Consider the following 230,686-nt stretch of genomic DNA (forward strand, 5'->3'; position numbering starts at 1 on the left):
GCATGTAACTGTTTATATTCACAGAAACCTTCCCAACTTTAGGATTTTTTGTCGTTACCAAAATAACTCCGTTAGCACCACGGGCACCATATATAGCAGTAGATGCAGCATCTTTTAATACTTCTACCGATTCAATATCCGTTGGTGGAATATCATTTAGAGTAGCAACTTCAAACCCATCCACTAAAATTAAAGGGGAATTGTCTTGGGTAATAGAACCTCCTCCACGAATTCGGATCATGATTTCAGAACCAGGAGAACCATCTGCCGAAGTAATCTGAACACCCGGCAATTTACCCACCAAGGCTTCAGCTACAGAACTGGTTGGAACTTTTTCTAATACTGTTCCTTTTATACTGGAAACCGCACCAGTCAGGTTTCCACGTTTTTGTGTACCATAACCAATTACTACTACTTCATTCAATTCACTAGTAGATTCTCTCATTTCGATATCAACTCCGGATGTACGTCCATTTAATGGTACAGTAATATCTTCTAAACCAATAAACTTAACCACTAAAACAGCTGTTTTAGGGTTGATTACTTTGATAGAAAATTTCCCGTCAAAATCACTGGTAGTATTTGCTTTTTCATTTTTTACAATAATTGTTGCACCTGGAATCGAGCCCATTTTATCTCTCACTACTCCCGTTACAGTTATTTCCTGAGCATAACCGCTAATCGTCAAAAACAAGACGATCAATGTGCTCATGATATGTTTTTTTATCATAACGACTATATTTTATTTAGATTTATTTTTTAAATCTGTACATTATTGGATTTCATTTATTTGGTTTGTACAACTCCATCAATGGTTACTACGTAATCTTTGATAATGGATGTATCTGCATCATTCATGTTAAAATCGATATTAGTAACCGTATTCGCTAAAATTGGAAAAGAACCTTCAAATTCTTTTGTTTTTACCACAACTAAATCCGCCGTCATAAATTCTATACGAATAGTAACATTATTCGCTGCTTCATCAGTTTGAAATACAATAAAATCATCTAAGTAATTAATTCCTCCTGAGGTCGTTTTCTTAGATCTGGCCACCGACATATCTCCTTTAATAAATGTTTCGTCCGAAACTTTGTAGCCGTTGCGTTTTACAGAAACAATTGTTTTGATAACAGTATAACTTGGATCTGCTACTATGTCTTTTGCCTTTAAGCGTAATATTCCCGTTCTGGTAAAGATGCTCATGTTAAGTTGTTCTTCAAACGGCGTTGCGTAAGGAACCACTGCTGACATATTTACCTTTTGATCTGCATTGACTGCTTGCGGAATAATAAAATCATTTAGGTTAACTGGTAAAGGAACCATCTCTACCGGAATATCTGTTGCAATAAACTTGTAACTTCCTTTCTCTAGTGCAAAACGATAAAGCGAACTGTAGTTGCCAAAATATTCACCGTTTTCTTTATAAACAAAAATAGCCCTCGTTGTAATGCCTACATTCGTATTCCAGGGCTTGCCATTCAGCTGAAGCGCATAATCTCTCACAACGTAAGGGTCATATTTCATTTCATCGCCAGAGCAGGAAGTGATTATAAAAAGAAGTACACCTACTCCGAGTATTAGTTTTTTTATGTTTTTCATATCATATTATTTAAATTGAAATTTTTTTTATTGTCTGGTAAATTTTTGCCTGCAGGAGGCTCTATATATGCCAGTTAATAATAGAATGAAAGTGCTGGTGTGTTTCATAAGCTTGGTTTGTTATTAGTTAGTTAAGAATTAGTTAAAAACTTTAGGTTATGGGGCAAAACTATAGATAGTGAATCTTAAAAAGGTGTAAATATTGCTTTTCGAGGAGGGTGAAATCGCTAATTTGGGAGTAATAATTAAATATTAGGTAATTAATTAGTATATTTTTTACATTGTGTTAAAAAATAATCGCAAATAAAAACACATTTAAAATTTAAACGAAAGTTTACATCTTATTGTCCGGCTGAGCGAAGTCGAAGCCCCGTTCTAATTGACGCACATGCAAAAAAAGGAAAAACAGAAGTAAATCATTTCATTTTTAGTTATTTTTCTTACTTTAAATAAGTCAATAATTTTTAAAAACTCTTAAATGAAACAATACTATGTTTATATCTTAAAATGTTCTGATAATAGCTATTATACAGAATGACAAATAATATGAAAAGAAGGTTAAATGAACATAATTTAGGATTGAATATAGCATGCTACACCTTTGATAAAAGACCATTGGAATTAGTTTTTCATACAGAATTCAATGAGTTAAATCAGGCTATTGCATTTGAAAAAACAACTAAAAGGATGGTAGAAAAAAGAAAAAAGCTATAATAAATGACAAATGGGAATATCTTAAAAAACTTTCAAAATATAGAAATGAAACAACTCATGAAAATTAAAATCAAAAAAAAGTTTAGTGGTAAACAAGCCTTCGACTTCGCTCAGGATGACAATTGGTGGTAAATACAAAATCTCTAATAATGTCAGGCTGAGCGGAGTCGAAGCCTTTTTGTAAAGTTACATTTAAATCCAAATTAACGATGCAGGCGCCTATATTCAGCCGGAGTATAATTAAATTTTGTTCTAAAGCATTTTCCAAAATATTTCAGGTCATTAAAACCAACTTCAAAACAGATTTCCTTTATCAGCAAATCTTCATTTTTAATAAGTTCTGCAGCCTCACTCAATCGCATGTCGCGAATAAATACAACAGGTGAAACTCCTGTTATGCTTTTAAGTTTATTAAAGAAACTCGCGCGTGACATGCACATTAATCTTCCTAATTCATCAACTGAAAAATCTGATTTAGACATATTTTCTTTTACCAGTTTAATAACTTGAAACATAAATTTATTATCCTTATTTGAAATTTGTAAAGGTTCCTCTTCTGAAATTTCAGTAATATTACCGGTCGAATACAAATTCTGAAGGCGTAAGCGCTGTTTTAGAACATTCTTAACCCTCGCCTGCAAAAAACTCACATTAAATGGTTTGGTTATATAATCATCAGCACCGTATTCCATTCCTTCTAATTTACTCTCAATGGCAGTTTTTGCACTAAGTAAAATCACCGGAACGTGACTGATAGCAAAGTTATTCCGAATCAATTTAAGCATTTCTATGCCATCCATATGTGGCATCATAATATCGCTTATGATAAAATCAGGAGATAAATCTGATGCTTTTAAATTTCCTTCTATACCGTTTTCTGCTACATAAATGGTATAATCCTTCTCTAAAACAGAAACGATAAATCCTCTTAATTCAGGATCATCTTCTACAATCAACCCTATCGGTAATTTTTTTTCCACTTTTTCAAATGGAATAAAGTCCGGCTCAGTTTCAAATCTCACTTCATTCATTAAATCCGCTTCATTTTCTTCAAACAAAATATCCACATCCTCGTTGAAATGTTTATATCCTTTTAAGAAACAAATTTGAAAACTACTTCCTTTACCTGGAGTACTTTCAACTAAAATAGTTGCGCCATGTTTATCTGCTAAATCTTTTACTATAGAAAGGCCAATTCCTGTACTTGGATTATATGGATTTTCGTTATAGTTTGAAAAACGTATAAACAATCGTTTTTGGAGTATCGGACTAATACCTGGTCCATTATCACTAACTTTTAGAATAACCTGTTTTTCAGACTCCTCTACTCCTACCTGAATGGTATCTCCTTTATGGCAATATTTAAAAGCATTTGAAAGCAAATTGACCAAAATTTTATCAATGCTATCCGGATCAGCCCAAACATTTGGTTTTGAAGCATTGTTGTTTACCATCAAATCTATATGGCGCTGTATGCTGATTTCACTAAAATTGTCACTTACTTTCGTTACAAAATCAGCTAAGTTCACTTCACTAACAACCAGTTTCCTGTCCTGAATTCTTCTCAAGTCTAAAATCTGATTCACTAAATTCAACAATTTGTTACTGTTTTTTTCAATGATTTGAAGTTGATCTTTAACTGATTTTTTTATTTCATTATCCGAGAGCATAACTTCTAAAGGTGCTGTAATCATAGTAAGAGGAGTCCTGATTTCATGTGAAATATCAGTAAAAAATTTTAATTTTAATTCCCCCATTTGTTTCTGCAATTTTACATCACTTTGCAGTTTTAATATGGTCAGAACCGCACGATTAACCACTAAAAACAAACCAATAGCCATTAACAGATAACAGAAATAAGCAAAGTGAGTTCCCCAAATTGAAGGGCAAATGGTGATTTCAATTTGTCTTTCATTATCTGCCCATAAATTATGACCATTTGTAGACGATACAATAAGAGTATATTTTCCCCGATCTAAATTGGTGTAATTAATCGACTGTCCTCCTTTAAGGTAATTCCATTGTTTATCAACTCCCTCAAGCTTGTAACGATACACAATATTTTCGCTTTTAATATAATCTAAGGCTGAAATTTGTACCCTGAAAAAATTCTGGTCATGCTGAAGTGTAACTTCTCTGAGCAAATCCGGATTTCCGGGAGTTTCAGGATTGATTTCGTGTAATGGTTTATCATTGACTGAAAATCCTGATATTGCTAAATACGGTTTAAACTGAAAAGGTTTAATAGCTTCAGGGTTGAAATAAAGCGCCCCGTCTGAATATCCAACAACAATTTCGCCATTAGAAAGCCGGCATCTTGTAGCTTCAGAAAATATTTCGGTTCCAATAATTGATTTGAGTTCAGGAAATGTTTCGGCACTATTTTTTTTAGGATCAAAGCGAACAACCTGATTGTCACTCATAAGCCAAATTTTACCTAATTTATCTTCTTGCAAGGCCACAACACCTTCTAGAGGAAAAGCAATATTTTTGTTCCAAATAGGTTTAATCCTTAGCTGACCTTGTTTATCCAGATCGGCCAGAATTAAGCCTTTACCATTCGTACCCAATGCTAATCCGTTATCAGAGGTTATCAGAATATCTAAAATATCATTGCCTGATACCTGCGAAAACTCTTTAAATCGTATTTTATCAGGCGATTTGTTTTCTGCTGAAAAGGTAAACAATTTATAAGAAGAGATAAAAAACAATTCATGCTCTTTATTTTCAACTATCGAACGAACTTTGTCAGCATTTTTTATGGGATAGTTTTTTAGTTCATTCTTATGATTGATAAAACGAAATCCACTGTTTGACTGACGGATCATATTAATTCCTCCTCCCCAGGTAGTCACATAAATCTGACCATTTGATGCCTGAAAAACTTTATAAATATCATCAGAGTTAATACTATAAATGTCTTTTACATTATATTTATAATGACTTACATCGTATTTAAAAGGCTGTCCTGAAGGTTTTAGGCAAAATAATCCATTACCTCGTGTTCCAATCCATATTCTGCCATTGGTATCTTCCATAATACTGTAAATATCAGCTCCCCATCCCGTGCTTCTATTGGATAACGTACCATCAGACCCTAACATTCCAATCTTCTTTTTTTGAGGGTCGAATATGGCAATATTTTCAGCACGGCTGGCTACCCAAAGATTACCATTTTTGTCGCTCATCATGCTTCGAACATTATGTTTTTGTCGATTGGCTGATACTTCTAAATTTAATGTTGAAAAATTACGATTGTTAAAAGTTATCAGGTCTAATCCCTGTTTGAAGGAGCAAAACCATAAATTTCCCAATTTATCAAATGTGGCTGTATGCATTACATCAGAGATAGTTTCTTTTGACTCTTTTACACATCGCATTATAGACGATAATTTGTTCTGCTTCTCATCCCAATATGAAAATGGACCTTTATTTGACTGGATCCAGACTGTTCCGTCTGGTGAAGTAAGCAAAAAACTTTTTTGTTCTGCAACCACTTGAGGTCCGCTGGAATCCACCTGCATGTGTTTTAACTTTTTGGTAACCAAATCGAATTGATATACACCTGCATTTGTTGTTTCAAACCAAAACTGACGCGAATTTGTTACCCCTAAATAGTTAACTTTATCATCAGGAAAACCAGGTAACGTTTCGCTGGTATAAATGTCGAGTTTTCCCGTCTGTATGTCATAAAAATAAAACCCATTACCAGTAGTGATTATTAGTACTTTGCTCTTACCTACGAGTTTTATTAAGGCAATATCTTCTTTTATACCCAGATCAAAGTCGAAGAAAGTATTTGTTTTTTTAGTGTAACGTTTAAATTTGCCCTTTTCACCTCCAAACCATACGTCATCGTTAGTTTCCAAAACTGAATTAAAGGAATATGATGGTCCGGAGTGTCCGTCTGTTTTTGAAAAGAAATATTCAGATGCACTGCCCTCTTTATTTAATCTGCAAATTCCGGCGTCTGTCAAGAACCAGGTTGTTCCCATAGTATCTTCGAATACATCTAAAATTACACCACACTGTTTCAGCGGATCAAAAGCAATATTTCGGGCCTGTTTATTATTTTGAAAAACAATCAGGTAGCTTTTATCTTCCGGGAATAGCCATACTTTTCCCGATGGCATCACTTTGAATTTTTTAAATGAAATATTGTATGATTTATCTAATTTTTTCTCAATTGGGGAATGAAATAATAACTGATCTGTATCAAAATAATAAATATCATTTTTTTCAGACTGAATCCAAATTCTTCCATTTTTATCGAACTTAAATTTGGATACACGATTCGACATTAAGTTTAATGAAGAGTTTTTATCTACCCTGAAATTTTGGAAATTATTTCCGTCATAACGAATAAGCCCATTAAAAGTACCAAGCCAAATAAACCCCTTCTCATCTTGCTGAATACCCAGAATACGTGATTGGCTTAACTTCAAATCATTTGAAAAATGAGTCAAAATACCGGAAGGCTGAGCCGTACAAAGCGTACAAATCAAATAGAAAAAGATTAAAAATATGTGACGTTTCAAAATTTATATTTTTATTAGCTTAAAGCAAAGGCAAAAATATCAAAATTCTTTTAGGAACTTAAAATACACGATGTCAGTAGTTAAATACCACCCCTAAAATAGTGTTTTCTACCCTTTTTATGTAGGGTTAAAAATTAAAAATTTGAATATAAGCTTTACAACCACCCTTAAATAGCAATTTATCCCAAATGGAAAGATATAAAAAATCTAATTTTGCAATTATGAAAGTAATGAGCTGCTCTTAATCTTTTAGATTAAAAAATCAAAATCAATAACCTAACTATTTTCAAGAAAACTAAATGAGAAAAGTATATTGTCTCGTGTTTATGTTGAACTTTCTAGCATTAAACACTTTCGCCCAGGAAAAATTTACGTATAAAAATCCAAATTTAACTACAGAACAACGTGTTGATGATCTCGTATCCAGAATGTCTATAAATGAAAAAATCAGTCAACTGATGGATTCCTCTCCTGCAATTGAACGATTGGGTATACCGGAATACAATTGGTGGAACGAATCTTTGCATGGTGTTGCCCGTGCGGGATATGCAACAGTTTTTCCACAATCTATTTCAATCGCATCCTCCTGGGATCGTCAATTAATTTTTGATGTTGCCAATGCCATTTCAGACGAAGCACGTGCCAAACATCACGAATACTTGAGAAGAGGCCAGCACGGAATGTATCAGGGATTAACATTCTGGTCTCCAAATGTCAATATTTTTCGCGATCCACGATGGGGGCGTGGGCATGAAACCTATGGAGAAGATCCTTTTCTTACCAGTCAATTGGGACTTAAATACGTAAATGGTCTTCAGGGAACTGATGAAAAATATTTTAAAGTGATTGCTACAGCTAAACATTATGCTGTTCACTCAGGCCCCGAGCCATCCCGTCATCTTTTTAATGCCGAAACCAGCGACATTGATCTTTATGAAACGTACCTACCTGCTTTTCGTACTTTAGTAAAAGAAGGTCATGTGTATTCTGTAATGGGAGCCTATAACCGTTTTAGAGGTGAATCAGGAAGTGCTAGTCCATTTCTATTTAATATTCTTCGAAATGATTGGGGATTTAAAGGCTACATTGTATCAGATTGTGGTGCCGTGACGGATATTTGGAAATACCACAAAATTACCAGCGACGCAGCAACAGCTTCAGCCTTAGCTGTAAAAACAGGATTAGATTTGGAGTGTGGAAGCAATTTTAAATCATTAAAAGAAGCACTAGATCGCAAATTACTTACAGAAACCGATATTGACATCACTTTAAAACGTTTGTTTACAGCTCGTTTTAAATTAGGTATGTTTGATCCGGAGGAAATTGTACCCTACGCTCAAATTCCTTTTTCGGTTAACAACAATTCCGCTCATGACTGGCTGGCTCGTGTGGCTTCTCAAAAAAGTATTGTTCTTTTGAAAAACCAGAATAATACACTTCCGCTTTCTAAAGACATCAAAACTGTTGCCTTAATAGGGCCAAATGCTAATGATGTGCAGTCGTTATGGGGAAATTATAGTGGTATTCCGAGCAATCCTGTGACGGTACTAAAAGGGATTCAGAATAAACTGGAACCGCAGGCAAAAGTGTTATATGCAAAAGGTACAGATCTTGCAAAAGGAGTTCCGGAAATGACAGTTATCCCGTCTGTTTATCTTCAAAATGAAAACGGAGTACAAGGTCTGACAGCAGAATATTTTAACAATAAAGAATGTGAAGGAAAACCGATATTTACCCGTATAGATGATAACATCGATTTTCACTGGGATATTGATACACCTGACCCGCGGTTGAAAATGGGCAACTATAGCGTGAGATGGACGGGATATATTGTGGCTCCAAAAACAGGATTTTACAATATTTCTGAATGGTCGAAACCTTTTATGACTATCGAAATCGAAACGGGTAAAACATCAGGTGGAAAAAATAACCATCATCCGCGAATTCGTCCTCAAAAAATACAATTAGAAGCCGGAAAAAAATATAAAATTGAGGTTAAGTACCAAAACTTCTACGGTGATGCAATTGCACAGCTTTTATGGTCTGAACCAAAAGAGGACTTATTAACAGAAGCTATTCAGGTTGCAAGTCAGGCAGATGCAGTAGTTTTGGTTTTAGGATTGAATGAACGTCTGGAAGGTGAAGAAATGAAAGTCGAAGCAGATGGTTTTGAAGGCGGTGACCGTACCAGTCTTAATTTACCGGCAAATCAGGAAGAATTAATGAAAGCGATAATGGCAAGCGGAAAACCAGTAATTTTAGTTTTAATAAATGGAAGTGCGCTATCTGTAAATTGGGCCAACGATAATGTTCCAGCAATATTAACAGCAGGATATCCGGGTCAGCAAGGCGGAAATGCAATTGCCGATGTACTTTTTGGAGATTACAATCCTGCTGGCCGATTACCCGTTACGTATTACAAATCAGTAGATCAGCTTCCGCCCTTTGAAAATTATGATATGAAAGGCCGTACTTACCGTTATTTTAAAAAGAAGCCTCTTTATCCTTTTGGATTTGGTTTAAGCTATACAACATTCAAATACAGCAACTTAAAAATTCCGACAGCTGTTAGTGCTGAAAATGATTTTGAAATTTTGGTTGATGTAACTAATATTGGTAATCATGATGGTGACGAAGTTGTTGAATTATATTTGAAAGATGAAAAAGCCTCCACTCCACGTCCGATAGTGCAATTAGAAGGATTTGAACGGATCAATCTAAAAAAAGGGGAAACCAAAACGGTTAGTTTTACAATCACTTCAAGGCAGCTATCCTTAATAAATAAAAAAGGACAGCGTGTAGTTGAGCCAGGATGGTTTACGATTTCAGTAGGAGGAAAACAGCCTGATGGTTCTAAAGACAATCAAAATGGAAGATTCAATGTTACTGGTAAAACAGTATTGCTGGAAAAATAGATAATTATATTTCCCAAGGCGTGTTAATTTCAAAAAAAATGTATTGCTGCATAATTTTCAGAAATACATTTTTTTGTTGAATTCATACTTATTTCCTATTGATAAACTTTGTGGAATAGTAAAAAAAACACGAAAAAGTACATTTAATTGATATTTGATAGCTGCTTATTTTTGCGGAATATTCTCATAAATGTTTATTAAATATAATGTTGTTAAATAAAAAACTAATTAGCTATAAGCTTATATAAAATTTAAATCACATAAATGTCTTAAAAAAATTGAAGCAAAGCTTAATTTAATACTTATAACTGAAATTAAATTTGCTTTAATATATAAAAGAGAATTTCTTCTTCAAGTTCTTTTGATAAATTTTCAAGCTTTAATTTTTGGTTAAAATTTTTCTCAAGCCTTTTTTGAAACTTTACTGTTTCTATTTTACTAGTACAATATTCGTCACAAATTGATTTGAATTTATCATCTACGAGATACAAAATCTTAATAGATTCCATAAATTCTGCAAATTTTGCATTGTATAGCTCTTCAGGTACTGACATCTCTAGATCTATTAAATATACATTAACTAAATTACTAATAACAATAAAGCAATATTTCAAAAAGATGTTTCGTTTTATAAATTGCAACAACTCTTTTTAACTATGATACCTATTTTTAGTATTTCTGGGTATAAATAGTAATTTTCCAGTCCAGTATTAAAGAGGCACGTAAAAATAATTTTAACAAAAAATAAAGTTTTTTTATTAACATATTAGTTAACTTCAATATAATTAATAATCTTTTTTTTTACCCTTAAAAATTATAATATGCGTGTATCTGTTATCCGAAAAAATATAAAATTTACCCCAGATTCTAAAAGAGTTGTTGCACGATATTTTATAAATGGGGATGAACGAACCCAACAAATGGTAATCCGCATAATGATGCTTGATGATAAGCAAGTATTGGAAACTTTAGAGCAGACACTCCGTGAATTTGCAAGACGGCATCGTAATATTTCAAGTATATTTTTAAGACATTGTGAAAAAATAAGAAACATAATCGAAGAGATGAAAATTGACTATGAAGCTTTATCTCTTGATCGAAAAATGCTTATTGGCTCTTATTGTACAATGGAATATGCTATAGAATCTGCAGCTATTTTTAACCCATCTATAATAGAAGATTTTGATCAGACAGGGCTTGAAGCGGGAGAAAAACGTGTTATTATTTCTTTTCGTGCAACAGGCGAAGGTCATATTTCATCAATTGTTTTCAGAAGAGGAATTCTGGACAGGGATAATAATCTGCAGGTAATGAAAATTGGCCATAATATTGATAAAGCTGAAATTGTACACAAAAGCTTTTTCAATAAAGAGCGCTTTTTAATGAAATTATCCGAAATGCATACTGAGGATAAATATATTGCAAGCATTATGCAGCAATTACCTAATGAATTTGAATATGCCATTTTAAAAAGTATGGTAAATACAGCATTAAGCGATCCATCGATTCGTGAAGAAAGAAGAACGGCACTAAATGAAATACTCTGGCTCGCAAAATCATTTTATGATCTAGAATTCAAACATGATTCAGATATTACTGAACGTGTTATATTTCCTATATCCGACTCTGAAAGTCGTGGTATCGAAGATGCCCGCTTTGTTCATTTTACAGATGACGATGGTACCTCTCGTGTTATGGCTACTTATACTGCATATAATGGTCACACAATTTTACCTAAACTTATTTCTACTGAAGATTTTTATACCTTTAGAGTCATGCCTTTGCATGGAGCCGGTGCCCAAAATAAAAATCTGGCCTTATTTCCAAGAAAAATAAATGGCAAATATGCTATGCTTGCCCGAATCGATGGTGTAAATAATTACATTATGTATTCGGACAGAGTTACACAATGGAATACTCCTATTCTTCTTCAGGAGCCACGATATACCTGGGAGTTTACACAAATAGGAAACTGTGGATCACCATTATGGACTGAAGAAGGCTGGCTCGTTATTACTCACGGTGTAGGAACAATGCGACGTTATTGTATTGGTGCTTCCTTATTTGACCTTGATGATCCGTCTAAGGAGATTGGTAGGCTTACAGAACCTTTGCTCTCTCCATTAGAAGATGAACGAGAAGGATATGTTCCAAATGTTGTGTATTCCTGCGGTGCTATTATTCATAACAACAGTCTTATATTGCCTTATGCTGTATCTGACTACTCCTCTACTTATGCTGTAGTTGATATGGTAGAATTGATAGATGCTTTGAAAAAAAGTAAGTAAACAATTTAAAAGTATTTTTCACATTTCTAACTCGAGTAAAATAAAGCAAATAGTAGATCAAAAAAGGTTAAACTCAAAATAAATCGATTTAAAAGGTTTTTTTTACCGAAATGAATCTAAGTATGTTTTATTATAGAAAATAACTTAAAAACAATTTATGAAAGCCAATTTTTATAGTTAAAAATTATTGATTTATAATTTCAATAATAAAATACTATGATTTAAAGCTTTTAAAACTTTAAGAATATAAGCCTCCATTTCATTTGAGTTTGGAGGTTTTTCATTTTTAATCTCTTTCGAAATTAAAATTGTTATTTTTCAAATTTGGAATCTTTTCTATCAAATGTTTCCAATAACGTTTAGGCATGTGCTGTATATGGAGACGCATGTTTTTTCGGGATTCAATATTCACACTGCTAAAGTAACGTTGCCACAGATTCTGAAAAAACTCTTCCTGTTCATCGCAGATTTCGGTTAGATGTTTAGATAAAGAGGTTTTAGCATTAAATTGTAATTTAATTTTAGAAACATTTTCAAGGTCATAATAAATGCCATATTTACGTTTTGCATCATAAATTAACCAACGCTGATCTGCATAACGCTTTTTAAAATGATTTTCTATAAGTGGCAAAACATCACAATCAGGCTCAATAATGGCGTAATATAATTGGTCTTTTGTCAGTTTAAAACGGACAAAAGCTTCCATGCGATGTGACTCTTTTCTGGTTAGTCGCGCTGCTTTTCTGAGATTCCAGACTGCATTATTACTAAAATCTTCTTCTATATTTTTAGAATTAGCAAATGCATGATGAACAAATTGAAACATAGTTTCCTCTATATGAGTCTCCTCAGATAAAAAAGCATTATAAATATTTAAAAGACCTTCTGCCGAAATACGCTTTTTTAATCCATTCAAAACGCGTTTTGCTTTTAAAATATCAGTTTGTACTAAATGAGAAGTTGCGAAAAGTAAAGTACCCGAAGTTTCCTCTTTGGCAAAAACGATATCTGCCAGTTTATATTCATAAACTTCAAATATAGCTGTAAGCCAGCCTTCATAAGTACCATCATAAATTATTTCTGTCATTCTGATTAAAATAAAGCAAGCTGATTCGAAAAGTCATTTTTATATTTACTTTTTTGCAAATTTACAATATGATCCTTTATTTGGATAGAAGTTAAATCTCTCTGCAATTGAAATGGTGTAACAAAAGCCAGAAAATATTTAGCACGTGAATAGGCAATTCCCATTTTCTGTAAATCATAAGGAATCAGTTTTTTAAACTTCCTTGCTGCTACAATTTTTTGGGCACTTAAATATCCAATTCCGGGAATACGTTTTATAAGTTCTAAATCGGCAGTGTTTATGTCAACCGGAAATTGGTTCAGATTACGCAAAGCCCACCCAAGTTTGGGATCAATGTCAAGATCGAGATTAGGCTGGTTGAATCCGACAATTTCATTTACATTAAATCCGTAGTAGCGAATCAGCCAATCAGCCTGATATAAACGGTTTTCACGAATCATGGGGACCGGCGTACCAATAGCAGGAAGACGATTATCATGACTAATAGGGACATAACCAGAATAATACACTCGTTTCATATTCATCTGCTGATAAAAATAATCGGCCATTCCCAAAATTTCCAGATCGCTTTCTTTTGTGGCACCAATTACCATTTGGGTACTTTGGCCTGCGGGAGCAAAAAGTGGCGCTTTGTAATTGAGTTTCTTTTCTTCTTTGTATCCAACGATTTCATTTTTGAGGTATTCCATCGGCTTCATCACATCAATGTGATTTTTGTCAGGTGCCAGTAATTGAAGGCTTTGCTCTGTAGGCATTTCTACATTTACACTTAAACGATCAGCATACAATCCAGCCTCTTTCAGCAATTCATCACTGGCTCCGGGAATAGCTTTCAAATGAATATAACCATTAAAATTATGTTCTAATCGTAATTTTTTGGCAATCCTTACCAACCGCTCCATAGTATAATCTGCGTTATCAAAAATACCCGAACTCAAAAATAAACCTTCAATATAGTTTCTACGGTAAAAGCCTATTGTCAGATCCACCACTTCCTGAACAGTAAAAGCCGTACGTTTCACATCATTGCTTTTTCTGCTGACACAATAGGCACAATCAAAAATACAATGGTTCGTAAGTAAAATTTTTAGCAGTGAAACACAACGGCCATCTTCTGTAAAAGCGTGACAAATCCCATAATCTTTAGCATTGCCTAAGCCTTTATTTTTATTCTCACGTTTGCTTAATGCTGACGAACACGACACATCGTACTTGGCAGCATCAGCCAATATTCCCAACTTCTCCATTACTCTCTCGTTCACCATTTTGATTCTTTTATAGTTGAATTTTACTTAAGTCAAAATTAGTTATTTTTAGTAACAAAATAATTTATTGAATTGTTCCAAATTGTATCAAATTCTCTAAACAGGTTTAAAATGACTTTTTCCCATCTTAACAAAAAAAACCTCTAAAATCAAATGACTTAGAGGTTTTTCGAATGTAGAAAAGTATTAAAATGAAGGTTACAGCTCAAATATTTGCTCCATTGGCAGCCATTTTTCCACAAAAAATATTTTCAAATATTCATTCTCGTTATTACATGTAGATTATGTTAAACTAAATCACAATTGGAATTATAACAATGTCATTAGTCCTTATTAAAGATTGTATTATATCGATGATGGAATTGGATATATTTCAGACAGTTCTGAACGCATGACTTTAAAGCCCGGTCATTTATATCTTATTCCGAGTTTTACGATATGTAACCTAAATTGTGATAATTATCTAAGCCAGTATTTTATTCCATTTTTTGAAGAATCACCTGATGGAATCTCTCTGTTTAACAACAATAGGAGCATCATGAAATTACCCGCCACAGAAATTGATGTAGCACTGATTAAAAGATTGTTCCATATCAATCCCGGAAGAGGTATCAATCGTTCAGACAATCCAAAAACTTATGAAAAAGAAGCCTATTATAAAGAATACCAATCGCTTAACAATAAAATAAATACGAATGTAAAATTTGAAAATCAAGGAATTATTCTACAATTGATTTCCAGATTCCTGAGTTCAAAGGGCTTCAAAAACAAAAATTCGCAACTAGTACCATCAAAAATTTTAGATACGATGAGTTTTGTGCAACTTAATTTAAGTGAAAATCTTACTGTTGCTCAATTAGCAAAAAGAATAAATCAAAATCAGGATTATTTTTCGAAACAATTCCTCATTCACACAGGTAAAAGGCCCTTAAACTATATCCATGAAAAGAAGATTGAAAGGGCACAATATCTTATTACAACTACAAATAATACTTTCTTGGAAATAGCTATCGATACTGGATTCTCAAACTTACCTCATTTTTCAAAAATATTCAAATAAATAGTAAGTCTTACTCCAGGGGAATACCGCAATCAAAACAGGCACTTAAAATAAGTGCCTGTAATTTTAAAAAGTAATTAAATATTATTTAATTTTTAACTTCAAAACAGTCACAGAATAAGCAGGCAAATTCAATTCTGCATTTTCCCCTTTCAATTTGTAGGCACTTTCTTTTGGACTTATTTTTTTAGGCTCAGCAAAAGTATTTTCGTCTTGCAAATTTGGACTGGTAAGTAAAAGTACAGACCCTTTTGATGCTAATTTCCCTCCTTTTAAATCAATTGTAATATCTTGTGCTTTCGCAGCTGTATTGACCAGTTTTACAATTACTTCTTTAGTATTTATATCCTTCACCGCAGAAGCATACAGGTCGTTTTGTCCTGTTAACGGTTTTTCGTCTTTTGTAATATTCAATAAATCAGTTCCTTTATTGGTTGAGAACAACTTTTGTACATAATAATTTGCTGAACCATAAGCTTCTAAATTATTAAACCAAATCATATCAGGTGTCCATTGCCATGCCTCTTCATGAGCCATCAAAGGAGCATATGAAGTCATATTAACTACTTCAGCATTTCTCTCTAATCCAGTTATAAAAGCAGCTTCTGAAAAAGCACACTCCCAATTGTTTCTGTTGTTCGGATTCGCACCCGAAACACTTTGGGCGGCATATTCTCCGGCGAATATTTTAGGCCCCTTTCTGTCGTAATTGTCATAACGGGCTGCATTTTCCCTGAACCATTCAGGATTTTTATAATAATGCTCGTCTATAAGTTGTGCATTCAGTTTTTTAAGTTCCGCCATTCCAAAATCAAAATGTTCACCGTCGGGAGAAGGTCCGCTTCCGGAAACGATAATAATATTTGGATATTTTAATTTTATGGCTTTTTCGAAAATCTTATATCTCTCAATATAATCAGGTCCCCATTGCTCATTTCCAACACCAATGTATTTTAGGTTGAAAGGTTTTGGATGTCCCATACTTGAACGAAGCAGTCCCCAAGTTGTCTCTTCTGAACCATTAGCAAACTCAATTAAATCTAAAGCATCTTTTATGTAGGGATCTAACTCTTCAATTGGGGCTAATTCACCTGTGTTGTATTGGCATGCCATTCCACAACTTAAAATAGGTAACGGAGTAGCACCGATATCCTCAGAAAGCTGAAAATATTCATAAAATCCTAATCCAAAGCTTTGAAAATAATCAGGTGTTTGTTTGTGGCTAAACTCAACATTCCAACGATTCATCATCGTTCTTCTTTCCTCAACAGCCCCTACCGATTTTTTCCATTGATAACGATCTGACAATGTTCTTCCTTCTACAATACAGCCGCCAGGGAAACGTAAAAATCCAGGTTTCATGTCATATAAAAGCTGTACAAGATCTGCTCGTAAACCATTTTTTTGCTTTTTCCATGTATCTTCCGGAAAAAGTGAAATCATATCTAAATCAATAGTTCCTGTTCCTTCAAAGGTTATTTTTAATTTGGCCTTTGCTTCAGTTTGCGTTGCTGTAAATTGTGCAGAATAATATTCCCATTCATTTGATGATGGAACAATACTGGTTTCGCCAATTACCTTTTTATCTTTATCAATAAACTGAATGATTATTTTTTTAATAGCTCCTTCATGATTGGCAGCTTTTAATGATAAATTGTACTTTGCGTCTTTTTTAACTCCCATTCCTCTGAATCCTTCATTGATAAGTACATATCCTTTGGGATCATTTACCAGAATACTGCAAAAATTTTGATTGGTTTCATTTTCCGATATTTTGATAGTCGTAGCAACACCGGATTGCATATTGAGCAAACTTCTTTTGGTATTGGGTTGCTCCCATCCCATTAAAGGTTTTTCAAACTCAAAAGATCTGTTTTTAATCATTTCAGCATACAATCCTCCATCAGCAGCAAAATTAATGTCTTCAAAAAACAGACCGAACATAGTTGGCTGTATTTTAGTAATGGTTTTATTAATATCAACTTCTAAAGTTGTCTTTTGGGCAAACCCGTAAAATCCATTGAACAGCAAACCGCCAATGATGATTTTTTTAATAATATTATTTTTCATTTGTATAATGGTTGATAATTTAGTTTCGCTAATTTATTCAAACTTTCATTATTTGAGGCAGAAAGATTAGGCTTTTTTAACAACATCGTCCCGCACATGAGGCTGTAAGACGAACTGGCGAAGCAATTCACTGCAATCTTTTGAGCCGAATCCCGGTTCACAAAGATTTCCATTGCAAACGAAGTTCACTGAACTCCAATTAAAAAAAAGTTAAGTGAAGTAATCGGGGTTAAAAGGGAAATATTTTGCTTTTATTTTTTCACAGCTTCATATTTATCCGGAAAAGCAGATTCTCCATCTAAATTAATCACCTTCAAAGCATCAACATTTTTACTTTCAACAGCATATTTAAAATAATCCGGTTTGTTTTTTCCCCAATTCACTGAACAATTCTGAACTTTTATATTTTCTGCCGTATCAAAATAAAAACCTGAAGTGCTTCCTTTTACAAAACCATTCATTTTTGAGGGACGACGATCATAAATTCCTCCAGGAAAACTTGAAATTTTATCAATAGAAACATTTACCCCTTCAAAGACGATATTTTTAATTTTGTCTTTAGTTTCTCCGCTCACATAAACACCATTTTCGCCAAAACACTGAATGTTATTGAAATAAATATTACTGATTGTCCCTACTTTTCCTTCAGTAGCGCCTTTTGGAAAACGCCAGTTGGCATCTTTATGGTTTCCGTTAGCACGACTGTAAGCGGTTACATAAATAGGTTCTGCTTTTCCCCACCAGGTATCAGTAGTCAGTTTTCCTTCAATAAACATATTGGAGAAAATAACATCACTCACGGTTCCTTCATCACGATTTTGAATACCAACTCCGCGATTGCTATTTTTAATAATACAATTATTAAATACTACTTGTCTGATGGCATCCATATTTTCTGATCCAATTTTGATCGCACAGCTGCTGCTGGTCATCGTACAATTCGTGACCGTAATATTTTCGCAGGCGCCAAACTCTTCAAATTCTCTTCTGTTTTTTAAACAAATACAATCGTCCCCGCTTTCGATATAACAATCACTAATTCTAACATTTTTTGAATGGTCCAAATCAATACCATCACTATTGCGGACTTTTAAACTGTTCAGTAATGTAATTCCGCTAATAACTACGTCATTACAACCGACAAGATGAACAGTCCAATAAGCTGAATTTCCGATATGTACATCTTTTATTCTTATATTTTTTCCACCTATAATTGTCAAAACATGAGGACGCGGATCTAAAATATGGAAAGGTTTCAAAATATAAGCATCTTCTTCTTCGGCTCCCATAAACGAAATACCGTTTCCATCAATTTTTCCGCTTCCACTAATGGTAAAATTCTCGATATTTTTACCGCCAATCCAGATTGTACCTTCACCTTTGTTTTCGCGAAAAGCACTTTCTGTATATAATTTCTCATCAGGACTTGCCAAAATTTTAGCGCCGCCTTCAATATGTAAATCTATATTTGACTTTACATCAAAAGGTCCGGTCAAAAATGTAAACGGAGCCGGAATCAATACCTGACCTCCTGTTTTACTACAGGCATCAATAGCTTTTTGAATTGCAACAGCATCATTTGTTTTGCCATCTCCTTTGGCTCCAAATTTTTTGATGTCATAGACTTTTTGCGCTACGGCAGTCAATGAAATACAAAAAACGATTACGGCAATTATAGATTTCTTTGTCATTTTTTTAATTTATTAAAAACTTTAAATACTATTGTTTAGATATTTGAAAATCAGACTTTATTGATTTTTATATTAATTAAAATGTTACCAGAAAACGGTATACAATGCTACCAATACACCACAAATAATAAAGGATCCAATTATAAACTCTGACGATACTTTGAACATAGATTTATCAACTTCGATTTTATGAGCATCAAGCTTTTCTTTCGATTCAGGTTTTAAAAGACTGATGGATACCATTAAAAATACTATGGTAAAGAAAGCAATTGTCATTCTGTCTAAAAAAGGATAATCAGGAAAAGCACCATTTGTCCACATAGGAAGGAATTTTAGTATAGCTGCAATTGGAACTGTTAGCAATGCACCTGCAAGTCCTGCTGTAGGTGTTGTCTTTTTCCAGAACATTCCCAATAAAAAGATAGCCAAAACTCCCGGTGAAAAGAAACCTACATATTCCTGTATGAACTGATATGCCTGATCTAATGATTTTAAAGAAGGTGCAACAATGGCAGCAATAAACATAGCAATTACGACACACCATCTTCCGGTACGCACTAATTTTTTTTCATTTGCCTCTCTATTAAAATATTTTTTATAAATATCCAATGAAAAAATAGTCGAAATACTATTAGCTTTTCCTGCCAATGAGGCCACAATTGCTGCTGTGAGGGCTGCGAGTGCCACTCCTTTTAATCCGGCAGGCAATAAATTCATCAAAGTTGGATATGCATGATCCGGTTTTAAAATCCCTGCAGCATCCACCATTTCTTGTTGAAACATTCCGTTTTGATGCATGACATACATGGCAATACCTGGTAAAACGGCAATAATAGGAACCAATAATTTTAAGAAAGCAGCAAACAAAATACCTTTTCTTGCGGTTTTTAGATCAGCACCCAACGCTCTTTGCACTATATATTGATTACATCCCCAATATGCCAGATTATTGATCAGCATACCTCCTACTAGCACCGACATTCCCGGTAATTCAGTATAGTGTGGGTTCGATTTGTCCAATATCATGTGCAAATGTCCCGGTGCTTCATCTGCTATAACAGAAAGTCCTTTCAGAATATCTTTCCCAAAACCAAACTGTTCTGATAATAAAGTTAACGACAAATAAGTAGTAACTAAACCTCCTAAAATCAATACAATAACCTGAAACATATCAGTATAACCGATTACTTTCATTCCGCCTAAAGTAACGATGATAGAGAACAAACTCAATCCGATAACACAAAACTGAAAACTAACAGGTGCAATCGATGAAATTGCCAAAGCCCCTAAATAAATAATTGATGTAAGATTTACAAATACATATATCAACAGCCAAATTATCGCCATTATGGTACTTACAGTTCCATTGTATCTTTTTGCCAAAAATTGCGGCATCGTAAATATCTTGTTTTTAAGATATACTGGCAGAATAAACATTGCTACTATAATTAAGGTAGCCGCTGACATCCATTCGTAAGAAGCAATAGCCAATCCGATTGCAAAACCAGAACCGCTCATCCCTATAAAATGCTCTGCCGAAATATTAGAGGCAATTAGGGATGCCCCAATGGCCCACCAGGTAAGGGAACCTTCTGCCAAAAAGTAATCATTAGAACTTGTAGTTGTATTTTTCTTGCTTCTGTAAATATACATTCCATAGGATGTAACGATCACAAAATAAATGAGAAAAACAATGTAATCTGCGGTTTGTAAAGTATTCATAATGAGGTTTTTTTTTGGTTGTTAGTTGGTGGTTGTTAGTTTTTGGATTTAATGCTACAGACTTTTTTTAGATTTTTAGAAACCATTTTTTCTTATACAGAAAATAAAGTAAAAGTAATTGCACAAACGTTACTGAAAGGGTTGTAAATACTGGCTGCCAAATAATAGGTGAGAATTTAATAAGTCCTCCAAACACAAAATCTGCAGTATATTTAAAGTTTACCATACCTTCAGAAGCCATATAAATCAGAATTGAGTTTGAACCAGTTAGTATCAGTGGAAACGCCCATTTATCAAAGCCTAAAACATCAATTATCAGATAGAAAAAAGTGAAAAACAAAATACTAAATCCACCTACGTAACACACAAAAGAGCTTGACCATAAACGTTTATTTATTGGGAAATCGTAATTCCAAAGCAGTCCTGTTCCTATCAAAATAATTGCTGAAATGAGTAATATTAATAGTTTTTTATGGGTTGGAAATGTAACAGAAGTTCTTATAAATGTTCCCAGAAACATTCCTAACAAAGCCGTTGCAACAGCTGGAATTGTCGAAAACAAACCTTCGGGATCATACACTTTGCTGTGTAATCTGCCGGGAAGAAACAAACGATCAATATAACCTTCTAATGAGCCTTCTTTGGTTAAAACACCCGCTCCAAAGCCTGGAACCGGTATTAATTTCATTGCTAAATAATAGCCAATCAAAATGCCTGCAAACCAAAATACTTGTTTTCTTAAATCAAAATTCAAATAGATAAGACCAGCAAAAAACCACGCAAGTCCAATACGACCCAATACACTGGCAAAGCGGGTTTGATCATAACCGTCAAATCGCAATAATCCGTTAACGATAAACCCTAATACCAATAAAATACAAGTCCTTTTTACCATGGACAGGTATATTTTTTTCTTCTCTTGTAATGGTAATTCCATTGGTGTACTGACACCTGCAGCATTCATTTTTTTCTCGAAAGAATATGGCATTGAAACTCCTGCAACAAATAAGAATATTGGAAAAATCATGTCGTAAAATGTAATGCCTTCCCATTCTGTATGATTTAATTGTGATGACATCCATACAAAAACAGGAATTGGTGCAGCTTTAGCCAGAGCGTGTACAATATGTTCTCCGCTCATGATCCAAAACATAACAAACCCTCTCAGAGCATCCAAAGAAATTAATCTTCCATTTGCGGTAGTTTTATTCATATTTTTTTACTTATTTAAAAGCATTTTTCATCTGATTGATTCCCCTTTAAGAGATCAACTTTGTTAGTTCTGTTTTTACGTATCTAATGATTTAAGTTGCTACTCTTCAAAAGAGCAGAAGCAAAATCTTAATTTGCTGATAGTTTTACAACCGTCACGTTCAAATAAATGAACGTGTGCGATTGTAATGAAAGCTGAAAAGTTAAAAGTTGAAATGAGGCAAAATTTTTCTGCTTTTAATTTTTATTCCCTTTCTAATCTATTGGTTTTATAACAAATCCGTAACTGTATTCATTTTGCATCAATTGATATTGTTCATGAGGCGGTGATCCCCAGCTGTTGTCACCTCCTAATCCGCGCTGGGTTAAGTCAACGCAAACCACCACTTCATTTCTGGGTGTAATATCACTCGAATGGATATTCTTTTTGGATATTCCTCCGTCAAAATCACTTGGATAATTATTCAGAGTACTTATTCCCAGAGACTGCAGTCCTTTTATTTCTAACCCTTTGCCAGCAGTATTTGAAAGTGTAAACCACCGAACGTCTGTTTTATATCCATTTTCCTGCGGTCGTGTATAAGGCACATATTGATCAGCTACTTTACTTTGATAAATTCCTTTTAAAGAAGATGTATTCCTGTCCGGATAGTTTTCCAAAGGTCCTCTACCATAATAATCCAGATTTTCATAATCATCATTTAGAACGAAAAGCATTCCAAAACGAGGCATTTCCGGTAATACACTATTTCCTTTTCTAAAAGAAGAAATAATCTCTAAAGCACCGCCAGTACTAAGCGAATATTTAATTGTGTAATCAGAGAAAACATCATTCAGCTTCAATTTTGAAACAATACATGTTTTTCCGTTTTCTTCCATTGCCCGAATATTTTCTATAGAAGTGTTTTTACCGGCCGTTTTCCATACATTAGATCTAATCTGCATTTTATTTCCAATATCATTATCAGTTGGCGCTCTCCAAAAATTTGGTTCCGGATATTGTTTAAAATATTCTTCTCCATTTAAACTGTAGTACGAGATCAATCCGGTTGTTTTGCTAATCTTAACGATAACCTTGGCTGAACTTAAAATAAATTCACCTTTTTCTTCCTGAATTGGCGAAGAATTTGCCAGTTCTGCTTTTGCAAAATAATCACCGCTTTCGATCACAAATTGTTCTCTGGCGATTTCAAAATTCTGAGGCAATAATTCAGAACCTGTTTTCGTATAAGCAAAAACATTCAATAAGTATTCTACTCCTTCCTTTGACTGTAATTTTGGTAAATTAATTTTAAACTGTTTTTTTGATTTCGGAATCAGAGCCACATCAATTGAACCCTCTTTTATACTTTTACCATTTTCTAAAATTTGATACCTGAAGTTGTACTGATTCAAATTTGTATATCCAAAATCATTTGTAATTTCAATGATTCCTTTTTTGATATCAGCTGCTTCAAAAAAAATGTCCTGATATACTTTTTTTACTTCAAAAGCTCCTGGGTGGGGAGTTCTATCTGGCCAAACCAAGCCGTTATGACAAAAATTTTCATCATTTATATAGTTATGGCTTCCCAAATCACCTCCATAAGCCCAATATTTACGCCCAGCTTCATCTTTTGTTTCAAACCCCTGATCTACCCAATCCCAGATAAATCCGCCCTGCATATTTTTACTGCTGCGAATAATATCCCAATATTCCTGAAAATTACCGTTGCTGTTTCCCATTGCGTGTGAGTACTCACACATGATATACGGGCGATTTACTTCTTTTCGTGCTGCATATTCTTTCATGTATGCAATTGTAGGATACATTGGGCATATGATATCGGTATTTTCATTTTCTTTTGCCTGCTCAAACTGTACCAAACGCGTACTGTCTCTCTTTTTTATCCATTTGTATGCATCATGAAAGACAGGCCCATTGGCACTTTCATTTCCTAATGACCAAATGATTACTGATGGTGCATTTTTATCCCTTTCTACCAAACTGTAAATTCTGTCCATGTGAGCCGCATGCCATTCCTGAAGATACCCAGGATTGGTTTTTGGATTCATATAAATAAGAGGCTGTCCCTCTACTCCCATTCCATGGCTTTCGATATTGGCTTCATCTACCAGGAACAAACCATACTTATTACAGAGTTTAACCCATAAAAGATTATTAGGATAATGACTGCAGCGAACCGAATTTATATTCAGTTGTTTCATCATCTTAATGTCTTTCATCATGGTTGCTTCATCCTGATAATGTCCTGTTACTGGATTATGTTCGTGAATATTGACACCATGAAACATTAATCTGACTCCGTTTACCAGTAATTGTCCTCCCTTTAATTCTACTTTTCTAAAACCGATTTGGGTTGAAACGGTTTCTATTATTGCTCCTTTTTCGTTTTTTAACGTGAGCAATAAAGTATATAAATTGGGTGATTCATTACTCCATAACTTCGGGTTAGCCACCTTTTGGAAAAAATTAACAGACTGAGTTTTATCTGCTTCAAAATTTACTTTTAATTCTTTGGTAAAAATAGTTGCCCCTGAAGCATTTACCAATTTCGCTTCTAAATTTTGATTGTTTATTGAAACAGTAGCCAGGTTTTTTAAACTCACATCTATATTCAAACTTCCATTTTTATAATTTGAATCTAAGTCCGGTTTTGCGAAAAAATCCGAAATCCGAATATCATTCGTGCTATACATATACACACTTCTGTCAATTCCTGAAAGTCTCCAGAAATCCTGATCTTCCAGATACGAACCATCACTCCATCTGTAAACTTCTACAGCCAGATTGTTTTTTCCGGGTTTTAGGTATTTAGAAATATTGAATTCAGCAGGACTTTTTGTGTTTTCTGTATATCCAACCTTTTCGCCATTCACCCAAATATACATAGCAGATGTTCCAGCTTCAAAATGAAGATAAACGTGTCTGTTTTTCCAGTTTTTAGGTAAAACAAAATCTTTTTTATATGATCCTACAGGATTATCCCAATGATTAATAAATGGGGGATTTCTTTCAAAAGGATATGTAATATTAGTATAAATTGGAATGCCATAACCGTTAAGTTCCCAATTTGAAGGAACCTGAAGTTCTTTCCAATTTGTTGTATTGTAATCAATTTTGTAAAAATCTTTTGGGCGTTGATCCGGTGTCGGGGACCACGAAAATTTCCATTTACCATTCAGGGAAAAATACCACGGTGAACTCGTATAATTATCGCTTATAGCTGATACTTCATCTGCGTAAGGCAAAAAAGCAGCTCTTGCCGGCTCACGATTAATTTGAAAAACTTCCGGGTTTTCCCAATCGTTTCTACTGTTTTTTTCTTGTCCTGAAACAATTATCCCGCAAATTGCAAACAGGCATAATAGAAGGATTTTGGATTTGGTTTTCTGCATTTTAATATAGTTAGATAGCTGCAAATTGAAGTACGTTCAAAAAAAGAAATTTATTAAAAGTTCAATTTTTCAGGTAAATATTTAGCCACTAATTCTTTATAATAAGGCAATAATGCTTTAACATCTGGCTTAACTGGTGCTTTTGTATATAAATCATAAGGATTAAATTTTCTCACCCAATCAAACATTTCTATGTCTTTTTCATTCATCAAATGTGCATAAGCATTCTCTTTGTGCTGCGAATAAAATGAATGATATCGAATCATATATAAAGCCGGATCCGGTAAATAGTCTCTCATAACCTGGTACAGATACTCGTCATGTCCCCAGCTCATTTTTACTTTGTCAAGACCACAATTTTCGGTGTAAATCCCCAATTTAGTATTAAATCTCTCATTTGTATAATCCGGATTTTCCTTGAAAAATTCAGGATAGACAATTTTATCCGAATAGGCACATCCAACAGGAAATGTATCTCCAACAACTGCCCATTGCGGTTCACCAAATAGGCATAAAATTTTTCCGAGATCGTGGATAAAACCGGTAAGTACAAACCAGTCCGGATGACCATCTGCTCTGATTGCTTCAGATGTCTGTAAAAGATGCTGTGTTTGGTCTAAGTCAATATCAGGATCGCTATCATCGACAAGTGTATTTAAAAAATCAACGGCTTCCCAAATTGACATTTGTTTTTTATTAAACTGCAAAAATTCCTGCTCCTTGCTGCATACAAAATCATAAGTTTGATAGGTATGATTTATTCTGTAAAATTCTTTAACCGTTTCTACTCTCTCTGAATCTACATAATTTCTAAACTCCTCTTTTTCTTTTACAGGCTCAGACGGATCCGGATAGCGTATTAACAAATCATCTTCCCATTCGTCTAAATTATGCAATGGGTTATCAGTGTCTATATGCTTTTTCATAAGATTTAAATTAAAAGTTACAAGACAAAAATAGCATTACAAATAGCAATCAAAATGGACTAATACATCAAAAACATGGATAGATTTTAATTTTTACATCATTTATTTAATAAATAATCCTGAAGTATGAATTCCAATAAAAAAAATACAAATTACAATTAATCAGCAAGTTGCAATTTGGATTTTATAAAATTGTAATTTAATTGATCAGCTTGCTTGGAGGAAAACCAAACTGCTTTTTAAAACACCTGCTGAAATATAAAGGATCATTAAAACCGACCATATTGGTCACTTCTGAAACATTGTATTTTTTAGTTTTTAGTAGTTCTGCTGATTTTTTCAAGCGTATGGTTCTGATAAATTCGTTTGGAGCCAAATCGGTTAATTCTTTAATTTTTCTGTACAATTTAGAAGAACTTACGCCCAGTTTATCACAAAGAAATTCTGTTGACAAGTCCTCTTCACTCAGGTTATCATTGATTAAATTCGTGATTTTTTCCATGAATTCTTCATCAATAGGCGAATGCGTCAAGAGGCTAATTTTACTTTCTACCTCACCAGAGAATTTCACTTTCAAATCTAATCTTGATTTTATGATGTTTTCGATAACCGTTTTTAATAACGAAGGTTCAAAAGGTTTAACCAGGTAACCATCTGCACCTGTTTCATATCCTTTAACCTTGTCAACATTTTCTCCAAGTGCTGTTAGGAGTACAACAGGTATATGGCTGATAAATTCATCATTTTTTAATTCTTTACAAAACTCCAGTCCATCCATAACCGGCATCATCACATCTGCAACACATAAGATGGGTTTTATTTGCCGACAAATTTTAAGTCCTTCCTCTCCATTTTCAGCGTCATAAACTTTGTAATAATCTGAAAGAAAATCGAACAAATATTTCCTAAGTTCAGTATTGTCCTCAATAACTAGTATTTTTTGTTTTAGCTCTGTATTCTGGATCGTTTTTTTAGCTGCTTTTTCAGGAATCAGCATGCTTAAGTTGTCATTTTTTAAAGCATATTCAAAAACTTCTTTACTTTCATAAGAAATACGGTCTATTGGAATTTCAACTCTAAATGTGCTTCCTTTAGCCAAATCACTTTCTACAGTTATTGATCCCTTGTGAATAGCTACTAATGATTTCACTAATGACAGACCAATACCTGACCCTGTGTTATGTGCTTTACTATTGGTAGCCTGATAAAATCGCTTAAAGATTTTTTCCTGGCTCTTCAAAGGAATTCCAATTCCGTCATCTGTGACTTCAATAATTAATATTTCTTCAGTAGCGTTTTTAAGTCTTATAAATAAATCTACATTGCCATATTTGTTAGTAAATTTCAATGCATTAGATAAGAGGTTATAAAGAATTTTATCATATTTATCATTGTCTACCCAACCCGTAATATGTTCATTTTCAACAATAAAATTTAATTTAATTTTCTTGTTGTACGCCATTTCCTTAAAGGAATCGAAGATGTTTTTAGAATAAGTCAGAATGTCTGTTTTTGAAACTTTAAGTTTTAATTCACCTGACTGTGCTTTTCTAAAATCGAGTACCTGATTAACTAAATTCAAAAGCCTGCTGGCATTTTGATAAATAAGGTTATACCTGCTTTTTTCATAATCAGAGGCATTATTATTATCATCTAATAATTGTTTTGCCGGACCCAAAATAAGCGTTAAAGGTGTTCTTAGCTCATGGGATATATTCGTGAAAAATCGAAGTTTTTCATTATTTAATTTAATATCATGTTCCCTGTTTACTTTTTCAGTAAGTAATTCCTGTTTTAAGCGGATACGATTTTTAATTTCTCTTCTTATAAAATAAAAAACAGAAACAAGTAGTAGAAAAAATAATAGAAACGATAGCGGCGTTAACCAAAAAGGCGGAAGTATTTTTATTTGATAAGAAACCACCTTACTCCAATGCCCATCACTGTTGCTCGATTTTATTTTGAATACATAATTTCCCGGAAAAAGATTGGTATACTGAACAGTTCTTGAATTACTGTTTGCTGTGATCCAATTTTTGTCAAATCCTTCCAGCATATATTGAAACTTATTCAGTTTTTCGTTTGCAAATGACGGAGTAGAAAACTGTAGTGAAAAATTTCTGTTTTTATAGTTTAGTTCTACCTCTTTTCCATAGTTCAGATCCTTTGAAAGTGGAATATCTCCGTTAATTTCCATTTCGGGAAAAACTTCTTCGTTCTGAATTTTAAATTCGGAAATAACCGGTTCTGGCGACCAATTATTTCTTTTCATTGTTTGTGGAGAAAAAGAAATAATACCATTTTTACCGCCTAAATAAATATTGGAATTATTAAAATTGAAAAAACCGCTTGAACTAAAAACATCCAGTCTGTTACCACTGTTTACATGGTAAATATTAATATCCTTTAAATCAGACTTCACCCATGCAATACTGTTGTTATTGATATTTAGCCACAAATTTCCCTTTGCGTCTGATAACATATCAGTAATCCATGTACCAGAGATTTCTTTAAAGTTTTTTATTGTTGAAAAAGTATTTTTTTTAGGATTGTACAAGCATAATCCAAAACGGGTCGAGGCCCATACTTTACCTTTTTTATCAATCATGATATCACTAACATTGTCCTCATTAGAAATCCCATTTTCTTTTTTAGAAAGTGATTTGTATGTTTCTATTTTACCGGAAGCCGGATTATATTTTACAACACCCGTTTCTGTAGCAAACCAAACATTTTTCTGAAGATCTATTTCTATAGCATTTATCTGAAATCCGGGTAATAATTTTCCTTGAGAAGCTTGAACTTCTAACGTTTTTGTATTTAATATAACAGCTCCTTCTCCAAATGAACCTATCATCATTGACTGATCTCCAATTTTATTAAAAGCAAACACAGGTGACGTTTCAAAACCTACAACAATTTCTTTTGAGGTATTAGTATTGTAGTCATAAACCAATAATCTGCCATCCCAAAGACCACAATAAAAAGTTTTCCCATCAACTGAATAAATACTGGCTATATCCTTTCCTTTGTTGTATAATGGAACAAATCCTTTTGCGCTGGAAATAAAAAGACCATTATGATTGGTAGCAACAATTACTTTTCCGTCGTTAGTTTCAGAAAAACCTCTTATTCTGGGAGCCTGATTTCCTATGTAACGTGAAATATCTTTATTGAGTGTAAATTGATTTTCGTAAGGATCATATTTATCAAGTCCGTCCTCTGTACCTATCCATAACACTCCAGAAGCATCAAAGTATAGTGCCGAAACCAAGTTGTCAACTAGAGAAGTATTATCTGATAATACCGAATAATACCATTTATAATTCCCTTTTTGAATATTTTCTAATTGATCACAAACCAGCAAGCCTCCTAAAGTTCCTACCCAATATTTGCCATCAGGAGCCTGGGCAACGGATAAAAAATAGGGGCCTAAATTACCTCTGATTTCTTTGTTTTCAATATATAAATTTACAAATTGATCATTTTTTTTATCTAATTTATAAAGTCCTCTTCGAGTTCCGACAAAAATATCAGCTTTGAAATCTTCATAAATAAAATTTATATAAGGGTTTTTTTCATTAGAATAAGGAACAGAGAGTGTATAAGTATTCATTTTTACGATTGTTCCTTTATTGTCTAAGGTTATTTTCGCAACAGATCCTTTATCATAGCTTCCTACCCATATATTTCCTTTTTTGTCTTCAAAAATTTCCTTTACATAATCAAAACCTTTAATCGGAATCTTTTCGAATCTGTTTTCCTTTAAAAAAAGCATATAGACTCCCTGATTCTTGGTTCCTACCCAAACCCTTTTGAATTTATCAACATATACCGATCTGATTTCTCCTTCGGGCAAACTGTTAGGGTCATTCTTTTTAGGCAAAAAAGTCACAAAAACATGCGTATCCATTTTAAAGAGTGTCAGACCTTTTCTGGTTCCGATCCATAAATGGTTTGATGCTTCGTCCAATTCTAATGCTGTGATATCGTCATTATACAGTTTATTATTACCAGGAGACGAACTCATGTAATTTCTGAACTGATACCCGTCAAAGCGATTCAGTCCAAAAAAAGTTCCAAACCACAAAAAGCCTTTTTTATCCTGTACAATATGCCTAACCGAATTATGAGACAAACCATTGTTGTCGTTATAATGGGTAAATTTTATATTCTGAGATTGAGAATAATAAAAAGTCATTAAGCATAATAATATAAAAGGATTCAGTTTCATAAAATAGATTATATAAGCAGTTTACAGTCTTGAACATCTAAATTTAAGCTTTTTAAAGAATTATTCGCTCAATCTGTTTTGTTTTTAAGTTGATTTTAAAATGATCTGAAGGTTCACCGTTCATCATTTTCAGAAATATTTTCGACCATAAAACCAACTTTTCATCTTTTGATTTTTCTAATTGTTCACAGACAATTTTATACTGTTTCAGTCTTTTTAAACCTATTTCCGGAATAGCCAACTCATCTGCATTTTTTAACCTGTAGAAATCAAATATCATATCAAAACCTGTCCAGGATTCAAAATCTCGCTTGGTAAATGAATGATTTGAAATAATTTCATCAACCTCTGTATTATTTTTGTTTATATACGATAAATCATTACCGGAGAGTTTTAAAAACGATGAAGAAAAAGCAACAGAAAAATCTTCAGGTAAAAAACGAAGCCTAACTAATTCCTTTAAATGCCATTTTGTAAACTCTTCATAATCTTTAGCTTTCAATATTTTTTTATTCCAAATATCAGGTTTTTTTATACTTTCCAGATGAGCATATTCTTCGTTATAAAAAGGAAATAAACTATTGAATTTAGCAACCCTGTTAACTACCACAGTTTCTACTTCAATCGCTTCATTTGAATGAATAGTCAGAATTTTATAAGCCGGCAAATAAGCTGCTAAGGAAGGTGTCTGAATGTTAAATAATGTATTGCCTTTTTCAGTTGTTCGCACTCCTGTATCATTGATATGCATATGTCCGCCAAAGTGAATCTGAATACCTGCATCTGCAAATATTTGAGCCACTTCTTCATTAGGAACTCTTGACAATTGCATTTTATCTGCACCAAACAGTAATTTAAGTTCGGGTGAAGCATCATCATTAAAATCAATCATTGGATAATGACTAAAGGCGATTAAGGTTTTTCCTTTTTCTTTTGCTTCCGCCGAAACCTTTTTGATCCAGTCAATTAAATGTTTTTTATAAATAATCACATTGTTATAGCCTATGCTAGCTCCCGAAAAATCATGAGGATCATTTGGCAGACCTGATAATCTTTGATTCGGCACATACGCATTTGCATCTATAGCTAAAAGCCAGATTCCTTTAATTGGCTCAACCAGGTAACTGGCATCAGGAAGCAATAAATTGGTGTTTTTAACAGCGTAGGTTCTTTTGTTTAAAACAGATTCTGCTAAAGCTTTTTCAAAATTGTAATTTTCATAATTATAATCTGAAAAAGGGGTTTCCCAATACAAATAACTCTTCTTTGGATAAAATCCAAAATGAGTCATTTCATTCAGTGTTTCTTTATATCCCCAATTTTTAATATCAGCTGTAATAATGGGTTCTAATTGATTTTCCTTCAGTTTTAAATTGGTTTTAGAACTGCTTATAATCTGTTCTTTTCCTTGTTTACCTAAAAAATCGGTTTTAAAGGCTTCTTGTGCAAAAGGTTTTACAGCATCATGATTTCCTGTGGTTACGAAAAATGACATGCCTTTTTCTTTTGAATATTTGTCCAATATTTTTCTCAATCCACGAACATGAATAGGTTGCCCGTCATCACTAAAATCTCCCGGAAGTACAACTTGTTTAATTCCTCTTTTTACAATATCATTTAAAGCTTCTAAAAAAGCAAAATAGTTTTCATTAAAAATTCTGGTAGAATGCAATTGTGAACTCATCGTTCTAATATTGGCATATTCACCCGTTATTGGATTTTTAATTCCCTTGTAATTATTATCTTCAAATTTTGGAAAAATATCCTGTAAATGAACATCGGCTATAAATGCAATTTTTACAGCAGTATTTTTTTCTGTCTGTTGAGATTTACAGCCACTTAAGGAAAATAATAGTAATATGAAAACCGATATTCTTAACATAAATTTATTTTACTGCTGAATTTCCATTATTTTTTCTACTAATTGCTTCTCAATATTTGATGAAATAACGTTCTTAAAAATAACTTGTTTCTGTTTTTCGTTCGGTAGATCTATAGCTTCCATTTTTAAGTTTTGAACATCGTCAAATACAAAAGCGGGTCTAAAATCCGAATCGTCTAATGTCAGTTTAATATTTTTCATGCTTATCCCATTGGCGTGTCTCACATAAAGTCCATAGGCAGGTAATTCTCCAAACATAGAAAATTCAGGATAATCTTTGATTGCTTCAGGGACTTGATTCAATCTGTTTAACGGAATGTAAGCCATGCCTTTTGTGGCTCTTCCAGGATAATTTATTTCAATATTTTCTAAAGTTACATTTTCAATAGCATAACCTTCCAAACCTACTATTGAAGAAGGAAATGGGTTATGAAAAAAATCAACTTCTGGTCCTCTTAAATCATAATTGCTATCGGGACGGCCAAATGGAACTTTCACTTTTATGTTCTTTAGGTGAACATTTTTTATGCTTCCGGGTTTTTCGCCGCTTCGTTGCCCAATTCGAATAAAAATAGCATTCCCTGTATTTACGGCTTGTATGTTTGAAACCTCAATATTTTCTATAATACCTCCATCTACAGATTCTATAGCAATCGCAGAACGGAATGTATCATAAACTTTAATGTCCCTGATCGTAACATTTTTAAATCCCCCAACAGAAGCAGTTCCAAATTTTATTGCACTTGCACTGGATCGGATCGTACAATTGGCAATATAAATACTATCATTATAACATCCCGGATAATAGGATTTTAAGCAAATTCCATCGTCTGCAGCATTTATATTGCAGTTTGTTACCCTGACATCTTTGCAATCCGTAATGTCAATTCCGTCGTTGTTCCAATAAGAACGATTAACTATGGTAAGACTATCGAGTGTAAGCTTACTGCATAATTCGAAAGACAATCCCCAACAAGAAGCTTCTCCGGCCTTAAGTCCTTCAATTAAAACGTTATCACATTGAGAAAACCGAAATAATTTTGGTCTCATGGTTTCGTTTGGCCTGTTTCTGCGAAGACTGTATTTGGGATCTATAGCAATTCCTGCATGATGCAAGCTGTCGATATTTAAAGCCAGTTTTAATCCCTGACCATCGATTGTTCCTTTTCCTTTGAGGGTGATGTTATTTGCTTTATGTGCTAAAATTAAAGCCATTTGGGAGTTGTCATCGTTTTTTGGAGAAACAGGTCTTCCTTCAAAATCCATATTGAAGTAATCTTTAGGATTTGTGCTTCCTAATAAAACTGATTCTTCTTCAAAATATAAAGTTACATTGCTTTTTAAAACAATACTACCAGATAAAAATCTGCCTTTTGGAAAAACGACACAGCCTCCCTTATTTTTAAAAGCAGCGTCAATTGCTTTTTGGATAGTTGTTGTATTCAGAGTTCTTCCATCCCCTTTGGAACCATATTCTGTAATTAGAAATTCCTTGTGAGATTGGGTTGTTTTTTGTGCAGCGCATTCATAACCAATTAAGAACAGGTTAATCAATAAGGCAATAAAAAACAGTTTTAGTTTAATTTTTGACATTTTATTTTATTTTAAAATCAGCAACGCCTATCAAACTAAAACTGCTCTTATTGGGGATGAATTTCCGATAATCTTACTTTTTGATGTAAGCTTCTAATTTATCCAAAGTATTTAGTTCCTGCTCTCTTGCGCATGAAGATATAATCTTTGTTTCTAATTTTTTAGTTGGTTTTGATATTAACAAATATTGTGTTCCATCGTCGTCATTTTTAACATAATCTTTAGGATTATACATGATAGCTGCACCCACTTCAATGATTTCAGCAGCAACATCTTCAGGGTGTTTTCCCCATACAGCGATATAGTTAGCTCCTTTTTTAGTTTCAAACTCTTTAAAATAATTGATTCCGGTTACAAATTGTACTTTTTCACCAGTTAGACTGAAAGCTTCAACTTTTGCTTCTCTTTTTCCAGAAAATACAGTTACACGAACTAAAATATCTACTTTTTTTCCTTTGTAAGGCACTCCTCTTGAAATCATTTCCATCCATGAAGTTGTTTCTGTCTTTCCAACACGGGCCAAACGATTCGTAACCGGGTTCAACGGAACAACTTTTTCTCCGTCCCAAAGTTTTACTCCTCCTAAACCCACTGTTGATGCAACTTTATAATAATCAGCTCCCCATCCTTCTTTTTGCTGTTCCGGAGTTGGATACCATTGTGCTTTTTTTAACTCTAAACCTGCTTTCGCTTTATTATAAACGTCGATGGCCACTTTATCACTAAAATAAATTCTCAAAGCCATCCATTCATTTTCAATCGCAGGCCCGTGATGCCCAATTGTTTTGTATAAATCTCCTGATTCTGAACCAATATCAGTCAAATAAGTAATTTTATCAGACTTCATATACAAACTCGTGTCAGTATTATTTTGTGCAAAACAAGTACAACCAATCAGCAGAGCGGTAATAAGTGATAATTTCATAATTTCAATTATTTATAGATTAATTTAATTTTCGTAAAAATAAAATAACCTTTCCATAATACACTAACATTTTTTATAATATTAAGAAATTGTCATTGTATGTCTAAATGGCGTATATCCTGTAATATAAACATGTTCTCCAATGGTACGCAAACTTCCATGATGATACGTATACTCTTCACTATCTAGATTTTCTATGTTTAAATGTTCACATTTCCCGGGGCCAAATAGTATTGTATCGGTATCGGTTCCCTCAGAAATTTCTCCTGTCCCTGATTTTAGAAAATAATTATTTTTTTTAACCAATGTTGCTCCGGTTATGTTGCTTCCTTCCTTAAAACACATTTCGATAGTTACTTCAACATTTGGAGGACCATCCACTTTAAAATCCAAACTTAGCGCTCCCTTATTTTCTGTAATTTCAATTACCGTAACTTGTTTTTTTACATTGCTTTTTGTTCTGGAATCAAATTCCATTTTATTCCAGAATCTTCCATCCTGCGATTCAGATAACTTGTAATTTCCATCAGCTTTACGATATTCTTCGGCAAGAGGCTGGTAATAATCAGCTTCTTTGGTTTCTTTCAAAATGTATCTATTTCCTTCTTTCACTATTCCGTCACTGCTAAAATATCCCATTCTGAAAAACGAAGTCGAAAGTCGCATATATTGTAATATGGCATCTCCTTTTCGATACATTAAAAAATTTGGATTTGAAGATCTTCCGGAAACAATCATTATTGGTTTGTCATTACCGCCAAAGAGTGTTGCAGAAATTTTTCCGTTTCTGATTCTGGCTAAACTTGAGATTGCAAAATACTTTTCAAAATCATTTGCAACTTTTCCATCAGTCTTAATTTGTTTTTGAAGTTCCTCATTTTCCATAAAAAATGCCAGGGAATTTGATAAAATATCAGTGGTAAATTCGGGAAGATTTTCAATTGTATCAACCATATATTTAAACATTGGATTTCCAGTACGGATTGCCATATATCGATAAGGCAAATAAAAGTTGGTCACTTTTAAATTCATAAACTGATCCTGTCTTTTGGAATCTACTGTAACCAAATCACCATTGGTTTCTGTATAATAAAAATAAGTCGTCAGGTTTTTATTTACGATATCTAATAACTTAGGTCTGTTTAAGAGCCTTGCCATTGTATTAGGGCTTTATCAATAACAGCAGAGTAAATTCCGCTTCGTTCTGAATAATGTCCGTCAGCATTCATATAAATCCCTTCGGCAAGCCATTCATCAATTCTTCGAACATATCTGGCATCAGGGTACAAAGAATTAATGTTTGCCAAAGCAGCACAGACAACCCATCTGTGATTTGGCGTATGAACACCTCCTGTTATCATCGCTTCGCCTGCATTCAGAATAAATTTTTTCAGTTTATTTTTTAACGGAACTAAATCATTTTGGTTATTACTTTTTAGTAAAGCAGCAGCAGGGCAAATATATTCTAAAACAAAGGCAGTGTCAGGAGGAGATTGCCTGTTGCCGCCTGCATCTAAAGTTCCATCATCATATTGTTCTTTTAATAAAATATTAATTGACTCATTGAGAGTTTCAGTAAGAACTTTTGACTTAAAATATTCTGATTCAGAATTGCAAAATGAAGCTGTCATTGCGGTTATTGAACCTGCAACACCCCTGAAACTGCTTAGTTTAATAATTGGATCAAGCGGTTCTTTATTCAATATGCTTTTAACTTTGGCATCATTATTCAAAATCAGCTTTTTCATTAATTCCATATCTTCTTTCGTTTTGCTGTTACTTGATAAATTATCATTAGCGAAAACCAAATCACTAACGAATATTCCCGCCAATGTCAGACCTGATAACCTAATAAATTCTCCACGGCTCATTTGTTTTTCCATATGGATATTTTTACTGATTCAACAATAATTTACTTATCAACTATTTTCACTAATGTCCAATTTATACCCAGAGGATTTTTAGTTATTTTACAGATTAAAGGGTATTCAGGATTTTTTACGATCCACATTTCGGTTTCATCAATCTGTGCGATTACATGTAAAGCCTCAACTGTTTTTCCTTCGATGACAATACTATTTTGATCTTTATTTTTATCTAAAACATAAATAGTATTGTTATAAATGAACTGATTCGTTTTTTCTAAATGCTGATATGCTGATTGGGAAATCATAAAAAAGGTTTCTGTTGGTTTTAAAACTATAACCTCCAAATCCTCTCCCTGATTATAGCTCAGTGCATTTCCTTTTTTCAAAGCTTCCTGCTGAATTTTGATAGTACTGTTTTTAACGCCTTTTGTATTCAAATTAAAAACCAGTCCATCATCAGTCATTTTCGTGGTCAGTGTTAAAGTTCTTGTTTGACCATGCAGCTTGCAGATATAATGCAACTCGGTATTGTTTTTAATGGTGGGAAAATAACTTTGTGCGGAAACCATTTGAAATATTGCACAAATAAGGACGGTTATGATTGTATTTTTCATCGGTTGCTTATTTTGTTGGTGGTAAAATAGTCGTTCCCCAGGCTGAAGGTTTTGAATCCATTTCAAGAATCAATTCTCCGCCTCTCACAATATCATCATGCAAAATCCAGGCTTTGTTATATGGTTTTCCATTTAATAATGCTGATTTGATGTATTGGTTTTGATCACTCATCTTTTTAGCGGTAATCTTAAAGCTTTTACCTTCTTCTAATTGTAAAGTTGTTTGTTTAATTAACGGTGTATTCAATAAATAATAAGGCTGACCGGCGTTAGGATACAATCCCATCATGTGAAAAGCGAGCCACGAAGACATAGCACCGGAATCATCATTACCCGGTAATCCTTCAGCTGAAGAATTAAAATTTTCTTTGATGATAGTCCTGATTCTGTCACTGCTTAAATACGGTTTTCCGATCCAATGATACATGGTTGGCGCCAGGAAAGAAGGTTCATTAGAAACATCATATAATTTAGTATCAAAAAAAGTATCCAGTCTGTTTTTGAAAGCCAAATCACCGCCCGATCTGCGAACAACTTCGGGGATATCATGCGGAATGCTTAACGAATATTCCCATGAAGTTCCTTCGTAGAAAAATACACACCAATGGCAAACGTACCAAGGAGATTCTGTAATTGTTGGCGTATATTTGTAAGTTGGTTTCTGAATTTTGGATTCCCCAAAAACAACATCATCCAGCCAATTTCCAGTAGCATCTTTTGGCATAATGAAACCTTTAGTACCCTTATTTTCATAATCTGAGCGCCATAAATTCTTCCAGCTGTCTGCTTGTTTGATGTATCGATTATAGATTTCTGTGCGATTTAATCCTTTTGCAACCGTAGCAATGTTATAATCATTGTAGGCATAATCAATCGTACGGTTTCCTGCACGGTCAATTCCGTATGGTACATAACCCAATCGAAGATATTCCTCTAATCCTCCCCTGCCTTCTCTTTCTTCGTTGCCTCCAGGCGGAACTTCTGCATCTTTAAGCATTGCTTTTAATGCCAGCTCATAATCAATTCCTTTTAAGTTTTTTACAAAAGCATCAGCAATAACTGTCTCTGCATTAGAACCACCTTGTGTACGACCGTTATCATTGCCGCTTCTGCCCTCAGGCAAATACCCTTCACGTTTATAAATATTCAACATTCCGTTAACAATTTCTACCTGTCGATTAGGGTCAATAAGGGTAATCAATGGACTCGAACTTCTAAAAGTATCCCAAATGCAATAGAAATCATCATAATAAGGCTCATCATTTGTCCATAAGGGATTCTCCCCAGTTCTGTTTACCGGCATGATCATCGTGTGATACAAACCTGTATAAAACATTTTTTTATATGCTACAGACGTATCATCGGAAACCTTAATGCGACTCAATAGCTGTTCCCATTTATTTTCTAAGGAAGACAAAACGGTATTAAAATTCCAGTGCGGAATTTCGACTTCGATATTATTTTTAGCTTTTAATTCACTTAAAAAAGAAATTCCAATTTTAATGTTTAATTCCTGTTTTCCATCTTTTCCAAAAGAAAGCAAAGCAGCTGTTTTTTTTCCTGAATCAAACTGAGCCGATTGATTGCTGTAAAATTTTCCATCTTTCCAGGTAACATATTTTGCAATAGGCTGGTCAAAAGTCGCCCAAAAGCAAACGGTATAAGCCCGGCCATTATTCCATCCACCTCTGATTCTACTGTATCCCCTAACTTCAGTATCTGAAACAATTTCGATTTGAGAACCTACAAACTGCTGCGCTTCCCTTCCTTCAGGTTCAGGAGACTCTCCCAGAAAAAATCCTGGGTCAATTTTTAATTCTTTAGTTGCATTTTTAGGATACGTAATTCTGTAAAATGAAACTTTTTCGGTTGTTGTGATTTCAGTTTTTATCTTATTTTCTTTGAAAACCGTTTCATAATAACCCAATTTTACGTTTTCTTCTGCTCTGTATGAAGTTTGGTCTAATTTGTCCAATGATCCTGAAAAAGGCATAATCTGAATGTTTCCATATTTAGGTCCGCCACCGGTGCCGCTTACATGAACCTGACTAAATCCGGTTACTTCTTTAGGCAATGGCAGCCAACCGCTATTTGGATTTACCGTACAATCCGGACTTGGTTTTACCATTCCGTAAGGACATGAAGGACCTATAAAAACACGTCCATCACCTTCAGATCCAATCATGGGGTCTACGTAATTATGAAGCTGATTTTGAGCATCAGCATTCATGCAGAATAATGATATTCCTAAAAAAATGATAGCTTTAGTGGATATTTTCATTGGTTATTTTATTTGATAGCCATTAATTATAATTAAATATCATACTGAAACGTTCGATACCGAGCCTTTGACTCCGCTCAGGATGACAATCATATCAATATTACTGTTTGGATTTATTCGACATTTCCAAAATTAATTTCCCTCCATTTGTGATATTTTCATGAGAGATACTAAAATTATCTATTAATGTATTGTTGTATTTTATACTATTGATATAAATATTTTCGGCACTATTATTATCCGCTTCAATGACAAAATTTTTGCCTTTATAATAATTTTGATTCAGTTGAATTGATACTTTAGTAAACAAAGGACTTCCTATCTGATATTGAGGATTTTCTTCTGTTCCTCCGTTCATTTGAAACAAACCAATTTTAAGTAATACATTCAGGCTTCCCATTAATCCCTGATCTTCATCGCCGTTGTAACCTGTAGCAGGAGATAATCCGCTAAAAGTTTCTTTTAACACATTTCTTGTCCAGTATTGCGTCAGATTTGGTTTTCTTAATAAATTAAAAATAAAAGATGTCTGAATCGAAGGCTGGTTCCCAAAATTGATAGGAATACGGCTAAACTCCGGGTGTAATTCGGCATCATGTGAAGTTCCCGAAGTAAATTTTAATTTTTGAGCCGTTTCAAACTGAGTATTCAATTTTTCAACCGCCTTTTCTTTTCCGCCCATTAAATCAGCCAGACCATCAATATCATGTGGCACAAACCAGGTTGACTGAGCGCCGTTCGATTCTATAAAACCATTTTCATATTGATAAGGGTCATAATTTTCACGCCATTTTCCTTGTACATCTTTTGGACGCATCCAGCCAGATGTTTTATCGAAAATGTTTTGATAATTTTTCGATCTTGTCATGAAATAATCATAATCTTCCTGATGGTCTAATTTCTTTGCTAATTGTGCCAGGGTCCAGTCCTGATACGCATACTCTAAAGTCTGGCTTGCACCATCCTGATGACTTCCAAAATCACCTTCGGGAAGTGGATACGGAACAAAGCCTCTATCGATATAATATTTCAATCCTCCACCAATGTTTGTATTATGCTCATATCCTGCTTTTCCCATAATACCATTTAGCATATGATTCTTTTTGAGTGCCAGATAAATAGCTTCCAAATCCTCTTTTACAATTCCTTTTTGAATGGCTGTAACAATAAATGGTGTGGTCGAAGCCCCTGTCATCACATAGGTATCATTCCCACCGGAAGGACCCCGCGGAATCATGCCTCCATCTTCATAATATTGCATTAAAGAATGTACAAACTCATCCATGATTTCAGGGTAAACAAGTCCCCAAAGCGTATTGATAGTCCATTGTGCTCCCCAAAAAGCATCAGAATTATAATGATTAAATTTTGGTTTTCCAGCTGCATTGAGTGGTAATTGCCCTATTCTGAATTTTTCTCCTGTGTTATCAGGATAGGCACCATTTGCATCACTAATTATTTTTCGTCCCTGTAAAGCATGCCAAAGATCAGTATAAAATCTTCTTTGATCCACATCAGTTCCGCCTTCTACTTTTATCCTGCTTAATAAGTTATTCCATTCTATTCTGGAATCAGTAACAACTTTATCAAAATCCCAATGTGGTAATTCGGCTTCAATATTAACAGCTGCATTTTCAACAGAAGTATACGAGATGCCTGCTTTCATTAATATTTTTTTATCCGATTTCCCAAAACTGACTAAATAATTGCCTGTAGTAACATTTCGTTCTATTGAAATGACAGGCTCATTAAATTTAATTTTAAAAAATACGGTCAATGGTTTTGGCCTTCTGAAATTCGTACTCAAAACTAATGAACCAGAAAGCTCGTAATCCGTATTTTTTTCTAATTTCCCATTTGTATTTTCGCAAGGTCCAAGGATTGTATTTAAATTAAAGAGAATTGCCTTTTGCGCATTAATTGGAAATGTGTATTGATGAAATCCCACTCTTTTTGTACTGGTGAGTTCTGCTTTTATCTGATACCTGTTGAGGAACAAAGAATGATAACCAGGAAATATTTTTTCAGATTCGTGACTAAATTCAGAATGAAAATCTGAAAAGATATTTTGGGTATTTTCCTTTGTAATCGCTACTGGCATAACAGAAAGCCCGGACATTTGCCATTCATGTATATGGCTAAAACCTTTTATAGTATCTGTGGTATATTTGTATCCGCCTCCCCAGTCACCATTGATTTCTGTATCCGGATTTAGATTTACCATACCAAATGGACGGCTTGCAGATGAAAAGAAAAACCAGCGTGAATTTTCGGTATCAAGCAAAGGATAAACCCTATCTACCACTTCTTTGTTTTTGAAAGCAGAATTTTTTTCGGCTTTACATGACACTAAAAAAATAAGAACTAAACTTAATCCAATGCGTCCGGTTTTATAAAATTTATTTAGGGTCATCTTATTCTATTGTATTGACACGTACATTAATATTTTTATGCTGAATTGGCAGTAATAGAAAAATCACACGATATTCAAAAAATAGAATGCGTAATTTTCAAATCATCCTAAAAACAAATTTTAAAAAAAGGAGAAGAATTTTGATCTTCTTCTCCTTTTGAGAATTAAAAAAATTGTTTTTGGTATTTACTTTTTAATTTGGATATCCGTCATTTTGAGTCAAAGCTGGATTTAAAACTCTTGCATTCGTTGGAATTGGGAAAACACGACGATAAGTATCTGAATTTGTTTTATAGCCCCATTGGCCTTCATATTTTCCAAAACGGATCATATCGTTTCTATGCCATGCCTCCTGAGCAAATTCACGGCTTCTTTCTTTGTATAGTTCTTCTAAGGTTACACTGCTCCATGCAGCAGAAGTTGTACGGTTAGAACGGATCATATTTACTAATGCTACAGGAGTTTGACCTAAAGTCTCACCTCCACCACGAAGAATAGCTTCGGCTTTCATTAAAATTACATCTGAATAACGTAAAAATGGAACATCATTATTTTGATTACGATTTGTAGATGTAGCGTCCGGATAGAATTTAATATTTCTATAACCCATGTTCCAGGCAATTTCATCATTTCCTAAATCAAATAAATCAGGATTTTGGCGAGGTATAATATCTGGTGTTAAATTTACCTGGTATGTATAAACCGCACCACCATCTGATCCTGTATAAAACTGATCGTATCCTTTTTTTGTTGTAGTGACCATCACAGGAGTAACCCCGTCATTCATGTATTGCAATCCTGTTAACCATTGTCTGTTACGGATATCATTAGGGTCATTAAAATTCGCATAAAACTCTGGGAGTGTACTTCTGGGAGCACTTGGCGTAAATTGCAGGCCGAACTTAGCTCTTTCAGAACGAGGAACATCATAACGTGAATGATACATTTGGCCGTTGAAACCAACCGTTACAGCAGAAGGATCATAAGGAACTGCAAAAATAAATTCCTTCATTTGCGGGCCATTATTTGGATAAAACATTTGAAGATAAGTTGCTCTTGGTTCAATATTATATAAACCAGAACCAATTACTTGATCACATGCTGCAATAGCATCATTATAGCGCTGTGTTCCTGTATAAACTTCTGCATTCAGGTACAATTTAGCAAGCAAAGCATTAGCTGTTTGCTTGTTAGGTCTTCCGTAAGTTGTGATTCCGGAGGCTGGATTCAAATTAGGAATAGCTTTTTTTAATTCTTTTTCAATAAAATTAAAAACGTCTTTTCTACTTGATTTGGCATGAGAACTAAAGTCTCCATACAGCGTATCTAATGGAACATCTCCATAACTATCCATTAACATAAAATAAGAGATTGCACGCATTGTTTTTACCTCAGAAATCAAAGTCGCTTTTTCAGCACCTTCGGGCATAGCCTGATTTAGAATTGAAATTGTTTGATTACTAATCCCTATTACTTTAGAAGACCAGTCCCAGAAACTTCCTATAATACCATTATCTGGTGTCCAGTCATGATAATGCATAGCAATATAATTTCTGTTGTCAAACCAGTTACCTCCTCTTGCAGGCAGAATTGCTTCATCCGTAGATAATGATTGGGACCACCACCACGAGAATGAAAATTCACCTCTAAAGGCTGAGTATACGGGACCTGTTGTCTGTATATATTGTGTTGAATTCTGAGGGAAAACTTCCGGTGTAAGTTGTGTTGTAATTGGCACATCAAGATCTTCACAAGACCAGAATAAACCAACCATAAGCACAGGAAGTCCTATGTATTTTAATATATTTTTCATAATTTTTAGAATTTAATTTTTAGAAGATCACGTTTAAGCCAAACATAAATGTTCTGGTTTTTGGATAGAAATTATTCGAATCTACACCTGGAGCTGTTCCTCCTTGTTCTACTTCCGGATCAATTCCTGAATACTTGGTAATAACAAACAAGTTATTTATTGTTTGATATACACGTACACTTTGAATAAATTTACTCACTTTACCAAAATTATAGCCCAAAGTCATATTATCTAATCTAATATAACTTCCATCTTCAATAAAACGAGATGAATATCTATATGCGTTAAGATCATTTGGTGATTCATCACTTGCATCCGCTAAGATATTAGTCGTCATTGCAGTACTAGGCCTGAATAAATCAGCACGAGTGGCATTGAAAATTTTATTGCCAAAAACTCCTCTGAAGAAAATACTCAAATCGAATTTCTTGTACTGAAAATTATTTCCCCATCCTAATAATACTTTAGGCTGTGCACTTCCGGCATAGTGATAATCAACTCCAATAGCAGGAGTTGTAGTTAAACTACCATCTTTGGCAACATATTGAGAAACACCTGCTGAATTTTTTCCTGCATATTTAAGCGTAAAGAACTGACCAAGAGGTTTTCCTTCTTTAAAAATTTGTAAAGTACTTCCAGTCTGTCCTCCTCCATCAGGCTGAACTCTACGGATAGAATCTCCACCAATAAAAAATGGATTTGTTAATTTAACAATCTCATTTTTATTGCTTGCCAGATTTAAATTAGTTGACCATGTAAAATTGGCTGTTTTAACCGGGGTAGCTCCTAAACTTACCTCAATACCTTTATTAGACATCGATCCTCCGTTTGCTACAATTGATCCGACAGGCACTAATACTGGATTTACAGCATAATTAAAAATCATATCGGTTGTTTTCTTGTTGTATAGATCAACAGAACCAGTGATTTTTCCATTAAACAGTCCAAAATCAATTCCAATATTTGCTGTAGCTGTTTTTTCCCATTTTAAATCTGGGTTAGCTGCCTGGTTAGGACCATATGCTCCAATTTGTTGTCCATTATAATAAAATGTTCCTAAACTTCCCGAAATAAACTGAGCTGTATAAGCATTAAACCCTGAAGAGTTTCCTGTAACTCCATAACTTCCACGAAATTTTAAGTCACTAAAGAGTTTTTGGTCCTGCATAAAACCTTCTTTATCAACCCGCCATGCTGCTCCAACAGAAGGGAAGTATCCCCAACGGTTATTTGCCCCAAAAACAGATCCGCCATCTCTTCTAATGGTTCCCTGTAAAAGGTATTTATCATGATAATTATAGTTTAAACGTGCAAACTCACCAATTAAACGGGTTTTTTGATACGCTCTGCTGTCTCCAAAATTAACAACATAACCATTAACTGACATATAATTACTTAAGGCCAGGTTATTGTATCCTACATTATCTACAGGGAAATTTGTTGCAGTAGCCTGAAATCCGTCTCCCAATGTATTTTCCTGCCAGGAATATCCTAAAACAGCTTTTATTTTATGATCTCCTAATGTTTTGTCCCAGGTTAAGAAACTCTCAATAATATTATTAGTGTTTTCATAATTGTTTCTCAATGCTGAACCGTTTACACCAAAATTGATTAATGTTTTTGTTTGCGGTGGATCTGGGTTATTGTAGAAATTAGCACTATTATATTTCGAATAGTAGCTATCATAAAACTCACCATGTGAAGTCGTCAGTTTTTGATGTGCAATGTTTAAATTATACGTAAATCCAAAAGGCAGTTTTACTTCCGCAGTAAGATTACCGACAAGATTATTTGTTTTTGTTTCGTCTGTTCCGTGTTCAATTAAGGCTACGGGATTAAAATATCCGGTACTTGTGAAATTTTCAAAAAAACTTCCATCATCATTTCTTACAGGAGAAACAGGAAGATAACTTGCTGCCTGTAAAAGTACAGTATTTCTTTGTGGTACATTCACATATTTACTATTGGAATTGGTTACATTAAGTCCAAATTTAACTTTATCATCAAAAGCAAATTGTTCTACCGATAAACGGGCTATAATACGTGAAAAATCACTTTTTAAAAGCACTCCTTCTTTATTAAGAGAAGTTAAACTTGCAGTATAGCTCCCATTCTTACCACCACCGCTCATCGATAAGTTGTGGCTGCTTGATTTTGCTCTTTCTGACCTTAAGATTTCTTTCTGCCAGTTTGTATTGGCTCCTTTGTCATTTTCAGGAGTAAAATTCAAATTATTTTTTGTAGTGAATGCTCTCAGCTGATTAGCGTCCATCATATCAAGCTGATTAGAAACTTCTTCCCAGCCAACGTAACCATTGTAAGCAATTTGAGTTCTGTCCTTGCTTCCTTTTTTTGTCGTTACCATAATAACTCCATTGGCGGCACGATTACCATAAATGGCAGTTGCAGCGGCGTCTTTTAAAACATCAATAGTGGCAATATCATCTGGAGAAATTACCGAAATATCAACTCCAGGAACACCATCGATAACATAAAATGGTCCCTGAGAACTGTTTAATGTAGAAACTCCACGTAAAACTACCGAAGCCGTTTTTGTAGGATCTCCACTTGATGAGATATTAAGACCTGATACTTTGCCCTGCAGCAATTGTCCAACATCACTTATTGCTCCTCTGTTTAATTCATCTGCTTTAAGAGAAGTGACAGATGTGGTTAAATTTTTACGGGATCCTTTTCCGTAACCTACGACTACAACTTGATCTAAAGCGTTAGTAGCAGAAGCCAATCTAATTGTCAAATTTGCTTTTGATCCGTCTAATTTAATAGTCTGATCAGTAAATCCAAGAAAAGATACAAGTAGTACTGCATTAGGATTTGAAACAGATAATCTAAATTTACCATCAAAATCTGTGACTACACTATTAGTAGTACCTTTTTCAATAATATTAGCCGCGGGAAGGGGTAAATTCTTGTCATCTAAAATGACACCTGAAACTTCTGTTTTTTGTGCCCATGAATTAATTGATAAACCTAAAAAAAAGGCTAACAATAAAAGTTTAAGTTTTTCCATATTCAGTTAATTAGTTAAAAGTTTAGTCGAAATTAGTATTAAAGAATTGTTAAGAAATGGACAGGTTATTCAGAAACATGGATAATTTTAAGATATCCAGTAAAATCAAGGCTTTACAAGTTTATTCATAAGCCAATAGTTATTAAAATTCTTACTAATAATATTTACTTAGTTGTTAAAATCATCAAAAATTAAACCTTCTTAAAGATAAAAGAATCTATTTAAAAAAAATGTGATGTCATAATTTGATTGAAGTTTAATAATATAAAAAAACCTTCAGTTGAAGCTGAAGGTTATTATTTTTTATCTGACTGAAAGTTAATATATCCATCTCACAAATGCTTCCATCGCTGCATAGTGAGACAATCCAAGCTGATGATATAAATCTGCAGTCTCTCTGTTTCTGTCTTCGGCGCGCTGCCAAAATTCTCTGCTGTCTGAGCCCTGAAAAACCACTCCGTCTTTTTGTGACTGGTGTTTAAAAATTGCTTTTCTTTTTTCTAATACCTGATCCGGTCCCATTGGCACTGCCATTTCAATTTCATCAATTCCCCATTCCTGCCATGCGCCTCTGTAAAGCCAAACCCAGCAGTTTGTCATAAAATCTTTATTCTTCAAACGTTTAACAGCTTCAAAAACAGCATCTAAACATACTTTATGAGTTCCATGAGGATCTGCCAAATCTCCTGCGGCATAAATTTGATGTGGCTTTATTTTCTCAATCAAATCCATTGTGATCTGGATATCTTTTTCTCCTAACGGTTTTTTCTCGATTGTACCGGTTTCGTAAAACGGAAGATCCATAAAATGAATCTGGCTATCCGGTAATCCCACAAAATAACAGGTTGATTGTGCTTCTCCTTTTCGAATTAAGCCTTTAATGTTCCTTACTTCAGGAATATCAATTTCACTGTTTTTTTTATTCTTAAGAAATCTCAATGATTCCTTATAAATAGTATCAGCTTCAATACTTTTAATGCCAAACTTATCATTGTAATCACATACAAAACTGGCAAATCGCAACGCTTCATCATCAGCGACAGCTATATTTCCCGAGGTTTGATACCCAATATGTACTTCATGTCCTTGTTCATGCAGGCGTTTGAAGGTTCCTCCCATACTTATGATATCATCATCAGGATGTGGACTAAAGATCAGAACACGTTTTTTTGCAGGTTCTGCTCTTTCCGGACGTTTACTGTCATCGGCATTTGGTTTTCCTCCCGGCCATCCTGTAATAGTATTTTGAAGTTTATTAAAAATCTTGATATTAATATCGTAAGCCGGACCTAAATCTGCAAGCAAATCACTCATTCCGTTTTCAATGTAATCTGCATCCGTCAACATCAATATTGGTTTTTTCAAATGCATCGCCAAACCTAAAACTGCTTTTCGGATAAGAGTATCTGTCCAATCTACTTTTTCAACCAGCCAGGGCGTATTGATCCGTGTTAATTTTGAAGCTGCAGCTTTGTCTAAAACAAAAGTGGTATTATGATGTTCCTGTAAAAAAGAGGCCGGAACCAAATTCGTTACTGAACCTTCTACGGAAGATTTTATAATATTTGATTTTCCTTCTCCCCACGCTAAAAGTATTACTCTTTTGGCTTCCATAATTTTTTTTACTCCTAAAGTAATAGCTGTTCTTGGTGTATTATTCAGACCTGAAAAATCATTACTTGCCGCTACACGTGTGATGTGATCTAAGGCTACTAAGCGGGTTTTTGAATTTTGAAGTGAACCTGACTCATTAAATCCAATATGTCCATTACCACCAATTCCTAACACCTGCAGGTCAAGACCTCCCAATTCTTCAATTTTAGTTTCGTAATTGCTGCAGTAATCTGCAATTGCTTCTTTTGATAAAGTTCCGTCAGGGATATTAATGTTCTCCTTTAAGATATCGATATGATTAAATAATAACTCGTTCATAAATCGTACATAACTATTTATGGAGTCCGGTTCCATTGGATAATATTCATCTAAATTGAAGGAAACTACATTTTTAAAACTCAATCCTTCTTCTTTATGAAGCCGAACTAATTCTGCATATAAACTTTTCGGGCTAGATCCGGTAGCCAGACCTAAGATGCACAACTGTTTTTGAGATTGCTTTTCTTTTATTAAATCCGCTATTTCATTGGCTACTGATTTCGAAGCTATTACTGAATTTTCATAAACTACAGTACCAATATTTTCAAATCTTTTTTCGAAACTTGTAGCTTTATCTATATCGCTCTTTAACATCGCTTTTATTTTTTCTGATTAATATTAAATGATAATTCTTCTAGTACATTTCTTTACTTTTACACCATTTTACTTCCCATTGTTTTATTGATTCTCTTTCTTTCAATTCGTCAAATGGTATGTTTTTGATTACTGATTCCCTTTGTGCCTGTAAAAACATTTTCCATCTTGGCCAGTAAAACTCTTTATACATGCCCTTCCAAGCTCTGGATGCATAATCGTTTAGATGACCTTCTCCACCCCAAAGTGTAATTAATGTTTTGGCATTCTTTAAATATAATTTTGATTCAGCATCAGAGTTTCCATAATCCCATGCAGATTTCAACCAGTAATTCAAGTTGTTTAAAGGCTGACCAGACATTATATTATCGATATCTAAAGCCTGTTTTTCTATTTTTTTGAATAATTCATCTCCTTTTTTTACATCTTTCGAGTAATATGCGGCAACACATTCCATCAGCATATCGTCAATACGAAGTGAATAATAGTGTCTGGAAATATCTATTAAGTCATAAAGATAAAGACTTTTTTTATCGAAATTTTTAGCTTCTCCTTTTAAAATATCCAATGCCTGTTTTAATTTTTCCTTATTTCCGGGATTTTCTTTAAATTCTATTATTTTTAGCGTTGGTCTTTTAAAAAGCAAATAGGCTCCCGCCCTACTATCCCACCAGCGAGTTTCCCAATATTTAACATTATATACGGATTCCGTCAACAATTGCCAGGCTTTATAAACAGGCGCAGAAGTTTTTTTGCCATATCTTGCCTTGAGATGTTTTGATAACCATTCATCAACTGATTCTTTTCCTTGTGTCCACGGAAGATCATAAATAAACTCGTAAACTACTGAGTTATTATTCAAACCTTCTGGCATTACGCCATAGCCAACAAGATTTCCTTTATTAGAATTTTGTAACAGGTTTGTAAGTTCATTTTTGTAGAAATTTAAATCTCCATAAACTGGATTAGATCCTCCATAATTATGTACATAACCATATGCCCATTGTTTTCCATAAAAAGCTTCCTGATTTTCCCATACCTTATATCTGTCGTTTGCATAATCCTGAATAATCAGCCTGTCATCTGGAACTTTGCTAAGAAAAGCTTTCGTTGCTTCTTTAGTCCAAAATTCTTTATTGTCCCCAAAAAGCCAGCCCTGCATAACCCAGGTAGCTCCCGGTGAAGCTTCATTAATAGTTTCGAATATTATTTTACCGTAATGTGATAGTTCTTCATATTTATGTTCTTCAGAAACCGGTGGAGTTATTTCATTAAAGGAATCGGCTAAATAAAATTCGGATTGTCCATAGAATTCGGTATACATTTTTATAAAACGTATTCCTATTTCCTTAAACAAGGGATCATTAGGATCTAATAAATATGTACTTTCAAAACCTCCTCCAGACCATGATTTTAATTCGCTGATTTTTGAATTTGGATGTTTCTCTGCAAATGCTTTCGGTACATAACCACTAAAAGCAGGGACTACAGGATGCATATCTAGTGATCTCATTTTTTGCAATACATTCTTCTGAATGTCTTGTTTTTTCTTTATCCATTGTTGTGGTAACGAACCTTCCAGACTATTAATATTGCCCATTCTTTGCCATGGTAAAAAAGCAGGTCCTGCAAAATGTTCCTGTAATTGACTATCTGTCAATCCGTATTCTTTCCACAATTGCTGCCAGACAGCCTCTTGTCCTTCCATTGCTGTAGGCAGATTAATTCCGTGAAATGCCATCCAGTCAATTTCCTGTTCCCAGCGTTTCCAGTCCCACCAGGGAGTTGTATAACCAAATGTACAGGCGTTTAAATATTTTCTGTACTTAAAAGGAGTGGCTATTTTTTTTGAATATTTTGGCCATGTCTTTGGTAAATCAATTCTGTTGCCTTCCCAGCTAATTGAAACTGCACCAATATCTTTAAGAAAAGTATAAGCAGCGTAACAAATTGAAGTATTTGATGTTGCGGTAATTTTTACTCTGTTTCCAATCGTTTCTACTTCAAACGAATCCGAGTTGTTTTGATCTGTACTACTGGCAATATGCAAGTCAAACTCTTTTGCACGATTGCCAATGAGTCTTTCTATTACGGCAAATGAACTTTTTGTATCCTTATCAATTTGAGAATACACATTTGGAGCAAACAAAAATAGCATCGCTAAAAACGGACTAACACTATTTATTAAGTAACTTTTAATTTTCAAACACTCACTTCTCATATAGACACATATTTATTAGATTAAAACTGACTTATTTGCTTAAAAAATAAGTACAAAAAAGAGGGAGACCATAATTAATCTCCCTTTAAAACCAACAAAAAAACTAACTCAAAATTTAATTCCAAATATTTTACAACATTAACATTTAGCATCTGATAACGTTCAAATAAAACCAGACATTTAATTAATGATAAAATTACAGGTAAAGAATCTTTAAGAGATGGACACATTAGTCAAAACAATGGACATTTTTTGCATTTTTTTTAGTGCTTTCATTTACTGAAAATGAAAAATATTTTGCTAAATGATTTACCCAAATAATACTATATGAGACGAAAAGAAGTCTCTCAAAACATAAAAACTCCTTTCAAAATAATTCGAAAGGAGTGTTTTTTTTGTGTTTAAATTTAGTTTTTTGGGAAAAATAAACTAAGATAACTTATTATAAATTCATCTTTTTGGCATCTTCAACAAACTGTTTCAGTCCAATATCAGTCAATGGATGTTTTAACAAACCTTTAATTGCAGACAAAGGCCCGGTCATAACATCAGATCCAATTTTAGCACAATTGACGATATGCATTGTATGTCTGATTGAAGCCGAAAGAATTTGTGTCTGATAATCATAATTATCATAAATCTCCCTGATTTCTGCAATTAAATGCATTCCGTCTGTAGAAATATCATCTAATCTCCCTAAAAATGGAGAAACATAGGTAGCTCCGGCCTTAGCGGCTAATAACGCCTGTCCTGCTGAGAACACCAAAGTAACATTGGTTCTAATTCCTTTTGATGAAAAATATTTACAAGCTTTTACACCATCCGCAATCATAGGCAATTTCACGACTATTTGCTTGTGCAAAGCAGCCAGTTCCTCCCCTTCTTTAATCATTCCTTCATAATCTGTAGAAATAACTTCAGCAGAAACATCTCCATCTACAATATTGCAAATATCAAGATAGTGCTTCAAAATATTTTTTTTTCCCGCAATGCCTTCTTTGGCCATTAATGACGGATTTGTGGTAACGCCATCCAAGACTCCCATTGCCTGGGCTTCTTTAATATCTTCTAAATTTGCGGTGTCTATAAAAAATTTCATGGTTTTTGGTTTAAATTTTATTTTTGATTAAATAATAGTTTTCTGAATTACAATTCAATACAACTGAATTAGAAAAGGGATAGATTTATATGTAATTTAAAAAATGAAAAATGGTAAAGAAATCAGCGTGAGAACAGTTTTGAAATGTTCTTTTTTTTGAAATAAAAATTTAAGACCGTTGACAATTTAAAATTCAACGGTCATAATTACTAAAAAATTAGCTGATTTTCTCTGGCAAATAAAACTAACCTAAACATTTGCCAGAGATAAAAAACTACAAAAAACAATCTTGATTTTGGTTTTATGAATAACCAAAAATTATTTTTTCTTTCTTCGATCAATTAAATATATTGATTGATAATATTTTCGAACAATTCTTGTTTACCGCTTTGAAGATTTAGTTCTCCATTTTCGTTTGCGATAGTATACAAGTCTTTAAGGCTTAATTTTCCGTCAGCAAAATCTTTACCTTTTCCGGAGTCAAACGAACTGTATCTTTCTTTTCTTAATTTTTCGTACGGAGAAGAAGTAATGATTTTGTCTGCTGTAAGTAATGCTCTTGCAAAAGTATCGGCACCACCAATATGCGCTAAGAAAACATCTTCTAAATCAGTTGAATTTCTTCTGATTTTAGCATCAAAATTCACACCTCCGCCTTGTAATCCGCCAGCTTTTAAGAAAACAAGCATTGCTTCAGTAGTTTCCTGAATGTTATTCGGAAATTGATCTGTATCCCATCCGTTTTGGTAATCACCTCTGTTAGCATCAATACTTCCTAGCATTCCTGCTTTCGCAGCCACTTCCAATTCATGTTGAAAAGTATGCTGTGCTAAAGTGGCATGGTTCACCTCAATATTGATTTTAAAATCCTTATCCAAACCATATTCTTTCAAAAATCCAATTGCTGTTGCCGAGTCAAAATCGTATTGGTGTTTGGATGGTTCCATTGGTTTTGGCTCAATAAAGAAAGTTCCTTTAAAACCTTGTGATCTAGCGTAATCACGAGACATCGTTAAAAACTGAGCCATGTGATCCAATTCTCTTCCCATATCGGTGTTCAGTAAAGACATGTAACCTTCTCTACCACCCCAAAAAACATAATTTTCTCCATCTAAAGCGATAGTTGCATCCAAAGCAAGTTTTACTTGTCCACCCGCTCTTGCCACCACATTAAAATCAGGATTTGTTGCGGCTCCGTTCATGAATCTTGGATTTGAAAAACAGTTCGATGTTCCCCAAAGCAATTTAATTCCTGATGCTGCTTTTTTCTCTTTTAAATATTCTGTAATAAATGCTAAACGTTTTTCTGATTCAGCGAAAGTGGATCCTTCAGCAATCAAATCGTAATCGTGAAAACAGAAGTAATCAAATCCCATTTTGCTGATAAATTCAAAAGCAGCATCTGCCTTATCCTTTGCAGCCTGATATGGATCTGAAGATTGGTCCCATGCAAAATTTTGAGTTCCCGGTCCAAACGGATCGCTACCTTGTCCGCAGAAAGTATGCCAGTAAGCAATTGCAAATCTAAAGTGCTCACGCATTGTTTTTCCTGCTACAACCTGATCTGGGTTGTAATATTTAAACGCTAAAGGATTATCAGATTCTTTTCCTTCAAATTTAATTTGACCGATACCTTTGTAGTATTCTTTATTTCCTAAAACTATCATTTTGTTCTTTTATTTATTTATTAATATTAATTCTAATTCTTTTTTCCAGTTTTGATATGCTTTCTCGTATTCCTCTTTGTTTTTTAGAGGCAAAAAGGTCATTACGTGATCATTGGTTGTAATACCTGAACCAAATTTTTCAAAGTCACCATCTGTTAAGCCTACAGCTCTTGCTGCACCTACTGCGCCAGTTGTGTTGTATATTTCTATTTCATGCCCGATCAATGTTGCAATTGTATTCGAAAAAATTTCAGAACGGAATAAATTATCATTACCGGCTCTGATCACATTAATTTTGGCATTATCATCTTTTAAACATTCCATTCCATACACAAATGAAAATGCAATTGCTTCCAAAGAAGCTCTGTATAAATGCGCATTGGTATGAATATTAAAATTGAGATTTAAAATATGGGATCCAACATTTTTATTGTTAAACATTCTTTCAGCACCATTTCCAAACGGAATTACAACCAGTCCTTGCGAACCCACATTTACCTGAGATGCTTTTTCATTCATTTCTTCATAGGACTCATTTCCTGTATTATTGCGCATCCATCTATATTCGATTCCGGCTCCATTGATATTCAGTAATTTTCCAACTCTCGGATTTGATTCTGAATAGTTTACATGAACGAAGTTGTTTACACGAGTACTTTTTCCCGAATTTGTTTCCGTAACAGCATAAAAAACCCCTGAAGTACCTCCTGTTGCTGCTACTTCTCCTGGGCGCAGCACATTTAATGATAAAGCATTGTTTGGCTGGTCCCCTGCTCGGTAAACAATCGGAATTCCAATTGGAAGTCCGGATTCCTGTGAACCTTTTTCGTTAATAACACACTGATTAGTAAAATTTTCTACAATATCAGGAGTCAGTGACTGCTCGATTCCGTAATAATCCAAAAGCCAGTCAGCAACCTTATTTTCTTTATAATCCCAAAGCATTCCTTCGGACAGACCATTTTTAGTAGTTGTTACTTGTCCTGTCAATTTCAAAGCTATGTAGTCACCAGGAAGCATGTATTTATCAATTTTGCGGTAAATTTCAGGTTCATTTTCTTTAACCCATTTCAGTTTTGAAGCGGTGAAATTTCCCGGTGAATTCAACAAATGTTCCCCACATTTTTCGGCTCCAATTTCAGTGTAAGCTTTATTGCCAATTTCAATCGCACGGCTGTCGCACCAGATAATTGAGTTACGCAACGCTTTACCGTTTTTGTCCACAATTACCAATCCGTGCATCTGATAAGAGATACCAATTCCCTGAATTTTAGATGCATCAATATTAGCTTCTTTTATGGCTCTTTTTGTTGCCGTACAAATATACTGCCACCACATTTCAGGATCTTGTTCTGCCCAGTCCGGCTGTAATGACAAGATTTCCATTTCGTTTTGGGGCTCATTCAAGACAATTACTTTTTTGCCCGTTGCTGCTTCAACCAAGGCAACCTTGACCGAAGAGCTTCCAATATCATATCCGATATAATACATAATTTATAATGATTCTCTTAATATTAAATTTGTTGGCACATAACACTGCATAACTTCATCATGTGTTATAAATGCTGCTGCTTGGGTTCCTATCTCCTTAAAATCAGTTGAAACAACCGAAATTCCTTTGTATATGAATTTTTTCATTGGAGTTTCATTGTAAGATAAAAAACCAACATCCTGTCCAGGCTCCAGTTCCTTCTCTTTGCATTGCTCTAAAAAATGTCCCAAAATCCTGTCGCTGATACTGATGTAAGCGATTCCTTTTTCAATTTCAAACTTTTTTGGATCTGTGATAATTTCATTTTCAAAATTAAAATCGGCACAAAATTTCTTAAAATTCTCTAATGTTTCTTTTGGATGATTTGTATAAGTAGGATAAACAAAGCAGATGCTTTTGTACTTCTTAAATAAATCAACCGCTCCATTTAATGAATTATAAAATGCTTTTCCGAAATCCTGAAAAACATAATTATTTTCTTTTTTTGAATGTATATTCCAGTCAATCAAAAGCAATTTATCATTCGAAATTGCCGATAAAATTGATGATACTTCCTTGTTATCAAAATTCATTACCACATATTTATAATACTTCCCAACGCTATTATTAATTATGGTTTTAAAAACATCAATATTATAGTGATGAAATTGAACATCGGTAATAACATTGTCAGGCAAATTATTCACAAATGAATGGTACAAAACCTCTTTATAGGCTTTAAAAGTATCCAGTACCAAGAGCACTTTTCTGGTTTCACCGGAAACATAATACCCTTTATTCGGAACAGAATCAATTGTTTTCTGATCTTTTAAAATTGAATATGCTTTAAAAACAGTATCTCTTGACAACTGATTTTCTTTGCAAATTGCGTTAACAGATGGTAGCAAATCTCCCTTCTGTAAAATATTCTCTGCAATAGCATTGTTTATTCCATTTACCAATTGCTGATACTTGGGAATATCACTATCGTGATTAATTACAAATACAAATTTCTCCTGTTCGTCGTTCATTATACTGTTCCGTTCTGTTCTGGTCTGCTAAAGTAAGTATTTGTTTTATTTAAAAAAATAGTTTTTTGTCAAAATTTGTTATGTTTCAAAAAGATATAATGATCATTATATTGGTTGTAACAATCAACTAAAATCTTAAATTAAATCTTCCTTGCTCTAATTTTTTGTAATTCTCTAAATTAAATTTATAAAACTTAGCGGCCCTATGCGAAACATCTTCTTGTTTCTCATCTAAACCAGACACTAATCCCATTTTAAAAAATTTTCTTCTAAAGTTTGATTTATTTATTTCTATACCCAAAATTTCTTCATATAGCTGCATAGCTTGTAATAACGTGAACTTTTCCGGCAATAAATTAAAACCTATAGCACTTTGGCAAATACATCTTCTTAATTCCTTTAAACTATAATCCAGTATCGTACGATGTTTATAATTTAAATGTAAAGCTTCGTCAATTTTCCACCATTGAACTTCTAACGATTGTAAATGATTTTCTAAATAAAGATTGTCCTTTTTTACTAAGACGTAATATCCAATAGTAATATTATCTGATGGCGAATATTGTGAACTACTATTAAACGCTTCAAGCTGTTTTATATAAAAAACTTCAACTCTAATATATTTTTTTAAAATCTGATTAGAAGTGCTTTCGATAGTTTCTCCTTCAGAAATCCAATGACTTGGTAATCCCCAATTTTCTTTTTCATTATTAACTAATAAAACTTTTAATCCGTCTGTATCAAAATGGAATATAGCACAATCAATACTAACATGATATTGTCTGGCAGTTTCCGGTTTTCTATCACCATTTATTTCCATAGATAATAAAATTAAGTACTTGCTTTTTTTAATAAACTGAACTTTATCTACTTTTCATTACCATAAGGATCTATCGTATTTATAGAACCATCTTCATTGTAAGTAATTTCGGTTACTTTTATTGATCTTAAATGGGTAATCCCTTTTGAAAGACTGGAATCATGATAAAAAAGATACCATTTTTCTTCAATTTGACAGATAGAATGATGTGAAGTCCAACCAATTACAGGATTCAAAATTCGTCCCTGATAGGTAAATGGACCATAAGGATTGTCTCCAATTGCATAACAAATGAAATGCGTATCACCTGTAGAATAAGAAAAATAATATTTTCCATTGTATTTATGCATCCAGGGACCTTCAAAAAAGCGCTGCTCATTATTCCCTGCTAATAATACATCACCATTCTTATCGAGAATTTTAATTTCTCTTGGAGATTCATCAAACTGCTTCATGTCATCTGTCAACAAAGCAACGATTGGTCCTAATGCGGGTTCATTTGAATGAGGCTCTTCGTTTTCTTCAGAAAATTTATTGTTTCGGTATTTTTGAAGCTGTCCACCCCAAATACCTCCAAAATAAAGGTAAAATTTCCCGTCTTCGTCTTCAAAAACTGCAGGATCAATTGTATAGCTGCCTTTAATTGCTTCGGGTTCCGGAATAAATGGTCCTGTAGGCGAATCACTTATAGCCACTCCAATCTGGAAAATTCCGTCTGAACGTTTTGCTGGAAAGTATAGATAGTATTTACCATTTTTGCAAGCAGCGTCAGGCGCCCACATTTGTTTCTCTGCCCACGGAACATCCTTAACATGCAAGGCAACCCCATTATCTATTACCTCAGATTCTATATTTTCCATAGAAAATATATGGTAGTCTTCCATACCAAAATGATCTCCATTATCGTTAAAGGGAATCCCTGCATCAATGTCATGCGATGGATAAATATAAATTTTTCCGTTGAATACATGTGCAGAAGGATCGGCAGTATACATATGTTTAACTAAAGGTTGCGATATGGCTATTTTGTTAATTTTTTCAAAATTAATCTGTTCAATGCTATCTTCAGGCATAGTTGTATTTTGTTTTGATTATAATAATTTATGCTCTTCTTTGTTTTAAATCTGCCTCAATCTGTACTTCCATTTTCTTGTCAATTTCATAGAAAAACAATAATACTACTCCAATTAAAAAAGGAATTGCAGGAAAAATGCTTACCAATAATTTGATTCCGTTAATGGCGATATCTGTTTGTTGTGTCGAATTTGGAATGTAGTCAAAATGTCCTAAAAGCGATGTTGTTAATGCTCCGCCTATGCTCAATCCTGCTTTAAGTCCCACCATCATGGCCGAAAATATAATGGCAGTCGCACGACGGTTATTTTTCCATTCTGAATAATCTGCTACATCTGCAATCATAGCCCAAAGAAGCGGAATTGTAATGCCATAGAAAAATCCATGAAAAATTTGAGAAAAAAACATCAAACTAATTGAGGTTGGAGCAAAGAAATAAAAAGCAATTATAAATAAGGTAGAAATAAATAAAAACAGTCCAAATACATTTCTTTTGCCATATTTGTCAGCGAACCTTTTTGATAATGTAATACCCACTATCATAAAAATGATTCCACCAGCATTAAACAATCCGAATCCTGCAGAAATTGGGTCATTACCAAAAGTATTTAATCCGATTGTTGAAAGAAAATTTAAAATAGGCTGTATAAAAAGTGCTAATTTTTGCTTGTCTACAAAATTCTCAAAATAATACACATAAGAACCACCTTTAATAGCAAGTGTAACAAAAACCAATAAAGTAAGTGTTAATGTAATAATCCAGGGTTTGTTTTTTATTAAATCACCTAAATCTTCTTTTACACTTGATTTTTGTTCCGGTTTTGGTACGATTCTTTCTTTTGTAGTTAAAAAAGTTATTAGTAGCATAATCGTTCCAATTATAGCCAATACAGTCATTACTTTTTCGATACCAATAGCCTTATCACCGTTTCCTGCACTTTTAATAATACCAAGCATAAAAACCTGTACAAAAAACTGTGCAAACATTACAGCAACAAACCGATAAGATGACATACTGTTTCTCTCTGACATATCCCCTGTAATGACTCCACTAAGCGCCGAGTAAGGCAAATTGTTTGATGCATAAAATAATAGTAAAAGTGAGTATGTAACAACTGCATAAATTACCTTTCCCTGATATGAAAAATCAGGTGTTGTAAAAGCCAAAAGTGCAATAACTCCTAAAGGAACTGATGTCCACAAAATCCAGGGACGAAATTTACCCCATCGTGTATGCGTCCTGTCTGCAAGAGCACCGATAATAGGATTAAAAATAAAAGCGGCAATTAGACCTACAACCAGCATTATTATTGAGGAATGCGTAGGAGATAATCCGTATATATCTGTATAAAAATAGGCCAGATACGTCATTAGAGTTTGAAAAACTAAATTGGCAGCAAGATCTCCAAGACTATATCCTATTTTTTCTTTAACTGATAATTTTTGTGAGGATAAATTCATTATTTTTTTATGTGGTTATGGATTAGGTTAGTTAAGTTTTAAACTTACATAGGAATACTATAGTAAATCTGAGGCTAAAATAACAATAAAAACAATCGGTTGTGTAATAATTTTTAAAATTATAAATTAATGAACTAAAATTTAATTCCTCACTTTTAACATAAAGTTATTAAAATTATAAAATAATTGCAATCGGTTGTGTAAACATATAAAATTGTTTTTTATCAAAAAAATTTTAAACTCATTTTTTTGAATAAAATTTCAAATTGAATTCATTTACTTATAATATACTAATTATCCTAAAATAAAAAAACTCAGATAATATTAGCAAAATAATGATTAATTCATTAATTATAAGAAGTTTATACCCTATTTCAAATCCCTGAAAATTATATAATCTGAAATTTTAATTCTATAAATATAAATGCTTTATGAGCTATAAATTTGATAGTATAATTCGGTCGCATACTTGTTATTTCTAAAGATATTCTAAATTAATATATTAAATAACTTTAATTCTAAATGCTTAATTTTTATTATTAACAAAAAATAATTAAATAATAAATATATGGATTTATATATTTTTTTAAAAATACTTATAGCATCAATTGCAGCAACATCAGCAATGACACTATTTAGTTATGTCATTTCAAAAAGCTTTAGAGAATTATATAAAGAACCAGTATTGCTAACTTTTGTTTTAAGCAAATTAAAACTTGATTTACCACTAAAAACAAAGACAACTATAGCATGGTTTTTACATTATTTTATAGGATTATTTTTTGTCACCAGTTATCATTTATTTTGGGTAAATGATATTTTAAAAACCTCTTTTTTGAATGCACTTTTATTGGGAGCCTTAAGTGGAATAGTCGGAATTATAGGCTGGATACTCCTATTTAAAATTGCCGACTTCAAGCCCAAAATAGATTTTAAAGGCTATTATATACAACTGTTTTTTGCTCATGTCATATTCGGTATAACAGCAACATTCGTATACTGTTTTCTTCAATAATTTTTTAAGTACAAAATCTTATGTCACTATCTAAATACAATCAAAAAAGAGATTTTAAGCAAACTCAGGAACCTAAAGGTGAAATTGAAAAGTCTACACAGGAACTGATTTTTGTGGTCCAAAAACATGCTGCCTCTCATTTGCATTATGATTTTAGGCTGGAGATGAATGGAGTTCTTAAAAGCTGGGCTGTACCCAAAGGTCCTTCAATGAATCCTGATGATAAACGCCTTGCCATGATGGTTGAGGACCATCCTTATAGTTACAAAGATTTTGAAGGCACTATTCCTGAAGGAAACTATGGAGCCGGAAATGTGATAATTTGGGATAATGGAACCTATAAAGCTGATAAACTAACAGAAACTCCTGAAAAAACATTATTAGGTAATCTTAAAAAAGGACATTTAAGTTTTATTTTAAAAGGTAAAAAACTTAAAGGTGAATTTTCTTTAGTCAAACTAAAAGGCAGACAGGAAAACGCCTGGCTTTTGATTAAGAAGAATGACAAATACGCAACCGATACCGACATATTAGAAAAAAACAAATCGGTATTGTCAAAAAGAGCATTGGAAGAATTGGAAGATAAATCTAAGAAAGCCACTCTCGCTGTCAAAGAAAAAACACCTTCAAAAAAAAAGAATGCCCCAAATGAAAAGGCAGCTTTTATTAAACCAATGCTGGCAAATATAAAAGAAAAGCCTTTTGATGATGCGGACTGGGTATTTGAAAAAAAATACGACGGATATCGTGCTATTGCTGTTATAAATCCGCCACAAGTCGAATTATTCAGTCGTAACGAAATGTCATTTAACTCAAATTTTAAAGCTGTTGCGGATGAGTTAAAAAAAATAGATCACACCGCAGTTTTAGATGGAGAAATCGTAGTGGAGGATGAAAACGGAAAAGCAAATTTCCAATTGCTTCAAAATTATATTAAAACAGGTTCCGGAACTTTAAAATATTATGTTTTTGATCTTTTAAATTTAGACGGGAATTCAATTACAGAATTGTCTTTGCTGGAAAGAAAAGAGCTATTGAAAATTTTATTTAATAAATATCAATTCAAAAACATTTTTTATTCAGAACATACTGTTGAAAAGGGATTAGAGTTATTTGATCTCGCCATAAAAAATAATGAAGAAGGCATTATTGCTAAAAAAGCTGACAGCAATTATAATGTAAATAGACGAAGTAATGACTGGCTTAAGATAAAAACTTCTAATCAGGAAGAAGCCATTATTATTGGAATTACTGAACCTAAAAATTCGAGAAAATATTTTGGCGCCTTATTGCTTGGTCAATATTATGGCAAAAGGTTACAGTTTATAGGAAAATGCGGGACTGGTTTTAATACCGAAACCCTGAAAGAATTGCACACTAAACTTAAGCCTCATTTTATCAGTAATTCTCCTCTTAGTGAAAAACTAGCCTTAAGAGACACTATTCAATGGGTTAAACCAAAGTTAGTATGTCAGGTTAAGTTTTCAGAATGGACACAGGATAAATATCTTAGACATCCTGTATACCTCGGTTTAAGAATCGATAAAAAAGCTAGTGAAGTTTTTGTGCCGTCAAATACCAAAAGCCCTGATTCAATAAAAAAAGAGATTATGAATACCAAACCAAAAGATAAAACAGAAAACGATTATGATTTGAAAGTAGGTAAAACCACGCTTCACTTAACAAATCAAAATAAAATATATTTTCCAAACGACGGGATTACCAAAGGAGAGATTGTGCAATATTATAATGAAGTGGCTGATCTCATGCTGCCCTATCTTAAAAACCGTCCCGAATCTATGAATCGATATCCAAATGGAATTGATGCTCCCAGTTTTTACCAAAAAGATGTTGATACAGAAAAAACGCCTTCGTGGTTAAAAACCAAAAAAATATTCTCAGAATCTAATGATGCAGATGTTAACTATCTAATTTGCAACAACAAGGAAACACTGCTTTATATGGCTAATTTAGGCTGTATAGAAATAAATCCATGGAATTCGACCATACAAAATATCGATAATCCGGATTGGCTGGTAATCGATATTGATCCTGATAAGCAGGATTTTACTGTTGTGGTAGAAACAGCCTTAGTTGTGAAAGAAGTAATGGATGAATTAGAAACGGAGTGTTTCTGTAAAACCTCCGGAGCTTCGGGATTGCACGTTTATATTCCGCTTGCGGCACAATATGACTATGATTCCATAAAAATTCTGGCCGAATTGATCGCTAAAGAAGTACAGTCAAGATTACCGGAAACAACATCCCTGGAACGCAGCATTAAAAAAAGAAACCATAAAATTTATATTGATTATTTGCAAAACAGAATTGGTCAGACTTTAGCAGCGCCTTATTCTGTCAGACCTAAACCTGGTGCAACTGTATCAACGCCATTAGAATGGAGCGAAGTAAACAGTAAATTACATCCGTCACAATTTACTATTAAAAATGTATTAAAACGATTTGAAAAAAAAGGAGATTTGTGGACTCCTGTATTATCTAAAGGTGCCGACATAAAAAAAATCCTCAAAAAAATTGAGGATCAGAAAGATTAAGATGATTTTTTCTTCTTGTTTTCAAGACTTGCTTTTAGCATTTCCATTAAATCACCTTCTTGTTTGTGTACTACTTTAAGTTTTCCGGGTTTTGATGTTTTTCCTTTTGCTTTGTTTTTGATGATCTCAAGAAGTTTGGCAGTATATTCATCTTTAAAATTACTAATATCAAATTTCTCTGTAAGCTGATCGATCAATTTATTGGCCATATCCATTTCTTTGGTTTTTGCTTTTGAAATGGCAGGAAGTTTAAGATCTTTTGTATCCCGAATTTCCTGTTCAAACCGAATTCGGTTCAAAACTATTGCTTTTTTATAAGGCTTTAAAATAGCAAGGCTTTCTTTGTTGCGCAAAACAAAACTTGTCACTCCTACTTTTCCTGAATTTTCGAGTGCATCCCGAAGAAGTGCATATGCGTTGGCAGCTCCTTTGTCAGGTTCAAGATAATAGGGCTGTTCATAATAAATACTCTGAATTTCCTTTTCATAAACAAAACTTTGAATATCAATAGTTTTTGTTTTTACGGCATCTGCAGCTTCAAAATCCTGATCTTCTAAAATAACATATTTATCGTCAATTTTATATCCTTTTACAATGTTAGAAAAAGCGACTTCTTTACCAGTATCTTCATTTACACGCTTGAATTTTATATTTGCGTGGTCTTTTTCGTCCAGCATATCCATATCCAAGCTGCTTTCTTCTACAGCTGAGAATATTTTAATTGGAATATTAATTAAACCAAAACTAATCGAACCCGTCCATATTGACCTCATAATAAATAATTTAAGATTGGTGTAAGAAATCAAATATTCCCTTCTACCCAATTTAGTGCTTTATTAAATTCTTCTTTTTTAAAACCGCGAAATTCACCAGGAACGATATAACTGAAACCATTTGTAAATGAAATAATTTCGTCAGTATCTGAAATAATAGCAGCCCTGTTCCATTTTCCTAAATGTTTCAATCCAATTAAGGCATCCTGCAGCCAGGCACCAGATGTAAAATTACCAATATCGGTATCTAATACCAATAAAAAATTAATTTCGTTAATTCTGTTCACTAACTTATCAATAGCTGGAACTACAACTGCTTTAAAATCTTCTTTAGTTACTTCGGCAAGCGCTCTAAAAGCAACTATATTATCTGCTGTATCAATTATGTGTATCATCGTTCATTTTTTTATATTCTACTTTCAAATTTAAAAATACTTAATAGAGATTTACTTATATGATATCTTTAAAGTTTTATAGAATAACTATCTCATTTAATTATATTTAAATTTTAAAAAGAATGAAGTTGATTCAGAAAATTGCTGATTAGAGGTTGCTAAAGAACGATAAGCAGTAAACGTCAGGTGTTGTTACGTAATTTTAAAGCTAAAGAATTGACTTTTCAACTTAATAAACTTCCTAATATAACCAATATGATATAAAAAGTCATTTATTTTATTTTTTATACCAAATTGGATATAATTAAAAAACCAAAACGCCCCAGTTTCGTAATTTGAGGCGTTTTTCTTTAGTGTATTTTAATCAAATTAGTGGCGATCATTTTGCTCATGATCTTAACCCTTGTTAGAATTCCCTTTAGATTTATTTGAATCATTATGTTCAGGACTTCCTTTTTTGGGTTGCTGTCTGTTATTGTGCTTGTCGTTTTTTACAGGTTTATTTCCTCTGTTTTTTTGAGGCTTACCATGATATCCTTTTGGGTAATCCGCTCTGTGTTTTGTATGATAGATATAAGGAGAATTTCCTTTGTAATCATTCAACACTACTTTATAACCACTGTACAAATCATATTGTCTGTATCTAGCCGGAAGTCTTCTATCGCGGATCCACTGACCGTTATTAACGTAGATGTACTGACTTTGGGAAACATCATAATAAGTATCAATATCCGGTAAATAATAATATCTGCTGTCATCATTTCCTTGTGGCGCCCAATTTGGAGGGGTTCCAATATTTACATTTATTGAAACCTGTGCGTGTGCAAAAACATTCATTAAAAGTAGTAATGCTAAGCCTAATCTTTTCATCTTTTTGTTGTTTAGTATTAATTGATTTAAACAAAGCGAAAGTAGTGCCAAAAGCTAGGTTTAACCGATCTATTATACAGAACCATTGTACCAGTCGACGAGCATTGATTTTTATCCGACATAATTTAGCTAAGGTTTTTTAAAGAAGCTAATCCCGCTATCCGTTGCAATATTTTATGGCGAACCCCGCCACAAAATGATTTTCACTACTATCGGGGCTAGGCAATCATTTTCATAAGAATATTATCATTTAATATTAAAACTCAAATCAGCCAAAAAAAAACGCCCCAAATACTGAGGCGCTCTTCGTTTTAACAATTTAATTAATGATGATGATCTGAAATTCTATTTCCAGCCACCTCCTAAAGCACGATACAAATCAACAACTGCTTGTAATTTTTGTAAATTATCATTGATACCGCTTAATTGAGCAGCCAATAAATTCTGCTCAGATGTCAATACATCTGTATAATTGGTAGCCGAACTGTATTCTAAAAGCTGTTGTGTATAATCAACTGCTTTCGCTAAGGCTTCAATCTGTTTTTCTCTGGAATCCTGCTTGTCAACAGCCATTTGATAAGCGTATAATGCATTCGAAACTTCCTGACCTGCTGTTAAAAGACTCTGCTGAAAATTATTATAAGCCTGTAATTGCTGTGATTGAGCTGTTGTCAATCTCATTTTATTAAGTCCCTGATTAAATATCGGCTGAGTCAAACCACCAATTATCGAGTAAAAGATTGAGTTGGTAAAAAAGTCTTTTAATTCCAAATTCGAAAAACCGCCACTTGCTGTAAGTGTTAAACTTGGATAGAAATATGTCCTCGCCAAATTGGTAGATTCAAAGGCAACTCTGAAATCAAATTCAGCCTGCCGAACATCAGGACGGTTTTGCAATAATTGAGAAGGTAATCCGATTGCAATATTTTCCGGAATTGACTGCGTTCCCAAAACTCCCCTGTCAATCGGTCCCGGTGCCTGGCCTAATAAAATATTAATCGTATTTTCAGTTTCACGAATGCTTTGTTTTAAATCTGGGATTAAAACTTCTGCAGCATACTTATTAGCTTCACTCTGCACTACTGCTGCTCCGTTAACAATGGCACCTTCTTTTAAAGCTTTAATCGTTTCAACATTTTCAATACGGCTTTCTAAGGTTTCCTGCGTAATTTTCAATTGTTTATCATACGCTAATAACAGAAAATAGTTGTTGGCAATATCTGAAATCAATTGTGTCTGCACCGCCTGTTTTGCCGCATCTGTTGCTAAATATGAAGCCAAAGCAGCTCTTTTTGAACTGCTTAGTTTTCCCCAAATATCAGCTTCCCACGAGGTACTCAAACCTAATTTATAGGTAGTAGTCAGGGTATTGATATTAATTCCGGGTGGAAAATTAAGTCCTGCTTCTGATTGTTTATTACGCGTTGCGTTTGCATCCAGTTGTAATGTTGGATAATAAGCCAATTTACTTTGTCGCAGCGACGCTTGAGCCTGAATAATATTCTCAATAGCATTTTTCAGATTAAGATTATTGTCTAATCCTTTTTGAATTAGTGCATTCAGTTTTTCATCTTTAAAAACACTTTGCCATGGCATATTGGCAATTGTTGTCGAATCGGCAGAAGCCTGATCACGAAACAGTTTATCTGTTGAGAGTGTTGTTGGTCGTTCGTACTTTTTGGTAATGGAGCAAGCACTTAAAAATACGGCTGCTACTACCAGTACAAAATATTTATTTGAACTATGAGTCATTTCTTCTGAATTAAATTATTACTCTTTATGAGCTTCGATCAATTGTACTTCCTCGTCATCATCTTCATCATCTTCATCATCATAACCATCTTTTGCCGGACCGCTTACTTTTTCCTGTAAAGTCTGGAAAATGATAAACAATACCGGAATAACAAATACCCCCAAAATAGTCCCGATTAACATACCGCCAACTGCCCCGGTTCCAATCGATTTATTCCCTACAGCTCCCGCTCCGGTAGCAAACATTAAAGGGACAAGTCCTAAAATAAAAGCGAAAGAAGTCATCAAAATTGGACGTAAACGTGCAACAGCTCCTGCTATTGCTGCCTGAACAATTGGCAATCCTTTTCGTCTTCTCTCCAATGCAAATTCGACAATTAAAATTCCGTTCTTCGCCAATAACCCTATTAGCATGATTAATGAAATCTGTAAATAAATATTACTATTTAATTTGAAAATAATCGAGAACAAATATGCTCCAGCTAATCCAAATGGAATAGAGAATAACACTGCAAATGGCAGAATATAACTTTCATATTGTGCACTCAGTAAGAAATAAACAAACACTAAACACAATATAAAAATGAAAATAGTTTCACTTCCTGACGCTAGTTCTTCACGCGTTAATCCTGAAAACTCATAACCATAACCAGCAGGAAGATTTTCAGCGGCAACTTCCTGAATTGCTTTAATGGCATCTCCGGAACTATAACCTGGATTTGGTGCTCCCGTTATTGAAATTGAAGTAAAAAGGTTAAATCTTGAAATAGATTCTGGTCCAAAAACTCGCGTCATTTTTATAAACTCAGTAATTGGGGCCATCGTTCCAGAACTGTTTCTAACAAAAATTTTGTTCAATCCTTCAGTATTGGTTCTAAATTCGGCTGCTGCCTGAATCATTACGCGGTATTGTTTTCCGAATTTATTGAAATTCGAAGCATACAATCCACCGTAATATCCTTGCATTGTCGATAAAATAGTATTGACTCCAACTCCTGCATCTTTTGCTTTTTCTAAATTAATTTCCATCATATATTGAGGAAAACCTGGATTAAATGGTGTAGTTGCATATTGAATTTCTGGACGTTTAGAAAGTTTTTCTAAAAAATCTGTGTTTACTTTGTAAAAATCAGCCGTTGAGTGACCTCCTTTGTCCTGCAATTGAAATTCAAATCCTCCACTTTGTCCAAAACCCTGAATAGTTGGTGGCGAAATAAAGAAAATATTAGCTTCACGAATGCCGCTTGTTTTAGCAAAAAGTTGTCCAATTACATCATTAACACTTAAATCACGTTTGTCCCACGGCACTAATTTTACAATAACCATACTGTAAGCACTTCCTGCACCTGCAGTAAAGTTTTGACCCACAATACGAAGTGTGTTTTTAACTCCTGGAATTGTTTTAGCAATACTGTCAACTCTCTTTGCTATGATATCCGAACGTTCCATAGAAGCCGATGGCGGTAAACTTATATTTGCAAAAACAGTTCCCTGATCTTCAGAAGGTACGAAGGCTGATGGCGTTGTTTTCATCATGTAAAATAATGACGCACCAGCAATAAGAATAGCTGCTAATACAATCCATTTTTTTACAGAAAGAAATTGAACCGATCTTTTATACTTATTAGTAACATTATCAAATGCAACGTTAAATGAAGTATAGAATCTCTGAATAAAGCTTTTATGTTTATGATCGTCAGCATGAGGTTTTAAAAGTAAAGCACACAATGCCGGACTCAAAGTTAAAGCATTTACAGCTGAAAGTATAATCGCTACCGCTAAGGTAATACCAAATTGTTTGTAGAAAACTCCTGTAGATCCCGTAATAAAGGTTACGGGAATAAATACAGCAGCCATTACAAGCGTAATCGAAATAATCGCACCCGAAATTTCATCCATTGCATCAATCGTCGCTTTTTTAGATGATTTATAACCACTGTCAAGCTTAGCATGTACTGCCTCGACAACTACAATGGCATCATCGACCACAATACCAATGGCGAGCACCATTGCAAAAAGCGTTAATAAGTTTATCGTAAATCCGAATAAATTCAGGAAGAAAAACGTTCCTACAATGGCAACCGGAACTGCAATCGCCGGAATTAAAGTAGATCTAAAATCCTGAAGAAAAATAAATACTACGATAAAAACTAATATAAAAGCTTCGATCAAAGTATGAATTACCTTTTCGATAGAAGCATCCAAATTTTCATTAACATCAACAAGAATCGTGTATTTTACACCTTTGGGAAAACTTTTTGCAGCATCTTCAATCAGTTTTTTGGAGTTATTGATTACATCACGGGCGTTTGATCCAGGAGTTTGACTGATAGCCATCGCTGCCGATTCGACACCATTTGTTTTAATTGTTGAAGCATAACTTAGTGATCCTAACTCAACTTTAGCTATATCCCTCAGACGTAACATCTGTCCGTTTCCTACCGATTTTATGATGATATTTTCAAATTCATCTGCAGTTGTCAAACGGCCTTTATATTTAATTACGTATTGAAAAGCCTGGTTTCCATTTTCACCAAATTTACCAGGAGCTGCCTCTATATTTTGTTCTGCTAAGGCAACAGAAATATCACTGGGAATTAATTTATACTGCTTCATTACATCTGGCTTCAGCCAAATACGCATTGAATAATCTTTAGCCCCAAAAACGTTTACTTCACCAACTCCAACTACACGTTGAAGTTGTGGTACTAAATTTATCTTCGCATAATTTTGAAGAAAAGTTTGATCGTAGGCAGGATTTTCACTGTATAACGAGAAAATCAATAAGTTGCTACTCTGACTTTTAGTTACTGTTACACCAGCCTGTGTTACTTCAGCAGGCAATAAACTCGTTGCTCTGGAAACTCTGTTTTGTACGTTTACAGCAGCTAAATCAGGATTTGTTCCTACTTTAAAAAAGATTTTGATAGAGGCATTTCCATCATTTGTTGCAGAAGAGGTCATGTATGTCATGTTCTCAACACCGTTTATTTGCTCTTCCAGCGGAATTACAATACTTTTCAATACTACGTCTGCATTCGCTCCTGCATAACTTGCGGAAACGTTAACCGTTGGCGGTGCAATATCAGGATATTGTGCGATAGGAAGTGCAGCCAGTCCTAACACTCCTAAAATAACGATGATTACAGATATTACCGTTGATAATACTGGTCGTTGTATAAATTTTTTAAACATTTGTTTCTTATTTTAAGTCTGCGTAAACCGTTTCTGTACTTTGATTATTAGCTTTAATCTGGCTTCCGTCTTTTAATGTGGCCACTCCTTCTAATACAATTTGATCTCCTGCTTTAAGTCCGCTTGTTACAACGTAGTAATTTCCCGCACTGATGTCCATCACTGTAATATTGGTGTTTTTAGTTTTTCCATCTTTTCCAACGGTAACTGCGAAAATTTTATCCTGAAGTTCAAATGTGGCGCTTTGTGGAATCAATATTGCATCTTTAACTTCATTCGGAATACGAACTGTCGTACTGCTTCCGCTTCGAATAATGCTTTTTGGGTTAGGAAAACGAGCTCTGAAGTTCACAGAACCTGTTTCGGTATTAATTAATCCGTTTACGGTTTCAATTCGTCCTTTGCTATCATAAGGTGTTCCATCTGAAAGAACTAATGAAACCGAAGGCATATTTTTTATTTTTTCTGCCAATGTATTTCCGGGAGTTTTACCTTCAGTGAAATTGAGTAATTTTTTCTCATTGATAGCAAAATAAGCATATACATTTCCAATACTTGCAACTGTTGTAAGCGGATCTGCATTGGCTGAACTTACCAAACTACCTAAACGAAAAGGAATCGATCCCACAACACCATTAACCGGACTTGTTACAGTCGTATAACCCAAATTAGTTTTAGCATTTACCAAGGCTGCGTTTGCCTGGGCTAAATTTGCCATAGCTGATTCGTAAGTATATTGCGCCGACTCTAAATCATATTTACTAATAATTTCTTTTTCGACCAAAGGTTTTACTTTATTGACTGCCAGTTTTGCCGCACTTACAGAAGCCTGAGCACTTTTAATGCTTGCCGTGGCTGTACGAACTTGTTGCTCATATTCTGGCGCACTAATTTTAAACAAAGGTTGTCCTGCTTTTACGACAGCTCCTTCATCAACATAAATCTTGTCGATATATCCTTCTACTCTAGGTCGGATTTCTATATTTTGCTGTCCCTGAATACTCGCAGGGTAGTCACTATATAATGTTGCTGATTGCGGTTGTAAAGTCACCGTTTTGTACTCTTTGACTTGTGCAGCATCTCCTGGCTGTGCCGATTTATCGTTTTTACCGCAAGATGTAATAAGAAAAAATACTGAGAGAATACTTAAAAAGGGTTGCTTATTCATTGTGAAAAATGTGAAATTATCTATTAAATAATAAGCAAAAGAAAGAAAATAGAATACACAAAAAGTATCGAATAGACGAAGAGTGCAAGAGAATCGACAGAGATAACCTTACAGCCGATAGATATTTTTAAAAATTAAACAACTGTTTAATTTATGAACTCATCGGCTCTAACATGGTTTTTATGGAGTGTAAATCTCTCTATAGCGATTGATCCAAAATTACATTCAAATAAAGTGTAATATTGCTGATAAAAACATAAATTAGAATGTCCACAAACTTATTTAGACCTTATTTATTTACCGGATTACACATTCTTAGCTGGTTATTATTAGGATTTATCATGTTGTTTTACATCCCTATAACCTGGAATGTAGTACTTCCATCCGTGTTTTGGCTTTGGCAGATGATTATTTTAGTATTATTAATTATTCTTTTTTATTCTAATGCCAAAATCATAGTCCCAAAAACCATTATAAAAGATAATACATCTCCGTTTTTAGTTTGGGCTTTCCTTGCCATTTTTGTAATGCAGATAATTGCTTATTTTTATACTTCAGAAACAGAGCTTCATACTAAAGTCAGTGAGGTATTAGGATTTAAAAAATATAGAAATCCCTATTTTGACAATTATGTTTTGATGCTAACCTTATTGGTTTTAGGTATCAGTACAAGTTGGTCTATGCTTCAATATTGGCAGAAAGCGGCGCAGCATAAGCAAAAACTGGAACAGGATAAAACAGTAGCAGAATTAGCAATGCTGAAAGCACAGATCAATCCCCACTTTTTCTTTAATTCGCTAAATAGTATTTATTCACTTACCTATACAGATGTTGAAGATTCCAGAAGTGCACTGCATACTTTAAGCCGAATGATGCGTTATTTACTTTACAGCACAGAAGAAACAACAACATTGCTGAAAGAAGCCGATTTTATGAAAGATTTTATTTCTTTAATGAAACTTCGTGCTAACAGCAAACTAACCATTACAACTGATATACCTGAAACAATACATGATTATCCGATTGTTCCAATGTTATTACTACCTTTAGTAGAAAATGCTTTTAAACACGGTATTCATGCTACTGATAAAAGTGAAATTCATATTTCACTTTCTCAGAATGGTAGCCTTCTTGAATTTGAAGTAGAAAATACTTATTTTGCAAAAACTTCTACAACAGAGGAAGGCGGCATTGGACTAACCAATACAAAACGCAGACTTCATTTAATTTATCCGCATAAACATACCCTAACAGCGGGCATTGCTAAAAACGGAAAATACAACGTAAAACTGCAAATAACTTTAGAATAATGACAATATTAAAATGTATAGCAGTCGACGATGAACCACTTGCATTAAAATTGGTTCAGACCTTCATTGAGCAAACCCCTTTTTTAGAGCTCAGTTCAATCTGTGATAATGCCGTTGAAGCCATAACGATAATTAAAGAAAAGCAGCCGGATCTTGTTTTTTTGGACATTAATATGCCTAATTTAACAGGAATGGAATTAGCGAGACTTCTACAGGAACAGCCTGGACCAACTCCAAAAATTATTTTTACAACAGCATACAATCATTATGCAATTGAAGGTTATAAAGTTAATGCTATCGATTATCTTTTAAAACCCTTTAGTTATGAGGAGTTTTTAAGAGCGGCAAATAAAGTATTGAAAATAACCGAAGAATATTCAAATCATTACCAGCCCATTTCATCAGATGATGAGTTTTTTTTCTTAAAGGTAGAATACCAATGGGTACGTATTTCCATAAAAGATGTTTTGTATATCGAAAGTTTAAAAGACTATGTAAAAGTACATCTGGTCGATTCTCAAAAAACAGTTCTTTCCCTTATATCATTAAAGGCTTTAGAAGAAAAATTACCATCGTCAAAATTTATGAGAATTCATCGTTCGTATATTGTTTCGCTAGAAAAAATAAATGCTATTAGCAAGAACTCAGTTTTTATTGAAAAAACTGAAATTACTGTTGGTGAACAATACAAAGAAGCATTTAAAACCATAGTTGAAAAATGGCTTAAATAATTATCCCATGGAAAAAAGAAGTAATAAATATCATTTGACATTAAGTCTCAAACAATACGCAAATGGTGAAAATTCACCTGCAAAAGAGCTTGGAATCGAATTTGAAAATCACGATGAAATTTTTAGTATCATTGAAAGAATAAAAGCTAAAAACTTATTTGATAATGAATCAGAAGCAACCCAATTTGCATTAGGTTTAAAATTATTTGGAGAAATTAAATTGAAACACCGAAAAAACCCTCTTTTTGATGAAATAAATGAAGTGTTTCCTATCTTCATGAAGAAATTGAAAAATTTATAGAAATAAAAACGCTTCAGAGACCTGAAGCGTTTTTATATAAATGAAAAAACAGTAAATTAAGCTTTTGCTTTTCTCTTAACTGTACAGCCAATTTCTTTTGTCTGTGTAATAGTTGGTTTTTGATTGTTTTTTAATGATGCAATAACATCCTCAGCATATTTTATTTTTTCAGTTTTTGTTCCTTCCGGATCATTATCGATTGCACCAACATATTCTACCACATTACCTTTTGTAGATTTCGAAATAATAAAAACATGTGGTGTACGCTTTGCACCATATTGATCGGTTACTTTTTGTCCTGCATCAAATAAATAAGCAAAAGGATATTTTTTGCCTTTGGCTAATTCCTGCATTTTATCAAAAGTATCAGCTGTAGAAGCTTCAGGATCATTCGGGTTTATAGCAATTACAGGATAGCCTTGTGATCTAAATTTGTTGTCCAGATCGATAATTCTTTGCTCATAAGCAACAGCATACGGACACGTATTACACGTAAATACAACAATAAAACCTTTTGCTTTAGGGTAACTTGCAAATGAAACTTCTTTTCCATCTACATTTTTCAATTTAAAATCTGGAGCTGCATCTCCTGCTTTTAGGGTTGTGCCTGTTTGTGCCTGAAGAAAGGCAGAAAATGCTAATACAAGTAATAAAATTATTTTTTTCATGATTTATAGTTTTTATATTCAGTTAATAATTGTTCGTAGGTAAATTCACTTTCGACAAACTTACGTTTATCTCCTTTTATAAAAATTGATGCAGGAATACTGCCCGACCAGGAAGGATCAATTCGGTCAATATATTCTTGCGGACTGCTTTCATTCAACAAAAAAACTTCATTTTTCAGCTCTTTTCTTTTAACAAATGTAACGACAGCTGAACTCAATTTTGATTTAAAATCGACACTAATCAAGAGTACTGCCAATTTCTCCGATTTATATTCAGCCTGAAGTCTTTCAAAATGTGGTAATTCCTTAATGCATGGTGCACACCAGGTTGCCCAAAAATTGACAATATAAGTACTGTCTTTTCCGGTCTTTATTCTTTCATTGAGCTGATCGATAGTAATTAGTTTTACATTTTGGCTATATGCTCCAGCTGATATACAGAAGAAAAGAAAAACATATTTTTTAAAAGGGTTGGATCTCATGGAATTTCAAAAATTTATATTTTTTGTCTTACAAATATAAACTTAATGAAGTTTTGTCAAAATTTATTTGTTGTTAATAAAATTTAAAAGATATGATTTGAGTAAGTTGAGTAAAATTTCATTATAATTATAATGATATTAATTTTTATTAAATCTGTATTTACTAGAGATAATTTTTTAAAAAAATCTAAATACTTAATAGTTAACTATTTGATAACATTTAGATTACTGTTAATTTATATTCGTTTGCTTAATTTGAATAAAACAAATAGTTATGAAATTCTTTAGCTTAAAATTTCTAGTTTCATTTAAAGAATGGCTTTTTCTCAAAGCTATGCATTCATCATTCATTCATTAATTTTCAGAATTTAGGAATCACATTTGAATGAATAAATTAGAGAAGTCATTTTTAAATAAGGACCAATTTGGAGAAAATTTTCTTTGGGGGGTCTCTACTGCTGCTTTCCAAATAGAAGGTGCACATGATGCAGATGGAAAAGGTCTATCAATATGGGACGTTTTTACCAGGCAAAAGGGCAAAATAAAAAATGGCCATCATGCTATAGATGCTTGTGATTTTTATAATTATTATAAAAATGACATTCAGTTAGTACGCGAACTAAATATTCCTAATTTTAGATTTTCTATTAGTTGGTCTCGCATTATGCCAACTGGTATTCATCCTATAAATCATTTAGGAATAGATTATTACAATAAAATAATTGATTTTTTACTCGAATGTAAAATTGAACCATGGGTAACACTCTATCATTGGGATTTACCACATGACCTTGAAGTAAAAGGCGGATGGACAAACAGAGAATGTGCAACCTGGTTTTCTGAATATGTTGAAGTTTGTGCTAAGCATTTTGGTGATCGTGTAAAAAATTGGATGGTTATTAATGAACCTTCGGTTTTTACAGGAGCGGGTTATTTTCTGGGAATTCATGCTCCGGGTAAAAAAGGTATAACCAACTATTTAAAAGCAATCCATCATGTAACATTAGCTACAGCAGCCGGTGCAAAAAAAATAAGAGAAAAATTACCAGAAGCAAATATTGGAACAACTTTTTCATGTACACATATCGAGCCTTTCTCAGATAAGCCTTCAGATATTCAGGCTGCTAAACGTGTAGATACCTTACTAAACAGAACATTTATAGAGCCACTTTTAGGTCTTGGATATCCTCTGGATGATCTGCCTGTTCTTAAAAAACTTAATAACTATATTCAGGAAGATGATCTTGATAATTTAAGTTTTGATTTTGATTTCGTAGGACTTCAATGTTATACCCGGGAAATTGTAAAATCTTCATTACTGATTCCATATATTGGTGCCGAATTAATAAGTGCTGAAAAAAGAAATGTAATATCTACTGAAATGGGCTGGGAAATCTACCCTCCTGCCCTATATTATATACTCCAGAAATTTAATTTATATAAAGGAATTAAAAAAATTATAATAACCGAAAATGGTGCTGCATTTCCAGATACAGTAACTAATGGTAAAGTATATGATATTAAGCGAACACACTTTATACAAGATAATTTAGAACAAGTACTTAAAGCCAAACAAGAGGGTTATAAAGTTGACGGTTATTTTGTATGGAGTCTCACAGATAATTTTGAATGGGCAGAAGGGTATAATGCAAGATTTGGATTAGTTCACATTGACTTTGAGACACAAAAAAGAACAATCAAACAATCCGGAATTTGGTTTCGTGATTTTTTAGAACAAAATAAGGAAATTATATAATTTAGTTTGTAAATTATATAAGGTAATCAGGAAGGATCATTCCTAATTTTGAATTCTTAAGATTATAAATTAAGGATGAATGGATATAACGACTCAAATTATATGGTTATTTATTCTGGCTATTCCAATAGCCTGTGTCAGTTGGACAGTAACTCAGGAAGAAATATTTCGTGAACCCAGACAATGGTGTGTAAATCGTTCTCAAAACGACAAGAAATTTTTAACCAGAAAATTTTTTTACTTATTTACGTGTGAATATTGCTTTAGTCATTATATTACATTGCTTTTTATATCTCTTTGCGATTTCAAGCTCTTACTTATTGAAGATTGGCGTGGCTATCTGATAGCCGGATTTTCATTAGTTTTTTTAGCTAATGCTTATATGAGTTTATTTGCCTTGTTAAGACAGGCGATTAAAAAAGAAAAAGTAGAAATTAAGAAAATCGAAACTGATGCTGATCTAAAATAAAACATTTATTAGATAAGTATCAAAATTAACTCTAAGAAACAACTATCACTTTTTTTTTTAGAAAAATCAATACTTTTTATACTCTTTATACTAATTTCAGGAAAACTTGAAAAACATTTTTTTTAATCAGATTTTTTCACGTAATTTTAACTTACAAAAATCCTTTGTTTTTACAACACTCTAAAAATAAGAAAATTACATTTTTTTTTCAAATTACCTCCTTTTAGAATATTCATTTAAAAAAGAGACTATGAAAGCAAATAAATTAATGGTTTTCGTTTTATTGATTTTAACTTTTCAAACCTTTGGACAAGTCTACACGGATAAAGTAGTTGGTAAAAGTAACGAGTTTCTTAAAGACAGCCTAAAAACAGAAAAATATCCTTATGCACTGCCAATATGGGGTGAAAAGGTTGCTCAAAGAGGATATAATCTACCCTATTCTGCAGGTGTATCTGTAAACTATTTTTGGCAAAAATCTGATTTGATTATTAATAAATTAGAAGTAGGTTTTAATTATGGACAAAAATTAAATTTAGATGAAATTGTTCGCTTTAACAAATCTTATGTAGAGGCTTCAGTACTTACTATAAGACCTGATATCTGGTTATTACCCTTTTTAAATATCTATGGTATATTTGGAAAAGTAAATACTTCTACTAATATTGCTGCAGGAATTTGGATACCTGACGCCGATAATAATTGGTCAGAAATTGCAGATTTTAGCACTAATGCCAATTTTAATGCTACAACATTTGGTCTTGGTCTAACACCAACAATTGGCATTGGCGGAGGCTGGTTTGCTCTTGATATGAACATGGCTTGGACAGATATAAGCTCATTAGATAAACCTGCTTTTTCATACATTTTTGGTCCACGTTTTGGAAAAACTTTTAAATTAAAAAAACCTGATCAAAATGTTACAGCCTGGATAGGTGGATTTAGAGTTCATATTTCAGGTGATACAAATGGAGACTTACCATTGTCAGATTTTATAAATTTGGATAATGCGCAGCAAAAAGTAGAAAACGGTCTTGAAAAAATAGGTGAAAATCAAGAAAAAGTTGATACTTGGTGGGATGGTTTAACTCCGGTTGAGCAAAAAAATCCAGTAAATGTTGCTAAATACAATACTGCTAACAGAGCCTTAGAAAGTGCCGGCAATATTTTAACTTCATTAGACGGGGCTCTAAGTACTGCAGAAAATTCATCAGTGCAGTATTCTCTACAAAAGAAACCAAAAGATATGTGGAATTTCATTATTGGTTCTCAATATCAATATAATAAACATTTTATGTTTCGCGCAGAATGTGGTTTTTTAGGCAGCCGAACTCAAGTATTAGGAAGTTTTCAATATCGTTTTGGACTTTAACTCAGTTATATGAAAAAGGCTCTATTAATATTCTTTGTTTTATTTTGCATAACTTCATCCCAATCACAAGTACTGATTTCTTTGATCTTTGGAGATAAACTTAATTCCCCATTCCTTGAATTTGGTTTAGAAGGAGGCGCCAATTTTTCATCTATTTCTAATTTAGAAACATCAAAAACAAAAATTGATTTTAATCTTGGTTTTTATTTTGATTTTAAATCGAAAAAAAATCCATCGTGGATGCTAAATACGGGGGTTATTGTAAAATCTCCAATGGGTGCCAAAAATGTTTCGTTATATTCTTTAAATAATGCTGATTTAGATAATACTTTTAAGGGTGGAAATGTAGATAGAGAAATTCGTTATTTTAATATTCCCATTTTAATAAAATATAAATTCAAAAATAATATCTACATAAAAAGTGGTCCACAATTGGGATTATTAGCTAAAGCTTTTGATAAATTCAGCAAAGAAATAAATGGAGAAGACATTGCGTATAAAAACAATGTAAGAGACAAAATACATGTTATTGATGCAGGTATTGTTATTGGTGCCGGCTATCATATAAATTCAGGCAAAGGTTTGAATATTACGCTACAATATTATTATGGATTAGTGCCTTTAATGAAAGGAGATTTAAGCCCAAATCAATATAATAGATCTTTGTATCTAACTGCTGGAATTCCAATAGGAAAAGGGAAAGCCGATAAAAAAAGAGCAGAAAAGGAAACATTTGAAAATGGGGTTATTCTTCCTGAAGAAGAAGAATAATTGTTTTCTTTTTATTTGCTAAAGTCATAACTCAAAGATGCACCTAAACCAAACTGATAAGTAGAAACATAATCAGTTGCTCCCACAACTCCAATGTAAGTCCAGTAATAACTATTACCAACTGCAGCAGTCATCGATTGTAAGTAAGCATGAAGATTTACAGATAGAGGTGAGCTCGTTTTAATTTTAATCCCTCCTTTTATTTCCCATGCAAAATAAGTCCCATTTCCACTTTGAGGTGTTTCCAGAATAGCCACTCCTAAACCTCCTCCTAAATATGGCAAAGCTTTTTGCGAACTTGATCCAAAATAGTGATTACTATCAACTAAGATATAATTTATTGCTCCTTTGTCATCTGCTTTGTTTATTTGATTTCCCATCGGTCCGTATAAGGGTAATTTTGTATCAAGCCTTTGATATTTAAATTCTACAGAAATGTTCTGAACAAAAAAATATTCAAGACCTGCCCCATATTCAAAACCGTCTTCAACATAACCGTATGAATTTTCATATTCAACTTTATCAGAAAATGTATATCCACCATATAAATTAAGCAAAAATGAATTTGCTTTCTGAGCATTTCCTGTAATTGAAAACAGGAAAAGAATTAAAAAGAAACTGTACTTTTTCATAATCTTAATTTTTAATTGGTTACTTATTTAAGTTATATCAGAGGTTGATTCTAACGCATCCAATTACTTCCAAAAACTATATAATAGGCCCACTTTTCAGTCCCCTTTGCTATATCTACTCCCATTCTCAGTTTAAATTTTCGTGCCAGTAAATATCTAAAACCTGATCCGTAACTATATACAACTGGTTTTGCAAAAGCCTTATCCCAATCGTCAAAAGCACTTGCCAGACCCCCATAGCCCATAAGACTCCATCTTCTGTACAAATCCCATCTTAATTCGACCTCAGACACTATACTTGTTTTTCCCTGATATCTAGCAGCAGGAATTCCTCTTAAATTTATACCAGGTAAAAGATAAAATGGCGAACTTCCGAAAGCTTGTTGTCCTTCGAGTCTTAAGCCTCCTATTAATTTTTTACTTATCGGATAAAAACCAATAGCGGATAAATTTACACGCCATGCATTATAATCACTACCAATTGCATTATCAGACCAGAAAAAATCTGATTGTAACCGAATTCCTTTATCAGGTGTAAAAATATTATCACGACCATCAAACTGAATAGCAGCACCAAACTGACTTATAACACTTTTGATATCTTTTGGTTTGACAAAAGAAGGCAAAATATCCGGCAATGTTATATTAGAATTTAGAAATAAATATTGAGGACCTGCACTCCATTTTGTATTTCTAAACTGTTTTAACCATTGTGTATAAAACACAGTTGACCTAAAATTAAGCTTAAATTCCATATCATCTCCGTTAGGCAAATTTTCATAAAATGATAAATTCATGTCTCCATAACCGGCCATAATACGATATAAAATTCTTGGTTTTATTAAAGTGCTGGAACGAAAAGCACCTGCCATCCAGCTTTTATTACCGGTATACATTCCGATTCCTCCTGTTATATCCGGATTTATAAATCTTTTTTTACCGTTTTCATCAACTACTGGTGAATGTTTTTTTAGAAAAACAGGTACAATTGCTCCACCAATTCCTCCTAAAGCCGGTTCTGTGATAATGGTTGGAACGACTATAAAACCATGTGCATAAATAATGTAATCACTTAAATCGAATGCACCATCAAGAGAATCTTTTACACTAATATGCTGTTTTTGCCCCATCATGAAATTTAGTGATAAAAGAAAAAAAATATTTATGAAACCAATCGTCCTGAAGAGTTTTGTGTTTTTCATATTCCATGTCCTGTTTTATTTTTAAACTACATCAAAATTTATTTACATTCAATAAAATAAATTTGTTTTGTCTTTTAAAAAAGGTGCAGAATTAATCATCCAATTATGTTGGCTAAAACTAAAAAATACTTACAGATTATATTAGTTTTAAAAATTAATAAACTCAACAATCATCCTTCATGCTACTTGTTTTCAATTTGAAGTTTGGTCCAAAAAATACTTTTCCGCTTTATCGGGATTACTTCTAATTATTTTAAAATATTCTGATGGTGATTTTCCTGTATGCTTTACAAAAGCTCTGAAACAAGTGGTTCTGGATTTAAAACCCGCTCCCCAAGCCATACCTTCCAATGATAAATCTTTCCATTCAGGATCATTGATTTTTTGATTAAAATATTCTATTCTTTTAAGATTTACAAAATCCTGAAAATGAAGATTAAATTCTGAATTAATTAAATTGGAAAGATGATGTACTGATATTCCGGTTTCGTCTGATAAATCACGAATTACGAAGTCCTTTTTTAGAAAAAGCTTTTTCTTCGAAAAAATTTTATCTAATTTCATAAGGTATTCGTCTTTTTTTTCCAGGTTTAATTCTTTAATCAAGGGCAGATTACCTTTTATTTCCCGAGTTTTTATGATTTTCAAATCATCTTTTTTTAAATTTAAACTATCAAATGAATCATTAGAATCATAAAAAATTTGTGGTTTAAAATACAACCAGCCCACTGTAAAAAGAAGAACCGATGATATTAAAATATAACATGAAAAATCAATACCATCAATTTTACTTATTAAAAAACAATGTACAAAAAGAGTAGAAAACAAAAGCAATATCACCAAATTATAGACTCTGATCCAACTTAATACTTTAATCCTGTTAAAATGATTTTCTTTAAATTTCTTTAAATCATAATTTAAGATCATCATGGTTTGACAAAAAGCATAGGAAAGCCAAACCGTCAAACTTAACATTGAAAAAGGGCTATCGATCTTATCTGAAAGAAAATCAATATGCATGTCAAAGTAATTTCCGATCCATACAATAATTGTTAAACCAAAATATACTACAAAAGGCATAAAATGCAGCCAGTCGTATTTTTTAAATAATTTATCAGAAAACAAAATACTTCGAATATATAGAAAAGCAGAAGGAGCGACTAAAAAAATAAATGATTTTGTGATAATAAACAAATTTGGTAAGTCTTTTAAAGTATTAGCCGATAAATAAAAATTATATATACTTACAACAGCCAGACTAAACAAAAACAGTCCCAGAAAAAAACTTTTTGAATATTTTTTCTTCGAAAAAAGAACCATAAATGAAGTTGCAAAGCCAATTATTACAGCTAAAAAAAAGAAAAGTGAAAGTAGAATATCAATCATAATAAGTTAATTTTATTTTTAATACATTCCTTCATTCTTTTTAAATTAAAAAGAATCAATCTATAATTTATTGAAGACTGTACTTCTCTATTTACTGACAAGTATGATTGTTTCTCCTTTTATATAAATTACATTTTTTCCATTCCAGGAGGAAAACCTTCCAGTATTTTTTTGACTGAACTGTTGATAAACTCTTCTGGATTATCAGGTTTGTTATCTATTTGGGCATTACCTATTCCCTCCCAGACGAGTTTGTCTGTTTTGGAAGATACAATATCAATAATTAATGATCCATTTACATAATCATAAGAATTAAATGTTGTAGAACCGCCTCCCATCATGGTACTTCCACCCCAATAACCATATGGACGATACATACCGCCGTAACCATAGAAATTAGTATCGGCTGTAACTTGTGTTTTATTCTTTAAAATAGAAACAGCATTTACTTTTAAATCCGGATTTGAAGTTGATTCTGTAAAGCCTTTAGCAGTCATTTCGGTACGAATTGCGTTTGCTACTCGATCAGCATTCAATTGATTAACCTGACCCTCCTGCGCTCTTAAATCATAAACAGCAAAAGTTCTGAATTCACCAAAGTTAATTGCATGGTCATAATCATTTGTAACTTTTACTGTTGGAGAACAGCTGAAAAACAAGCTCAACAAGAATACTGTTATAATGCGAAGATTCTTTCTTTTAATATTCATTTGTGTTATCTATTAAATTAGTGATTAAATTTAGTTTGACTTGAAATTATTAAAATTTCGATTAAATATGAGATAAGCCAAAAACGAATTAAACAGCTAATAATACAATATAAAGCTCTATATAGCAACATATTAACATTATCAAAGTTAAATCATTTTGTTTAAACAGCATAATTAAAAAGGTTAAAATTCTTACTTATTTAATCATAACATTCTGTTTTCACAAAGTAGTTTGTTAAAATTATTTTATTGAATTTCATTGATAAACTAAAAAAGTACTTGAATTTTGAAATTGATTGATAATAGATATTATTATAAAATTTGGTGTTTTCGAAGCTGCATGCTTTTTATAATCTTACCTGATATGTACTCAACTTCTTTTGCATAAGCAGGAATTTCTTAAATACTTTAACAAACTTAAATGACAAAATGAAGCTAATCCAATTTTAAGTGCGTTATATTGTTTCATATTATAAAATGAAACAATATAAACTGCATTTTAGTCACAATAACAATATAAAGAAGAATTGATAGCTGAAGATCTTAAAAATAGATTTCTTATAATGACGCATTAAATCTACCGATATCTTAAAAGTATATCCATTTTTAATCTTTTAATTAACGCTAACGAAAAATAAAAAGCCGCATTCAAAACGATGAAATGCAGCTTTTATAACTGGATTGATTATATCTATTTTGTTTAAATTTTCAATGAGTCCATAATCAATTACAAAACGATGTTTAATACCTCCTTTCAATAATCTTTCTTATATATTGGTTTATCATATCATTAACGCCAATTATTTTGTTATAGGCAGTGATAATATATTTTAAACAAAGTTCAGTATTTCCTAAACAACCGTATAAGCAATCTATATCGTGCGCACTAAGCCGCAAAGATTAAAAGCTTAGTCTGAATTTTAAGGTTTGAGTTTTTCACAACTTAAATTAGAAACTACTTAAAAGAAAATATTCGCCATCTGTCACCTTTTCCAGCCAGGTTCCGTGACCTTTATCTATTTCTGTAATAATAGCAACATAGGAGAACTTTTCAAAAGGAGTCGCACCATACCAATGTTCAACTCCTGGCAGAATCGTAACCACTTCATCTTTGTTAAGCAATCGAACTGCGCTTCCTTTCTCCTGATAATATCCTACACCTTCTTTTGCAATAAGCATATGAAGACTTGAGTTAATATGCCAATTACTTCTTGCACAAGGCTCAAAAATAACTTCTTTAATCATTGTATTTTCAGGATGAATATTACTAGTCTGTTTTTTATAAGATACTTCGCCCGTCATATACGTATTCGGTACTTTTCCTTCTTCAATAATAGTTGTATAATTTGTTGACATAAGTTATTTATTTTTTGAATTAGTATTTAATTAAAACTATGGTATTTGGCATCGGTTACAGGTTCTAACCAACCTACAATTCCGGTTTGGGTATTCGTGCTGATCGCAATATGAGTAAATTCACTATCGGTGAAGCCTCGTGGCAATGTTTAAGATCTGGCGGAATATTGACGTCATCACCTACTTGTAGCAACTAAATTGGTTTTCCAACTTCCTGATAATATCCTGCACATTGCGTTTTACAATTAGTATTTGTCCACCCGGATATGTGTGCCAATTGTTACTGGCACCGGGTTCGAAAACGACATTACCAACTGCAGTATTTAAAACCTGGTCATTTGACACGAGCATTTTGACACAGGCATTTCCTCTAAAGTAATATGCCGAAGCTAAATCGCCTTTCGGAAAAATTTTGTTTAATTGATTTTCTGAAGTTTTCATAATTATTTTGTTTTTACTATCGGAACAAACCAAATCAGAAAAGCAAGAATGCGCTTTAAGAAGTTAGATTTAGTTTATAGAAACCGATAAAGGATTAATACTAATTATTTCGATGCAAATTTACTTTAGTAAAACCGACCTTAAATAATGATAATCAAACAAAAAATTAAGAATATGAAACAATTTACATTCTTAATGATTTCGGAATTGTTCCGGTAAGTCTTTTAAAGTAATTATTAAAATAGCTTGGATATTCAAATCCGAGTGAATAAGCGATATCAGCGACACTCCAGTCAGTATGCTGCAATAAAGCTTTTGCTTCGCCAATAATTCTTTCGGTAATATGTGCTGTAGTAGATTTTCCGGTAACATCTTTTACCGAACGGTTTAGGTGATTTACATGTACGGCAAGGCTTTGCGCATAATCTTGAGGTGTTTTTAGTACAAGTGGCTGATCCTTTGTTTCAACCGGAAATTGTCTCTCTAAAAGTTCTAAAAACAATGACGTAATTCTCGAAGATGCATTTTTGTGTTTAAAGAAATTCTCCGATGGCTGCATTTTCATCGATTCGTGTAAAATCAAATTGATATAATTACGAATTAAATCATCTTTAAAAACATAATCTGTTTCCTGTTCTTCAATCATTTTTACAAAAAGAGAATCTATAAATACTTTTTGTTCAGGTGTTAATGAAAAAATTGGGGTTCCTCCAATTTTAAACAAAGGTGATTCATGAAGGCTTTCTGAACGGTCTTTTACCTTTAAAAAATCTTCTGTAAAAACACAGGCATACCCCTCATACAAAGGTGAAATAATATCCCAGGAATACGGAATATGCGGATTGCCGAAAAACAAAATAGTTCCGTCAACTTCTATTCCTCGATCTGCGTAATGTATAAGGCTTTTACTGGTATTGATGCAAATCTTGTAATAATCCCTACGATTATAAGTCGGAATTTTACTTATATCACCATTTACCTCATATACTTTAAAACCTTTTAATTTTAAATCGTTTATTCCAAGTTCTGTTGCCGGACATTCTATTTGCTCTTTCATTTTGCAAAGTTATGAAATTCAAACAAAAAAATGTTTCAAGTTTTATTTTGTTTCAAGTTCAGATTGGAGTTCGCTTAAACGCAAAGACCGCTAAGATGTAAGTTAAGGTCACTAAGTTTTTTTTGTTAGAGCGAAATATGAATACAAATTTGCAGAGCTACTAAGTTTTTACTTACGTGCTTTGCGTGTATCGCAAACCTTGCCGTTAGTACTTATCACCGATTCCTTTTGTCCATTTATCTATAAACTTGACAAAAATTATGTTACTTCTATATTTGCGACTAATAGTTTGTTTTAACCCAAACCAAACGAATTTGGCTTAAATGGAATTGTTTTCCACCCTGATGGTTATTTATTGGTTGTAAACGGATACTTCTAAATTATATAAAATATCACTTTCTAATCCTGCTATTATTACTGCGGTAAGCGGAACGACCTTTAGCGCTCCTGATGGTATCGAATTAGATAAAAACAATACTTTGATTGTTGTTGAAAACGGATTAGATTTAGGTAAAACCTATACTTTTTCGAGCAATGATAAATGGGCAAGTGCTGTAAAAATTAGCGAAACCAATATTGACAAAGAAGATTTTCCTACAATGGCAGCTTTGGCATCTGATGGAAATGTCTATGTCATTAGTTCTCAATTGGATAAATTGTTATCAGGAGATAAAAGCCATTCAACTTATGCGATTCAAAGAATAAATTAAGTTTTATTTGTTTCAGGTTCAGGTTTAAAGTCAGTATAATCGCAAACTTGAGGACCTGAAACCTGAAACTATTTCTTCAATACTAGATTTCCTTCTTTCAATCCTTTGCCTACAGCTGATAAAATTACTTCGCTTACATTTTCTTCTTTTTGAATTATAATTTGTGCGTAACCGTTAAATAACTTTCGTTTCCAAGGTTCAGAAGGTGATACGACCTGAATAATTCCGGGATCTGTATTCATAACATCCCAATCTTTTATTTTTTGTAAAGGCGGTGCAATAATCTGGATGGTATTTGTTCCTTGCTTTAAAACATTAGAATTAAAAACATATTTTTGGTCATCATCTGCATTAGGAGTAATTTTATTTCCATTAACAAAAATTACCGCATTTACGCCAATTTTTTTATAAAAGAACGTAACTGTATTTGTTTTAAGATTACTTTTTAAATCAAATTTACCTCTGTAAACATAAGCCGGAGCCTGATTTTTATAATCTCGGTCTTTAAACGCTTCCTTCCATTTATTATCAGAATCCGTTTCTTTTTGATTTGAATCAGCTGAAGCTAATTTTTTCTCCTCAAAATCAGTTATTGGCAGTAATTCTGTAGTATCAATAAATTGGTCTTTTTCTAAAGATGTTGGGTTTCCATTGCCAACTCCAAGAATTTTTCCTCCTTTTAAATAAAATGTTATTTCATGATTTGCAGTTGGTACATGTTGGCCTTTTTTGTCTGTGGTTTCAACAGTTACGACTACAACATTACTGTGTGTCTGGTTTTCTTTATCAACCGAAAGTTTTATATTCTCAGAATTATCAGTTGTTTTCTGAATTTCCGAAAGTATTTTTTTACCGTTTTTATACCCAATCGCTTCCAGAGTTCCTGGCGTGTATTTTACTTTCCATTCTAAATGCCCGTATTGTTCCATTTTCTTTTTGCCGAGGCTCTTTTTGTTTAGGAAAAGTTCGACTTCATCACAATTTGAATGTACCCAGACGTCTATTTCCTTACCTTCCATTCCACCCCAGTTCCAATGTGGCATAATGTGCAAAACTGGTTCATTTCCCCACCAGGATTTCAAATAAAATACATTGTCTTTCGGGAAACCGCAAACATCCATCATTCCAAAGTAAGAAGTAACAGATGGCCACCCGTAAGGTGTTGGTTCTCCACGATAATCAAATCCGGTCCAAATGAACATTCCTGCTAAATACGGTCGTGTTGCATAAAACTTCCAGCCTTCTTCGATACTATAAAATGTTGGACGAGGTTTTTTATCGTAAGCACTTTGATAATGTTTCGCATCATCTGTAAAATAAATTCCGCGTGTGGCAAAGGTAGAACCTTCCTCTGTTCCCATTCCGGGTTGCTGTTTGAATTGATTTCTATGTGCATCAATATCTCCGTTGCCCATATAATTATAACCCATTATTTCGACTACTGATGATATTCCGTTTTTAAAACCACTGCTAATTCCAACTGTAACAGGTCTTGTAGGATCGATACTTTTTGTAAATTCCTGCATGACATTCGTGATACGCTCACCCACAATACCGCCCTCAATATTCCATTCTTCATTTCCGACAGACCAGCAAAAAATACTCGGATGATTACGGTCGCGTTCTATCATTAGCTTTAAATCATTCAAATGATAATTAATTCCCATCAATCTGGTTTCATCAATAACCAGCATTCCTAATTCATCACAAGCTTTCAACAATTCAGAAGTTGGCGGGTGATGTGAACAGCGATATGCATTTGAACCCATTTCTTTCAGTTTTTTGATTCTGAAATACTGCAATTCATCTGGTAAAGCGGTTCCTAGTCCAGCATGATCCTGATGATTGTTGGTTCCTTTTAATTTTACCGATTTTCCGTTAAGAAAAAAACCTTTTTCTGCATCAAATTTTATTGTTCTTATTCCGAAAGCAGTTTCATAATGATCAATTGTCTTTCCATCTTGTTTAATTTCGCTTAACAGTCTATATAAATTAGGACTTTCAATACTCCATAATAAAGGATTATTAACCAATAATTTGGAAGCAAAAATAGTAGTTTTATAAAATTCCGGAGCTGACACATTTTGAGAAGCAGTTGTAATTTGCTTCCCTTCAGCATCGAAAATAGTCTGAATAATTTCGATTTGACCTTTGTAATTGCTTTTATTTTCAATGGTTACTTCTGCCGTAACTTCAGCGCTATCCTTCATTAATTCTGAGGTCACATAAGTTCCGTTTTCTGTAACATGAATTCGATTTGTTTTCTTTACATAAACATGCCTGTAAATTCCGGCGCCTTCATAAAACCAGCCTTCTTCCATAGAAGCGTCAACACGCACTACAATTGTATTTTCGCCTCCATAGTTCACATAAGCTGTTACATCATATTCAAAGCCGTTGTAACCGCTTTCTTCAGTTCCAAGGTAATATCCATTAAAAAACACTTTTGAATTCCTAAAAACACCGTCGAATTTTAAAGAAATAATCCGGTCTTTATCTGCTTCCGGAATATTGATTTTTTTTCGGTACCAGCCGATACTTTTTTCTGGAAAATTTTTTCCGGCTGTTTTAAATCCGTGACTGAAACTGGCTTTTTCACTAAACGCCTGCTCAACACCCCAATCGTGCGGAAGGTCTAATTTTCGCCATGCCCGGTCATCAAATCCCTGAGCTGCCGGTCCGTCACCAAATCCGGTTTTGGTCAAATAAGAAAAATAACCCGTTGCATGATTAAAATCTTTCCAAGTATCATATAAATGACCAAACGAAAAACGCCAGTCTTTATCAATTAAAGTCAACTCTCTTTCGGTTTGCTTTTGTGCCGAAGTGTAAAGAGATAGTAAAAAAATAAAACAGAGAAAAAATCGATTAAAAGTAATAGATTTCATAAATAATTCCGGTTAATTTAATGGTTGAGCAAAGTGTATAAAGATACTTTTTTTAGAGTACCGGAATTAATAGTATTTTATCAAAGTTTAAATAAATTTTAGAGGTTAAAAATGATGGATCTTTTTAGAAGCTATTCCCGCTATAAGTTTCAAACGAAGTTCACTGAACTCAAACTAAAATAGATATAAAGTGAAATAATCTATAATGGCGTGAAATAATCTTTGATGGCGAACCCCAAAAAAGGATTTTCTCTTCAATCTGCGCTAGGGTAATCATTTTCATAAGAATATGTATGTATAATTTATCAAATGACAATATTGAGCATTTTCCAACGGATTAAAATTCATTGAAACTAAGATTATTTTCTAACCAGCGAAACATCATCAATCTGGCAAGAAGCATTTGCTAAACCATCAGCCAGAAAACCAATCTCAACTTTTCCTGCCTTAATAATTACATTTTTTACTATTATAGTTTTCCATGAGGTATTTTCCTCTTTTATATTGTATATCAGTCTTTTTTCATTACTTGATGCATACATTTCTAAACTGGTAAAACCTTTTGTGTTTTTTACTTTGGCTGTAAGTGTATACGATCCATCTTCAAGTTTGACATATGGTGATGGAGTAATTATTTGAAAAATCTTTCGTTTAAAATTAACCATATCCGAGATATTTAAGCTTTTTTCACCTATTACAATCTTCCTGTCATTTTCAGTATTAAAATAATTGATTACCGGAGAAGTTAAAGTGTCCAAGCTAATTTTATTTCCTTCAATGACTTCATTGGTCCATCCGGTTAATTCTATTTGCACGGGCTTAACAGGACTTGGAATGTACCTGCGATCGGCTTCAAAACTGCCGTTTTTAACGTAATCATTATCTTTGGCTACTTTCCACTCGCCTGTTTTGGCATTAATATCCCACGAGTTAAGAGAATTAAAATAAGGTGTTTTTCCATCAAAAGATATCGGACACCATTGATTATAGCCTAATCCGTTGCCTGCAAAATCTGCCCATCGGTCTCCGCAATATACAATTGTTTCCTGCTTGCTCCCTTTTACAGAAAAGAAAAAACCGGTTTGAGATATATGTGCGAAATCATCTGAAGCTCCATTTATAACTAACATTTCATTGGTAGGAAGGTATGGTCCTCTGATGTCATCTGCAACTAAATAATACGCAAATGAAGCATCCCAGCCATATATATTTGATGCAAACATGTAGTACTTGTTTTGGTACTTGAACATGCAATTTCCTTCACGGCTTTCTCCTTTAAAAATCTGCGTACAATCCAGAAGATTTACTTTTCCTTCTTTAATACCAATTTCAGAAACATATATTTTGTTTCTTCCTTTTCCGTAAGAATAAACTAAATAAGACTTTCCGGTGTCTTCATCCATAAATACAGTTTGATCGCCAGTATTGCTGGTTCCAATCATTTGTTCCATATTTATTTTCTGATGCCAGACAAATCTTCCTGTTGGAGAATCTGCAAGCATAATCAACACTTCATTTCCATGCTGAACAAACATAGCATACTTATTCATTTCCTCAATAAAGGCTACTCCTAAACGCCCAACCCAGGTTTTGCCTGACTTGTTTACATCATCTTTGGTAACAACATCTCCTTCAAACGTCCAATTAACTAAATCTGTAGAAGTATAACAGGTAACCGATTTAAATGTGGCATTTGGCAAGGTGATATGTGGGGCATTTCTGTACATACCCGCTTCTTCATACTGGACACCATACCAATAATATTTTTGCACTCCATCAACCGGCTTTGAAAATTTAAAAACACCTCCGCCCTGACTGTTTAATGGTTTTCCGTCTTTGGTATTCCAAAAAATATCGTTTTTGATGTTACCACTCTGTGCATTAACATTGCTGATAATACTTGTGACAAAAATTATAGCCAACATCAAAAAAAATGTTATCGTGGTATGTGATTTTTTAACTTCCATGTTCCTAATTTTTATAATGCATTAAATAGAAAAAAGTCATATGAATTCTCATCTAAACACAGAGCTTTAATACTCTTTAAATGCACTCATATGACTTTATACTTCTTTAAAATTTATAATATTTCAAAAAACATTTTCTGAACTAAGCTCTTATCTTAAATTTTAATATTCATAAACATCTATTAATTTTAAATTCTTTGGGATTTTCAATGAATCTAATTTTGTTAAGAATTGTGAATAGCTTAGTTTTTTAAAAATTTGCTTTTTATCAGAATCAATTATCCAGTAATCATATCGATCTTTAGTAAAAGTTTTATTATAATCGACGCTATCATAAGGCTTTTCATCTTCCGATTCAAGACGTTGAACAATAATATAATTTTCAAAAACATTTAATTTAACCACTTTCGAAGGAATTATTTCTTCATTGTCATTCCAACCTCCTTTCGGAGAAATACATATTTCATATGAGGAAACTCTATTGAGAGTATAATTATCTGTTAATGGTTTTTCAAAATCCTGAATTCCAGGGCCGCAACTTTGAATTAAAAATAGTAGAAATGCCGATAGTAATAAATAATTCGTTCTTAGCATATTGATTTCAAAAACACCTGTTTTCAATAACTTATATAATTAAAAACTTACGCAATAAATTTTATAACGATCTAATAATACCCTCTTCAAGACCTCTTAATTCGGCTAAACCTCGTAGCCTTCCGATAGCCGAATAACCAGGATTATTTACTTTTCCTAAATCATCCAGCATTTGGTGACCGTGGTCTGGTCTGAAAGGTATTGAAATATTATTGTTTTTTTGAATTAGCAACAACTCTTTTACCACTTGATACATATCTACATTTCCATCTAAATGGTCTGCTTCAAAAAAGTTCCCTTCTTCATCCCTGCGGACATTTCTTAAGTGAATAAAATGTATTTTATCGCCTAAAGCTTTCGCAATTTCAGGTAAATTATTTTTTTCTGATGCTCCAAGCGAACCTGTACAGAAACAAATCCCGTTTGATTTATAAGGCGCTTTTGAAAGAATATAATCATAATCTTCCATTGAGTTTACAATACGCGGCAATCCTAAAATATCAAAAGGAGGATCGTCAGGATGAATAGCTAATTTTACTCCAACTTCATCAGCAACCGGACAAATTTCATTTAAAAAGTAACTCAGGTTTTCTCTTAAAGTTGCTCTGTCAATGTTTTTATAAGGCTTTAATTTAGCCTGCATATCTGCAACAGTCATCTTTTTTTCACCTGGAATTCCAAACATAACCACATCTGAAAGTGCCTGTAATTGTTCTTCGCTTAACGTATTAAAACGCTCTTTTGCTTTTGCAGCGATATTTTCAGGAAAACTACTTGCTGCATTTTCTCTTTTTAAAATATAAATATCAAAAATAGCCAGATCCACCCAATTAAAATATAAAGCTTCAGAACCGTCCGGCATTACATAATCCAGTTGCGTTCGTGTCCAGTCATTAACCGGCATGAAATTATACGTGATAATTTTGATTCCACAGGCAGCAACATTACGGATACTTTCTTTGTATTTTTCTATATAAAGCTGATAATCTCCGGTTTTGGTTTTAATGTCTTCATGGACTGTAATACTTTCGACAACATCCCAGGTTAAACCGTATTTTTCAATTTCAGCTATCCTGGTTTTTATTTCTTCAACAGTCCAAACTTCGCCATGAGGAACATGGTGCAAAGCAGTTACAATTCCGGTAGCTCCGGTTTGTTTGATATGTTGTAAACTTACAGGATCTTTTGGCCCAAACCATCTCCAGGTTTGTATCATTCTGTTCATAACTTTCTTTTTTATAAATTATACCCCACTAAAAATGGTGAATCCTCCGTCTATAGTTACTTTTGAACCAGTAGCAAATTTTGAAGCATCACTTAATAACCAAACCAATGCTCCAACTAATTCTTCAGGATTTCCAAAACGTTTGTAAGGTGTGTTTTGAATGATTAAATTCCCTCTTTCTGTTAAACTTCCATCAGGATTTGTCAATAACGTTCGGTTTTGTTCCGTTAAGAAAAAACCGGGAACGATAGAATTCATTCTGATTTTATCACCATATCTTTTCGCAAGTTCTACAGAAAACCATTTTGTATAAGAATCAATTGCAGACTTTGCTAAACTATATCCCAAAACTTTTGTTATAGCCTGTTCTGTAGCAACAGATGAAATATTTACAATGCTTCCTACACTATCATTATCTTTAATAACTTCTCCAAAAATCTGTGTTGGTAAAAGTGTTCCAAATAAATTCAGATTCATTACTTTTTGTAAAGCATCCATATTCAGTTTAAAAATATCCTGGTCAGACTGAATTACTGCTTCAGGTATATTTCCTCCGGCGGCATTTACTAAACCATCAATTTTTCCATATTTAGAAAGTACCAAGTCACGCGCTTTAATCAAATCACTTTCGATTGTTACATCAGCAATTACAGCTAATGCTTTTCCTCCATTTTTGGTAATTATTTGGGCTCTTTCATTGGCCACTTTTTCATTTCTGCCTAAAACACAAACAGTTCCTCCTGCTGTAGCAATACCATTTACCATAGCTTCACCCAAGATACCTGTTGCTCCTGTAACAACGATTACTTTTCCTTCTAATGTAAAGTCTGTTTTCAATTTTTTCTATATTTTAATTTTTAATCCAGTAAAAATACAATTAATCCTCTTGCGCCGTGTGCGCCCAACACTAAAGATTGTTCAATATCTGCTGTTTTTGAAGGTCCTGCAATAAAAGTTGCAAAACCATACTCCAGATTTCCAATTTTTTCGTAAGCTTGATGCATCGTTGCTAATATGTCAGATTTTTTTACAATGATTGCCAAATATTGAGCGATAAAAGGAGTCACACGCTGTCCTAAAATAGCATCTGTAACCCAAAGCGCACTATTTTCGGCAACACCAAAATGGGCTTTTATAACAGCTAATTCAACATTTTGAAGTGTATGCGGATCGTCATTTTCCCAATTCAGTAATGCCACTTCAGAAAGTTCGGGAATAGTAGTAATAATTCTTCTGTCAAGCGCATAATTATTTCTGATAAAATTTAAGATTTCCTGATAAGAAACAACTTCAACACTTTCTCCTCCAATGTTTTTTAAAACGGTTTTATACGTATCCAGAACATTATAATCTTCAGAACTTAAAAGAGTCAAATCAGGTAAATCGGTAATTATATTTGGCTGATTTTGTCTTATTTTCTGTAATATTTCGGCTTTACTACTCATTATCCTTAGCTTTAGATTCTCTTGAATTTTTCTTGTACCATTCTCTAAATGATTCTTCGGGAACGGATGGCATTTCTCGCTGATCATACCATTTATTCATCTTATTGTTCACCAGCGAAGGAATGTTTTTCATTACAAATCTTCCTGATTTACCTGCAATATTAAAAATGGTTGGATTTGCCAAAACGGTTGCCATTGTTTTCATTGCGATTGTTTTTGCAGTTGGCGTATGACCTTCCTTAACCAATACCTGCCGCCATTTGTATAACTGATCGTGAATATCAATTTTTACTGGACAAACGTTGGTACATGAACCGCAAAGTGTACTGGCAAAAGGCAAATCGGCATTTTTGCTCATGTCTAAATTAGGAGCCAAAATAGAACCAATTGGTCCTGCAACCGCACTATGGTAACTATGTCCACCACTTCGTCTGTAGACAGGGCAGGTATTCATACAAGCACCACAGCGAATGCATTTTAATGAATTTCTAAAATCTTCTCTTCCTAATTGTGTACTTCTGCCATTATCAACAATAACAATATGCATTTCTGTACCTTCTCTTGGTTTTTTGAAATGACTTGAAAAAGTAGTAATAGGCTGTCCCGTAGCGCTTCTGGCCAATAATCTAAGAAAAACACCTAAATGTTTGCGTTGCGGAATCAGTTTTTCGAATCCCATTGAAGCAATATGAACATCTGCCAAATGTGCTCCCATGTCTGCATTTCCTTCATTCGTACATACTACAAATTCACCCGTTTCTGCTATGGCAAAATTTACTCCTGTCAAAGCTACTTTACGGGTTAGAAAAGTATCTCTTAAAGTCTGACGAGCTGATTCGGTTAAATATTGAGGATTAAAATTTCCTTTTTCGGTACCTAAATGTTCATGAAAAGTTTCACTAACATCTTCTTTTTTTAAGTGAATTGCAGGCAAAACAATATGGCTTGGCGGTTCTTTACGAAGCTGTACAATGAATTCTCCTAAGTCAGAATCGATCACTTCAATTCCTTTTTCGGCTAAATAATCATTCAGATGACATTCTTCGGTAAGCATTGATTTGGATTTCACCATTTGCTTAACATTATTCTTTGCCATGATAGTATGTACTATCTCATTATGCTCGTTGGCATCAGCAGCCCAATGCACAATTATTCCGTTTTTTTGAGCATTTGCTTCAAATTCAACTAAATAATCATGGATATTCGAAAGTACATTGTTTTTAATTTGTGAAGCCGTTTCCCTGAGTAATTCCCAATCCGGAATTTGATGGGCAGACCTATCACGTTTTTCACGAACAAACCAAAGTGTTTCATCATGCCAGTTCACTCGTTCTACATCTTTGTTAAAACGTGTTGCCGCTTCGCTATGTGGTATTGTTTTTTTTGAAGACATTTTAAATGTTTTTGAAATAATCAATTAGTGATTAGTAAATGGTTATTAGCAATTTAGTTTTAAAAAATCAATTTAAATACATAACTAAAATGTCCTAATTACTAATAACTCCATTTTTTAAAGTCAACAGACTAATCACTAATTACTATTGACTCAATTTATTTTCTACGAATTTAATATTTCGACAATATGAATTGTTTTTATATTGCTTTTTTGTCTTTTCAGAATTCCTTCCAAATGCATTAAACAAGACATATCACCACCCGTTATATAATCAACACCGTGTTTTTCATGATCTATGATTCGGTCTTGTCCCATTTTTACAGAAACTGCCTCTTCGGTTACACAGAAAGTACCTCCAAAACCACAACATTCGTCTTTTCTGGTTAAAGCAACCAAATCCAAACCTTTTATACTGCTTAGTAATTGTTCAGGTTTTGAAAAGAAAGGAGCATTTAATTCGGTCATCTGCGAAAGCTTGAGTCCGCGTTGACCGTGACAGCTTACGTGCATTCCTACTTTGTGCGGAAAATTTCCTTCGATGTGATCTACTTTTAGAACATCGGTTATAAATTCTGTCAGTTCAAAAACTTTTTTGCGCATTTCTGCAGCCAGTTCTTCCTGTTTTTCATCATGTAAATGATCTTTCACATGCAAAACACAACTTCCTGATGGACAAACGATATAATCAAATTCTGAAAAATTAGCTATAAAATTAGCATCACAACCTTTGGTTAAATGTTCATAACCGCTATTTGCCATGGGCTGTCCACAACATGTTTGTTTCATAGGAAAACGAACATCGCACCCTAGTTTTATTAATAACTCATAGGTTGCAATTCCTACCTTTGGGTAAAATTGGTCGACGTAACATGGGATAAAAAGTCCAACTTTCATATTCTCGATAAGTATTTTAACACATAGAGACATAGTTTCTGAAAATATTAAAAAGGCGTTTTACTTCTTTAAACAAACATAGCTATGTGTAAATAATGTGTTATTTATTTTATTCTTTCACTTAAATAAAAATCTATGCTTCTATATGTTAGATTTTTTCTCGCAGATGCTGCGTATTGAGCAGATTTTTATTTTAAATTTTATTTTCTAATGCTTGTAAAACTTCAAATCAATTAAATCATTCTGAATCGGTTTAGGATTCCAGTTTTGATGAATCGCAAGTGCTGCACCTAATGCACTTGCCTGCGCCATCGAAGCAGCATAAACTTCTACTTCCGGAAAGGCTTCTGCCAGTAAATTCATAAAAATGGAGTTTTTGCTAAATCCTCCATCAACAAAAATTTTCTTTACAGGACTATTATGAATCACTAAATTAGTCGAAAAAACCTGTTGTTCAACGAGATCCAGCATTAATTGATGGTATGCAACTTCATAGGTTTTAAATGTATTCAGGTCTCTTTTTTGAAATGGACATTCTTTCAAAATATCAAAGTCATATTTTTTAGGATAAACAATTTGAAAATTTAATGCTCTTAAATTTGAAACGATTTTTTTATCAAAATAGACTTCTTTAAAACTATCAGCCGAAACATTAAAATATTCTGCCAGTCTTTTAGTCTGTACTTCATGCTCGTTACCTGAAAACAAACGAGCCGCTTTTACAGGTTTTTCAGTGTATTGCATATAACACAAACAATCATTTTGAAGTTCTTCAAATGTTAATGCTTTAGTATTAAAAGGATTAAGAGAAATACTCCACGTGCCAGTTGACAATAAAACAAAAGGTTCTGTAAAATTTATTGTATACGGAATGATGGCAGATGAACTATCGTGCAAACCAATTCCAATGGCCAATTCATTTTCTTTTTTAATAACATCATTTCCAGGATGAATTGGAGGAAGCTTGTTACTTACTCTTTCGTTTTTCAGCCATTTATGATACTTCATCTTTTTAAAATTCCAAAGATTGGTATGGCATCCAATACTGGTAATGTCTGTAAAAGCTTCTCCAGTAAGAAGAAAGCTCAAATATTGTGGTAAATGCAGACAATATTTTACTTTTCCGAATAAATCAGGTTTTTCTTCTTTCAGTCTGTAAATCTGCATTCCGGAATTCAGGCTCCCCAAAACAGGAGAAGCTGTTTTTACTGCAAAAACCTCTTCCCCTTTGTATTTTTTATAAAATTGATTCTTTAAATCCTCCGGATACTCTTTTAAATAATTGTATAAAGGCGTCAACGGATTTCCATTATCATCAATATACACAAAACTAGCTCCGTAGGTACTAAAATTGATCGCTTTCAAAACATAGTTATTCAACTCTTTTATTTCTGATAATCTTTCGAGAACCCAGTTATTTAATACTTCAATATTTTCACAGGGAAAACCATCTTCATCCACCGTTTCATCGAAATTCACAGATTTTTCCCAAACAATTTTATAATTTTCATCAAATAAAAATACCTTTTTGTTGGTTTTACCAATATCAAAAATTGCAACTACATTCATTATTTACCTATTTATAAGCCTGTAGCCATCGTTTTTAATCCTCTTTCTGAAATCAAATTATTTCTAACAGTAACACTACGATATAATTCTATCGGATTTAATGCTGCACCTGAACGCAAACGAGCTTCTGCAACCAAAGCCCGAACATCGGTACGGAAAGCATTTTGCAAAATTTCCTGAGCTTTTACGATATCATTGTCCTGCTGCGCAATTTCCAACGCTTTTCTGTCTACAGAAAGTGCCTGAGCATAAGCTATCATAATCGCTTCAACAGATTGCAACAAGTCTTCTAAAGGATCTTTAATATTATGAGAAGCATCAATCATCCATCCTAAATCTTTGGCGTGATTCATTCCATGCGCATCCATTCCTTCAACCAATTCATTAAAGATCAGGAATAATTGATATGGTTTTAAAGCACCGGCTGTTAAATCGTCATCTCCGTATTTTGAATCATTGAAATGGAAACCGCCTAATTTATTATCCATCAATAAAATCGAAACAATTTGTTCAATATTGGCGTTAGGTAAATGATGTCCTAAGTCAACAAGGGTTTTTGCTTTGTCTCCTAGCTTTTGTACATAAGAATAGGACTGACCCCAATCTGCTACTGTTGTAGAATAAAAGTTTGGCTCAGCACATTTGTATTCTAAGAACAATTTCCAGTTAGAAGGTAATGCATCGTAGATTTCTTCTAAACTTTCTAACGTATTCTGATATGCTTTTCTAAAGTTTAATTGTCCAGGGAAAGATGATCCATCTGCCAGCCAAACCGTTAAGGATTCTGATCCTAATTCGATTCCGTGTTTGATAACTTCAATATTGTGAGCAATGGCTTGTTTACGCACTGCTTTGTTTACATTTTGTAAGGAGCCAAACTTATAAGTCTGCTCTGAATTTGCCTGATCCTGAAAAGTATTAGAATTCATAGCATCAAATTTTAATCCGTGTTGTCCCGCTAAAGTCTTAATAGCATTATAATCCGTTGGAATATCCCATGGAATATGCAAAGAAATTGCTCCAGAAGCATTATTTAAAGCATGAAGCAAACCTACATCTTCAATTTTTTCTTCTAATGAACGTGGTTCTCCTCCACCTGGAAAACGCCCGAATCTTGTTCCTCCTGTTCCTAATGCCCAGGATGGAATAGCAATTTGAAAATCGATTAATTTTTGAATAATTGATTCTGTTTCGGCAATTTCTGAAGCTGTAAAAACTAATTTATTTTGATGTTTTTTTAATAAACCATCATTATGAGATGCTATAGTGTTTGATTGAATTAACATACTTATTTATTTTTAATTAGGGTTTACAATATAGGACTATTCTATAAACTGAACCCTTGATTTATGTTACTTTTTGGTACTCTTTTCTTTGTTTTTTTTATATTTTTAGGAAATTTATTTATAAAATACAATTGTCATAAAAAATCTAACGTCCGACAGAATCGAACGTTAGACAACAAAAACCACTTTGTTAAATAAACTTAAAAAAAACTAAACAACTTATCGGTAAAAGCCCATTGTTACTCCACCGTCAACATTCAAGGCATTTCCTGTCGATTTGTTCAACAAGCCCCCTACGAATGCAAAACAAGCGTTTGCAATATCATCAGGCAATATAATTTCATTTAATAAGGTACGTTTCGCATAATATGCTGGCAATTCTTCAACGGTAATTCCGTATGCTTTTGCACGCCCTTCAGCCCATCCGCCAGACCAGATATTAGAATCTGATATTACAGCATCCGGGTTAACCGTGTTTACACGAATTTTATCAGCTCCTAACTCAGCAGCCATCAAACGTGTTAAATGCGCCTGAGCTGCTTTTGCTGAACCGTATCCAGGATTATTTGGACCTGCTACAACCGCATTTTTAGAAACGATGTTTACGATATCCCCGCCAAAACCTTGTTTGCGCATTACTTCAATTCCGGCTTTAGAAACAATAAATTGTCCTTTTACCAAAATGTCATATAATCTGTCCCACTCTTCAAGAGTATGTTCTGCAATTGATTTTGAAATACTGATACCAGCATTGTTTACAATAATATCAGCGCCACCAAATGCCAAACAGGCTGCATCTAAAGCTTTTTCAGTACTTACTTCATCTGTAACGTTTAATAAAGTACTTGAAACAGCATCTTTGCCAAATGATTGGATAAATTCTGCTTTTGCACCTTCTAAACGCTCTTCGTTAATATCATTGATTACTACGCAAGCTCCTTCTTCGGCAAATCTTTTAGCAATAGCTTTTCCAATTCCACCGGCAGAACCAGTAACTAAAGCTACTCTTCCTGAAAGTGCTTTTGGTTTTGGCATACGCTGTAATTTTGCTTCTTCCAATAACCAGTATTCGATATCAAAAGCCTCCTGATGTGGCAATGAAGTATATTCAGAAACAGCTTCTGCTCCTTTCATTACATTTACTGCATTCACATAATATTCTGATGCCAAACGAGCCATTGTTTTATCTTTGGCAAACGTAAACATACCTACTCCAGGGTATAAAATTACAACTGGATTTGGGTCACGCATCGCTGGTGAATTAGACTTTTTGCAAGCATTGTAATACTCTTTATACATTGCTCTGTACCCCTCAAAAGCAGGAGTTAATTTTGCTTTAATTGCTACTACATCAGACAAATCTTCTTTTGGATCTAATTCCAAAACCAAAGGACTGATCTTAGTGCGTAAAAAGTGATCCGGACAAGAAGTTCCAAGAGGAGCTAATTTTGACAAATCATTAGAATTAATAAATTCCAGAACTCTTGCATCATCTGTATAATGACCGATCATCTGACGCTCTGAAGAACAAAAACCTCTTAAAATCGGAGCTACTTTTGCCGCTTTTAATTTACGATCCGCTTCCGGAAGGCTCTCTATTTTTTTACCTCCAAAAACAGGGCGTTTTTTCCCGTAATTGCTTTCTAAATAGTCAGCACACTTTTCAATTACTTCAAGTGTATTGATATAACTTTCATAAGAAGTATCACCCCAGGTAAATAAGCCATGAGATCCTAACATGATGCCACGTAATTTTTTGCCTTTTTTCTCCGCTTCTTCCAAACAGCTTCTTAATTGAAGTCCTAAGTCGAAACCTGGACGCTGCCATCCTACCCAACCGATTTCTCCGTCGAATAATTCCTCGGTAATTTTAGCTCCGTCTTTTGCAGCTGCAATTGCAATAGCAGCATCAGGATGCAGGTGATCGATATGTTTGAAAGGTAAAAAACCGTGTAATGGTGTGTCAATAGAAGGTGCTTTTGAAGCTAAATCAAAGATACAATGATTAAACAATTCAACCATTTCATCTTCAAACTCAATACCTCTGTATACATTTTCAAGATTGCGTAATCGATCTAAATACAACGCTGCACAACCTGATTTTGTCAATGTTCCGATGTCTCCTCCGGAACCCTTAATCCACATTACCTCAGAGCTTTCGCCTGTCAATGGGTCTTTATCTGTAATTTTTACAGAAGTGTTTCCGCCTCCATAATTGGTAAGTCTTAAATCAGCTCCCAATAAATTAGAGCGATAGATAAAAAGAGCAACTTCGTCTCCTGCCAGTGCTGCAGCTTTAGCGTCATCCCAAAGATAGCTTACATGCTGAAAAGTCATATTATTTGTGTTTATATTTGACATTTTATGAATATATATTATGTTTTGGTTATTATTTATAACGAGTTGCCAATTCCTACTAAAACAATAGAGAGGAACATCAGTGCAATTCCGAATAGAAAAGTATTAAAGGTCTTTTTTGTAACACCTTTCCATTCTTTTAGGTAAAAGCCCCAAAAGTTTGCCGTAAGAATAATGGTAGACATGTGCAGAATCCACGAACTGGCTCCGTTTCCTAATTTACTTTCCCCCATTCCGTAAAAGAAAAATTGAAGAAACCACATAGTACCTGCAATAGCAGAAAAAAGTACGTTTTTTGAAATTGGTGTTTTGGTATCTGTATAATTACCAAAAGTTTTATTTTTTAAGTTAAGATAGATACACCATATAAAGTTGGTTGTTAACCCTCCCCAAAGTATAATAATATAACTTACATTATTTTGAAACAGGAATTCTCCCTGATTTGGGTGCAATGCTTTCCATGCTTCATTGGCAACAGCAGCCATTGGTTTTGCAGCTTCAATTCCGAAATTAAAAAAAGAACTTAAAATACCTGATATTATAGCAATAATTAAACCTTTTACCAAACTAAATTCTTTGTCTTTGTCTTCATGGCCTGTTGCAAAATCTTTTTCTTTTAAAATTCCTGCTTTTCCTAAAATAGCAATTCCGATGATACACACAAGCACACCAAACAAAACCATTTGGCCTCCTGAGTTTGAGAACATATCGCTAATAGATTCTTTACCTTCTACTGCATTAAAATTATAGTAGATTGGTGGAATCAAGGCGCCAAAAGCAGAACAAAACCCTAAGGTAATTGAATTACCTAATGACATTCCTAAATAACGAACGCCTAATCCGTAAGTCAATCCCCCAATTCCCCAAATCAATCCCATTACGTATGCTAATGCTTTCACTGATGGAGCCGCAGCTGCAATTATTTCAGTAAAATTTGGAATCGTTAAATAAGCAGCAATTGGCGGTACAATTAGCCAGGAGAAAAAACCTCCAACAAGCCAATAACTTTCCCAGGCCCAATCTTTAACTTTTTTGAAAGGCATGTAAAAACTGCCTGAAGAAAATCCTCCGATAGAGTGAAAAATGATTCCGAGTAATGATTCCATTTAATGTTTATTTTTTTTGGTTAAGTCGATAGTTAAATCTGGTTTGGTAAAATAAGAGAATGTAAAAAAGAAAACTATCCTGTACTGTCCTTTACCTAATTTATATTTATTTTAAATCATAAATTATTGCGAGAAGAATCAATTTCTTATGAATTTTTAAATTTAAAATTCATATTTTAGCAAACGTTTGCGTAATTAATATCTTTTATTCGTTTTTAAAGAAAAATATTACATATAATGCAATTTACAACTACTACTTACCACATAAAATGCAGAATACGACTATCATGATTAAACTAATTAAAATAGATGAAGATTCCAGGGTACCAAAATACAAGCAGATTGTAGATTCAATTCTGCAAAATATTGCTAATGGTAACCTTAAAATAAACCAAAAGATCCCATCAATCAACAATTTTAGTGAAGAATTCTATATGTCGAGGGATACTGTTGAAAAAGCTTATAATATTTTAAAAGAACGTAAAATTATTTCTTCGATAAGAGGAAAAGGGTATTATATTACCCGAACAAAATTAGAATCTAAAGTCAATATTCTGTTTTTATTCAATAAACTGAGTGCTTATAAAATGAAAACCTACAGCTCTTTTATAAACACTCTAGGAGCAAATGCACATGTCGATTTGCATATATACCATTGTGACGAAACTTTATTTTTAAATCTTTTAGATAAATTTGAAGGAGCTTACGATTATTATGTTATTACAACACATTTTAAGACAGATGAATTAAAACATTTAAGTTTTACAGATGAAGTGGCAAAAGCTATCCAAAAAATACCCGAAGACAAACTGGTTATTATGGACAATATTAAACTTGGGCTTGGCAATGACGTGATCAAAATTTATCAGGATTTTGAGAATGATATTTATAACGCCTTAAAAGAAGGTCTTTCTAAAATAAACAAATACAAAAGATTAATTTTAGTATATCCGGAAAAAGCGGTGTATCCTTATCCGAGAAGAATATTACATGGCTTTAGAAAATTTTGTGTAGAACATCAGATTAATTTTGAGATTCTAAATGAAGTTTATGATGATATGATTCTTAAAAAAGGGGATTTATTTATTACGATTGAGGAATCAGATTTGGTTAATCTGGTAAAACAAATAAGAGATGAAGAATATGTTTTAGGTCACGATATTGGCGTAATATCTTATAATGACACTCCGTTAAAAGAATTATTAGGAATTACAGTGATGTCCACAGATTTTAATACAATGGGGGAAACAGCTGCGCGAATGATTTTAAATAAGGAAAAAGGAGAAGTTAAAGTTCCTTTTAATTTTATTGACAGAAATTCTATATAAAAAAGCCCTGATTGTCTAAAAATCAGGGGCTTTTTTTATCTTTTTGAAGCAATTAAAACAATATTGGGCTTAGGCGCAGGCTCCATACCACTTCCAAAGTAAAAACCGGTATGAGGCGGCTGATTGTAACCTACATTTTGCCATGCAATACTCAGGCGATACTGAGGATCATGCATCAAAGTAAATTGTCTTACATCTGTTGGAATTGTAGTCGAATAAATTCTTAATTCTTTATTGTCTTCAGATCTTAGAATCAATTCTTCTCTCCAGTCTCCAAAAATATCTGCAGAAAGTGCCGGAGTTGATTTTGTCCCGTTATTGGATACTGCTCCTGTTGCAGTAAACAATCTTCCTTTACCATATTTATCTATATAATTTGAATTCAGCAGTTCCCTTGAAGTATCTCCATCCCAATAGATCAAAAAATTAGCAGATTTTGGAGCATCTCCTATTTTATTTCCTTTAATATCATATAAAAAAGGAGACCCAGAATACCAAAATTGAGCCCCTTTTTTGGTAGGATCAATATTGTCAGCTACTCCCCGCCCAACATCTTCATTGATTGAACCTGTAAACAATACTTTTCCATCTGCTGCAGCAAACAGTGTTACTCCGGGACCTGTTGTTTTGTTTTCAATTTCATGAATTCCAAATACCTCTAAACCCGGTAAATCAGGATCAAGATCTGTAACATGCAGTGCATCTCCGTGCCTGAAACCTGTGGTGTACAAACCTTTTCCGTCGTCATCAACACACATCGATCCAAAAATAATTTCGTCTTTGCCATCACTATCAACATCAGCGACTGAAAGACCGTGATTTCCCATTCCGGAATATGGATTTTCAGCATCTTTACTGTCAAAAACCCATCTTGAAGTCAATTTGTTGTTTTTAAAATCCCAGGCAGCCAAAACGGTTCTTCCATAATAGCCACGGCACATCACAACACTTGGATGAATCCCGTCTAAATAGGCAATACAAGCCGTAAATCTATCTATGCGATTCCCCTTAGTATCATTACCTCCGCTTCCACCGTGTCCGCCCCATCCGGCAAGATCACCACGCTCAGGAATATATTCAGTTGTTGTAATTAATTTCCCAGTCCTTCCATCAAAAACCGAAAGATATTCTGGGCCTTTTAAAATTTTACCATAAATTGGAGAAGCCGGGTCTCTTTCTACCCAATCTTTCGCTGCATCACCCACAACATTTCCCTGACTGTCAATTGTACCATCAGCAGTTTTACAAACCAATTCTGCAATTCCGTCACCATCTAAATCATATACCATAAATTGTGTATAATGCGCTCCTTCGCGAATATTTTTTCCTAAATTAATCTGCCATAAAAATTTTCCGTTTAAAGTATATGCCTGAAATATAGGTGGGTCTGTAATTCCGGTATGTGAATTATCATGTCCTTTCCCAGTCATGTGTACAACTAAATCATATCTTCCATCTCCATCTAAATCACCAACAGAAAGATCATTCGGAATATAACCTTCAACTGGCTTTATTATTATTGATAAATAATCTTTATCAGGACTTGAACCCGGAATAGAAGAACTTCCGTTTTCATCTTTTTCTTTTCCTTTCTGAATAGTTTTGACAAACCAGGTATTTTCTTCATTAGCATTAGCATTTGTATCCAGAAAATTAGTCGCTCCGATTATAGGTTTTTCATTTAATTTGACAGCTTTTTTAGAACCGCTCTTTCTATATAAATTAAAAGCTAAATCATCAGCATCAGTTCCTAAAACACGCCAACTTATGAAAAAATGACCATTGTTTTTGATCGCAATTACGCCACGATCTAAGTTTTCCATTTGTCTTTGTGCAAAAATTGAACAGGAAAGAAAGAACATGGAAAATAAAATTCTATTTCTTTTAAAAGATATTCTCATCTATTGATATTTATTAATTATTACAATGCAATGCAGTTTTTTGCTATTTACTACTATTCACTATTAACTCAACATTAAAACATCTTTTTAAATCCTTCACTTTTCACTTTCCAAGTTCCGTCTTTAGGAAAACCGGGATTTTCAATTGTATTTCCCTCCCAGCCTTCACACATCATCGCAACTGCAGTCAGTAAACCTCCATTACCCGGAAGATAAAGTGTCAGCCTTTCTGATTGATAATTATGTCCGTTTTTCAAATAGGTATTTGTTACCACATTCATAAAAAGGGCATCAATGGCTTTTTCTGGCATTTGCAAACGCGCTGCAGACATTGCTGTCATCGGGAAATCCCATCCCCAGGTTTTGTCCCATGACCAGGTATTCCAAACCAGATCAAACGTGTTTTTCATGATTTTTTTATCTAAAAGTGACGTGTCCGGAAGCATTCCGAAAGTCCCTAATACTGATGGATGATCGGTTTTAAACTCCGGATTCGTATACGAATCAGTAGCGCTTTCTGTTGCTAAATAAACTTGATTTGAAATTGGTAAAGGCGATAATTTTTTCAAAACATCTTGCCATTTTTCAGGCACTTTTTGATTTAATTTTTTCTTCCAGTTTATCGCTGTCTTTAAAGCCCAATTCCAATATGCCAGTTCATACGTTGGGTTAAAAGTTTCCATTGCTTTAAATCTTTCTTGCGCCGGAATAACACCCGGGCCTAAAACATAACGATCGTTTTTACTGTCATAACTGGCGAAGGAAGCCATGAAATCAGCAGTTGCAAAAACACGTTCGCTATATAAATTTAATGTTGTAGTTGTGGGTTTTGCCTGATAAATTAAGTCTGCATAAGTAATAAAATGTGGCTGCTGCCAAATTAAAAATGAACCGACTGATGACGGACTTTCGTTACCATCAGGATCTGTCATTTTTTGCCATCTTGCACCTTCAAAACCTTGTCTTTTGGCAATATCTTTAGCCTTTTCAAAAACTTTTTGATACCACGAAAGGCTGTTTTCCAGTAATTCCGGTCTGTTCCAAAGAGCAAAATGTACACCGTGCCACCAATGCATTTCCAAATGCGGTTTTCCGTACCAGCTATTGTAAGTTAAACCTGTTTCCTGTGGCGGAACTTTTCCTGTACATTGCAATTTGGTCAGGTATTGTGAAAGAATCACGCGACGCTCCAATTCATGCGCTCTCTTATCTGTACTGCCTGAAAAATCAACTGCCGCTCCGCTTTCCCAAAAGGATTCCCAACCTGCGATACTGCTTTTTTTAATTGCTTCAAAAGAAGGAATTGCAGCTTTGTTTTTATCTGTTTGAACGAACGAACAACTCAATTCGATTGTATTGCTTTTTGAGGGTTCTACAACAAAATAATGTTTTGCTTTTTCTTTAATTGATGCAGTACCTTTCCATTTCAAATTAATATCATACGAAATACTGTCCATTATGTGTGTAATAGTAGCTTCTGATTTATTTTTGATTTTCAGATTGCTTTTATAATCTTGTTTTCCTCCCCATTTTTTCCCCAGATCAGTCCCTGCAATAGCAACCGCTGAAATAGCTACATCCTGTTTTTCCTCCCATTTAGTCCCCATATCACCCCATAGTCCTGTTGGAAAAGGGATTCGAACACGAATTTTCAAACGCCCTTGTTGAATTAAATCCGATTCAACCTTAAAGCCTAAAACATCTTTTGTCTGATCGCAAGCCGTTAACACTTTCACAGGAGTGCCTTCTACCTCAAAGTAGCTCTCAATTTTTCCTGTCCATAAATTCAGCTTTTGATTAATAGCTTGAATATCTTCCGGCTTTACCAAACTGCCATCTTTTTTGGTTATTTCAAAACCTATATTTCCCAATTGCAATAAATGCGGATTCTGACGAAACCATTCGACTGCTTCTTTTTTTCGTGCAGGTTCTTTAATTTGTGTTGAATACGAAATCTTACGACCATACTGATCTACGTCTTTTAAAGTTTCAGAAAACTTATAATTCTCTGTATTTTTATAACTGTCCCAACCCCATTCCGATTGTGTTCCAAGCGGAATACCATTTTGGTATTTCTCTGGAAAACTTTGTAAACCTGTGACATCAACGGTAAAAGCAAATGTACCGTTTCCAACACTTAAAGAAGCTAAAGTATCCATTGCAGTAATCTGAATATTATGCCTTGTTACCAATGCTTTTCGGTCAATTTTTTGTTGTGACGAAAGCGAAATAGAAAACACAAATGCAACAAGTAATTGATATTTTTTCATCTGATATTTAGTTTTGTTTTGATAGTTTGATTTTTTTATTTCAGGTTTCAAGTTTAAGGAATTGACTAATTTTCTAATTGTCAAATTATCTAATTAAAGTTGCACTCATCAACCCAATCACCACATCATTGGCAATAGTTTTCAAAATAAGACTTTTTAATGTTTTATTTTTATCCAAAGGCAAATCCAAAATCGTTGCAGCTCCGCCATCAATCCCAAAATTTGAAAAACCTTTTATAGTTGTAAAGTCTTTAAACGTTCTTGAAATTTCGCCTGATTTCAAATACACTCTTGGCGGTTTTGGTGCATTTGTAGTAAACGCCAATCCATCTACAAAATAATCCTGCTCAATTGGCCACCAGTTTTCAGGGTTTTTCAATTGCAGAATTTCTGATGTCCCGTCTGTATAATTTACCTGAATTTGACCATTTACGATGCGGCTTTGCATCGGATTTGTAGTTCCGGCCAACATAAAATAAATGTGTGAAGCTTTTCCGTTTAAAGGAATACTAACGCTTTTTGGAAAATTATCCCATTGTGATGTAAAAATGATATTTTTTTGATTTTCATCAGAAGGTGTTTTAAAAGAAAAACCAAATGAAGTTGCAATTTCCTCGGTTAATTTAGCTTTTCCGCGCAATCCTGAATCGTCAATATTTGCCGATACATTCGGGTAACACCAATTTCCTATTCCGCTTGTGGGAAGCTGTAAAGTTACCGTGTGTGGCCTTGGTGACAAATATTTTTGATTGAAAACATCAGTTACTTTCGAATTAAAAAAAGAAGAAAGCGAAACTGTTTCTGTTTTTTTCGAAGCATCAAATGGAATATCCCAATTTGTAAAAGTGATTTCTTTTAAAGTATTTGAATCTGTTTTGATTGAAAAATTATTAGTCCCCGGAACTAATTTCTGAAACGGAATTACAACGGTTTCTTTTTGATTGGCTCCTAAAACAATCTTTTGCAGACTTTCTTTTGCAGAAGCATCAAAAACTACATTTCCTTCAATCTTACTTTCCGAATTATTCTTTAGCGAAATTTCTATGCTATTATTTTTTGACTCAATAATTTGGGATTCGATTTTAGGTTTCAAATCCAGTTCGATAGGTTTCCACCACATTAAATCACCTTGTTTCAACTGGATGAAAAAGGTTTTAGAGTTATTTCCGTAAACAATTGCCTGGTATGATTTATTCGTTTTTGAAATTTCACTTAGAATAGATTGCGGATCATAAACTGAAAAAATTTCTGCTTTAGATGTTGTTAGGACAACGGATTCTTCGGCAGTTGAAGGCAAACCTGAATGTACTTCTTCTAAAAAATCTCCTTTCCAGTTGATTTTTACATCAAAATTAGCTGCATAAGGAACTTCAATTGCAATTTTTGGATTTCCGATACTTTCGGGAATTGCTTTCCAGCTAACAGTTTTATCATTTATAATAACATTTTCTACTCGATCATAAGGAGCATTTAAAACCAATTTCAGATTCATTTTTGTTCCAAAACGATTTTCAATTTGATAAGAATCTGTTTTATTTTCTCTTTTAAAAACAATTTTAACGTCTGGAATATCCAAAGCTGCACTATTCCATTTTGATGGAAAACCAGGCTGAATCATTAGAATTCCCGTCAAAGCATCCGGCTGGATTCCGAATAATCCTTCTACCAGTGTTCTTGAAGCCATTCCGATTGGATCTGCAAAGTCACGATATAATTCTCCACGAATTGCATCCTGATACATTAACTGTTCAAATCCTCCCGGTGAAGCGCCCAAATACATACTTTCTATCAAAGCACTTTCCCACATCGTATAAGCCTTTTCCGTTTGCCCGCCCTGCCAGAAAGCTAGTGATGTATGCAATTGTTCTGCCAAAGCTACATTATTAATCGACCAGGTATAAGGCTGCCAATTGGTAGTGCTAATCATGTAAAGATCCGTTTTATTAAGCCCTTCTGCAGAAATCGGGATATGGGGAATTTGATTATTCACATAAGAAAGCATCTGATAACTTTCAAAAGGATTCGACAATTCAGAATCGATGGTGTGATAAATACTCCAGATTCCCGGAACTTCATGTAATAATCTGTTTCCAAGAGCATCTTTATATTCTGCAAAAATTCCTTTTTTTGAAATCCAAAGCTGATCTTTCGAAGCTTTTAAGATTTTATCTGCTTCCTTTGAAAACGGATTATCATCCTGCTGGATTTTTTTTGCAATTTCAGCAATCGTTTTATTCGCATAGTAATTATAAGCCGAAGAATGAATCACACCGCCTCCGCTGTATTGCAGGGCATCACTTGCCCAGATTGAGGCATACGCATCATAAAGACCGTCATTGTCCGGATCAAAATTTCTTTTTTCCCAATTTAAATGTCTTTGAATTGTTGCCCACATTTCGCTCATAAATTGAGTATCTCCCGTCCATTTAAAATGACGCAGCATCTGATCGAAAAAAACCAGATTCATGTCGTAATGATGGGCGACCGTATTCTTATTCGGATTTCGGCTGATGTAACCACTGCTGAACATCGATGTACCTAATACTTCTTTCTGACGGGCGAAATTTCTAACGGTATCCAAAACTATAGGGCCACTTTCTGGAGTGGTAAGCTGCGAATTGCTGTAGCTTGTAAAATGTGTTTTCGCACGATCATGCCATCCCAATGGATCAGCGGTGTAAGCACCACGCCACGCATTCAGATGCATTCTCCATGCGATTGCACCGTGAAGATAAGCCGGACTTTCCCAAATCCCATCAGCAGCGATGGAAAGTGCTGAACCCAAAGTATTGATGTAGGGATCAGGTGTTGACACTTTAATTCTATTCGCTAAAAGATGCGTTTCCTGAACTGATTTATCGTATAATTGTGCTAGTCCTTTTTGCGAAACAGCTAATTTTGGATCCTCGCTTGCAAACAGCCAATACAATTCATTTTTTGAAACAATATTTTTTCCTGTTATGAGTGTCAAAGTTTCCGGATTAGAACTGTACAATTCTAATGGTGTTTTTTGCTGCTTAGGATCAGCTAATTTTACATCGGAAGAAGGGAAATAACCCACAAGACTCTTATTATTGCCCGTTTTCTGTTTGTTGGTTTCAGAACCATATTCCAATAAAAAGGATTGCTTTTTTAAAGTGTACTTATTATTCAGGCAATATTCAGGCTGTAAATAAAATACCGATTCTGGATCCGCTCCTATATCTCCGTCACGACTGAATTTTTTACCGGTTGCACCGCCGTAAGCCCAAACTAAATTTATTTTTTTAGGCAGATTTTGACCATCTACTTTTACAACAAAACCTTCTTTTTCCTTTAAAGCAACGACATCAATAAAAAATTTTCCGCTGCCTAAAATTGCATCTTCAATTTCATAATGCATCGTTCCCAAAACATACTTCGTATTTATTATAGATGCTTCCGTAATCCATTTGCTGTCTTTTCCATTTACAAAACCTAACTTAAAGTTCCCTCCCATACCGGGCATATACATCGCAAATTCAGGTAAATCTCCGGTTTCAACCCTAAAGCCTGTATTAGAACCATAAAGTGCCCGGTTGAATTTTCGGCAACCATTTTTTAAAACAAAACTATTGCCTTCAGGAACGTAATGGATTTTACGCTCAGGCTGTTTTTCCTGTCCAAGAATTAAGGCAGGGCATAATAATAGTAAGCCAATGAAAGTTTGAATAGTATAGTTTTTGGTTCTCATAAATTTCAATAATCTGAAGGTAAGTATAAGCAATAAATACTTATTTGTTTTGACAATTTAAACGCAATTTCTTTGTTTTTTTACGGTATAGTATCCTGCACCTACCTGATTTTTACAATATGATAATTAATATTCTTTCATTTTTTTAACATCATAGTACAGGATACTATATAAAAGAGTAACCGTTAGTTTTGAATTTATAATAATTAAAATAGAAAACCTTGATAAAAATTAAAACTTCCTTGTTGATTCTTTTTTGTTTTACGATACAGATGAACTCATTTGCTCTGAATACCAGTTCTTTAACTGAAATCACTACTAGTAAAGATATTGAAAGTCAGTTATTTAATTTTGGAACTCAATCAAAAAACAAAAAAGGAATTCTTATAAACAGCGCTTTAATTTACAACGAAACTTTAGGATACGGTTTTGATATTAATTCAGCTTCGAATGTAAAAATCAATCCGAATACATTTTCTACAACGAAGCCAACTTATTTTTCGGTAAAACTTCCAGAAGGAAATTATCAGATTGAAGTGGTTATTGGAAGTAGTGAAAAACAATCCAATATTACCATAAAAGCAGAATCCCGAAGATTAATGCTGGATCAGCTTTCCATCAAAAAAGGAAAACCTGTTACAAAAATTTTCAACGTCAATGTGAGAACTCCAAAAATTGATGACAATCAAAATGTTTCGCTTAAAGACAGGGAAAAAGATATTTTTAACTGGGATGACAAACTTACATTGGAATTTTTAGGCGAAGTTGCTGTTCAAAGTATAAAAATTACACTTAAAGATAATTTAACAGTCATTTATTTGGCCGGAGACTCAACTGTTACAGATCAGGATGTAGAACCTTGGGCATCCTGGGGGCAATTTATCACGAACTATTTTGATGATAGTGTTGTTGTTGCCAATTATGCGGTTTCAGGTTCAGCACTACCTTCTTTTAAAGCTGGAAATCGTTTAAAAAAGATTCTTTCACTCATTAAAAAAGGAGATTATCTGTTTGTGGAATTTGCGCATAATGACGAAAAAATAAAAGGTGAAGGAAATGGCGCCTGGGGTTCCTACTCTACTTTATTAACTGAATTTGTACAAGCTGCCAGAGATAAAGGAGCTATTGCGGTTTTGGTAACGCCTACACAACGCCGTTCTTTTAATGAAAATGGCACTTTAAAAGAAACACACGGTGATTTTCCTGCTGCGATGCGAACTGTGGCTCAAAAAAACAATGTTTCTCTTATTGATGTTACTAAAATGACAACCGAATTATACGAAACCTGGGGCGATGAACCTTCCAGAAAAGCTTTTGTGCAATATCCTGCCAATACTTTTCCCGGACAAGTAAAAGCTTTGGAAGATAACACTCATTTTAATAGTTTTGGGGCAAACGAAATTGCGCTTTGTGTTGTTAAGGGCATTCGCGAACTTGACATTCCGTTAAAAAAACAAATTCAAAAAGAAGTTCCAAATTACAATCCAAAGAAACCTAATTACTTTTCTAGCTGGACACTTCCTATGAGTGATCGTTTTGAAACTACTAAACCAGATGGCAACTAACCATTACAGAAATAATCTATATGTTACTAAAAAATACAATTGAAAGCTTTGTTATTACTGCCGTTGCCTTATTTTCATATCAAAATAGTCAGGCTCAGCAAACTGATAAAATCTACCTGTCCGGAAAAGATTTTGAACATCCCGTACAATGGGATTTTTATTGTACCGGAGGTAACAACAGTCAAAAATGGTCTAAAATAAACGTTCCATCTCAATGGGAATTGGAAGGTTTTGGAGAATATACCTATGGGAGATGGTACAAAGAATTAAACCAAAAAGAGCCAAGCAAAGAAGAAGGTTTGTATAAATATGAATTTGAAGTTCCTGCCGATTATAAAGATAAAGAAGTTCTGATTGCTTTTGGCGGTGCGATGACGGATACCGAAGTGAAAATCAACGGAAAACTGGCCGGAGCGATTCATCAGGGAGGCTTTTATGAATTCAAATATGATATTTCGTCATTATTAAAATTTGGCTCTAAAAATATTTTAGAGGTGCATGTCTGGAAACACTCTGCCAATAAATCCGTAAATGCAGCCGAAAGAAGAGCGGATTGGTGGCTGTTTGGCGGCATTTATCGTCCGGTTTGGCTGGAAGTATCTCCTAAAACCAACATTCAGCATATTGCCGTAAATCCAAAAATGGACGGTTCGATTACAGTAGATCTGAATCTTAAAAATATTTCTAAAAATACCACTTTAGAAGCGACACTTAAAACTTTAAGCGGAGAAAATCTTCAAACTTTTACTTTCCCGATTAAAGCAAAAAGCACTAAGGAATCTATTGCAGCACAATGGAAAAACATCAAACCATGGAATCCCGAAAGTCCTAATTTATATGATTTAGAATTGGTTTTGAAGCAAAACGGAAATATCATCCATAAATATGACAAGCGAATTGGTTTCAGAACTTTAGAATTTAGAAAGCAAGACGGAATTTATATGAATGGTACTAAGATCGTCATGAAAGGAATCAACCGTCATTCGTTTTGGCCGGAAGGTGGCCGAAGTACCAGCAAACGCATCAGCGAATTGGATGTGAAATTAATTAAAGACATGAACATGAATGCCGTTCGAGGACACTATCCCCCTGACGAGCATTTTCTTGAAGTTTGTGATTCTCTTGGATTATTTGTTTTGAATGAATTGGCCGGCTGGCAAAATGCTTATGATACTGAAACTGGCGCTAAATTAGCGACTGAAATGATTACACGCGATGTCAATCATGCATCAGTTATTATTTGGGACAACGGAAATGAAGGCGGCTGGAATTATAACACAGATAAAGTTTTTGACAATCTTGATCCGCAAAAAAGAATCGTAATTCACCCTTGGGCCGATTTTAATGGCTGGGATACACATCATTATCCAACCTATTTAACCGGAATGCATCGTTTTAATGCCGGAGAAAATGTATTTTTTCCAACTGAATTTATGCATGGAACCTATGACAACGGTCATGGAGCCGCTCTGGAAGATTTCTGGACACGATACAAACAAAGTCCGCTTTTTGCAGGAGGTTTTATGTGGGCGATGCTGGACGAAGCTGTATTCCGTTCTGATTGGACAGGAGATGCTAAATTCGATTCAAAAGGTTCTTTGGCAGCAGATGGAATTTTAGGTCCACATCGTGAAAAAGAAGGAAGTTATTATACCGTAAAAGAAGTCTGGGCACCAATTCAGTTTCAGCCGAAACAGGTCACTCCTACTTTTGACGGATCATTTTTAATAACCAATGATTATCTTTTCAGTAATCTTAATTCATGTAAAATGGAATTTAAAGTATTGCAATCTCATAAAGATGTGCTTTACTCCAACGGAACTTCAAAAGAAATCAGTTCAGGTAAAATTGAGATTCCTAGTATCGATCCGGGTGAAACACGCAAAATACAATTTGCTGTGCCTACTACTTTTGCCGAAGGTGATGTTTTATCCATTTCAGCCTATGACCAGTTTAATAAAGAAATTTATACCTGGACCTGGCCCATTCACAAAGCAAAATATTATGCTGAAAAATTCCTCGCCATTCAAAACACAAAAGCTAAAGCTACAGCAACAAAAAATGGAAATGAAATTATTTTAAAAGGAAGTGATGTAACGGTAACCTTAGATACTTTGACGGGAGAAATCACTTCTGTAAAAAACGGAACATCGACTATTCCGTTAACAAATGGCCCTCGACCAATTGGAATGAAAGCCAAACTAAAAGAAGTTCAGGTTTCGCAAGAAGGTGACAAAGCCATCTGCAAAGTATTGTATGTTGGCGGTTTATCTTCTATCAAATGGATAATGGAAGCGGATGGAAGATTTAAAATGGAATTGATTGCTTTGAAAAATTCAGAAAATAATGGCGGTTTTGATGGTGCTGCTTTTGAAGATAAAATCAATTCATGGGGAATCACTTTCAGCTTTCCGGAGAAAGGAGTTACCGGAATGAAATGGTTTGGAAGAGGTCCTTACCACGTTTGGAAAAACAGAATAAAAGGCACCACTTATGGCGTTTGGGAGAAAGATTATAACACCACCATTACCGGCGAAAGTTTTGAAAGTCTGGTGTATCCTGAATTCAAAGGATATCACGCCAACTTATTAGGGGCTAACTTAAAAGCAGGCACAACCTCTTTTAAAGTTTTCAGCGAATCTGATAATTTATTTTTGAGATTATTTACACCAGATTTGCCTAAAAATGGTTTTCCTGGAAGTAATCCCCAGCCAGCATTTCCTGAGGGTGATATCTCGTTTATGTATGAAATTCCGGCCATGAGAGATTTCAAACCTTTGGAACATCAGGGTCCTGAAAGCCAGCCAACCAATATTCGTATCAAAAGCGGCGATGACGGAATCAAAATGAATTTATGGTTTGATTTTAGAAACTAATTTTTGGATGATGGTTGATTGTTGTTGGCTTTAAAAGTAAAAGATTAAAGTCAAAACTATGAACCATCAACTATCAATCATCAACTAACAATAAAAAAGATGAAATCAATTAAAATACTTTCTGTCTTATTCTTGACAGTTTTATTTTTCAATTTTACTCCAAAACAAAACAATAAACCTACCGTTTACACCGTAGGTGACTCCACCGTAAAAAATGGCAGAGGTGACGGATCTGGCGGACTTTGGGGATGGGGAGATTATATTGGGCAGTTTTTGGACACAACGAAAGTCAAAATCGAAAATCACGCTTTGGGAGGTACCAGCAGCAGGACTTTTCAGGATAAAGGATTATGGGATGCCGTTTATAAAAAGCTAAAAAAAGGAGATTATGTGCTGATTCAGTTTGGACATAACGATGATGGTCCTTTAAACGACACACTTCGTGCCAGAGGTACTATAAAAGGAATTGGACCAGAAACCCAGGAAATCGATAACATGCTTACTAAAAAGCATGAAATTGTTCACAGTTACGGCTGGTACATTCAGAAAGTAGTTCAGGAAGCCAAATCAAAAGGAGCCATTCCTATTATTTGCGCTCCAATTCCGAGAAATGACTGGAAAGAAGGCAAAGTACCGCGCAATGACAAATCATATGGATTATGGGCCAAACAAATTGCAGAAAATGAAAAGATAACTTTTATCAATTTGAATGATATAATGGCTATTGAAATGGAAAAATTGGGCGAACAAAAAGTAACCGGAACTTATTTCTATAAAAAAGACCATACACATCCCTCTGCAAAAGGTGCTGTATTGGCAGCTTCGTTAATTGTCAATGAACTGAAATCCAGTAAAAACTCATTAAAAAATTACATTTTAGAGAATCCGAAAATTGTACTTCCTGCTAAGAAAAAAGTGTTTTTAATTGGTGATTCTACAATGGCAAACAACGGTAATAATCCTAATGCTGTTGGCTGGGGAGTTGCATTTCCAAAATATTGCGATACTACCAGAATTGAAATTATTAATAAAGCACGAGGTGGAAGAAGCACCCGAACTTATACCAAGGAAGGATTATGGGATGCGGTAAAAAATGAATTGAAACCAGGAGATTTTGTCATGATTCAGTTTGGTCATAACGATGCGGGAGCGGTTGATAAAGAAAAATTCAGAGGTTCACTAAAAGGAAATGGCGATGAAACACAACAGGTTGTTCGTGACAGCTTAACTGAAACCGTTCATACCTTTGGCTGGTACATGGAGAAATTTATTAAAGAAGCTAAAGAGAAAGGTGCTGTTCCGATTGTTATAAGTCAGACACCAAGAAACGAATGGCCAAATGATAAAGTAGAACGCAGAAGTGATTCTTATGGAAAATGGTCTAAAACAGCCGCAGAAAATCAAGGTGCTTTTTATATTGATCTTAATGAAATTGTTGCTTTAAAATATGAAGCCTTAGGAAAAGATAAAGTGAAAGCTTTTTTTCCAAAAGATCATACGCACACTAGCGCTGAAGGAGCTGCATTTAATGCCCTTGCGGTAGCTGAAAGTCTTAAAAATGTAAAAGATTGCGGACTTAAGGAATATATAGAAATTCCCAAATAAGTTATGTATTATTTGTTAAGCGAAGTGCCATAACTTATAACTCTTAACTCAAATCCATAAAAAAACCTCGTTTAAAAATTTAAACGAGGTTTTTTTAGATATTCTAAAAAATTATTTTTTTGATTCCTCGATAGAAACTTTTCTAAACTCTTTTAAAAGTTTTTCAATCTCTAAAGATGATTTACGTGCTCTTGCTCCTGCTGCTTTAACACCTTTTTCAGATAATGATTCAGATTCTGTCTTGAATGTTTCAAGTTCGGCGTTGATTTTTACTAATAAATCTTTCATGATAATTATGTATTAAATTAGGTCGCAAAAATATAAGTTTGCTTTATAGTTAACGCAACTTTCGTGTTAAAATTATCACACTTTTTTACAAAAGAGTTAATATTAAATTAATCCAGAACATAAACACTTATAATCAATTGTTTACAAAACAAAAAAAGCGATACATTTAATTTTTAAAACTTATATTTGATACTCTCCTGTTTTATAGAAGGGAATTTACCTTTAATTTTTATTTAATCTTCTCATAATTCACCTTTTTAGCATCCTTTTTAAATTGGTTTTCAAGCTCAATTTTCAATTTTTCGGCTAAACCTTTATTTTGTGACAAAACATTCTTTTTTTCCTCAGGATCTTTTTCAATATTATAAAGTTCAAAATCTGCAGCAGCATTGATATGTCGGGTTCTGACTATTTTCCAAGGTTTGTTGATTAAAGATTCCTGCAAATGACCTCTTACATAGATTTCAGAATTGACTTCTGTCTTATTGCCTGAAATTGCTGTCCAGACATTTTTCCCTTCAATACTTTGCGTCAGATTTTTATCTCCTGCCAAAAATAAAATACTCGGCAATAGATCTATAACCGAAATATAGTTGTCAATCTTTTGTTTCTTTAGATGGTCTTTCCAATAAAAGATACAAGGAACCCTGATTGCCCCTTCGTAATTGGATGTTTTCCAATCCCTCAGCGGTGTGTTATCTCCAAGTGTTGCATTAGATGGATGAATTCCGTTGTACTCATTTTTAGAATCCCAATTTTCCATCGCCCCATTGTCGCTCAGGAAAATAACCAAAGTATTTTTATCCAGATTTTGCTCTTTTAGTTTCTCCAATAATACTCCAATGCTATAATCCATATGGCTCATGGCAGCTGCAAAATCTCTGCGGGAACTGTCTTTTATGGAATTCATATAAGGATCTTTCCATTTTTGTTCTTCCTGCAACGGAAAATGTGGTGCGCTGTATGCTATCTCCAAAAAGAAGTTTTTATTCGGTTCTCTTATTTCTGAAAGCCAATGGATCGCTTCGTTGGTAATCAAATCTGTCGCATGACCTTCTTCCTCAAGAAATTCACCATTTCGGTACCAGCTTTTGTCTCCATTTTTATATAGATGAGTGTATTGATCTATTTGTCCATGCAAAAACCCGTATGAATAATCAAATCCGTATGCTTTTGGTCCGCTGCTTTGCTGCAATCCAAGATGCCATTTGCCCATAAGTGCTGTTTGGTAATTCTTTTGATGCAAGAGTTTAGGCAAGGTCTGGATTGAATCCGGAAGCTTAAACTGGCTTTTATCACTTATCGGAGCTACAATTCCCATACGGCTTGCAGGTCTTCCGGTTAACAAACTCGCTCTCGAAGGCGAACAGGTTGGATTAGCGTAAAACCGATTAAGTTCTACCCCATTTTTGGCTAAAAAATCAATATTTGGAGTATTTATTTCAGAACCGTGATAGCCAACATCGTTCCATCCCGCATCATCAGCAATGATCAGGATAACATTTGGTTTTTCCTGACTATATGAAATTGAAAAGTTAAATAATATTACAATGAGTAATTGCATCTTTGTATTCCTACTTTTAATCATTTGAAAGTTAAATTAAGATTAGATTTTAGAATTTACAATTATATAATCGAGTACAATTCCGGTTTGATTCACCGTAATATTGATCGTATGTTTTCCAGTATTTGTAATGAAAACGGGGATTTTTACGATAGCACTGTTTCGCAACACATTTTCTTTCCAGGTTTTATCTCTGTCTTTCGTATTAATCAAAAATGATTTTGTCTTGTTTGTGTCTATTTGCACGCCAATTTCATGATCAGACTTATTGGTGTGGGTTGGAATTAAATGCACTTCTATTTCGTAATCTCCAGCTTTCTCTATTTCAAATTCATAAGAAATCCAAGGTTTATCATCTTTAAAATAAGAGTGTTTGAACGGAAACAATGTAACGGCATTATTACTGAATCCAAAACCGTTTATAATTCCCCAGTTGTAGTTTTTACCGCCTTTGCTGTCCACAAATTGGTTTGCGTTGATTGTAATAAATGGTTTGAAATCCCGTTTTTCAGAAATTTGTTGGAAAGTCACAGTCGCTTTTATGGAATCAAAAACAGGCAGGTTTCTTGGTTTCATGGACATCATGTTATTCCATTTTCCATTGCTCATTTTTGTGTTATAAAAATCCGTTAACTCTTTGATTCTCTCATAAGCTTTCACCGACAGATTCAAATACTCTTCTTTTTGTTTCGCATCGGTTGTCATTGCAGCCAGATTCCAATATAAAAACTTATGATTCATATAGGCTGCGGCTTCAATTGGATACGTTACTAATTGGAAATAAGCATCTTCCCTTCCATCCGGAACAACAGGGCCTATATCTACAGCAACAGCAGCACTCCACATCTCTACCTGGTCAATCAAATCATCGTAGGCTTTTATTCTTTCCAGACATTCTGCTGCAGTAAAATCAGAAAGCTTTATTTGCGTTGTAGGTTCTGTCTGGCTCCATCCCATGTATTCAGGCTTTCTGAGAAATGCCAATCGGTAATGTTCTTCGAATACAGGAACAAAATAGTCTGCAATTTGGGGAGAAAACTCTCTGGTAATCCAATTTTTCAAATACAGATTAATTCCATCCTGTTTGATGCTGTTGACATCCCAGGCCAGATCCAGAAAAAACTCCATTCCATACTCGCCCGGTTTTATATCCCCTACATTTACAATCCACATTTTCTTTGCTCCATTTTCATACGCTTTGGTCATTTCAGACCATATCAAACCCGGCTGTACAGTGTTTAACCAAAGATAATCATGAGGCCGCCCCCAATAACTTATGTGGTAATAAACACCGCTTCCGCCACTGCGTTTTTGTTCTTCTTCGGTACTCAAACGACGGATATAACCGTAATTATCATCGGGCCAGACAAGCGTTATATCGTCAGGAACTTTAAGCCCGTTGTCGTATAATTCCAATACTTCTTTGTACGGTACAAAAGCCTGAGGAATCTCTTTTAACGGTTTTTTAAACGTGTTCGAAAGCATTTCACGCTGGTTCACAATGATTTTTTCAACCATATTAATTGATTCTTTCAAATCCTTGGCACCTTCCATTTTGCTGTCGTGAACTCCTCGCATACCTAAGGTCATGATCGTTTCGTTCTGGAAAGCTTTTACTTCATCCAAACGATCCTGCCAGTACTTATCGACCTGAGTTTTATTGGTAAAATAATTATAATCGCCATAAACTTTTGGCTTCCATTCATCAACATTGTTTCGAAGCATGGGTTCTGCATGAGAAGATCCGATCACGATATGATATTTGTGTGCCATTTCCTTATTCCCCGCAAGGGTAAAGAAACCTTTTGTCGAAGGATGCATTGCCGGCCAGATGGTATTGGCTTTTAATCGGAGTAACAATTGAAATATTTTCTCGTAGGTTTTGGGACCAATGTTTCCGACTTCCGTTTCGAATGTTTTTTCAGCCCAGGGTTCCAATCCCCAATCTTCATCGTTTAAAAAGATTCCTCGATATTGGACTGATGGAGATGAAACAATTCCTTTTTGAGGAAGTTTTAGAGAAAGATTTTCTTTTTTTATGGCATTGACATCTGCCCACCATTTCCAGGGCGAAACACCCAATCGTTCTGTAATTTCAAAAATAGCGAAGACAGTTCCCCTTACATCGCTCCCAACAACCAAAAGATTTTCATTTTCTTTTTTAATCGAAAACTTCTCCCACTGATTAGATAGTTCTTTTTGATTTACCTTGGATTTAAAGAAACTGGAAGAAGCTTGTCCGATATAAATTCCGATTTTTGATACTTTATCAGATTGAATTATTTTCGGTCTTTTCCCGGTTATCTCTTTTATATCATCAGCCAATTCATTTACAGCCCAAACAATTAAGTCATCCGTCTTTTTATCCATATAAATTGACGTCAATTGATTCGAATCTGCAATTAAAAAATCAACTGAGTTCTTATCCTGACTATATAAAGGAATGCCTGAAAAAGTGAGCAAAAAGAGGAAGGCAAAAACTATATTTTTATTCATATCTAAATTCATTAATGATTTTCTAAAAAAACAAGAGTTCAAAATTTACAACCATTTCCGTTACAATTTTGAACTTCTGCATCTTTAAATTCTTAGAAAAAATTACTCTACCAGCTTGCTGTTGATCAAAACGTTTTTTAAAGTAATTCCGTCTACAATGCTTTTATCTATAGCCACTTTTGTAGCTTCAATTTTCAGGTTCTCAAAAGTAAAATTAGATAAACGAACATTTGGATCTTTTTCTACATTAAAAAACATATCCGATTTCATTTCGATATTTTTCAAAGTCACATGATCGCCATAAGACACCGGAACATCGGGACGCCCTTTTAAATCAAAAAACTGCTTCCAGGCCAACACAACCAGACAGTTTTTTGCCTGTCCTTTAATATCCTCAACCCGGATGTACTCATATCTTTGAGGTGTATCCGGTCTCATTTTTAGCCAAAGCATTCTTGTTGCTCCATCAATTTGGCAATTACGCATAATTACATTTCGGTTGTGAATAGATTCACTTCCGTTTGTTAATGCGGAGTGACAGAATCCAAATCGGCAGTCTTCGATGATTATATTAGAGTTTGGTCCGTTGTTTTTATCTGCATCGGCAAAAGGTCCTTTTCCTCCTTTTAGCGCAATTGCATCGTCATTTACAGACAAGAAACATCCCTTCACTAACACATTGGTACAAATATCAACATCAATAGCGTCTGTACTTGGAGCCTTAACTTCTAAATGCGGAGAGAAAATGTATAAATCAAGCAATTTTACATTATTACATTTATAAAAATGATTCGTCCAAAAACCTGAATTAATCAGTTTTATGTCCTGAAACTGAACATTATTTGAATTCCACACAAAAACTAATCTTGGTCTTGAAACCTCAAGATTGGTACATTTTGGATTTATTTTACGCCTTGCCCAGAAAGCTTCGTAGTATTTATAACCATTTCCGTTGATGGTTCCTTTTCCTGAAATAGAGAAATTATCTACGCTGTAGGCATTTACCAAAGCCGGAAAATAATCCAGATTCTGACCTTCCATACGTGAAGCCATAATTGGATAATTGGCAATATCATCAGAACCTTTTAAAGTTGCTCCTTCAGAAACGTACAAACTTGTTTTAGGCTTGAAGAATAAAGCACCGCTCAGGAAAACCCCTTTTGGAATTACAATTACGCCACCCCCTTTTTTGGCTGCCTGATCAATTACTTTTTGGATTGCTTTAGTCTGAATAACAGTGCTGTCTTTTTTGACACCAAATTCAGTTATTACATATTGTTTTCCTAAATCTTTTAATTGAAGTTTGGTGTAATCTTTAAACCACGGGGTGATTTGACTTCCGTCCGGAAAGGTATCGTTTTTATAATTTTGAGAAAATGCAGATTGGGAAATTCCTAAAATGCAGATTGCAAGTGTTAATAATCTTTTCATTGTATTTTTTTTGGTTTTTAAATTTTATGAGGTTTTATTTTAATTTGGCTAATAGAAATATAATTTCCTGTACTGCCATAAATATTTTTCTTTTTATCTGACCAATTTGGCCTTTCGCCTGTATTATAAACAGTCAATTTATAGTTGCCTTTCTTCAAAACAGGAGACCTGAAAACTTGTGATAATACTGAAAATTTGCTGTACATATCAACAACAGCTTTTACAATTATCTTGCCTTTTTCATCGGTTAAAACAACTTTTGCATACCCATTTTCTGAACTGACTAAGCTATACAAAGCGATTTGCTGACCGGAGAATTTGATTGTAAACGAAGCGTCTTTTTCATCCGATTTACTTTCGGAATCTGTGTTTTTCCAATTGCCCTTAAATTCAATTTGCTTGTCGTTATTTTTTATGATTGTATCCGAAGTTTCCTTTGAAGAGGCGATTCCCTTTGCTAAATCAATTTGCCAGGCATCCTGATAATTTGGAATCGATAGTGACTTTCCAGAAAAAACAAGTGGCTGCCAGACATAAGTTGCCGAAGAAGCCTGTTTAGGAAAAGACCAGCGGTCACCCATAAACATGTAGGTTGTTTCTTTTGTACCTTGAATTGGCAATACAAAAGTACATTGTGAATTCCATGTTAACGTTCCTTCCGGAGCGATTAAACCCTGAGAAATCCAAGGTCCTCTGAGCGAAATTGAGGTATAATAATAATTATCGTTTTTCTCCCAGCTCGTTAAATGTGAACCTATAAAATAATAAAGTCCATCTTTTTTAAGCATAGCAGGTGATTCGAATCCTGAAGTAATATTTTCGTTTACTTTCTCTGCAACTGACTTATAATCATCATTCAATTTATAAATTTCACCACCGTGTACCAAAACATATCCTGAGCCATCAGTGTCCTGAAAAGTTCCCATGTCCCATTTTTTTATCGGTTTTCCATTAAACAAAAGTGGTCCTTTAAACTGATACGGTCCTTTTATTTTTTTAGAAACAGCATAACCTACAAACTGATCTTTATACGTTAAAGAATCGGCATGCATGTACATTATAAACTCTCCTGTTTTGGGACACTTCATTACTTTTGGTCTTTCGCCAACTCGATTTGGACCTAATTTACCTGACTTTTGTACCGGAAGTGCCATACTTTCAAATTTCCAGCTATATAAATCTTTTGAAGAATAACAATTAAACCCAACAAAAGCATTACTGGTATCAGTATGTGCTTCTCCAAAAAGATAGAACGTATCTTTTTCTTTAACAATATTAGCTCCGTGAGCACTTACAACATTTCCGTTCTGGTCGAACCAGGGAGTTCCGGAATAAATGGCGTCGTATTTCCCATGAATTTGTGCAAATGCATAAGAAGCATTAATTAAAAAAATAACATACATTGCTTTTTTACTTAAATTACTGAGAATAGAACACTTATTTCGGAACATTTTTATTTATTACCCTATGATTGAAACAAATATACTTTTTTCAGACTTTTATACTGTCCTGTGCTATCTGTTTATAATTTAAATAACAACAGGATGCAACAGGATAACAATTCTTGGCTATTCGGTTATTTTTACTTACTACTAATCTGATTATGATGAAAAAATACAGCTACATATTTCTATTACTCACTGTTTTGTTCACTTTTAGCAGTTTTAAAAATGATGAGATTAATCTGGAAGGTACCTGGTATTTTGAAATTGACCGAAATGATAAGGGAATAACCGAAAAATGGTTTAACAAAAATCTTTCTGATGTTATAAAACTGCCGGGTTCTATGGCTGAATTTCTAAAAGGAGATGATATAACCCTAAAAACAAAGTGGACAGGTTCTATATATGACAGTTCTTTCTATTTTATTCCACGGTTAGAAAAATACCGCCAGCCCGGGAATATCCATATTCCGTTTTGGCTAACTCCTGCTAAACATTACGTGGGAGCTGCCTGGTATCAAAAGGAAGTAAATGTTCCTTCAGACTGGAAAGGGAAACGAATTCTTCTTCACCTCGAAAGAGCCCATATAGAAACCAGAGTCTGGATAAATGACAAAGAAGTAGGTTTGCAAAACTCGTTAGTAGCCCCTCACATTTACGATCTAAGCGCATTTCTTTTACCGGGAAAACAGCGTATTTCTATTCGCATTGATAATCGAATTACTAAAATAAATGTAGGCCCGGATTCCCATAGCGTTACCGATCACACACAAGGAAATTGGAATGGCATTATTGGAAAAATAGCACTGGAATCATTTTCGCCTGTTTATATCGACGATGTTCAGGTTTATCCTGATGTAAAAAACAAAAAAGCCCGCTTAAAAATCACGATTTACAATAGCACTTCAAATGAGTTTAGTGGAAAGCTATCCTTATCTGCAAAAAGTTTCAACGCTGCAAAATCAGACCAGACAAAGGAGATTGTTACTAACATAAATATACCTGATACAAATGCTAAAACCATTGAAATTGAACTTCCTTTTGGAAAAGGAATGCTGACCTGGGACGAATTTGATCCTGCTTTATATCATCTGAACCTAAAGCTAAAGGCGAAAGGAATAGACTTTGAGAAAAAAGTTCCGTTTGGGATGCGTGAATTTAAAATTAAAGAGAACCAATTTCTGATAAACGATATACCTGTTTTTCTTCGCGGAACGGTTCATAATTGCGAATTTCCATTAACAGGTTATCCTGCAACAACGGTTGGTGCCTGGGAGAAAATCTTTAAAACCATCAAATCGTATGGATTAAACCATGTTCGTTTTCATTCGTGGTGTCCTCCAGAAGCAGCTTTTATTGCTGCAGATAAAATTGGACTCTATTTACAGCCCGAAGGCCCAAGTTGGCCTAATCATGGACCTAAAATTGGACTGGGTCAGCCTGTTGATCAATTTCTATACGATGAAACTACACGAATGGCAAAAGAATATGGTAATTATGCTTCGTTTACGATGTTGTCTGCCGGAAATGAGCCAGCGGGAAATCAGGTTAAATACCTGAATGAATTTGTGAATTTTTGGAAAGCCAGGGACAGCAGAAGAGTTTATACCGGAATGTCAGTTGGCGGAAGCTGGCCTGTAGTTCCAAATGCAGAATACCAGTCACGTGGCGGTGTAAGAGGTTTGAATTGGAATAAATTACCTGAAACCGAAACGGATTTCAGTACCGGAATTGCCCCTTTTAAAGTCCCTTTTGTAGCACACGAAATCGGTCAGTATTGTGTTTTCCCTAATTTTGAAGAAATTGACAAATACAAAGGCGTTTACAGAGCCAAAAATTTCGAAATGTTTCGTCAGGATTTGGAAGACCACAACATGAAAAACCAGGCAAAAGACTTCCTGAATGCTTCGGGAAAACTACAGGTTTTGTGTTATAAAAACGAGATTGAAAAAATGCTGAGAACTCCCGGATTTGCAGGTTTTCAAGCTTTAGGATTACAGGATTTCCCAGGTCAGGGAACAGCATTAGTGGGGGTTTTGGATGCTTTTTTTCAGGAAAAAGGATATGTTACTTCTGAAGAATACAAACGATTTTGCAACAAAACAGTTCCTTTAGCAAAGGTTTCAAAGTTTGTTTATACCAACGACGAAACCTTTAAAGCAGAAATAGCTCTTTTTCATTCGGGCAAAGCGCCTTTAAAAAATGCTGTGATAAGCTGGAACATCAAAAATGAAAAAGGAGCTATTCTTTCTTCCGGAAATTTCGACGCTAAAACTTTCGAAAATGGAAATGGTCTTTTCGTTGGAAATTTAGCTTTTCCGTTGAACGAAATTCAGGTTGCCTCTAAATTAAATCTGGAAGTAAAAGTCAACAATACTTCTTATGCAAACGACTGGGATTTTTGGGTATATCCGAATACCAATGCTGAAGTTGTAAATTCAATTTATTACACTAACATATTAGATGACAAAGCCAACGAACTATTACAAAATGGAGGAAAAGTATTTTTGAATGCATCAGGGAAAGTTGTAAAAGGAAAAGAAGTCGAAATGCATTTTCTTCCTGTTTTCTGGAATACTTCCTGGTTTAAAATGCGCCCGCCACACGTTACCGGAATGCTGATTCAGGATAATAGCCCTGCTTTCGCCAATTTTCCAACCAGTTTTCATAGTGATTTGCAATGGTGGGAAATTCAAAATCGGTCACAGGTTATGAATCTGGAAGATTTTCCGGCAAGTTTCCGTCCATTAGTTCAGCCTATAGATACGTGGTTTATGAATCGCAGATTGGCGTTACTAATTGAAGCCAAAGTAGGTAAAGGAAAAATTATAGTGAGCAGTGCCGATTTAAGACCTGATCTTCAAAACAAGCCGGCTGCAAAACAATTATTTATCTCACTCCAAGAATACATGAATTCAGATGCTTTTGATCCAAAAGAGGATTTGAGTTTTGAAGTTTTAAAAGATATTTTTGTGAGTCCTTCAAAAGAACAATTTAAAACTTTTACCAAAGACAGTCCTGATGAATTGAAACCGAATTCTAATCAGAATAAGATAAAATAAACTATTTTAAAAATATTTTTACAAGTTATGGTTTTAAAAAAAACATATAAAAACTGAGAAAAAACAAAAAGCATTAAAAAAGATTAGATCCCTTTAACGCTTTTTCCTTCAGCAAATCAAAAAAATGTTATTATTTTACTTTCGTTTGAGCCACTCTTTTGGCACATTCACAATACAGATATTCATTGTCCGATTATCCTCAGAAAGCATAGCAGACTGAATTTGAATTTTGGTTCCATCTCTGTTAAACGTAGGATGAATATGATCTGCGGCAGATTGTTTATGGCCTGTTGTAAGCATCATCATTTCGTTTGTGTTTCTATCTATTAAATACAAACTTCTCGAAAAATCATCTCCAACTGCCCATCTTCCGTCTGCAGAACCGTGTACATGCCATAAACCGCTTCCGCTTTTGGTTTGCCCGACAATAATCATTTCGCGGGTTCTAAGATTTACAATTCCTAAACCAGTTGGCTTTTCGCGTGTTCCTGTCGCTCCCCAATTGCTTTCCTGACCCGGATTGACAGGGTTTCTAATCTCGCCGTTTTCAGCTAGTTCTACAGGAGAATATTTCTGAATATCAATTTTTCGATGTCCCATAATGGCTATGGCTACTTCATCTTTAGAAATAACAGCTTCATGAGTAACCCACTCAAAATCAGACTCCGGATATAAAGGTCTTAAGCCAGTTCCGTCAGCCATAACTGTCCAGGTACGCTGTGGAGATTTTCCTCCGGTTTCCCAGCAAAAAACAATCTCACCCGGATTCCAGATATTTGACTGGATATGTCCAACCTGAAAAGGGACTGAAACCACATGTTTGAATTCCCCTGTTTTTATATTCATACTTCCAATTCCACCCGGACCTGCGCCCATATTTCTTGGACCAAAACTTTTTTCAATTTTAGCATTAGGATCTAAATGTCTTCCCGCTTCTTCTTTTCCTACTCTAAAATAAACCTTTTCTTCATCAGCATCCAAAGCCATATCACCAGAAGCGCCCATTTCAGGAGTTGTTACACCGCAGATTTTTTCGTAAGCTGAAACAGGTTTCATTTTCCCAGCCTGACTGTCTTTAAAAAGAGCTTCCAGATTTACTTCCATAATCTGTATTTTATCACCTGCTGCTTTGCGCATAAAATACAATTTCATCGATTTTTGAGCCATACATAATGTTCCGGTATAACCGCCTTCGGTGACCTGAACCATTATTCCTGATTTTTCGTTGACAGCTACTGCTTCGCCATTGGCTCTTTTAGTTCTGAAAATCAGCCATTCTCCATCTGCGGTCCATTGGGGATGCGTTGGATATGTCTTAGAATCACCTGCTGATTTCGTTGTCAAAAAAATTAAATCAAAGCCCGTAACAGGATCTTTTATAATCTTTTTTTCTGATGCAAATCGAGTCCCAATCTGGCTGAAAGTTGTTATGGTGAATAATAGGAAAAGTATATTTACTATGGAATTTAATTTCATTTTATATTCATTTAGGAATCGACAGCTGAGAATAACAAAATACTTGATTTTCTGTCTCAATTAATCTCGCAGAAGCGCTAAGACGCAAAGTTTTATTTTGAAGTAATAAAATTTGGCTAAAGCCGATAATACATTAGAATTTTAACCTACATCTAAAGCTGAAGGCTAATAAATTTTACATTTTTTGACTTAGAAAATATATTTAATCAGTATTACACTTAAAAAATCAAAACATCTAACTTCTCACAAATAACATTTTACCTTTTACTTATTTATGCAGATTGTTTTTTCCTTCAACTTTCAACTGTATAGCACTGTCGTTTATCTGAAACTGAGTATCTTTTAACAACAGCATCACTTCGGCTCCAGCCAATAAAACCGGTCCATAACCGTGAGCTGCAAATACGTTTACAGGACGATAATAATAAAATGCAGGATCAAACCCCATTCCCGTTCCTACACAAGTTCCTTCTACCTGCCCTTTATCATTTACTTTTGACGCTACTGCATTCCAACCCAATAAAACAGCTGGACCATAGGTCATTTTATCTACATAACCGCGATTAATGGCTCTGGCAATCGAATAGGTGTAAATGGCAGTTGCCGAAGTCTCTAAATACGAATCATTTCTATCCAGTAATTGGTGCCAAAAACCAGTTCCGTCCTGATATTGTGCTAATCCGGCGATGTGTTTTTGAAGCTGTACCAAAACCTGAGGATATCCAGAGTGATTCTTAGGTAAAACTTCAAGTAACTCTACCATAGTCATTATAGCCCAGCCATTTGCCCTTGCCCAATGAAACTGCGGATGCACCTCCATCGACTCTACCCATCCATGCATGTAGATACCTTTTTGCTCGTTAAACATCCTTTTAGAAAACTGATTAACCTGTTTTACGGCATCATCAAAATATTTAACCTCTCCGGTATGGCTTCCCATTTGTGCTAAAGCAGGCACACTCATAAACATATCATCTAACCAGAGTGTATTGTCCTGCGGTCTGTTTCTTGCTAAGGTTCCGTCTTTTAATCTAAACTGTTTGTTGCTGATAAAGTCGATGTAATTGTTTACCAGAGGATCGATATTTGCTTTTAAACCGTCTTTTTTGGCTTTAATAAACGCTGCACAAAGTGCTCCTGCAAAATCCAATGCCTCCGGATGAAGCGTCTTTAGCATGTCTTTGTCTTTGATGTTTTTTTCCTGAATATTTTCGGCAACATCAGCGATTAGCTTTATTCGTTTATTCGAATAATCGGCAAAATATTTTTCACCGGTAGCTTTAGAAGCCAGCAACATTCCAGCATAGGTAACGCCCCATTCATAACTGGTAAGTCTAAATGCACCAGGCTCAAAAATGATGTCTTCCTTGTTTTTCTTGAAATCCGTAATTTCAGCCTTTGTTGTGGCATTGACAATCTTAGATGCTGAATTTTTATCTAAAAAGTTATAGACTCTGTCTAATACCACTTTTATGTCGTTCTTTTGCGGAATAACATACGGTGTTGGATAATCGGGCTGCATTAAGTGCAATGGTGTTGTAGCATCATTTGTCTGAGCGTTTACGCAGGCAAATACTCCTAATGCAAACAACGTAATGATTGTGGTTGGTTTATAGGTCATAGTTAGGTATTTAGATAGTAGTAATTTAATTTATTTACTTATTTCAACATTTATCTTAACAGAAAGCTCTTTCGCTAAATTGGTTACATAATTGGTGAAATATGTAGAATCTTTAAAATTTTCATCAGCACTCAATTCCCATCCGGCTATTGGATAATAACTAATTGGCTGATTATTTTTTGTACTGACTTTTATCAAATAAGAGTTTGTTAATTTGCCTGTTTTTGGGGCTTCTATATATCCTTTGTAACTGTCTTTCGGAATAATTAACCCGGTTCCTAATATCCATTCTCTTTCGTAGGTTAATTTATCATGCTGAATGAAACAGACATAATCCCCGGCATCAATTACCTGTAATGGATTCTGATTATTGATGTTAGAAAGTGCAATTACTAATGTTTCTTTTCCTTTTAATCCGTTTAAAGAAACTGTATTTTTATATCCGTACATTCCAGGCCAGATAGACGCTGTTTCCTGTACCTGATATTTATTTCCTGATGCTTCCCAGTTTTCATAATGATAACTTAAAACCGAATTTACAGCACCTTCGCTCACAATTTTAAAAGTTGTTTTTTCAACGTTATTTATCGTATCATTGATCAGAATACCAAGTCTGTTAAGCTCATTTCCAACAAGCAATCCGTAACCGCCTAGTCCGGCTGAAGTTCCAACAGGAAAAATATCCCTGCCCCAATCGTGCATCTGATGGTAATTGTCTTCTACTGCTCCTTTACTGTTAATCCCAACATTTTCTGGTGTAATTCCGGGCGTTTTTTTACCGAAAACATCTTTGCAATTTCTTCCATCCAGGTAATGTCTGAATCCAACCTTATCATTTTCCCACGTTGGACCATCAGTCTGGTATTTTTGAAATCCTAGTTTTTTATACACCTGATTCGCTAATAAAACTTCTTCGGTTGCGGGCTGCACCGGTAAATTTTCAGCTTCTCTTTTTCCGAATCTCGCACTGGTTTTTACAGTATATTTAGGATCAGTATTTGACCATTTAAGCTCAATAGTTTTCTTTTCTTTAGCCGCAAAATCAGCCACAAAAAACAACTCGTCCCATTTTCCGTCTCCATTGGGATCATTTACCTGAGCGGCAATCGTATCTGATTTTTGTAAAACGATTGGAAAAGTTTTTTCAGTCCCTTTTACCTTAAGCATACTTCTTTTTATGGAAATTGCTTTTTGAGATAACTCTAAATCAGAATTATTGGTTAAAATAATTTTAGTGGATTGTGATTTTTGAGCTTTACAACTTATAAAAATCATAGCCGATAAAGCTATTGAAAGACATCGTTTTGATTTCATTATTCTTAGTTTTTATTTTTCTGATTATTTTACTGCAACATCCCAAATTTTTGATAATCTTGCTTTTCCTTTTGGTCCTGTAATATCCAAAACGACGATGTATTTTCCAGCTTCTTTATATTCATGAACCGGATTTTTTTCCGATGAAGTACTGCCATCCCCAAAATCCCATTTATAGGATTCAATTCCACCTTCGGACTGATTGATGAAAGCTACTGTTCTTTTATTTTTATCAAGTACATTAAAAGTCCATTTTGCACTGATTCCTTTTTTTAATTTTTCTTCTAAAGGCATCAATTTAAAAGGCAGACTGTAAGACGCATTTCCGTACATTTTATGTTCTTTTGAAAGATTCCAAAAGCCGTTGTTTTCTTCTTTATTCACATCATCATAATCGATAATTGCCCAACAAAGACCTATATTTTTGTTTTCCTCCAAAATGGATTCTACAGCTCTCGAAGGATCATTTCCTGCATAATCAAAAGGAGTAATCCAGAATTCTAAAGTCAGTTTACCTGACTCTCCGTGTTTAAAATTATAATTGGAAGCCGCATTGGCATAAGGCAGTTCCTTAATCCAGGGCTGACTTCCCCAAACGAGTGTCCAGTCTTTTCCTTCGGCAGGTGTGAAAATATGGTAATTTTGGGCATGTACTCCATGATAAGAAAAATAGGCATCCATTGTATTGGTTAATGCAGGATTAGGATGAAACCTGTCTATAAATGGCCCGCCAGACTGGTCAGCATCTACAATAATTTCAAAGGTATCATTGTGAAGACCCGGCAGTGAAAAATCCCAATAATCATCATAAGCTTCATATAAAAAATACAGGCGATTCAATCCTTTCACCCAGGCAACTTTAACACTTACATCTAAGTTTTTTGAATCTGATTTGGCATACTTTTTACTGTCATCCCATAATTGATCCATACCAACTGTATAACTTTCAGGAACCATTTTCCAGTCGTCAGCTTTTCCATCAATGGTTGGAATTTTATTGGCAGGAAACTGAAAAACCTTAAAGCTTCTGGTATCCTGTGACCAGCATTTAAACAACATACAAAATAGTATCAAACAAAAAAAAGTATTTATTTTATGTCGCTTCATACCTGCAATTTTAAATTTTATTCGAATTCAAAGTAATTTTACCTGTTTTCAACGCTTTACCTGTTACTGATAATTCGATTTTACCGGCTTCTTCTGTTGATTGCACCAAAACAACTAATTTACCACTAAATAATTTCATAGTTGGCAAATGAAATAGTTCTAATGAGGTCGCATCTCCATTACAGGCCGCACGATAAGTTCCTTTACCTGTAACATTAAATTTTAATTGTTCAGTGGCAGTTTGACAAAGATTTCCGTTTTTATCTACAACTGAGACCGTTACAAAAGATAAGTCTTCACCATTGGCTTCCAGCGTATTTCTGTCTGCTTCCAATTTTATCTGATAGGGTTTTCCTACCGTATGTATTTCTTCCTCGGCAACCACCTTTCCGTTTTTGTCAAGTGCAACAACTTTTAGTATTCCCGGTTCATATTTAACATCCATCCACATCAAACGATATCTGGCTTGGGGATTTGAATTGTTTTTCTTCTGAATCCCCATGCTTTTTCCATTCACAAAAAGCTCGGCACTATCATAATTCGTATAAACAAATACCGGTGTTGTCTGACCTTCTCTGCCTTCCCAATTCCAATGAGGTAAAATGTGCAAAGTTTGATCATTAGTATTCCAACGGCTTCTGTATAAGTAAAAACGATCTTTTGGCAAACCTGCTAAATCACTGAGTCCAAAATAAGAACTTCTCGAAGGCCATTTGTCGTCATAAGGTGTGGGTTCTCCCAGATAATCAAATCCTGTCCATACAAATTCTCCAATAACCCAAGGCTTATCGTCCTGTAAAATAAAATCGTCCTCTGGCAAATTCGACCAGCTGCAATATTCTAGATCATAAGAAGAGCTTTGAAAATCATCATATTGTTTTGATATTCCTTTTTCGGCCGGAAATTTATAAATCCCACGTGAACTTACTGTTGAAGCGGTTTCTGAGCCTAAAATAAATCCCTGAGGAAATTTCTTAAAAGCTTCTTCATATAAATGTACTCGATAATTTAACCCGGGAATATCCATTAAGGCTCCAAATCCGGATTCCATTGTAGCTTTCACCTGATCCATCCCTACCGTAACTGGTCGGGTTGGATCTTCTCTGTGAAAAATTTCCTGAAGCCATTTTGCTCTTTTCACACCTTCAGCTCCCCATTGATCCGGAACCTCATTACCTGAACTCCACATTACGATCGAAGGATGATTTCGGGTAGCGTGAACCAGATTGATAATGTCTTTTTCAGCATCGGTTTTGAAAAATCGGTTGTAACCATTTTTAACTTTAGGTTTCGCCCATTCGTCAAAAGTTTCGGCTAAAAACATAAAACCCATTTCATCACACAATTCAAGCTGTTCCAATGAGGGCATGTTGTGAGAACTTCGAATTGCATTACAACCTAAGTCTTTCAAAATGGTCAATTGTCTTCGTAAAGCCGCTTTGTTAATAGCTGTTCCAATAGGTCCTAAATCATGATGCAGACAAACTCCTTTAAATTTTCTGATTTCTCCATTTAAACTAAATCCTTTATTTGGCTCATATTTAATGGTACGAATTCCAAATCTTGTACTGGTCTCATCTTTAAGAACATCGCCAGCATATATTTGAGTAACAGCTGTATAAAGATAAGGCGTTTCCGGACTCCATAATTTTGGATTTTTTACGGCTATATTTTCCTCAAATTCATTTCCGAAAAGGGCATCTGATTTATTTTCAGAAATTTCATTTCCGTTGGCATCTTTTATTTTGATGGCAATTTTAAGATTCTCGCCTGTAACTTTTGTTTTGATATTTACTTTGGCCAAATCCTTTGTAACAACAGACGTTGTAATAAAAGTTCCCCATTGGTCAATGCTTTCTTTGTTTTTTACAATCAATTTTACTTTTCTATATAAACCTGCTCCGGGATACCATCTTGATGATAAGCCTACATTAGAAACATGAACAGCCAGACTGTTTTTCTCCGTCCCCGAAACATAATCGGTTACATCGAGATAAAAATAATTGTATCCATAATTCCACTCTCCTGCTTTTTTGCCATTTACAAATACTTTTGGCTCACTCATGGCGCCTTCAAAAAGAAGTAAGACTTTTTTGTTCTTATTTAAATTAGGAACTGAGAAATCATTTCTGTACCAGGCCTCACCAATGTAAGGCAATGAACCAGTCCTACCCGTTTTTTCAGTAGCCACTTTTTCTCCATTTTGAACAATGGCAATAGTTTGTTTATCCACTTCTTTATCAAACGGACCGTAAATAGCCCAATCATGCGGTACTGTTACCGACTGCCATTTTGTGTCGTTAAAATTACTTTCAAAAGCTTTTTCATTTTTGCCTTTAGCAAATTTCCATCCTTTATTTAATTCAGTAATAGTTCTTTGCTGAGCGTTAAGTAAAAAACCAGCTACTAAAAAAGAAAGAATGAAAAGAGCGTTTTTTTTAAAATGCATTGTTTTTGTGTTGTTTATTAATGGCAACTATAAATATAATTAATCCAAGTGAAAAACTTCTTTCAACCCTACCGCTTTTGGAGAATTATCCGGATTAGTTTCCATAATATCTCCCATATAAGCCCACCATTTTTTTACTATTGGATGATTCGGCAGCAAATCAAAATCAAAGTCAGTACTTATTTTTTGGATTGCAAAAAGAATTAAGGTTTCTTCGTCCAAAAAAATACTGTAATCGTGTATTCCGGTTTCCGAAAGTAAACTTGACAATTCTGGCCAAATTTCATCATGTCGTTTTTTATATTCTGCTTCAAAACCCGGTTTTAATTTCATTTTGAAAGCATTTCGAATTGTATTATTTTTTGACATCTTTTTATTTTTAAGAGTTGTATTTATATTTTAAAAATATTGAAAATCTAATAAATTATTTCAAAGTAGTTTCAATTATCCAATCATCTGTCCTAAAAGGAGATGCCGGTAAATTTTCTACATTAAATAAATTAGGTTCCGGAACTGGTTTCCATGCAAAACGAACTGCTACAGGATTTTTTACTTTTTCGGAAGAAACTAAAATTGTCTTCCCTTCAATTTTAGCTACAGCTGTATAAAAGATTTTGTCTTCACCTGCAATCTCAAATTCTTTTAAATCTTCAGAAGGTTTTCTAAAACCCGAATCTACATTATCAAAAAACAATTGAACTCGATTTTTTGTAATTTTCATATGATGATACATTGGTCCTGAATACACCAATTTATTTTCACCATATGTTTTTGCTCTTGCAATCAAAGCTAATCGATGACCGACAGTCTGTTTGTCAATTGGATGAATGTTTGTTTCGTTTCCAACATCAGTAGTAACAACCATTCCTGCATTTGTTATTTTTTTTAAAGATAATAGTTGTGCTTCCCTAATCTCAGGAGTTTGTCCTTTATGAGGTGCAATTTGTACATAATAAAAAGGAAAATCGCCTTGTTTCCAATCTTCTCTCCAACTTTTTACCATGGCAGGAAACAAGTTCTGATACAATTTTGCTTTTCCTGAATTACTTTCTCCCTGATACCAGATCACACCTTTTATTCTGTAATTTATTAGAGGATGTAACATCGCATTATAAAGCACATACGATGTCTTATTTGCTTCTTTTTTGGGTTTTTTAATTTCCGTTTTTAAATTATTATTAGCTAATTGTTCATTTCTTAAATTCAAATAATACGTTTCGAGTTTTTCCTGATATATTTTTTCGTTTTTAGCATCCTCTCCCAGAATGGTTAAAAAATCGGTATTATTTTCTAAAACGTTTTGTGGTGTCCAGGCTTCGGCTTTTGTGCCTCCCCATGAAGTTGAAATTAAACCAATTGGAACTTTTAACTTTTGATACAAATCCCTTCCAAAAAAATAGGCAACAGCCGAAAACGTTTTTATTGTATTAGGCGAACATGCTGCCCAGCTTCCTGTAACATCGTCAAGTGGTTTGGGAGAAGCATTTGTTAAAACAGTAAACAATCTAATATTAGGGAAATTGGCATTTACAATTTCCTCTTCGTAGTTTTTAACTCCCGTTTTCCAGGTTGCCTCTTCTTTGCCAACCGGGAAATACATATTCGACTGTCCTGAACAAATCCATACTTCTCCAATCAGAATATTATTGAGTACAATTGTGTTAGTCGCATTAATTGTTATTGAATATGCTTTTTCACTTCCTTGCGGAGTATCAACAGCTACTTTCCAATCTCCAGCAGAATTTGCCATAACTTCTACCAGAGAATTTTGCCATCCTAACTTAATAGTTATTTTTTCGTTTGGAGATCCCCATCCCCATAAATTAACTTTTGCATTTTGCTGCAAAACCATATTATCTGCTACTAGAGCAGGTAATTTAACCTGCGCTTTTATTGAAAATTGAACGCTTAAAATAATTAAAACTAAAAACAGATTTCTCATGTAAATCATAGCTATTAAAATTTAAAACTGGAATTTTAAAGATAGAGGACGAATATAACATTGGTATCCTGTGCTTCCCTGTTTTTATTAAGATATAAAACAAAAAAAAGAGCAATAACCACGTTACTGCCCTGTAAAATTAAAACCACTTAATTTTTTATAAATTACTATTTAAATTCCAAACTACTTTGAAAAATATAATATTCAAATTTATTCATTAAATATCTGATAACAATCCTGTTGTAACCTGCTTTTAAGATAAACTAAACAAAAAACCGCCTCAAATTTGAGACGGTTAAAAAAACAATTTATAGAAAGTGGGGTAAACTTAGTACCCTGGATTCTGCATTTCATCTTTTTCTGCTGCTGTTAATGGTCTTCCATTTGCATATATTCCATCAAGGAAAGTTTGCGGAATAGGGCGTAAAGTATGATAATCATCAACGTTTGGAGCTGCTTCTATATTATAAGCTTTCGCTCTAGCAACCAAAGTTTTAGTTCTGCTTAAATCCTGCCAACGATGAAATTCACCACAAAGTTCTCTTGTACGTTCATTTAACACTAAGCATAACATACGGTCATAATCGCCTCCATAGCCCAGTTTTGATATAACAGTCTCGTCCTCTGCAGGTAACATACTAATATTATTAATCGTTAAACTTGTAGCTGCAGTTGAAGTAGCAATATTGTTGGATTCATAATATGAATTTTCAGGAATAAATGAAATCGGAATGCCAGCCTGACCAGCGGTTGTCCAGGCTGCAGATCCATCTGTATAAGCCGCACGGTTTTCTCCCGCTTTATAAGCACCACGGTTTCGAACTGCATTAATGTAGGGTAAAGCATCAGCAAACGTTCCAGCACCTTGTTTAGCCAAACGTACTTTTGCTTCGGCAGCTATTAAATAGGTATCTGCAGAACGTGCTAATATAATATCTCTTGATCCTCTCTGACTTGTTAAATCGATCCTTGATCCATCCATATATTTACTTAGAGATGGAAATCTTACATCGGCCATTAAACCAACTTTATCTGCAGCATATTGCACATAAGCACTCGGAATTGTTTTTCCAGTTTTTGGATCAATGATAGCATCTGTATTTTTAGTTTTAGCAAAACGAGTATCATTTGGAGTATTCATTATATAGATAATACCTAAATCACCATTTTTATAAATATTTCCAGATGCGTTGTTTATAATACTTTTTGTCTGAAAGCTTTTCCAAAAGCGAGAATCATTGACCTTATCGAATACATCATACGTAAAATACGTTGGAGCCAAACGACTGAATGGTCTTCCCCCTGCAAGGTTACGCTTCATTTGAGGCAGTTGATCATAAGTGGATAGGAAATACAAATGTTGCCAATTTGACCCCGTATTTAACTGACTTGAATTAAATTGGCCCGCTAATATTATTTCTGATAATTTTTCATTAGCACCATCAGGAGCAGTAAAATTCCATAAATCTACAAAATTAGGAGCTAAAGGATGGTGAGCAATAACTTCATCTGCCAAGATAACTACTTTTTGTAAATCAGCAGTTTTTGTCGCCGAATTCCAACTATCGTTTATTTCACTTGCACGAGATAGATAAGCTTTTGCCAAGTAATGTGCAACAGCATCTTTTGTGATTTTTGCTGATCCCCCGGCATTATCCAGTAAGTCATACGCCTGCGTAAAATCTGCTATGATTTGTGTAAAGACTTCTTCAGCAGTAGCTCTTTTAAATTCAACTTCAACAGTTGTACTCAAATCTAATTTTAATGGAACACCTCCATACTGACTAACTAATTTTAAATAGTTGAAAGCTCTTAAAAAATAACCTTCACCTAAAGCTGTTTTTTTGATAGCTGCATTAGTCGAAACTATTACTGTAGCAGATTCAATTAGCTGATTAGCATTCCCAATAGCAACGTATAAGTTGTCCCAATTCGTATTAGCTGCAACAGTATTTGCATTTGAAACCGTTACAAAAGAATTCAATCCTGATGCATATGAATTCCAAATATGATTAGAAGGATCCCCTCCTGCATGAAACTCGTCAGTACCAGATTGTGTGGCAGTAAGAGGCACTTCTAATGCAAATTCTAAAGCAAAAGACTGATAATAAGTCCCAATTGCCAAAGCCTGAATACCAGCTTCGGTTTTGTAGTAATCTTTAGTGTAAGCCGTAGTTAGCTTTTCGTCCAGAAAATCATCACTGCAAGAAGTACTAAGACATAATACTGCAATCAAGATCAAATTAATATATAGCGTTTTATATTTTTTCATAATCATCATTATTAAATTTTAAAGTTCAACATTTAAACCTAAAGTAAATCCTCTGTTAGAAGCTGTTGACTGTGTATCCAAATCCATCCATTTTACTTTATTATAAATCATACCCGGATTCATAACCTGAAAATACAGTCTCAATTTAGAAACTCCTGCTTTTGCAGCCATTTCATTTGTGAAATTATATCCTAAAGATATATTTCGCATTTTTAAGAATGCACCATCACGATAACCTAAGATTGGAAAAAAAGAATCTCCTGTACCCGCAGAGTAAATTGGTTTTTGATATTCAGCATTAATATTGTTATCAGTATAAAAATCAATAGATCTTTGACTGCCCTTAGCGCCTTCATTTTCACCACCTGTATTATAAAGATATCCCAGACGTCCATAAATAAAGAATGATAATTCTACATTTTTATATCTAAATGTATTGGTTAACCCTGCAATATATTTAGGATCAGCACTACCAATTATAACACGGTCATTATTTGCATCAATTTTGTAATCACCATTTTGATCCACCGGCCTTGCATTACCAAATGTAAATGAAGCGCCATTAGCATTAAATTTAGCCATTTCTGTAGCATCCTCCGGTTTCCAAATTCCATTTGACTCATATCCATAAAGCACATTTTGTGGCTGGCCTATAAATAAATTATTATTGATATCATCAAATTTACCAGTTGCCAATGTTACAATTCTGCTTTGTTGATAAGAAAAACTTAAATTTGAACTCCATTCAAAATCCTTTGCTCTAACATTTATAGTATTTAATGTAAGCTCAACACCTTCCCCTTCTGTCTCACCAACGTTTGCATAAGTATCTCTATAACCCGTAGGTGTAGGAACGCTTCTTTTTAATAATAAATCAGTTGTATTGCTCGTATAGTATTCTAAAGTTCCGGATAATCTGCTATTGATAAAAGAGAAGTCAATACCATAGTTAATTTGTTTCGTTTTTTCCCATCCTAAATCTGGATTTCCTAAAGTTGCATTATTTACTAAACCTGAACCGTTAGGATAAACAATACCAACCAGTGGTGGTTGTGTAGAATAAGGATCAACGGCAGCATTGCCGGTAATTCCAAAACCTACTCTAAGCTTTAATTGATCTATCCAGGAAACATCATTTAAAAAACTTTCCTGATTCATGTTCCATGCCAATGAAGCACTTGGGAAAAAATCCCATTTTTTTCCTTCTGCTAATTGTGATGCTCCATCATATCGTCCTGATGCCGTTAACAAATATCTATTGTCATAACCATATGTTACCCTCCCCATGTAAGATAACAAACCTGACTCAATTAAATTAGTAGAATAGTTACTAAGAGTTACATTTGAAGGAGTTAAAGCGTTCCATTTGTTTTCAGGATTTTTAACATCATTAGCAGCCATCATACTATCTTCGTATTCATAACCTGTTTTACTCTGTAAGAAGGTAAGACCTAAATCATGTTTTCCAAAGGTTTTATTATAAAAAAGTAGATTATCTAATGTATAAGAGACTGTTTGTGCTTTAATCAATGAAGCAAAACTTGTTCCTGAACGTGCAGCTGATCTACCATCTAAAAATACCCCATCACGGTAAGAAGTTATATCCGGTCCAAAATTTAATCTGTATTTTAAACCACCCAATACCGGAATAAGTTTACCTAAATCTAATTGAGTATAAAAACTACCAAAGGCTCGTAATGTTACACGTTGATCCTGAGAATATTTATCTTCATCGATAACTGTTCTAATAGTATTATCTCCTCCAGGATTATCAATTCTGTTACCGCTACTATCATAGGGAACTGTATATGGGAGATTAAGTCGTGCTGAATTATATATACCGGCTGTACTGCTTACAGCAGATCGTCCAATATTTGATTGTCCATACTCATTTATACTATAGCTCGTATTAAGATTAGCTCCCATAGAAAACCAGTCCGTTGGTGTAATATCTACATTCGCTACGCCATTATAACGTTTAAAACTTTGTCCCTTTAAGACTCCTGTGTTTCCTGTATAACCAAATGAGCCATATCCCTTCATTTTTTCAGTTCCTCCACTAACAGCTATCGTATGCTGCTGAGTAATCCCAGTACGGGTTACGAACTTTGTCCAGTCTGTTGTTGCCACTTTAGAGCCATCCCATGTACCATTTTCCCATCCTTTTGCAATATTTGCCCAAGCAGATGCATCTGCCGATTTTAAAAAAATTAACTCATCATTAGCGATTGTTGGAGCGTCACCTTTTGGGAAAGCTGTTGGATTTGAATAATATCTAGCCCATCTACGAAAATCAATATATTCACCAGCAGACATTATTGGAGCATTTTCATGAATTTTTTCTGTAGTAAGTGAAGTACTGTAGTTTAATGCAAATTTACCATTTTTGCCCTTTTTAGTGGTTACGATAATAACTCCATTTGCTCCACGTGAACCATAAATTGCCGTTGCAGATGCATCTTTTAAAACATCAATAGATTCAATATCGCTAGGATTCAAAAAATCAATACCTCCTGAATTAGAATCACTGACATCACTGACTGATTTACCCAAAGCCCCAGCCAATGGTTTAGAATTATTAATTGGAACTCCATCCACTACATAAAGAGGTGAGTTTGAAGCAGAAATAGAACGGGCACCACGTATTGTTACTTTTCCTACAGTACCTGGCCGCTCATTTGAAGAAATATCAACACCGGCAGCTTTTCCTTGCATAGCCTGAACAGCATTTTGAACCGGTCTTGAACTTATTTGTTCAGAGCTTACACTCACAATTGACCCAGTTAGGTCTTTTTTCTTTCTCACCCCATAACCTACAACAACAACTTCTTCAAGAGAATTATCAACTTCTTTCATGATAATATTATACACTCCCGTTTCATTCACAGTTTTCTCTTCTGTTTTAAATCCTATAAAACTATAAACAAGTACTGCTCCGGAAGAAACATTAATTGTATAACTACCATCCAAATCCGTACTGGTTCCCTTTTGGGTTCCTTTTATAAGTACATTAGCACCTGGTATTGGTAACCCGGAGGCGTCTTTAACGACTCCTTTAATTACTTTGCTCTGAGCATAAGCAGAGGCATTGAGCAATACCATCATTGCTATAGTCAGCAGAAGATTTAATTTGTTTTTCATAAATGTTAATTTTGGTTAATTGATTAGTTATTTCAAATTTATTCACAAACTGGATTCGCAGTATCCTGTAGTATCATGTACTACCTGCATCATCTCATTAATTTCATGTGTTTCAGGTTTGGTTTATATGGTTAATTATTTTTTATCTTTAAATTTAAAGTTAGTAAGAATGAAACTACAAAAAATACAAACGTTAATCAGTTCGGGGGCTGATCTTTTCATCCAAAAATTTATTATTCAATGAAAAGCACAATCGTTTATCAATTATTCAAAAAACAAAATAATAATGCAATCGATTACACAAATGTATTATTTTTTTTATAATAAAAAATAAAACGTTAAAAATATTTTAAATAAATAATAAATTGACAAAATAATTACATTAAACATAAATATCATATCCTTAATTTACAGAAAAAGACTAATATTTTTACACAAATGTAATCGATGACATTAAAAAATCATATGATTAATACCTTGTAAATACCTTACAAACAAAAAAAACGCCTCAAAAGAGACGGTTTCTTCAAAAAAACAAAATAAAAATTGGGGCAAATTTATTTTTTAGTCATAATCCGGATTCTGATCGTAAAGTCCAGGAACTGCTAACATTTCTGATAAAGGAATTGGATATAACAATGAATTTTTATTAATTGTTCTAATTTTATTCCCAGTATCTTCGGCTGCTTTCCACGCATTCATAATAGTTAAAGCATTTCCTGACCTGATTAAATCAAACCATCTTGTTCCTTCAGAAAAGAATTCTTTTCTTCTTTCATCAAATAATTGATCCAATGTGATATTTGATGCATTTGCAGCCACACCTGCTCTCGTTCTTACCTGATTTACAATTCCGTCAACATCCGCCTGAGTTCCGCCTCCACCATGAAGTGTACATTCAGCCATCATCATCAATACGTCTGTATAACGAATTACCATAAAATCCACACCCCAGTCTTCACGCCCTCCAGTTCCGTATCTGGTTGGATCAATGTATTTTTTGTAAACGGGAAAAGTATAACTTCCTTTATAAGTACCTGAAGCTACTGTATAACTTGTGGCAATACCAATAGCTTTTCTATTGTCATTTGCAGCAAACATATTTAAAAAACCTGTTGAAATAGGTCTGCCTTCCAAAGACCCCTGATTTGAAGTTATTCCTACAGAAGCAAAATAAGGCTCATACCCTACTTCAATCATGAAATTTCCTCCAATTGAACTTGCTAAGCTTTGTGTATACGGAATAGTTAATACATTTTCTTTATTTGCAGTTCCTTCTAATTTAAATATGCTTGCGTAGTCTGTACCAAAAACAAATGAACCACTTGTTTTAATATCATTTAATTGTTGATATGCCTTATCCCATTCATTCAAACCAAGCATAGCTCCATCAATACCGTAAGTAGGACTTGAACGTGTCATATATACTAAACCTAATAATGCTTTCGCTCCATATTTAGTAACACGGCCAACATAAGCATTATCTGTAGTTGAAGTTGTAAGATCCGGAATTGCCAATTCTAAATCTGAAATGATGAAATTGTAAATATCTACAACAGGACTTCTTCCAATTTTTGACGCTTCTTGTGCTGTCATTGTTCTGTCTATTAACGGAACCCTTCCAAACCATCTGATTAAATCAAAATAACAAAATGCTCTTAAAAAACGGGCTTCGGCAGCCATTGATGCTTTATCTGCCGGATTTGTAAAAATAACATCTCCTTTTTCAGAAATTTTTTCCAATAACTGATTCGCTTTATAAATAGCATTAAAATTACTGACATAAGCTTCTTTTACGTAGGTATTAGAACTAATAGAAGTATAAAAACTATTAATCCCTTCCCAATCCCTAGAAGCTGTTGTTAATGCTAATAAATTATCTGATCTGGTTTCACTTAAATTCAACACCCGATTTACATAACCATAAGTACCGGTTCCATGAAATGCAACTGAATATACTGCATTTCTTGCCTGAACAAAATCTCCCGGGGTAGCATAAAAATTTTCTTCAGTGCCTTGTGATAAAGGTACTTGTGCAAGTTCATCTGTGCAGGAAACTGTACCAAGCAAAAGTAAATTTGCTGCTAGTAAATAAATATATTTTTTCATTTTAATTAAAATTAATGTTAAGACCTAAAACGATTGATTTTGCTAAAGGCGCCCCTCCATAATCTACAGGAACTGCAAAATCATTATTTGAACTTCCGGAAGTATTTACCGCTTCTGGATTAAAACCTCCACTGTATTTATTCCAATAGAACCAGTTTTCACCTGTTACATAAAGCCTCATATTATCTATTCTTTTAATACTTTTAACAGCTTCTCTTAAATTATATCCTATAGAAATACTTCTGATACTAATATAATCGGACTTATACATCCAATCAGAATTTGCCTGATATCCAAAAGAAGTTTTCCAGTTTCCTCTCACTGCAGGATCTACATTTAATGCATTTTCAACTGATCCCATTCCGGTACGATTAATAGCTCTTCCAGTTAATCCATAAACTGTTCCTCCGTTTTGACCTTGTACCAATACGCTTAAATCCAAATCTTTGTATTTAAAAGTATTCGTAATGCCCCAAGTATATTGTGGTGTTGGATTTCCTAAATCAACCCTGTCTTCTGAGTTAATTTTTTTATCACCATTTTGATCAATATATCTTGGATCTCCCAAAACTAATTTGTTACCCCCAATAGTTGTTCCTCCATTATCAATATCCGCTTGAGTTACTACTCCATTTTGTTTCAGACCGAAAATAGTATACATTGGTTTTCCTACTTCTAATTTTACAAATGGAACACCTCCGTCAAATGAATTACTGATTTCTATTTTAGTCTGATCAGGACCTAACGCCAGTACTTTGTTTTCGTTATGACTTATATTAGCGGATGTTCTCCATTCAAAACTATCAGTCTTAGCATTTAGGGTATTGAATTCAAACTCCCATCCTTGATTTTGAACCGATCCAACATTAGTAAGATAACTTGTAAATCCTGATGCTCCCGGAACCGGAAGTCTTAGCAACAAATCGCTGTTTGTTTTTCTATACATATCGAATGTTGCAGAAATTCTGTTTTTTAGAATTGAAAAATCCAATCCGAAGTCAATACTTTTAGACTCTTCCCAGTGTAACAACGGATTTCCTATAGAATTTACTCCCTGACCAATTGCAACAACTCCTCCTGTTGAATAATTAAACGATCCTAATGTAGAGTAAGATGAATAACTACCAATATTGTTACTACCATTAGTTCCTGTACTGGCTCTTAATTTTAATTCATTCAGCCAATCCACATCTTTTAAAAATGACTCCTGTTTAACTCTCCAGCCTAATGATAAAGAATAAAATGTACCCCATCTTTTATCACTTCCAAACTTAGATGAACCATCACTTCTGATACTAGCAGAAAGGATATACTTTTCTTTATAATCATATTGAAATCTACTAAAAAAAGATAATAAAGTGTTTTTTTCAGAATTAGTAGAACCTAAAGATCCTGTTGGAAGTGTTTCAATAGTTGAACTATTATAAAGCCCACCTGAAGAAAGGCTCGATCTTGTAATTTTGTAAGAACTGAATGACTCTCCTAAAAGAACATTAAAACTGTGATCCCCTAGAGATTTAATGTAAGTCAAAGTGTTTTCGTTTACAATATTTAATCTTCTGTAAGTATTATATGCTCCCCTTATGCTTGCCTGAACATCATTTGGTGTATAACTTTCAAATACATTATCAGAATTATCGAAATTAAGGGTACTTTTTAGTGTAAAGTCATTTGCAAATTTATAGTCGGCATAAGTCGAAACTAAATTTCTATACATCGAATTTTTACCAGTTCTGCCCAACGCATTAAGCATATTAGTAGTGCTGCTTCCCCAAGCATATCTTGTTGTATATTTTTCACCCGCGGCATTAGCAGCACTTTCAAAAACAGGTGTTGCCGTAAGCGCTTTAAATAAAGTATTATCCTTTCCTTCAACTCCAGGATCGTTTTTTTCAGAATAAGAAGGAGCTAAATTAATTCCGATTCTAAAACTATCAGATAGTTTAACATCAATGTTTGCTCTTGCAGAAAACAAAGTATAATCTGTACCTACAATGTATCCAGTGTTTTTTTGATAATTAGCCGAAACATAATAATTAACAACATCAGTTGCTCCTGAGGCGGATAATTGATAATTACTAAACTCACCTGTACGGAAAACTTTGTCCTGCCAATCAATATAATCCAATCCGGGATGTCCCGGAATATCCCATCTGTCATCATACAAATACGTATAATATCTGTTATTGCTTGTATTAAGAGGTGCTGTAGGATTTACTGAATTATAAGCAGCAATACGCTCAGCGTTTGTCTGATTTGCAGAAGCTCCTGTAATACCTGAAGCTATCCATTGCGTATCAATCATTGTCTTAGCTCTTCTAATCCATCCTTCAGATGACAACATATCCACTCTGTTCGCTTCTTTATTTATACCTCCGTAGGTATTAAAAGTAAATTTAGCTTTTCCTTTTTTCCCTTTTTTGGTAGTAATTAAAACAACACCATTAGCAGCTCTCGAACCATAAATTGATGCTGCTGCCGCATCTTTCAATACCTCAATAGAAGCAATATCATTTGGATTCATATTATCTAAAGGACTTCCATTTGAAAACCCCCCATTAGCATTTGTTCCTTCTGTAGAAATAGGAAAACCGTCTACCACATACAAAGGCTCGTTTCCGGCAGTAATAGAACCTGCACCACGAATTTCAATACTAAAAGGCTGACCAGGTAAACCAGTAGTTTGTTTTACACGAACGCCTGCAATCTGACCAATCATGCCCTGATCAACTCTGGAGATAGGTCTTTCAGTGAAATTTTCTGTTTTAATAGCAGATATAGCTCCAGAAGTTAATTTTTTCTTTTGTGTACCGTACCCAATAACAACAACTTCATTTAAACTTGAACTTTCAGCATCTAAAGAAATGTTATAATTATTTGAAGTGCCTATTTTTAGTTCTCTTGAAACAAATCCTACGAAAGAAAAAACTAAAGTTTCTCCCGGAGAAACTGATATTTTATAATGACCGTCAAAATCTGTACTCGTTCCTCTATTTGTCCCTTTTACTAATACGTTCACTCCTGGTATAGAGAGTTTAGCCTGATCAGTAACTGAACCAGTGACCTCTTTATTCTGTGCATAACCGGACGCATGCAATATTGCAAACATGACTATAATCAGCAGATGATTAATTTTGTTTTTCATAAAAAAGTTAGATTTCATTAATAAATTAGTTTACTCAAATTTATTCAGAACCACATTCGACAGCATCCTGTAGTATCCTGCTAACTTTCAATACTTTATACTTTACATTTAATTTTTATTTAACAAATAAAGGGCAAGTTACTGATTAACAACACAAACTCACACTATTTATATTACTACAGAATTTAAAATTTAAGTAAATTATTTTTTATTTATCCATACTTTTTTACATAAAAAAATAACAAATAAAAAAAAACATACTCTATTGTTTATTTATTAAATTATTGATAATAATAAACAGCAGGACGGAACAGGATAGCAAATTCGCAAATCAAATTTACATTTACTTTTTATGATTTTATTTTGCTTTTGTTACCAGCTTCAAATATTTTTACTATAAACCGTCGAATACAATCTTTATAATGAAATTTATCAAAACACCACTTTTTTTTCTTTTAACGATATTGATAAGCGTCAATTCTTATTCGCAAGATGAATCTCCCTGGCCAAAATCCAGTACTATAAATCAGCCTTGGGCTCGCTGGTGGTGGATGGGAAGTGCTGTAGATAAACCTAACTTAAAAAGGAGTCTTATAGATTTTCATAAAGCGGGAATTGGCGGTGTAGAAATTACTCCTATATATGGTGTAAAAGGAGAAGAAAATAATTTCATCGATTATCTGTCTCCAAAATGGATGGAAATGCTGGATTATACTATCCATGTTTCCGACAGCCTTCATATGCAGGTAGATATGGTTTTAGGAACTGGCTGGCCTTACGGAGGTTCTCATGTAACTTTACCTCATGCTGCAACAAAACTGATTGTAGAAAAATATCAGCTAAAAAAGAACGAAACAATAGATAAGACTATTAAACTGGAAGATACTAAGGAAAAAACTCCCGCAGAACTTTTATATGTAGTAGCTTACGGCAGTGATGGGAGTTATATAAACCTGACTGATCAGCTAAAAAACAGAACTTCAAAGTTAAGCGATAAAGGTATTGAAGGAACTGCTTTAGCATTACCGACATTAGAACCAAATAAATTAAAATGGAAAGCAAAAAAAACAAATTATACACTATATGCTGTCTTTAGCGGTAAAACCGGTCAACAGGTAAAAAGATCCGCTCCTGGTGGCAAAGGATATACTTTGGATCATTATTCAGAAGAAGCTTTAAATGCTTATGTTGTTCCGTTTAACAAAGCTTTAAAAGGCCGAGAAGGAAAAATCAGGGCTATTTTTAATGACAGTTATGAAGTGTACGGAACTGATTTCACTCCTAATTTTTTCGAAGAGTTTCAAAATAGAAGAGGCTACGATCTCAAAAAGCACTTGCCTTTACTATTAAATGAAACTGATAATGAAATGGCGAACAGAATAAGAAGTGATTACAGACAAACCATAGCCGACTTATTATTGAATAAATTTGATAAACAATGGACGCAATGGGCACACTCAAAAAACTTCAAAACCAAACTTCAGGCACATGGATCTCCGGGAAATTTAATTGATTTATACGGTTCTGCGGACATTCCTGAATGTGAAACTTTTGGGTCTATGCCATTTGATATTCCGGGTTTCAGACGTGATAAAGAAGATATCCGCGAAGGTGATGCCGATCCTGTAATGCTTAAATTCTCCTCTTCTGCAGCACATATTTCCGGAAAAAACCTGGTTTCATCAGAAACTTTTACCTGGCTGAGAGAACATTTCAAGACTGCCTTGTCACAATGCAAACCGGAAGCCGAAGATTTAATGCTAAACGGAGTCAATCATATTTTTCTTCATGGTTCAACCTATTCACCAGAAAGAGCCGTCTGGCCGGGATGGCAATTTTATGCATCTGTAAATTTTAATGCCAATAATAGCATTTGGGAAGATGCTCCTGCTCTCTTTTCATACATTGCAAACTGTCAGTCTATGCTTCAGCAAGGCAAACCAGACAATGAAATATTGCTTTACTGGCCTATTTTTGACAACTGGGACAAATATCATGATGGGAGTTTGTTTTTTCAATTCAAAATACATTCATTGCCTGAATGGCTGCACGGAACATCCTTTTACGACACTACCAAAGAATTAATAAAAAAAGGGTACGGAGTCGATTTTATTTCTGATAATTTTATTGCCACAGCCAAAATAATAGACGGAAAAATTAGTGTTCCGGGCGGTGTTTTTAAATCCTTAATAATTCCTGTATGTAAAAAAATGCCTCTTGCAACCTTGCAAAAACTGATAGAATTACAAAAAGCCGGTGGTAAAATTATTTTTCAGGGATTGCCGGAATCTGTTCCGGGATTTAATGATTATAAAAATCAGGAAGCAAAGCTTCAGTCTGTTTTAGCTGAAAATAAAGAAGCTGTAAAACCTGTTTCGAATATTTTTGAAACGTTGGAAAATGCTCAAATATATCCAGAAACACTTGTAAATACAGGCCTAAAATTTATTAGAAGAAATGTTGACGGCGAAAAAGTATATTACCTGGTAAACCATACTCCGAAAACAATTGATGGATTTATTCCGTTAGAAATCGGCAACAAAGAAGTGGTGATTTTTGATCCGTTAAACAAAAATTACGGAAATGCAATCGTTCAAAAAACAGCCAAAAATACTTTGGTGAAAATAAAAATCGAACCAGGGCAGTCTTATTTTTTGAAAACAGAAAATACCGCTTCACAAAAAAAATGGAATTATTTAGAACCAACTGCTGATGCCATTGCATTAAAAGGAAACTGGAAAATTAATTTCGACAAAGGCGGTCCAAAATTGCCTCCAGCTGCTACTGTTTCAAACTTAGAGTCATGGACAAAATTAGGTTCTGAAGCCGAAGCTTTTTCAGGATCTGCAACTTACACTTTAGAGTTTGATAACCCAAATGCTAAAGCAGAATCATGGAGTTTAAATTTAGGAGATGTAAGAGAAAGTGCAAAAGTTTGGTTAAACGATGAATTCATTGGTACTGCATGGTCTGTGCCTTATAAATTGAATATCGGAAAATTAAAATCAGGAAAAAATACTCTAAAAATTCAGGTAACGAACCTTTCTGCCAACCGAATTCGTGATAAAGAATTAAAAGGTGAAGAATGGAAGATTTTTTACGAAATCAATATGGTTGACAAAGACTATAAAAAATTCGATGCCACAAAATGGTCCCCAATGCCATCCGGATTATTAGGTCCTGTTACAATTACACCCCTAAAACAACAAAACTAATTCCATTATAAAGAATATAAAAATGAGAAAATTACTTTTATTGCTTGTATTATGTATTTCATATGCAAACATTACAAGCGCACAACAGCCATTTGATAAAAAATTAGTGCTAAAACAAATGATTTTGGCCAATGATTATTTTATGCAAAAATGGCCGGAAACCGGTAAAACCATTATCACTAATAAAGAACGTCCAAGCAACATCTGGACTCGCGGCGTTTATTATGAAGGATTAATGGCTTTGCATGAAATCTTCCCAAAAGAAGCCTACTACAAATATGCTTATGATTGGTCTGAGTTTCATAAATGGGGTTTTAACGGTGGAAACGTTACTCGTAATGCCGATAATTATTGTGCAGCTCAAACGTATATCGATTTATATAATTTGGAGCCTGATGCTAAAAAACTAAAAAACACAAAAGCCAATATCAACATGTTGCTGAACACACCTCAGTTAGACGACTGGTCCTGGATTGATGCTATCCAGATGGGAATGCCGGTTTTTGCCAAATTAGGAGTTCTTGAAAATGATAATCGTTACTACGAAAAGATGTACGAAATGTATATGTATTCCAGAAACAAACACGGCGACAACGGTCTTTTTAATCCAAAAGATGGTTTGTGGTGGCGTGATGCCGATTTTGACCCTCCCTACAAAGAACCAAACGGAGAAGATTGTTACTGGAGCCGTGGTAATGGATGGGTAATTGGTGCTTTGGCAAAAGTATTGACTATAATTCCAAAAAATGCGCCTCACAGAGAGCAATATGTAAAAGATTTAAAAGCAATGGCTGCTGCTTTAGTTCCGATTCAAAGAGCAGACGGATTCTGGAATGTAAGTTTACACGATCCCACGAATTTTGGTGAAAAAGAAACTTCAGGAACAGCTTTGTTCGTTTACGGAATGACATATGGAATAAACAGCGGTATTTTAAAAAAAGAAACGTATTTACCTGTTGTTGAAAAAGCATGGAACGCTATGACAAAAGAGGCTTTGCATGACACAGGATTTTTAGGATACTTACAATCTACAGGAAAAGAACCAAAAGATGGTCAGCCACTATCCTACGATAAAATTCCGGATTTTGAAGACTACGGATTAGGGTGCTTTTTATTGGCAGGATCAGAAATTTATAAAATGAAATAATTTGGGCGTGCCCCTCCCGAAAAGGTCGGGTCGGGCTGTACGTTCCCGCTTTTTTTTTGGCAGACCCGAGCGATCGCTAACAGAAGAAGCAAAAGCCAAAAAAAAGAGCTCCACTTCCATCCCTCACGCAAACTAACCAACAATCTATCATGAAAAAAATATTCTTTTGTCTTGTTTTGATACTCTTTAATTCAAATCTGTTTTCACAAGAATTTAAAAGAGAAAAATACAATTTCAATTTCAATTGGAAACTAAAAACGGGAGATTCTCAAAATGCAGAATCTCCTGTTTTTGATGATACTGCTTGGAGAAAAGTGACTCTTCCTCATGCTTACAATCAGGAAGAAGCTTTTGAAAAAGACATTCATGACCATACCACAGGAATTGTCTGGTATCGAAAGAAATTTAAACTTCCCAAAGGAATCAAAAACAAAAAGATTTTTCTAGAATTCGAAGGGATTCGTCAGGGTGGTGTAATTTATGTCAACGGACAAAAAGTAGGACTTCACGAAAATGGGGTAATGGGTTTTGGCTTTGATATTTCTGAAATTATAAAACCTTTCCCAGAAGAAAATACAATTGCTTTAAGGATTGATAATGACTGGAAATACAGGGAAATAGCCACAAACGCTACCTATCAATGGAATAACATGAATTTCAATGCCAATTATGGTGGAATTCCAAAAAACGTTTTTCTTCATATTACGAGTAAATTGTACCAGACGCTTCCACTCTATTCTAATCTAAAAACTACGGGAGTTTACATTTATCCTGCTGATATTAATATTTCCAAACAAACTGCTGTTATTCATGCTGAAACAGAAGTTCGAAATGAATTTGAAACGATTAGAAAAATAGAATATAATGTTGTTATTGAAGATAATGATGGAAAGAAAATAGCAACTTTTTCAGGTGAAAAAACAACTTTTTTACCAAATGAAACTAAAATTTTAAAAACCAGTAAATTGGTTACTAATTTACATTTTTGGAGTTGGGGTTACGGTTATTTGTATACCGTAAAAACCATTCTCAAAATAGATGGAAAAGTCATTGATGAAGTTTCGACCAAAACCGGTTTTCGAAAAACCGAATTCAAAAATGGTGAAATCTGGCTAAATGACAGAGTTATTCAGGTAAAAGGGTATGCACAAAGAACCAGTAATGAGTGGCCGGCAATCGGCATGTCAGTTCCGCCTTGGCTTAGTGATTTTAGCAATAAATTGATAGTCGAAAGTAACGGAAACTTAGTGCGTTGGATGCACGTTACACCCTGGAAACAAGATGTAGAATCCTGTGACAGAGTTGGATTATTACAAGCCATGCCTGCCGGAGATGCCGAAAAAGATGCTAAAGGCGAACAATGGATTCAACGTGTTAACCTGATGCGTGACGCCATCATTTACAACCGAAATAATCCGAGTATTATTTTTTATGAAAGCGGTAATGAGTCTATCAGCGAGGAACACATGAAAGAAATGAAAAATATTCGAAATCTTTATGACCCAAATGGCGGACGTGCTATTGGCTCCCGTGAAATGCTCGACAGCAAAGAAGCCGAATATGGCGGAGAAATGCTTTACATCAATAAAAGTGCCCAAAAACCGCTTTGGGCAACCGAATATTCCAGAGATGAAGGTCTGCGTAAATATTGGGATGAATTTTCACCTCCTTTTCACAAAGAAGGTGCTGGCCCTTTATATCGAGACAAACCTGCTGAAGATTACAATCACAATCAGGATCGTCATGCGATTGAAAATATTATTCGTTGGTATGATTATTACAGAGAAAGACCCGGAACCGGAAAAAGAGTAAATTCAGGCGGTGTCAATATTATTTTTTCTGATTCCAATACCCATCACAGAGGCGAATCGAATTACAGAACCAGTGGTGAAGTAGATGCCATGCGTATTCCTAAAGACGGATTTTGGGCACATCAGGTGATGTGGGACGGCTGGGTTGATATCGAAAAACACCGAACGCACATTATGGGACATTGGAACTACGCCGATAAAGTGATCAAAAATATTTATGTGGTTTCTACAGCTGCAAAAGTAGAACTTTTTATCAACGGGATTTCACAAGGTTTTGGAAAACAAAGCAACCAGTTTCTATTTACTTTTGAAAATATTGCATTTAAAGAAGGAGCTATAAAAGCAATTGGCTATGATGAAAACGGAACTGTTTTGAGTGTAGATTCAAAAATAACTGTTGGAAATCCTGTATCTATCAAACTTAAATTAATAACGCAGCCAAAAGGCTTTATCGCTGATGGTGCCGACGTTGTTATAATTGATGTTGAAGTAACAGACGAAAAAGGTAATCGCTGTCCAATTAGCAATGACATGATAAATTTTTCTGTTGATGGCCCGGTTACCTGGTTAGGAGGAATCGCTCAAGGGCCTAAAAATTATATTCTTTCTAAAAATATACCAGTTGAAAATGGTATTAACAGAGTTATGCTGCAATCGAAAGTAAATAGCGGAAAAATAAAAGTTTCGGCTACAGCCAAAGGATTGCAATCGGCAGAACTGAATTTTGAAAGTAAATCTATAAAAACTGAGGACGGACTTTCTACAGCTATTCCCGGAGTTGACTTAGCTTCCAATTTAGAAAGAGGACCAACTCCAAAAACACCATCTTATTTAGTAAAAAGAAATCCTGTTGCTATTGTAAGCGCTACTTCACCTTCAAATAATGAAGATACTTTTAAAAGTTATGATGACAACGAACTGACTGAATGGAAAAATGACGGAAAAGTAAAAACCGGTTCAATAACATACACGTTCTCAAAACCAGCAATGGTAAACGAATGCGTAATAAAATTAACGGGATGGAGGTCTAAAATTTATCCAATTCGTATTTTAGCAGATGGAAAAGAAGTCTTTAAAGGCAATACAACACAAAGTTTAGGATATATTACGATTCCTTTAGAGCCGGTTTTAGCCGAAAAAATTACAATTGAGCTCATCGGATCAAACACTGAAAAAGATGGATTTTCTAAAATTGTTGAAGTAGAAGCCAACAAAGATCTAGATTTATTTAAAGACCCAACCGCAGTAAACGCAAAAGGACAATTACGCATTGTCGAAATAGAATTTTATGAAAAAATCAAATAATTTAAACCGAATTAAAGCAGTATTATTTTGTATTTCTTTAGGAATGGGTCTTTCTGCTTTTTCTCAAAAAAAGGAAATACTGGTATGGGATAAAGTTCCGGATGAAATTATATCCAATGATTATTCAGAAAAAGTTGTAACTGATAAAAACCGTATTGCTGAAGATATTCGTAAAGTAACGACACCTACTCTTACCGCTTATTTTGCAGATGCAGAAAAATCAAACGGAACCTCTGTCATCATCTGCCCCGGAGGTGGTTACGGAATGCTGGCGATCAATAAAGAAGGCTTTAAAGTTGCCGAATGGTTTAACACTATAGGAATCAATGCTTTTGTTTTAAAATACAGATTGCCAAGCGATTTGATTATGAAAAATAAAACAATTGCTCCATTACAAGATGTTCAGGAGGCAGTGAGACTGGTACGCCGAAATGCAGTTAAATGGAAATTAGATCCTAACAAAATTGGTATAATGGGGTTTTCAGCCGGAGGCCACCTGGCTTCCACTTTATCTACGCATTATAGCGATAAGGTCTATATTCCTTCTGATACGACAAGTGCAAAACCCAATTTTTCAATTTTAATTTATCCTGTAATTTCTATGCAGGAAGGAATTACGCATCAAGGTTCTAAAGATAATTTGTTAGGGAAATATGCGGATAACGAAACAGTCGAAAAATATTCGAATGAAAAACAAATAACAGCTGAGACTCCAAAGGCATTTTTAGTTCATGCAACAGATGATAAAGCTGTTCCTGTAGAGAACAGTATCAATTACTATTTAGCCCTAAAAAAAGAAAAAGTTCCGGCAGAAATGCATTTGTATGAAAACGGCGGCCACGGTTTTGGCTTAGGAACAAAAGGAACGAATACATCCTGGCCAAAAACCTGCGAAAAATGGCTGGCTGTCAACAATTACATTTTGAAATCAGATGGCTATGTGTTCACCTATTTTAAAGGAAATGGAGAAGACGGTTTACATCTGGCTTACAGCGAAGACGGTTACAAATGGAACACTTTAAAAAATGATACATCATTTTTAACTCCGGAAGTTGGAAAAGATAAGCTAATGAGAGACCCCTGCGTTATTAAAGGAGGCGATGGATTATATCATATGGTCTGGACAGTGAGCTGGACAGATAAAGGCATTGGTTACGCTTCTTCAAAAGATTTGATTCATTGGTCAAAGCAGGAATTTATTCCGGTGATGGGGCATGAAGAAAAAGCAAGAAATACATGGGCTCCTGAAATTACCTATGATGAAAAATTGAAAACTTATATGATTTATTGGGCTTCTACTATTGATGGGAAATTTTTAGAGACAAAATCAGAGGAAGAAAAAGGGTATAATCACAGGATTTACTATACTACAACTAAGGATTTTAAAAAATTTTCTAAAACCAAACTGCTTTACGAACCCGGATTTAATGTCATAGACGCTTCAATTGTAAAAACAGATAATGGATTTACGATGTACCTGAAAGATGAAACAAAAGTACCGGTTCAGAAAAATTTAAAAATAGCAACCAGTAAAAAGCTGAAAGGTCCCTATACAAAAGCTAGTGAGCCCATTACAGGAGATTATTGGGCAGAAGGTCCAACAGCCATCAAAATAGATAACAAATGGATTGTTTATTTTGATAAGTACACCCAAAAGAAATATGGTGCTGTAAAACAGACATCTAAGGGCTGGGAAGATATTTCAGAACAAGTTAGTTTTCCTGCAGGAACGCGACATGGAACTGTGATTAAAGTTTCTGCTGCCGAGATTGATGCTTTAAAAAAGGAATAAAAAAACAGCTAAACCCATTTAAAGTTTCGCTGTCTTTACTTATTTAGATTTTATGAATTATTCTCCAATAATATGAAGTTCATTAAACTCCTTGTCAACAATTAAGAAATTATTCGTTTCAAAATCAGTAATGTTAAATTCTACTTTTTCATTATCGATTTCTATTTCAGTAACTTTAAAAGGCAGTCCAATTAAGTTAATCTTGTATTTACTATATGAGGTATCATATTTTCCTTCTTTATGTAATTGAATAATGAGCTCTTTTTCTTTTCCGATAGCTCTGAAAGACAAGAAACTGTATCGCCCTTTTTTATAGTCGTAACCATCTTGCGCATCCTCATAAACTACAGATTTTTCTTTGCCATTTTTATAGTATAAATCCAGTGTCAATTCATCAAATTCAAGTTCTCCAACATATTGCTGAACCGGATATTTTGGTATAATAGCACCTGCTTTAACAAAAACTGGAATCTCATCAAATTTGGTATCAATCCAAATTTCCCTGCCTCCTGTTACAAATTCATTTGTCCAATAGTTATACCACTCCCCCCTTGGAATATACATACGTCTTCCCACAGCATTTGGCTCCAGGATTGGGCACACTAAAATGTGGTTTCCAAATATAAATTCGTCATTTCGATAATAGGTTTGAGTATCGTCCTGATCGTAATATACCAGAGGTTTTAGCATTGGAATACCCTCTTCAATATATTGCCAGAACATAGTGTATAAATAAGGTAATAGCTGATAACGCAGGCTCACGAACTTTCTGGTAATATTGATTACTTCTTCATCAAAAGCCCAAGGTTCCTGATTTCCATGGTCTCCGGAGGAATGTGTTCTGCAAAAAGGATGAAAAACACCTAACTGGATCCAGCGTGCGTACAATTCTCCTGTTGGTTGTTCAGCAAATCCTCCAATGTCAGAACCCGTGAAACCCATTCCTGAAATGCACATACGCTGCACTTGAATATTAGCGATCCATAAATGCTCCCAGGTTGCTACGTTATCTCCAGTCCAGGATGATGTATAACGCTGTGCGCCTGAATAAGCAGATCGGGTAATCACAAACGGCCGTTTTGGATAAGCAAATCGCTTCACACCATGATAAGTCGCTCTTGCCATCTGGGTGCCGTAAATATTGTGTGCTTTTCTATGACTGCAAGGATTTCCGTCGTAATCATGACGAACATCCATCGGAAAAGTTTTATTTGGAACCTCCATTACAGCAGGTTCGTTCATATCGTTCCAAACTCCTTTTACCCCAATATCTGAAATTAATTCTTTAAATAAACCTGCCCACCATTCGCGAACAACAGGATTCGTATAATCAGGAAAATTACATTCACCCGGCCAGACTTTTCCTTTCATATAAGGACCATCGGCTCTTTTGCAAAAATAATCTTTCTCTAAACCTTCTTTATATACCCAGTAGTCCTTATCAATCTTAATTCCGGGATCTATAATTACTATTGTTTTAAAACCATCTTCGGCTAACTCAGCCACCATTTGTTTTGGATCCGGAAAATATTCTTTATTCCATGTAAAACATCGAAAACCTTCCATATAATCAATATCCAGATAAATGGCATCACACGGAATTTTCAACTCTCTAAACTTCGATGTGATTTCTTTGACTTTGCTTTCAGGATAATAACTCCATTTGCATTGGTGATATCCTAAAACCCAAAGCGGAGGTAATTCAGGTTTTCCGGTTAAATCAGTATAAGTTGTCACCACATCCTGCATTTGTGGTCCATAAACGAAGTAATAATTCATTTCGCCACCTTCAGACCAAAAACTTGTAACGTTTCTTCTTTCCTGACAAAAATCAAAAAAAGTCCTAAAGGTATTGTCAAAGAAAATACCATAAGATTGTTTATTATTTAAGCCAATATAAAAAGGAACAACTTTATACAACGGTTCCTGATCTTTTTGAAAAGCATATTGGTCTGTAGCAAAATTCTCTACTCTTTTGCCTTTTAAGTTCATTTGTGTGGCTTTGTCTCCAAGACCGTAAAAACATTCACCATCTTTTGATGATTTGCTCATTTTTACAATATTCCCACCATATTCATAGCTTTCTTCCCAATGAAACCCAAGTTCATCTTCCAGAATCAATAAATCATTCAAATCAAAAATAGACAAACGAAGATCTATTTTTTGAATTTTACATTTTACCTTACTTGTTCTGATCAGGAAAAAAGTTTCTTCTTCAGATACCTCAAGAAAATTGTATCCATGTAACTGGCTTTTGTCGATAGCATACGAAAAGTCATTACTAAAATAGCCTTTGGTTGTAAATCGAAACCGAATCAAACTATCTCTAAGAATTGTAACTTTTAATATTACTTTATTGTCCGTATGAAAAAAAACAGAATCTCCCTCATGCTCATACGAGACAATTTTGGATGGATATAAATCTCCTTTATATTCTAATTGTGTATTTACAATCATATTGCTAATGAATTAATTATACTAACTCTTCTTAGTTCCAAACATACAAAAAAACTAAGTATACCTCTCTGAATATTAGGTTTATTAACGAAAACGTTTTTTTTGAAAGAGCAATATATTAGAAGTTAAAAAACGAATAATTTAATAATTTATAATCTAAAAAATAACAAAATCACAGTACGAGAAAAGAAATAATTTTCATGAAAAAGAATAAACGGTAACACTTAATGGCGGTAAAGTTAATTCGACAGAAAAATATCTTCCATCATAAGGAGAAGATTCAATTTCTATTGACTCTGGATTTCCAATTCCGCTTCCACCATAAATTTGTGCATCACTATTAAAAATTTCTTTTAGTTTTCCTTTTTGAGGAATTCCAATTCTATAATTTTCCCGAACAACCGGAGTAAAATTACAAACCACAATTAGATTTTCCTGAGCGTTATTTCCTTTTCGTATATACGATAAAACCGCATTCTGATGATCTGAATAATTAATCCATTCAAAACCTTCTCCATTGAATTGCTTTTCATACAAAGCCGGACTCGATTTATATAACTGATTCAAATCGGTAATTACTTTTTTAATTCCCGAGTGATAATCGTATTGTAATAAATGCCAATCCAGGCTATTCTCAAAATTCCATTCGGCAGTTTGTCCAAATTCACATCCCATAAACAATAATTTGGTTCCGGGATGCGTGAACATATAACCGTAAAGCAATCTTAGATTGGCAAATTTCTGCCATTCATCCCCGGGCATTTTATAAACTAAAGATTGTTTTCCATAAACTACTTCATCATGAGAAAAAGGCAGCATGAAGTTTTCGGTAAAAGCATAAGTCATTGAAAAAGTCAAATCATTTTGATGGTATTTGCGATAAACTGTTTCTTTTTGGAAATATTTTAAAGTATCATGCATCCATCCCATCATCCATTTCATTCCGAAACCTAATCCTCCTGTAAATGTTGGCCTTGAAACCATAGGAAAAGAAGTACTTTCTTCAGCAATGGTCTGAACACCTTCAAAATTCGCGTAAATGACTTCATTGAATTCTTTAAGAAAACTGATCGTTTCAAGGTTTTCTCTTCCACCATAAATATTGGATTCCCATTCGCCTTCATTTCTGGAATAATCCAAATATAACATCGAGGCTACGGCATCAACTCTTAACCCGTCAACATGATAATGCTGCAGCCAAAACACGGCATTGCTAATTAAAAAAGCGCGAACTTCATTTCGACCGTAGTTAAAAACAAGGCTTTTCCAATCAGGATGATAACCTTTTCTGCGGTCTGGATGCTCATATAAATGGGAACCGTCAAAAAAACCCAAGCCATGTGCATCGTCAGGAAAATGTGATGGAACCCAGTCTAGGATCACACCAATGCCTGCCTGATGCAGCTTATCTATCAAAACCATAAAATCCTGAGGTTTGCCGAAACGGGATGTAGGTGCAAAATATCCTACTAATTGATAACCCCAAGAAGGATCATAGGGATATTCCATAATGGGCATAAATTCTACATGTGTAAAACCCATTTCTTTTACATAAGCTACTAAATCATCCGCCAATTCTAAATAGGTTAAAAAGCGATTATGATCGCCACGCTTCCAGGAACCTAAATGTACCTCATAAACGGAATATGGTTTGTCTAAGGCATTGTAATCAGGACGCGATTGCATCCATTTTTCATCTCTCCAGTTATGATCTAAATCCCAAACAACAGAAGCTGTATGAGGCGGTTTTTCACAGTATAAAGAAAAAGGATCTGCTTTTTCGGTTACAATTCCATCAATATTAGATTGGATTTTGTATTTATAAATTGCCCCTTTGGTTATATTTGGAATAAAACCTTCCCAAATACCAGAAGAGTCCCAACGTACCTGAAGCAAATGTTTGCCTTGAATCCAATAATTAAAATCACCAACAACCGAAACAGATTGCGCAGTGGGTGCCCAAACGGCAAAATAAACGCCTTTTACCCCATTAACTTCTACTAAGTGTGCACCTAGTTTTTCGTATAATTTGAAGTGTTTCCCTGCTTTGAATAAATCGATATCAAAATCAGTAAATAGAGAATGCGTAATAACGTTGGACATATATTTGAGTTCTTAGTAATTAGTGGGTAGTTGTTTTTTTTGGTAGGTAATAATTGGTCCTCAGTATTAAAATTAATAGCATTATTTATGAAAAAACATTTAATGATTTTTTATTACTTAACGTCTTAAGCTAATCACTAAGGAATAAAGATTAATCTATCCTGAAATTATCAGGGAGTACAACACCTTTTTTAATTACAATAATACCGTCTTTAATAGTATATAATTCGTTTGTAAAATTTTCTAAATGCTTACCTCCGTTAATATGTACATTATTTCCAATGCGAACATTTTTATCAACCAAAGCATTTTTGATAAAACAGTTTTCTCCAATTCCAATATGTATTTTATTGTTTATTGTATCCCTATTCATTTCATCAATATCCTGATAAAAATCATTACCCATTACATAAGAATGCTGAATAACAGTTCCATCACCAATTCTGGAACGTATACCTATAACCGAACTTTTTATTTCATTAGCATTGATAATACAGCCCTCAGATATTAAAGATTGGTGAATATTTGAATTTCTAAATTTTGATGGTGGCAGTAATCTTGGACGAGTAAAAATTTTATTATAATTATCAAACAAATTAAATTCGGGGATATCTGCAGTTAAACCAATATTTGCTTCGAAAAATGATTCTATGTTTCCAATATCTGTCCAATACCCTTCATATTGGTAACTCAGAATTTTATGTTTACCAATAGTCTGCGGAATAATTTCTTTGCCGAAATCCTTAGTATCCGGATCTGCCATCAAATCTTCTAATAATTGACGGTTGAAAATATAAATCCCCATTGATGCCAAATATTTTTTTCCTTTTGCCTGCATCTCTTCACTAACCTCGGATTCCCATTCGGGCAAAAGTGAGGTATTTGGCTTTTCAATAAAAGCTTCAATACAACTTTCGCTATTGCTTTTAAGGATTCCAAAATCTGGTGCATCTTTAGCATTTACCGGTAAAGTAGCAATTGACATTGAAACATCTGCTTCAATGTGTGCTTCGAGCATTTCATTAAAATCCATTTGATAAAGCTGATCTCCGGAAAGTATTAAAGCATATTCAAAATCATGTTTTAGAAAATGTGACATACATTGACGAACAGCATCTGCTGTACCCTGAAACCAAGTTGGATTATCCGGAGTTTGCTCAGCGGCTAAAATATCAACAAATGACTCGCTAAAAATGCTAAAATTAAATGTGTTTTTAATATGGGCATTTAACGAAGCTGAATTAAATTGTGTCAATACAAATATTTTAAAAATATCTGAATTAATACAGTTTGAAATTGGAATATCGACCAATCTGTATTTTCCTCCAATAGGAACAGCCGGTTTTGATCTTGTTTCAGTTAATGGATACAAACGTGATCCCTGACCTCCTCCTAAAATAATGGCAACAACTTTTTTATTAATTTTCATGTTTCTGAATTATTTGGTTATATATTTCGATATATTCCTGACAAACCCTTTCCCAGGAATGATCAATTGACATTCCTTTTTTTATTATTGAATTAAAATTATCTTTATTATCATACAGGCTCACTGCACGATTAATTGAATAACAAACATCTCCAACTGAAGCCTGATCGTGACAAATTCCGTTACCATTGTCACCAAAATCAATTACCGTATCTCTTAATCCCCCCGTTCTTCTCACAATTGGAATTGTCCCGTAACGTAAAGCATACATCTGATTTAAACCACAAGGTTCTACTCTTGAAGGCATCAAAATGAAATCGGAACCAGCATAAATTAAGTGTGCCAATTCTTCATTATAACCTATAAAAACATTGTAATTTCCTTTATAATCTTCTCGCAATTGTAATAATTGTTTTTCGATATCAGGATTACCCGAGCCTAGAATCAAAATGTTTATATTTTCAAAATTCTCAGACAAAGCCAACGCCGAAGCCTGAGGCAATAAATCACCTCCTTTTTCATTAAACAAGCGGCCAATAAAACTAAACAAAGGTTTTGCAGGATCTAAATCAAATCGTTCACACAATTTCTCTTTGTTCTTTTGTTTTCCTATTTCAAAATTTTCAATAGAATAATGTGTTTCAAGCATTTTATCTTTTAAAGGATTCCAAACTTCAATATCAATACCATTCAGAATTCCCTTTGATTTACCGCGAGTCATATTAAACAATGCTTCTAATCCATTTGCAGAAATATTAATTTCATCTAAATAACTAGGTGAAACAGTGGTTACTGCGTGGGCGCATTTAACCGCAACTGCAAGAGAATTGAGGCTATTATTCCATTCTAAAAAACCAACATGCTTTAAATCAAACTCTGGTATATAATGCAGTTTATCATATCCAAACCAACCCTGATATAACCCATTATGAATCGTTATTACGGTTCGGATCTTACTTAAAATTTCATATTTATAACTGTATTTAATGATAAACGGAATTAATCCTGTATGATGATCATGACAGTTTATAATATCCGGATTTTTTTTTCGGGCTATAATCCAATCTAAAACTGCTATTTGAAAAGACAAAAAGCGCTCAATATCATCTTCGTATCCATATATATTTGGGCGGTCAAATAACTCTTTAATCTCTATCAGATATAATTCATAGCCCAATTTATCAGTGCGTTCTTTTAAAACACTAAACAGAAAATCAAAATCTCCTAGTTTAATATTTCCCCAATGCACACACTCAAAATCATTCTCATTTTTAAATTTAGTATCGTAACAGGGAACAACCACACGAACCTGATGTCCTGCATTTTGCTGGTATTTTGGTAATGCTCCAACTACGTCAGCTAATCCGCCAACTTTTGCCATTGGGTAACATTCTGCACTGATATGAAATATCTCCATTTTAAAAATTAATTTTTTAAGGTAATTTGTAAATTAAATTAGACTGAAAACTTTTATTATTGTGGTACTTTTATGTTTCCTAAATTTAGGAAAAAATACACAAAATCGGGATTAGAAATAAAATTTATTAATATGACAAAAAAGACTCACAATCCTACTCAATCTTTAAAAATTCCACAATTTATACGTATCACAAGTAAATTATGTGCTTTTATATCTCCTAAACTTGCTACAACTTATGCAGCCAGACTTTTTACAACGCCAATAAAACACAAGGTTCCTAAAAGAGAACTGGAAATGGATTCCCGAAGTATTCAAACAAGAATCCACATTCCGTCACTGAATAAAAAAATTATGGTTTATGAATATGGCAAAAGCGATAAGAAAATTCTATTAGTTCATGGCTGGTCCGGAAGGGGAACACAATTATTTAAAATTGCGAATGTTTTGCTGGAAAATGGATATTCTGTTGTGAGTTTTGACGCTCCAGCTCATGGAAAATCAGAAGGCAGTACAACTATTATGTCTGAATTTATCGAATCAATCTTGGAAATTGAAAAACAATACGGGCCATTTGAAATTGCAATAGGTCATTCGTTGGGAGGAATGTCTGTTTTAAATTCAATTAAAAATGGTTTGAAAGTAAAAAAGGCCATTATTATTGGAAGTGGCGATATTGTAAAGGATATTTTGGATGATTTTATTTTTAAACTGGGTTTAAAACCAGAAATTAGTATTCGGTTACGCGATTATTTTGAAACTAGATATCAGGTAAGGATGAATGATTTTTCAGCTTATAAAGCTGCAAAAGAATTAGAAATTCCGGTTTTGGTAATTCATGACAAAAATGATCCCGAAGTTCCTGTAAAAGCCGGAATCAATATTTATGAACATCTCAAAAACGGCAGTTTATTCTTGACGGAAGGTTTAGGTCACCGTAAAGTTTTAGGCAATCAAAACGTAATTAAAAAAATCATAGAATTCATTTTACAAAACAATTAATTAATTGAAATTATCATGGATTTATTTGGAGAAACAAAAAATTGGGAAAACGATTTAAAGCCCATTTTAAAGAAATACAAAGGAAAGAAACATCCTTTAGATTATAAAAATACCTATCAGTTATTGGTCATGGTTGTTTTATCTGCACAGGATTCTGATGCTAATATCAATAACATTGCTCCTGCACTTTTTGCAAAGTTTCCCACATTAAAAAGTTTGTCAAAAACAGATAAGGAAACTTTCGTACCATACATCAGCAAAGTTCGAAATCATACAACGAAAGCAGGATGGCTTTTAGAAATTGCCAAAAGCATTCAAAATGAAGAAGATATTCCTTTAAATATGAATGGATTGACAGCATTAAAAGGTTTAGGAAGAAAATCTGCCAATGTTATTTTAAGAGAAACCCATCAGCCTGCCGAAGGAATTATTACAGATTTACATGTAATTCGTGTTGCTCCCAGAATTGGAATTGTACAGGAAAGCAAAGATGGTAACAAGGTTGAAAAACAATTGATGGAAGCGCTGCCAAAAAAAATCTGGTCCGAAATAGGAATGGCCATTTCATTTTTAGGAAGGGAAATCTGCAGACCAACACCAAAGTGCGAAGAATGTCTTTTGAATGATAAATGTGATTATTTTCTACAACTTCAAAAAAAGTAATTGGTTTGTATGCTTTAAAAATTTAGATAAAATAATACGCCATTTACTTTAATTGGTTGAAATAATATCGTAATATTGCAATATAAAAATAAAAAAAATGGGCGCAACTAAAACAGATCATTTTACTGACAGACAAAACCAAATTGCCATACTTGCAAAAGCTTTAGGACATCCTGCCAGAATTGCAATTATAGAATACTTACTTAAAGTTAATGCTTGTATTTGCGGAGATATCGTAAATGAACTACCTCTTGCCCAGCCTACCGTTTCTCAACATTTAAAAGAGTTGAAAAATGCAGGACTTATTAAAGGCAATATTGAAGGAAATGCAATTTGTTACTGTATTGATGAAAAGGCCTTTGCTGTTTTGAATGATTATTTTTCTAAAATTATTCTAACGGTTACGAATCAAAAATGCTGCTAACCAATTTTTTTAACTAACAAATCGTAATATTGCAATAAACAACTAAATAAAAAAATATGAAACTTTCAGAAATCAAACAAATACTAAACACTGTCGAAGCTGTAGATTTTCAATTGCCAAACGGAAAATATGTTCCCAAATATTTTCATGTAACCGAAGTAGGTTTAATTACCAAAAACTTTATTGACTGTGGCGGAACTGTGCGTAAAGAAACCGTTGTAAACTTTCAGCTTTGGAATGCCAATGATTTTGAACACCGCTTAAATCCGAAAAAACTTATCGATATTATAGAACTATCTGAAAAAGTTTTAGGAATTGAAGATTTTGAAATAGAAGTAGAATATCAGGATGCTACCATTGGCAAATATGATTTAGAATTCAATGGGAAAGATTTTTTACTGTTAAACAAACAGACTGCTTGTCTGGCACAAGAGCAATGCGGAATTCCATCTGAAAAATCAAAACTGAATCTAACACAACTTATTTCTGACAATTCTAATTCATGTACTCCAGGTGGAGGATGCTGCTAATTTTTACTTATATTAATATGTTAAATAAAGAGATATTATTTTCTGATATAGAAAAAGTTGTGTTAAGATTTAATTTTGAAATCATTACTTCTGAACGCAAAACTATTTTACAGCTTCTTATTGATTTTATTCAATTTAAAACTAACAATAACGAAGATGTTCTTTTAAATTTAATCTGCACTCATAATTCCCGAAGAAGTCATTTATCACAAATATGGTTGCAAACCGCGGCATATTATTACGGCATAAAAAATGTTTTTTGCTATTCCGGAGGAACAGAAACTACATCTCTATTTCCGAAAGTTGCTGAAATTTTAGAAAACACAGGTTTTAAAATTCAAAAGCTCTCCGAAGAAAAGAACCCTGTCTATGCTGTAAAATTTGCAAAGAATGCCTCTCCGGTTATTGGTTTTTCTAAAAAATATGATGATCATTTTAATCCGGAAAGCGGTTTTGCTGCGATCATGACCTGTTCACAGGCTGATGAAGGCTGCCCGTTTATTACAGGAGCCGAAAAAAGAATTCCGCTTAGATTTGAAGATCCAAAAGTTTTTGACAATACACCACAGGAAAATGAAAAATATCAGGAACGAAGTCTTCAAATTGCTGTTGAAATGTTTTATGTTTTGTCTCAAATAAAAATATAATATGACTGTAAAGCATTGTGCCGCAATCTCAAAAAGAAAAAAACTGGGATTTTTAGATCGATTTCTCACATTATGGATTTTTATTGCCATGATAATTGGGATTTCAATTGGTTATTTCATTCCCTCAAGCGGAAATTTCATAAATAGTTTTTCCAGCGGAACTACCAATATTCCCTTAGCAATTGGACTTGTACTGATGATGTATCCGCCTTTGGCAAAAGTCAAATATGAAAAAATGGCAGAAGTTTTTAAAAACACAAGAGTTTTGGGCGCTTCGTTATTTTTGAATTGGATTTTAGGTCCCATTTTAATGTTTGCTCTGGCGCTTATCTTTTTAAAAGATTATCCAGAATATATGATTGGATTAATTTTAATTGGATTGGCGCGTTGTATTGCGATGGTTGTAGTATGGAACGACCTGGCTGACGGAAACAGAGAATATGCCGCAGGATTAATTGCTTTAAACAGTATTTTTCAGGTTATGCTATATAGTGTTTACGCTTATATTTTTATTACTATTTTGCCACCTTATTTTGGATATACTGGTTTTAATGTAGATATAAGAATTGCCCAAATTACAGAAAGTGTGGGTATATATTTAGGAATTCCTTTTGCGCTTGGTATTATTAGCCGTTATAGTTTGATAAAAATTAAAGGAGAAGAATGGTTTCTGAACAAATACATTCCATATATTTCTCCAATTTCCCTGATTGCTTTGCTATTTACAATTGTGATTATGTTTAGTCTGAAGGGAGAATTAATTGTTCAGATTCCGATGGATGTTATCCGAATAGCCATTCCTTTAATGATTTATTTTGGTGTGATGTTTATAATCAGCTTTTTTGTTGGAAAATATTTTGGTGCTGATTATTCAAAAAGTACTTCAATTGCTTTTACAGCTACGGGCAACAATTTTGAACTTGCAATTGCTGTTGCCATTGGTGTTTTCGGAATTAATAGCGGACAGGCTTTTGCAGGTGTTATTGGGCCTTTGGTTGAAGTTCCGGCTCTGATTGCACTTGTAAATGTTGCCTTTTATTTTAAGAAAAAATATTTTTATCAGAAGGTATCAGGCTTCTGAATTGATGATGTTCTTGGTATTTTTTAATTATTTTAATAAAACCTAAAGTCATAGCCCGGATGGAAGCGACATCCTTTTGTGCCGGGGTTCGGTACAAAAGATACAGTGCACAGCCGGAACAACTACTAATAAAAATTGAACATTAACATTTCATTTAAATACTGTTAAAAAATATAATTAGTATTTTTGGGGCTCTTTCAAAAATTCGAATCACGCTATGCGAAAAACTCAGCTCTTTTTAATTTTACTAATCAGTATTCAAATTTCTTTTGCACAACAGCCACAAAAATCTAACTCCATTGAAATTTATAATCAAATTCAGAAGTTAAACTTTCTAGGTTCTGTTTTATATATTGCAGCACATCCTGATGATGAAAACACACGTCTAATTTCGTACTTATCGAATGAAGTAAATGCCAGAACTGGTTATTTATCGCTAACACGAGGAGATGGTGGACAAAATTTAATTGGTCCTCAATTACGTGAATTATTAGGAGTTATAAGAACTCAGGAATTAATTGAAGCCCGAAAAATTGATGGCGGAGAGCAATTTTTTTCGCGTGCAAATGATTTTGGTTTTTCTAAAAATCCTGATGAAACTTTAAAAATCTGGGATAAAGATAAAGTGCTTGCTGATGTGGTTTGGACCATTAGAAAATTTCAGCCTGATGTAATTATCAATCGTTTTGACCATCGCTCGCCGGGAACAACCCACGGGCATCATACTTCATCTGCGATGTTGAGTTTTGAGAGTTTTGATTTGACAAATAATGCTAAAGTTTACCCTGAGCAGTTAAAATACGTAAAACCGTGGCAGGTGAAACGCCAGTTTTTTAATCCGTCCTGGTGGTTTTACGGAAGTCAGGAAAAATTTGATAAAGCCGATAAATCTAAATTTACCACGTTGGAAACTGGTGTTTATTATACCGGAATCGGAAAATCGAATCAGGAAATTGCAGCTTTAAGCAGGAGCCGCCATCAATCACAAGGATTTGGAAGTACCGGAAGCCGTGGTGATGAAACTGAATATCTTGAATTGATTAATGGTGAAAAGCCAAAAGACCAAAATAATTTATTTGATGGAATCGATACTTCCTGGAACCGTGTAAACAACGGAAAACCAATTGGCGAACTAATTACAAACATCATAGCTAATTACAATTTCAGCAATCCATCAGCCAGTATTCCAGATTTGGTAAAAGCATATTCAATGATTCAGGATTTAGAAGATACCCATTGGAAAGATATAAAATCGGATGCTATAAAAAACATCATCGCAGCTAGTGCAGGTTTATATTTGGAAGCAGTTTCTGAAGAACAGGAAGCAACGCCAGGAAACACTATTAAATTAAATATTGAAGCAATCAACAGATGTTCAGTTGACATGCAATTGACAGCCTTAACTTCGTTACCGGATAACAAAACAACGGTTAAGTATAAGCTTTTTTTAAAAAACAATAACGACCAACGATTTAAACTCGAAATTAAGCTTCCTGAAAATATGGAATATACAGATCCATATTGGCTGAAAGAAAAAGCCAGCGTGGGAATGTATACGGTTTCTAATCAGGAAATCATTGGAATACCTGATATTATAAGGGAAGTAAAAGTTGTTTTTAATGTAAGAATTAATGGTGTTGACATTCCGTTTGAGAGAACTGTAGTCTATAAATATAATGACGGAGTAAAAGGTGAAATGTATAATTTTCTTGATATTGTACCGGAAGTGACCTCTTCAATACTTGAAAAAGTATTGATTTTTAAGGATACTAAGAGCAAAATGGTTCCGGTAAAAGTACGCGCAGGAAAAGATGACATTAAAGGAAATGTACAGCTTGAATTACCTAAAAACTGGATGGTTTCTCCTGAACTAATTCCGTTTGCTTTGGAGAAAAAAGGTATGGAACAAACGTTCTATTTTGAAGTTACAGCTCCGTCTAAGACTGAAGAAGCAGTGGCAAAAAGCATTGTAACTACTGAAAACAAAAAATTTGACAAAGACCAGACTATTATTGATTTCAGTCATATTACGAAACAAATGGTTTTAAAAACTGCAGAATCTAAGTTTTTAAGAATTGATCTGAAAACAAATGGTAATTCTATTGGCTACATTATGGGTGCAGGCGATGAAGTCCCAGAAAGCCTGACACAAATGGGTTACAAAGTCTCTATTTTGAAACCGGAAGAAATTACCCCTGAAAAATTAGACTCGTTTGATGTTGTCATGACCGGAATCAGAGCTTACAACACTGTAAATGCCCTGACAAACAAGCAGTCAATTCTTTTTGATTTTGTAAAAAATGGTAAAACCATGATTGTACAATACAATACAAATGGCAAATTAATTACAGATAAAATAGCACCTTATCCTCTTAGACTTTCAAATGATCGTGTTACGGAGGAAAATGCAAAAATTACTTTTTTAGCTCCGAGTCATCCTGTTTTAAACACTCCTAATAAAATCAGTACAAAAGATTTTGAAGGCTGGACACAGGAGCAAGGTTTATATTATCCTAACCAGTTTGATGCTGCCTTCACCCCTATTTTATCTTCGCATGATAAGGGCGAGTCCAACAAAAATGGTGCTTTATTAGTCGCTCCATATGGAAAAGGGTACTATATTTACACCGGTTTAAGTTTTTTTAGAGAATTGCCGGAAGGTGTTCCCGGTGCTTACCGATTACTTTCAAATATTATATCGTTAAAACAACCTATAGAAGCTCCTAAAACAGAATTAAAACACTAAAAAAAGCCGAAAAAATGGAAGCTAAAAAAGAAAAAAAATGGAAAAAAAGTTACACGTATGTATTAGTTGCTAATGCTATTTACATTATTATTTTTTTCTTAATCATGCAATTATACTCATAACTTATGCAGCTATTTGATTGGATCGTACTGATTGTTACTCTTTTATTTATTGTAGGATATGGATCCTGGAAAACAAAAGGAAGTAAAAATGTCGAAGATTTTATTTTAGGAAACAACGAAACACCCTGGTATACTGTAGGTCTTTCTGTAATGGCTACTCAGGCCAGTGCTATTACTTTTTTATCAACCCCAGGACAAGCATATCATGACGGAATGGGTTTTGTGCAATTTTACTTCGGGTTGCCCATTGCAATGATTGTTATTTGTTTAACTTTTATTCCGCTGTATCATAAAAACAAAGTATTCACGGCTTATGAATTTCTCGAAAAGCGATTTGATGTAAAAACACGTTCGTTAGCTGCAATTCTATTTTTAGTTCAAAGAGGTTTAGGAACCGGCTTGACTATCTATGCTCCTGCCATTATTTTATCAGCTCTTTTAGGCTGGAATTTAACAATTATGAATGTCATTATTGGTGTTTTGGTTATCATTTATACTTTTTCCGGAGGAACAAAAGCTGTAAATGTGACTCAAAAGCAGCAAATGTTCGTGATTATGTCGGGAATGTTTATTACTTTTTTCCTGATTCTGCATTATTTACCACAAGACATGACTTTTTCAAGTGCCATGCATATCGCCGGTGCCAATGACAAAATGAATATTGTAGATTTTTCTTTTGATCCTGAAGAAAGATATACTTTTTGGAGCGGAATCACAGGTGGTTTTTTCCTGATGCTTGCGTATTTTGGAACAGACCAATCGCAAGTAGGACGCTATTTATCTGGGAAATCCGTTAAAGAAAGTCAAATGGGATTAATCATGAACGGTCTTTTGAAAGTTCCTATGCAGTTCTTTATATTGCTCACAGGTGTTATGGTTTTTGTCTTTTTTCAATTCAATCCTGTTCCGTTAAATTTTAATCCAAATAATAAAATTGTCATTGAAAAATCCGCTTTTAAAGACGAATATCATGTTTTGGAATCTAAATTAAATAAACTTTCTGAAGATAAAAAAGTAATCAATCTTTTGTATATCGAGCAATTGAACCAGGATTACGACAATCCCATTCTTCGAAAAGAATTAGTTACATTATCCAACAAAGAAAAAGATCTTCGCGACCGTGCAAAAGAAATTATTTCGAAAGCTGACAGCAATAGCGAAACCAATGATAAAGATTATGTGTTTTTTCATTTCATTTTGCATTATTTACCAAAAGGACTTATTGGTTTGTTACTGGCTGTAATTATTTCGGCAGCCATGTCTTCAACAGCTTCAGGATTAAATGCATTAGCATCCACAACCGCAATTGATATTTACAAACGAAATCTCAAAGAAGAAAAATCCGAAAAGCATTATCTGAATGCAACCAAATTCTTTACACTCTTTTGGGGAATCGTTGCCATACTTTTTGCCTGTGTAGGAACTTTATTTGAGAATTTAATTCAGTTGGTCAATATAATTGGCTCTATTTTTTATGGTACAGTTCTGGGAATCTTTTTGGTTGGTTTTTATCTCCGAAGTGTTCAGGCAAAAGCAATGTTTTACAGTGCACTTATTAGCCAGTTAATCATTTTTATAATTTATTATTTTATGATATATATTTATCCAAGCGGTCAGGAAAAATTAGGTTATTTATGGCTGAATTTTATTGGTGCAATGCTAACTATCTTATTATCATTATTTATGCAGCTTGCTTTTTTTAGAAAAAACAAGTTAGAACTAAATGAATAATTATAGCTTTATTTATATTTCTGAATAAAATATATTAAGTAAATATGCTGAATTTTAATTTTACTCCATTTCCGGTAATAGAAACGGAACGTTTGATTTTAAGGAGAATTACAACCGATGATGTAAATGAAGTTTTTGAATTGCGTTCCAATCCAGAAACAATGAAATACATTCCGAGGCCTTTAGTAAAATCTATTGAAGATGGCCTCGAACATATTGCAATGATTGAAGAAAAAATTGTGTCAAATGTCGGAATCAATTGGGGAATTACTTTAAAAGGTAATTCGAAAATTCTTGGTATTATTGGATATTACAGAATGCAGCCTGAGAATTACAGAGCTGAAATTGGCTATATGCTGCATCCGGATTATCATGGTAAAGGCATAATTCCAGAAGCTGTAACGCGATTAATATCCTATGGATTTAATGATTTAAAATTACACTCAATTGAGGCCGTTATTGATCCGGAAAACTTAGCATCTGAGAGTGTTTTACAAAAATGTGGTTTTGTAAAAGAAGCTCATTTAAAAGAGTCTGATTTTTACGAAGGAAAGTTTTTAGACAAGGTAATTTACTCGTTATTAAATAAGTAAAAAAAATATTAGAATAATTCTTATTAAACGATTATTTTTTTATAATAGTTCTTTTTTTATTGCATTATATTTGCAGACTAAACAAGAAAATTTCTTGTTTAAATATTTTAAGCATGAAAAAAATATTCTTAATACTTGTTTTTACATTTTCTGTTAACTTACAAAGTCAAACCTACATAAAATTTAACGCCTTTACGGCATTAGCTCTTGTTCCAAATTTAGGAGTAGAAACCAGTATTGGAGAAAAAACGACTTTTAACTTTGACATCATGGCTTCTTTCTGGAAGTCTTTTGCGGGACAAAAACCTATGAAGTTCTATACATTTACTCCGGAAATTCGATACCATTTTAAAGAAAAATATAATGGAATCTATGCGGGATTACACACCGGATTTGATACTTTTGAAATTCAAAAATGGGGTTATTGGAATACTAATATGTATGAAACAGGAATGGGATATAGAATAGGTGCCACAATTGGTTACAATAAAAAACTCAGCGATAAATTTTTATTAGATATTTTCATTAGAGGAGGCTGGCATCAGGGCTTTTATAAAGGTCACTTTAATGACGGAACAACCGGCAGCTATGAAAACGTGAAAAATTGGAATAAAAGTGGAGAATACCTTCCTTACGGAGGAGGAGTTATGATCTCCTATAAATTAGACTAATTTTCAGAAAATTTAGACCGTGATTTCACATATAACTCCTCCACTTTTTTTCTGGCCCACTCTGTTTTTCTTAAAAAAGTTAAACTTGATTTTACGCTGGGATTTTCAGTAAAACATTTAATTTGAATTAATTCACCCAATGTATCAAAACCATAGTAATCTACAAGTTTTTCAACTATTTTTTGAAGTGTAATTCCGTGTAAAGGGTCTTTTGATTTTTGGTTTTCCATTTTACAAATTTATATCATTTCTGTAAAAACAATTGCTCTTTCATATATTTGTTGCTAAATTTGTATTCCTATGTTAAAAACAGTCAATATACTTAATAAAAGAGCCAGGTTTGATTATGAAATAATCGATACCTACACTGCCGGAATTGTTTTGGCAGGAACAGAGATAAAATCAATCCGATTAGGAAAGGCTAACATTACTGAAAGTTTTTGCGAATTCAGTAATAATGAGCTTTTTGCCATTAATACCTATATCGAAGAATATGCTTTTGGAAATCAATTTAACCATAAATCTAGAAGTGAGAGAAAATTGCTGCTGAACAGAAAAGAATTAAAAAATCTTCAGAAGAGTGTTCAGGCAAAAGGACTAACTATAGTTCCACTGAAATTGTTTACGAATGAAAAAGGAATGGCGAAACTTCAAATTGGACTCTGCAAAGGAAAGAAAAATTATGACAAACGTGAATCTCTAAAAGAGCAAGATACTAAACGCGATTTGGATCGAATCAAAAAAGCTTTCAATTAATAATAAAAATTAATGTAAGAACCTGCTTTTTCATATTTTATGACTAAATTTACTACAATAACAATTTAATTCGTAAAATATGAAAAATTACTTATTTCTATTTATTGTTTTTTTATTTGTAGGCTGTGGCAGCAATACTTCAATTGTAAGCAGCTGGCGAGACCCTCAACTTACAGTAGCTCAGGAAAATTTTAAAAAAGTTCTTGTTGTTGCTCTAGTAAAAGATGAAGCATCAAGAAGAACTGCTGAAAATAGAATTGCTGCAAGTAATCCTATATTCAAAACTTCTTATCAATACCTTAGTGGTACAAATTTACAACTTACCCAAGAGCAAAGACTGAAAATTTTAAATGACGAAAATTTCGATGGTGTTGTAACAATGCGTTTGGTTAGTAAAGAAAAAGAAACCAATTATGTACCCGGAACTAATACAGGAATGTATTATGGAGGAATGGGCGGTATGTATGGAGGAATGTATGGCTATGGTTTTGGAAACTGGTATGGAATGTATTCACCAAATTTTTATGATCCGGGATATTACCAGGAAACAACATCTTATATGGTAGAAACTAATGTTTTCTCCTTGAAAGAAAATAAATTGATTTGGACTGGAACTACAAAATCTGATTATGTTACAGATATAGGACAAACTGTTGATGCTATCATGCAGGCTGTAGTTAAAGAAATGAGAAAAAACGGCACCTTGCCTCCAAAATAAAGAACATGTAAGAAGCAATATTTTTTTTTAGTATTGCTTTTTTATTTGAAAAAAAAATGACAAAATACGTCAAGACAATTAAGTGTTTAAAAATGAAATCACTTCTTAAAACCGGAAGAGAACAAAAAGGATTAAAAACTCGTGAAGTAGCACAGATTTTAAGTATTGATCAGGCTTTAATCAGTAAATTTGAAAGCGGTCTTCGAACACCTACTAAAGAACAAGTTTCGAAATTAGCAGAACTTTTAGAAATCGATTATGAAACCTTAATGATTGCCTGGTTAAAAGAAAAAATTTTATATGAAATCGAAAACGAAGAATTTGCATTGCAAGCACTTACGGCAGCTGAGGAGGAACTTAAATATAAAAAATCGGTTTCTAAAATAAAACTATCCGTTGCCTTAGAAAAGTTACTAAAAGAAATTGATGTTCTAAAAGCTAAATTAGAAACCTTCTCGCAAACTGATTTGCATAAAATCAAAAAGACTTTTGAAGTGGAATATACTTTTGAAAGCAATCGAATGGAAGGAAATACCCTGACTCTTCAAGAAGCAAAAATGGTTATAAATGAAGGTTTAACAATTTCTGGCAAAACCATGCGGGAACATCTAGAGATGATTAATCATCAGGAAGCAATTCGTTTTTTAAAAGATTTACAGCAAAAAAATAATTCTTTCAATGAAAAAGATTTATTGTCAATACATAATTTGATTCTTAGAGGAATAAATCCGGAAGTTGCAGGTCATTACAGAAAATCACTAATAACGAACGATAGAGGTCTCACTCCTTCTGAACCAGTGATGATTTCTAAAGAAATAGAAGAATATTTTTTTTGGTACGAAATCAATAAAAACAGACTCCATCCTATAATTTTAGCGGCAGAAATGCATATACGTCTTTTAAAAATTCATCCTTTTATGGATGGCAACGGAAAAACTTCACGATTGGTAATGAATCTAATTTTATTACAGAAAGGATATTTAATAGCAAACATAAAAGGAGATATCGAAAATAAAACGTATTATTCTCAATTGCTGGATAATACTCTAAGCCAAAACAACACAGAAAACTTTATACTATTCATTGCTCAGATCGAAAAAGAACACTTAGAGAAATACTGTAGCATAATTGGAAGCTAAAATCATTTATCAAGACTTAAAAAAGCTTTTCCAAGATTATCAATAATGTCAGATGCTAAAAAAGATTGATAACCGGTTTGAGGCAATGCAATATCTGCCGTCAATCCGTGAAGGAAAACTCCCAACTGTGCTGCCTGACACGGTTCATAATGCTGTGCCAACAAACTCGTAATAATTCCGGTTAGCACATCGCCGCTTCCTGCGGTTGCCAAAGCAGCATTTCCGGTTGTATTTTGGTAAACAGTTGTTTGATTGATTATAAAAGTTGGTGCGCCTTTCATCACGATAATAACTTTGTATTGTTCTGAAAAAGCAATCGTCTTTTGAAATTTTTGAGATTCTGAATTCCATTTGCCAATCAAGCGTTCAAGTTCTTTTGGGTGTGGTGTCAGGATTGTTTTTTCTGGAACTAATCCCAGCCATGATTGGTTTTCGGATACTATATTCAAAGCGTCGGCGTCAAGAACTAAAGGCGATTTATTGATTCTTAAAAATTCAAATAAAGCCTTTTGTGTACCCAACTCCTTCCCTATTCCCGGGCCAATTGCGATTGCTTGGACAGCTAATGGAAGATTGATATGTGTAATAAAGTTTGTATTTTCATCAGTAAATACCATAACTTCGGGAATAGTTATTTGAAGAATTTGATAACCGCATTTTGGTGTAAAAACAGTTACAAGTCCGCAACCCGATTTTAAACAGGATTTTGAAGCTAAAACGGCTGCTCCTATTTTGCCATAACTTCCGGCAATAATTAGGGCGTGACCCTGAAGTCCTTTGTGCGTAATAGGATTTACAGTTTTATAGAATTTTAAAATTTCTTCTTTCGTGATTAAAAACGGGGCCCTCATAAAAATGATTTAACGAATTAAAGTTACATAAAATCAGATAAAAAGAATATTCTTTTACCCGTAAATTCCTAGTTCTGATAGCAGAGATCTTCTTTTTGTTTTTTCTTTAAAATAAATATATATAGCGGATAGCAGGAAATAGCTCCTAATCATTGCGAATTTTATAATTTAGTATACCTAATTTAGATATTTTTTAAATAAATTTGCGATTCAATTTTATAAAATAATACAATGAAAAATACTGCGCTTACGCACATACATGAAGGTTTAGGAGCAAAAATGCTTCCTTTTGCAGGTTACAATATGCCAATTACGTACGAAGGTGTAAATGCTGAACACGAAACAGTTCGTAACAGTGTGGGCGTTTTTGACGTTTCACATATGGGTGAATTTTTATTGACGGGTCCGAATGCTTTGGCTTTGATTCAGAAAGTAACTTCAAATGATGCTTCAACACTAACTATTGGAAAAGCGCAATATTCTTGTCTGCCAAATAATGATGGTGGAATTGTAGATGATTTGATTGTTTATAAAATGAAAGAAGAGCAATATTTGTTAGTTGTAAATGCTTCAAATATTGAGAAAGATTGGAACTGGATTACTTCGCACAATGATTTGGGTGTTGAGATGAAAAATCTTTCAGACGAGTATTCTTTATTAGCAATTCAGGGACCAAAAGCGGTTGAAGCAATGCAATCCTTATCTTCTATAGATTTATCAGTGATTCCTTACTACCATTTTGAAGTGGCTGATTTTGCAGGAATCGAACATGTAATTATCTCTGCAACTGGTTATACAGGTTCTGGAGGATTTGAAATTTATTGCAAAAACAGTGAAGCAGAACAGGTTTGGAACAAAGTTTTTGAAGCCGGAGCTGCATTCGGAATTAAACCAATTGGTTTGGCTGCCCGTGATACTTTGCGTTTAGAAATGGGGTTTTGTTTGTACGGAAATGACATTAATGACACAACATCTCCGATTGAAGCAGGTTTGGGATGGATTACAAAATTCAATAAGGAGTTTACAAATTCTGAAAAACTTAAAAAACAAAAAGAAGAAGGTATTTCAAAAAAATTAGTGGCTTTTGAAATGCAGGAACGCGCAGTACCAAGACATGATTACGAAATTGTAGACGGTTCCGGTAAAGTGATTGGAATTGTAACATCCGGAACAATGTCTCCTTCTATGAATAAAGGAATTGGTTTAGGTTATGTTACAGTTGATAACAGTGCCATAGACAGCGAAATTTTTATCAGAATCAGAAAAAATGATGTTGCGGCAAAAGTGGTAAAATTACCTTTTTACAAGAAATAAATTCAAAATTAGAATATTTAAAAAATGCATTACTTAAATTGTAATGCATTTTTTTTATTATCAAAAAAGTAATTTAGATGTAAGAATATTTAGAAAAAATATAAGTATTAATGAAAAATTAAGCGTAAATTTAATCTAAGATTCCTGAAATATGAAAAAAGTATTATTGGCATTTCTGTTAATGACGAACATTCTATTTTCTCAAAATAGTGATAAGACGTGCGAAATACTTATCAAAATAAATACCCTGATTCAAAGTGAACACATTAGACCAAAACCGGTAGATGATAGTTTGTCTGTCTATGTTTTTGATAATCTTATGGATGAGTTAGATCCTTCCAGAAATATTTTTTTTAAATCAGAGTATGACGAGATGTCTAAAAATTATCGCTTAAACTTAGATGATCTGATATTAAAAGGAGATTGTAGTTTTTTATCTGATATTAAAACTAAATATATAAATGGACTTTTACGAACTAAAGCGGTTTTAGAGAAAATTCAAGTCGGACCAATTCATTACAATACAAAAGATACTATTCGGTTTTATAAAAAGGCATTTACATTCTATCTTAAAAAAGAAGATTTAGAAAAAGTGTGGCTTAAAAAGATCCGATATCAAATTTTAGATGATATTGCTGAAACAAGCAATAATCTGGACTCTCTTAAATTAAATTTTAAATCTATTGAATTACAATCACGAGCTATTATTTTATCAAATGAAATATGTAGAATCAATACACTGTTAGAAAGAAAAGATACACAACAGGAAAATCTTTATAACTTCTTTTGCACCTATTTTGATCCACACACAGCTTATTTTAGTGATGATTCAAAATCCAGTTTTGTAGCCTCATTATCAAAAGAACATTTTTCTTTAGGCGTAAGTCTAAAATTAAATGAAAAAAATGAAATTATTATTGAGGAATTAGACCCTAATGGTCCTGCTTTCCAAACGGGACAGATAAAAAAGGGAGATCAAATTGTTTCCATTTCAAATCAAAAAGAAACTCTACAAGTTTCATGCGCCTCATTAGAATCCGTCTCAACGATGATTTTATCAGAGTCAAATAAAAAGATTACACTGACTTTAAAACGAAATTCCGGTAAAAATTTTGAGGTCTATATCGAAAAGCAAATAATGAAAGACGAAGATAATTCTGTTTACAGTTTCATTATAGGCAGGGATATTAAAATTGGTTATATCAAAATTCCAAGCTTTTATGCTGATCTCGATGAAAAAGACCGAAAAGGTTGTGCCGATGATGTTGCCAGAGAAGTTATGAAACTTGAAAGAGACAATATTAAAGGCCTTGTAATCGACCTAATCAATAATGGGGGTGGTTCTATGGAAGAGGCTATCAGACTGTCGGGTATGTTTGTTGATTACGGACCTCTTTCTATAGTCCAAGACAATAAACAAGACAGATCTATAATAAATGATCCATATAGAGGTTTGATTTATAAAGGACCAATTGTAGTTCTAATAAATAGTAATACGGCTTCTGCCAGCGAATTCTTTGCATCAATTTTGCAAGATTACAACCGTGCCATATTATTAGGCAGCAGTACATTAGGAAAAGCCACCATGCAAACCATTATCCCGCTTGACGAAAATACAACGACCGATTTTTTAAAAATCAGCATTAATAAATTTTACAGGGTCACAGGAAAAAGTCATCAAAATATAGGTGTCAAACCAGATGTTATCCTACCTGAATTTTATGAAAATGTTTACCAAAAAGAAAGCAATTTTCCAACTGCAATTCAAAATGACAGTATTATCACTTTATTAAAATACAAACCGTATATTAAGAGAAGTCTAATTGATAAAATTGCAAAAAATAGTTCTGTGAGACTGGCAGATAATTACTATTTCAAACAGATTAAAGAAATCAATTCAAAAATTGACGAAATGATCAATGTTCCAAAGGCTGAAGTCCCAATGACTTTAAAAGCAATTTTTGAACAAAAAATCAATAGAAATAAACTATGGACAGAAATCAATACCTTTAATGATCAGAACAATCCTTTAGATGTCTATAATTCAACTGTTAATCAATTTTTACTTGGCGTTTATCCAGCTGAGAAAACAATCAATCAATATCAAATTGATAATCTCAAAACTAATCCTTACTTAAACGAGGCCGTACATATTATTAATGAATTTAATACTTCCAAATAAAAGCCAATTTCAACGAAATTTAAAATTAGAACTTCAAACCGAAGTTTTATTAATTTGATTCTGAAGCATGAACATTGGAAATTCGGAACCAAAACAAAGCAATTAGTTCTTTTGCTTTCATTCGAAAAAGAAAGCTATAATATAACTTAGATTAAAGGAATTCAATATTTTCATCATGCTAAAAACATAAATTAAAAAAGAATAGAATTTGATTTTGCAAAAATAAGGAATAACCGTATTTTTGCATCTCAAATAAAAAATCAGTAATGGGAAGAGCGTTCGAATTTAGAAAAGGAAGAAAAATGAAACGTTGGTCAGCAATGGCCAAAACATTTACCCGAATTGGTAAAGATATCGTTATGGCTGTTAAGGAAGGTGGTCCAAATCCGGATGCCAATTCCAGATTAAGAGCTGTGATACAAAACGCAAAAGCGGCCAACATGCCTAAGGACAATGTAGAGCGCGCTATAAAAAATGCAAGCAATAAAGACACGGCCAACTATAAAGAAATTTTGTTCGAAGGATATGCTCCGCACGGAATTGCTATTCTAATTGAAACTGCATCTGACAATAATAATAGAACCGTAGCCAATATCCGCAGTTATTTCAACAAATGCAACGGAACAATGGGTACACAGGGTTCTGTTGAATTTATGTTTGATCATACCTGTAATTTCCGAATTGCGAAAGGTGAAATTGATGCCGAAGAATTAGAATTAGAATTAATTGATTTTGGTGCCGAAGAAGTTTTTGAAGATGAAGACGGAATCTTAATCTATGCTCCCTTTGGAAGCTTTGGGGCTCTGCAGAAAGAATTAGAAAACAGAGGTTTGGAAATTTTATCTTCTGGTTTTGAACGTATTCCGCAAATTACAAAAGAACTTACTGAAGCTCAAATTGCTGACGTTGAAAAACTAATCGAAAAAATTGAAGAAGACGATGACGTAATGAACGTTTATCACACGATGAAAGAAGAGTAATCTTTTCTCTATAAATATTAAAAAGCTCTGGAAATTCAGAGCTTTTTGTTTATAATGAATTTAAACAAATTCAGAAATAATTACTTATGCCATTAACTATTATATTTGCAATCCCAAATTAAAATAATTTTATGAAAAATTCTAAATACCTTAAAATTACCGTAATCATCATGGTATTATTGTTTCTAATCACCAGTATGTTAGGTTGTACTGTTCACAACTCACACTCACATTCACACTCACATCATAAATCAAAAAAAATGCCTCCAGGTCAGGCTAAAAAGATATCAGGAAACAAAAGTGCAAAATCACATGCTCCTGGCCACAACAAAAGATAATTACTTAAAGCCTTTTAGAATTTCTAAAAGGCTTTTTAATTTAACGCAATATAAAGCTGTTTGTGTAGGAACTATCCGGGAACATCATAAAAAAAACATAATTCTTAGACTGTAAATCGTAAATCATAACTACCTTTGCCCTGTCAAAAAATTCATGCTATGAACATACAACATATTCCAAAAATTAAGCATACTGAAAGTGGGAACTTCTTTTTGTTGTCGGGACCTTGCGCTATAGAAGGAGAAGAAATGGCTCTCAGAATTGCCGAAAAATTAGTTGGTATTACCGACAGACTTCAGATTCCTTATGTTTTTAAAGGATCATTTAAAAAAGCTAATCGTTCCAGAATTGATAGCTTCTCTGGAATTGGTGACGAAAAAGCATTAAAAATTTTACGAAAGGTTTCTGAAACTTTTCATGTTCCAACGGTAACAGATGTTCATACGAATGAAGATGCTGATTTGGCTGCACAATATGTAGATGTTTTGCAGATTCCTGCTTTTTTAGTTCGTCAGACAGATCTTGTTGTAGCTGCAGCAAACACAGGAAAAGTAGTAAATCTGAAAAAGGGACAATTTATGAGTCCGGAAAGCATGAAACATGCTGTACAAAAGGTATTAGATTGCAATAATGAGAATGTTATGGTTACAGATCGTGGTACTATGTTTGGTTATCAGGACATGATTGTAGATTATAGAGGAATCCCTACTATGCAGCAATATGCCACAACGGTTTTAGATGTCACACACTCTTTACAACAACCCAATCAAACTGCCGGGGTTACAGGCGGAAGACCTGATATGATAGAGACCGTTGCCAAAGCGGGTATTGCTGTGGGTGTTGACGGTATTTTTATCGAAACTCATTTTGACCCTGCTAATGCTAAAAGTGATGGTGCTAACATGCTTCATTTAGACTATTTTGAAGGGTTAATGACCAAATTGGTTGCTATCAGAAAAACAGTAAATTCATTCTAATTTTTTACATTTTAATAATTGAAAAATAAATTTTTATTCTTGCCTTTTTTCTTAATGTGTTTTGCTGTAAACATGTTTGCCCAGGAAGAAGTAGCAATACAAGACAAATATACAGCACATAATAAAGGGAAGTTCTTTGTTTCATGGGGAGGTAATAGAGAAAGCTACTCAAAATCTGACGTAACCTTTAGAGGAAAAGATTATGAATTCACTGTTCATGACATGTCTGCACATGATAAACCAAAAGGCTGGCATGTTGACTATGTCAATCCTGCGAGAATGACTATTCCCCAAACAAATTTCAGATTGGGATATTTTTTTAGTGATCATTACAGTGTTACTATCGGAGTTGACCATATGAAATATGTGATGACTCAGGATCAAACTGCCAATGTTACAGGTTATATTGATGGTCCTGTTCATAATGGAGTTTACAATAATAGGCCTGTAGATTTTACAGATGAAACATTCTTAACTTACGAGCATACAGATGGTTTAAATTATGTAAACACAGAAGTTTCAAGATTTGATGATGTTTCAAAAATATTCAGACTGCCAAATACTGATAAAGTTCAAATTAATCTAACCGAAGGTTTAGGTGCTGGAGTTTTATATCCTAAAACCAATACAATGCTTTTAGGAAAAGAACGGCATGATGATTTTCATGTTTCAGGATATGGAGTGTCAGCAAAAGCTGGAATTAACATTACCTTTTTCAAACATTTTTATATTCAGGGAGAATTAAAAGGAGGTTATATTAATATGCAGGATATCAAAACCACGACTAGTAATGATGACAGCGCATTTCAGGACTTTTTCTTCTTTCAAAGAATTATTGAATTTGGTGGAATTTTTAGAATCTAAAATTGTTGACAAAATATAGAAAGCAGAATCTAATATAAAATTTAGTTTCTGCTTTTTTTGTTTTAGACTTCGCTGAACATTCTTAATAAATTAGTAACTGTATTCCAGTTTCTGATTGTAGCCGTTACATTTAGTTTTTTCTCAATATATTTTTGATCAAATCTGGTCTTTCCTGCACCAACAGAATATTTGATAAAAATCCTGTTGCCATCAATACTCGCTTCATCAGGTTTAAACTGACTTATTTTTAAATCATTTATGTTTTCACTTTTTAGAGTAATTGAAACAAATGCAACGTATAACTTTTTAGTATCAACCTCTTTTCCTTTCAAATAAGGATTATTTTTAAAACACAACTCAAGATCTTCTTTCGTGATAACAATAGTAGGAACTTCATGTCCAAATACTTTAAAAATTTCCTGCTTGATCATAAATCCTACTTTCGAAGCACTTTCTTCTTCTGTATCTACAAAAACATTTCCTGATTGCAGATAAGTTCGTACGTTTTGAAAACCAATATTCTCTAACATTGTTTTCAAAGCTTCCATTTTCATCATATTGTGTCCAGAAACATTAATACCTCGTAAAAGCGCTAAGTGTGTAACCATTGTAATTTGTTTAGAATTTAAAGGTATTAATTTCGATAATTTATCCTTTTAATTATCAAAAAAGATATCAGTAAATTATTTGAATGAACCAGGATTCTTAATATACTTCTTTTTATCTGAACGTGAAAACTCTTGCGTAAAAAAATTTTCATTAAAGAATGAAGTGTACTCTTTTCCTGATTCAATTTTGACTGTTCCATCTGTAGTCACAAAATTTGGTATTATAAAAGCATATCTACTTTTGTAATTTTTTAATGTTTGTTTACTATTAAAATTTTTATCGAATAAATAACTAATAGAAAAATCAAGTCGATAATCACTTTTACTATACATTTCAATAATACCCAATTTTGTTTGAGGATAAACTTCCTGTCCTAGTTTTACTAAGATTCCATTCTTTTTAAGTCCTTTGTAAGTTGCAATCGTTCCATCTGCATGTTCAACAATAATCAAATTTCTTTTACTAGTATATTGAATATCAAGAGAATCATTCTGATAAGAATTTATTATTTTAACAACAATCCCTTTTCTCATACTGCAAATAGTATCAGCATTTTTTGATTTTAAGATATAAGATTTCCAGTTTAAGGGTTTTTCAGCTTCAAAAAACTTTTCTGAAACATTATTAGCTTCAACAATTTTATATTTTTTTCCACTTTTAAAAGGAAGAATATATTGAAATGAACTGTCAATTTTTGGGTTCAACGAGCCCATGATGTAATAATAGCGCATTGAATAATTGATACCCTTACTTTTATCCAACGGTCTTAACTTAACCAAAAAACCATTATAAGCATAAATTGTTGTTTTTAATTCCGTCACATCACAATTCGTGACATTAGAAAATTCTAAACCAAGATAATAGCTTCCTGGAATCTTTTTTTCATAATATAAATCAATAGTTTTATCTTCATTTCTTTTGGAAGTAACGGTAATATTTTTATCCTGAGCAATTAAAACATTTTTAATTCCAAAAAAACATAAAAGTAAAAAGGTATAAAAAATTGATTTTTTCATTTTAAAATTATTATTTAGTTAATGTTCATTCGTAATTTAAAGACTACAAGTTTAATCAATTTTATCTTACTATTTTTTTTACTTATAAATTAGTTTGAAAAAAACTTGATTTCCAATTTTACAAACAAAAAACTATCTTCGTACTATGCAACAAAATCTCTTACAAACCCCTATCGAATACCTAAAAGGCGTTGGTCCAAGTCGTGGTCAGTTGCTTCGTAAGGAATTGGGTATTCATAAATATGGAGACTTAGTTAATTTTTTTCCAAACAGGTATATTGACAGGACACGCTATTATAAAATAAATGAGCTTCAAAATACGGGTTCAGAAGTTCAGATTATTGGTAAAATTATCAATATCAAAACAGTTGAATTTGCTAAAAACAAAAAACGTCTTGTTGCGACATTTGTCGATGATACAGGGCAAATCGAATTAAATTGGTTTCAGGGACACAAGTGGATTCGGGAGAGTTTAAAATTAAATGAAGTCTGCGTGATTTTCGGAAAATGTTCTTTGTACGGAAGTCAGTTTAGTATGGCACATCCCGAAATTGAACTTTTAAGCGAACATGAAAAAAGCCTTCGATCAGCAATGCAGCCGGTTTATCCTTCAACAGAAACCCTAACAAATCGCGGAATCTCAAATCGTACAATAAATAAGTTGATGGAACAGCTTTTCATCGAAACACAAGCTTTGTTTACGGAAACTTTTCCTTCTTACTTAATTGAAGAATTGAAGTTAATTTCAAAAAAAGCAGCTTTATTCAACATACATTTTCCTAAAAGCGCTGATGCTTTGGCAAAAGCCCAATTCCGATTAAAATTTGAGGAATTATTCTTTATCCAATTGCAATTAATTACCAAAAACCTAATTCGGAAACACAAAATTAAAGGACATCCTTTTAATAATGTAGGCGAATATTTTAATGAATTTTATAAGAATCATCTACCTTTTCAACTCACGAATGCACAAAAAAGAGTGGTTAAAGAAATTCGTTCAGATATGGGAAGTAATGCCCAAATGAACCGATTGCTACAGGGAGATGTAGGTTCCGGAAAAACAATTGTGGCTTTTATGAGTATGCTTTTGTCGCTAGACAATGGTTTTCAGGCTTGTTTAATGGCTCCTACTGAAATTCTTGCCAATCAGCATTTTATTGGTTTATCAGAATTGGCTGCAACGTTAAACATCAACATAAAAATACTTACGGGTTCAACTAAAACTGCAGCCAGAAAAATTATTCACGAAGAACTTGAAAATGGATCTTTACATATTTTAATTGGAACGCATGCGCTGTTGGAAGACAAAGTAAAATTTCAAAATTTAGGATTGGCTGTTATTGATGAACAGCATCGCTTTGGTGTTGAACAGCGATCAAAATTATGGAAGAAAAATGTAATTCCGCCACATGTTTTGGTTATGACCGCTACTCCAATTCCAAGAACTTTAGCAATGAGCTTATATGGTGATCTCGATATTTCGGTAATTGACGAATTGCCACCTGGCAGAAAACCAATTCAGACTGTTCATCGATTTGACAGTAATCGATTAAAAGTCTGGAAATTTCTTCGTGATGAAATTGCTCTTGGAAGACAAATTTATATCGTTTATCCGTTGATTCAGGAATCAGAAAAAATGGATTTCAAGGATTTGATGGATGGTTACGAAAGTATTTCCCGAGATTTTCCACTGCCTCAATATTCAATTTCGATTTTGCACGGAAAAATGAAACCAGCAGATAAAGATGCCGAAATGAAACGTTTTTCAGAAGGCAAAACTAATATTATGGTGGCTACAACGGTTATTGAAGTTGGTGTGAATGTTCCAAATGCCAGTGTAATGATTATTGAGAGTGCAGAACGTTTTGGCTTATCACAGCTACATCAATTACGTGGTCGAGTTGGCCGTGGAGCTGAACAGAGTTATTGTATTTTGATGACAAGCCATAAATTAAGTTCTGACAGCAAAACACGGATGGAAACAATGGTTCATACTAATGACGGATTTGAAATTGCAGAAGTTGACCTTAAGCTGCGAGGTCCTGGTGATTTGATGGGAACTCAGCAAAGCGGTGTACTAAACCTTCAGATTGCAGATATTGTTAGGGATCGTGATATTTTAGCTTTAGCGAGAAACTATGCCCTGAAAGTTTTAAAAGAAGATCCTCCACTCCAAAAACCTGAACATACTATCTTAAAAGCTATTTTCATCGAATTGACGAAGAAAAAAAACATCTGGAATTATATTAGTTAGTGTTTTTAAATCAAAAACAACTTTTATAAGGTTCTATTCTGCTTTCTATTCTTACCTTTGCAAAAAAATTATTTATGTCAACTATATATTTAGGATATCATTTTACGATTGAGCCCAAAGAACTGGGATCAGAAATATTAATTGCCGAATTAGGCGAAAAAGCTTTCGAGAGTTTTACTGAAACTGAAAAGGGAATTTCAGCTTTTGTAAAGAAAGATTTATGGGATGAAAATATCTTAGCTGACATTTATATTTTACAATCAGAAGAGTTTAAAATCGAATATAAAGTTGAAGAAATCGATCAGGTAAACTGGAATGAGGAATGGGAAAAGAATTTTGAGGCCATTGATGTTGATGGAAAATGTCATGTTCGTGCTCCTTTTCATCCAAAAACTGAGGCTGAATTTGATATCGTAATAGAACCAAAGATGAGTTTTGGGACGGGTCATCATGAAACAACACATATGATGATTCAGCATTTATTAGAAATTGATGTTGAAGGTTTAAAAACGTTGGATATGGGTTGCGGAACAGCTATTTTAGCTATTCTGGCTGAAATGAAAGGTGCTCAGCCTATTGATGCAATTGATATTGATAATTGGTGCTATTTGAACTCTATAGAAAATGCAGAGCGCAATAATTGTAAACATATTACCGTTTACGAAGGAGATGCAGCCTTATTGTCTGACAAAAAATATGATTTGATTATTGCAAATATTAATCGAAATATTTTATTAAACGATATGCAAAGTTATGTAGATTGTTTAAACCCAAAAGGAGTTATTCTTTTTAGTGGTTTCTATGAGGAAGACATTCCATTTATAGATGCTTCCTGTGTGGATAAAGGATTAAAATATGTTAAAAAGTTTCAAAGAAACAACTGGGTCTCATTAAAATACGTAAATTAGATACTAGCAATTACAACAGTACAAAAACCTAAAAAAAATGAGTACTAAAGAGAAAGTAAGAGAAAAAGTTCGCGAAAAGGAAGCCGTAGGTTTCAATAACGAAATTATCGTTTATAATGATGATGTAAACACTTTTGACCATGTAATCAATACTTTAATGCGTGTCTGCAGCCATACAGCTGAGCAAGCTGAACAATGTTCCTTAATTGTACATTATAATGGAAAATGCACCGTAAAAACCGGTCCGATTGATAAGTTAAAACCTCAATGTATACAACTTTTGGAAGCTGGTCTTAGTGCTGAAATTGTGTAAACCCAAATTTAAAAAAACATTCTACTATATTCTGTATTGCATATAGTAGAATGTTTTTTTAGTTTTATTAGTGTCATGATATCTGCCAATAATATTTCTACATTTGAATTTAAAAAAGAAGTAAAACTTATTTATGTTTATCTTAAAATTAATTTCAATTTGTAAATTCCCAGACAAAAAATCTTTTACATTTGTATTAAAAATAATGACAAGCCCATGAAAAAAACAACCTTTATTATTGTTTTATTAATTGTTGTAACTTCTTGTGTAAGTACAAAATCGACTTTAAAAAATGTTGATGACAATGCTCCTGATTTAACTCTGACTAAAAACAATACATTTGTTATCACTCTCTTCAGTAAAGATAAGAAATATGGTTACGATCCTGACTATCCTATCAATATTTTCTACAGAAATACAAAAGATGAGGCTCTGAATGAAACTCGTTTTTTAAATGCTTTAGCAGGTCCAAATGGCGAAAAAATAACATATACAAGATTAGAAACCTGTTGTCCATTTCCAACCAAACGAAGCGATATGGGAGCTGGATTTTTAAATGTATACGAATTAAAGTGGGAAGGACAGAAAAAACCAATTAAGCTTTATCTGAATATTTATGAAAAAGGTATTTTAATGGTCCCAATGGGGTTAAACCTGAAAAAATAATAAATTCAAAACTCTTTTTTTAAGTCTTATTTGATTTAAGTTACATAAAAAAAGCGTCTTAAGTGAAATTAAGACGCTTTTTTCGTTTTTTATAATTTATTATGAAATTCTTTCATTCATAATATCTTCAACAACTTCAGGATTTAATAATGTAGAAGTATCTCCAAAATTAGAAAAATCTCCTTCAGCTATTTTACGTAAAATTCTACGCATGATTTTACCTGAACGGGTTTTTGGCAATCCTGATACAAACTGAATTTTATCCAATTTAGCAATTGGGCCAATATGGTCTGCAATATATTGATTAATTTCTTTGGTTAAATTCTCTTTATTACGAATCTCACCTGTTTCTTTCAAAATTACAAATCCATATAATGCATTCCCTTTAATTTCATGTGGAAAACCTACAATTGCTGATTCTGCAACAGCCTGATGCTCGTTAATAGCATCTTCTATCGGTGCTGTTCCTAAATTATGTCCGGAAACAATTACAACATCATCTACCCTGCCTGTAATTCTGTAATATCCAACTTCATCCCTTAATGCACCATCCCCTGTGAAAAATTTACCAGGAAAATCTGAAAAATATGTCTTTTTATAGCGTTCATGATCTCCCCATATTGTTCTGGCAATTCCAGGCCATGGAAATTTGATACACAAACTGCCTACCACCTGATTCCCTTCAATTTCATTGCGTTTTTCATCCATCAAAACAGGCTGGATTCCAGGTAATGGCAAAGTTGCATAAGTTGGTTTTGTTGGTGTTACAAAAGCAATCGGCGAAATCATAATCCCTCCTGTTTCTGTTTGCCACCATGTATCCACAACCGGACATCTTTTATCACCAACATGATCATTAAACCAGTGCCATGCTTCTTCATTTATGGGTTCCCCAACAGAACCAATAACCTTTAGCGATTTTAAAGGATACTTTTGAATATAGTCAAGACTTTCTTTAGCTAAAGAACGAATTGCAGTTGGAGCAGTATAAAATTGCGTGATTTTATGTTTTTCAATAATATCCCAGAAACGGCTAAAATCAGGGTAAGATGGAACTCCTTCAAAAATTACTGTTGTTCCTCCATTCAATAATGGTCCATATAAAATATACGAATGTCCGGTAATCCAGCCAATATCTGCTGTACACCAGAAAATATCATTTTCATCATGGCTAAATACGTTTTTAAAAGTATAAGCTGTATAAACCATGTATCCTGCTGTAGTATGCACCATACCTTTTGGCTTACCTGTAGATCCTGAAGTATATAAAATAAACAAAGGATCTTCAGCATCCATAATTTCTGCTACATTATATTCAAGAGCAGCATCTACTAACGGCTGCAACCAAATATCGCGTCCTTCCTGCATTTTTACATCGGTTTCAGTTCTCTTTACAACTAAAACTTTCGAAACCGATGGACAGCTTTCTAAAGCTTCATCAACAATTCCTTTGAGATCAATTATTTTGTTCCCTCTGTAACCACCATCAGAAGTAATAACCATTTTACATTCGCAGTCATTAATTCTTGCAGAAACCGCTGAAGCTGAAAATCCGGCAAAAATAACCGAATGTATAGCACCAATTCTGGCACAAGCCAAAACTGTTACAGCAAGCTCCGGAATCATTGGCAAATAAATACAAACTCTATCTCCTTTACTAACTCCTTGCTCACGCAAGACATTTGCCATTTTAGAAACTCTTTCATATAATTCATTATATGTAATATGTACTGCATCTTCAGAAGGATTATTCGGTTCAAAAATAATAGCCGTCTTTTCTCCTCTTTTGCTTAAATGTCTGTCGATACAATTCTTTGTAATATTAACTTTAGCTTCTGTAAACCATTTTACTTCGGCATCAGCCATGTTGAAATCAACAACTTTTTCCCATTGCTGGTACCAAGTAAAATTTTCTTCTGCTATCTTACCCCAAAATTTTCTTGGCTCTCTTATTGACTTATTGTAATGTTTAAAATATTGTTCTAAATTTTCAATTTTATAATAACTCATAGTTGTTGTAATTTTTTTATAAATGTATTAAATAACAATGTATTCTTAAAATTATTTAATCTATAAATTTTATCAAAAAAAAACAAACTTTAAAAAAAATACATCGTTTTAATGTATTTAATATAAAAATTAAAGTTTAATCAAAATTAAGTCATATTAAAAGAGGCATGATATCTAAATATCATGCCTCTTTAATTTTAACAATTTCAATAACAATTAATTTTTTAATCCTGCCCAATATTCTTTTCATTTTGAAAATAGCCGCAACATTATTAATTATAGCAGAGATTTCTACAAGTATATAAATTAAAATATACTAATAAACTTAGGGATTACTTCACTTAACCCATTATAGATTGAAGTTAAGTGAATGTAATATGCGCTATATCTGTTATTATCTTAATAAGTGCTTACTAATTCAAAATATTACATAAAACAAAGATACAGTGCAAAATCCCAACACACATAAAGTGTGTAAATCTTAAATAATATTATCCAATTTTTTTCATTGCTGTCATAGATTCTCTTAACCAAGCTCCTACTTCTTCGATAGGATGTTGACGAATTTCTTTGTTTACAGCAATTAAAACTGCATTATCTACTCCATTTGAAGTTGAGAATGGTTTTCCTATTACGTTTGTTTCAACCGTTTTCATGAATTCAGTTAACAATGGCTTACAAGCATGATCGAATAAATAACATCCATACTCTGCTGTATCCGAAATAACACGGTTCATTTCGAATAATTTTTTTCTTGCAATTGTATTAGCAATCAAAGGTAATTCGTGTAATGATTCATAATAAGCCGATTCTTCAATGATTCCGGCCTCAGTCATGGTTTCAAAAGCCAATTCAACACCTGCTTTTACCATTGCAATCATTAATACTCCATTGTCAAAATATTCCTGTTCTGAAATAGGTGCTTCTTGTGGAGCTGTTTTCTCAAAGTTAGTTTCTCCTGTAGCTGCTCTCCAGGTCAATAAATTTTTATCGTCATTAGCCCAGTCAATCATCATAGTTCTGGAGAACTCTCCAGAAATAATATCATCCTGGTGTTTCTGGAATAATGGACGCATGATATCTTTTAATTCTTCAGCAATTTCATAAGCTTCAATTTTTGCAGGATTTGAAAGACGGTCCATCATGTTTGTAATACCACCATGTTTCAAAGCTTCAGTGATAGTTTCCCATCCGTATTGAATTAATTTTGAAGCATATGCAGGATCAATGCCTTTTTCAACCATTTTATCAAAACACAAAATAGAACCTGTTTGCAATAAACCACAAAGGATCGTTTGCTCCCCCATTAAATCTGATTTTACTTCAGCTACAAATGATGATTTTAAAACTCCTGCTTTATGACCTCCAGTTGCTACCGCGTATGCTTTTGCCTGATCTAAACCTAATCCGTTTGGATCATTTTCAGGGTGAACAGCAATAAGTGTTGGCACACCAAATCCTCTTTTATATTCTTCACGTACTTCAGAACCCGGACATTTAGGAGCACACATAATTACCGTAATATCTTTACGAATCTGCATTCCTTCTTCTACGATATTAAATCCGTGAGAATATGCCAAAGTTGAACCTTGTTTCATTAATGGCATAATTGCAGTTACCACAGCAGTATGTTGCTTATCAGGAGTTAAGTTACAAACTAAATCAGCAGTAGGAATTAATTCTTCATAAGTACCTACTTTAAAACCATTTTCAGTAGCATTTTTAAAAGAAGCTCTTTTTTCAGCAATTGCATCTACACGCAAAGCATAAGAAATATCAAGACCTGAATCTCTCATGTTTAAACCTTGGTTCAACCCCTGAGCTCCGCAACCTACTATTACGACTTTTTTTCCTGCTAATGCATCTATCCCATTTGCAAATTCTGATTGCTCCATAAATTCGCAAACCCCTAATTGTTCTAATTGTAATCTAAGTGGTAATGTGTTGAAATAATTGGCCATTTTTTTAATATTTAATAAGTATGATATTTAATTTTGAATGTTTGTAACTATTTTAATTCGTTTAATAATGATGAGATTTCCATTTTTTCTTTAGAAACTGAAATTCTTCCTGAACGTACAAATTGCATAATGCCGTACGGTTTAAATTTTGCGTATAATTCTTCTATTTCTGAACGTCTTCCTGATTTTGAAATCACAAAGAAATCACGAGAAACAGTCACAATAGTTGATTGACTTTCCTTTATGATGTTCTGAATCTGTTTTTCATCAAACAATAAACTTGAAGCAATTTTGAATAAAGCGTTTTCCAGATAAATTGTCTCTTCATCTGTATGATAAAAGGCTTTTATAACTTCAATTTGTTTTTCTATTTGCCCAACAATATTTTTAACCCATTTTTCTGTTGTATCAACTACAATGATAAACCTTGACACATTCTCTATTTCTGATTCTGAAACGTTTAGACTTAATATATTAATATGTCGCTTTAAGAATATTCCAGATATTCTATTTAATAAACCTACGTTATTTTCTGAGTATACCGATATGGTAAATGTTTTTTCTTCCATAATTATTAGCTTAATCTCATGTCAGAAACCGAAGCTCCTGTTGGAATCATTGGGAATACGTTATTTTCTTTTTCTACCATCACTTCTAAAAAATAAGAATCTTTTGAAGCTAACATCTCAGCAACGGCTTCATCAAGCTCTTCTCTTTTTGTTACCTTTCTGGATTTGATATAATATCCTTCTGCAATAGCGCAGAAATTTGGATTAACCATTACGGTGGAAGCATATCTGTAATCAAAAAATAATTCCTGCCATTGACGAACCATTCCAAGAAATTCATTGTTTAATACTACAATTTTTACCGGAACTTTTGTTTGATGAATTGTACCCAATTCCTGTATATTCATTTGAAAACCACCATCTCCAATTATAGCTACAACCTCCCGATCTGGTCTTCCCATTTTAGCTCCAATAGCTGCTGGCAGAGCAAAACCCATTGTTCCTAAACCTCCGGAAGTAACATTACTTTTAGTTGAATTAAATTTAGCATAACGACAAGCAAACATTTGATGCTGTCCTACATCCGAAACCATTATTGCATCTCCTTTTGAGTGTTTGTTAATCATTTCAATAGTTTCTCCCATCGAAATTCCTTTTCCATTAGTAGGAGCTAACTCTTCATCTATAACGGCATCCAGCTCAATTTTATATTTTTCTTTGAACTCATTATGCCAGGAATCGTGTGATTTTTTGTCAATTAATGGAATCAATGCAGTCAAAGCTTCTTTAACATCTGCCAAAACAGCTACCTCTGTTTTTACATTTTTATCGATTTCAGCCGGGTCAATTTCGAAGTGAATAACTTTGGCCTGTTTAGCATAAGTAGCTAAACTTCCGGTAACACGATCATCAAAACGCATTCCTAAAGCGATTAATACATCACATTCATTTGTCAAAAGATTCGGTCCATAATTACCGTGCATCCCAACCATACCAACATTTAAAGGATGATCCGTTGGTAAAGCTGAAAGTCCCAAAATCGTCCAAGCTGCGGGAATCCCAGATTTTTCAACCAACCTTTTTAATTGCTCTTCTGCCTGACTCAATATAATACCCTGACCAAAAATAATGTATGGTTTTTTTGCATTGTTAATTATATCCGCAGCGTCTTGTATTTTTTTAAGATCTAATACCGGTTTTGGATGATAACTTCTGATTCCTGTACATTTTTCATAGCTAAAGTCCATCTCATCAAATTGAGCATTTTTTGTAATATCAATTAAAACCGGGCCTGGACGACCTGATCTGGCGATATAAAAAGCTTTAGCAATAATTTCCGGAATTTCGTGAGCTTCTGTAATTTGGTAATTCCATTTAGTAACTGGAGTTGAAATTCCAATAATATCTGTTTCCTGAAAAGCATCAGAACCCAATAAGTGTTTTCCAACCTGTCCTGTAATACACACTAATGGTGTTGAATCGATTTGGGCATCAGCAATTCCGGTAACTAAATTTGTAGCTCCCGGTCCAGAAGTTGCAATCGCAACCCCCACTTTACCGGTAACTCTTGCAAAACCTTGTGCGGCATGAGCTGCTCCTTGTTCGTGACGTACTAAAACGTGGTGTAATTGATCCTGAAATTTATATAATTCGTCATAAACTGGCATTATAGCTCCTCCTGGATACCCATAAACCAAGTCTACTCCTTCTGCTAATAAACATCTAATAACGGCTTCTGCCCCTGATATTTTCATTTTATTTTATATTTTTCACCAATAAATCTTTTAATTTGAGATTTAGAGGCTTGTTGTTTTTATTAAATTATTTGTCGGTAACACATCCCTCAGAGGCACTGGAGACCGAACGCATATATTTAAGTAAAACTCCTTGTTTAATTGGTGATTCTGGTCTTTTCCAATTGGCCTTACGTTTTGCTAATTCTTCGTCAGAAATTTTCATATCGATAGTGTTTTTTACTGCATCAATCGTAATAACATCCCCATTTTCGATAAGAGCAATTCCCCCACCTTCATAAGCTTCCGGTGTAACGTGTCCGACAACAAATCCGTGTGAACCTCCAGAGAAACGTCCGTCGGTAATTAAAGCAACAGTACTTCCTAAACCAGCACCCATAATGGCAGATGTAGGTTTTAGCATTTCAGACATACCTGGTCCTCCTTTTGGACCACAGTAACGAATAATCACTACGTTTCCAGGCTTAACTTCTCCTGCCTGAATTCCTCTAATTACATCTTTTTCTCCTTCAAAAACGACAGCTGTACCTTCAAAAAACTCTCCTTCTTTACCACTAATTTTAGCTACACAACCTTCTGTTGCTAAGTTTCCGTATAAAATTTGAATATTTCCAGTAGCTTTTAAAGCTTTTTGTATTTCGAAAACTACTTGTTGCCCCTCCTCTAAATCAGGAACTGAAGCTAAATTTTCTGCTATTGTTTTTCCTGTTACGGTTAAACAATCACCATGTAAAAAGCCTTCTTTTAATAAATATTTCATTACTCCCGGAACACCTCCAACATTGTGCAAATCTTCCATCAGATATTTACCGCTTGGTTTTAAGTCGGCTAATAATGGCGTTTTATCACTAATATCCTGAAAATCTTTTAATGTCAAATCAATACCTACAGAGTGTGCCATTGCAATTAAGTGCATTACCGCATTTGTAGAACCTCCCAGAACAGCTACCATCGTTATTGCATTTTCAAATGCTTTACGAGTCATGATGTCCCTAGGTTTAATATCTTTTTCTAATAATATTTTGATTGCTTTACCCGCATCAACACATTCTTGTTTCTTTTCCGGACTCAAAGCAGGATTTGATGAACTATAAGGCAAACTCATTCCTAAAGCTTCAATTGCAGAAGACATTGTATTGGCCGTGTACATCCCGCCACAAGCTCCGGCACCCGGGCAAGCATTTTGAATTACTCCTTTAAAATCTTCAGGTGTAATTGTGTTTTTAATTTTTTTTCCTAAAGCTTCAAAAGCAGAAACAATATTCAAATCCTCACCTTTCCATTTTCCAGGATGAATAGATCCACCATAAACCATAATAGATGGGCGGTTAACTCTACCCATTGCCATTAAAGCTCCCGGCATATTTTTATCACAACCCGGAACAGCAATCAGACCGTCATACCATTGCGCACCCATAACGGTTTCGATAGAATCTGCAATTACATCACGAGAGACCAAAGAAAAACGCATTCCGTCATTACCGTTAGAAATACCATCACTAACACCAATAGTATTAAAAATCAAGCCAACTAAATCTTCTTTCCAGACGCCAGTCTTAATATCTTTAGCCAGGTCATTTAAATGCATATTACAAGGATTTCCGTCGTACCCCATACTCACAATTCCTACCTGCGCTTTTTTAAGATCCTCTTCTGTTAAGCCAATTCCGTAGAACATAGCCTGAGAAGCCGGTTGTGTTTCGTCTTGCGTGATTGTTTTGCTGTATTTATTTAATTCCATTTGTATTATTTGTAATTTAATTTTATCCCTAAAAAAAAACCTCCCAACTATGTGGGAGGTTACTAATATATCTTTCAATTATATTTATACCGTTCCCGATGCAGATGTGCTATACACATTGACAACAATGACAGAAGTAATAATAATTGAGATTTGCATTATTGATTTTTTGATGCCACAAAAGTATAAAAACCAATAGGACTAAAAAAATAAAATCTCAACATTTTAAACACTTCTTGTTAATTATTGCAGTATTTAACAAAAAATATTAAACAATCGTAGATTGTCCGATATGAACGTTATCATTATTAAAATACAGCAAATCGTCTTTACTAAAAATAAAGTTCGAAACAAACTCCCCAACTTCATTAGTTCCAAATTTTGAATCTGCTTTTAAATCTACTGTAACCACTTTAAAATCAATTGCTTTTTCGACTGCTTTGTAAATCACATCTGCTTCTTTAAACAATCCGAAATGCTCTAATAACATCGCTGCCGATAAAATAGAAGCAATAGGATTGGCAATATTTTTTCCTTTTGCCTGTGGATAAGAACCATGAATGGGTTCAAAAAGTGCATTTTTATCTCCTAGCGAAGCCGAGGCTAATAAACCAATAGAGCCTGTAATTACACTAGCTTCATCTGATAAAATATCTCCAAATAAATTTTCTGTCAAAATCACATCAAATTGTTTTGGATTTAAAATCAATTGCATTGCAGCATTATCCACAAATAAAAATTCCAGAGCTACATCCTTATATTGCTCACCTACTTTCTGAACGACTTTTCTCCATAATCTTGAGGTTTCCAAAACATTTGCTTTATCAACCATAGTTAATTTTTTGCGTCTATTTTGTGCTGATTTAAAAGCCAGATGTGCGATTCTTGTGATTTCTTCTTCTGAATATTCACATAAATCTGAAGCATATGTTCCTTCTTCATTTAGAGTTTTTGCTCCAAAATAAGCACCACCCGTTAATTCTCTGAAAATCGTAAAATCTGCACCATCAATAATTTCTCTTTTCAAAGGAGATGCATCAATCAATGACTTATAAGGCTTTATTGGACGAATATTTGCAAACAAACCAAGTTCTTTCCGTAATTTTAACAATCCCTGCTCCGGACGAACTTTTGCATGTGGATTATTATCATATTTAGGATCTCCAATGGCTCCAAACAAAATGGCATCTGTGTTTAAACAAAGATTTAATGTTTGCTCAGGAAGCGGGTTACCAGTTTTATCAATAGCAATTGCCCCCATAAGAGCTTCTTCAAAAACAAATTCATGATTATACACTTCGCCTATAGCATATAAAGCTTTTTTGGCTTGTGCGATTACCTCTGGTCCGATTCCGTCTCCGGGTAAAACTGCTATTTTCAAATTCATAATGCCTCGTTCTTTATGTATTTAAAACCTGATTTTTTTTCTAATTAACTTCTTATTAAATCTCCCTGAATTTTAGAAGCTTCAATAATTTGATGAATATCCTCGTCTAATACTTCCTTTTTTATATCTGCGTATTTCAAAAATTCAACATAAACTATATCTAATTGTACTTTTGTAAGCTCATAACCTACCTTTTTAGCACGATAAGCCAAAGCAGCCCTACCACTTCTTGCAGTCAAAATAATTGAAGACTCATTAACACCAACATCCAACGGATCCATGATTTCGTAAGTAGCTCTGTTTTTAATCACACCATCCTGATGAATTCCTGAACTGTGTGCAAATGCGTTAGCTCCTACGATTGCTTTATTTGGCTGAACCATCATACCCATACTTTCAGAAACCAAACGACTCATTTCGTTTAGCTCTCTTGTATTGATATTTGTATCTAAATTAAGGTAAGGATGTTGTTTAAAAATCATCACTACTTCTTCAAGGGCTGTATTTCCGGCCCTCTCTCCAATACCATTAATAGTACATTCAATTTGCCTTGCTCCGTTTATAGCCCCAGCAATAGAGTTGGCAGTTGCCATTCCTAAGTCGTTATGACAGTGGCATGAAAGAATTACATTCTCTATACCTTTTACGTTTTCTTTTAAATATTTTATTTTTGCACCATATTCTTCAGGCAAGCAATATCCAGTTGTATCTGGAATATTTAATACAGTTGCACCTGATTTTATTACTTCTTCACAAACTTTTGCTAAGAAAGCATTATCAGTTCTTCCAGCATCCTCTGCATAAAATTCAACATCCTCTACATATGATTTTGCGTGTGATACAGCATATTTTGCTCTGGCGATAATATCTTCCGGGGTAGTATTTAATTTATGGAGTATATGAGATTGTGAGGTTCCGATTCCTGTATGGATTCTAGGTTTCTTAGCATACTTTAAAGCTGCTGCAGCAACATCGATATCATTTTTTACGGCTCTTGTTAATCCGCAGACGGTTGCATTTTCTACAATTTTACAAATCTCAGAGACCGATAAAAAATCGCCCGGACTTGACACAGGAAAACCTGCTTCGATGATATCAACTCCCATTTTGTCTAGTCGTTCTGCGATAACTAATTTTTGTTTAGTATCTAACTTACATCCTGGAACCTGTTCACCATCGCGCAAAGTGGTGTCAAAAATTTGAACTTTCTCTCTATTCATATTCATTTATTTAATGTAATTTCACATCTTGAAACAAATATATATTGTACTTCTTCAGTATGAAATTCATAATAATGGAATTATACTGTTCATAACACAATCTATAACAAGTTAAGTAATTAAAAATCAATAAGTTATATTATTATATTTTACAATGGCTAACCATCAAAAAGATTTCTTATTTGTACTGATCAAGTCCCTCACTAAATCTGAAAAAAGACAGTTTAAAATTTTTGCAAGCCGTTTAGAAACAAGCTCGAATACTAAATTCATTGAGCTATTTAATATTTTGGATAAATCTGAAACTTATGATGAAAAGCTTATTTTAAAAAGTGGAATCATCAAAAAAGTACAGTTATCTAACTTAAAATCATACTTATATAAACAGATTTTAGTTAGTATTCGTTTGAATATTCCCAGCCAGAATATTCGTTACCAATTACGAGAACAGATTGATTTTGCTGTTATTCTATATAATAAAGGATTATACAAGCAGAGTCTGAAAATTTTAGATAAAACCAAAATCATTGCACTCGAAAATGATGAAAAATACATGGCGTATGAAATTGTGGAGTTCGAAAAATTAATCGAATCTCAATATATTACGCGAAGTATTCAGGGAAGAGCTGATGAATTAGTTATTCAGGCTAAAGAATTAAACTACCGCAATACTATTTCAAGTAAATTATCTAATTTATCGCTTCAATTGTACGGAATCATGCTAAAAACCGGCTACGTAAAAAGCGATGAAGAATATAAATATATAGATGACTATTTCAATAAACATATTTCAAAACTGGACGAAAGCAAGTTTGGTTTCCGCGAAAAATATTGGTTTTATAATGCAAATCTTTGGCGTAGTTTTCTAGTTCAGGACTTCTTAGCAAGTTACAAATATGCTTATAAATGGGTTAGACTGTTTTATGACAATCCAAATATGATTTATCAAAATCCAGTGTTTTTTTTAAAAGGAAATCATTACTTTTTAGAATCACTTTATATGTTGAAATACAAGTCGAATTTTAAGAAATATCTAACACTTTTAGAGGAAACTATTTATGATGATAAATTTCCTGTAAACGATAACATTGCATCGCTATCATTTTTATATATCTATAACAATAAATTAAATTATCACATTCTGGAAGGTACTTTTGCAGAAAGCGAATATCTGATTCCTGAGATTTTAGAGAAAATAAAAATTCATAATGAACATTTGGACGAACATCACGAAATGTTATTTTATTACAAGATTGCTTCTATTTACTTTGGAAACGAAAAATATAATGAATCAATTTATTATTTAGATAAAATCATCAATAACAAAAACTTATCGATGCGTGAAGATTTAATGTGTTTTGCAAGGCTCTTGTCATTGATTGCACATTATGAACTAGGAAAAGATTATTATCTCGAAAACCATCTTAAAAGCACGTACAAGTTTTTATTAAAAATGAATGACCTGCATGAAGTACAAAAGGAAATTATTAAATTTATGAGAAACCTTAATAATTTTTATCCTGCCGATATCAAAAAGGAATTTATTAAGATGCGTGAACGTTTTATTGAACTGGAAAAAAATACCTATGAAAAAAGAGCTTTTCTTTATTTGGATATTATTTCGTGGCTGGAAAGTAAAATCGAAAATCGAAAAATCTCAGATATTATTAAAGAGAAAGCAAAACTGAATAGTCGTTAATAAATTGAACTTCACTGATTAGTAATAACTTCAAGTAAAACATACTTTATAAGGAATCGAAAACTCAAAAAAAGTCATGAAAAATCTTAACTTATGTCCAACAAAGTAATAACAAAACCTTAACAACAAAATATTCATATAAGTTGGATCTTTGTAATGTAATAAACTGGTTATTTATTATTTTGGTTTTGGTTAGTTAAATGATGCCGGCGTCTTCGAGATGCCGGCATTCTTTTTTTAATTATATTCCAAATTAAAAATTCAAATTTGACTTTTATCTTGGAAATTTTAAAAGTTAAAAGTTATTTTTTTAGTCTTTCATGAAGTAGTTTAAAATACGAAAAAGCCTTTAATAATCGACTACCGTGCCAGGAAAACATTTCGCCGTCAACAAAAACCGTTTTGGCATGATGCGTAAAACGTCCTATTTCAAAAGCATCTTCTTCTTTAAAAGGATATGGTTCTGACGAAAGAAAAACCAAATCAGGATCACCTTCTAATCGCATTTTTTTAAGCCCTATTTCAGGATAACGGCCTTTATCTTCGTATATATTCCTAAAATGATTTAGCTTCAATAATTCATTTATATAAGTATCGCTTCCCGCAACCATATAAGGATCTTTCCAGATAAAATAAGCCACTTTTTGTATCGAAATATCCTGAATATATTTTTTAAAATCACTTAAAGCGAAAGTCAGTTTGCCGTTCCATTTTTGGGCTTCGGTCCTGCAATTAAAAAGCTGTCCGAAATCTGAAATCATTTGAAAATTATCTTCAATAGAAACAATATTAGTTATCCAAACCGGACAAATTGCACTTAATTGCTCTACGATTTCAAGAGTATTTTCTTCTTTATTACAAATGATAATATCCGGCTGTAATAATTTTATTTTTTCAAAATGTATTTTTTTTGTTCCGCCAACAATCTTCTTAGTAGATTTTAAATGATACGGATGAACACAGAATTTAGTAATTCCGACAATCTTTTCTTCTAAACCTAAATCATGCAACAATTCTGTTTGTGATGGCACTAAAGAAATAATACGTTTTGGTAATGTTTCAAAAGAATGTTTAGTACCAAGCTGATCTGTGAGTTGCTTCATGTCTTTGAGTTTTCAAGTTTGTTTTCAGGCTACAAATTTGTTGGATTGCTTTTTATTATTACGCAGAGATTCACAAAGTTTTACAAATTTCGCGAATCTCTGTGGTGAAAAATTATGATCAAGCAATATAAAACTTTAAACCTCAAACTTTAAATTAAGAATTATTTCCATTTCTTTTTGAACGGCTAATGCCTCTTCCCTTGCCTTTTCAGCAAAATCAGTTTCTTTAGAAGCATAAATAATAGCTCTGGCAGAATTTACCAACAAGCCAACTTTATCATTCATTCCGTATTTGCAAACTTCAGATAAACTTCCGCCCTGAGCACCAATTCCGGGAACCAACAAGAAACTGTCCGGAACAATTTTACGGATTTCTGCAAAATATTCGGCTTTGGTAGCTCCAACCACATACATTAAATTATGACTATTTTTCCATGTTTTAGACGTTTCTAAAACTTGCTTGTATAATTCTTTAGCTTCGCTCTGTTCGGCTTCGCCTCGAGTTCTGTTTGTAGTTAAGGTTTGAAAATCGAAAGCTCCTTCATTTGATGTTAAAGCCAGCATTATAGTATGCTTATTTTCGAAAGCAAGAAAAGGTTCAACTGAATCCTTACCCATATACGGCGCTACGGTTACGCTGTCAAAATTTAAATCTTCAAAAAAAGCTTTTGCATACATGCTTGAAGTGTTTCCGATATCACCACGTTTTGCATCTGCAATCGTAAAAATTTCAGGAAACTTTTCATTTATATAATTAATTGTTTTTTGAAGAGATATCCAACCTTTTATACCATAGGCTTCAAAAAAAGCTGTATTTGGTTTGTATCCCACAGTTAAATCGTGGGTGGCATCAATTATAGCTTTATTGAATTCGAAAATTGGATCTTCTGTTTCTAATAAATGAGGCGGGATTTTTGATAAATCAGGATCCAGGCCAACACATAAAAATGATTTTTTCTGAAGAATTTGCTCGTGTAGTTGTTGTGTCGTCATTCTTGATTTTTTAGTTCTTCCAATTCAAAGAAGTGATTCTTTAGAAAGTATGCAAAAATAAAAAAAGCCACTCAATTAAGAATGGCTTTTTAGTTTAATATTCAATTTAGATTACAAATTACCCAAATAAACAATTTCTGTTCTTCTGTTTTCTGCTCTTCCGGCTGCTGTTTTATTAGATTTAACCGGTTTTGAAGATCCAAATCCTTGTGAAGTTAAATTAGCTGGATTTACTCCTTTTTCTATTAAAGCATCCATAACAACCTTTGCTCTTTCTTCAGATAATTTTTGATTTGCTTTAGCATTTCCAATATTATCTGTATGTCCGTTAATGGCAAACTTAGCATTTGGATAATTCTTTAAAATTTCTTTAATAGCATCCAGTCTTCCTGAAGTTTCTCCTTTATTAGCACCACTTAGAGCAGCTTTTCCTGTAGTAAAGAAAATAGATTTTGCTTCTACTTTTAATTGGTCTAATACAGCTTTATTAACCTCTGGACACCCTTTATTTTCAATTGGTCCGGCCACTAAAGGACAATTATCTATATCATCTGCAAGACCATCCTTATCTGCATCTAAAACAGGACAGCCTTTGTTTTCTACTAAACCTGCAACATCCGGACAGGCATCATCTTTATCTAAAACTGAATCACCGTCAGTATCAGGCCATGGACAACCTTTATTTTCTACAGGTCCTGCAATCTTCGGACAAGCATCAACATTGTCTAACAAGGTATCGCCGTCCGTATCTTTCCAAGGACAACCTTTATTTTCTACTGGTCCGGCAATTTCCGGGCACACATCATCTTTATCAAAAACTTTATCACCATCCGTATCCGGCCAAGGACATCCGTTATTTTCAACAGGGCCGGCTACTTTTTTACAAGCATCTTCTTTATCTATAACACCATCTCCATCCGTATCTTTGAACTTCTTTTCATAAACCGGAATTTTTATTCCAAGATGAAAATCAGCAGATTTCGATTCTTTAGAAATCAAATTGCTGACAACAGAGCCTGAGCCAACAAAGAAAGCACCTACACGCAATCCTGAACCAACCTGCATTCCACTATATTCCATCCAGCTAACAGGAACATAAAAACTAAACCATCTGCTTTCATAACGAGGTGTCAAACTTATCCTGTCAGCAATACTTACCGCATTTAATTTTGTGTCTGAAACCATACTGATATCTCCATTAAGATTCAGATAGAACTTATTATACATATTCCAGTCAACATCAGCATGAATAGCTGTTGGCAAATTTGTTTTTACTCCTTTTGAAGTTGAAGTTTTAGTATAGTTATCATTTAAAAATTCGTATAAATTATCAGCATCATCAATCATACCTTGTGTTACGGTTCCTGTAATGTCGTAAGTATCTTGTTTTGCCTTTTTATATTTTATAGAACCAATATCCGTAACAGATAATCCAAAACGTACTTTATACTTATTTAGATCTCTAAAATTATTGTCTGACGGCTTAGCATTGTTTAAGTCGTATTTTTTATAATCTGGTCTCCACTCATAAACGAATCCTAAATCAAAACCGATACCTGCTGAATTAATATCAAATTCATAATCTTCATTAGCTTCCCAGTCCTGACTCCCGCCAATTGTAAGTTGACCATTAGTATCCAAAGTACTGTTTTCAGGATTAATTGGATCTACTAAAAATGCAGCATTAGCATCTTTTCCATGAATATAAGCATTACCAACTCCTTGTAAATATTTTGCAGTCAAACCACCTTTTAAAAAATGCTGGTTATTTTGATACAAAACAGCTGCATAAGAAATTCCTAGTTCTCCCCATGCATGTGAAGCTCCGTTTGGACTTCCTGCATTAAGATTAAAATCGTCAGAATCATCCAGACCTTCTTTTACCTGATCAACAAGATATCCATTAACCTTATTTAAATTTGTTACAGAACGTGCTCTGGTAAAAACTGCCAAAGTGTGTTTTGGCGCAATATTAAACATAAATGAAGGCCCCATAATATCAAAATTAATCAGTGCATTGTTTGCATTTGAAGGTGTTATTTTTGATTGACTGTCAAAATCATAACCATCTTTAAAAACATCAAAAAGACGAACACCATACAAATCATTACTTACCGAACCACTCACTGAAAATAAATTAATATCTGTTTTAAAACGAGAATCAGCTATTGACGCCGGGTTAAAAAGTACACTCTGTACTCCGGCATAATTATCATGAAAATAGCCTAAATAAGATTGCGATTTAGCCGCAAAAGAAATCATTAAAATTAATACAATAGGTAATTGTTTTTTCATTAAAATAGGGGTTTTAAGTTTTAATTGGCGGCAAAACTACAATAATACATTTAAACACATGTTATTAAATAATTGAATTGATTTAACAAGCTGAACAAATTATGTCATAAAAACTACTTGAAGAATGAAATGTGAATTATACAACAGTTTATAAAATTCATGTAACACAAAACCGGTACATGATTTGCAATTTTACAATTCAATAATTTTTAAAAATAAAATCATGAACACTACAGAAATAAAAGGAAACTGGAACGAGTTGAAAGGAAAATTGAAACAAAAATATGCAACGCTGACTGATGATGATTTGATGTTTGCAGAAGGAAAAGAAGACGAAATGTACGGAAACCTTCAGCAAAAATTAGGTAAAACAAAGGAAGAAATGCACCAAATTTTGTCAGAATTATAAATCCTTTCAAAATTATCCAGTATACCGCCTAACTTAAATTAGGCGGTATTTTTTTGATTTTCAAACTATAAAGTTTTATATTCCCGAAAAGCTTGAATTAACTAAAAAAACAAAATAAATTAGTTATCTTTAACCATATTTTTACAAAATGAAATTATTTATAAAATTTGATATTAATACCATTTGTACTCTTTTTTTAAAAGAAAAACTGGAGGAACAAAATCTAATTTTTTCTACCTTAGGTTTTGGAGAGATTGAATTAGAAGAAAATCTTAGTACTGAAGCATTAGAAAAACTCAAAAATAATTTAGGGCCTTTTGGTTTTGAAGTTGTAGAAAATCAAAAAAGTGTTTTAGTTCAAAAAATAAAAGATGCTATAATTGAATTAGTGTACACAGATGATAACAATAACTTTAAGAGTTCAGCTTACTTAGCTGATAAACTAAATCACAGTTATGGCTATTTATCCAATGTTTTTTCTGAAGTAACCTATTCATCTATTGAAAATTTTATAATCATTCAGAAAATTGAAAGAGCTAAACAATTAATGATTGTAAACGAAATGAGTTTGACCGAGATTGCCTTTTTGTTAAACTATTCGAGTGTAGCGCATTTAAGCACTCAATTTAAAAATACAACCGGAATAACACCCTCAGCATTTCTGAGAATTATTAAAAAGCGAAGAGAAAATTTAAAATAAGAACCAAATACCTTTAATCAATGCAGAAAAACGCATTACACATTTTACTTGCCGACGATGACGAAGACGATAGACTTTTTTTTAAAGATGCTTTTGAAGAAGTAAAAGTACAAACCAAAGTCGAATTTGTTTTCGATGGCTTACAGTTAATGGAGCATTTAATGAATCCGGATACTAAATTGCCTGATATTTTATTTCTGGATTTAAACATGCCCAAAAAAACCGGTAAAGAATGTTTGATAGAAATAAAAAAAACAGAACACCTTAAAAATCTTATAATTGCAATCTATTCAACATCATCATCAGATGAAGATATTGAAGATACATTTATTGAGGGTGCTAACATTTATATCAAAAAGCCGAGTGATTTTAATGCACTTAAAAAAATTATTAATGAAGTTATAACCCTGAACTGGCATTATCATACATCAGGATTAAATCGTGATAATTTCTTGCTAAGCCTCAAATAATTGCAATAATAATGAAATGGATTCCTAACTTTAATTCCTCAAATTATTTGAGAGTTATTTTTATAATAGCTATTTTCATTTTACTATTCCTTTCATCAATAGCTTACAAACATAACCAGGATTTAAACGAATCCAGCAAATTAGTTATGCATACTTATGAGATTAACGTTCAGCTTGAACGCTTAATTTCAGCTATAAAAGATGCAGAAACTGGTCAGCGTGGTTATATAATTACCAGAAATTCTAAATTTTTATCTCCTTATGTATATTCCAGAGACAAAGTAAACAAGTCATTTATTACCCTCAAAAAATTAACTTCGGATAACAAAATACAAAAGCAAAATCTGGAAAAGCTGTTTTCATTAATTATTCAGCAATTTAAAACTTTTGAAAATTGCTTAAAATACAGTGATCCAAAAACATATGACAAACGGAAATTAGATAATTATCTTTTTAGCGGCCGCATTCTGATGGACAACATTCGCTTTCAGGTTGACCAAATGAACGACATCGAAAAAAAATTCCTAGAAAATAGACAGGCTAAATATGATGCTGAAATTTCTCTTAGTCCCATTTTTTCTATCTCTTTATTCTTAACGGCATTAAGTTTTATATTATTAGCCTACAGACAGATTAGCAAAGACATTGAAAGATTAAAAATTTTCAATAAAAAATTACTAATATCCGGAGGATTAATGTCTGAATCAGAAAAAATTGGAAAATTCAGCACTTGGCAATGGGATTTAAATACAGACAAAATTGACTATTCAGACAATCAGTTTCGCCTTTTAGGGTATGAGCCAAAATCTTTTGTACCTAAAAAAGATTCCTTTTTAGATTTTGTACATCCTGATGATAAAGAAACCGTTTCAAAGTCAATTCAAGGCATTGTCAATAATAAAAAACTACCTTTTACTTATTATAAAGTAATTCGTCCTAATAATGAAATCCGGTATTTTAAATCTGCCGGAAAAATGCTGGTTGATCAACATGGAAGTAAAATTCTGCTTGGAATCAATTTTGATATCACAGATGAACATTTGCTAAATATTGAACTTCAGGAACGAAATAATCAACTCGAAAAAAGCAATAAAGAGTTAGCCTCTTTTAATCATGTTGCAAGTCATGATCTGCAAGAACCACTGCGTAAGATTCAAACTTTTATATCCAGAGTTTCAGATGCTGACAAAGCTGTGATTTCTGATAACGCCAAAGAATATATTTCTAAAATAGAAACTTCCGCTAACAGAATGCGGGTTTTAATTGATGATTTACTTCTGTTTTCAAGAACAAACACTACTAAAAAGGAATTTATTAAATCAAACCTGAATGAATTGCTGGAAAATGCAAAATCAGAACTTGCCGTGATAATTGATGAAAAAAAAGCGCATTTAAAAGTTGGTAAACTACCTAAATTACGTGTCATTCCTTATCAGATAGAACAGCTTTTTATTAATCTAATCGGTAATTCTTTGAAATACAGTCAACCTGACTTATCTCCGCAAATTAATATCACTTGCGAAAAAATACTATCTAATGAACATCCTGAATTAATAGATCCGCCTTTTAAAAAATTCTACAAAATTACATTTACAGACAACGGATTAGGATTTGATCCACAATTCAAAGAAAACATTTTTGTACTATTTCAGCGTCTTCATTCAAAAACCGATTATCCGGGAACCGGAATTGGTTTAGCGATCTGTAAAAAAATTGTAGAAAACCATAAAGGTTATATAACAGCAGACAGTAAACCCGGCGAAGGCTCAGTATTTACTGTGTTTCTGCCTGAATAATTCTTTTTCAAAAACCTTTTTTTTAACGTTATATAATTCTATTATGGGAATTATATAACGTTTCTTTTTTATGCTGTAAAGCAATCCTTACTATTCATTTGCATCTTTGTAATGTAATAATGAAGCAACAATTAAAGCTGATGTCCTTTTCAAAATTATCTCTTAAAACAGTTTTCATATTAGTAACAATAGTATCTATTGGATCTTGTGAAAAAAATGAAAGATTTAAAAAAAAAGATATCAAAAACGTTCTTACCACTAAAAACAATGATGAAACTGAAGTGTATTTTTTTACATCTCTGGCAAATACAAGCCAATCAATTATTTTAAAAAGCCAATTAGCACAATACAAAAGCCTGGAGCAAAAAACAAAAGACATCGGTTTTGAAATTGAAAATAGTCAAACATTATTATTACAGGACATAAAGAAGTTAACATTTAGAAAACTCATTATAATAACAGATTTAAACACAGCTATTATTAATGATGATTTTTATAAGCAAACTGACACAGCAAATGCAAATTTTGACAAAATCTACATCAATTCTATCATAAATTTATTATACAAACAAATAGAATTACTGGAGACTATAACAAAAGAAACAAATGATACTGTAATATTAAAATTAGTTACTCATTATTTACCTAAGCAATACGAATTTTTAAGAAAAACAAAAAGAATCAAAAATCAATTAAAACAAATCACAAATTAAATTTTAAATTATGAAAATGCAATCAAATTTTTTATACGCCTTAACAATTTTTATGACAGCAACATTTGGATCATTATCTGCCCAAAACAGTACAGTTGTCGGACCAGAATTTGGTATTAAAGGAGGAGTCAACATGTCAAACTTATATTCTGATTCTGACGAAATTAATGACGAAAATGTACTTTGGGGATTCAATGCAGGAGTTTATGCAGCATTTCCAATTGCAGACAATGTGTTTATACAGCCGGAGATTTTGTATACTACAAAAGGTGCAGAATTAGATTATAACTATGCTGGTATTGAAGGTACAAGTAAATTTAAACTTAATTATATAGAAGTTCCGTTATTAGTGAGATTTAATTTAACTGAAAATTTCAATATACATGTAGGTGGTTATGCTTCTTATTTAGTAAACGCAAAAACGAAAGGTGAAGGGGATGTTGAATTTGACGAAGAGTTTGATGCTGATGATTTCGAAAGATTTGATGCTGGTCTGTCAGCAGGAGTTGGAGTTGACTTCAACCCAATTAGTGTTGGATTACGTTATAATTACGGATTAACAACAATTGGAAAAGAAAGAACTGTTCTTGGAAGTAGCTATACATTTCCGGATGCAAAAAACAGTAATCTATCACTATATCTTTCTTATAAATTAAACTAAAAATAATTATTAACCATAAACATTAAGATCATGTCAAATTTATTATACACAATCGCAGTCATTCTTGTTATACTTTGGGCCTTAGGTTTCTTTGTATACAGCGCAGGAAGTATTATTCACGTATTATTGGTTATTGCCATTATAGCAATACTATTCAGACTTATTAAAGGTCGAGAAATTTAAAATCAAACATTATTAAAACAATTTATATTAATCTTTTAAATCAAATATTATGAAAACTAGTAGCACAATTTTAGGAATTTTAGGAGCCGCAGCGGCAGGAGCATTTTTAGGTGTATTATTTGCACCGGACAAAGGATCAGAAACCAGAAAAAAAATCAAAGATAAATCGAAAGATTACGGAGATAACCTTAAAGGAAAAGTTGACGATATCTTAAGCACTATTTCTTCTAATGGTAAAGATATGATTGAAGAAGGAAAAGCAAAATTCAATCAGGTAAAAGAAGACTTCAACACTATGAAAGATGAAGCAAAAACAGTAAAAACGAACTATTAAAAGTGAATTTTTCAACCATTAAATATACCCAATATCATGGAAACTAATGCAACAACAAACGAAAACCTAAATATGTATGAAAAAGCAGAAAATTATACCAAAACGAGTTTAGAATTAATTAAACTCAAAACGGTATCAGCAACTGCAGATGTTTTGTCGACATTAACATCACGGATAGCGGTTGGTGCTGTTGTTGCATTTTTTACTCTTTTCCTGAATGTTGGCCTTAGTTTATGGATTGGAAAAGAACTTGGTGAGTATTATTATGGTTTTTTTGTAATAGCAGGATTTTATTTAATTGTTGCTATTGTATTACACAAGACTCAGCATAAACTGATCAAAACCCCAATTGGAAATATGATTATTTCCAATATTCTAAAAGAATCTAAAAACTGATTTACTAATTAATACTAAAAAAGACTATAATGGAAACTATTTACACTATTGATTCATTAAATCAAAAAATAAAACTTTTAGAAGCCCAACAAGACAGGGAATGGTGTGAAATCAAAGATGAAGTTGATGAAATTAAAGAGAACTTAAAGCCTCTTAATCTCATTCGGAATACGGTTCAGGAAGTCAATGAAGCCGTGGGCTTCAAGAGTGACCTTGCCCAATCAGCTATAAGCATTGGAATAGGTTACCTGGCTAAAAAACTAGTAGTAGGCAAAACAGATTCAACGTTTAAAAACATCTTTGGATCAATATTGCAGCTTGCCGTAACTACCTTAGTATCAAAACCGTCGGAGGATCATCATGAAACTCCTGCAGAAGAATCATTTGAAAAGTAAGGGTAATTGTCTAAACTTGAATAATAATTTATTATGGAAAAGATAAACGAAATAATAATCAAAAATGGCGTAAACATTTACTCTAATTTATATAAATGTTTTGAATTCACACGCGTATTTCTAGGTATCTAACTCGTTTATACGTTTCAGCTATAACAAACGGTTAAACAGTTAATACTTCACTATAAATCCAAGGTCGTGAAGTACTAAATTACTACTATGCTAAGATTCTATAAACAGATATCGAAATTGCTAAGTAAAATAAAGCATTTACTTCAACCTTAATTAAAGAGACTTTTTCACAATTGAGAAAAAGTCTCTTTTTAATTTTCATAAGATACTAAAATAAAAGCCAAACTAAAAAAAGTAGTCTGGCTTTTTCTATATTCTTTATTGTTTACTATTTCTAATTAAAAAACATAAGAAGTCTAAAACTTTAAAAATCAACAATAAATTTAAAAAACTTCAGAAGCTTCTTTTAATTTCTCCATATTATTCACAAGCTGAAGCTCAGCCACAATTTTCTGAATATCACCATTCATAATATTTCCTAAATCGTAAAGTGTCAACCCAACTCTATGATCCGTTACACGGCCCTGAGCGTAGTTGTACGTACGAATCTTAGCTGAACGGTCACCAGAACTTACCTGCGATGTACGTTTTGTAGCATCTTCAGCTTCCTTCTTAGCCAATTCCTGTTCGTATAAACGAGAACGTAAAACCGTCAACGCTTTATCTTTATTTTTATGCTGTGATTTCTGATCCTGACATTGCGCCACTAATCCAGTTGGAATGTGCGTTAAACGTACAGCCGATTTTGTTGTATTTACTGATTGTCCTCCAGGTCCTGATGAACAGAAGAAATCAACACGAACATCGTTCATATCAATCTGTACATCAAACTCTTCTGCTTCAGGTAAGACCATTACCGTTGCCGCCGATGTATGTACACGACCTTGTGTCTCCGTCTGCGGAACACGCTGTACACGGTGAACACCAGCTTCAAATTTCAAAGTTCCGTAAACATCTTCTCCAGATACTTCAAAAATAACCTCTTTGAAACCTCCGGAAGTTCCTTCGTTCATATCCACAACCGAAGTTCTCCAACCCTGATTTTCACAATATTTAGTATACATTCTAAACAAATCCCCTGCAAAAATACTTGCTTCATCCCCACCGGTTCCTGCACGAATCTCAACCATAACGTTTTTAGCATCTTCAGGATCTTTAGGAATCAACATAAACTTGATTTCTTCTTCCAGTTCCGGCAATCTTTCTTTTGCTTCATCTAGCTGCATTTTGGCCATTTCGGTCATGTCTGCATCACTTCCATCCGCAATAATTTCGTTTGCCTCCTCTATATTAGCCATCAAAAGCACATATTCATCACGCTTTTCAGCCAATGCTTTCAGGTTCTTATACTCTTGATTCAATTGCACGTAACGTTTCTGATCAGCAATAACATCCGGCTGAATAATTAAGTCCGAAATCTCGTCGAAACGTTGTTTTACTATTTGAAGTCTGTCTAACATTTTCTAATTCCTTTTATTGGAGTGCAAATTTACGAAAAATAGTTGATAGTTAAAAGCTGTTTGTTATTGGTTTTTTTAGGAGCTAATTCTGCTATTGCTAAATCATTTTAGGTGTCATAAAAAAACCGCCTCAGTTATGAGACGGTTTTTTTAAAAATTAACTTTACAAATTTTATTTAGTCATTATAACATTTACTTCCATGTTCGTGAATGTCTAAACCATCGATTTCTTCTTCTTTAGTTACTCTGATTCCCATTGTTTTCTTCAAGATGAAAATAACAATAAAAGAAGCTCCAATAGCCCATGCTCCAATACTGAAAACACCGATAGCCTGTACACCTAATTTTTCAAAACCTCCTCCATACATCAAACCACCATCTGTTGCAAACACACCAACTAATAAAGTACCAAGTGCCCCACAAACTCCGTGAACAGAAACAGCTCCTACCGGATCGTCAATTTTTAATTTTTTATCAATAAACTCAATCGAAAACACTACAGCAACACCACAGATAATTCCAATTAACAAAGCTCCAACCGGACTAACGGCTGCACAACCTGCTGTTACTCCTACTAAACCTGCCAATACACCATTTAATGTCATGGATACATCTGGTTTTCCGTAAATCATCCAGGCTACAAACATAGCAGCTAATGCTCCTGCAGCTCCTGCTAAATTGGTTGTAATTACAATTCCGGCTACAGCCGTTACATTGTCTCCGGATATCGCTAATTGTGATCCAGGATTAAATCCGAACCATCCTAGCCAAAGTATAAAAACTCCTAAAGCTCCTAATGTTATACTATGTCCAAGAATTGCATTCGATTTTCCATCAGTATATTTTCCGATTCTTGGACCTACCAATGCAGCAGCTACTAATGAAGCCCAACCTCCTAATGAGTGTACTACAGTAGATCCTGCAAAGTCAACAAAGCCCATTTTAGCTAACCATCCTCCAGGATTCCATACCCAGCTTCCTGAAATTGGGTAAATTACCAAAGTCATTAATAATGAAAAAATTAAGTAGGTTGTAAATTTTGTTCTTTCTGCAATGGCTCCAGATACAATTGTTGCAGCAGTTGCAGCAAAAACAGTTTGAAAAAACAAACTATGCATGTCTTTAGCACTATCAAAAAACCAACTTGGAGTACCTATAAATCCTCCAATTGAGTCTCCGTACATTAATGAATATCCAACTGCCCAAAAAGCTAAGCTTCCGATACAGAAATCCATTAAGTTTTTCATGATTATATTACTCGTGTTTTTTGATCTTGTAAAACCAGCTTCAACAAGTGTAAAACCAGCCTGCATAAAAAACACCAAAATTCCGCAGATTAAAACCCACATTATATCCAATACAGTATTCGTATCCATATGTATATTATTTAAATATTAAAAAATTTATTTCTTGATTAGTTTACTGCGTCAGTTCCGTTTTCTTTGGTTCTGATTCTATAAGTTTCCTGAATTTCAGAAACAAATATTTTACCATCACCTACCATTCCGGTGTAAGCTGCTTTTAAAATGGCATCAACAGTTCTTTCTAAAAAAGGATCTGAAACAACAATAGAAATATAACGTCTTTGGATATCAGACGTACTGTAAGAAATTCCTCTGTAGACTTCTCCCTGTTTCTCATTACCTACTCCGGTAACATCCCAATAGCTAAAAAAATTAACCTCCACCTGATGTAAAGCTTCTTTAACTTCATCGAATTTCGATTTTCGAATTACTGCTTCGATTTTTTTCATAATAAACGGTTTTAAAATTTGATTTCTGGAGTAAAAATATATTTTTTAAACATACACCCCTATTTTTTATATGCTTGAAGTTAAATTTTTATTAATATTTTAATTATAACCCCCATTATTAAACTAGTTAACAAAATAATATATCATTTTTTAAAAATATACCAGTGGGAAAATTATCTCTATTTTTTAAAACATAAAAAAAATATTATGTTTTAATTTTCCAAATACAATTTTCAGTAAAAGCATAACAAAGCTGTTTGGTTTTTTTGCAACCAATAAAAGGTAAATACAATTTTGAACTTATGAATTTTGAGATGCCAATCACAAAAACTTCAATTCCTCCGGATTACTGCGAAAGTTTAGTTTCTTACGTCTTGTAATTATCTTTCGAATTCTTCTGAGATATAACCATTTAGAATAAATCAAAAAATTATATCGATTTTTTAAACTTTAACTCTAAATAAAAAATGGATAATTCATGTTTTGCTGTATGATAGCATTTGTATGGCTATTAGCAATAATAAATGTTCTCTTTTCTATAAAACTACCAGGGGGAAATCCATGAAATTACTGATACTATCTTATTTATAATCTTTAGCTTAACTCTATTTGGGTAATCAAATCAGTTTTTTGGGGAATTGATTTACAGAAAAAAGTCCAAGAGATTTTAAGTCATATAGGAGTGGTATAGAATATAAATTCATACACAAATTCAGCTTGTAAACAATGTATCAAAACGGTAAATTTGTGTAAGCCAATACAACTAATATGAATTATAGATTATAAAACTTTATCAATAATATTTGGATATAGTTTCTTTTAAAAAAATTAGATGGCGTGAATTTGCAGTTATAAACAAATTCTAAAGCTTTAGTTTTAATTTTATAAGGAAATAAATTACAGGTTATCGATAAAATTTTACTTACTAAAAAATCCTGTTGAAATAAAACGTCAAGATTTTTTAATTCATTTCTCCTCTCTTGTACCTAAATATCGAAGGCTCAAGACATTTTTTAAAAAGTCAGTTTCTTAATTGCTTAGTTTCAAGTCTTCAAAAGAGATAACTACAGCTCAACTAAAAAAAAAACAATATGGAAACTAAAAAAAAGTCATTGATTTTAATTGCACTAATCTTATTTTTTGCCTGTAAAAAGGAGTCGAACGGAGATAAAGATAATTATACAAATATTAAAAACAGTGAGACTTCTTCTGAGTGTTTAGCTCCTGTTGATTGGTTTACGATCGTAAACAACACTCGCAATACTCCTCCTCCAAATGAAGGGCCAACAAGCGTATTTGCCAACAATGCAACAGTAACTAACTGTGACTTTCATCAATGGTCCTGGCAAAAATTTCTTTGGCTCACCAATGAAGTAAATGGAGTGCCTTTATTTATGACCAATCTAATTCAGGTAAATTCGACAGGTCAAAGATTAGATTCAAGTAATGGAATTGTCTTAACGGATACTGCTCAGGCAAGTTCTGCCACAGATATTTTAAAAACACCCAATTATCCATCAGGTGCTCCTAAATCTACTATGATCTATTATTCTATATTCATGGATAAACTTCTCTACACAACTATGCTGAAATATGGTCCAATAGCAAAAAACGACCCTTCCAAAGTGAAAGACGTAACTTTTCCTGTAGGCTCATTAGAACTTAAAACTTCCTGGATTGATGCGAGCGTTCTTAAAGATCCTTCTTCTTATTTTATTACTCAGGGAGTTATCAATGGAGTAAAGACAAGAGTAGCTCTTTTAGGGATGCATGTAGTTGGAGTTGTAGAGAATCATCCTGAATTTGTATGGGCTACTTTTGAACATGATAATCTTGCACCTGCTTACGACTGGTCAAAAGCTACACCAACAATTGATGCACCTGTAACGAGTACAGTTGATTATCCTTTTTTTAATAAAAGAAGCACTTCAACGGTTACGAATATAACTTCAAAAAATGGGATTTATACAGATGTTTTTTCTGTTTATAAATATGGTGTCCCGATAGAAAAAGCAATTAAAGGTTCTCATAATGTGCAGCTTTATATGAAAACAAGTCAAAATGGCTCGCAGAACTTCAATAATATTCGTACCATTAATGAAAGTGTTAAAAAACAGTTGAAAGGTGTTTGGAATAATTATTTTTACAATGGTTCAATATGGATTAACACAGAAGGATACAATGGTACACCGGCACAAGCTGCTTTACTAGACTCATTAAGTGGTACTCTTTCAGAATCTACACCCGGAAAATTGACAAGAGGCTCCATTGCGGCCTACAATATTACCATGGAAACCTATGTTCAGGTAGGATTTGGAAAACCATCGTCCATACACGCTAATACAGTTGATAATATTGTTAATTGTTTCTCCTGTCATAACACATCTCATAAATCGAATCTTTCGCCTCTTTACATTAGCCATCTATTTACAGGATATGTAGGAAGCCTGAAAGGTTTAAGCAGAAAACAAATCAAACAGGAACATGTTGATGAAATTATGGCAGATTATAACTTACGTCTAAAATTAAATAGCAAATAGTAAGTCACTTTATCATTTAACATACTACAAAAATTTATAAGTACAAAAAACCACAAGCTTCTGCCTGTGGTTTTTGCTTTGTTCACAGGATAAATCATAAATGTTTAGAAAATAATTTAGATATAATTTTTATTTTAAAGTGTTACAATTGTTTATAAATTAAATAACAACATATTCAACTTTTTTTCTTCAATTATCTTTAAATTAATTATTTTTTTGAGTCACATCGCCATTTTCAAATAAGCGAGTAAACATCCTTTTTAATATCTCAGAATGGTATAGTTTTATCTTTATTATATTACTAAAGCAGCGCAATAATTGCATGTTTTTAAACCCTAAACTATGATCTATAAAATAACTTTTCTTAGTGTGATTGTTTCGTTCTTAGCACTGAAATACCGCAACTACTTTTACAAAAAACTCTTTATATTAGTACCTTCGTAGCAAAAAACCTCTACTTCAAATGAACAGCCACTTCTACTACAAAGCTATAGAACCAGATAAGTCACTTAACGACTTTGTAGAAAATATTGGAATGTTTCATAATATGTCAGATAAAGACATGGAAGTGGTTTTAATGCCAGATGGAAGAATTGATTTGTTTTTTATGCAATCTAAACCGGAGGTTTTTCAAATTGCGCTTATTGGCCTTGAAAATGTACCTGAACAACAGTTTATTCCAGCCAATACACTTGCTTTTAAAATTAGTTTTAAGCCATTGGGTGCCGAATATATTTTACAGACTTCTATTGCCGATATTTTAAATAGTGCCAAAGTTTTGCCTCAGGACTTTTGGAATGTTACAAACGACGATTTAAAAAATTTTGATACCTTTCATTCTAAAATAACAAAAAAACTACAGGAACTTTTACCTAAAGAAATCGACGAAAGAAAACGCAAACTTTTTAAACTGGTTTATGCTTTAAACGGCGAAATAAAAGTACAGGAACTTTCAGAACAAATAGCCTGGAGCAGCAGAGAAATTAATCGTTATTTCAATAAGCAATTCGGACTTTCGTTAAATGCTTTCTGCAAAATATTGCGTTTCAAAGCATCATTAGAGCATATTGCAAAAGGAAGACTTTTTCCGGAATTAAACTTCACCGATCAAAACCATTTCATCAAAGAGATCAAAAAATTCTCGGGTGTAGTTCCAAGCGAATTATTAAAAAATACGAATGACCGATTTATACTATTATCCGTTTTAAAAGAGCAGTAATTTTGTCCCTACAATTGGCTGATATGCCAAACGCGGAACAAAATTAATTAAACATAAACGGAATGTTACTAGAAAACAAACAAGTTGCCATCATTGGCGGCGGTCCCGGCGGACTTACTTTAGCCAGACTTTTACAATTGCAAAACATAAATGTTAAAGTATACGAAAGAGATTTAAACAAAGATGCACGTGTTCAGGGATCTCCTCTTGATCTGCATGAAGGATCAGGTTTAGCAGCGATTCACAAGGCTCATTTATTTCAAGAATTCAAAAACAATTTTCTGCCAGGTGCAGACAAAACATTAATATTAAACGAAAAGGCTGAAATGTTTTTCAGTGATCATGAAACCAATGTTCACGAAGATTTTGGCAATGAATATTTTCGTCCTGAGATCGATCGCGGTGCATTACGTAAAATATTATTAGAATCTTTACGACCGGAAACTGTTATTTGGAACAGCCATTTTGTTTCTATGAAAGCTCAAAACGAAGGCTGGCTATTGTATTTTAAAGAAGGAAATTCGGTTTACGCAGATATTGTCATTGCTTCTGATGGCGCCAATTCGAAAATCAGACCTTATATTACAGACATTAAAGCCTTTTACACTGGAATATTAATGCTTGAAGGTACTATTTATGAGTCGGAAAAAAACGCACCAAATATAACTTCATTAATTGATGGCGGAAAAATAATGGCATTTGGAGATAACCAAAATATATTGCTGGGCCAAAAAGGCGGCGGCGATCTTGGTTTTTACCTCAGTTTTAAAGCCGATAAAAACTGGACTTCAACAAATGGTCTGGATTATGCTGATAAAGCACAAATACTGGAATGGTTTAAATCCGAATATCCGGAATGGAGCAGTAAATGGTATGAATTATTAGAAAATGTTTCAACCTCATTTATTCCGCGACCAATTTATTGCATGCCTTTGGACCAAACTTGGAAAGCTTTGCCAAATTTGACCATGATTGGCGATGCCGCTCACGTTATGCCTCCCTTTGCAGGCGAAGGTGCAAATATGGCAATGCTTGATGCTTTGGAATTAAGTGAATATTTAACTTCTGATAAGTACAAAACCGTTCAGGAAGCTATTTCAGATTTTGAAATCATCATGCGAGAAAGGGCATCAAAAGCAGCAATGGAATCTCTTGAAAATGGAGAAAAAATGCACTCAAAAGAGGCTTTGAAAACGATGTTGACTTTTTTTGGCAGACCATAAAAACGGATAGTTAAAAGAAGTAATTGCAAAAAGCGAAGCAAATAGTATTAAAAAACAAAAATACTTCGTTTCTCGCATGAGCTTTATGAAGCATTCCGTAAAAAATGTATTAATGTTTTTATATAATCTTATTGTCTATTGCAAATGAAAGAGCTTCTGTAAAATTTTTGACATTAAAAATCTCAAAAATTTTTCTTCTATAATATTTTATGGTATCTGGTGAAACAAACATTTTTTCGGAAATCTGATTTATCGTTAATCCTTGAGCATATAATCGAAGCACCTCCAATTCTTTATCTTTTAGTTTTAATTTTTCTTTCGTAATCCAAACTTCTTTCGTCAAATCCAATTCCCATAAAATAGGTGAACCTTCTTTACTTATGATAACATTGCCCGCCTTTTGACTATGTGAAATAGAGACAATGCATAATGATTTCCAAACAGCTCCTTTTTCGTTCAGGAAAAGAGGTGTCAGTTTATGATTGATAAGGATGGGCTTATTATATTTTCCTTTTAAATGAAAATCATAAGAAATGCTATATAATTTTCGCTCCTCATTATTGGGCAATTTGTCATAAAAGTCAAATCCTGCGTTATTAATGATATTTAGCAATTTTAAATCTTGCTCAGGAACATTTTTGAAATAAAACTCATACCCCATTTCAAGCACTTCTTCAGGTGAATAACCGCATAAAAACAAAGGATTATCAGAAACAAATTCGAATTTAATCTGCTCATAATCTATCACATAAACACTCTGATAGGTCATTTTTCCAAAGGACTTCACCACTTCCAAATAATTGCTGAACTGACGTTTATCCGCATCAGATACTGCTTTTATTTTATTCCTGCTGAGTAAGGAGTGTTTTTCATTTTCCATCTTATAAAAGTAAGTAAAAACTACACAAAAGTGTAAGGTAAAATTAAAAACCATTTGCTTTTTTTGTATGTCACTTTAAATTTTTTATCATGAAGAAAAAATCTCTATCTGAATTTAGTCTGGAAGAACTTCTCCAAAATAAAAAAACGGTAAAAAAAAATGTTATCAGCTTTGGAATTCTATGGTTCATCGCTCTGACGACTATGATAATACTATCCAAATACAATTTATTCACTATATTTTTACCTCTTGCCTTTATCACGATTATCCCAATTTACAGCCCTATGGGTGAACTAAATTCGGAAATTAAAAAACGTAGTTCCCAAAGCAGCTAACTTGTACTTTGCTCTACTAATCAAAAATAAAAGTTGAACCTAAATGAATTGCAAAAACTGTAATAACGAAATAAATCATAACTTTTGTTCCAACTGCGGACAGCCTTCCGTTTTGAAAAGGATCGACAGGCATTATATCATTCATGAGATTGAACATGTACTGCATTTTGATCGTGGTATTCTGTTTACAATCAGAGAACTTTTTATAAATCCGGGACAAAATATTAGAAATTATATTTCAGAAAACAGGATCCGTCTTGTAAAACCGGTAATTTTTATAATCTTATCATCATTAATTTATACCCTTATCAGCCATTTTTTTCATATTGAAGAGGAATATGTCAAATATCAAGGAATGGAAAAATCTGCATTCGTAAAAATTTTAGGCTGGTTTCAGGCAAATTATGGGTACATGAATATTATGTCAGGAATGTTTATTGCAATATGGCTGAAAGTATTCTTTAAAAAATACGGCTATAACTTTTTTGAATTGCTCATCATGTTATGTTTTGTACTTGGAATTTCAATGTTAATTTTTGCTTTTTTCGCTATTATACAAGGTGTTTTTTACATCAAATCATTAAACATCGCAGGAGTGATTGGCATGATTTATTTAACCTGGGCGACAGGGAGTTTCTTTGATAAAAAGAAGATAAGTAATTATTTCAAAGCATTAATATGCTACGTATTAGGAATGATAACTTTCTTCCTATTTATATTTGCAGTGGGAATAACAATCGACGTAATAAAAAATTAAATTATGAAAAAAGACAACAAAATGCCTTCATTTGTTTTTGGTGTAGTGGCAGTTATTTTAGGCTGGACACTGGTAAAACATTTCGACTTTGAAAACCTACGATTTAAACAGCCTTGGTTAGATATTTTATACATTATAATATTTTTGTTTTCAATTTATGCTCTTATAAAAAACTATAAAAGCAAAACCGAAAAATAAAAGCATCCATATCACAACGGATGAAATTTCATTTTAATACCAAATTCTAAATCCCTATTTTCGCTCTTCAAATGTAAAAGAGAAAAATGAAGGTCTGTATTGCCGAAAAACCAAGTGTAGCAAGAGAAATTGCATCCGTTTTGGGAGCCAATGCCAAGCATGATGGCTATTATGAAGGCAATGGTTATGCCGTGACCTACACTTTTGGGCATTTATGTACCTTAAAAGAACCTAATGATTACAAGCCGCACTGGAAAAGCTGGGATTTGAACAACCTGCCCATGCTTCCCGAAAAGTTTGAAACCAAAGTGGTACAGAATTCAGGAATTCAAAAGCAATTTAAAATTGTAAAAAGTCTCTTTGACAAAGCCGAAATGGTAATTAATTGCGGGGATGCCGGACAAGAAGGAGAATTGATTCAGCGTTGGGTAATGAATGAAGCAAATTATAAAGGAGAAGTACAACGCTTGTGGATTTCGTCCCTAACCACCGAAGCCATAAAAGAAGGTTTTGAAAACTTAAAACCTTCTGCCAATTACGATAATTTATTCTACGCCGGATTTTCAAGAGCAATTGGCGACTGGCTATTAGGTATGAATGCCACGCGTTTATATACCGTAAAACATGGCGGTTATAAACAAGTTTTGTCTATCGGCCGTGTGCAAACACCAACCTTAGCAATGGTTGTAGAGCGTTTTAAAGAAATCGAAAATTTTAAGCCCCAACCCTATTGGGAATTGCAGACTTTATACAGAGAAACACTTTTTAGCTATGAAGAAGGTCGTTTTTTGAATAAAGATGACGGAGAAATTTTAGCCAATAAAGTCAAAGAAAGTGATTTCGAAATTGTTTCTGTTGATAAAAAAAACGGAAACGAATATGCCCCAAAACTATTCGATTTAACAGGTTTACAGGTTTATTGCAATCAAAAATTTGGGTTCTCTGCAGATGAAACACTTAAAATTGCCCAAAGTTTATATGAGCAAAAAGTAGTTACGTACCCAAGAGTTGATACCACTTTTTTGCCTGGTGATATTTATCCGAAAGTACCGGGGATTTTACAAAAATTATCGAATTATAGTGCCTTGACACAACCGATTTTAGGAAAAAAAATAAAAAAATCGCCTAAGGTTTTCAACGATAAAAAAGTAACCGATCACCATGCGATTATTCCAACAGGAATAGAAATTAATTTGCCTTACAATCAGCAACAGGTTTATGACATTATAACAAAACGTTTTATTGCTGTTTTTTATGATGATTGTCTGGTTGCAAATACAACCGTAATTGGAAAAGCAGCAGATGTTACTTTTAAAGCTACGGGTAAAGAGATCTTAAAAAAAGGTTTTCGTGTCGTTTTTGAAGACCCTAATGCTAAAGAAAGAGAAGCAGATTTATTACCAGGCTTTGTTGTAGGCGAAAAAGGACCGCATGAACCTTCCTTTCTTCAAAAAGAAACTAAACCACCCAATCAGTTTACTGAAGCAACTTTGCTTCGGGCCATGGAAACTGCGGGAAAACAAGTTGATGATGAAGATTTACGCGAATTGATGAAAGAAAACGGTATCGGGCGCCCTTCTACTCGTGCAAACATTATTGAAACGCTTTTTAAACGCCAGTACATTGTTCGAAACAAAAAACAAGTCTTACCAACACCAACTGGAATTAAGCTCATTGAGACGATTCAGAATGAATTAATAAAATCGGCTGAATTGACAGGTACTTGGGAAAAACAATTAAAAGACATTGAGAAAGGAACTTACACTGCCGGAGCCTTTATAAAAAACATGAAAAGGATGGTCGAAGCTTTGGTTACTGAAGTACGTAGTGAAACCAAACACGCCAATATTTCACATGCAGGAAATATTCAAAAAGAAGCGGTAAAAGTCGAGAAAAAGAAAACTGAAGGAATCGCTTCAGAAGCCTGCCCAAAATGCAAAAAGGGAAATCTTTTAAAAGGAAAATCAGCATTTGGCTGTAGCGAATATAGATCAGGCTGCGATTTTGTATTGCCTTTTGTTTTTTCAAACAAAAAAATTACTGAAAGTCAATATTTACGATTGCTTCAAAAAGGTTCTACCGTTAATATAAAAGGATTTAAAATTGATTCCGAAACAGTTGAAGGATTAATTAGATTTGAAGAAAATTACAAACTCAGATTAGAACCTAAAAAAACTATCCCGAAAACAAAATCGGATACATTAGCTTGTCCGAAGTGTAAAAAAGGAACTATTCTTAAAGGAAAAACGGCTTATGGCTGTGGTGATTATAAATTAGGCTGTGATTTTAAAATGACTTTTGATGATGTCAGAGCGAAATTGAAAGACCAAAAACCGACGAAAGAATTAGTATATGCAATACTTTGCGGTTAGTTAGTAAAGTTTTGTATCAGATATTAATAATTAATTGTCTAATTGCCAAATTTTTCTAATTATCTAATCCTTTTTTCATAATTTAGTACTTTAATCGAATAGCAAAATCTTGTAAATATGTCACTGAAAATTACTCTTTTAGCTCTAATATTAACTGTGATTTCCTGTCAGAAAAAGGAAACGATAGAGAAAGACAAAATTAAAATTGCAGACTGGCTGATTGGAAACTGGGAAAATAAAAACCCTGACGGAATGTTGACAGAAAACTGGGAAAAACTAAACGACAGTACTTTCAATGCATATTCTTACTTTGTAAAACAAAATGACACATTACATTTTGAAACCATTGTTTTAGCTCAAAAAGGAGAAACCCTAACTTATTTTGCCACTGTGAAAGGTCAAAACGATGAGAAAGCAGTAGCTTTTAAGGCAACTTCTGAATCTGATCAACAATTGGTTTTTGAAAATCCAAAGCATGATTATCCTCAAAAAATCACCTATACAAAAGGTACTAATAATACTTTGAATGCTGAGATTTCTGGAAAACTACAAGGAAAACTGACTACAGAAAGGTTTATTATGACAAAGAGGTAAAAACAATTCTTAATATATTTGTTGCTAATCTAAATTTAAAAAAAAACATCTGCATCTTCAAGATTGAAAAAATATATTTACATTGAAAAAAAATCTCAAATCACAAATATAATAGGAAACCTATAATTTATCCCCAGTCTATTAGCTTTAATTTTAATTAATAAACAAAATGGACCTATTTGGTTATTAGTTTATTTTTTCATCGCATATTGGGATTTTTTCTTATTTCTACAGAAGGTTTAGAAATTGATTTTCAAAATAAAAAGTTTAGGAAATTATTTTCTTTTTATGGTATCTGTATAGGAATACAATGGAAATACTTTTCTAAAATAAAATATGTTGCCTTATTTGAAACTTATAGTAAAACAAACTTTTTTGAGGAAAAGGATTTGGATCTGGTGCAACTACAACCATAACCGAGAGAACAGTTAAAATAAATGTGTTCGACAATAACGAAAAACATTTTACATTGTATTTTGCAAATAAATAGAATAGAAGCTATAAAAATTGCAGAAAAGATTAAGGAAGCTTATAAAATTGAGATTGTAACAAATTTTAAATAACTATTATTCGTTCTCCCCAATCTTATTCACCATAAAAATCATCATTAAACCCAAAAGCGCCATTATTAAAAAAGCCCATTTCATGCTTAAATATTCGGAGATAAAACCAACCATAGGCGGAACTAATAGAAACCCAAGATAGCCGATTGTTGAAATAGAAGTCAATGCAGAACCACTACTTAATTTTGACGACCTTCCGGCCAGACTAAACACTAACGGAACCACGCATGAAACACCAAATCCGATTAAAACATACCCAAAAATAGTTGGATAAGCATACGGGAAAATGAAACAAACAGCGAAACCGGTACTGATTAAAACTCCACTATAAAGCAGAATTTTTTTTGTTCCGAATTTCGTTACGCCATGATCTCCAAATAAACGTCCTAATGTAACCGCAGTGGCGAAAAAAACAAATGCCGCACTGGTCATTTTTGGTGAAGCTTTTAATATATTTTCAAAATAAATACCGCTCCAATCGTACATTGTATTTTCACAAGCCATCGAAACAAAACATATCAAAGCAAACTTAACCAGATTTTTTTCCGGCATCGAAAAGAACTTCTTTTTAACCGGTACAGGCTCATTATGAATACTCATTGGGTAAAAGCATGCGGTAAGTCCCATCATAAAAATACTTACTCCCAACAAATGCTCAGACGGAGCAATATGCTGTGTTACCATTATATATCCTAAACCAGCTCCCGAAAAAACAGCAATACTCCAAACAGCGTGAAACCTTGTTATAATTGATTTTGGATATAATTTCTGCACCTCCAGAGATTGTGCATTAATTGACAAATTAAAAATATTGCGTGATGCTCCAAAAATTAAAAGAATAATGACCAGCTGCCATACAAAAGCAGCCAGACCCGGCAGAGCTAAAACAATATTAAACATGATTGCCCCCAAAAGCATGATATATCGGCTACTGTACTTGTTTAAAAGTTTTCCTGTAAAAGGCATGGTAAGCATCAAACCAATTGGAAATGCAAATAAGACGGCTCCAAATTGGGCTTCAGATAAATGCAATTTTGCCTGTATGTGTGGAATTCGGGAAACCC

General features: G+C 33.6%; 166 protein-coding genes (2 of these 166 only partly in view). 65 read left to right on the top strand and 101 right to left on the bottom strand.

Features of this window, described 5'->3' with window-relative positions:
• Together ACEN2I_RS02340 and ACEN2I_RS02345 are read right to left on the bottom strand one after the other, a co-directional pair.
• Window positions 1-712 carry the 5' portion of a SusC/RagA family TonB-linked outer membrane protein gene (locus ACEN2I_RS02340; RefSeq protein WP_441764513.1) on the bottom strand. Its footprint begins 2,498 nt before the window's first position, so only the first 712 of its 3,210 coding nucleotides appear in the window; the start codon lies at window positions 710-712; its stop codon lies off the left edge, out of view.
• Between the two features lie 74 nt (window positions 713-786).
• Window positions 787-1,602, bottom strand: a complete 816-nt coding sequence (locus tag ACEN2I_RS02345) for a hypothetical protein (protein WP_441764514.1) — start codon at window positions 1,600-1,602, stop codon at window positions 787-789.
• 546 nt (window positions 1,603-2,148) lie between these two features.
• Between ACEN2I_RS02345 and ACEN2I_RS02350 the strand changes: the two genes are divergently transcribed.
• Window positions 2,149-2,316: a GIY-YIG nuclease family protein gene (locus ACEN2I_RS02350; RefSeq protein ID WP_441764515.1), complete on the top strand. Its 168-nt coding sequence runs from the start codon at window positions 2,149-2,151 to the stop codon at window positions 2,314-2,316.
• A gap of 203 nt (window positions 2,317-2,519) precedes the next feature.
• On the opposite strand, the gene ACEN2I_RS02355 is transcribed toward ACEN2I_RS02350, so the two are convergent.
• A complete protein-coding gene (locus ACEN2I_RS02355) occupies window positions 2,520-6,854 on the bottom strand; it encodes a two-component regulator propeller domain-containing protein (protein WP_441764516.1) in 4,335 nt (1,444 codons plus the stop codon).
• A gap of 326 nt (window positions 6,855-7,180) precedes the next feature.
• On the opposite strand from ACEN2I_RS02355, the gene ACEN2I_RS02360 reads away from it, so the two are divergent.
• On the top strand, window positions 7,181-9,769 hold the full coding sequence (locus ACEN2I_RS02360) for a glycoside hydrolase family 3 C-terminal domain-containing protein (RefSeq protein ID WP_441764517.1): 2,589 nt from the start codon (window positions 7,181-7,183) through the stop codon (window positions 9,767-9,769).
• A gap of 314 nt (window positions 9,770-10,083) precedes the next feature.
• Here ACEN2I_RS02360 and ACEN2I_RS02365 read toward each other — a convergent pair whose 3' ends face one another.
• The gene (locus tag ACEN2I_RS02365; protein ID WP_441764518.1) at window positions 10,084-10,323 is read right to left on the bottom strand and encodes a hypothetical protein; all 240 of its coding nucleotides are present in this window, start codon (window positions 10,321-10,323) and stop codon (window positions 10,084-10,086) included.
• A gap of 267 nt (window positions 10,324-10,590) precedes the next feature.
• Here ACEN2I_RS02365 and ACEN2I_RS02370 point away from each other — a divergent pair, with 267 nt between their 5' ends.
• Window positions 10,591-12,057: a glycoside hydrolase family 130 protein gene (locus tag ACEN2I_RS02370; RefSeq protein WP_441764519.1), complete on the top strand. Its 1,467-nt coding sequence runs from the start codon at window positions 10,591-10,593 to the stop codon at window positions 12,055-12,057.
• A 286-nt stretch (window positions 12,058-12,343) separates the two neighbouring features.
• On the opposite strand, the gene ACEN2I_RS02375 is transcribed toward ACEN2I_RS02370, so the two are convergent.
• Together ACEN2I_RS02375 and ACEN2I_RS02380 are read right to left on the bottom strand one after the other, a co-directional pair.
• Window positions 12,344-13,144, bottom strand: coding sequence for a TIGR03915 family putative DNA repair protein (locus tag ACEN2I_RS02375; protein WP_441764520.1), 801 nt, complete (start codon window positions 13,142-13,144; stop codon window positions 12,344-12,346).
• Window positions 13,145-13,149: 5 nt separating this feature from the next.
• Window positions 13,150-14,409, bottom strand: coding sequence for a putative DNA modification/repair radical SAM protein (locus ACEN2I_RS02380; RefSeq protein WP_441764521.1), 1,260 nt, complete (start codon window positions 14,407-14,409; stop codon window positions 13,150-13,152).
• A gap of 340 nt (window positions 14,410-14,749) precedes the next feature.
• Between ACEN2I_RS02380 and ACEN2I_RS02385 the strand changes: the two genes are divergently transcribed.
• Window positions 14,750-15,469, top strand: a complete 720-nt coding sequence (locus ACEN2I_RS02385; RefSeq protein ID WP_441764522.1) for a helix-turn-helix domain-containing protein — start codon at window positions 14,750-14,752, stop codon at window positions 15,467-15,469.
• A gap of 84 nt (window positions 15,470-15,553) precedes the next feature.
• Here ACEN2I_RS02385 and ACEN2I_RS02390 read toward each other — a convergent pair whose 3' ends face one another.
• From ACEN2I_RS02390 to ACEN2I_RS02515, 26 genes are all read right to left on the bottom strand, one after another.
• Window positions 15,554-17,539 (bottom strand): alpha-L-arabinofuranosidase C-terminal domain-containing protein, encoded by a 1,986-nt coding sequence (locus ACEN2I_RS02390; protein WP_441764523.1) that lies wholly within the window; start codon window positions 17,537-17,539, stop codon window positions 15,554-15,556.
• Between the two features lie 251 nt (window positions 17,540-17,790).
• Complete coding sequence (locus tag ACEN2I_RS02395; protein WP_441764524.1) at window positions 17,791-19,230, bottom strand: glycoside hydrolase family 28 protein; 1,440 nt, start codon at window positions 19,228-19,230, stop codon at window positions 17,791-17,793.
• A gap of 84 nt (window positions 19,231-19,314) precedes the next feature.
• A complete protein-coding gene (locus ACEN2I_RS02400; protein ID WP_441764525.1) occupies window positions 19,315-20,952 on the bottom strand; it encodes a sodium/sugar symporter in 1,638 nt (545 codons plus the stop codon).
• Window positions 20,953-21,019: 67 nt separating this feature from the next.
• Window positions 21,020-22,165 carry an acyltransferase family protein gene (locus tag ACEN2I_RS02405; protein ID WP_441764526.1) on the bottom strand — a complete coding sequence of 382 codons (1,146 nt, stop codon included), beginning with the start codon at window positions 22,163-22,165 and terminating at the stop codon, window positions 21,020-21,022.
• A gap of 254 nt (window positions 22,166-22,419) precedes the next feature.
• Entirely contained in the window at window positions 22,420-25,563 is a 3,144-nt protein-coding gene (locus tag ACEN2I_RS02410; RefSeq protein ID WP_441764527.1) for a glycoside hydrolase family 2 TIM barrel-domain containing protein, read from the bottom strand.
• A gap of 53 nt (window positions 25,564-25,616) precedes the next feature.
• Window positions 25,617-26,489, bottom strand: coding sequence for an inositol oxygenase family protein (locus tag ACEN2I_RS02415; protein ID WP_441764528.1), 873 nt, complete (start codon window positions 26,487-26,489; stop codon window positions 25,617-25,619).
• 199 nt (window positions 26,490-26,688) lie between these two features.
• Complete coding sequence (locus tag ACEN2I_RS02420) at window positions 26,689-30,723, bottom strand: hybrid sensor histidine kinase/response regulator (RefSeq protein ID WP_441764529.1); 4,035 nt, start codon at window positions 30,721-30,723, stop codon at window positions 26,689-26,691.
• A gap of 52 nt (window positions 30,724-30,775) precedes the next feature.
• The gene (locus ACEN2I_RS02425; protein ID WP_441764530.1) at window positions 30,776-32,605 is read right to left on the bottom strand and encodes a metallophosphoesterase family protein; all 1,830 of its coding nucleotides are present in this window, start codon (window positions 32,603-32,605) and stop codon (window positions 30,776-30,778) included.
• Between the two features lie 9 nt (window positions 32,606-32,614).
• The gene (locus tag ACEN2I_RS02430; protein WP_441764531.1) at window positions 32,615-34,198 is read right to left on the bottom strand and encodes a glycoside hydrolase family 28 protein; all 1,584 of its coding nucleotides are present in this window, start codon (window positions 34,196-34,198) and stop codon (window positions 32,615-32,617) included.
• 73 nt (window positions 34,199-34,271) lie between these two features.
• Entirely contained in the window at window positions 34,272-35,123 is an 852-nt protein-coding gene (locus tag ACEN2I_RS02435) for a DUF4861 family protein (protein WP_441764532.1), read from the bottom strand.
• Between the two features lie 81 nt (window positions 35,124-35,204).
• Window positions 35,205-36,281 (bottom strand): hypothetical protein, encoded by a 1,077-nt coding sequence (locus ACEN2I_RS02440; RefSeq protein WP_441764533.1) that lies wholly within the window; start codon window positions 36,279-36,281, stop codon window positions 35,205-35,207.
• Window positions 36,266-37,006 carry a hypothetical protein gene (locus tag ACEN2I_RS02445; RefSeq protein WP_441764534.1) on the bottom strand — a complete coding sequence of 247 codons (741 nt, stop codon included), beginning with the start codon at window positions 37,004-37,006 and terminating at the stop codon, window positions 36,266-36,268. The genes ACEN2I_RS02440 and ACEN2I_RS02445 overlap by 16 nt, the downstream gene beginning before the upstream one ends.
• A 29-nt stretch (window positions 37,007-37,035) precedes the next feature.
• A complete protein-coding gene (locus ACEN2I_RS02450) occupies window positions 37,036-37,605 on the bottom strand; it encodes a hypothetical protein (protein WP_441764535.1) in 570 nt (189 codons plus the stop codon).
• Window positions 37,606-37,612: 7 nt separating this feature from the next.
• Window positions 37,613-39,886 (bottom strand): GH92 family glycosyl hydrolase, encoded by a 2,274-nt coding sequence (locus ACEN2I_RS02455; RefSeq protein WP_441764536.1) that lies wholly within the window; start codon window positions 39,884-39,886, stop codon window positions 37,613-37,615.
• Window positions 39,887-39,986: 100 nt separating this feature from the next.
• On the bottom strand, window positions 39,987-42,299 hold the full coding sequence (locus ACEN2I_RS02460; RefSeq protein WP_441764537.1) for a GH92 family glycosyl hydrolase: 2,313 nt from the start codon (window positions 42,297-42,299) through the stop codon (window positions 39,987-39,989).
• A gap of 193 nt (window positions 42,300-42,492) precedes the next feature.
• The gene (locus tag ACEN2I_RS02465) at window positions 42,493-44,112 is read right to left on the bottom strand and encodes a RagB/SusD family nutrient uptake outer membrane protein (protein ID WP_441764538.1); all 1,620 of its coding nucleotides are present in this window, start codon (window positions 44,110-44,112) and stop codon (window positions 42,493-42,495) included.
• 19 nt (window positions 44,113-44,131) lie between these two features.
• Complete coding sequence (locus tag ACEN2I_RS02470) at window positions 44,132-47,143, bottom strand: SusC/RagA family TonB-linked outer membrane protein (RefSeq protein WP_441764539.1); 3,012 nt, start codon at window positions 47,141-47,143, stop codon at window positions 44,132-44,134.
• 318 nt (window positions 47,144-47,461) lie between these two features.
• A complete protein-coding gene (gene nagB, locus ACEN2I_RS02475; RefSeq protein WP_441764540.1) occupies window positions 47,462-49,390 on the bottom strand; it encodes a glucosamine-6-phosphate deaminase in 1,929 nt (642 codons plus the stop codon).
• A 40-nt stretch (window positions 49,391-49,430) separates the two neighbouring features.
• Window positions 49,431-51,611 carry an alpha-N-acetylglucosaminidase gene (locus ACEN2I_RS02480; RefSeq protein WP_441764541.1) on the bottom strand — a complete coding sequence of 727 codons (2,181 nt, stop codon included), beginning with the start codon at window positions 51,609-51,611 and terminating at the stop codon, window positions 49,431-49,433.
• Window positions 51,612-52,053: 442 nt separating this feature from the next.
• Window positions 52,054-52,710: a fructose-6-phosphate aldolase gene (gene fsa, locus ACEN2I_RS02485; protein ID WP_441764542.1), complete on the bottom strand. Its 657-nt coding sequence runs from the start codon at window positions 52,708-52,710 to the stop codon at window positions 52,054-52,056.
• Between the two features lie 341 nt (window positions 52,711-53,051).
• The gene (gene xylA / locus ACEN2I_RS02490) at window positions 53,052-54,377 is read right to left on the bottom strand and encodes a xylose isomerase (protein WP_441764543.1); all 1,326 of its coding nucleotides are present in this window, start codon (window positions 54,375-54,377) and stop codon (window positions 53,052-53,054) included.
• Window positions 54,378-54,386: 9 nt separating this feature from the next.
• Complete coding sequence (locus tag ACEN2I_RS02495; protein WP_441764544.1) at window positions 54,387-55,868, bottom strand: xylulokinase; 1,482 nt, start codon at window positions 55,866-55,868, stop codon at window positions 54,387-54,389.
• A gap of 3 nt (window positions 55,869-55,871) precedes the next feature.
• Window positions 55,872-56,879, bottom strand: a complete 1,008-nt coding sequence (locus ACEN2I_RS02500) for a GntR family transcriptional regulator (RefSeq protein ID WP_441764545.1) — start codon at window positions 56,877-56,879, stop codon at window positions 55,872-55,874.
• 127 nt (window positions 56,880-57,006) lie between these two features.
• The gene (locus ACEN2I_RS02505) at window positions 57,007-57,699 is read right to left on the bottom strand and encodes an NUDIX hydrolase (protein ID WP_441764546.1); all 693 of its coding nucleotides are present in this window, start codon (window positions 57,697-57,699) and stop codon (window positions 57,007-57,009) included.
• 47 nt (window positions 57,700-57,746) lie between these two features.
• Complete coding sequence (locus ACEN2I_RS02510; protein WP_441764547.1) at window positions 57,747-58,772, bottom strand: glycoside hydrolase family 43 protein; 1,026 nt, start codon at window positions 58,770-58,772, stop codon at window positions 57,747-57,749.
• A gap of 28 nt (window positions 58,773-58,800) precedes the next feature.
• Entirely contained in the window at window positions 58,801-60,234 is a 1,434-nt protein-coding gene (locus ACEN2I_RS02515; RefSeq protein WP_441764548.1) for an MFS transporter, read from the bottom strand.
• A gap of 568 nt (window positions 60,235-60,802) precedes the next feature.
• On the opposite strand from ACEN2I_RS02515, the gene ACEN2I_RS02520 reads away from it, so the two are divergent.
• Window positions 60,803-61,249, top strand: coding sequence for a hypothetical protein (locus ACEN2I_RS02520; protein ID WP_441764549.1), 447 nt, complete (start codon window positions 60,803-60,805; stop codon window positions 61,247-61,249).
• A 20-nt stretch (window positions 61,250-61,269) separates the two neighbouring features.
• The gene (ligD, locus tag ACEN2I_RS02525; protein ID WP_441764550.1) at window positions 61,270-63,804 is read left to right on the top strand and encodes a DNA ligase D; all 2,535 of its coding nucleotides are present in this window, start codon (window positions 61,270-61,272) and stop codon (window positions 63,802-63,804) included.
• On the opposite strand, the gene ku is transcribed toward ligD, so the two are convergent.
• From ku to ACEN2I_RS02555, 6 genes are all read right to left on the bottom strand, one after another.
• Entirely contained in the window at window positions 63,801-64,577 is a 777-nt protein-coding gene (ku, locus tag ACEN2I_RS02530) for a non-homologous end joining protein Ku (RefSeq protein WP_441764551.1), read from the bottom strand. The two genes, ligD and ku, sit on opposite strands and share 4 nt — an antisense overlap.
• Window positions 64,578-64,606: 29 nt before the next feature.
• Complete coding sequence (locus ACEN2I_RS02535; protein WP_441764552.1) at window positions 64,607-64,972, bottom strand: STAS/SEC14 domain-containing protein; 366 nt, start codon at window positions 64,970-64,972, stop codon at window positions 64,607-64,609.
• A 396-nt stretch (window positions 64,973-65,368) separates the two neighbouring features.
• The gene (locus tag ACEN2I_RS02540) at window positions 65,369-65,842 is read right to left on the bottom strand and encodes a hypothetical protein (RefSeq protein WP_441764553.1); all 474 of its coding nucleotides are present in this window, start codon (window positions 65,840-65,842) and stop codon (window positions 65,369-65,371) included.
• A gap of 345 nt (window positions 65,843-66,187) precedes the next feature.
• The gene (locus ACEN2I_RS02545) at window positions 66,188-67,594 is read right to left on the bottom strand and encodes an efflux transporter outer membrane subunit (protein ID WP_441764554.1); all 1,407 of its coding nucleotides are present in this window, start codon (window positions 67,592-67,594) and stop codon (window positions 66,188-66,190) included.
• A gap of 18 nt (window positions 67,595-67,612) precedes the next feature.
• Complete coding sequence (locus tag ACEN2I_RS02550; RefSeq protein ID WP_441764555.1) at window positions 67,613-70,789, bottom strand: efflux RND transporter permease subunit; 3,177 nt, start codon at window positions 70,787-70,789, stop codon at window positions 67,613-67,615.
• A 7-nt stretch (window positions 70,790-70,796) separates the two neighbouring features.
• Complete coding sequence (locus ACEN2I_RS02555) at window positions 70,797-71,957, bottom strand: efflux RND transporter periplasmic adaptor subunit (RefSeq protein ID WP_441764556.1); 1,161 nt, start codon at window positions 71,955-71,957, stop codon at window positions 70,797-70,799.
• Window positions 71,958-72,223: 266 nt separating this feature from the next.
• Here ACEN2I_RS02555 and ACEN2I_RS02560 point away from each other — a divergent pair, with 266 nt between their 5' ends.
• From ACEN2I_RS02560 to ACEN2I_RS02570, 3 genes are read left to right on the top strand one after another with little or no spacing between them, the layout of a single operon-like run.
• Window positions 72,224-73,267, top strand: a complete 1,044-nt coding sequence (locus ACEN2I_RS02560; RefSeq protein ID WP_441764557.1) for a sensor histidine kinase — start codon at window positions 72,224-72,226, stop codon at window positions 73,265-73,267.
• Window positions 73,267-73,998 (top strand): LytR/AlgR family response regulator transcription factor, encoded by a 732-nt coding sequence (locus ACEN2I_RS02565; protein ID WP_441764558.1) that lies wholly within the window; start codon window positions 73,267-73,269, stop codon window positions 73,996-73,998. The genes ACEN2I_RS02560 and ACEN2I_RS02565 overlap by 1 nt, the downstream gene beginning before the upstream one ends.
• Window positions 73,999-74,005: 7 nt before the next feature.
• On the top strand, window positions 74,006-74,299 hold the full coding sequence (locus ACEN2I_RS02570) for a DUF3861 domain-containing protein (protein ID WP_441764559.1): 294 nt from the start codon (window positions 74,006-74,008) through the stop codon (window positions 74,297-74,299).
• Window positions 74,300-74,355: 56 nt separating this feature from the next.
• Here ACEN2I_RS02570 and ACEN2I_RS02575 read toward each other — a convergent pair whose 3' ends face one another.
• Together ACEN2I_RS02575 and ACEN2I_RS02580 are read right to left on the bottom strand one after the other, a co-directional pair.
• The gene (locus tag ACEN2I_RS02575) at window positions 74,356-74,967 is read right to left on the bottom strand and encodes a thioredoxin family protein (RefSeq protein ID WP_441764560.1); all 612 of its coding nucleotides are present in this window, start codon (window positions 74,965-74,967) and stop codon (window positions 74,356-74,358) included.
• Complete coding sequence (locus ACEN2I_RS02580; protein WP_441764561.1) at window positions 74,964-75,449, bottom strand: TlpA family protein disulfide reductase; 486 nt, start codon at window positions 75,447-75,449, stop codon at window positions 74,964-74,966. Before ACEN2I_RS02580 ends, ACEN2I_RS02575 begins: the two co-directional genes overlap by 4 nt.
• Before the next feature lie 385 nt (window positions 75,450-75,834).
• Between ACEN2I_RS02580 and ACEN2I_RS02585 the strand changes: the two genes are divergently transcribed.
• From ACEN2I_RS02585 to ACEN2I_RS02600, 4 genes are all read left to right on the top strand, one after another.
• Window positions 75,835-77,205, top strand: a complete 1,371-nt coding sequence (locus ACEN2I_RS02585) for a GH1 family beta-glucosidase (protein ID WP_441764562.1) — start codon at window positions 75,835-75,837, stop codon at window positions 77,203-77,205.
• A 79-nt stretch (window positions 77,206-77,284) separates the two neighbouring features.
• Complete coding sequence (locus ACEN2I_RS02590; RefSeq protein ID WP_441764563.1) at window positions 77,285-77,674, top strand: hypothetical protein; 390 nt, start codon at window positions 77,285-77,287, stop codon at window positions 77,672-77,674.
• Between the two features lie 250 nt (window positions 77,675-77,924).
• Complete coding sequence (locus ACEN2I_RS02595; RefSeq protein ID WP_441764564.1) at window positions 77,925-79,046, top strand: hypothetical protein; 1,122 nt, start codon at window positions 77,925-77,927, stop codon at window positions 79,044-79,046.
• A gap of 9 nt (window positions 79,047-79,055) precedes the next feature.
• Window positions 79,056-79,817: a porin family protein gene (locus ACEN2I_RS02600; protein WP_441764565.1), complete on the top strand. Its 762-nt coding sequence runs from the start codon at window positions 79,056-79,058 to the stop codon at window positions 79,815-79,817.
• Between the two features lie 11 nt (window positions 79,818-79,828).
• On the opposite strand, the gene ACEN2I_RS02605 is transcribed toward ACEN2I_RS02600, so the two are convergent.
• The 7 genes from ACEN2I_RS02605 to ACEN2I_RS02635 form a co-directional block, all read right to left on the bottom strand.
• On the bottom strand, window positions 79,829-80,449 hold the full coding sequence (locus ACEN2I_RS02605; RefSeq protein WP_441764566.1) for an outer membrane beta-barrel protein: 621 nt from the start codon (window positions 80,447-80,449) through the stop codon (window positions 79,829-79,831).
• Between the two features lie 50 nt (window positions 80,450-80,499).
• The gene (locus tag ACEN2I_RS02610) at window positions 80,500-81,651 is read right to left on the bottom strand and encodes a hypothetical protein (protein WP_441764567.1); all 1,152 of its coding nucleotides are present in this window, start codon (window positions 81,649-81,651) and stop codon (window positions 80,500-80,502) included.
• A gap of 192 nt (window positions 81,652-81,843) precedes the next feature.
• Window positions 81,844-83,037 carry a helix-turn-helix domain-containing protein gene (locus ACEN2I_RS02615; protein WP_441764568.1) on the bottom strand — a complete coding sequence of 398 codons (1,194 nt, stop codon included), beginning with the start codon at window positions 83,035-83,037 and terminating at the stop codon, window positions 81,844-81,846.
• A gap of 128 nt (window positions 83,038-83,165) precedes the next feature.
• Window positions 83,166-83,747, bottom strand: coding sequence for a DUF4136 domain-containing protein (locus ACEN2I_RS02620; RefSeq protein WP_441764569.1), 582 nt, complete (start codon window positions 83,745-83,747; stop codon window positions 83,166-83,168).
• Window positions 83,748-84,695: 948 nt separating this feature from the next.
• On the bottom strand, window positions 84,696-85,103 hold the full coding sequence (locus ACEN2I_RS02625; RefSeq protein WP_441764570.1) for a cupin domain-containing protein: 408 nt from the start codon (window positions 85,101-85,103) through the stop codon (window positions 84,696-84,698).
• 180 nt (window positions 85,104-85,283) lie between these two features.
• Window positions 85,284-85,544, bottom strand: a complete 261-nt coding sequence (locus ACEN2I_RS02630) for a hypothetical protein (RefSeq protein ID WP_441764571.1) — start codon at window positions 85,542-85,544, stop codon at window positions 85,284-85,286.
• Between the two features lie 184 nt (window positions 85,545-85,728).
• Window positions 85,729-86,601 (bottom strand): helix-turn-helix domain-containing protein, encoded by an 873-nt coding sequence (locus ACEN2I_RS02635; protein WP_441764572.1) that lies wholly within the window; start codon window positions 86,599-86,601, stop codon window positions 85,729-85,731.
• A gap of 479 nt (window positions 86,602-87,080) precedes the next feature.
• Between ACEN2I_RS02635 and ACEN2I_RS02640 the strand changes: the two genes are divergently transcribed.
• The gene (locus tag ACEN2I_RS02640; protein WP_441764573.1) at window positions 87,081-87,311 is read left to right on the top strand and encodes a hypothetical protein; all 231 of its coding nucleotides are present in this window, start codon (window positions 87,081-87,083) and stop codon (window positions 87,309-87,311) included.
• 68 nt (window positions 87,312-87,379) lie between these two features.
• Here the strand turns inward: ACEN2I_RS02640 and galA are convergent, their stop codons facing one another.
• The 12 genes from galA to rhaT form a co-directional block, all read right to left on the bottom strand.
• A complete protein-coding gene (gene galA, locus ACEN2I_RS02645) occupies window positions 87,380-90,199 on the bottom strand; it encodes a beta-galactosidase GalA (RefSeq protein WP_441764574.1) in 2,820 nt (939 codons plus the stop codon).
• Between the two features lie 359 nt (window positions 90,200-90,558).
• Complete coding sequence (locus ACEN2I_RS02650; RefSeq protein WP_441764575.1) at window positions 90,559-92,166, bottom strand: family 43 glycosylhydrolase; 1,608 nt, start codon at window positions 92,164-92,166, stop codon at window positions 90,559-90,561.
• A 162-nt stretch (window positions 92,167-92,328) separates the two neighbouring features.
• Window positions 92,329-92,787 carry a DUF3997 domain-containing protein gene (locus ACEN2I_RS02655; RefSeq protein WP_441764576.1) on the bottom strand — a complete coding sequence of 153 codons (459 nt, stop codon included), beginning with the start codon at window positions 92,785-92,787 and terminating at the stop codon, window positions 92,329-92,331.
• Window positions 92,788-92,821: 34 nt separating this feature from the next.
• Window positions 92,822-93,976, bottom strand: coding sequence for a mannonate dehydratase (gene uxuA / locus ACEN2I_RS02660; protein WP_441764682.1), 1,155 nt, complete (start codon window positions 93,974-93,976; stop codon window positions 92,822-92,824).
• Between the two features lie 27 nt (window positions 93,977-94,003).
• A complete protein-coding gene (locus ACEN2I_RS02665; protein WP_441764577.1) occupies window positions 94,004-94,822 on the bottom strand; it encodes an SDR family oxidoreductase in 819 nt (272 codons plus the stop codon).
• 20 nt (window positions 94,823-94,842) lie between these two features.
• Entirely contained in the window at window positions 94,843-95,430 is a 588-nt protein-coding gene (locus tag ACEN2I_RS02670; protein WP_441764578.1) for a LutC/YkgG family protein, read from the bottom strand.
• Window positions 95,423-96,823, bottom strand: coding sequence for a lactate utilization protein B (locus ACEN2I_RS02675; protein WP_441764579.1), 1,401 nt, complete (start codon window positions 96,821-96,823; stop codon window positions 95,423-95,425). Before ACEN2I_RS02675 ends, ACEN2I_RS02670 begins: the two co-directional genes overlap by 8 nt.
• A gap of 165 nt (window positions 96,824-96,988) precedes the next feature.
• Window positions 96,989-97,720, bottom strand: a complete 732-nt coding sequence (locus ACEN2I_RS02680) for a (Fe-S)-binding protein (protein ID WP_441764580.1) — start codon at window positions 97,718-97,720, stop codon at window positions 96,989-96,991.
• 207 nt (window positions 97,721-97,927) lie between these two features.
• Window positions 97,928-99,289: an FGGY-family carbohydrate kinase gene (locus ACEN2I_RS02685; protein WP_441764581.1), complete on the bottom strand. Its 1,362-nt coding sequence runs from the start codon at window positions 99,287-99,289 to the stop codon at window positions 97,928-97,930.
• An 11-nt stretch (window positions 99,290-99,300) separates the two neighbouring features.
• On the bottom strand, window positions 99,301-100,575 hold the full coding sequence (locus ACEN2I_RS02690) for a TIM barrel protein (RefSeq protein WP_441764582.1): 1,275 nt from the start codon (window positions 100,573-100,575) through the stop codon (window positions 99,301-99,303).
• 219 nt (window positions 100,576-100,794) lie between these two features.
• On the bottom strand, window positions 100,795-102,936 hold the full coding sequence (locus tag ACEN2I_RS02695; protein WP_441764583.1) for a bifunctional aldolase/short-chain dehydrogenase: 2,142 nt from the start codon (window positions 102,934-102,936) through the stop codon (window positions 100,795-100,797).
• A gap of 32 nt (window positions 102,937-102,968) precedes the next feature.
• Window positions 102,969-104,039 (bottom strand): L-rhamnose/proton symporter RhaT, encoded by a 1,071-nt coding sequence (gene rhaT / locus ACEN2I_RS02700; protein WP_441764584.1) that lies wholly within the window; start codon window positions 104,037-104,039, stop codon window positions 102,969-102,971.
• A gap of 287 nt (window positions 104,040-104,326) precedes the next feature.
• On the opposite strand from rhaT, the gene ACEN2I_RS02705 reads away from it, so the two are divergent.
• On the top strand, window positions 104,327-105,367 hold the full coding sequence (locus ACEN2I_RS02705; RefSeq protein WP_441764585.1) for a GntR family transcriptional regulator: 1,041 nt from the start codon (window positions 104,327-104,329) through the stop codon (window positions 105,365-105,367).
• A 35-nt stretch (window positions 105,368-105,402) separates the two neighbouring features.
• Here the strand turns inward: ACEN2I_RS02705 and ACEN2I_RS02710 are convergent, their stop codons facing one another.
• The 3 genes from ACEN2I_RS02710 to ACEN2I_RS02720 all read right to left on the bottom strand — a co-directional run bounded on the left by ACEN2I_RS02710 (window position 105,403) and on the right by ACEN2I_RS02720 (window position 113,250).
• A complete protein-coding gene (locus ACEN2I_RS02710; protein ID WP_441764586.1) occupies window positions 105,403-107,190 on the bottom strand; it encodes a rhamnogalacturonan lyase in 1,788 nt (595 codons plus the stop codon).
• 152 nt (window positions 107,191-107,342) lie between these two features.
• The gene (locus ACEN2I_RS02715) at window positions 107,343-109,538 is read right to left on the bottom strand and encodes a hypothetical protein (protein ID WP_441764587.1); all 2,196 of its coding nucleotides are present in this window, start codon (window positions 109,536-109,538) and stop codon (window positions 107,343-107,345) included.
• An 85-nt stretch (window positions 109,539-109,623) separates the two neighbouring features.
• Window positions 109,624-113,250 carry a DUF4450 domain-containing protein gene (locus tag ACEN2I_RS02720; protein WP_441764588.1) on the bottom strand — a complete coding sequence of 1,209 codons (3,627 nt, stop codon included), beginning with the start codon at window positions 113,248-113,250 and terminating at the stop codon, window positions 109,624-109,626.
• Window positions 113,251-113,471: 221 nt separating this feature from the next.
• On the opposite strand from ACEN2I_RS02720, the gene ACEN2I_RS02725 reads away from it, so the two are divergent.
• From ACEN2I_RS02725 to ACEN2I_RS02735, 3 genes are all read left to right on the top strand, one after another.
• Complete coding sequence (locus ACEN2I_RS02725; protein WP_441764589.1) at window positions 113,472-114,815, top strand: rhamnogalacturonan acetylesterase; 1,344 nt, start codon at window positions 113,472-113,474, stop codon at window positions 114,813-114,815.
• Window positions 114,816-114,835: 20 nt separating this feature from the next.
• Complete coding sequence (locus ACEN2I_RS02730) at window positions 114,836-117,691, top strand: glycoside hydrolase family 2 TIM barrel-domain containing protein (protein WP_441764590.1); 2,856 nt, start codon at window positions 114,836-114,838, stop codon at window positions 117,689-117,691.
• A 99-nt stretch (window positions 117,692-117,790) separates the two neighbouring features.
• Window positions 117,791-119,296 carry a rhamnogalacturonan acetylesterase gene (locus ACEN2I_RS02735; protein ID WP_441764591.1) on the top strand — a complete coding sequence of 502 codons (1,506 nt, stop codon included), beginning with the start codon at window positions 117,791-117,793 and terminating at the stop codon, window positions 119,294-119,296.
• A 111-nt stretch (window positions 119,297-119,407) separates the two neighbouring features.
• On the opposite strand, the gene ACEN2I_RS02740 is transcribed toward ACEN2I_RS02735, so the two are convergent.
• From ACEN2I_RS02740 to ACEN2I_RS02760, 5 genes are all read right to left on the bottom strand, one after another.
• Window positions 119,408-119,584 (bottom strand): histone H1, encoded by a 177-nt coding sequence (locus tag ACEN2I_RS02740; protein ID WP_078228205.1) that lies wholly within the window; start codon window positions 119,582-119,584, stop codon window positions 119,408-119,410.
• Between the two features lie 229 nt (window positions 119,585-119,813).
• The gene (locus ACEN2I_RS02745) at window positions 119,814-121,148 is read right to left on the bottom strand and encodes a sulfatase-like hydrolase/transferase (protein ID WP_441764592.1); all 1,335 of its coding nucleotides are present in this window, start codon (window positions 121,146-121,148) and stop codon (window positions 119,814-119,816) included.
• Window positions 121,149-121,190: 42 nt separating this feature from the next.
• Window positions 121,191-123,644, bottom strand: a complete 2,454-nt coding sequence (locus tag ACEN2I_RS02750) for a glycosyl hydrolase 115 family protein (RefSeq protein WP_441764593.1) — start codon at window positions 123,642-123,644, stop codon at window positions 121,191-121,193.
• Between the two features lie 102 nt (window positions 123,645-123,746).
• The gene (locus tag ACEN2I_RS02755; protein ID WP_441764594.1) at window positions 123,747-125,075 is read right to left on the bottom strand and encodes a rhamnogalacturonidase; all 1,329 of its coding nucleotides are present in this window, start codon (window positions 125,073-125,075) and stop codon (window positions 123,747-123,749) included.
• A gap of 17 nt (window positions 125,076-125,092) precedes the next feature.
• Window positions 125,093-126,478 carry a family 43 glycosylhydrolase gene (locus ACEN2I_RS02760; protein ID WP_441764595.1) on the bottom strand — a complete coding sequence of 462 codons (1,386 nt, stop codon included), beginning with the start codon at window positions 126,476-126,478 and terminating at the stop codon, window positions 125,093-125,095.
• Window positions 126,479-126,678: 200 nt separating this feature from the next.
• Here ACEN2I_RS02760 and ACEN2I_RS02765 point away from each other — a divergent pair, with 200 nt between their 5' ends.
• Window positions 126,679-129,579: an exo-beta-1,4-galactosidase gene (locus ACEN2I_RS02765; RefSeq protein WP_441764596.1), complete on the top strand. Its 2,901-nt coding sequence runs from the start codon at window positions 126,679-126,681 to the stop codon at window positions 129,577-129,579.
• Window positions 129,580-129,714: 135 nt separating this feature from the next.
• Here the strand turns inward: ACEN2I_RS02765 and ACEN2I_RS02770 are convergent, their stop codons facing one another.
• The 11 genes from ACEN2I_RS02770 to ACEN2I_RS02820 form a co-directional block, all read right to left on the bottom strand.
• A complete protein-coding gene (locus tag ACEN2I_RS02770) occupies window positions 129,715-131,055 on the bottom strand; it encodes a hypothetical protein (RefSeq protein ID WP_441764597.1) in 1,341 nt (446 codons plus the stop codon).
• A 268-nt stretch (window positions 131,056-131,323) separates the two neighbouring features.
• Window positions 131,324-132,676 carry a glycoside hydrolase family 88/105 protein gene (locus tag ACEN2I_RS02775; protein ID WP_441764598.1) on the bottom strand — a complete coding sequence of 451 codons (1,353 nt, stop codon included), beginning with the start codon at window positions 132,674-132,676 and terminating at the stop codon, window positions 131,324-131,326.
• A gap of 30 nt (window positions 132,677-132,706) precedes the next feature.
• A complete protein-coding gene (locus ACEN2I_RS02780) occupies window positions 132,707-133,990 on the bottom strand; it encodes a DUF4861 family protein (protein ID WP_441764599.1) in 1,284 nt (427 codons plus the stop codon).
• 24 nt (window positions 133,991-134,014) lie between these two features.
• Entirely contained in the window at window positions 134,015-135,049 is a 1,035-nt protein-coding gene (locus ACEN2I_RS02785; protein WP_441764600.1) for a PKD domain-containing protein, read from the bottom strand.
• 58 nt (window positions 135,050-135,107) lie between these two features.
• On the bottom strand, window positions 135,108-137,546 hold the full coding sequence (locus tag ACEN2I_RS02790; RefSeq protein WP_441764601.1) for a DUF4982 domain-containing protein: 2,439 nt from the start codon (window positions 137,544-137,546) through the stop codon (window positions 135,108-135,110).
• Between the two features lie 39 nt (window positions 137,547-137,585).
• Window positions 137,586-137,915, bottom strand: coding sequence for an L-rhamnose mutarotase (gene rhaM, locus ACEN2I_RS02795; protein ID WP_441764602.1), 330 nt, complete (start codon window positions 137,913-137,915; stop codon window positions 137,586-137,588).
• Between the two features lie 55 nt (window positions 137,916-137,970).
• Entirely contained in the window at window positions 137,971-139,497 is a 1,527-nt protein-coding gene (locus ACEN2I_RS02800) for a sialate O-acetylesterase (RefSeq protein ID WP_441764603.1), read from the bottom strand.
• A gap of 319 nt (window positions 139,498-139,816) precedes the next feature.
• A complete protein-coding gene (locus ACEN2I_RS02805; protein ID WP_441764604.1) occupies window positions 139,817-141,760 on the bottom strand; it encodes a RagB/SusD family nutrient uptake outer membrane protein in 1,944 nt (647 codons plus the stop codon).
• A gap of 18 nt (window positions 141,761-141,778) precedes the next feature.
• On the bottom strand, window positions 141,779-144,901 hold the full coding sequence (locus tag ACEN2I_RS02810; protein ID WP_441764605.1) for a SusC/RagA family TonB-linked outer membrane protein: 3,123 nt from the start codon (window positions 144,899-144,901) through the stop codon (window positions 141,779-141,781).
• 564 nt (window positions 144,902-145,465) lie between these two features.
• Window positions 145,466-147,010, bottom strand: coding sequence for a RagB/SusD family nutrient uptake outer membrane protein (locus ACEN2I_RS02815; RefSeq protein WP_441764606.1), 1,545 nt, complete (start codon window positions 147,008-147,010; stop codon window positions 145,466-145,468).
• Between the two features lies 1 nt (window position 147,011).
• Window positions 147,012-150,155, bottom strand: a complete 3,144-nt coding sequence (locus tag ACEN2I_RS02820) for a SusC/RagA family TonB-linked outer membrane protein (RefSeq protein ID WP_441764607.1) — start codon at window positions 150,153-150,155, stop codon at window positions 147,012-147,014.
• A 422-nt stretch (window positions 150,156-150,577) separates the two neighbouring features.
• Between ACEN2I_RS02820 and ACEN2I_RS02825 the strand changes: the two genes are divergently transcribed.
• The 4 genes from ACEN2I_RS02825 (at window position 150,578) to ACEN2I_RS02840 (ending at window position 159,425) form a co-directional block, all read left to right on the top strand.
• Window positions 150,578-153,370: a glycosyl hydrolase gene (locus tag ACEN2I_RS02825; protein ID WP_441764608.1), complete on the top strand. Its 2,793-nt coding sequence runs from the start codon at window positions 150,578-150,580 to the stop codon at window positions 153,368-153,370.
• Between the two features lie 22 nt (window positions 153,371-153,392).
• Window positions 153,393-154,517, top strand: a complete 1,125-nt coding sequence (locus ACEN2I_RS02830; protein WP_441764609.1) for a glycoside hydrolase family 88/105 protein — start codon at window positions 153,393-153,395, stop codon at window positions 154,515-154,517.
• 149 nt (window positions 154,518-154,666) lie between these two features.
• Window positions 154,667-157,633, top strand: coding sequence for a glycoside hydrolase family 2 protein (locus ACEN2I_RS02835; protein WP_441764610.1), 2,967 nt, complete (start codon window positions 154,667-154,669; stop codon window positions 157,631-157,633).
• Window positions 157,617-159,425 (top strand): prolyl oligopeptidase family serine peptidase, encoded by a 1,809-nt coding sequence (locus tag ACEN2I_RS02840; protein WP_441764611.1) that lies wholly within the window; start codon window positions 157,617-157,619, stop codon window positions 159,423-159,425. The genes ACEN2I_RS02835 and ACEN2I_RS02840 overlap by 17 nt, the downstream gene beginning before the upstream one ends.
• Window positions 159,426-159,482: 57 nt before the next feature.
• Here ACEN2I_RS02840 and ACEN2I_RS02845 read toward each other — a convergent pair whose 3' ends face one another.
• From ACEN2I_RS02845 to ACEN2I_RS02860, 4 genes are all read right to left on the bottom strand, one after another.
• On the bottom strand, window positions 159,483-161,882 hold the full coding sequence (locus ACEN2I_RS02845; protein WP_441764612.1) for a glycoside hydrolase family 31 protein: 2,400 nt from the start codon (window positions 161,880-161,882) through the stop codon (window positions 159,483-159,485).
• 198 nt (window positions 161,883-162,080) lie between these two features.
• Window positions 162,081-163,985, bottom strand: coding sequence for a 1,4-alpha-glucan branching protein GlgB (glgB, locus tag ACEN2I_RS02850; RefSeq protein ID WP_441764613.1), 1,905 nt, complete (start codon window positions 163,983-163,985; stop codon window positions 162,081-162,083).
• Window positions 163,986-164,136: 151 nt separating this feature from the next.
• Window positions 164,137-165,414: a glucose-1-phosphate adenylyltransferase gene (locus ACEN2I_RS02855; protein WP_441764614.1), complete on the bottom strand. Its 1,278-nt coding sequence runs from the start codon at window positions 165,412-165,414 to the stop codon at window positions 164,137-164,139.
• Window positions 165,404-166,831 (bottom strand): glycogen synthase, encoded by a 1,428-nt coding sequence (locus tag ACEN2I_RS02860; RefSeq protein WP_441764615.1) that lies wholly within the window; start codon window positions 166,829-166,831, stop codon window positions 165,404-165,406. The genes ACEN2I_RS02855 and ACEN2I_RS02860 overlap by 11 nt, the downstream gene beginning before the upstream one ends.
• Before the next feature lie 132 nt (window positions 166,832-166,963).
• Between ACEN2I_RS02860 and ACEN2I_RS02865 the strand changes: the two genes are divergently transcribed.
• The 10 genes from ACEN2I_RS02865 (at window position 166,964) to ACEN2I_RS02910 (ending at window position 177,041) form a co-directional block, all read left to right on the top strand.
• Entirely contained in the window at window positions 166,964-167,833 is an 870-nt protein-coding gene (locus tag ACEN2I_RS02865) for an alpha/beta hydrolase (RefSeq protein ID WP_441764616.1), read from the top strand.
• Window positions 167,834-167,848: 15 nt separating this feature from the next.
• Window positions 167,849-168,496, top strand: coding sequence for an endonuclease III domain-containing protein (locus ACEN2I_RS02870; protein ID WP_441764617.1), 648 nt, complete (start codon window positions 167,849-167,851; stop codon window positions 168,494-168,496).
• Between the two features lie 97 nt (window positions 168,497-168,593).
• A complete protein-coding gene (locus tag ACEN2I_RS02875) occupies window positions 168,594-168,920 on the top strand; it encodes an ArsR/SmtB family transcription factor (protein WP_441764618.1) in 327 nt (108 codons plus the stop codon).
• A 56-nt stretch (window positions 168,921-168,976) separates the two neighbouring features.
• Window positions 168,977-169,450, top strand: coding sequence for a DUF6428 family protein (locus tag ACEN2I_RS02880; protein ID WP_441764619.1), 474 nt, complete (start codon window positions 168,977-168,979; stop codon window positions 169,448-169,450).
• 17 nt (window positions 169,451-169,467) lie between these two features.
• Window positions 169,468-170,097 (top strand): protein-tyrosine-phosphatase, encoded by a 630-nt coding sequence (locus ACEN2I_RS02885; RefSeq protein WP_441764620.1) that lies wholly within the window; start codon window positions 169,468-169,470, stop codon window positions 170,095-170,097.
• 1 nt (window position 170,098) lies between these two features.
• Window positions 170,099-171,178, top strand: a complete 1,080-nt coding sequence (arsB, locus tag ACEN2I_RS02890) for an ACR3 family arsenite efflux transporter (RefSeq protein WP_441764621.1) — start codon at window positions 170,099-170,101, stop codon at window positions 171,176-171,178.
• Window positions 171,179-171,395: 217 nt separating this feature from the next.
• Complete coding sequence (locus ACEN2I_RS02895; RefSeq protein WP_441764622.1) at window positions 171,396-173,924, top strand: PIG-L family deacetylase; 2,529 nt, start codon at window positions 171,396-171,398, stop codon at window positions 173,922-173,924.
• 125 nt (window positions 173,925-174,049) lie between these two features.
• Window positions 174,050-175,777 carry a sodium:solute symporter family transporter gene (locus ACEN2I_RS02900; protein WP_441764623.1) on the top strand — a complete coding sequence of 576 codons (1,728 nt, stop codon included), beginning with the start codon at window positions 174,050-174,052 and terminating at the stop codon, window positions 175,775-175,777.
• Between the two features lie 44 nt (window positions 175,778-175,821).
• Window positions 175,822-176,370 carry a GNAT family N-acetyltransferase gene (locus ACEN2I_RS02905; RefSeq protein ID WP_441764624.1) on the top strand — a complete coding sequence of 183 codons (549 nt, stop codon included), beginning with the start codon at window positions 175,822-175,824 and terminating at the stop codon, window positions 176,368-176,370.
• A 113-nt stretch (window positions 176,371-176,483) separates the two neighbouring features.
• On the top strand, window positions 176,484-177,041 hold the full coding sequence (locus ACEN2I_RS02910; protein WP_441764625.1) for a DUF3575 domain-containing protein: 558 nt from the start codon (window positions 176,484-176,486) through the stop codon (window positions 177,039-177,041).
• Here the strand turns inward: ACEN2I_RS02910 and ACEN2I_RS02915 are convergent.
• Window positions 177,038-177,271, bottom strand: a complete 234-nt coding sequence (locus ACEN2I_RS02915; RefSeq protein ID WP_441764626.1) for a VF530 family DNA-binding protein — start codon at window positions 177,269-177,271, stop codon at window positions 177,038-177,040. The two genes, ACEN2I_RS02910 and ACEN2I_RS02915, sit on opposite strands and share 4 nt — an antisense overlap.
• Window positions 177,272-177,341: 70 nt before the next feature.
• Between ACEN2I_RS02915 and smpB the strand changes: the two genes are divergently transcribed.
• From smpB to ACEN2I_RS02930, 3 genes are all read left to right on the top strand, one after another.
• Window positions 177,342-177,797, top strand: a complete 456-nt coding sequence (gene smpB / locus ACEN2I_RS02920) for an SsrA-binding protein SmpB (protein ID WP_441764627.1) — start codon at window positions 177,342-177,344, stop codon at window positions 177,795-177,797.
• Between the two features lie 79 nt (window positions 177,798-177,876).
• Complete coding sequence (locus ACEN2I_RS02925) at window positions 177,877-178,515, top strand: hypothetical protein (RefSeq protein ID WP_441764628.1); 639 nt, start codon at window positions 177,877-177,879, stop codon at window positions 178,513-178,515.
• A 92-nt stretch (window positions 178,516-178,607) separates the two neighbouring features.
• Entirely contained in the window at window positions 178,608-179,654 is a 1,047-nt protein-coding gene (locus ACEN2I_RS02930) for a Fic family protein (protein WP_441764629.1), read from the top strand.
• Between the two features lie 2 nt (window positions 179,655-179,656).
• Here the strand turns inward: ACEN2I_RS02930 and ACEN2I_RS02935 are convergent, their stop codons facing one another.
• On the bottom strand, window positions 179,657-180,505 hold the full coding sequence (locus ACEN2I_RS02935; RefSeq protein WP_441764630.1) for an NAD(P)H-hydrate dehydratase: 849 nt from the start codon (window positions 180,503-180,505) through the stop codon (window positions 179,657-179,659).
• A gap of 231 nt (window positions 180,506-180,736) precedes the next feature.
• Here ACEN2I_RS02935 and gcvT point away from each other — a divergent pair, with 231 nt between their 5' ends.
• The 6 genes from gcvT to ACEN2I_RS02965 all read left to right on the top strand — a co-directional run bounded on the left by gcvT (window position 180,737) and on the right by ACEN2I_RS02965 (window position 187,161).
• Window positions 180,737-181,819, top strand: coding sequence for a glycine cleavage system aminomethyltransferase GcvT (gene gcvT, locus ACEN2I_RS02940; protein ID WP_441764631.1), 1,083 nt, complete (start codon window positions 180,737-180,739; stop codon window positions 181,817-181,819).
• A 151-nt stretch (window positions 181,820-181,970) separates the two neighbouring features.
• Entirely contained in the window at window positions 181,971-184,001 is a 2,031-nt protein-coding gene (locus ACEN2I_RS02945) for a S41 family peptidase (protein ID WP_441764632.1), read from the top strand.
• 266 nt (window positions 184,002-184,267) lie between these two features.
• Window positions 184,268-184,981, top strand: a complete 714-nt coding sequence (locus ACEN2I_RS02950) for a YebC/PmpR family DNA-binding transcriptional regulator (RefSeq protein WP_180909594.1) — start codon at window positions 184,268-184,270, stop codon at window positions 184,979-184,981.
• 131 nt (window positions 184,982-185,112) lie between these two features.
• Window positions 185,113-185,319: a hypothetical protein gene (locus tag ACEN2I_RS02955; RefSeq protein WP_441764633.1), complete on the top strand. Its 207-nt coding sequence runs from the start codon at window positions 185,113-185,115 to the stop codon at window positions 185,317-185,319.
• 159 nt (window positions 185,320-185,478) lie between these two features.
• On the top strand, window positions 185,479-186,297 hold the full coding sequence (gene kdsA, locus ACEN2I_RS02960; RefSeq protein WP_441764634.1) for a 3-deoxy-8-phosphooctulonate synthase: 819 nt from the start codon (window positions 185,479-185,481) through the stop codon (window positions 186,295-186,297).
• An 18-nt stretch (window positions 186,298-186,315) separates the two neighbouring features.
• Entirely contained in the window at window positions 186,316-187,161 is an 846-nt protein-coding gene (locus ACEN2I_RS02965) for a hypothetical protein (protein WP_441764635.1), read from the top strand.
• 62 nt (window positions 187,162-187,223) lie between these two features.
• Here ACEN2I_RS02965 and ACEN2I_RS02970 read toward each other — a convergent pair whose 3' ends face one another.
• Together ACEN2I_RS02970 and ACEN2I_RS02975 are read right to left on the bottom strand one after the other, a co-directional pair.
• Window positions 187,224-187,769, bottom strand: a complete 546-nt coding sequence (locus ACEN2I_RS02970; RefSeq protein WP_441764636.1) for a DUF1697 domain-containing protein — start codon at window positions 187,767-187,769, stop codon at window positions 187,224-187,226.
• 75 nt (window positions 187,770-187,844) lie between these two features.
• The gene (locus tag ACEN2I_RS02975) at window positions 187,845-188,786 is read right to left on the bottom strand and encodes a hypothetical protein (RefSeq protein WP_441764637.1); all 942 of its coding nucleotides are present in this window, start codon (window positions 188,784-188,786) and stop codon (window positions 187,845-187,847) included.
• Between the two features lie 145 nt (window positions 188,787-188,931).
• Between ACEN2I_RS02975 and recG the strand changes: the two genes are divergently transcribed.
• From recG to ACEN2I_RS02995, 4 genes are all read left to right on the top strand, one after another.
• Entirely contained in the window at window positions 188,932-191,040 is a 2,109-nt protein-coding gene (gene recG / locus ACEN2I_RS02980; RefSeq protein ID WP_441764638.1) for an ATP-dependent DNA helicase RecG, read from the top strand.
• A gap of 74 nt (window positions 191,041-191,114) precedes the next feature.
• Entirely contained in the window at window positions 191,115-191,948 is an 834-nt protein-coding gene (gene prmA, locus ACEN2I_RS02985) for a 50S ribosomal protein L11 methyltransferase (RefSeq protein WP_441764639.1), read from the top strand.
• Between the two features lie 37 nt (window positions 191,949-191,985).
• Complete coding sequence (locus ACEN2I_RS02990) at window positions 191,986-192,261, top strand: ATP-dependent Clp protease adaptor ClpS (protein WP_441764640.1); 276 nt, start codon at window positions 191,986-191,988, stop codon at window positions 192,259-192,261.
• Between the two features lie 216 nt (window positions 192,262-192,477).
• Window positions 192,478-192,927: a 2-dehydro-3-deoxyphosphooctonate aldolase gene (locus tag ACEN2I_RS02995; RefSeq protein ID WP_441764641.1), complete on the top strand. Its 450-nt coding sequence runs from the start codon at window positions 192,478-192,480 to the stop codon at window positions 192,925-192,927.
• A gap of 99 nt (window positions 192,928-193,026) precedes the next feature.
• Here the strand turns inward: ACEN2I_RS02995 and acs are convergent, their stop codons facing one another.
• The 7 genes from acs to ACEN2I_RS03030 all read right to left on the bottom strand — a co-directional run bounded on the left by acs (window position 193,027) and on the right by ACEN2I_RS03030 (window position 203,509).
• Entirely contained in the window at window positions 193,027-194,937 is a 1,911-nt protein-coding gene (gene acs / locus ACEN2I_RS03000) for an acetate--CoA ligase (protein ID WP_441764642.1), read from the bottom strand.
• A 491-nt stretch (window positions 194,938-195,428) separates the two neighbouring features.
• Window positions 195,429-196,898: a ketol-acid reductoisomerase gene (gene ilvC / locus ACEN2I_RS03005; RefSeq protein ID WP_441764643.1), complete on the bottom strand. Its 1,470-nt coding sequence runs from the start codon at window positions 196,896-196,898 to the stop codon at window positions 195,429-195,431.
• Window positions 196,899-196,945: 47 nt separating this feature from the next.
• Window positions 196,946-197,467 (bottom strand): acetolactate synthase small subunit, encoded by a 522-nt coding sequence (ilvN, locus tag ACEN2I_RS03010; RefSeq protein ID WP_441764644.1) that lies wholly within the window; start codon window positions 197,465-197,467, stop codon window positions 196,946-196,948.
• 5 nt (window positions 197,468-197,472) lie between these two features.
• Complete coding sequence (ilvB, locus tag ACEN2I_RS03015) at window positions 197,473-199,161, bottom strand: biosynthetic-type acetolactate synthase large subunit (protein ID WP_441764645.1); 1,689 nt, start codon at window positions 199,159-199,161, stop codon at window positions 197,473-197,475.
• 67 nt (window positions 199,162-199,228) lie between these two features.
• Window positions 199,229-200,902, bottom strand: coding sequence for a dihydroxy-acid dehydratase (gene ilvD / locus ACEN2I_RS03020; RefSeq protein WP_441764646.1), 1,674 nt, complete (start codon window positions 200,900-200,902; stop codon window positions 199,229-199,231).
• Window positions 200,903-201,170: 268 nt separating this feature from the next.
• The gene (gene leuB / locus ACEN2I_RS03025; protein WP_441764647.1) at window positions 201,171-202,289 is read right to left on the bottom strand and encodes a 3-isopropylmalate dehydrogenase; all 1,119 of its coding nucleotides are present in this window, start codon (window positions 202,287-202,289) and stop codon (window positions 201,171-201,173) included.
• 44 nt (window positions 202,290-202,333) lie between these two features.
• Window positions 202,334-203,509, bottom strand: coding sequence for a 2-isopropylmalate synthase (locus ACEN2I_RS03030; protein WP_441764648.1), 1,176 nt, complete (start codon window positions 203,507-203,509; stop codon window positions 202,334-202,336).
• A gap of 154 nt (window positions 203,510-203,663) precedes the next feature.
• Between ACEN2I_RS03030 and ACEN2I_RS03035 the strand changes: the two genes are divergently transcribed.
• Window positions 203,664-205,208, top strand: coding sequence for a hypothetical protein (locus ACEN2I_RS03035; RefSeq protein WP_441764649.1), 1,545 nt, complete (start codon window positions 203,664-203,666; stop codon window positions 205,206-205,208).
• 302 nt (window positions 205,209-205,510) lie between these two features.
• On the opposite strand, the gene ACEN2I_RS03040 is transcribed toward ACEN2I_RS03035, so the two are convergent.
• From ACEN2I_RS03040 to ACEN2I_RS03050, 3 genes are all read right to left on the bottom strand, one after another.
• Window positions 205,511-206,311, bottom strand: coding sequence for an ABC transporter substrate-binding protein (locus ACEN2I_RS03040; RefSeq protein ID WP_441764650.1), 801 nt, complete (start codon window positions 206,309-206,311; stop codon window positions 205,511-205,513).
• Between the two features lie 135 nt (window positions 206,312-206,446).
• Window positions 206,447-207,304 carry an orotidine-5'-phosphate decarboxylase gene (gene pyrF, locus ACEN2I_RS03045; RefSeq protein ID WP_441764651.1) on the bottom strand — a complete coding sequence of 286 codons (858 nt, stop codon included), beginning with the start codon at window positions 207,302-207,304 and terminating at the stop codon, window positions 206,447-206,449.
• 111 nt (window positions 207,305-207,415) lie between these two features.
• Entirely contained in the window at window positions 207,416-209,599 is a 2,184-nt protein-coding gene (locus ACEN2I_RS03050) for a DUF5723 family protein (protein WP_441764652.1), read from the bottom strand.
• A 223-nt stretch (window positions 209,600-209,822) separates the two neighbouring features.
• Between ACEN2I_RS03050 and ACEN2I_RS03055 the strand changes: the two genes are divergently transcribed.
• The 10 genes from ACEN2I_RS03055 (at window position 209,823) to ACEN2I_RS03100 (ending at window position 215,656) form a co-directional block, all read left to right on the top strand.
• A complete protein-coding gene (locus ACEN2I_RS03055) occupies window positions 209,823-210,008 on the top strand; it encodes a CsbD family protein (protein WP_441764653.1) in 186 nt (61 codons plus the stop codon).
• A 148-nt stretch (window positions 210,009-210,156) separates the two neighbouring features.
• Window positions 210,157-210,708, top strand: a complete 552-nt coding sequence (locus tag ACEN2I_RS03060) for a helix-turn-helix domain-containing protein (RefSeq protein ID WP_441764654.1) — start codon at window positions 210,157-210,159, stop codon at window positions 210,706-210,708.
• A gap of 20 nt (window positions 210,709-210,728) precedes the next feature.
• A complete protein-coding gene (locus tag ACEN2I_RS03065; RefSeq protein WP_110345566.1) occupies window positions 210,729-211,178 on the top strand; it encodes a response regulator in 450 nt (149 codons plus the stop codon).
• A gap of 11 nt (window positions 211,179-211,189) precedes the next feature.
• Window positions 211,190-212,974 (top strand): CHASE3 domain-containing protein, encoded by a 1,785-nt coding sequence (locus tag ACEN2I_RS03070; protein WP_441764655.1) that lies wholly within the window; start codon window positions 211,190-211,192, stop codon window positions 212,972-212,974.
• A gap of 119 nt (window positions 212,975-213,093) precedes the next feature.
• Window positions 213,094-213,687, top strand: coding sequence for a DUF4142 domain-containing protein (locus ACEN2I_RS03075; protein WP_441764656.1), 594 nt, complete (start codon window positions 213,094-213,096; stop codon window positions 213,685-213,687).
• A gap of 10 nt (window positions 213,688-213,697) precedes the next feature.
• Entirely contained in the window at window positions 213,698-214,348 is a 651-nt protein-coding gene (locus ACEN2I_RS03080; RefSeq protein ID WP_441764657.1) for a porin family protein, read from the top strand.
• 30 nt (window positions 214,349-214,378) lie between these two features.
• Window positions 214,379-214,531 (top strand): lmo0937 family membrane protein, encoded by a 153-nt coding sequence (locus ACEN2I_RS03085; RefSeq protein WP_441764658.1) that lies wholly within the window; start codon window positions 214,379-214,381, stop codon window positions 214,529-214,531.
• A gap of 49 nt (window positions 214,532-214,580) precedes the next feature.
• On the top strand, window positions 214,581-214,865 hold the full coding sequence (locus ACEN2I_RS03090) for a YtxH domain-containing protein (protein ID WP_441764659.1): 285 nt from the start codon (window positions 214,581-214,583) through the stop codon (window positions 214,863-214,865).
• Window positions 214,866-214,901: 36 nt separating this feature from the next.
• Entirely contained in the window at window positions 214,902-215,261 is a 360-nt protein-coding gene (locus ACEN2I_RS03095; RefSeq protein WP_441764660.1) for a hypothetical protein, read from the top strand.
• A gap of 29 nt (window positions 215,262-215,290) precedes the next feature.
• On the top strand, window positions 215,291-215,656 hold the full coding sequence (locus ACEN2I_RS03100; protein WP_441764661.1) for a hypothetical protein: 366 nt from the start codon (window positions 215,291-215,293) through the stop codon (window positions 215,654-215,656).
• Between the two features lie 455 nt (window positions 215,657-216,111).
• Here ACEN2I_RS03100 and prfA read toward each other — a convergent pair whose 3' ends face one another.
• The 3 genes from prfA to ACEN2I_RS03115 form a co-directional block, all read right to left on the bottom strand.
• Window positions 216,112-217,188 carry a peptide chain release factor 1 gene (prfA, locus tag ACEN2I_RS03105; protein ID WP_441764662.1) on the bottom strand — a complete coding sequence of 359 codons (1,077 nt, stop codon included), beginning with the start codon at window positions 217,186-217,188 and terminating at the stop codon, window positions 216,112-216,114.
• 176 nt (window positions 217,189-217,364) lie between these two features.
• The gene (locus ACEN2I_RS03110) at window positions 217,365-218,564 is read right to left on the bottom strand and encodes an ammonium transporter (protein WP_441764663.1); all 1,200 of its coding nucleotides are present in this window, start codon (window positions 218,562-218,564) and stop codon (window positions 217,365-217,367) included.
• Window positions 218,565-218,602: 38 nt separating this feature from the next.
• Window positions 218,603-218,941, bottom strand: a complete 339-nt coding sequence (locus ACEN2I_RS03115; protein ID WP_441764664.1) for a P-II family nitrogen regulator — start codon at window positions 218,939-218,941, stop codon at window positions 218,603-218,605.
• Between the two features lie 1,091 nt (window positions 218,942-220,032).
• On the opposite strand from ACEN2I_RS03115, the gene ACEN2I_RS03120 reads away from it, so the two are divergent.
• From ACEN2I_RS03120 to ACEN2I_RS03130, 3 genes are all read left to right on the top strand, one after another.
• On the top strand, window positions 220,033-221,481 hold the full coding sequence (locus ACEN2I_RS03120; protein ID WP_441764665.1) for a hypothetical protein: 1,449 nt from the start codon (window positions 220,033-220,035) through the stop codon (window positions 221,479-221,481).
• A 463-nt stretch (window positions 221,482-221,944) separates the two neighbouring features.
• Window positions 221,945-222,700: a helix-turn-helix domain-containing protein gene (locus tag ACEN2I_RS03125; protein WP_441764666.1), complete on the top strand. Its 756-nt coding sequence runs from the start codon at window positions 221,945-221,947 to the stop codon at window positions 222,698-222,700.
• A gap of 62 nt (window positions 222,701-222,762) precedes the next feature.
• Window positions 222,763-223,923: an FAD-dependent oxidoreductase gene (locus ACEN2I_RS03130; RefSeq protein WP_441764667.1), complete on the top strand. Its 1,161-nt coding sequence runs from the start codon at window positions 222,763-222,765 to the stop codon at window positions 223,921-223,923.
• A 118-nt stretch (window positions 223,924-224,041) separates the two neighbouring features.
• Here the strand turns inward: ACEN2I_RS03130 and ACEN2I_RS03135 are convergent, their stop codons facing one another.
• The gene (locus ACEN2I_RS03135) at window positions 224,042-224,803 is read right to left on the bottom strand and encodes a response regulator transcription factor (RefSeq protein ID WP_441764668.1); all 762 of its coding nucleotides are present in this window, start codon (window positions 224,801-224,803) and stop codon (window positions 224,042-224,044) included.
• An 89-nt stretch (window positions 224,804-224,892) separates the two neighbouring features.
• On the opposite strand from ACEN2I_RS03135, the gene ACEN2I_RS03140 reads away from it, so the two are divergent.
• The 5 genes from ACEN2I_RS03140 to ACEN2I_RS03160 all read left to right on the top strand — a co-directional run bounded on the left by ACEN2I_RS03140 (window position 224,893) and on the right by ACEN2I_RS03160 (window position 229,059).
• A complete protein-coding gene (locus ACEN2I_RS03140) occupies window positions 224,893-225,138 on the top strand; it encodes a hypothetical protein (protein WP_441764669.1) in 246 nt (81 codons plus the stop codon).
• A 43-nt stretch (window positions 225,139-225,181) separates the two neighbouring features.
• Window positions 225,182-225,895: a DUF3667 domain-containing protein gene (locus ACEN2I_RS03145; protein WP_441764670.1), complete on the top strand. Its 714-nt coding sequence runs from the start codon at window positions 225,182-225,184 to the stop codon at window positions 225,893-225,895.
• A 3-nt stretch (window positions 225,896-225,898) separates the two neighbouring features.
• On the top strand, window positions 225,899-226,093 hold the full coding sequence (locus ACEN2I_RS03150; protein WP_441764671.1) for a hypothetical protein: 195 nt from the start codon (window positions 225,899-225,901) through the stop codon (window positions 226,091-226,093).
• A gap of 86 nt (window positions 226,094-226,179) precedes the next feature.
• Window positions 226,180-228,465, top strand: a complete 2,286-nt coding sequence (locus tag ACEN2I_RS03155; protein ID WP_441764672.1) for a DNA topoisomerase 3 — start codon at window positions 226,180-226,182, stop codon at window positions 228,463-228,465.
• A gap of 117 nt (window positions 228,466-228,582) precedes the next feature.
• Window positions 228,583-229,059, top strand: a complete 477-nt coding sequence (locus tag ACEN2I_RS03160) for a DUF6265 family protein (protein ID WP_441764673.1) — start codon at window positions 228,583-228,585, stop codon at window positions 229,057-229,059.
• A 566-nt stretch (window positions 229,060-229,625) separates the two neighbouring features.
• Here ACEN2I_RS03160 and ACEN2I_RS03165 read toward each other — a convergent pair.
• On the bottom strand, window positions 229,626-230,686 hold the 3' portion of the coding sequence (locus tag ACEN2I_RS03165) for an MFS transporter (protein WP_441764674.1). It continues 100 nt past the right edge of the window; only the last 1,061 of its 1,161 coding nucleotides appear in the window; the start codon falls outside the window, past its right edge — the gene reads right to left on this strand; the stop codon is at window positions 229,626-229,628.

It is taken from the genome of Flavobacterium sp. W22_SRS_FK3 (genome assembly GCF_052113665.1).
Classification (GTDB): domain Bacteria; phylum Bacteroidota; class Bacteroidia; order Flavobacteriales; family Flavobacteriaceae; genus Flavobacterium.

Coding starts and splice junctions, on each gene's coding strand:
- prfA (WP_441764662.1), bottom strand. CDS start 217,188: ATGTTAGACAGACTTCAAATAGTAAAACAACGTTTCGACGAGATTTCG.
- ACEN2I_RS02585 (WP_441764562.1), top strand. CDS start 75,835: ATGAATAAATTAGAGAAGTCATTTTTAAATAAGGACCAATTTGGAGAA.
- ACEN2I_RS02630 (WP_441764571.1), bottom strand. CDS start 85,544: ATGAAAACTTCAGAAAATCAATTAAACAAAATTTTTCCGAAAGGCGAT.
- ilvN (WP_441764644.1), bottom strand. CDS start 197,467: ATGGAAGAAAAAACATTTACCATATCGGTATACTCAGAAAATAACGTA.
- ACEN2I_RS02820 (WP_441764607.1), bottom strand. CDS start 150,155: ATGAAAAACAAAATTAATCATCTGCTGATTATAGTCATGTTTGCAATA.
- ACEN2I_RS02955 (WP_441764633.1), top strand. CDS start 185,113: ATGAAAAATTCTAAATACCTTAAAATTACCGTAATCATCATGGTATTA.
- ACEN2I_RS03145 (WP_441764670.1), top strand. CDS start 225,182: ATGAATTGCAAAAACTGTAATAACGAAATAAATCATAACTTTTGTTCC.
- ACEN2I_RS02545 (WP_441764554.1), bottom strand. CDS start 67,594: ATGACTCATAGTTCAAATAAATATTTTGTACTGGTAGTAGCAGCCGTA.
- xylA (WP_441764543.1), bottom strand. CDS start 54,377: ATGATAGTTTTAGGAAATAAAGAATACTACAAAGGTATCGGTCAAATT.
- ACEN2I_RS02810 (WP_441764605.1), bottom strand. CDS start 144,901: ATGAAAAACAAATTAAATCTTCTGCTGACTATAGCAATGATGGTATTG.
- ACEN2I_RS03065 (WP_110345566.1), top strand. CDS start 210,729: ATGCAGAAAAACGCATTACACATTTTACTTGCCGACGATGACGAAGAC.
- ACEN2I_RS02425 (WP_441764530.1), bottom strand. CDS start 32,605: ATGTTAAGAATATCGGTTTTCATATTACTATTATTTTCCTTAAGTGGC.
- ACEN2I_RS02930 (WP_441764629.1), top strand. CDS start 178,608: ATGAAATCACTTCTTAAAACCGGAAGAGAACAAAAAGGATTAAAAACT.
- ACEN2I_RS02595 (WP_441764564.1), top strand. CDS start 77,925: ATGAAAGCAAATAAATTAATGGTTTTCGTTTTATTGATTTTAACTTTT.
- ACEN2I_RS02925 (WP_441764628.1), top strand. CDS start 177,877: ATGAAAAATTACTTATTTCTATTTATTGTTTTTTTATTTGTAGGCTGT.
- ACEN2I_RS02915 (WP_441764626.1), bottom strand. CDS start 177,271: ATGGAAAACCAAAAATCAAAAGACCCTTTACACGGAATTACACTTCAA.
- ACEN2I_RS02840 (WP_441764611.1), top strand. CDS start 157,617: ATGAAAAAATCAAATAATTTAAACCGAATTAAAGCAGTATTATTTTGT.
- ACEN2I_RS02815 (WP_441764606.1), bottom strand. CDS start 147,010: ATGAAAAAATATATTTATTTACTAGCAGCAAATTTACTTTTGCTTGGT.
- ACEN2I_RS02730 (WP_441764590.1), top strand. CDS start 114,836: ATGTTACTAAAAAATACAATTGAAAGCTTTGTTATTACTGCCGTTGCC.
- ACEN2I_RS02605 (WP_441764566.1), bottom strand. CDS start 80,449: ATGAAAAAGTACAGTTTCTTTTTAATTCTTTTCCTGTTTTCAATTACA.
- ACEN2I_RS02510 (WP_441764547.1), bottom strand. CDS start 58,772: ATGCCTGAAGATAGCATTGAACAGATTAATTTTGAAAAAATTAACAAA.
- ACEN2I_RS03035 (WP_441764649.1), top strand. CDS start 203,664: ATGGCTAACCATCAAAAAGATTTCTTATTTGTACTGATCAAGTCCCTC.
- ACEN2I_RS02845 (WP_441764612.1), bottom strand. CDS start 161,882: ATGATTGTAAATACACAATTAGAATATAAAGGAGATTTATATCCATCC.
- ACEN2I_RS03160 (WP_441764673.1), top strand. CDS start 228,583: ATGTCACTGAAAATTACTCTTTTAGCTCTAATATTAACTGTGATTTCC.
- ACEN2I_RS03080 (WP_441764657.1), top strand. CDS start 213,698: ATGAAAATGCAATCAAATTTTTTATACGCCTTAACAATTTTTATGACA.
- ACEN2I_RS02395 (WP_441764524.1), bottom strand. CDS start 19,230: ATGACAAAGAAATCTATAATTGCCGTAATCGTTTTTTGTATTTCATTG.
- ACEN2I_RS02720 (WP_441764588.1), bottom strand. CDS start 113,250: ATGAGAACCAAAAACTATACTATTCAAACTTTCATTGGCTTACTATTA.
- ACEN2I_RS02770 (WP_441764597.1), bottom strand. CDS start 131,055: ATGAAATTAAATTCCATAGTAAATATACTTTTCCTATTATTCACCATA.
- ACEN2I_RS02910 (WP_441764625.1), top strand. CDS start 176,484: ATGAAAAAAATATTCTTAATACTTGTTTTTACATTTTCTGTTAACTTA.
- kdsA (WP_441764634.1), top strand. CDS start 185,479: ATGAACATACAACATATTCCAAAAATTAAGCATACTGAAAGTGGGAAC.
- ACEN2I_RS02855 (WP_441764614.1), bottom strand. CDS start 165,414: ATGAAAATTAATAAAAAAGTTGTTGCCATTATTTTAGGAGGAGGTCAG.
- ACEN2I_RS02555 (WP_441764556.1), bottom strand. CDS start 71,957: ATGAATAAGCAACCCTTTTTAAGTATTCTCTCAGTATTTTTTCTTATT.
- ACEN2I_RS03040 (WP_441764650.1), bottom strand. CDS start 206,311: ATGAAGCAACTCACAGATCAGCTTGGTACTAAACATTCTTTTGAAACA.
- acs (WP_441764642.1), bottom strand. CDS start 194,937: ATGAGTTATTATAAAATTGAAAATTTAGAACAATATTTTAAACATTAC.
- ACEN2I_RS02685 (WP_441764581.1), bottom strand. CDS start 99,289: ATGAATGTAGTTGCAATTTTTGATATTGGTAAAACCAACAAAAAGGTA.
- ACEN2I_RS02360 (WP_441764517.1), top strand. CDS start 7,181: ATGTTGAACTTTCTAGCATTAAACACTTTCGCCCAGGAAAAATTTACG.
- ACEN2I_RS02870 (WP_441764617.1), top strand. CDS start 167,849: ATGGATTTATTTGGAGAAACAAAAAATTGGGAAAACGATTTAAAGCCC.
- ACEN2I_RS02690 (WP_441764582.1), bottom strand. CDS start 100,575: ATGTTAATTCAATCAAACACTATAGCATCTCATAATGATGGTTTATTA.
- ACEN2I_RS02775 (WP_441764598.1), bottom strand. CDS start 132,676: ATGACCTATAAACCAACCACAATCATTACGTTGTTTGCATTAGGAGTA.
- ACEN2I_RS03155 (WP_441764672.1), top strand. CDS start 226,180: ATGAAGGTCTGTATTGCCGAAAAACCAAGTGTAGCAAGAGAAATTGCA.
- ACEN2I_RS02710 (WP_441764586.1), bottom strand. CDS start 107,190: ATGGAAAACTTAGATCGTGGCGTAATTGCGATCAAAAACAATGGTCAT.
- ACEN2I_RS02575 (WP_441764560.1), bottom strand. CDS start 74,967: ATGAAAAAAATAATTTTATTACTTGTATTAGCATTTTCTGCCTTTCTT.
- ACEN2I_RS02880 (WP_441764619.1), top strand. CDS start 168,977: ATGAAACTTTCAGAAATCAAACAAATACTAAACACTGTCGAAGCTGTA.
- ACEN2I_RS02620 (WP_441764569.1), bottom strand. CDS start 83,747: ATGAATATTAAAAGAAAGAATCTTCGCATTATAACAGTATTCTTGTTG.
- ligD (WP_441764550.1), top strand. CDS start 61,270: ATGTCACTATCTAAATACAATCAAAAAAGAGATTTTAAGCAAACTCAG.
- ACEN2I_RS02995 (WP_441764641.1), top strand. CDS start 192,478: ATGAAAAAAACAACCTTTATTATTGTTTTATTAATTGTTGTAACTTCT.
- ACEN2I_RS03090 (WP_441764659.1), top strand. CDS start 214,581: ATGAAAACTAGTAGCACAATTTTAGGAATTTTAGGAGCCGCAGCGGCA.
- ACEN2I_RS02430 (WP_441764531.1), bottom strand. CDS start 34,198: ATGTCAAAAATTAAACTAAAACTGTTTTTTATTGCCTTATTGATTAAC.
- ACEN2I_RS02480 (WP_441764541.1), bottom strand. CDS start 51,611: ATGAGAAGTGAGTGTTTGAAAATTAAAAGTTACTTAATAAATAGTGTT.
- ACEN2I_RS02625 (WP_441764570.1), bottom strand. CDS start 85,103: ATGTCAACAAATTATACAACTATTATTGAAGAAGGAAAAGTACCGAAT.
- ACEN2I_RS02580 (WP_441764561.1), bottom strand. CDS start 75,449: ATGAGATCCAACCCTTTTAAAAAATATGTTTTTCTTTTCTTCTGTATA.
- ACEN2I_RS02785 (WP_441764600.1), bottom strand. CDS start 135,049: ATGTTGTTTAAATGCTGGTCACAGGATACCAGAAGCTTTAAGGTTTTT.
- ACEN2I_RS03030 (WP_441764648.1), bottom strand. CDS start 203,509: ATGAATAGAGAGAAAGTTCAAATTTTTGACACCACTTTGCGCGATGGT.
- ACEN2I_RS02970 (WP_441764636.1), bottom strand. CDS start 187,769: ATGGTTACACACTTAGCGCTTTTACGAGGTATTAATGTTTCTGGACAC.
- ilvB (WP_441764645.1), bottom strand. CDS start 199,161: ATGAAAATATCAGGGGCAGAAGCCGTTATTAGATGTTTATTAGCAGAA.
- ACEN2I_RS02515 (WP_441764548.1), bottom strand. CDS start 60,234: ATGAATTTATCCTCACAAAAATTATCAGTTAAAGAAAAAATAGGATAT.
- ACEN2I_RS03150 (WP_441764671.1), top strand. CDS start 225,899: ATGAAAAAAGACAACAAAATGCCTTCATTTGTTTTTGGTGTAGTGGCA.
- ACEN2I_RS02635 (WP_441764572.1), bottom strand. CDS start 86,601: ATGAAAGAGCAAATAGAATGTCCGGCAACAGAACTTGGAATAAACGAT.
- ACEN2I_RS02600 (WP_441764565.1), top strand. CDS start 79,056: ATGAAAAAGGCTCTATTAATATTCTTTGTTTTATTTTGCATAACTTCA.
- ACEN2I_RS02470 (WP_441764539.1), bottom strand. CDS start 47,143: ATGGAAAAACTTAAACTTTTATTGTTAGCCTTTTTTTTAGGTTTATCA.
- ACEN2I_RS02520 (WP_441764549.1), top strand. CDS start 60,803: ATGGATTTATATATTTTTTTAAAAATACTTATAGCATCAATTGCAGCA.
- ACEN2I_RS03070 (WP_441764655.1), top strand. CDS start 211,190: ATGAAATGGATTCCTAACTTTAATTCCTCAAATTATTTGAGAGTTATT.
- ACEN2I_RS02375 (WP_441764520.1), bottom strand. CDS start 13,144: ATGACAGAAATAATTTATGATGGTACTTATGAAGGCTGGCTTACAGCT.
- ACEN2I_RS02895 (WP_441764622.1), top strand. CDS start 171,396: ATGCGAAAAACTCAGCTCTTTTTAATTTTACTAATCAGTATTCAAATT.
- ACEN2I_RS02975 (WP_441764637.1), bottom strand. CDS start 188,786: ATGAAAAAATCAATTTTTTATACCTTTTTACTTTTATGTTTTTTTGGA.
- ACEN2I_RS03120 (WP_441764665.1), top strand. CDS start 220,033: ATGGAAACTAAAAAAAAGTCATTGATTTTAATTGCACTAATCTTATTT.
- ACEN2I_RS02410 (WP_441764527.1), bottom strand. CDS start 25,563: ATGCAGAAAACCAAATCCAAAATCCTTCTATTATGCCTGTTTGCAATT.
- ACEN2I_RS02540 (WP_441764553.1), bottom strand. CDS start 65,842: ATGAAAAGATTAGGCTTAGCATTACTACTTTTAATGAATGTTTTTGCA.
- ACEN2I_RS02750 (WP_441764593.1), bottom strand. CDS start 123,644: ATGAATAAAAATATAGTTTTTGCCTTCCTCTTTTTGCTCACTTTTTCA.
- ilvD (WP_441764646.1), bottom strand. CDS start 200,902: ATGGAATTAAATAAATACAGCAAAACAATCACGCAAGACGAAACACAA.
- ACEN2I_RS02460 (WP_441764537.1), bottom strand. CDS start 42,299: ATGACCCTAAATAAATTTTATAAAACCGGACGCATTGGATTAAGTTTA.
- ilvC (WP_441764643.1), bottom strand. CDS start 196,898: ATGGCCAATTATTTCAACACATTACCACTTAGATTACAATTAGAACAA.
- ACEN2I_RS02415 (WP_441764528.1), bottom strand. CDS start 26,489: ATGAAAAAGCATATAGACACTGATAACCCATTGCATAATTTAGACGAA.
- ACEN2I_RS02615 (WP_441764568.1), bottom strand. CDS start 83,037: ATGATTGATATTCTACTTTCACTTTTCTTTTTTTTAGCTGTAATAATT.
- ACEN2I_RS02560 (WP_441764557.1), top strand. CDS start 72,224: ATGTCCACAAACTTATTTAGACCTTATTTATTTACCGGATTACACATT.
- ACEN2I_RS02505 (WP_441764546.1), bottom strand. CDS start 57,699: ATGGAAATAAATGGTGATAGAAAACCGGAAACTGCCAGACAATATCAT.
- ACEN2I_RS02745 (WP_441764592.1), bottom strand. CDS start 121,148: ATGCAATTACTCATTGTAATATTATTTAACTTTTCAATTTCATATAGT.
- ACEN2I_RS02390 (WP_441764523.1), bottom strand. CDS start 17,539: ATGAAAAATAATATTATTAAAAAAATCATCATTGGCGGTTTGCTGTTC.
- ACEN2I_RS02590 (WP_441764563.1), top strand. CDS start 77,285: ATGGATATAACGACTCAAATTATATGGTTATTTATTCTGGCTATTCCA.
- ACEN2I_RS02825 (WP_441764608.1), top strand. CDS start 150,578: ATGAAATTTATCAAAACACCACTTTTTTTTCTTTTAACGATATTGATA.
- ACEN2I_RS02420 (WP_441764529.1), bottom strand. CDS start 30,723: ATGAAACTGAATCCTTTTATATTATTATGCTTAATGACTTTTTATTAT.
- ACEN2I_RS02675 (WP_441764579.1), bottom strand. CDS start 96,823: ATGTCTTCAAAAAAAACAATACCACATAGCGAAGCGGCAACACGTTTT.
- ACEN2I_RS02680 (WP_441764580.1), bottom strand. CDS start 97,720: ATGAAAGTTGGACTTTTTATCCCATGTTACGTCGACCAATTTTACCCA.
- galA (WP_441764574.1), bottom strand. CDS start 90,199: ATGAAATCTATTACTTTTAATCGATTTTTTCTCTGTTTTATTTTTTTA.
- ACEN2I_RS02830 (WP_441764609.1), top strand. CDS start 153,393: ATGAGAAAATTACTTTTATTGCTTGTATTATGTATTTCATATGCAAAC.
- fsa (WP_441764542.1), bottom strand. CDS start 52,710: ATGAAATTTTTTATAGACACCGCAAATTTAGAAGATATTAAAGAAGCC.
- ACEN2I_RS02760 (WP_441764595.1), bottom strand. CDS start 126,478: ATGTATGTTATTTTTTTAATTAATGCTTCTTATGCATTTGCACAAATT.
- ACEN2I_RS02350 (WP_441764515.1), top strand. CDS start 2,149: ATGAAAAGAAGGTTAAATGAACATAATTTAGGATTGAATATAGCATGC.
- ACEN2I_RS03060 (WP_441764654.1), top strand. CDS start 210,157: ATGAAATTATTTATAAAATTTGATATTAATACCATTTGTACTCTTTTT.
- ACEN2I_RS02565 (WP_441764558.1), top strand. CDS start 73,267: ATGACAATATTAAAATGTATAGCAGTCGACGATGAACCACTTGCATTA.
- ACEN2I_RS02935 (WP_441764630.1), bottom strand. CDS start 180,505: ATGAGGGCCCCGTTTTTAATCACGAAAGAAGAAATTTTAAAATTCTAT.
- ACEN2I_RS02950 (WP_180909594.1), top strand. CDS start 184,268: ATGGGAAGAGCGTTCGAATTTAGAAAAGGAAGAAAAATGAAACGTTGG.
- ACEN2I_RS02805 (WP_441764604.1), bottom strand. CDS start 141,760: ATGAAAAAATATAAAACGCTATATATTAATTTGATCTTGATTGCAGTA.
- ACEN2I_RS03130 (WP_441764667.1), top strand. CDS start 222,763: ATGTTACTAGAAAACAAACAAGTTGCCATCATTGGCGGCGGTCCCGGC.
- ACEN2I_RS03075 (WP_441764656.1), top strand. CDS start 213,094: ATGAAGCAACAATTAAAGCTGATGTCCTTTTCAAAATTATCTCTTAAA.
- ACEN2I_RS03115 (WP_441764664.1), bottom strand. CDS start 218,941: ATGAAAAAAATCGAAGCAGTAATTCGAAAATCGAAATTCGATGAAGTT.
- ACEN2I_RS02440 (WP_441764533.1), bottom strand. CDS start 36,281: ATGGCAAGGCTCTTAAACAGACCTAAGTTATTAGATATCGTAAATAAA.
- ACEN2I_RS03095 (WP_441764660.1), top strand. CDS start 214,902: ATGGAAACTAATGCAACAACAAACGAAAACCTAAATATGTATGAAAAA.
- recG (WP_441764638.1), top strand. CDS start 188,932: ATGCAACAAAATCTCTTACAAACCCCTATCGAATACCTAAAAGGCGTT.
- ACEN2I_RS02780 (WP_441764599.1), bottom strand. CDS start 133,990: ATGAAATCAAAACGATGTCTTTCAATAGCTTTATCGGCTATGATTTTT.
- gcvT (WP_441764631.1), top strand. CDS start 180,737: ATGAAAAATACTGCGCTTACGCACATACATGAAGGTTTAGGAGCAAAA.
- ACEN2I_RS02670 (WP_441764578.1), bottom strand. CDS start 95,430: ATGAGTAGTAAAGCCGAAATATTACAGAAAATAAGACAAAATCAGCCA.
- ACEN2I_RS02765 (WP_441764596.1), top strand. CDS start 126,679: ATGATGAAAAAATACAGCTACATATTTCTATTACTCACTGTTTTGTTC.
- ACEN2I_RS02740 (WP_078228205.1), bottom strand. CDS start 119,584: ATGAAAGATTTATTAGTAAAAATCAACGCCGAACTTGAAACATTCAAG.
- ACEN2I_RS02755 (WP_441764594.1), bottom strand. CDS start 125,075: ATGAAAAGATTATTAACACTTGCAATCTGCATTTTAGGAATTTCCCAA.
- ACEN2I_RS02465 (WP_441764538.1), bottom strand. CDS start 44,112: ATGAAAAATATATTAAAATACATAGGACTTCCTGTGCTTATGGTTGGT.
- ACEN2I_RS02345 (WP_441764514.1), bottom strand. CDS start 1,602: ATGAAAAACATAAAAAAACTAATACTCGGAGTAGGTGTACTTCTTTTT.
- ACEN2I_RS02435 (WP_441764532.1), bottom strand. CDS start 35,123: ATGAAATTATCACTTATTACCGCTCTGCTGATTGGTTGTACTTGTTTT.
- ACEN2I_RS02705 (WP_441764585.1), top strand. CDS start 104,327: ATGATTAAACTAATTAAAATAGATGAAGATTCCAGGGTACCAAAATAC.
- ACEN2I_RS02405 (WP_441764526.1), bottom strand. CDS start 22,165: ATGAATAAAACTACCGCAAATGGAAGATTAATTTCTTTGGATGCTCTG.
- ACEN2I_RS03140 (WP_441764669.1), top strand. CDS start 224,893: ATGAAGAAAAAATCTCTATCTGAATTTAGTCTGGAAGAACTTCTCCAA.
- arsB (WP_441764621.1), top strand. CDS start 170,099: ATGACTGTAAAGCATTGTGCCGCAATCTCAAAAAGAAAAAAACTGGGA.
- ACEN2I_RS02445 (WP_441764534.1), bottom strand. CDS start 37,006: ATGGAAAAACAAATGAGCCGTGGAGAATTTATTAGGTTATCAGGTCTG.
- ACEN2I_RS02370 (WP_441764519.1), top strand. CDS start 10,591: ATGCGTGTATCTGTTATCCGAAAAAATATAAAATTTACCCCAGATTCT.
- smpB (WP_441764627.1), top strand. CDS start 177,342: ATGTTAAAAACAGTCAATATACTTAATAAAAGAGCCAGGTTTGATTAT.
- ACEN2I_RS02835 (WP_441764610.1), top strand. CDS start 154,667: ATGAAAAAAATATTCTTTTGTCTTGTTTTGATACTCTTTAATTCAAAT.
- ACEN2I_RS02380 (WP_441764521.1), bottom strand. CDS start 14,409: ATGGTGAACGAGAGAGTAATGGAGAAGTTGGGAATATTGGCTGATGCT.
- ACEN2I_RS02400 (WP_441764525.1), bottom strand. CDS start 20,952: ATGAATACTTTACAAACCGCAGATTACATTGTTTTTCTCATTTATTTT.
- rhaM (WP_441764602.1), bottom strand. CDS start 137,915: ATGTCAAAAAATAATACAATTCGAAATGCTTTCAAAATGAAATTAAAA.
- ACEN2I_RS02735 (WP_441764591.1), top strand. CDS start 117,791: ATGAAATCAATTAAAATACTTTCTGTCTTATTCTTGACAGTTTTATTT.
- ACEN2I_RS03085 (WP_441764658.1), top strand. CDS start 214,379: ATGTCAAATTTATTATACACAATCGCAGTCATTCTTGTTATACTTTGG.
- ACEN2I_RS03055 (WP_441764653.1), top strand. CDS start 209,823: ATGAACACTACAGAAATAAAAGGAAACTGGAACGAGTTGAAAGGAAAA.
- ku (WP_441764551.1), bottom strand. CDS start 64,577: ATGAGGTCAATATGGACGGGTTCGATTAGTTTTGGTTTAATTAATATT.
- ACEN2I_RS02495 (WP_441764544.1), bottom strand. CDS start 55,868: ATGTATTATATCGGATATGATATTGGAAGCTCTTCGGTCAAGGTTGCC.
- uxuA (WP_441764682.1), bottom strand. CDS start 93,976: ATGATACAAACCTGGAGATGGTTTGGGCCAAAAGATCCTGTAAGTTTA.
- ACEN2I_RS02990 (WP_441764640.1), top strand. CDS start 191,986: ATGAGTACTAAAGAGAAAGTAAGAGAAAAAGTTCGCGAAAAGGAAGCC.
- ACEN2I_RS02860 (WP_441764615.1), bottom strand. CDS start 166,831: ATGGAGATATTTCATATCAGTGCAGAATGTTACCCAATGGCAAAAGTT.
- ACEN2I_RS02500 (WP_441764545.1), bottom strand. CDS start 56,879: ATGAACGACGAACAGGAGAAATTTGTATTTGTAATTAATCACGATAGT.
- ACEN2I_RS02875 (WP_441764618.1), top strand. CDS start 168,594: ATGGGCGCAACTAAAACAGATCATTTTACTGACAGACAAAACCAAATT.
- ACEN2I_RS02885 (WP_441764620.1), top strand. CDS start 169,468: ATGTTAAATAAAGAGATATTATTTTCTGATATAGAAAAAGTTGTGTTA.
- prmA (WP_441764639.1), top strand. CDS start 191,115: ATGTCAACTATATATTTAGGATATCATTTTACGATTGAGCCCAAAGAA.
- ACEN2I_RS03135 (WP_441764668.1), bottom strand. CDS start 224,803: ATGGAAAATGAAAAACACTCCTTACTCAGCAGGAATAAAATAAAAGCA.
- rhaT (WP_441764584.1), bottom strand. CDS start 104,039: ATGGAATCATTACTCGGAATCATTTTTCACTCTATCGGAGGATTTTCT.
- ACEN2I_RS03125 (WP_441764666.1), top strand. CDS start 221,945: ATGAACAGCCACTTCTACTACAAAGCTATAGAACCAGATAAGTCACTT.
- ACEN2I_RS02865 (WP_441764616.1), top strand. CDS start 166,964: ATGACAAAAAAGACTCACAATCCTACTCAATCTTTAAAAATTCCACAA.
- ACEN2I_RS02570 (WP_441764559.1), top strand. CDS start 74,006: ATGGAAAAAAGAAGTAATAAATATCATTTGACATTAAGTCTCAAACAA.
- ACEN2I_RS02650 (WP_441764575.1), bottom strand. CDS start 92,166: ATGGAAGTTAAAAAATCACATACCACGATAACATTTTTTTTGATGTTG.
- ACEN2I_RS03100 (WP_441764661.1), top strand. CDS start 215,291: ATGGAAACTATTTACACTATTGATTCATTAAATCAAAAAATAAAACTT.
- ACEN2I_RS02945 (WP_441764632.1), top strand. CDS start 181,971: ATGAAAAAAGTATTATTGGCATTTCTGTTAATGACGAACATTCTATTT.
- ACEN2I_RS03110 (WP_441764663.1), bottom strand. CDS start 218,564: ATGGATACGAATACTGTATTGGATATAATGTGGGTTTTAATCTGCGGA.
- nagB (WP_441764540.1), bottom strand. CDS start 49,390: ATGTTAAAGAGCGATATAGATAAAGCTACAAGTTTCGAAAAAAGATTT.
- leuB (WP_441764647.1), bottom strand. CDS start 202,289: ATGAATTTGAAAATAGCAGTTTTACCCGGAGACGGAATCGGACCAGAG.
- ACEN2I_RS02450 (WP_441764535.1), bottom strand. CDS start 37,605: ATGAAAAATACAATCATAACCGTCCTTATTTGTGCAATATTTCAAATG.
- ACEN2I_RS02550 (WP_441764555.1), bottom strand. CDS start 70,789: ATGTTTAAAAAATTTATACAACGACCAGTATTATCAACGGTAATATCT.
- ACEN2I_RS02695 (WP_441764583.1), bottom strand. CDS start 102,936: ATGTCAAATATAAACACAAATAATATGACTTTTCAGCATGTAAGCTAT.
- ACEN2I_RS02800 (WP_441764603.1), bottom strand. CDS start 139,497: ATGATTTACATGAGAAATCTGTTTTTAGTTTTAATTATTTTAAGCGTT.
- ACEN2I_RS02455 (WP_441764536.1), bottom strand. CDS start 39,886: ATGAAAATATCCACTAAAGCTATCATTTTTTTAGGAATATCATTATTC.
- glgB (WP_441764613.1), bottom strand. CDS start 163,985: ATGTCCAACGTTATTACGCATTCTCTATTTACTGATTTTGATATCGAT.
- ACEN2I_RS02715 (WP_441764587.1), bottom strand. CDS start 109,538: ATGAAAAAATATCAATTACTTGTTGCATTTGTGTTTTCTATTTCGCTT.
- ACEN2I_RS02905 (WP_441764624.1), top strand. CDS start 175,822: ATGCTGAATTTTAATTTTACTCCATTTCCGGTAATAGAAACGGAACGT.
- ACEN2I_RS02365 (WP_441764518.1), bottom strand. CDS start 10,323: ATGTCAGTACCTGAAGAGCTATACAATGCAAAATTTGCAGAATTTATG.
- ACEN2I_RS03050 (WP_441764652.1), bottom strand. CDS start 209,599: ATGAAAAAACAATTACCTATTGTATTAATTTTAATGATTTCTTTTGCG.
- ACEN2I_RS02900 (WP_441764623.1), top strand. CDS start 174,050: ATGCAGCTATTTGATTGGATCGTACTGATTGTTACTCTTTTATTTATT.
- ACEN2I_RS02790 (WP_441764601.1), bottom strand. CDS start 137,546: ATGCATTTTAAAAAAAACGCTCTTTTCATTCTTTCTTTTTTAGTAGCT.
- ACEN2I_RS02610 (WP_441764567.1), bottom strand. CDS start 81,651: ATGAAAAACACAAAACTCTTCAGGACGATTGGTTTCATAAATATTTTT.
- ACEN2I_RS02535 (WP_441764552.1), bottom strand. CDS start 64,972: ATGATACACATAATTGATACAGCAGATAATATAGTTGCTTTTAGAGCG.
- pyrF (WP_441764651.1), bottom strand. CDS start 207,304: ATGACGACACAACAACTACACGAGCAAATTCTTCAGAAAAAATCATTT.